The organism is Azorhizobium sp. AG788 (assembly GCF_943371865.1).
GTDB lineage: Bacteria > Pseudomonadota > Alphaproteobacteria > Rhizobiales > Xanthobacteraceae > Azorhizobium.
Map to the genome: position 1 here is coordinate 115344 of NZ_CALRWL010000002.1, position 223637 is coordinate 338980.

Genomic DNA, 223637 nt, shown 5'->3' on the forward strand with positions numbered 1-223637 from the left:
GATCCTGGACTATGTGTTCCGCGAGCTGGCGGTGTCCTATCTCGGCCGCAACGATCTCGGTCATGTGGACCTGTCCGAGACCGGCTTTGATGCGCTCGGCAAGGGCGTTGACGAGGGCAAGGCACCGTCCGCTGCCTCGCGGGTGGTGTCGAAGGGGCTGGTCCGCGGCAAGAACGTCAGCCTGATGATGCCGCAGGTCGTCACCGAGCCGCGCCCGGCCTCCGACAACGTGACCGTGCTGCGTGCCCGCACCGACGGCGCCACGGCCCTGAAGTCCGAGCCCGAAGTTCAGGCTGTGGAAGAGGTATCTGAGCTGGAAGCGGCGGTTGAGAGCCTGATGGAGAAGACACTCCCCTGGGGGCCGGCGGCGCGCACCCAGGATCGCCGCGCCGAAGCCCGCGCCAAAGGCTACGAAGGCGAGGCCTGCCCCGAGTGCATGAACTTCACCATGGTCCGCAACGGCACCTGCCTGAAGTGCGACACCTGCGGTGGAACGACGGGCTGCAGCTGAGGTATTTGCTCTCAGTGTCATGTCGTGCCACCCAAAGGTTGAGCATTTTGCGCTTTAGTTTGGCGCAATGGCAGCCAAAGGTTGGCTCGATGGTCAGAAGCTGAAGTGGCTCCGAGGTTGGACCAAGTTCGCACGACATACGCCTCAATGTGACTGGGAGAGTGCCGAAGCGGAGCCAGAAGGTTTGAACTAGCCCATCGATCAGCATGATCTCTAGTCGATGGGATGGAAACGGGCGGAGGCCGCGGCAGCGCAGCCGCTACAGATCCTCGATGGAATGAAATCTCTCCGGGCGGCTTTTCGGCTGCCCGGAAAATCTTAGAGGAACAAACCAAGTCCGCAGGTTTGAATTCGGACAAATCAGGCATGAGCGCCAAATCAGCGCGCCCTGTGCCTCTTAAGCGTACGGAGGTCTGCTGAATGAATATGATGCTTCAGCCCATCACGTCCGAAGCCGAAAGATATCTGAAGGCCCTCGCGGACACGCTGGCGCTTCCTCATGGACGCTACAGGCAGGCCAAGGAGCGGTACGAGTCACTGGGAGAATGGCTTCTCCGGACTGCATCGACCGTGCGCCAATACGATCCGCAGATTTACGTCCAAGGATCATTCCGGCTCGGTACCGCGATAAAGCCATGGGACGCGGCGGAACACTACGACGTCGATTCCGCCTGCGTGATGCGGAACCTGTCCAAGTCCAACCTGACGCAATTCGAGCTCAAGCGGATGCTCGGCGTGGAGATCGCGAGTTACGCCGAAGCTCATTCGATGGAGAACGGCGTCGACGAGGGAAATCGCTGCTGGATCCTCGAATATGCTGACGGTGCCCAATTCCACATGGACATCGTGCCGGCGGTGCCGAACGGCAACGAATACGAGCAGATGCTCAAGGGGCTGGGCATCGCAAATCCTTGGGCGAAGACCGCAATCGCCATCACCGACCGCCGACTGCCGACGTACTGGGTCCGCACGTTGGATTGGCCGCGGTCAAATCCTAAGGGCTACGCGGCGTGGTTCTATGATCGGGCGGAGCCCGTCGCGACGTGGATGGGCGACAGTCAGATGCGGATCAGGGGCGAGGTTGAGTCGATGCCCGCTGCGCAACCGAATAGGACACCGCTTCAGTCGGCGATCATGATCCTGAAGCGACATCGCGACCAGATGTTCGCGGATCATCGGGATATTCGCCCCATCTCCGTGATCATCACTACACTCGCCGCTCACGCCTACCAGGGTGAGCCAACCATCGGCGCAGCGCTGGTGTCGGTCCTGACCGGCATGCGGACGTACATTGGACATCGGAATGGAGAGTTCCGGATTCCGAACCCGGCCGAGCCGCTCGAGAACTTCGCCGAGAAGTGGAACCAGAAGCCAGAGTTGGAAAAGGCTTTCTCCTTATGGCTCGAGCAGGCGCGCGATGATTTCAGTCGCGCTGCGGGACTGTCACGGCGCCAGGACATCGCGGATGTCGTCGCCCCCCGTATCGGACGCTCGCTCGCTGATCGCGCTCGGGACATCTCCGGGGGTCTTCTGACCGAAGGGCTGGTCAGCAGTCCGGCCGTGGCGAGAACGGCTCCGGTTCGTCTCGAGGGTGGCGGGAGGAACGCCTGAGGTGTCGGCATGGCGCTCACCGCAACATGTGGAGGCCATCGCCGCGGTCGAGCGGTGGCTGAGCGAGCGTGTGCCCGGCTACGAGAGCCTGGACGTCTTCGAACTTGCTGCCGCGCGGCGTGGCGCGGTTAGAGGCTTTCGATGCGTCGCCCAGTTCGCCGACGAACCGCGACGTATCCATCTGTTATTCAGTGGTGCGTTTCCGTTCGAGCCGGCGTGGCTCGTTCTCGTCGATCGCCCGCCGTTCGGCACGTGGCCGCATGTTGAAACCGACGGCCGACTGTGTCTCGTCGATGAGCGAGCGACCTTCGACCCTGGCGATCCGGTGGGCGGCGTCGAGTATCTCTTTCAAGAAGCGTTTCAACTCGTCCGGCGATGCGTTGAGGGATCTTGTAAGCGTGAGCTCCAAGACGAGGTCCTCTCCTACTGGGACGGTATGGCCACCGGCATCGGTCGCCCCATCCTGAGCCTAGTCGATCCGAACAGTAGCGAATCTCGTGCCATCCGTGCCTGGTGGGGTGACTGCCTCCTCCTCGCCGACACGGAGGAGGCGGCGACGGCTTGGCTGAGGAACCGATATCCTGGCATCCGCAAGGGCGATCTCAAGACCACGCCCGCGGCATTGCTTTGGATCGGCGAGCCCATGGTCCCGGGCGAATTCCCTCGGACCGCACACGACGTTCTCGCCATGGCGGAGAAGGTCGATGCTACGGAGTTGCTCCACGCCGCCGCCGCGACGGATCCGCAGCGAGTTCCCGTGGTCCTCGGAATGACTACGGCACATGGGCCCGCCTTCGCTGGCGTGATCGTTGAGAGGCCTTCGGATGCACGAGGTCGCGCGATCATCAGACGAGGGTTCAGACCCGGACGGGTACCGGCAAATCTTGCCGGTTGCCGCTTCTTTGGTCCGGATACTGTTCGCAAGGTCACTGTCGATCGGGTCGACCCGGCCTGGGTTCACGGTCGTGAAGCTGATCCCCGCTTTGCAAAGCTGCGCTCATCGACGGTGGTCGTACTGGGCTGCGGATCCGTCGGCGCTCCCATCGCGGCGGCTCTCGCCAATGCCGGGGTCGGGAAACTCGTCTTGGTCGACGAGCAGCGGCTGAAGGCGGCAAACCTCGGGCGACATCCGCTGGGTGCCGGTAGCGTCGGTCTTCCCAAGGCGACCGAGCTCGCCGCCAGGATCACCAAAGACCTTCCTCACCTTCGGATCGAGGCGATCGTTGATACGGTCGAGCGTTTGCTCGATCAGCGTCCTCACATCCTGCTGGACGCCGACCTGATTGTCTCGGCACTTGGCGACTGGCCCGCCGAAGCGCTGCTGGATGCGTGGCACGACGCCAATGGACGCGCTGTCCCGATCGTTTACGGATGGACTGAACCCCATGCCTGCGCAGGGCATGCCGTCGGCATCGTCCAAAACGGCGCCCGTTTTCGAGCTGGTATCGACAATTACGGGCGCGCCAACTTGGAGCTGACAGGATGGCCGGGTGGTCCCACGGTTCGACGGGAACCAGCGTGCGGCGCCGTGTTCGAACCTTACGGCCCCGTGGAACTCGAAGCGATCATCAGCATGATCTCGGGCCTCGTTCTGGACTGTATCCTCGGCCAGGTCGGCACGTCGACGCATCGAATGTGGGCCGGACAGGAACGAATGCTCACGGCCGCCGGTGGCGTTTGGACAGATGCATGGAAAGTCATAGCGGGTTCGAACACTGGGTCAGTGGTGCACGAGCGTGGATGGGCTGAACCTGTGGGCCAACGGGCGATTGCCGCATGATCGGCTATGAAATCGGCATGTCCGGACAATCGCTGGTGATTTCCGGAGAGGTGCTGCACCACTTTTCCTCCTACCGACAGCTCAGATGGTGGCATCGCGAGGCCGGAGGTCAGCTCTTCGCTCGGTTCGAAGGCAATCAGGTGCTGGTGACCCACGCGACCGGGCCGCGACAGACCGACCGGCGAGCTCGGCGATTTTATCACCCAGATCGGATGGCTGAGCAGCGCGAAGTCGACGTCTTTCATCAGGCAGGTCACCATTTCATCGGAACATGGCACACCCATCCCGAGGATCGGCCGACGCCGTCGGCGATCGACATCGACTCCATTTCTGAAGCGTTCCGGCTGTCCAAACACGCCTTAAATGGCTTCGTATTGGCCATCGTCGGGCGCAGCCAGCTCCCAGCGGGACTCTATGTTGGCATCTCAGATGGCGCGGTGCTGCATCAACTCAAAAGCTTGGGGAGAAGCCCCTCACATCATTCAGCCCTCGTGGTTCTGTCGGAGGACCTAGTCTCATGAAAGATCGGCTAGGGCGCTTGTTTGACCGCTGGGTGGAATGGCGCTTCCGACTGCGATCCGTCGTGCTAGCGCTTATTTCATCGGGTGTCGGTCTACTGTTGGCAGCTCAAGCTGGCTTCGTCGCGAAATTGGTCACCGGGCCGAAGTTGGGCGGCTTCGAATTTTCGGTCGATACCGGATCTGGAACGCCTGCCTACGTGACCAACATAGCAACCACAGTCGGCGCAGCGTTGGTTGTCGTCGGGCTGGTTTCGCTAATCTGGCAAGGCTGCCAGGAACATAGCGCGGCTCAGAGAAAACGTGTTCTGATCATCGAAGCCCGCGGCCTTCGAAGCGGTCCCGGTCGACCCCTTCAAGAAGATGTTCCCAAGGCCGTTGTCGGACGACGCGAGCTTCGGGTTCTGGACTTTCGCCAGATGTACGAAGCCGACATCACCGATCCGGAACTCGGTCTTGACGAGGCGCACTCTCTGCCCGGCCAAATCCGGCAAGCTGCTTCAGGAACGGATCGAGCCGATTTCCAACTTATCTACGGGGGCGTCGCGCCGGTTCCCTACACCTTCCTCACAGGGGTGCTTGTCGATGATGAGAACGGCTTGACCGTTATGGATTGGGATCGGTCCGGGGAGCGCTGGAGGCTTCTGGACAACGCCGACGATGGCGAGAGATTTGTGATTTCCGGGACCGAGGAGCTGACCCATGCGGCTGAGGTCGTCATCGCGATCTCGGTCTCCTACCGTGTCCAGGCTGCCAACGTTCGCGCAGCATTTCCGGGACGCCCCGTCATCTGGCTGACGCTGGAAAACGGAAGTACATCCAGCCATTGGTCCGCCGAAAAGCAGGCCGCGTTGGCGAAGCAGTTTCTCGACGTTCTGGGATTACTGGAAGGCATGGGAGCACGCCGTATCAATGTTATCCTGGCCGCTCCCAACAGTCTGGTCTTTCGGTTTGGTAGGACCTACGACCGTAATCATCCGCCGTTGATCGTCTGGCAGTACGAGCGGGAGCAAGCAATTGCTTATCCGTGGGGAATTTTGATGCCGCCAGGCGGGCGTGGAAGGGCGTCTGTCGTACGCTCAGCCCTGATGCAGGCTGATTAACCACCGACTACGGCCAATCCGTGCCTTCTCATTCACGCAAGCCTTCCGATCTTCGCGCCCACCGGCAGCCATCGCTCAGGCTTGCGCCGGTTTTATTTTAGAGGCCACCATATGTGTTGAGGGGTGGAGGTGGGAATGGTGGTGCCGATTTGTTCATGGCAAAGCGCGGCCGAACAGCGTGGTAGATCCAGCGCAAGCGCGGAAATTGAAAAAGTAACGTACGCGTCTCCGCGTTCGTTGCTCACAAATGAGTTCATATCAATACTTAAGGGTGGTCCGGTGATTTCAGCGGATTTTTTGAAAGAGCCTCTCTCCGATGGTCTGGACAATTTCTTCTGCAGGGTGATTGGTGAGTACTGACATAAATTGAGGGTATAGATCGGATGTTATCTGGATTGTTCCCTTTGATTCATAAGAAATAATTTTATTATATACAAGATAGTCTTTGCTTAAATCTTCTATCATGGGGCTTGGGTCTCTTAGTGCTCCTAGTTTATGCGTGCTGGCGATCATGTCTCTGATGGTCGGGTCAATTAATGTCTGTCCAAGTTGCACCCACATGTGCCACTGTACTACCCCAGATAAGCTGGCGGGGAGCTGTTTTTCATAATTCAGTATGTGTAAGCATTGTTGACTGTTTATTTCGGGATCCCACACCATTTCGCCGGATGATTTAATATTTCCGACATGAAGCTCTGGTTCAGCGCCTACGATAGCCGCTTTTTCGATCTGCTTTTTGAGAGTAAGAAATAGAAGGGGAGAGAAGATGTAACACGCTCCAGCTAGATCTGGAACGTCATCGCGAATAGCGTTATATGTATGTAGTAAGTAGTGTCGAAGTGAAGCGGTTAACATTCGATAAATCCAAAATGCTGGTTCGCCACTCATAATGCCAAGTGATGGTCGCTTGTAGCTTGCGCATGGTGTCCGGCCTGCGGCGCGGAAGGCAGTAAGGAAGAGCAGGCCTGATTGCCGCCAACCCACCGCCATCTCTCGCTAAGTGCCATTATGTGCGGTCTCAGGATGCTCCGTCTGTCTGCTCAGGTGGGCAGTGCGTCACTGCGTAGGGAATGCGCGGGTGAATCCGTCGCGGAGCGATCTTAGGCCCAGTGGCGTGGCGAAAGCCCTCCACGCGGAGGGCATCGCCGAAGCTAGGCGGCAGCGCGACGGCCAGCAGAAGGCTCGCCAGCTCGTCCCTGTCGATCACCATGGTATGCGTCTCCGGGCCGTTGCCAGCGGCGCCCAGCTCCGTCAACAGCCCGAGTAGCCGCTCCCTCGGAGCGTCCAACGAGTGCGCGGCGACGCGAATGCGCCGAATGAGATCCTCGTCCATGGCGTTCGACGCCTCCGGCTGGTGGCGTACATCCTAGCCGATATCCAACAGGCTCGCGAGACAGCTTCGAAGTCGGCCATGGCTGCTACGTCACTTCCCCGGCCGCGAGAGCCTGTGGCTTGGCCTGAAGACGCGTTCCGGATAGGGCTCGATAGTGAAGCATGTTCACTGCGAGGGGCCAGGCTGTAGGTCGTCGACTTGTTCTGCGGAGCCGGCGGCATGGCCTTGGGGCTGTCTCGAGCGGGAATGAGGATTCGACTGTCGTACGACTTCGATGAGAAGGCTCTGGCCGTCCATCGAGTAAACGTCCCGTCACCATTTCGACTGCGTGCGATTGGGCTCCAGAGGCGCCGAGGTCCCCGCGAAGAAAACCTCGAGGACGTCCTGAAGCTCGCTCCGGACATCGCCGAGATCGCGCCAGACGTGGTCGTTGGCGGTCCGCCATGCCAGCCCTTCTCGCGGGCCGGGAAACGCCTTGGTGAAGTGGTCCCCGAAATCCGGACAGGGAGTTAAGCTTGGTTCGGCCTGACGGAAGGACGAGCCCGATGACCGGGAAGAGGAAGCGGTATTCAGCGGATTTCAAGGCAAAGGTGGCCCTGGAGGCGCTGCGCGGGGAGCAGACGGTGGCACAACTGGCTGCGAAGCACGGCGTGCACCAGACGATGATCAACACCTGGAAGAAGCAAGCCGTCGAAGGGATGGCTGCGGTGTTTCCCGGCAAGGCGGAAGCCGCCGATGCCGCCCGCGAGAGCGAGATCGACCAGCTCCACGCCAAGATCGGCCAACTGGTGGTGGAACGGGATTTTTGCGTCGGGCCTCTAGGCGTTGAGCGTTGGGCGGCGGCGCGAGATGATCGAGCCGGATCACCCTCGGTTACCGATCACGCGCCAGTGCGCCTTGGTCGGTATCAGCCGGTCGGCCTATTATGGGAGCCCGAGGGCCGAAGGCCCCGAGACGCTTACGGTCATGCGGGCGATCAATGGCCAGTTCCTCGAAACGCCATGGTACGGCTCGCGGCAGATGGTCCGCCATTTACGCCGGCAGGGGCACGAGGTGGGGCGTAAGCGCGTGCGACGCCTTATGGCTCGCATGGGTCTTGCCGCCATTTATCAGCGGCCGAAGACGACGGTGCGGCACCCGCAGCACCGCGTCTTCCCCTATCTCCTGCGCACGATGGCGATCGACAGGCCTGACCAGGTCTGGTGCGCGGACATCACCTACATCCCGATGCGACGCGGCTTCCTGTCCATCATGGACTGGTACAGCCGCCGGGTTCTCTCGTGGCGGCTGTCCAACACCATGGAGACAGACTTCTGCATCGAGGCGTTGGAGGAGGCCTTGTCCCAGTTCGGGCGACCCGGCATCTTCAACACCGACCAGGGCAGCCAGTTCACCAGCCCGCGCTTCACCGAGGTGTTGCTAGACGCTGGTGTGCGGGTCTCCATGGATGGCCGCGGCCGATGGATGGACAACGTATTTCATCGAGCGCCTCTGGCGCTCCCTGAAATACGAATGCATCTACCTCAACGCCTTCGAGACCGGGTCCGAGGCCCGGGCCGGGATTGGCCGGTGGATCACCTACTAGAACCGCACGAGGCCCCACTCGTCCTTCGGCGGCAGAACGCCGGAGGAGGTCTACACGGCCTGCGACGGCATCAACATGGCGGCGTAATGCACACCAGAACCAAGCTTAGCAAAGCCGCCAATCTGCCCGCGCAATGGGGACCACCTCAGTGGACGAAGGCTCCACCGCTTAGGCATTTTTGGCCGGATTTGGCCGGATTTGGCCGGATACTCGAGGTGAGACTGAAGTTTGAGTTCAGATAAACCCCAATAAATCAGCCCCTTACGCCGCGCGCGTACCGACGACCCTACGAGCGTCGATCAAAATTCATGGCCGGATCTGGCCGGATACTTCCCGGCGGGGCAATTGAGGTTTGGCAATGGGCATCGGGGAATAGGCTGATACAAGCCGACCGCTGGAGCTTCGTCGACGCGATTCGCGGCCAATGGGCGAGCGGGTTTATGATGCCGCCTCAGGTTGCCCCCTCTACCGTCGGCGCTTTTCGGCAGGCCAGCACTCCTGTATGATGGTCTCGATGGTGTTGCGAGGTCATACATGAGCACAATCGATGGGAAACTGACGCTTCGTCGTCGCGAGGAGATTGTGCGCGATGTCATTGCTGATGCTCGCATCGAAGGGATGGATCTGAGCGACACCGCCCGCAGTGTCCTGGACGATTGGGCCGCGGGAACGATTTCCACTGAGGAGCTTCGAGCTTGGAAGTTGGAACGAATCCGATTGGTTAAGGAAGCCAACGAGCAGAATGTTCGTCTACGTGCGTGACCCGTACGTAGACGAACACGGAGTTCTGAAGAACAAACTTGGCTTTACAACCCAAGAAGAATTGGCGCGAGAAGAAGCGGATTTGGCAGCCTTTGAACGTGCAGTTATAATCTCTGAGCCTCCGCGCTCAGTGTTTGATAGTAGATTGTTGGCGTATTTACATAAGAGACTGTTCGGTGACGTGTACACTTGGGCGGGGAAGTAGCGCCTATGGCGGAACTCTGGTTGACGGCCAAGCGTCAACCTGCTTACGTCTCGTCACGCTTCCCTTTGAACCGAGTTTCTGACGCCTTGCCGTTGGCTGCTGCCCAGTCTCCGATCTTGCGGAATAGGACCGCCAGGTAATCGGCGCTCTCCGGAAGATCATCAGCACCAAATGGTTCGTGTTGATCGCTGCTCAATAGCTCATTGAGCAATCCCTGGACGGTCTCCTCCAACGCGCCGCCATCTGCGATCCGCCTGTACGTGGCCAGTGGCTTGTCCTTTGACTCTTCGTCGCCCGAGAGGAGGCGCTCGAAGTCGGGGATGCTGATGCGATGTCGAACGGTCAGGTTCGCCGCTCGCGCTTTGACGATCGCATCTCGGATCTTCCCGTTCTCAGTCCACATGCCGTTCTTGTCGCCCTTCTTGTTGAACGGCGGATCACAGTCATGAATGACGCCGAAATCAATCTTGAAGTGCTCGAGAACCCTGATGATGGGCACGATAATCGCCTTGCCTCGGCATCGTATAATTGTCACTTGGTTGATAAGCTCGTGTCGCTTTTCAATGACAGCAGCCATGAACGCAGCATGCTCGGTGTCCCCCTCGACAATGATCGGGTAGGAGCCGAAGAATATTTCGGAGAAGCTGGGGTCAATATGTTGCAGTGCTTGCAGGCGCTGCTTTTCGTCGGATTCGAACTCGATATGGTCCGAGCGGTAGATGCGGGGTGCGATTGTCCCGGTTGCTGACTCGGTGCCGCGCTCCAGCCGAACAATCGTCGTATGATCCTCGAACGGATTGATGAAATAGGGGGAGTGAGTCGTCATCATGACCTGCCAATCCGGGCTCTCAGCCAGCTTATACAAGTGCCGCTGTGCGGCTCGGGCTGCCATCGGATGCAGGGCGTTCTCTGGTTCGTCTATGAGGAGAAGATAGCCCGGCAGCGCTGGGTCATCGGGGCTCTGCGGGATTGCGCTTCCAGCGTCATGCGCATCCAGTTTTGCCTGGAGCTCATCCAGCGCGCACTGAACCTCGGCGACTTGCGCTGCGGACACACCCTTTTTGCTTTTCTTTTTGTCCTCATCCTTATGTGCGGCAACTAGTGTCTTTCTGTATTCAGTCCGTATTTCCTTGTCACGGCTCAGCTCGTTGTGGACTTGCAGCATGGCCCAGAACAAGGCGCGTCTGGCACCGGTACCTTGCTGGCGAAGGCCGGTTTCTGTGGCTCCGTCCTTGACGCGGATGCTTGATCCATTTTTTACGAGATCCGACATTTTCGGAACGAGAGGAGTCGCGCCGATATTCAGCCGGACATCCATTTGAGGGAAGACACCCTTGAATCCTGTCGTGATCCGATCCGCAATCGTGTTGAAATGCTGCTCGTGAGCTATGCTCAACGTGTCGATATGCCCTGTGACACTGGCGATGGCTTTTGAGAGTGCAGATTCCGCATTCTGGCGCTCGATGTCGAGGTTGGTGATTAAAGGAGCTAGTGCAAGCGTTAGCAGCATCTCTTCGGTCTTCTCGGCATCGTCGAGAGAGCCAATGCGGAGGGGGCGTGGAAGCCTCGAACTGAAGACAGGGTCTGCGCCCCCTGCCTTACCATCTTGAGCCCAGTCGCCCTTGCCATTCTCTCCGCCAGAAGGATCCCACGTTGTGCGAACCTTTTGAAAATCAGGTGCCGCCCACTGCCACCGACTTCTCACAATCTTTAGATCGTCCCGTTGCTCTTTCCAGCGGTTGTCGACGTTTCCAATGCCGTCAGGGATGTGCACCTCAAGGAACACCTCAGACGGATCCTCTGGCGAGGCGTGTTGGCAGCGATCGAGTGACGGAACGAATGTCTCGGATCCTTTGGCAAGCTCGTAAGCTCTCAGGAGTGTGGACTTACCGCAGTTATTGCGGCCCACGATGCAGACCACATCATCGAGCGCGATATCTATGCTCTCGCTGCCGATACACCCGATATTGCGCACGGTCATTCGAACCAGCTTCGACCGATTTTCCTTGGTCATTCCTTATCCCTCCCAGAAGCCTATACCTTCTGGCGGGATGATCTCGTTAGTCAAGGATTGGGGGAGGCGCGTTCTGAAGGAACCCCGGCAAGCACATCGGCCACACGCTATGTGTCGTGCGCCGGTACGTGTCGCCTTCGACGAGCGCGAATCCTGTGTGCCCCTGGCTTCGAGATCGTATGAGCCCACGTAACGAGGCCTGATGTTGCCCCGGACGTTAGGATATCCGGCGTCGGAAAATTCCAGCGCTAAGGCTCATTCTGGTGGTTGTGCCGGAGAGCTATTTGAACCACCCCAGGGCGGTGTCGCGCCGACCTCACCCCAGAAAATCATGATTGCCCTGATATAGCGGTCGAGATCGGCGGTGTGGACTTGTAGGGCGCTTACCAAGCGGGCGTTCTTCGATAGGTCAACTCGCTGTTCGGGTGTCTCGTGCTCCCACAAGTTCGGGGCCCGCAAAAGCAGCCTATTGGCGGCGTGGCCGTCACCGTGCCGCAGGGCGCTGACCAGTTCCCACAACTCACGCAGGTCGTTCACGATGGGCAGCGCATCGACGTCAACGTGCTTAATCTCCCGAACAAGGATTAGGATCTGGTCGAACCGAGCGCTTTCGACCTCTGCCCGCCGGTCCAGAGCAGTGTGAGCTAGCCACAGGCGCAGATGACGTTCGAAGGCCGCGCCGATCGTCAACGCGAAGGCGCGCCGGGCTTCCTGACACAGCGCATTGTGGGTCTCGGCCTCCGCGAGGGCAAAGAACGCTTCCTCGTCAAGCTCGCCCGTGGGGCGTGCATGGTCAGAGGGCGCCAGTTCACGGAGAGCTGGCGCGATAACGCGCCTCACCAGCCGGTCCAGATCTGCCTGAGCAATCAGAGCAAGTCTGTCGGAATTGGGCGCAGGGCGCTCCCCCATGGGCCAATTAGTCTTGCGGTGGATTGGCGAAATAGCGTCCTAGTCCGCCCTTCTCGCCATTTGCATATGTGGCGAGCCAACTATCGTCGGTCTCGAGGAAGCCGCCCCAGCCCTGCTGCCGTAGGCGCTTTCGTTCTGCTTCGACGGCCCGGAACCGATAATGGTCGTAGACGTCGAGGACGTGGACTGAATAGCCCTCAGCCAAGCCGCGATCGCCGCTGATGATGACCATATTCTCGTCGTTGGAATAGGAGGCCTTGAAACCGAGATTGTGGCTGCCGAGCACGACGGTGCAGTTGGCAGACAACGGGTCGATGACCAGGATCTTGTCGTGGATGATCGCTCCGACGGCTTTGGCGCTCAGCTTCTCGGCCCCGAAATCCTTCAGCAGGCTGCGGTCGTCGATCCGCGAGGCGCGAATGATCTCGACATTGGCGTCCTTGAAGGTGTGGGGCGAGATGGCTGGGAGGTCATCTTTCAGATTGGCTCTGTCCTTTTTGTCCTTCGGAACGTAGTTGGGCATGGCGTTGGGGCTTGAGACCGCACCGGCGACGATCAATTTGCGGTCCTTCAGCCCAATGTCGATCGCCTCGCCGATGATGCAATCTTTTCCTTTCTGGCCCGGATAGAAGGCGAGGAAGAGAATGGCATGCTTGGCCATCCGCATGCGGCGGTAGACTTCGCTGAGGTCTGGCGGCCTCTCCTTGCCCTTACTGCGCTTAGCCATATTCGGCGAGAACCAGGCTGTCAGCGACGCGCCGCCTGAAAGCGGAACCGTCGCTGGGATTTTGTTTTCCCTACGTAAAGTGGGGCTCTGCTGGGCGTCCTTCATCGGTATGCCAAACGGAACGGGGACATCGAGGGCGTCTGCCTTCAGGCGCTTCCAATAGGCGAGGAATGCCTCGGCGGCGTCGTCATTCTCGATCAGCAGAGCGTTGTTGGTCTGGCCAGCTACACCGGTCGATGTCCAGTTTGTGCTGCCAGTGAAGACAGCGCGGGTCCCACCGTTGGGAGGCACATGAACCACGAATTTGTTGTGCCCGATATGGGTGGCATTGTTGAACATCCGATGCTGTAGATCGACTCCAGCGGCGACTAGTGCCTGGCGGGCCGAGGCGTTGCGTTTATCCCAGACGCCTTCGATTGCCGAGGTGTTGGCGAGGATGACGTGGATGCGGGCCGCGTTCTCGACGAGGAGTTCGAGGAGCTCCTCGTCTTCCAGCTCGTAGAGAGCGAGATAAAATTCGCCGGGTCGAGCGAACAGCTCGTGGAGCAATGGCAGGACGTCGCCAGCCAGGTACTTGCGGTGTGGATCGTTGGGATCGGAGAGCTTGTCGATAAGCTCGTCCGGCTTGAGGACGCCGTCCGCGAGCAGAACATTGCGCATCCATTGGGCGGCCAGGATGCCGTTGGTGAAGGTGCTGCGAAACGCTCCGCGTCGGCTCGTGATCGTGATGTCGTTAGTCCTGACGGCCTCGGTGAGATAGCCCAGCGGCCGGGGACGGCCCTCATAGGCGTCTACCTCGATCATCTTGATCTTGCCGTTGGCTAATTTGATGGGCTTCTTTTGACTGTCGAGCTCGGCAACCTTGACCCGCCTTGGTGTGGGATCGGGCGCGCGATCCAGGCCTGGCTTCCAATTGCCCAAGGCTCGGATCTCGTAGCGCACGCGAACCTCGTCGGGACGGCGGCTCGCTCCGTTGCGTTTCTTACGTAAGGTCAGGTCTCGCCATGAGAGCTTCTGCACCGGCCAGATACTAGTGTCCTCGGGGATCCAATGGGGGTTGCTCTGCCCTTTGAAGCCCACCCAGGTGGCGCATCGAACGCTCTCTTCGACCGTACCGTCTGCCTTGAGATAAATGCGTGTGACGTCGAAGCCCAAGCAGCCAGGGATAAGCTCGTCGACATCCCAAGCGATGAACGCGACCTCATTATTGGCGTACGCGCGCGCTGACACGATTTTTGCCATGGGCCCCTCGCTGTCGCTGCTATTCCTAGAAAAGCGCGAATAGTGGCCTTCAGCAACCATAGTTTGTTAAAGCGCGTGTGATGGTCCCGTGACGCTGTTGATTGAGGTCAAGATCGGGTCGGACATTTGCCCCATTTGGCTGCCGGGGATTCACCGCTCCCGGACATGGAGGCGTTCGATCAACCTCCCGAGGTTGTCGGAGGTGCCAACTCTCGAAGAAGTGCCGTCGTTATGCGCCATCCAAAGCGTCGCTAAACAACACTGGTCGCTAAACAACACCGGCAGATGCGGAGAAGCGTTCCCCGACACAGGCGGAGCAGAGCCACATTGCTGTCTATCCAAATTTGGACCATGTCTGGATCGGGATGCAGGAACGTCGTGATGCCAACCATTGAACCAGCAAGGTCCAGCTCCTCTGTGCCGCAGATCGGCGGCGACGAGATTTTCACTCCCGCCAGGCGCCGCCAGGTGAGCAGGCCTGGCCTGCGCACATTCGTTGCGCTGGCCAATCTCTGGGATCTCACCGAGGAGCAGCGCCTACGCATGCTCGGCAGTCCGTCGCGTTCGACCTATTACAATTGGGTCAAGGCGGTGCAGCAGCACCGGGAGATCACGCTCGATTTCGACATCCTGGTCCGCATCTCCGCAGTGCTCGACATATGGTCGGCCCTGCGCATCCTCCATGAGACAGAAGCGGAGGGCATTGCCTGGCTTCGCGGGCCCCATCGGGAATTGGTGTTCGGTGGCAGGGCTCCGCTGGAGGTGATGGCGAGCGGAACGCAGGACGCTCTCTTGACGACCCGCCGTTTCCTCGATGCGGCGCGTGGCGGCCTCTACATGGAGCCAAATCAGGTGGACGAGAACTTCGAACCCTATCGGGATGAGGACGTCGTCTGGTCGTGAGCGACAGGTTCGCCGAGGCGCCCGAGCCGTCCTACAGGATCATTCCGTCTCGCTTCCCTCCGATCTCGGTGTTCGACACCGTTGCGACGGCTGCCGATCTGGAAGCGGTGATGGATCTCGTAGGCTGGACAAGCGATCGTCTCGTCGCCGATCGGCTAGCTCGTCTGGATCGCGCCGAGTGGGTGTTCGGTCAACCCAACTCCAGCATTGTGATGGCAGCCTTCCTCCACGTCGCGCCAACGGGGATGAACCGTCCCGGGTTCACCGGAGGCTATTTGGTTTGAGTCACGCCGCCATTTTCTGCTCATCGAGCTGAGCGTAGTAGCATTCCTCCCCGGGCGGTTCACCCCCGGCCGCACTGAAACGTCCGACGCCGTTTCGGCGCAGGCTGTGTGGGCCTCACTTTCCCAGTAGAAAACGCCCATAGGTCATCACGAAGATGGCAAACGCTGCAACCCAGGCCGCGCCCGACAGATACATCAAGGGAATGGCCCAGGTGGTCGCGAACATCATGGCGAGGCGCAGCGCCACGGCCACTGAAATCAGCATGTAGCTGGCCAGCGTCGCGCGCGAGGCCTGCAAGGGGTGCCCGGTATGCCCCAGCGTGGCCCGCGTCATGATGGACAGCGTCATGGTGCCGATGGCCCCGATGGCCCAGACATGGATGCCAAAGGCCAGCGGAACACGTTCTGGTGTGAAGGCATGGGCTCCTGCCGCAAGAAAGCCCGCCGCACCGAACAGGAAGCCAACGTGGAGCACCAGGACAATCCCGCTCGATCCGGTGCGCCAGCCCTGCCACCGTGAGAGCCGCCAGAGGTTCGCGCCGCCGGCCAGCAGCAGCACCGTGCCGGTGGCGCGGGCATCGGGCTGGGCCACCCACAGCGCCAGCGCAGCACCCGACAGCGCCAGGACAATGCCATCGGCCGGGCCGAACGGCACCGGCCGCGCCGTCACGCCTTGCTTGACCAGCCAATTGTGCGTGAAACTCGGCACCACGCGCCCGCCCACCAGCAGGATCAGCGCGATCATCAGGGCCACGCCGGCGCGGGCGGAAACCGCCGCCGTCCCCTCCAGCGCCGCTTCCACATGGAACATGGCATTGGCGAGGCCCAGCAGCAGCACGAGGCTCGCCACCTTGAGATTGCGCCAGTTGCGCCCTGCCACCACCTCGCGCCCGATCACCAGCCCCAGGACCAGCAGAAAGCCGACATCGATGGCGAAGGCCGGGATCCACCCGATCAGCGCCGAGAGGAACACCGCCATGCGCCCGGCCAGCCACACCGCCGCCAGGGCGATCAGGGGACGGCCCGCCACCGGCAGGCGCCCGGTCCAGTTCGGGACCGCGGTGAGCAGGAAGCCGGCGACGACGGCGGCGCCGAAGCCGTAGACCATTTCATGGACGTGCCAATCCTGCGGCGAGAAGGCCGTGGGAATGGTGATCTCGCCAGTAAAGAATGGGGGCCAGATGGCGATGGCCGCCACCGCCCAGAGCCCACCGGCTAGGAAGAATGGTCGGAAGCCCCGGCTCCAGAGGGGCGTGCCCTCGTACGCCCGGTGCGCTTGCGCAGTTCTCTTCATGACCCCTCGCCCTTTCATGGCCAGAACAGTCCGTGCGCGCCCGCGACCGCGCCGAGCACCGTCAGTCCGGCTCCGGCCAGCAAAACCATGTGGATCAGGCTGATGTTCAGCAGGGAAGCCTGTGGCTGCGTCCACAGCCGACGCTCGACGATGCGATGAAACACGGGTTCCACCACGAACAGCATGAGCATGAAGAGGACCCACAGCCCGACCATGCTGCCCATCCACCAGAATGCTGGGTCGTGGAAGCGGCTCCAGAGGTCCATGCGGGTGACCATCCAGCCGCCCGTCATGCCGACCACCGGCACGGAAACCCGCACCTGAGCCGCGAAGCGCACTTGCACGAGTTTCAGCAGGGCCGCACCCTGAACCCCGCCCTGGGACCGGGCGAGCGGCAACAGCACAAGGGTGACGAAGGCGAGGCCGCCGATCCAGTGGATCACGGCGATCACGTGCAGGGCACGGGCAAAGGCGACATCATCCATCACGGCTCTCTCATCCCGGACGGAACGCCGCGACCACGGCGGGATGGGTCTCGATGCGGCCCGCGCCGATGAGATCAAGGGCATAGGGCACGGCAGGAAACACCGCGCTCAGGCAGGTGGCGATGGCGGCGGGCTTGCCCGGCAGGTTGATGATGAGCGTCATGCCCCGCACACCGGCGGTCTGGCGCGACAGGATGGCGGTAGGCACCACCTTCAGGCTCGCCAGGCGCATGACCTCGCCGAACCCCGGAAGCTCCTTCTCGAGTACCATCCGCATCGCCTCGGGCGTGAGGTCGCGCGGCGCGGGGCCGGTGCCGCCGGAGGTGAGGACGAGGTCGAGCCGATCCGTATCCGCCATATGCACCAGGGCCGCGCGCACGCTTTCGACCCCGTCGGGGATCACCCGGCGCACCGGGTCCCACGGCGAGGCGATAGCGTGGGCGAGCCATTCCTCCATGGCCGGCCCGGCGCGGTCGGCATAGTCGCCCCGGCTGGCCCGGTCGGAAATGGTGAGGATGCCGATGCGCACCATGGCTCAGCCTCCCAGCGCCGACATATGCCGCGCCGTTGCCGGTGCGCCATTGCGGGCGATTTCGAAATCGTGGCCGCGCGGCTTGCCCCGGATGCCGGCATCGATGGCGGCGTGGAGGGCATCGTCGCCTTCCGAGGCCCGCAGCGGCGCGCGCAGATCCACCTGCGCCTCCTGCCCCAGGCAGGTGTAGAGCACGCCCTTGGCGCTGACCCGCACCCGGTTGCAGGTCTCGCAGAAGCTATGGGTCAGCGGCGTGATGAAGCCGATGCGCCCCCCGGTCTCGCCCACCCGTGCATACCGCGCCGGCCCGCCGGTGCGCTCGGCGGTATCGGTCAAGGTCCAGCGTTGTTCGATGATGCGGCGCAGGTCGCTGAGCGGCAGATACTGTTCGGTCCGGTCCTCGCCCACATCTCCGAGCGGCATGGTCTCGATCAGGGTCAGGTCCATGCCGCGCCCGTGGGCAAAAGCGATGAGATCATGGATCTCGGCTTCCGTGCTGCCCTTCAGCGCCACGGCATTCAGCTTCACCTTGAGCCCGGCCGCCTGCGCCGCCAGCAGCCCCTCCATCACCACGCCCAGGGTGCCGCGGCGGGTGATGGCGCGGAAGCGGGCGGCATCCAGCGTATCCAGCGAGACGTTGATCCGGCGCACGCCGGCGCGGGCCAGCGCATCCGCATGGCGCGCCAGGAGGCTGGCGTTGGTGGTGAGCGTCAATTCCTTCAGCCGCCCGGTCGCCAGATGGCGGGAGAGGCTGGCGACCAGATCGAGCACGCCCTTGCGCACCAGCGGTTCGCCGCCGGTGAGGCGGATCTTCGAGACGCCCCGGGCGACGAAGGCGGAGGCGAGGCGATCCAGTTCCTCAAGGGTCAGCAATTCGTCGCGCGGCAGAAAAGTCATGTCTTCCGACATGCAATAGACGCACCGCAGGTCGCAGCGATCGGTGACCGAAAGTCGAAGATAGCTGATCCGTCGCCCGAAGGTGTCCATAAGGCCGCAGCGGGTCATGCGGTGCCCTCCGGCAAGGTGGCGGACAGGATGGCGCGGACGGCGGCGAGGCCGGGATCCTCGGCCCGGTTCATGATGCCGATGAGCTGAACGAACTGCTCATCGGTCGCCGCATCCAGGAAATGCCGCACCAATGCGGCCATCACCTCGCAGGGTGCGCGGCCATCGGCTTGGGAGGCTGCCGCGAGCCGGGCCGAGAGGTCCGGGCCATCAAGGGCGGAGAGAACGCGCGCCGAGACCGCAGGGTCGTCGAGCGCGGCGATGAGCACGCCGAGCATGGCATTCCCCTATTGCACGAGGGGCGTGTCGGCACCGCCGAGCACGATGCCCTTGATGTCGGCGCGGCCCACCAGCAGCGAAACGTACTGGGCATGGGCCGCATGGGTCACATGGTCTTCCAGATAGGCCGCGATCCGCTCCCGCACCGCCTCGAAGGGCAGTTGCCGCCCCGCGATGCACCGATGCATGCGAATGAGATGGACCCCGTAGCGGGTTTCCACCGGGCCGGACATCTCGCCGGCCGACAGAGCGGCGAGCGCCACCTGGAACTCCGGGGTGGTGTCGCCCGGACCGATCTGGCCGAGGCTCCCGCCCACCGCCGCCGACGGGCAATCGGAATGCGCCCGTGCCAGGGCGCCAAATCGCTCTGGCGCGGCGGCAAGATCGGCCGCCAGTAGCGCCGCCTTTTCCCGCGCGGCGGCAAAGGCCGCCGGATCGTCGCGGCGGGCGGCGCACAGGATGTGCTCCACCTCCCACAGCGCCGGCGAGACGAAGCGCCTAAGGTTCTGGCCATAGAAGCGCCGCAGCGCCGCCTCGTCGGCATCCGGCGTGCGCACTTCCTGCTCCAGCAGCGCGCGCATCAGCGCCTCTTCCTCGGTCTCGCGCCGGCCGGCGGTGTCCAGCTTCGGCTCGGCCTCGATCTCCAGCCGCCGGGCCTCCTGGAGCAGAAGCTCGCGGATGACGAGGGCGCGGGTGGCGGCGGTCCACCCCTCGGCCGGCGTGCGCGCCGGGGTGTTCTGCACTTCCGCAGCGATCGCCTTGCGGGAGACGGGCACGCCGTTGACGCTGACGGCGGGCATGGACACTGGCTCCCTGGATGGCGCCGTCGCCCGCTGCGCGGGGGCATGGGTGTGGGGATGTTCGTGCTCGGAGGCGGCGCGGTTGGCGCCGTGATCGACAATCAGCGTGACCATGGTGTTCACTCCCCCCGCTTGCCTGCCGGATGTATGGGTGCCGGGCGCGCCACCCATGTTGCCGCTGGATGATGCGCCGGCGTGCTCTGGCGTCCTCTCCACCCGGTGAAGCGCGTGCGCACCACCTGGTAGCCGGGACGGCCGAGATACCAGATCGGCGCGCTCCAGACGTGCACCAGCCGGGTGAAGGGGAAGACCAGGAAGATGGTCATCCCGAGCAGCAAGTGGGCCTTGAAGATGGGGTTCACGTCGGACACATAGGCCGCGGCCGACGGCTGCAATGTCAGGATGCCTTGAGCCCAGTTCATGAATTTCACCATCTCGTGGCCGTCCATGTGGCCCAGCGAGACGAAGATGGTGGAAAGCCCGAGGGTGAGCTGCGCCCAGAGGAGCAGAAGGATCGCGGTGTCTCCGAAGCTCGACGTCGCGCGGATGCGCGCGTCGAACAACCGGCGATGGGCGAGCAGGGCGATGCCGATAAAACAGGCGAGGCCAGCGAGGCCGCCCACGGTGATGGCCAGCCCCTGCTTGAAGGAATGGCTGACGCCCAGCATGTCGAACACCCAGATCGGCGTCAGCAGACCCACCGCGTGACCGGCAAAAATCAGCAGGATGCCCACGTGGAACAGGTTTGAGCCGAGACGCAATTGCTTGCGCCGCAGAAGCTGCGAAGAGCCGGTCTTCCAGGTGTACTGCTCGCGGTCGAAGCGGATCAGGCTGCCGAGCAGGAACACGGTAAGGCACAGGTACGGATACCAGCCGAAGAGTGCGGAATTGATGGCGGTGGACATGGTGCGTCTCCCTCAGGCGGTGACGGTGCGCGCGTCCCGCGCTCCGGCGCGGATCTGCGTGCGCAGGCGATCGACGGAGCAGCCGCCGAGGGATTCGCCGGGGCCGAACACCACGGCAGATTCCTCCCAGGCGGCATCAAGCGCGGCGAGATCGTCGGTCTCCGGCACGCAGGGGGCGGTGGGGTCCAGAACCATGGGCGCGGCTCCGGCTGCGGCACGGATGGCTGCAAACACCGCTGCATAGGGCGTTCCGCGCTTGGTGAGCAGTTCCTCAAGAGTGGCGAGGATGTGATCGGTATCCGCCAGCAGCCCGCGCGCCTCCGCGCGGGGCCGGGTGGCCACATACTCCAGGAACAATGGCAGGTAGTCGGGCAACTCGTTGGCCGCCAGCATCAGGCCACCGGCGTCATAGAGCCCGGCCAGGTCCACCATGGCCTGGCCCCGGTCCCGGCTCTCGCCATGCACGTGCTCGAACAAATGCAGCGACAATTTGCGCGTCCGGTCGAACAGATCCACGTAGCGCTCCTGCAACTCGTACAGGTCGAGCGTGCGCAGATCGTTCAGCAGCGGCGTCAGGGCCGCATGGTGTTGCGCATCGAGAAGGCCCTCGGCGGCGAGCGCCGCCTCGATCTCGCCGACGGCGTCCACCAGCGACGCACCGGGATAGACGAGCAGCGCCGACAGCGCCTTGAAGGTGATGGACTGAAGGGCAGCGGTCATCACACGATCTCCATCGGGTTCGTGGCCTTCTTCGCCTTGCCGGAGCCGAACAGGTTGAGTTCCGAGGTGCCGCCCGAGCAGCCATTGCCGAAGGAGAAGCCGCAGGAGCCACGCAGATCCTGGGCGTCTTCGCTCCATTCGCGATGGGCGGTGGGGATGACGAAGCGATCCTCGTAATTGGCGATCGCCATCACCTGGTACATCTCCTCGATGGCCGCGCCGGTGAGCCCGACCTCGGCGGCGATCCGCTCGTCGAGGCGGCCATCCACCGTCTTGGCCCGCATGTAGCCGCGCATGGCCAGCATGCGCTCCAGCGCCAGGGCCACCGGCTCCTCATCGCCGGCGGTGAGCAGATTAGCGAGATATTGCAGCGGGATGCGCAGGGAACGCACGTCCGGCATGTCGCCATTGACGCCCATCTTACCGGCGGCGGCCGCCGACTGGATCGGCGAGAGCGGCGGCACGTACCACACCATGGGCAAGGTGCGGTATTCGGGATGCAGCGGGAAGGCGATCTTCCACTCCATCGCCATCTTCCACACCGGCGAACGCTGGGCCGCGTCCAGCCAGGCCTCCGGCACACCGTCCGCCCGCGCCTGGGCGATCACCGCCGGGTCCTTGGGATCGAGGAACAGCTTGAGCTGCGCCTCGTAGAGATCCTTCTCGTCCGGCACGCTGGCGGCGGCTTCAATGCCGTCGGCATCATAAAGCACCACGCCCAGATAGCGGATGCGCCCCACGCAGGTCTCCGAGCACACAGTCGGCTGGCCCGCCTCGATGCGGGGATAGCAGAAGATGCACTTCTCGGATTTTCCCGAAGACCAGTTGTAATAGATCTTCTTGTAGGGACAGCCGGAGACGCACATGCGCCAGCCGCGGCACTTGTCCTGGTCGATCAGGACGATGCCGTCCTCCTCGCGCTTGTAGATGGCGCCGGAGGGGCACACCGCCGCGCAGGCCGGGTTCAGGCAGTGCTCGCACAGGCGCGGCAGGTACATCATGAAGGTGTTTTCGAACTGGCCGTAGATTTCCTTCTGGACCCCCTCGAAATTCACGTCCTTGGCGCGCTTCTCGAATTCGCCGCCAAGAATTTCCTCCCAGTTCGGCCCCCATTCGATCTTCTCCATGCGTTGCCCCGAAATGGCCGAACGGGGCCGTGCGGTGGGGAACGCCTTGGATTCCTTCGCGGTGTGCAAATGCTCATAGTCGAAGGTGAAAGGCTCATAATAATCGTCGATCTCCGGAAGATCGGGGTTGGCGAATATGTTGGCCAGAACGCGCCACTTCGCACCCATCTTGGGCTCGATGCGGCCGTTTTTCTTGCGCTGCCAGCCGCCGTTCCACTTCTTCTGGTTCTCCCACTCGCGGGGATAGCCGACGCCGGGCTTGGTCTCCACATTGTTGAACCAGGCGTATTCCACGCCTTCGCGGTTGGTCCAGACGTTCTTGCAGGTCACGGAGCAGGTATGGCAGCCGATGCATTTGTCGAGGTTCAGCACCATGGCGATCTGTGCGCGGATTTTCATTGTGCAGCCTCCATCGGCAGGTGGGTGGTCAGCGGGCCTTCGAGCCAGTCCACTTCGGCCATCTTGCGGACGACGATGAATTCATCGCGGTTGGCGCCCACGGTGCCGTAATAGTTGAAGCCATAGGCTTGCTGGGCGTAGCCGCCGATCATGTGGGTGGGCTTGAGCACCGTGCGCGTCACCGAATTATGGATGCCGCCACGGTTGCCGGTGAGCTCGGAGCCCGGCGTATTCACGATCTTTTCCTGGGCGTGATACATCATCATCATGCCCGCCTTGATGCGCTGGGACACCACCGCGCGGGCGGTCAGCGCCCCGTTGATGTTGAAGACCTCCACCCAGTCGTTGTCGACGATGCCTCCGGCCTTGGCGTCGGTTTCCGAAATCCACACCACCGGGCCGCCGCGATTGAGCGTCAGCATCAGCAGATTGTCGGAATAGGTGGAGTGGATGCCCCATTTCTGGTGCGGGGTCAGGAAATTGAGGACGATTTCCTTATTGCCGTTGGGCCGCAGATCCTTGACCCCGGCGATGGTCTTCAGATCCACCGGCGGCTTCCAGGTGACAAGGCCCTCGCCGAAGGCCCGCATCCACAGGTGGTCCTGATAAAGCTGCTGGCGCCCGGTGAGCGTGCGCCAGGGGATCAGTTCGTGGACATTGGTGTAGCCGGCATTGTAGCAGACCTTCTCGCTCTCGATCCCGGACCAGGTGGGCGAGGAGATGATCTTGCGCGGCTGGGCCTGAATGTCCCGGAAGCGGATCTTCTCGTCTTCCTTGGCCAGGGCCAGATGGGCGTGTTCGCGCCCCGTGGCCTTGGAGAGCGCCTCCCAGGCCTTCACCGCCACCTCGCCATTGGTTTCCGGCGCCAGCATCAGGATGACTTCGGCGGCGTCGATGTCGGTCTCGATCTTCGGCAGGCCGTGGGCGGCGCCTTCGCCGCGTACCCCGTTCAGGGCGCCGAGGGCCGCGACTTCATGCTCCGTATTCCAACTGATACCCTTGCCGCCGTTGCCGGACTTGGCCAACAGGGGACCCAGCGCGGTGAAGCGGGCATAGAGGTTGGGATAGTCGCGGGTGACGACGCTGATCGCCGGCATGGTCTTGCCGGGGATCGGCTCCACTTCACCGCGCACCCAGTCCTTCACGTCGATGGCCTGCGCCATCTCGCCCGGCGTGTCGTGCAGGATCGGGGTCAGGACCACGTCCTCTTCCACACCAAGGACTTCCTGCGACACCTGCGAGAACACCTTGGCCAGGCCCTTGTAGATGTCCCAGTCGCTGCGCGCCTCCCATGCCGGGTCCACCGCCGCCGAGAGCGGATGGATGAAGGGGTGCATGTCGGAGGTGTTGAGGTCGTTCTTCTCGTACCAGGTGGCGGTGGGCAGAACGATGTCGGAATAGACGCAGGTGGTGGACATGCGGAAATCCAGCGTCACCAGCAGGTCGAGCTTTCCCTGCGGCGCGGTCTCGTGCCACACCACCTCCTGGTTGCGGACAGCGCCCTCCGTGCCGAGATCCTTGCCCATGACACCATGGGTGGTGCCGAGCAGGTGCTTGAGGAAGTATTCGTGCCCCTTGCCTGAAGATCCCAAGAGATTGGAGCGCCACACGAACATGTTGCGCGGCCAGTTGGCCGGATCGTCCGGGTCATGGCAGGACAGCTCCAGCTCCCCCGACTTGAGGGCTTGGACAACATAGTCCTTCGGCTCCAGGCCGGCGGTCTTGGCCTTGGCCGCGATCTCCAGCGGGTTCTGCTTGAGCTGGGGGGCGGAGGGCAGCCAGCCCATGCGCTCGGCGCGCACATTATAGTCGATGAAGCTCTGGCCCCAGTTCCCGTCCGGGGCGGTGGGAGAGAGGATTTCCGCGGCGGTGAGCGTCTCGTAGCGCCACTGGTCGGTATGGGCATAGAAGAACGAGGTGGAATTCATGTGCCGCGGCGGCTTGTTCCAGTCCAGCGCAAAGGCCAGCGGCTGCCACCCGGTCTGCGGACGCAGCTTTTCCTGGCCCACATAATGGGACCATCCGCCGCCGGACTGGCCGATGGCGCCGCAGAACACCAGGAGATTGATGATCCCCCGATAGGCCATGTCCATATGGTACCAATGGTTGATACCGGCCCCGAGAATGACCATGGAGCGACCGTTGGTCTTCTCCGCATTGGTCGCGAACTCGCGGGCCACCGTGATGATGGCGTCCCGCTTCACGCCGGTGATGCGTTCCGCCCAGGCGGGGGTGAACGGCACGTCGTCGTCATAGCTGCGCGCCACATGATCGCCGCCGAAGCCGCGGTCGAGGCCGTAGTTCGCCATCATCAGGTCGAACACCGTGGCGACCGTGATAGTGGAGCCATCCGCCGCGGGAAGGGTGAGCACCGGCACGTTGCGGGTCAGGATCTCGCCATGCTGGGTGGCGACGAAATGCTCGGTGGCGCGGCCGCCGAAATAGGGGAAGTCCACCGCGGCGATGTCGGCGCCCGCATCGGCCAGGCTTAGCTTGAGGCGCGTGTCAGCGCCGCTGCCGTCCCTCTCTTCCAGGTTCCATTTCGCACTCTCATCCCAGCGAAAGCCAACCGAGCCATGCGGCGCGACCAGTCCACCGGAAATCTCGTCAATGGCCACGGTCTTCCAATCGGGATTCCTGTCCTCGCCGAGGGCGCCGTCGAGATCGGAGGCGCGCAGCATCCGCTCCGGCACCAGCCGGCCCTCCCGCGCCACCAGGCGCACCAGGATCGGCATGTCGGAATAGCGCCGGATATAGTCCTCGAAATAAGCCGCCTGCCGGTCGAGGTGATATTCCCGCAGGATCACATGGCCCATGGCCAGTGCCAAAGCGGCGTCGGTGCCCTGCTTGGGATTGAGCCAGATGTCGGCGAACTTGGTCGCCTCCGCATAGTCCGGGCTCACCACCGCGCTCTTGGTGCCCTTGTAGCGGACCTCGGTATAGAAATGCGCGTCGGGGGTGCGGGTCTGCGGGACGTTGGAGCCCCAGACGATGATGAAGCCGGCATTGTACCAGTCGGCGCTCTCGGGGACGTCGGTCTGCTCGCCCCAGGTCTGGGGCGAGGCGGGCGGCAGGTCGCAATACCAGTCGTAGAACGACATGCACACGCCGCCCAGCAGCGAGAGATAGCGCGAGCCCGCCGCATAGGAGACCATGGACATGGCCGGGATCGGCGAGAAGCCGACGACCCGGTCCGGCCCGTGGGTCTTCACCGTATAGGCATTGGCGGCGGCGATGATCTCGTTGACCTCGTCCCAGGTCGCCCGCACCAGGCCTCCGTGGCCGCGAATGGCGGTATAGGACTTGCGCTTGCCCGCATCCTCCACGATCGAGGCCCAGGCGGCCACCGGCGGCAAGGCGGCGCGGGCCTGCCGCCATAGCTTGAGCAGGCGGCCGCGCACCATGGGATATTTCACCCGCGCGCCGGAATAGAGATACCAGCTATAGGACGCCCCGCGCGCGCAGCCGCGCGGCTCGTGGTTCGGCAGGTCGGGCCGCGTGCGCGGATAGTCGGTCTGCTGGGTCTCCCAGGTGACGATGCCGCCCTTGACGTAGATCTTCCACGAGCACGAGCCGGTGCAGTTCACGCCATGGGTGGAGCGCACGATCTTGTCGTGCTGCCAGCGCTTGCGGTAGCCGTCCTCCCAGGCGCGGTCCTCGTTGGTGACGATGCCATGGCCGTCGGAGAAGGTATCGACGGTTTTCTTGAAGAAGCTCAGGCGGTCGAGGAAATGGGACATCAGTCTCGCCCTTATGAAAGGTGATTACTTGGCCGAAGCCGGAAGGAGGGACGCGGCGCGCTTGGCGCGCTCGACGTCGTGCAGGAGGGCGCCCTTGCGGGTGTAGACGGCCCAGGTCACGGCGAGGCAGATCACATAGAAGATGAGGAAGCCCCACAGTGCCGCCTCTGGCCCGCCGGTGAGTGCGATAGAGGTGCCGTAGCCCTTGGGGATGAAGAAGGCACCGAACGCCGCGATGGCGGAGGTGAAGCCGGTGATGGCGGCGGATTCCTTCTCCACCTGGCGGCGCCGGGTCTCGGCATCGGCGTCGGGCATCAGCCGGCCCATTTCCTTGCCCATGATGGCCGGGATCATCTGGAAGGTGGAGGCATTGCCGACGCCGGTGGCGAAGAACAGCAGCAGGAAGGAGGCGAAGAAGCCCCAGAAGGCGCCCGGCTGGTCCTTGATGCCGATGAACCACAGCACGCCGGACACGCCGATCATCATCAGCACGAACGCCCACAGCGTGACGCGGGCGCCGCCGTATTTGTCCGCCAACCAGCCGGTGCCCGAGCGCGAGAGCGCACCGACCAGGGGGCCGAGGAAGGCGAACTGAAGCGCGTTCACATCCGGGAATAGGGTCTTGGACAGCAGCGGGAAGCCCGCGGCGTAACCGATGAAGGAGCCGAAGGTGCCGGTGTAGAGCCAGCACATGATCCAATTGTGCTTGCGCCGAAAGATGATCGCCTGCTCAGCGAACGAGGCCTTCGCATCGGCGATATCGTTCATGCCGAACCACGACGCGAAGGCCGAAAGTACGATGAAGGGTACGAACACGAAGCCGGCATTCTGAAGCCACATGGGGGCGGGGCCCGTGGCCCCCTTCACCATGGCGGGATCGCCGCCGAGCCAGCCGAAGACGCCCATGGTGATGGCAAGTGGCACCACGAACTGGACCACGCTGACGCCGAGATTACCGAGGCCGGCATTCAGGGCCAGCGCATTGCCCTTCTCCGCCTTGGGGAAGAAGAAGGAGATGTTGGACATGGAGGAGGCAAAGTTGCCGCCGCCGAAGCCGCAGAGCAGCGCCAGGATCAGCAGCACCACATAAGGCGTTTCGGGATTTTGCACCGCATAGCCGATGCCGAGCGCGGGGATGAGCAGCGACCAGGTGGTCAGCGTCGTCCACAGGCGGCCGCCGAAGATCGGCACCATGAAGGAATAGAAGATCCGCAGCGTCGCGCCGGAGATGCCCGGCAGGGCTGCGAGCCAGAACAACTGGTCCGTGGTGAAGGTGAAGCCCACCAGCGGCAGCTTGGCCACCACCACCGACCACACCTGCCAGATGGCAAACGACAACAGCAGCGCGGGAATGGAGAGCCAGAGGTTGCGGCGGGCAATGGCCCGGCCGGTCTTGGCCCAAAATTCCGGGACTTCCGGACGCCAATCGGTGAGCACGCCGCCCTTCGTCCGGGCTTCGGGCGCGGGCACGGCCTCCGGCTCCGGCATGCCCTGCATTTCCGGCAATTGCGGCAACCGGGCCAGCATCTCACCGCCCGCCTCACGCTCCATCTGCCGGATCGCCACATGCATCCAGATGAGCGCACCCGCCACCAGGACGAACAGCGCCATGAAGCAACTGGTCCAAAGGCCGGTGAGATCAAGCAGGACGCCGAATAGGATCGGCAAAAGGAACCCGCCGAGGCCGCCGATCATGCCGACGAGGCCGCCGACCGAACCCACGTGCCCAGGATAATAGACCGGGATGTGCTTGTAGACCGCGGCCTTGCCTAGAGCCATGAAGAAGCCGAGCACGAACACCGTCACCGTGAAGGCAACCAGCCCCATCTCCAAGTGGAAGGCAATCGGGCCATGGACGCCGTGCACCACGTAATCCGTAGGCGGATAGGACAGGACGAAGGTTGCGGCAATGGCGACCAGGAAGGTCCAGTAGAGCACGCGCCGTGCCCCGTAGACGTCGGACAGATGGCCGCCATAGGCACGGAACAGGCTCGCCGGCACCGAGAAGAACGCTGCCATCATGCCCGCCGTCTTGATGTCGAGGCCGTACACATTGATCAGATATTGCGGCAACCATAGCGCCAGGGCGACGAAGGCGCCGAACACGAAGAAATAATAGATGGCGAAGCGCCAGACCTGGATGTTCTTCAGCGGCTCAAGCTCAAGCCAGGCGCTCTTGGGCACCACGCCGGAGCGGCGGCGCGCCACCAGAACCGGATCATCTTTGGTGGTGAACCAGAACACGAGCGCCATGAGCACCAGGCCGGCCGCCCACACCTGCGCCACCATTTGCCAGCCGAAGGCCACAAGCACGAAGGGCGCGAGAAACTTGGTGACTGCGGCCCCCACATTGCCGGCACCGAAGATGCCCAAAGCGGTGCCCTGCCGCTGCGGCGGATACCAGCGCGAGACATAGGCCACGCCCACGGCGAACGATCCGCCGGCGATGCCGACGCCGAGCGCGGCCACCAGCATCTGCGGATAGGTATGGGCATAGGACAGCAGAAAGGTTGCTGCTGCGGCGGCGAGCATGGTGGCGGTGAAGACCACGCGGCCGCCATACCTGTCGGTCCAGATGCCGAGCACCACGCGGATCAGCGAGCCGGTAAGGATCGGAGTGCCGACGAGGAGACCGAACTGGGTCTCGCTGAGGCCCAGTTCCTGTCGGATGCGGATTCCGATGATGGAGAAGATCGTCCAGACCGCGAAGCAAACGGTGAAGGCGAGCGTGCTCATGGCGAGCGACGTGCGCTGGTCTCCGCGATCAACCTCTTGGATGGGATTCATGATGGATCTCGACCGTTTGCTCTGGCGCATCTGTGTCGCGCCCAGGCCGCAAACTGCTGCAAGTTCGGTCCGTCAACTTTGATTTGAATCAGAATAAATAGATGAGGGACTCTAACCGCCCGAAACATTCTGGAAAATATAAGATATATGATAATATATAGGCTAATAAATGATGGAATTATATCTATTAATTGACATTTGTTAAGCGACCGCGTTCATGGAGGCCGTTATCATGACGGAGGCGTCCATGAGGATCGAGGATGCTGCTGCGATCCGCGAACTGCCGCTGTTCCGGAATGTCGAGCAGGGTGTCTTTGCCCGGCTCATAGATGCAGGATTTCTGCAACGCTTTCCGCCAGGCGTGGTGCTGATCCAGGAAAGCGATCGGGCAGATTTCCTGCATGTGGTCGTGGAAGGAACCGCGGAGTTGTTCGCGGGGACTGGGGGGCGGGAGACCACCATCGAACTGGTCCGCCCGGTGGGTCTTTTCATCCTCGCCGCTGTGCTGCGTGACCAGGTTTACCTTCAGTCGGCGCGGACCCTGGAGCGGTCCCTCATCCTCATGCTCCCGGCTGAAAGTGTGCGCGCCACTCTGGAGGCTGATCCCGCCTTCATGCGGGCAGTGGTCATGGAACTGGCCGGCGACTACCGGCGGACCATTCGAGATCTGAAGAACCTGAAACTTCGCAACGGAGCGGAGCGTCTTGCCAACTGGCTCATCCGCGCGGAGCTGGAACAGGGCGCCACCGGAGCCGTCGAAATTCCCGTCGAGAAGCGCACGCTTGCGGCCCGGCTCGGCATGACTCCCGAGAATCTGTCGCGCGCCTTTGCCACTCTCACGGAATACGGGGTTCGGACAAAGGGCGCGCGGGTCGAGTTCACGGACCGGCTGGCCCTCCTCGCCTATGCCAAGCCGGATCCCCTGGTGGACCTGCCGGATTGAACCCAGGCTCAATCATGAATATCAGCTATGCTCGGAGCCTATTAATCTGCCTTGAGTTGTGATTCACAGTCTCCATGGAGGAGGCTGGCAGGGGTGATTTGTTCCTGCTGAGCGAGCGTCTGATGGCTCGGATCTCGCCGTTTTTCCCGTTGGCCCACGGGGTGCCGCGAGTCGATGACCGCCGGGTGGTGAGCGGCATCGTCTATGTGATCCGCAACGGCCTGCAATGGAAGGATGCGCCGAAGGACTACGGCCCGCACAAGACGCTGTACAATCGCTTCATCCGCTGGAGCCGGCTCGGGGTCTTCGACCGTATCTTCGCCAACCTCGCGGGCGAAGGACCAAGACCGGAGCGCATCACGATCGATGCCGCCCACCTGAAGGCCCACCGCACGGCGGCAAGCCTGCTTACAAAGGGGATGTTCCCCGTCGTATCGGGCGCACCAAAGGCGGCTCGAACTCCAAGCTCCACACCGTCTGCGACGGCGAGGGCCGGCCGATCATCATGGTTCTGTCGGAGGGCCAGATGGGCGACCACAAGGGTGCCCGCCTCGTCCTCGATGCCTTGCCGCCGGCCCGAAGCCTGATCGCCGACCGTGGCTACGACAGTGCCTGGTTCAGGCCGGCTCCCAATTCACTCTACGACCTGGGGCGAAGCGTCCGGGGTGCGCGGGTGATGACCGAAGATGGGTCCGGCTACGCCGCCTCGCTGTTCCGCAAGGTGCCCCGGATGCTGGGCGTCCGGCACATCCGCACCCGGCCATACCAATGTCTTTCCGGGCCCGCGGGCAGAAGGTCCGTCTGAGGCCGGCGCCTGTAGGAGCCATTCGTGAAAAAGAGAAGGGCCGCCCTTTTGCACTCCCTACGGGAAGTGTGGCAGCCCATGACCTCCTCAATATGGACGAGATAATCAAAGACTTCAATTTGCTCGGGGACGCGAGTGCTCCATCGTCAATGCGCCACTCCCTCCAGGCGCTCGGTCGCCTCGACGCGCTTGCCTCACTGGCGGGCATGGCGGCCGATGACCTTGGCCCTATGTTTTCGCGCAAGGAAGCGCCGAAGCGAATTGCGAGGACTCGGCATCCGAGGGTTCCGAGTGGCAACAGGGACGATGCAAATCCGCGCAGCGAGGTCGATCCGACCGAAGCCGAGGATGATGAGAGGAGCAAGCGTAGAGGCGGCGCCTGCGACTGCCGTCAACCCCCGCGCATCCCTCACGCCGCGGCATCGGCTGGGGCTCAGGATGATCCGTCTGTCTGCTTGGGCGGGTAACGTTTCACTGCGTAGGGAATGCGCGGGTGAATCCGTCTGGGCGCGATCTTAGCCCCAACGGCTGGCAGAAAGCCCTCCGCTAGGAGGGCATCGCCGAAACTGGGACGTTGCGCGACGGCCAGGAGGAGTCCGGCGAGTTCTTCCCTGTCGATTACGATGGCATTCGGAATTTGCACTTCTGGAGCTTTGCCGGAGTCGGTCAACTCCGCGAGCAGGTCGAGTAGACGCCGTTCTGGAGCGTCCAACGAATGCGCGGCGACACGAATGCGTCGAATGAGATTCTCGTCCATCGCGACTAACCACTCCGGCTCATGACGCATCTTAGCCGATAACCGATCAGCTCGCGAGCGAACTCCAAGTTGGATTAGACCGAGGAGTAACGTCGTTAGATATCGAGAGTGATGGATGACAGCGCGATTGCAACGCATGGCAAGCAGTGACCGCTATCCGGCTGGCTGACGCCGGCCGGATAGCCAACCTCTCCAACGACGAGGCGGACAGTGCATGCTCCACACTGCCCAGTGCGACAACCACTCGCAGGGTTCAATCCATCCGCTTCCAATAGATCGAGCAGCGACCCGTTCTCAGGACGCCACTCGAGGGTCCGCTTGGAACCACTGAGCATCACGCGTTGCGGAAGCCGCCGTGAAGAGGGCCGCGCCGAGGGGCCGAACGCTTCCACGTGTAGGTGGTCCGCGGGAAATCCCGCTTGTTCAAGGCCTTCGCTGATCTGCGCAACCATCGCCGTCGGCCCACACAGATGGATATGCGAGCCGGCTGGCGACACAGAAAGCACATCCGACGATGAGATCCGTCCGGCCCTCCCGTTGAGACCGCCGCAGTTGGAAACCGCCTTCGATCCACTCTGAAATATCTGAAGCGTCAGGCTTGGCAGGTGCGCGGCAATCGAGCGGATCTCGCGGGCGAAGGCCAAATCGGTTGTTGACCTTACGCCATAGAGCAGGTGAACCGGAATGGTCTCTCTGGCCGCTTGCAACTCATGGAGCATCGCGATGAGAGGCGTCACTCCGATGCCGCCAGCGACAAGCACGATCGCGCCCGTGGGTGTGCTCGGGCGATGCAAGACGAACCCGCTCTTCGGCGCACGAACGTCGACCCTCACGGCTGGCAGGCCCTTGAGGCTATGCAGTGCCCTCGACATAAGGCCCGGCGCGCCCGACTGATCGCCGCCCAACTTCACTGAGATCCGATAGCCCTGTCCGTCGAACGGACCGGACAGGGAATAGCACCGAATGATCGCCGTGCCGTCGGGCCGCGGCAGGCGAAGAACGATATGCTGGCCGCCACGGAAAGCAGGCAACGCGATGCCGTCAACGGGGTGGAGGTGGAACGACAGAATACCCTCGGCCTCCATTTCTCCGGCGGAAATTTCAAACGGCCGCCAGCCGCTCCAGGCAAGCGGTTGCGGGGGCGTCAGCGATGCGATCTCGCACATGGACGAGCGCAGGCCGGTGGCCCCACTCACCGGATCGGCATCCCGGTCGGATATCAGGCGATTGTAATTGGCGCCCAGCGGGTCCAATGGGTCGAAGGCAGGCAGTTCGAGAGCGTCATTGGCTTGCCACCAGCCATATTGTGCAGAAACAACGCGCTGATGCAGGCTCGCATCCAGTTTTGCGCGCATGCGCGCCGAGCCATGAGCCGTCCGGATCTCAACCCAGTCATTTTCAGCGATCCCACGCTCAGCGGCGGCATCTGGATGCAGGCTCACCTCAGGATCGGGGAGGCGGCGTCGAAGCGAAGGGGCATGGCGATGCTGCCCATGGCAGTAGTGAGCGACTTTCGCCGAGGTGAGGATGAGCGGGAAGGGTTCGGACCCAATGCGATACGGCGAGAGCGCAGGTTCGATGAAGACCGGAAGGGGCGGTTCACCCGCGTCGAGCAGAATCTCCGAAAAGATCTCGATCAAACCGCTTGGGGTCTTAATCCCATCCTTCTTGTAGCGATCATACTTTGGCGATCCATTCAGCGTGATGCCAGCCGGTTGGTCTCGTAGCTGCTGCAAATCGAGGCCCAGGGGGGAGAGAATTTCGCTCAACCCTTTCTCGATGTCCCCGTCCCAGAACACGTGTCCAAGGCTGAGGCGTTTCGCCAGTTCGAAGACAACAAAGGCATCGGACCGCGACTCTCCCTCGCTCGGTATGACTGCCTGGCGGAGCTGGATGTGGTTGTGCGCCTTCTGGCTCCCCTCAAAGCCGACCCGCAGCGCTTCGCGCTCCCATGGGGTATTGATCGGCAATACGATGTCGGCGAATGCGGCCGTGGGGGTGAGCACGACATCCGCATGGAGATAAAAGTCCAGCTTCTGCAAGGCTGCGGCACCGCGCTGCGCATCGGCGTGATTGACGATGAAATTGCGGCCGAAGTTGACGAGGCCACGGATGGGATAAGGCGTTTCGTCGAGAATGCCGTCGTAAAGGGCGTCAGAGCCAATCCAGCCGCGTTTGGCCGGACCGACCGAAGATCGTGATAGCCCGATGCACTTGGCCCGCTGTTCCGCCGACAAGAGCTCCTGGCCCGAAACGTCTCGGCTTGCCGGTTTGGAGAACTCCACATTCCCACCTGGCGCATCGAAGCTGCCGGTCAGTGCCATGAGGATGGCGATGGCGCGGTCGGTCTGCGTGGCATTGGTATGCTGTCCAACGCCGGACCAGGCATAGTAGCAGACCGGCCCGGACTCGGAGATGAGCCTTGCGGTCTCTGTGACTTGCGCGCGCGGAACCCAGGCAATTCTTTCCACCCGTTCAGGGGGATATTCGTCGCAAAGCTGCCGATAAAGGGTGAGCACCGACCGGCAGTGGAGCGCCACGCCGCCAGCTCCCAAGACCTCCGCATCCGTATAGACCTCAGGACGGCATTCGGCGGTGAAAGCCCGGCTGCGGAGCGAATAGGCGATCAATTGGCCCGTCGACGCATCCCGGGCGATGAAATCGCCGTCGTCAGCTTCCTGCGGTCGGGCGGCGAGATCGCGCGCGCGCAAGAGACGTCCGGTATCGCTGCGTACGAGCATTGCCGCGTTGGTCCAATCCCGGACGAACGCCTGATCGTACCAGCCGTGTCGAAGCATTTCCCCGGCGATGCCGAGGGCGAGCGCCCCGTCCGCTCCGGGACGGACACGCAGCCACTGATCGGCGCGGCCGGCAAAGCCCGCGCGGCGCGGGTCGACGACGATGAGCCGCGCCCCTCGGCTCCTGGCCGCCGCCGTCGCGGTTGCGTGGTCCAGCCATGTCGCACTCGGATTATGCCCCCACAGCACGACGCATCCGGTGCGTTCGAAGTCCGGTGAGGCAATGGACCGGCCGAACGTGAATGCGTGCGCAAAATCCTTATGCCAGTTGCAGATTTCAGTGCCGTTGGCCACGTTCGGCGTCCCGAAGGCATTGGCCAGCCGCTCGATCCAGCGCAGATCATCCGCGATCGGCGTCCCGCTGGGTGTCGTCCAGCCGAAGGCGACCGCTTCTGCGCCGTCGCGCTCACGGATGCGCGCCATTTCGCGGGCGCTGTGCTCAAGAGCTTCGTCCCATCCGATCCGTTCCCAGCCCGGATCCCGATCTCCCCGTGGGCGCGTCCGTCGCATCGGATGGAGCAGGCGCTGCGTATTGTAAACCAGCTCGGGTGCGGCTCTGCCCTTCACGCATAAGGCCTGTCCCGTGGGATGGGAGGGGTCAGGCTCTTGGCCGATGAAGCGGCCGTCGCGCGTGACCATGATCGCGCCGCACCTGGACTTGCACAGCGCACAGAAGCCGGGGGTTCGGACCTCGGAGTTCGGCGGAAGCGCCGTTCGCAAACTGCCCATCTGTCATCCCCGGCCGTCCTCGCTGGACGGTGCAAAATCCTCCGGGCATCCTGCTCGCACAAGCAGAAGATTTCGGCCATCATGATGCCGAAACGGCATCATGATGGGGGAGCAATGTGACGGACAGACGCTATCGGATTCACGCGGCATCGCTCGTCTATTTTGATGCGGTTCGCCGGGCCGGGAGCATCCGTGAAGCGGCCCGGCGCCTGAATGTGGCTTCCTCTGCCCTCAACCGGCAGGTGCTTGCGTTGGAAGCCGAGCTGCAAACGCCATTGTTCAAGCGCTTACCTGGCGGTCTCAAGCTGACATCGGCCGGTGAGATCCTGGCGCATCACGTAACCGGCGTCCTGCGTGATGCCGAACGGCTCCAGTCCGAGCTTGATGCGCTCAAGGGCCTGGATGCCGGTCATGTGGAACTGGTGACCTTGGAGGGGCTTTGCCACCATATCGTGCCGAATGCGATCGCGGCCATGAGTGTGCGCCACCCGCGAGTCAGCATCGGGGTGAGTATTTTGGGGTCGGCGGAGATACCCCGCGCCATCGCGTCGGGAGATGCGGATCTTGGCATGGCATTCGAAGTGCCGACCCAGGCAGAGCTCTATCGGGTCCAGGCAGCATCGTTCCGTCTGGGGGCGGTGGTCCGGGCGGGCGCGCCATTGGCGGCCTCTCAACATATCACGCTGGCGGAGCTGCGAGACGAGACGCTCATTGTTCCCAAGGACAATTTCGCCAATCGGGTGCAGTTGAACCCCGCTTTGATGCACGCCGAGATGACCCGCGCGCGACGCTATGAGGCTGGGTCCATTGATCTGATGAAGCAACTGGTCCTGAGAGGACTTGGGGTCGCGCTAATGACGCGGGTCGGACTTGAGGCGGAGATCGCTTCCGGACAACTCGTTCACATCCCCCTCCGTCACGGCCGGGGCTATCTTCCGAGCGCACTGGGTCTATACGCCCGAAGCGGGACGGCGCTTTCGCTGGCGGCGGAGGTCTTTGCCCAGCATCTAGCGACTTCGATGCTGGAGGCAGCAACCGGCGACTAGGAGCATCCGATCGCCGGCTGCACTGAAACCATCGCGGACACTGGCAGAGCGCCAAGTGTCCGCGCTCATATCAGGCTTCAGCGGGAAGCCTCGGCGCCAGTTCTGCCGACCCAAGTTCGTTCAGAAATGCGATCCGCTCCGCCGCTCCCGCCGCCTCCAGCGTAACGGCCCGCTCCACGTAGGCGAGCAGGCGGTCATAGGCTTGGCTGGCAATGCCCGCAGGCAGTGGCTCCCCGTCATATGCATCCACAAACCGTTCGGCCAGATCGGCAAGGAGGCGCGCCATCGCCGCGCTCTCTTGGTCCCGCAGCCGAATGGTTTGTAGCCGTTTCTGGAATTCGAGATAGGTGTGGGCACCACCGTTCTGCTTTCGCATCCAACCCAAAAGATCATTCATGGAACGCACTGCTCCCTCATAGAACGGCCTGTCTGATTGCGGCCCGCATCACTGCAACACCCAGGGCGAAATCCTCGAGATCCATGGATTCGGATGGGTTGTGCGACCCGTGCCGGTTCCGCACGAAGACCATGGCACTGGGGATGCCAGCGTTGGCAAAGACCGCCGTGTCATGGCCGGCACCACTGGAGAGTTCCTCGTCAGCCAGCCCGAGCTCCCGGGCAGCGGATTTCAGGCGGTCGATCCAGCCGCGATCCAGCGCTGCACCGGCGGTGGCGCATCGGCTATCCAGCCGGAACGCAACGCCGCGCTCTTCGGCAACACCGTCACATTCCCGGCGGAACAGATCGTAGAAGGCCGCCAGGGTCTTGCCGTCATGGCTGCGGAAATCCAACGAAAACCGCACGAGGCCCGGGATGCGGGCAATGGCCTGCTCCTGCGCGTCGGTGCCGAAGATGCCCGACGTGACGACGAGGTCCTGGCCGTTGTCCAGAAATCTGCGCCAGTGCCGATCGAGCCGGCAGATCAGTTCGGCTGCGGCGAATAACGCATCGTGCCTGAGCCCGCGCGGCACCGCGCCAGAGTGCCCTGCCTGCCCCAGGCATTCGATGGTGCGGTGACGCACATTGCCACGAATGCCCTGCACGATTCCGATGGGTAAGTTGCGGGTTTCCAAGACCGGTCCTTGCTCAATGTGCAGCTCAAGCCACGCGGCGATGGACGTCAGGTCGAGGAGCGGCTTGCCGCGCATCACCCGGTCCACATCGACCCCCACATCGCGCATGCAGTCGCCGAGGGATCGGCCCGTGTCGCTCGCCGGCAGCGCAAGGTGTGCCGCCGGCAACTGTCCCAACAGGCTGCTCGATCCGATGTAGGATCTGCCGAAGCGGGCGCTCTCCTCGCCGCGCAAGCCGTACACCTTAATAGTCCTGCGCGGTCTGAACCCGTCCTCGCGAAAACGGGCCAGGATGGCGATGCCCGCGACAACGCCCGCGGCACCATCGAAATTGCCGCCCTGCGGGACGGAATCGAGGTGCGAGCCACAGGCAATGCAGGGAAGGTCGGGCTCGGTACCCTCCAGGCTGATGACGAGATTGCCGCCCGCATCACGCTCCGCCCGCAAGTCCATCTGGCTGGCATCGGTCGCAACGATGTTGAGTGCCTCGCTCTCGCGTTCGCTATAGGCAAGGCGTGTGATGCCGATGCCGTCCGTCGTTGCACGCCTAAGCGCGTCGAACAGCCGTCGGGCGATCTGAATGTCGCGACTGCGGTCCCGGGCGCAGGGGGCGTCCTCAAGGGCGAGGGTCATGATACGGGTTCCAGCCAGGCCACATCGGGCCCGTCGGTCTCCGCGGTGATCACGCCGCCGATGAGATCCGTGATCCGGGGAATGTCACGCCGCAAGCAGAAGGCTTCGAGGCCATCGATGATCGTTCGCATCACGGCAGGCTGGAGAAAGGTCGCCGTGCCGACCTGAACGGCGCTGGCGCCCGCCAGCATGTATTCTATGGCGTCCTCAGCAGTGGCGATGCCGCCGCAGGCGATCACGGGGATATCGACCACCTTGGCGCATTGGAACACCTGGCGCAGGACGATCGGCTTAATCGCAGGGCCCGAAAGACCGCCCATGATGTTGCCGAGACACGGCTTGAACGTCGTGATGTCGATGGCCATCGAGAGGAACGTATTGGCGACGACGACGGCGTCCGCACCCGCAGCCTCTGCCGCTCCCGCAACTTCGGCGACCGCGCCGGTATTCGGAGTCAGCTTGACCCAGAGGGGAAGATCCGTGGCAGACCGAAGAGCGCGGGTCACCCGTTCGGTGACGTCTGCGCTCATGGCAAAGGCCTTCCCGTCTTCCTCGATATTCGGGCACGAAATGTTGGCCTCGATCGCGGAGACACCCGCGATGGTCAGCGCCGCAGCAAGGTCGGCGAAGCCATCCACTGTCGGGGCGGAAATGCTGACCACTAGGGGCGTGTCAACGCCTCGGTAAAAGGGAAGCACGTGCTCTAGGAAGTGCGGAACTCCCTTGGAGGGGATGCCGATTGCATTGATCATGCCCTGAGGTCTTTCGACGACGCGGGGCAACGGATTGCCATGTCGGACCTCCCGCGTGAGCGTCTTGAGGACCACGGCGCCGAGACGACCGAAGTCCAGAACCTTGTCCAGACCCTCGGCGAATGTGCCGGAAGCCGGCATCACCGGATTGCGCAAGCGGAGGGGGCCGATCTCGACGGAGAGGTCGACCCCATGGCCGGAGACATCGCGTCTCATGGCAATGCCTCGCGGATGTCGAAGACGGGGCCATCCCAGCACACGCGTCGACTGACGATCTCGCCGTTGACGTTGAAGTCACGAACGCAGCAATAGCAAAGCCCGATGCCGCAAGCCATCTGCTGCTCGAGGGCGACCTGACCGGGAAGTTCGAACTCCAGCGCCAGCCTTTGAATTGCGCGCAGGAGCCGACCGGATCCGCAGGTGAACAGCGCATCGCAGCGCCCCTCCGCGATGATCCGGCGCAGGATGCGCTCGACGTTCGCCGGGCCCGATGTCTGCTCCGCGTCCGTGACGGTCACGACTTCAACGTTGCGGGAGACACGGGGATCGGGATGGATCAAGAGATCCGGGCGGCGTGCACTGACGATTGCGGTGACTTCGGTTCCGTTTGTCCGCGCCCATGTCATCAGCGGGGCGAGGGTCGCGAGCCCAGCCCCCCGACCCACGGTCACGATGTGTTTCCATTTCGGATCGAGGCTGAAACCGACGCCCAATGGTCCCATCAGATCCAGCCGGTCGCCGACCTGGAGGGTCGCCAGCCCACGGGTGCCGGCACCGGCCACCTTGTACAGGAACTCGATCGTGCCCTGGTTGGTGTCCGCTCCATAGAGGCTCATGGGGCGACGGAAGAATGGTTGCTCTCCTGGTGATTGTGGACACAGCAGTTGGAAGAACTGTCCCGGCTTTGCGGCACAGGCCAACGGGCAGCCAGCGACAACCATGTGACGGTACTCGCCATTGATGGCCACGTGCGTGATGATTTCTCCAAGCTCCGCAACCACCGACGGGCGCCACGCGGGTGGGAATTGATGGCCTTCCTCACCAGCAGGCCGACGGACGGGCAGGAGGGCGCCGCCCTGCGAAACGGGCATGATTGCTGTTGCGTTCATGCCAGTTCAGCTCCCTTGCGCTCAGGGATCAGCAGCCACATTGTTACGATGTCGAGAAGATACAGGATGGCGAGAAGCGCAATGGCGGTGTCGAAGCCCCACGCCATGGCAACGGCTCCCATGATGACGGGCCCAAAGCCGCCGATCGCCCGCCCAAGATTGAACAGGACGTTCTGGGCCGTAGCCCGCGCGACCGTGGGATAGAGTTCGCTGATGAGCGTGCCGTATCCGCCCAGCATGCCGTTGACAAAGAAGCCCATAATCGCGCCAGCGATCAATAGAAACATCGGATCCGTCAAGCGCGAGTAGACGACCACCATGATCGCTGCACCCAGCATCCATCCAAAGAATGCCGGTTTGCGGCCAGCGCGGTCGGCGACCTGACCAAATGCGTAAATCCCCAAGGCCATGCCCAGAATCGTCACGGCGGTCCAGGCCGCGGACTGGGTGAGGCTGAAGCCAAACCTGCTCGACAGGTAGTTGGGCAGCCAGATCATGACGCCGTAGTATCCGAAGTTCTGTACCGAGCACAGGATGATGATCCCGATGCTGCGGCGGGTCGCTTCAGGATCTGACGCCAGCAGCTTCAACGAAGTTCCCACCGAGCCGGCACTGGAGCTCTTCACGAAGATTTCCGGCTCATGGAGGCTGTGACGAATGAAATAGGCCGCGACGGCGGGGAATATGCCGACGGCGAACATGCCGCGCCAGCCGATCAGCGGGAGCAGCAGCGGGGTTAGCAGGGCGGCGGCAAGAACGCCGAGCTGCCAGCCAAGGCCAACATATGACGAAGCCCGTGCGCGCTTGGAGTTCGGCCAGGATTCCGCCACGAGCGCCATGCCGATTCCGAACTCGCCCCCGAGGCCGATGCCGGCGATCGTGCGATAGAAAAGCAGGTCCCAATAGCCTTGGGCAAGCGCGCAGAGCCCTGTGAAGACCGCGAACAGAACAATGGTCCAGGTCAGGACCCGGACGCGGCCGAGTCGATCGGAAAGCACTCCGAAGAACAGGCCGCCCACGACGGCCCCGACGAGCGTCGCCGTTACGAGGGACGCAGCTTCTGCTTGGGTCAAACCTAGATCTGCAGAGATGACGCGCAGCATGAAGCCGAGGATGAGCAGATCAAAACCATCCATCGCGTAGCCGAGCGTTGATCCTGCTAGAGCCTTCCATCCGGCTCTGTCGACGACGTCCCGCTCACGTGCTTGAGCAGATCGCCCTGGTTGTATCGATGTTTCAGAAACGTGTGCCATCCCGGAAGTCATCCTGAGCTACGGCTAAACCTTCAGGCACACGTTCCGTGCGCACGCCACCATCGGCATCGCTGCGGTTGCTGATGTGCCCCTCTGTGACGTCCCACTTCTAGGGCCCATGGACTGAGCTTGGGTTGGGATCGCTGCCGTGACATTCGGTGGAATGAGACGTTCTAACAAGCACAAGAATTCGGACGAGGTGATGCCAAAACGGCATCGCTGTCCTGATCGCGTGGGTTGAGGAAATCAACGCTTTGGCCGAGCCGATCGATGGCCTCCACAAGGCCGCCGTCATCCACAGATTGGGGTAAGGCGATCCCTCAAGGCTGTTCAGTTAGCGACGCTCACATGGGTCGACTGGTTCAGCCATTGCCGGCTGCTGGAGCCCATCGGCAACATTCCGTCCGCCGAAGCCGGGGAACGCTACTGCGATCTGCTCTGCGAGCACTGATGTGCTGCCCGCTTTTTACGCCAGTTTGATCTGGATTTTTCACTTATGATACCCGTTCCGGGGACGAGGAGAGTTCCGTAAAGGCGTCGAAGTTCACGGAAGCGCAGATCGCGCTCGCTCCTCATAAGCAATGTCGTAATTTGCGCCCGCGCGCTCTATATGCGCGAAGCCGGATTCGCCGAGGTGCATGCCCGCGATCAGCAGCCGGTCAGTGCTGACCACGTCGAGCAGCCTCGCCCGTGTCTCGGCGGCGAGATTGGAATCCTGATCGAACGCGATCGACACCTCCGGGCGTGGAATCTGGATTTGCGGGAAATGGACGATGTCTCCCCAGACCAGCAGGTTCTGACCGTCGGATTCGAGACGGTAGCCGGTGTGCCCATCGGTGTGTCCCGGAAGTGGCACTGCCGTAATGCCGGGGAGCACGTCGCCGGCCTCGAAGGTGCGCAGTCTCTCGCGATAGCCATCGAACGCCTGACGCGCCATGAGGAAATTGCCACGAGCGCGCTCGGGCGCGCGGTTCAGATTGCCGTCATCCCGCCAGAACGCGACTTCCCGACGATGGACGACGAGCTCGGCGTTCGGGAAGGCGGCCTCTCCTGAAGCGCTCACCAGTCCCCCGACATGATCGGGATGGGCATGGGTCAACAGGATCGCGTCGATCTCCGAGGGCCGGATGCCGAGCAGCCGTAGGTTGGTCCCCAGCCGGCCGCCCCATTGCTTGAACCCACCTGCGCCCGCGTCGATCAGAACCGCGCGACCGCTTCCCCGCACCAGGTAGCAGTTGATATGAATCGCCGTGTGATCCTCTACCCTCGCGTTCTCCTGCATCCGGCAGGCAACGACCGGGTCGATGTTCGATAGAAAGTCGAGGCTGGCGGTGAGATAGCCGTCACTGATCGCGGTGATGGTCAAGTCTCCAACATGCCGACTGGGAAAGCCAAGATCAGACATTAGTTTGCTCCAGGCGGCAGCTCAATTTCGCGCGTGAATGCTTGACGCAATATGGCCGAAGCAACGGATGCGCGCCGTGCGACCGATGTTGCGTTTCAGGACCTCGTCCAGCCCGTCCATAAATCGGTCCATGACCGCCGGGGTTCGAAAGGGCTCCAGGCGATATTGGATTTCCGCGAAGATCGGGTGCCCCAGCCCGTGCCGAACGGCGACGTAGATGACATGTACATTCGCCAATTTGGCCAGGAGAATGCCCGTGCAAAGTTCGGCGCATTGCGTCGAGAGATCGTCCAGCGCTCCATCCGACGGCATCTCGTCTGCCGGGATATAGATCGTGACATTGGGCATCGGGGCCTACCTTGCTTTGTCGAAGGCAGTGTCATGCGTCAATTGCTCAGTCATTGGCGCATAGAAATGGACAGCTTCCGGCGAAGACTTGAGGTCGGCCGTCCTGCCGCGCTCTACCTTGGCGAGCCAGCGGAATTCCGGGACCTTCTCCATGGCGACGGCTTGCATCGCGCGTGGGATGAGGCCCAGCCGGATCAGAGGTTCGGGACCATTTGCGCTCAACGCCAGATGTTCGCCCTCGCCGATGGACGGCGCGCGCTCGACGCCGTCATAGAGGTTTCGGTGCCAGTCGGTGATGTGCTGTTGCCAGCGCGCGAAATTGCCGCCGCCCTTCTGGCGGTATTCCTCGCCCATCAGGACGTCGAGGCCATCGATCGAGTGAAGCGCGAGATAGAAGGGGCAACCGCCGTGCAGAGCCCTGAAGCGTTGCGAGGTATGAAAGCCGCTCACCGAGATGAGCGCCGGCAGCTTTTCCAGGCTGTAAAAGTCATTCCACTCCGCTTCGCTGTCGGGGTCGGCGAAGCTGCATTCCACTGTGTAGATCATCGGATCTTTCTCTGCCGGGCGCGTGCAGCGCGCGGTTTCTCGCTCGTTGATGTTTCATCACGATAATCGCAGCGGCATGCGCTATATATCGACGTTGGCTCATCCTTCAGTGAGCGAAAGTCATGATGATGAGGCCGCGTTTCAATCGTTGCCTTGGAGACGCCGATGCGCCGCAAGATTCCCAGTCATTCCGCGCTGATGGCGTTTGAGGCGGCGGCCCGTCACGGCAGTTTTGCGCGTGCAGCGGACGAACTGGCTCTAACCGAAGGGGCAATCAGTCGTCAGATCGGCCGGCTAGAAGCTTTTCTCGGCGTCACGCTGTTCGAGCGGGTCGGCAATCGCGTGCGGCTTCGGCCGAACGGCGAGCGATATGCAGCGCAGGTGCGCGAAACACTCGACCGGTTGGAACGTGACAGCAACTATCTGATAGGCCAACCGGAGGACAGCGCGAGTCTCGACATCGCCATCCTGCCGACCTTTGCGACCCGCTGGCTCATCCCACGGCTGAAGCGGTTCCTGCAACGGCACCCCAACATCACCGTGCATCTCGCGGAACGGATGGAGCCGTTCGTTCTCACCGGCAGTGGCTTCGACGCCGCCATCCATTTCGAACACCCGGCCTGGACGGGAATGCGGACGCACCGTCTGCTGCACGAGGTGCTGGTTCCTGTCTGCGATCCCGGGCTGATCGCGGGGCGAGATCCGGCGACGGCCCTTGACGCGCTGCCGCGCCTCCACCGCCGTCAGAACCCGGAGGCTTGGCGGCTTTATGCCGCGGAGACGGGAATGACGCTGACCAACCCTGCGATTGGCGCGCGCTACGATCTCCACGCCATGCTGATCGAGGCCGCCCTCGCCGGGCTCGGGGTCGCGCTGGTACCGCGTCTCTATGTCGAGACGGAAATTGCTGACGGCCGGCTGGTCGCGCCCTGGCCGGAAGGAACGTCCATCTCCAAGACGTTCTGCTTCGTCATGCCGGAGGCGATCAGGTTGAGCGAGGGCCCGCTCCAGGCGTTTGCAGAGTGGCTTCTTGCGGAAGCTCGATCATCAAATACACGGGAATGAAGACCGTCGCGGCGACCGGAACCTTCGATCGCTGTCGCTCTGTTCGTACAGCGTGCGTGGTCTTGGCGCTCCCGTCAGCCACAAAGGGTCAGTGGGCGCCGAGGTCCAGCCCCATCTGCCAGAAATCCGCTTCCAGCCGCGCAGCCTGCCCGAACAAGGCGGACAGTTCGGCGAAGCGACGGTCGGTCATCGCCCGCGCGGCGAGGTCGTCCAGATGTCGGCGCGCCGTTGTCGCCACACTCTGGTAGCCCGCCCCGGCATATTCGCCGATCCACTCGCGATACGGATGGTCATCCAGCCCGTCGGCGCCACCGGGCGCCAGCGCGGGGCCGATCTCGGCATAGCCGATGACGCAGGGCGCCAGCGCCGTGTGCAGATCGAGCAGGTCGCCCGCCGCCCCGCAATCCAGCACGAAGCGCGTATAGGCCACGGTGGCCTGCTCCTCGCGCGCGGCATCGAGGTCGGCGCGCGACAGCCCCCAGCGGCTACACAGGCGCACGTGCAACTCGGTCTCTGCCAGAATCGCCGCCAGCCCCTCCTGCGCGATGCGAATGTCGGCGAGCGTGCGGCTCTTGTAGGCGGCGAGCGCATAGGCGCGGGCGAACTGGATCAGGAACAGATAATCCTGCACCAGATAGGCTCGAAACGCGGCCTCGGGCAGCGTGCCGGCGCCAAGCTGGCGTACGAAATCGTGGTCCACATAGCTCTGCCAGTCCGCCGATGCCGACGCTTTCAGGCGCGTGAAGATATCCATGCCGTTTCTCCCCGCCCGGTATCGGACACGCATTGTTTCCGCGCAAGCCCGCCGGGTAGGGCGGGGTCAAAGCTCATTCCCCGTGGCGCGGGAACCCTGCCTGAGCGCCGCGGGGGCCACGACAGGCGTCGACACCGACGCCGCGATGACGACCCACGGCAGAATGGCGACGCCCAGCGTGCCGAGCAGCAGCCCGCCGATTGCTCTGCCGCCGGCGATGGCTAAATTCCATACGGTGACGATCATCGCCTGAGCCACGTCCGCAGCCGGCACCATTCCGGAGAAACCGGATGACTGAACGGGTCCAGGCTGCTTGAGCTCTCATAGAAGGGAAAGCTGGGCATCCGTCTCGGTGTCGTCGGCTCGTGCATCGAGAGACGAAATCGTCACGCCGATCAGCCGGACGCCCTTCGCCGTCGGAAACAGTGGCGCGAGAAGTGCTTCAGCGATCCCCTGGAGCACCGCCAAGCTTGTGACCGTGGTGCCTCGCGTGCGGCTTCGCGTGATCTGGTGGAAGTCCGCGTACTTCACCTTGAGGGTCACGGTGCGCCCGACGAGGTCGCGCCTCGCAATGACGCCATACCTTGGCGGCCAGGGGCTCCAATTCATGGCGGGCGCTGTCGAGGTCGAAGATGTCAGCGGCAAAAGTATCTTCTGCACCAATGGATTTGCGCTCGCGGTGGGGTTCAACCGGCCGCTCGTCGATCCCGCGCGCGATCCGGTAGTACCAGCCACCCGACTTCCCGAAATGCTGTTGCAGGACGTCCAGCGACTTCGCCCGCAGGTCGGCACCGGTGGCGATCCCCAGCCGTTCCATCTTGCCCGCCGTCGCCGGTCCCACCCCATGGAATTTCTTGACCGACAGCGCCTCCACGAAGCCGGGACCCATACGTGGCGTGATGACCGCCTGACCGTTCGGCTTGTTGAGGTCGCTCGCCATCTTCGCCAGGAACTTGCAGTAGGAGATGCCGGCCGATGCGTTCAGCCCTGTGACCTCCTTGATCCTGGCCCGGATGACCTCTGCCACCGTGGTGGCGGCTGGTATGCCGTGGTTGTTTACCGTGACATCGAGATAGGCTTCATCGAGGGAGAGAGGCTCGATCAAGTCGGTGTGCTCGGCGAATATCTCCCGGATCTGGGCGGAGACCGCGCGATAGACCTCGAAGCGTGGTGGGACGAAAATCAGCTCCGGGCACTTCCGCTTGGCGGTGACGGACGGCATGGCGGAGTGCACGCCGAACACACGCGCCTCATAGCTGGCGGCGGCAACGACACCTCGCGCTGCCGAGCTTCCGACGGCGACAGGCTTCCCTCGGAGTTCCGGATTGTCGCGCTGTTCGACCGATGCATAGAACGCATCCATGTCCACGTGGATGATCTTGCGCTGGGGCCTCCCTGGTTCACGGTCTTCGGAGGGAGCCATCGTCCTTGACCGCGCAGTCCCTATTCGGGTGACGCCGGATCAGCGTCGCATTTGGATCAGCGATTCATTATCCGAAGGAGAACATATGGGCAACATTCTCATGGCGCGGGAGCGCCCGGTTGAGCGTAAAGAGGGGCGGGCGCTCATCGGAACGTAAGCCAGATCGGGGCAGGATCGCTGGCATGGGGGCCAGCCGCCCTGGCGGGTACGGCGGGGTCAAAGCTCATGCCCCGTGGCGCTGGTACCCTCGCCACCGCGGGCCAACAGGCCATACCCAAATGTCCGAGCGAACTCAGCGCTGGATAAAGGCTGGGGGCAAAGTCAGTGATTGTGACCACAAAAGACACGATTCTGATCACAGGGATGAAATTTATGTCCCACGATTTGCTGAGAGTGTGAAAAAGTTAATCAATTTGCCGATGGTTGGGTCTGCGGATTAGATCTGCAGGTGCTGCACCACACAGATCGGTTCTATGTCGATATTTTTCCCACCCGCCCATCAGCCCTTCGCGAACTATTTGGAGAGGGCTTCCCGGTTGGGTTGAGGGGTGCAATCTGCGCGTACGCAAGAGGAACGAGCCAGTGAAACCATCTCCGCTCGATATCCTGAAGGCGGGGCAGTGGGAGCAGGCGTTGTTCACGACCTACGCCCTAAGCCTCTCGTTCTTTGAAGGGGTGGTCCTCGACGCGCTCGTCCGAGGCGGGAACCGCGAGGCGTTGATCCTGGCCGACATTTCAGGCGTCCACTCCGCTCTTGGCGAGCGGGGAGCGCGGCTGGCGGGCCGCGACTACGAGGTCGAGCCGATCCATGTCTCCGGAGGATGCTTCCACCCCAAGGTGTCGATTCTGGCGAACGCCGATGACGTCCACGTCATCGTCGGATCGGGCAACCTGACGTTCGGGGGATGGGGCAATAACCTCGAGGTGTTCGAGCACCTCCATCCCAGCTTCGCGCCAGGAGCGATCGCCGACGTCGCGGACTTCCTAGAGCAAATCGCAACCACGCCTCGGCTGCGCCATGCGACCGGCGAACGCTGCGTAGCCCTGGCGGACGACTTGCGGCGCCGAATCCGGAACGTCGGAGGTGACGGGACGATCCGCGTGGTCCACAGTCTCGAGACATCCATCGTCGATCAAATCGAGGATCTCCTGTCCGACCTCGGACCGGTGGAGAAACTGGTCGTCGCATCGCCGTTTTGGGACTCGACGGGCGCCGGCATCGACCGACTCTGTCACCGTCTCGCGTTGGATGCCGTGCACGTCCATGCCCATCCGGCATCGATGGTGCGCAGCGCGCACGGCATCGACTGGCCATGGAGCGCCAAGACCAGGGTCGAACCCGTTTCGATCTGCCATCTCGCGGAGAACGGTGCCGACCGATCCCTCCATGCGAAGGCCTTCGAGTTCCACTGCGCTCGGGGACGCCTCGTCGTCTCCGGTAGCGCCAACGCAACACTCGCCGCGCTGGGGGCCGGACGAAACGTGGAGGCCTGCGTCGTCCGCATCCAACGAAACCGGAAGATGTTCTGGCTGCATGATCCAGCTTCCCTACCGGAATGCGCCGCCGACGCGATGGACGATGGGGAAGACGAGGAGGACATTGGCGTCCTGCGCGCGACGCTCGAGGGCGATCTACTTCGCGGCATGGTACTAACCGGTCTTCGACCCGGACCTGCAACGGCATCGCTCGTGTCATCCGAAGGCGTCGAGCGGATCGGCGACCTTGACGTATCCGCGGACGGAACGTTCGCGATCCGGGCCAAGGGGCTTGAGATCGACGCTTGGCAGGCTGGACGCGCGATCGTGCGCATCCAGACCCAGGAGGGTCGGCGGGCGGAAGGGTTCGTCAGTCTTGTGGCGGTCTCCGGCATGATCCGGCGGATCGGATTGAACCGCGCCGAGTTTGTCGGAAGCCCCAACTCCTGAGAGGATCGGGCCGGGAGGAGCAAGTCGACGAACACGTTCTCGCCCGAGGCGCGCCTGGGGGGGTGAGGATGGTGCTGGATCACGGCCGAGCATCCATCCCGCTGGGCCGCAAATATGTCGATCTCCAGCAAGGTGGCAGCATGGGGGAGATGCAGAACGAGTGGGTGAAAATGGCTGAGATCAATAGTGGCCCACGCCGAGTCTAACCACGCATGTGGTGACCGAGCCGAGACGGAGCTCAGAGCGGCATAATCCCGTCCACTTTTCCGGTGAAAAAATCAGTTGTGGGATGCATGGGTATGAAGGACGACCCGGACAACCGGCGGCGGGTCCGCTGCGGCTTCACGAGCCTTGACGGCTCCCATGCGAAAATGGAGTTTTAGCGCGACAATGCCCGGCTCATGCCGCCATCGGCAACTGACCACCAATCTCGCTCAAGAATACCTCCCGTCCACCGAGTAGTATCCCGCCTCGGACCTTCCAATTCCGGATGGCCCGAGGTCCGGGAGCAGGTCACGCCTTCGACCCGTTCGCGCCGTCGGTCATGCCATGCCACCGTGCAGTCTCACTTCGCCATCCCGTTCCGCTCTCATGCATTCGACCAGATCCCGGACGGATCACCGCACCAGAAGAGGGGTTGCGCCATGTGGAAGAATCCGGTCCGCGCCACGCCGTCCATCGTCCAGGTGGATTTCGGCGCCTATGGTCAGAATCTGCCGGGCGACGGCGAAATGTATTGCGGGCCGACATCCATCCTGATGGGTCTGTACTATCTCTCCGCCAACGGCTTCACCCAACTGGCGCCCGCCGTCTATGGCGGGCAGGAGGATGCAGCGGCAACCAGTCTGGAGCGTGTCGTCGCAGGTCTGATGGGATGCACGGCGACGGGCGGCACCTCGGGCGAGGGCCTGATGCAGGGCGTGGCCAGCTATCTGTCCGCGTGCGGCATCGCACCGGAGCAGTATCAGGTCAGCGACAGCGGCTCCCCCGATCTTGCCTTCGTCATGGAAATGATCGCACCCAATGTGTCCCAGGACCCGTCCGGTCCTATCGCGCTGACCTGCTTCTCGGTGGGCTGGTTCTGGCGGGATGACGTCACCAGCACGGACTTCTCCGGCGGCGGCGGGCATGTGCTCGCGCCACTCGTCTCAGAGTTGATCCTGCTGCCCCTGCCGCCCTTGCCTCCCGGCGTGCCCACTGAGATGCTGATCCTCAACAATGCCTATCCGGCCTCGTTCGAGGCGGTGCCGAATCTGCCGACAGAGAATCCCCAGATGGTGCAGATCGCGCCTGTGCCCAGCGGCTGGTCCTTGCCGGGCATGGATCTGCCCTCGCAAGATTACAGCCAGGTGCTGAGCGGAACCCAGGGGGGCGAGGATGTTGCCATCCTGTGGGGTGCCGCCGCTTGGACCATCGCCGCGACGGCACGGCCTGACAGTCCCGGCTACCAGCCGAGCCCCTGGGTCCTCACTGAGCAGGTGATGCTCAACACGAACGGAGGCAGCCTGACCGTGGTGGCTCCCCTGTGGGGCGGCGGCGGCGTCCACAAGGTGGGGGACGGGATTTTGCTGCTGACCGCCGCCAACGGGACCACGGGCCGCAACCTCGTGACCGGCGGCACGTTGGCGAGCAATCAGACCGAGGGCACGCCTTTCGGTTCGGGCACCATGGTCCTTGCTAATGGCGGCACGCTGCAACTGAGCGGCACCGGCACGCAATCGGTGACCATCGCGGGCGGCAACGGCGGTGCATCGAGCCTCTTCAGCCTCGGCGATGCCGGCGGAACCCTGGCGATTACCAGCACCGACGCCTTCACCGTCTGCCTCGGCGGCCACGAGGACGGCATCCATCCGAACCTCACGAGCATCCCAGGCGCAACCCTGATCCTCGCGCCCGGTGGCGGTATCTCTGCCCTGGGGGCGACCCAGCGCATCATCGTCAGCGGCAGCGCGGGCAACCTTCCGCCCGTGGCGGGCGGCATGGTGACGCCATGCATCATTGGCCTCGACAGCGATGGCCAGTCGGGCCGTTTCCTCACCTATGACGCTACGAATGGGTTCGTTCTGGCGGCGATGACGTCCTCGGCCGATGTCACCATCGACCAAGTCCCGAGCGACGCCATCTATCGCGTGGTGACGGAGCAGACGGTCGCGCCGGGGGCAACCGCACAGGCCGCCGCTCTGGAGGTGGACGGGGTGCACCTGTACGGCGGGTCGGGCACGCTTCTGGTGGGAGATCAGACGAGTGGGAGTGCCGCCGGCCTGATCCTGAACAACGTTCCCAACATCCTGGTCGGGAATCTTGGGTTCGGTGCCGCCACCGCCTTCCTTTATGCGGGCGGCGAGAGCAAGATTTCCGCAACTCTCACCGGCAGCGCCGGCCTCACCAGCTTCGGCCCCGGAACGCTCACCCTGTGGGCCGACAGCGCGCAGACCCTGTCTGGTCCCGTCACGGTCAACTCCGGCACGCTTATCGCCTCCGGCGCCACGCAGGCGGGCGCATCAGCCACCGGATCGGGCAACGTCACCATCAACAGCGGCGCGACGCTGGAAGTGAGTGGAGCCGTTGCCGGTGCGGTCACCGTCGCCGTTGGCGGCACGCTGCTCCTGAATGGCGGAAGTATTGCCGGGACAGTCACGCAGATCTCCGACGCGTCAACCTATCCGGGCGGGGTAATCCAAGGCGGAGGCACGATCGAGGGTTTCGCCACGCTGCATGGCGCCATCACCTCCGGCCCGGCCGCCGGTATCCTCATCTTCAAGGCGGGCATCGCCACATCGGCAAGCACCTGCTTCTGGTGGCGGTTGCAATCTCTGGTCGACAAAAGCACTGGCAATGCGGGGGTCGATTGGAACGCGATCGAGGTCTATGGCGGCGGCGCCTCCTTCGGCAAGCGCGGTGTCGGCGTGACCTATTATCTTGATTTCAGCGCCCTTGCCGGGGACCCGGATGCTGGCGATCCATTCTGGCAGAGCCCTCATGTCTGGCCGATCGTGCTGACCAACGTCGCCTGTTATGACAATTGGGGCAACTTCACCTATCAGTCCGGCACTTTCGACATGGACTTTGAGGACGACCAGTTCTGTCTGACCTGGACACCAGCCTCGTCTCGGCAGAGCCCGGCGCAGCAGCGACGGACTCGGGCGGCGGCCGCGAGAGCTAGATCCGAACAGCTTGGATCAGCCTGATGGGTGAAGCCGTCTCTCATCCGAGATGGGTATGACCAGATGCCTTCAGCTTCGCCGCCGCGACCGTCGCCACAACGGCTCGCTGGAGCGCGGCCGACGCAACGCCCCGCCGCCACGGATGGGCGGGGCATAACCCTCATGCATCAGGCATAGACCATCAGTTCGTGGTCGCGCCGACGGCATCCTTTACGCACTTGGTGGTGAAGCTCGTTTTGGCTGCACCTGCGAGCTTCTTATCGGTCGCCTGCGTTGCACACGCAGTTTGCGCATCTCGCTGGCATTTCCCAAGGAAGCTGGTCCTCGCGGCGCCTGCCAGGTGCTTGGCATCGGCGTTGGCAACGCAGCTATCCGCCATGGCAGGGGCGCTGATGGCGACCAGAATGGCGATTGTGAGAATGGCTCTCATATTCCCGTCTCCTCCATGTTTCTTGCGATATCGTCCACAGCTTGACGTGCATGACAAGCAGGTCTTCGCTTACATGGCATCCGGTGCGGTCTCGGAGGAGCACATGGACGATATCGCGCGGCTCGAGCGCCTTAGGGATGAACTCGGTCGTCTCAAAGGTGTTGCTCGCGAAGCAGGGCTTTCCACGCTCACCTACCTGCTGGACATGGCTTTCCTTGAGGCCAAGGCCGCTGTGGCTGCTCGGATCCCCACAGCGAAGAATGGCCCCTGCGCGCGAGTTCCTCCACCCGAGAGGTAGTTCAGGTCGCCCCACAAATGCATCATTGGCGCGGGGTACAGGGTTCTCTAACCCTCCGCATTGTAGGGTGTCAGGAAGGGGATGGGCGCGGCCAGCATCGCTTCCCGGGCGTCGGGGATGTCGTGCCCGCAGCTCGTAATATTGACGCCGGTTACATAATCGGCGGTAGCACGAATCTGCTGCCTTAAACGCTCGCCAAGGCCCAATGCGCTCCAATCGCCAGAACAGGCAAGGTGACCAGGCGGCGAAGGCTCTTCGCGCCGGCACACGCCCTGGCCGGTCAGCGCCGGACAGGGCATTTTACGTTGATGGTGGCGACGACAAAGGTGTGTTCGCCTGCAAGGCCCCAGCATGGCGGTTTGGAAGCCGTCATTGGTGAACTTACGTACCTAAGCCGCAGCCGGTGTTCAGACCCTTCTTTGACGCGCCGCAGCCTTTTTCACGGGTTCCGGTTCCGGCTGAGGCCTCCGACCGAGGCCGAGGTCTTTGGCAAGCTTGGAGCGCGCAGCAGCGTAGTTGGGCGCGACCATCGGATAATCATGGGGAAGCCCCCACTTGGCGCGATAAGCGTCGGGGGTCAGACCGTATGCCGATTGGATATGGCGTTTCAAGGATTTGAACTTCTTGCCGTCCTCCAAGCATATGATGAAATCGGGCGTGATGGATTTTTTCAGAGCAACTGCGGGCTTAAGAACTTCTTCGAACTCAATCTCTTCGCGGCTGATCCCATTCAATGCCGAATGGATATTCCGAATAAGTTCCGGCAAGTTGTGGATATCAACGGTGTTATTGCCGACGTATGCTGCAATGATATCCACCGTAAGATTCATTTGGGCTGTGCGCTTTAGGTCAGTCACGTTGAAAATTTCCCTCAAAATGATGATGTCGGATGGCTGGGTGCAGTCCAAACTCAAGATGTGCAGAAATTAATATAGCTTGGAAAGTTTTTTCTCAATGATCGTGCATGCAGCTCTGAATGCGACGGAACTTGCGCTCTCTCAATGGCCTTGGCCTATGGGAAGCTAGATTATGCAGCATTTATTCGGGGGCTTGGGACGTGTCGCGTAAGAACCCACTGCTGGGCGTTGTGGTCATCCTTGGTGTGATCGGGTTCATCGCATCGAAGTTGCCGGGTTCAAATACAGATGATGGACGACCGCCCGCCGCGGCGGTGGCACCAGCCGCAGTCGTCGTGACGCCTGGTGGGGTTCCAGTCCAACCTAAACCAGATCAGCGTCCGGTCGCGCTTCCACCGCCATCATCCGTACCTGCATCTCGCGAAGGGGTGAAGCTTGCGGTGAAGGGGACGGACGTCGCCTTCAGATCGGACCCATCCAAGAATGGGGCGATCCTTGATCGGCTGCCGCACAATCTCATTGTCGAGGAGGTAGACCGCCAGGACGGATGGGTGAAGGTTCGGCATCCTACGTCAGCAAGGACCGGTTGGGTTTTCGCGCGTTATCTCGGACCCCTCGATAAGAAGAATGAGGGGGTGGTTGAGACGGACAAAAAGGCGCCCCGACCTCAATTGGGACCTGTGTTGTCGCACGCCGCGATCGCGCGATTGCTCATACAGGAATCCCTCGCGAACTATCCGAGTAATTGCGCGTGCCCCTACAACACGGACCGCCGGGGACATAATTGTGGTCAGCGCAGCGCATACTCGCGCCCCGGCGGCTATGCCCCGCTGTGCTACCCGTCGGATATCACTTCGGAGATGATCGCGCAGTACAGGGAAAGCCACGCGGGTCGATAGCACCGCCTATCCTCCGAGTTCAGACATCAATCATCCACAGATAGATCGCCCTGGCTACGGCTTGCGTCTTGGTGCTGGCGTTTAGCTTGCGCAGGCACGCCCGGACATGGGTTTCCACCGTGTCTGCCGATATGCCAAGGATGTCGGCAGTGTCCTGGACCGTCTTCCCACGGGCCGCCCAGCTCAACACGTCGCGCTCGCGATCGGTGAGAGTCGGAGCCTGTCCGAGCTCATCCACGTCTCGAAATCGGGCTGCTGCGCCTTGGTTTGCCTCCGATAAGTCGACCACCCGCTGTGCCCAATAAAGCATGATGATGTGCAGCGTCGCGGCGTGTTGGCGACGTGAGAACAGGAACTTCGAGACCGGATCGGTCCAGAAGAAGGTGCAGGCGCTGGAGCAGGGGCGGCCGATCCTATCAACGTAATGGAAGGGGATCACGAGCCCTTCCCGATAGCCGTGGTCGCGGGCCGCTTCCATGGTTTTCAATGCGCCCGGACGCCGCTTGCCGAGGCGCTTGGGCAGCACCACCTCGCCCCAAGAAAATGGCGTGTTGGTCCGCCGCCAGACCGGAATGACGGGGTCGACAGACACGAAACCTTCGCGGCGATAATCCCGATCAAACCCATCCGAAATCGTATTTATCACCAGTGGCTTGCCGCTGCTGAGCTGGAGTCCGTCGACGAATGAAAATGAGTTGAATCCGTGATCTTCTGCAATCATTTGTAGAATTTTAGTCAAGTCTTCAACCGTTGCCGCGCCTTCGATCATCGAAATTGCCTGATCGATGTCCCAGCTCATGCTGATCGCCCAAACATCACGGTTTACCGTGATACCGGCCATTTGAATTAATCGCAATGCTTCGGTCGTGGCTTCGGGGGAAACCGCCCATGTCAGAAGATCAATTGCATGCTGTGTTCTTTCGAGCGGGGCAGCATGTGGATTTGGCCCAAGAATTATTCGCCTTCCGGAAAAAATTGTTCGTCGATGAGCTCGGCTGGGACTTGAAGGTCGAGGGCGACAGCGAGCGCGACCAATTCGATACGCCAGACGCCGTTCATTGCGCTCTATTGCGCGATAAGCAAGTGATCGGCTCCTTCCGGGCGGTGCGATGTGATCGCCCCTATTTGGCGTCGGCTGTGTTCCCTGACCTTGCCACCACCTGCGTCTATCCGCAGGCCTGGGACTGCTGGGAGATCAGCAGACTTGGGGTTCGTCGGCAGGACCGTCGGCTGGCCGGCTCACTCTATGCTGTCATGTTCGCATTCGGCTGGCGGCGTCAGGCGCGCGCCTTGGTAGCGCTGGCGGATCTCACCTACGAGCGGTTCCTCCACAGGATGGGCATCCGAACCCGCCGTTATGGGGCTCCGGCGGAGATCGGCGTGGACCGCCAGGGGCGCGTCATCCGTGCCGTCGCGGGCGAAATCCCTTTGATCGATCAATCCGCCGCGCTGACCGCGCACCTGCACGCGATGCTCGCAACCGTGGAGATTTCCGATGAAACATTGGTTTTCGGATCTCGTCGCATTTCAGCGTGATCCGCTGAACTTCTTCCTCGAGCGCGGATCCAACGCCACGGAGCCATTGGTCCCGCTCTCAATGGGACCGTATCCAGTCATGTTGGTCGCCGATCCCAACCTCATCAAGCCGATCATGAAGGCAGATGAGGCGGAGATCGATAAGGGACGGCTGATCTACAAGCTGCGGGAGATCATCGGCAGAAGCTCGATGACGCTCTCGGGCGAAAGCCATAAGGCACGCCGGGCCGCTCTCCATCAGCAATTGGCGCGGGGGCTCGCCACCAGCTACGTGCCGCAGATCTCGGCCCTGGTGCGTCAGCAGGCGGCCGCCCTGGCGCTGGAAGAGAAGTTCGATGCTCACCACGCAACGTCACGCCTGACCTTGCGGGTGATCTGCACCATTCTGTTCGGCCCGAATGTCCTGACGCGGGCTGACGAGAATATGTTGGTGGAGGCCATCCAACTCGTCGAGGATGACCTGGCTGCCGATATCTTCAAGGTACTACCGGATCTGCCGTGGGTCCGTCGCCGCAAGAAGGCACGGATGCAGCGCGGGCGCGATATGATGACCTTTGTCGTCAACCGCGCCCGTGCGAAGGCCAGTGATGCCAGCATCCTGCGGGCGCTCGAGGATTTGCGCCTGGCGCCGGACGAATTCGGTGACGAAGTCCTCCTGCTGCTGCTGGCGGGCCACCACACCACCGGCACCGCCGCCGCCTGGCTTCTGTATCATCTCGCGAGTGACCCGGTACTGGCCGCACGCTTGGCCGATGAGGCGGAGCGGGTGAGCGACGACGCGGGAGAGGTTATTCCGGGGCGGCTCGCTACAGCCCCGGTCAGCCTCGGCTTCGTGCGGGAGGTGCTCCGTCTCTATCCCTCGGCATGGTGGCTCTCACGGGAGGTTCAGCGGCCGCTGGAGCTTGCTGGACGAAAGCTGAAGCGCGGGACGTCCCTTCTGATCTCGCCCTGGCACCTGCATCGCGATCCGCGGTTCTGGGACGATCCGCTCGTCTTCAACATCGAACGCAAGTTCAGCGGGGCCGCATATCTGCCATTCGGGGCCGGGCCACGGGCCTGTGTTGGCATGGGCGTCGGAATGCTGGAGCTGCAATTGCTCGCACTCGACTTTGCGGCTGCGTACTCGCTGCTACCCTTACGGGTGCAGCCATCGGATCCGAAGCCATCGATCACTCTGCTTCCGCCCGACCTGCCGCTGCACATAAAGTCACGAGCAACTGGTCGTTCGATGTGGCCGGTGACCCATGGAGTGTGAGTTCCTGTGTGGGAGTGGGGAGAACGGGACGATGAAAACCTTGGGGTCAGGTACGGGGCGCGCGCCAGCCGAGAACGATGACGGAATGCGAAGTCAGCGGTTGCTGATTGACTATCTCGCCTATGCGGTGGGCGAGATTTACCTGTTGGACCAAACCGCCGGTTTGCTGGTGGAAAGTGCAATTCACCGCTTGAAGGGCATCAGAAGCGAAGGGGTCAAAGGGGCCGGTACCGGTATTCAGTAAGCGATGACGGGCGGCGACTATTGCTCGTGGCGGTGAACCAAGGACACGCCGCTAAATCTGGTGTCCACGAAAACCGCAGCGGACCACTCCGCCTAAATCACCATCAAGATAGTCGCGAACGGCCAACCGCGTATTCGAAACCTACGCCGACATCGTCGATGCCGCGTGCGGCGCCTAGCGTAAGCTCACCGGCAAGTCCAGCATCATCACCTCAATCGGCATGCGCGATTGGGCTTACGTCGGCCGAGCATTAGGCGTTCGCGGTCGTCAGGCATGACCAGTCGGTCGCCAGCGCCGCCAGCACCGAAGCATCCAGTTCCGAGGCCGGGTAGACCGATGTGTGGTCGGCCGTCCAATAGGCCACCACCTTGGATCGCCCGCTACTGAAGGCTGCCATGTTCCCGGCGCTCTGCCGCAAGCGACGCGCCGCAGCCTGCTCGCAGGCCGCCCACAGGTAGCCCACCCCTTCGGGCAAGGGAAGCCGGGCGAGGGCAGAATCGAAGCAGGAGGCACTCAGTCCGTTGCCTCTCCCGTGCACATAGGTGACGCTCAAACGCGGATGGGCAGGCAGCGCCTGCACGTGGGACGCCTCCGCGACCTCCACCACCACCCGACTGGCCACATGGGCCGGCGTCTGCTCTAGAAGGCGCGTCAGAGCCGGTACGCCGGTGGCGTCGGCGAGCAGCACCTGCCAGCGAAAGTCCTGGGGCGGCCGGTAAAGGCCACGGGGATTGTTGATCACGATCCTATCGCCCGGCTTCGCGGCTTGAGCCCAATTACTGGCAAGCCCACCCTCGTGCACGACAAAATCCACATCCATCTCGCCCGCTGCCTCGTCGAAGCGGCGAACGGTATAGGTGGCGTACCGCACCGCAGGTCCCGTCTCCGGTAACGTCCAGCGCCCCTCCTCATCAATCGATGGCAAGGCGCATTGGCCCGTCTCGGAATCAGGAAAAAAAAGGCGGATGTATTCGTCGCCGACCCCGGTCGAGCGAAAGGCGGAGAGCCCGGTGCCGGAGAACGTCAGGCGGACCATGCCGGGCGTCAGCAGCCGCCTCGCGATCACCGTCGCCTCATGAAACATCTGCCGCACCATGGATTCATCTAGGGAACAAGGGACCCGAGCCGCGCCATGTCCGATGATCGCCCACAGTCGGCAGCCATGTCTCATAATGACCGAGATGGAAATTGAAAATAATTTTCATTACTCTTAAATTGTTACACTTCTAAATTGTATATATTGATCGCGGAATGGCCCAATGTTAAAAAGAGCATGCGATGTTATAGCATCGCGCGGGGGATCCATTCTTCATGTCCGAGAGCTTGGACGCGGCTGCTAGCCTGCAGGAGTTCGAGCGGCTGTACAGTGCGGAGCAGCGCCGACTCCAACGTCTTGCCGCGCGCAAGGTCGGCCCAACGCACGCAGCGGATGTGGTGCAGGACGTTTTCATGGCCTTGTGGTCCCGGGCTCGCGGGGAGAGCCATTATTCTTCGGCTTACCTGTCCAGCGCGACCAAGTTCGCTGCCATCAGCCTCCACCGCTCAGAGCGGCGGCGCAGCCTCTTTCTGCAGAAAATCACAGAGGAACAGTATGCTGCGCCCACCGCCCCGCCGGACCAGGTAGTCGCGGCCCGGCAGGATCTCCGCCGGCTGATGGACGTCCTGACGGGTCTGCCCGCACGCACGCGGCAGGTCTTCCTGTTGAACCGCATGCACCATTGCACTTACGATGAAATCGCCGAAGCTCTCGGTGTTTCCTACAGCACGGTGGAGCGGGACATCGCGCGGACCATCATGGCCCTGAAAGCCGTCATCTGACGCGCGGACGTAACGGACCAAGTATGACCATCGGTACGCACAACATCCCGGAGGAACCGGAACTTCCGGACAGCCGGATAGAAAAGCAAGCGGTCGCTTGGTTTACCCGGATGAACGGGACGCCGTCTTCTGCCGACCGACAGGATTTCTCTGCCTGGCTTGCTGCCTCCCCGGCCCACGCGCGTGCATACGAGGACGTACGATCTTTCTGGGACACGATCGGCCCGCTCTCAGGCGCGCTCCCGGAGCAGGACACGCGATCACTCGCCCGGCCGCTGGCGTGCATCGACGTTATCCGGCGCAAGCGACGTCTGGGCAAGGCCGCCTCAAGCTTCGCACTCGGCCTTGCCGTGCTGCTGGTCGGCGGCTGGCTTTGGCTGGAGCGTCCGCATCTGCTGCAAGATCTCACTGCCGATTACGTATCCCCACGTGGACAGATGCGCAGCATCAGCCTCGCCGATGGCTCCACGGTCCTTCTCGACGCGGACAGCGCGATCGAAGTGAAGCTCACGACCCACTTGCGCCATGTGGACCTCCTTCGCGGTACCGCCTTCTTCACCGTGAAGCCGGAACAGGTGCCGTTCGTGGTGACTGCGCGCAATGGCGAGGCACGTGTGCTTGGAACCACGTTCGAAGTGGCCGTGCGCAACGGCGAGAGCGTCACGGTGACGCTCGACACTGGGAGCCTGAAGGTGAACCTTACCGACCGGCAGCAGGACGTCCTGCTTACGCCCGGCGACAGTGTGGAATACAGTCCCACGGGACTCGCCCCCCTTCGGCGGGTGGATGTGGAAGAGGCCACTTCCTGGCGCACGGGGCGTTATATTTTTACCAACGCCCGGCTGGCTGACGTGATGGAGCACATCGGCCGTTATCGGGATGGGCGCATCATGCTGCTGTCGTCCGCATTAGCCGACATGCGGGTCAGCGGAAACATCTCCCTGCGTGATACGGATGCCGCGCTGGGGGCCGTGCGTTCCACCGTCGGCTTCTCCATGCACACGCTCGGCAAGATGACCTTTATCGGCCCCTGAAATTTTTTTGCCTAAGAGTGAGGGTGCCGCCGCCCGGCAGGCGACTGGTTCAGTAAGAGCACGCGCCGCGACCTCGTTTGGAGCGCGCCTGCGGGTACCAGTCGCGAACAGGGATGGGTGGAATGACGGTCAACACCAGAGCCAGCAGGCATGCGCGGTTGCTGGCGAGCACTTTCCTCGCACTTGCAGCCGTGAGCATCGGTGCGTCACGCCCCGCGGCGGCCCAGCCCGCGATCCAGGGGGAGACACAGCCCTCCTACAGCTTCAACATCCCGTCGAAATCCATCCGCGCCGCCATGAACGACATTGTGCGTGTCACCGGCATCGACGTCGTGTTCGCCGAAACTCCCGCAGCCTCGCGCACCGGCAATGCGGTGCGCGGCTCTATGACCGTGCGCCAAGCCGTGGAAACCCTGCTGGCCGGCAGCAAGCTCGCCTACAGCTTCAGCAATGCAAACACCGTGCAGATCTACGACCCCTCCGCACCACGTTCAGGCACCGCAGCCGGCACGGAAGGCGCCATTTCCCTCGACACCATCGATGTGAACAGCACCGGCCTTGCCCCTGCTTATGCTGGCGGCATGATCGCGACGGGCGGCAGCCTGGGAGTGCTTGGCGAGCGTAGTGTCATGGACACGCCGTTCACGGTCACCAACTACACCTCCAAGCTCATTCAGGAACAGGGCGCGCAGTCCATCGCCGATGTGGTGCGCAACGATCCGGCCATCCGCAATTTGGACCCGACCAATGTAGGCAATGCCAACTATTTCCTCGTGCGCGGGGTCCAGGTCGGAAATGGCGCCGTCGCCTTCGGCGGACTGTTCGGGATCGCCCCCAACAACCAATCGACGCTCGCCGGCATCGAACGGGTGGAAATTCTGAAAGGCCCAGGCGCCTTCCTGAGCGGCCTGTCACCCAGCGGCGTCGGCGCAGTGATCAATCTGGTGCCCAAGCGCGCTGGTGACGAGCCGCTCACCAGCCTGACCACCACTTACATCAGCAACGCCCAGTTCGGCGGCCAGTTGGACGTCGGCCGGCGCTTCGGGGCAGAGAACGAGTTCGGCATCCGCGCCAACCTGCTGTTTCGCGACGGCGACACGCCGATAAGCCAGCAGTCGCAGGAACTGCTCAACGGCACCGTGGGCATGGACTATCGGGGCGAGAAGCTCCGCCTGTCGCTGGATTTCGGCCACCAGGCGATCGACACGAACCGGATGAACAATACGGTGACGCCCGCCGCCTGTGCGCTCGCCGTCTGTCCGCCTATTCCGAGCGCGCCTTCGCCAAGCCATGCGTGGGTGTCGCCCTGGAACTACAGCAACATAAACGACACCTACGGGATGGCGACGGCGGAATACGACTTCGCCCCGAACTGGACCGTCTATGCGAAGGCCGGCTTTGACACCACCCACTGGGACCAACTGGTGCAGGCGGGCACCAACCTCCAGGCCAACGGCAATTTCACCGCCACGACCTCCCGCTATCTCATCGATATCAATCGCCAATCGGGCGAGACCGGCGTTCGCGGCGAATTCGATACCGGCCCGGTGAACCACAAGGTGACGCTGGCCGCCAATACCTATGTCTTCGATCGCAGCCAGGCACCGCAGCCCACCGGCATCTTCGCGCTCCCGGTGACCCGGTCGAACATCTATACGCCCGCTTTCGTGGCCGAGCCGGTCGTCGGCCTGATGTATGCGGCGCCGCAGAGTTCGATCAGCTTCACGAGCTATGCGGCGTCCGACACTTTGTCGGTGCTGGACGAGCGCGTGCAACTGACCCTCGGCCTGCGCCAACAATACGTGCATGTGGTGAACTACAACATCAGCACCGGCGCTCTTTCCGGGCCGGTCAACGATAGCTCCGCGCTGACGCCCATGGTCGGCCTGGTGGTCAAGCCATGGGAGCATGTCTCGCTCTATGCAAGCTATATCGAGGGCCTGACGGCAGGCACCGTCGTGCCGACGACCTATGCCAATGGCGGCGAGGTGCTGCCGCCTTATGTCACCAAGCAGTATGAAGCCGGCGTGAAAGTGGATTGGGGCAAGCTGCTCACCACCGTCAGCCTGTTCCATACCAGCCAGCAGTCAGGCATCACCAACAGCGCCACCAATACCTTCACCGCGGACGGCGAGACGGTCTATCGGGGGGTGGAGTTCAATGTGGCGGGTGAGGTCCGCCCGGACCTGCGGGTGCTGGGCGGCTTCGTGCTGCTGGATGCGGAGAACACGCACACCAGCGGCGGCCTCTATGACGGTAAGGCACCCACGGGCACGCCGGACTATACGGCGAACATTGGCCTGGAATGGGACCCTTCCTTCGCCAGGAACCTCACCTTGTTCGCCCGTATGAACGCTACGGGTGCGGCCTGGGCGAATAATGTGAACAACCAAAAGGTGCCGGCCTGGACCACATTCGACTTTGGTGCCCGCTACGCCTTCGAACGGCAGAATGGCAAGCCCATCGTGGTGCAGGCCAATCTCACCAATGCCTTCAACAAGGGCTATTGGACGGCCTATCCCGGCTTTAACCTGCTCTATCCCAGCGAGGCGCGGACCCTTCAGATCTCCACCATCTTCCAGTTCTGAGGCCCATGCGGAAAGGCTCCTCACGGCGCGGCATGCTCTTGGGCCTCACAGCCCTGGGCCTTGCCGCGCGCGCATCTAGGCTCGTTGCCGCACCGTCCGCAACGCGGCGGGTCGAGACGCCGCTGGGACCGGTGGAGATACCGGCCGAGCCGCGCCGCGTGATCGCCGTCGACTCCCGCGTCTCGCTGGAATCGGCGCTCGCCCTCGACCTGCCGATCGTAGGCTACAGCCACAGCCGCGCCCGTCCGTGGATCCCAGTGCCCGCGGGGGTGCCTTTTCTTGCCGCACCGCCGGATCTGGAACAGATTCTTGCGCTGAAGCCCGACCTCATCTTGTGCCCGGATACGGCCCCCTATTCCGATTGGTGGCCGCTCGCCCGCCTGCCGCGCATTGCCCCCGTGTTGCCGAGCGACCACCGCCTCTCCTGGCAGGAGAACCTGTCCCAGCTTGGCGTCTGGCTTGCCCGTGAAGGACGCGCCGCACGCCGCATCGCGGGCCAAGCGGATCTAATCGCCGACATTCGCGCCCGGCATGCCGCTGTCATCGACAGGAGTGTCGTGGCGTCGCTCTATTTCGATCCCGTCAAGCGCCGCGCGCTCATCAGCACGGCCGGCACCGGCTATGGTCAGGTCATGCCCGCGCAGGTGCTGAGGGAATTAGGAGGGCATGGCATCAGCGCTGCGCATCTCGGCCCCTATGGCGAATTGGCGCTCGAAGCCTTTGGTGATGTGCTCGGGGCCGCCGATGCCATTCTGCTCTTCGACTTCGGCGACGGCTCGCCTCGGGTGTTGGCCCACGAAACTTTGTGGCAGCGCCTGCCGGCCGTGCGCGCAGGGCGCGTGCAGATCGTGGCCGACAATTGCACGTTCGGCTCCTGCTATACGGCCGGCTACCTCGCTGCCGCCTATGATGGCCTTTATGCGCGTGTCGGCGCATGAGCATGCGGCCCCGACCACAGCGCATTCATCGCCGGAGGCACAGCGCGCGGGCGCTTCTGCTGAGCCTGCTGTTGCTGCTCCTTGCCATACTCGCCGGGCTTTCGGCCGGAGCCAAGCCCCTCTCGCCCGCCAGCGTGCTGGACGCCCTGGCGGGCCGCGGGTCCGAGGAAGCCCGCATCATCGTCCGGGAATTGCGTCTGCCGCGGGCCTTGCTGGGGCTGCTGGTGGGCGCGGCACTTGGCCTGTCCGGGGCCATCATCCAATCCGCCACCCGCAATCCTTTGGGCGATCCGGGCCTCATGGGCGTCAATGCGGGCGCGAGCCTTGCCGTAGTCCTGGGCGCGGGCGTGTTCGGCATGACGGGTATCGGATCACTCATCTGGCTGGCCGCCCTGGGGGCGGGGCTGGCGGCGCTCGCCGTCTATTTCGTCGCCGGCATGGGCACGAAGGACGCAAGCCCGCTGCAACTCACCTTGGCAGGCGTCGCGGTGGGCGCCCTATGCTTCGGATTGGCGCAAGGCTTCGCCTTGTCCGATCCCGAGCGGTTCGACCTGGTGCGCAACTGGCGTGTGGGGGCCCTCTCGGGGGATGCGCGCGTCATTCTGCCCGCGGTGATCCCGGCCCTCGGCGCCGGACTGATCCTTGCGGCGTTCCTCGCGCCTCGGCTCAATTTGATGGCCCTAGGCGCCGATCGCGCCGCGTCTCTTGGCGTCTCCGTCGCCCGCACCCAAGGCCTCTGCCTGCTGACGGTGATCTTGCTGGCCGGCGGAGCGACAGCCGCCGCCGGCCCCATTGCCTTTGTGGGCCTCGCCGCCCCGCACATGGTTCGCCGTCTCCTGGGCGCGGATGAACGACAGATTCTGGCCAATGCGGCGCTCATCGGCGCTGCCCTGCTCATCGGTGCGGACGCGCTGGGCCGGAGCCTCGCCGCACCGGCGGAGGTGCCGGCGGGCGTCGTCACCGCACTCGTCGGCGCACCGATCCTCCTTGTACTCGCACGCCTGAAATGGGGACGGGTAACCGCATGAGCGAAGGGCGCCTCTGGCAGAGGAGCATCTCCTCTCGCCCAGCATTGCGACTAGGACGTCTCTCACTGCCGGTGCGGCCCCGGGGCGTTGCGTGTGGGATCGCCCTGGCCGTGGCCTGCCTTGTGCTCGCGCTGCTGGCGCTGTCTTTTGGCACCCTGCCGGTGTCTCCGGACGATGTGATGCGGGTTCTGCTCGGCCAAAGCGGAGCGGACCTTCATCTCGTCGTGGTGGAATGGAGGCTCCCGCGCATCACAGGCGGGCTTTTGGTGGGAACCGCCCTTGGCCTTGCAGGGGCACTGTTTCAGACGATCCTTCGCAATCCCCTCGGAAGTCCAGACATCATCGGCTTCGATGCAGGGGCATTCACCGGCGCCCTCCTGGCAATGCTCGGTAGCGGTGGCCCCGCAGTCATCGCCGCCTCTTCCTTCGCCGGCGGGCTTCTGGCGGGTGGGCTCGTCTATGGCTTTGCGGGCTCCAGCCATGCCTTTCCGGCCCGCCTCGTGCTGATCGGCATCGCGGTGGGGGCGCTGTTCACCGCCCTCAACGACTGGATCATCATGACCGTGCGGCTCGATGCCGCCGTGGCGGCAGCAAGCTGGAAACTCGGCTCCCTCGCCGGGATTGATTCCGGCCGTCTGACCATTGGCGCCATCATTCTCGCCGTCGCCGTTCCACTGGCGCTGGCCCACGGCCGAACGATCCGGGTTCTCGAACTGGGGCCGGATCGCGCACGCGCCTTGGGAGAACCCACCTCGGCCAGACAGCTTCAGCTTGCGGTACTCGGCCTTCTGCTCACTGCGACCGCGACTTTTCTCGCCGGACCCGTCGGCTTTGTCGCCCTCATCGCCCCTCAGGTGGCGCGAAGGATCTGCGGGGGACCCGGCCTGTCGCTGCCCGCTTCCGCGCTCACTGGCGCTGTCTTCCTCGTGGGCAGCGACCTCATTGCGCGAACCCTGTTCCTCCCTCGCGTTCTGCCGGTGGGCTCGGTCACGGCGGCGGTAGGCGGCCTCTATTTCGCAATGCTGCTGCGAGCCAGCCTGCGTGGGGAGACGACGCGCTGAGCCAGCCCGTCCCCATTCTTGAGGCCCGCGGCCTCCACGCCGGCCATAGCAGGCGACGCGTCCTGCGCGGCATCGACCTCGCGTTCCTGCCCGGCGGCTTCTACGCCATCATCGGGCCAAACGCCTGCGGCAAATCCACCTTGCTGCGCGCACTGGCTCGGCTACACCCCGCCACCGCAGGCACGGTTCTGCTGGATGGCACCGACATCTCCGCGATCCGCCCCCGCGACCTTGCGCGCCGGCTCGGCGTGCTGCCGCAGGTGTCGGAGGCGCCCGAAGGCATCACCGTGATGGAACTGGTGGCGCGCGGCCGCCATCCACACCAAAGCATGTTCCGCCAATGGTCGGCGGCGGACGAGGCTGCCGTTTGCTCCGCGATGGCAGAGGTCGGTGTCGCGGGGCTGGGGAACCGCCTGGTCAGTGAGCTTTCGGGTGGGCAGCGGCAGAAAGTGTGGATTGCAATGGCACTGGCGCAGGAGACTGACTTGCTGCTGCTGGACGAACCCACGACCTTTCTCGATCTCGCGCACCAGATCGAGGTTCTCGATCTTTGCCAATTTCTCAACAGCCAAGGGAAGACGCTCGTCGTGGTTCTGCATGACCTCAACCTGGCCTGCCGCTATGCCAGCCATCTGGTTGTGATGTCCGATGGTCTGATCTTCGCACAGGGCAAGCCGGCGGAGGTCATGAGCGAAGCGCTGGTGAAACAGGTGTTTGGACTGCCATCCTTGGTGATGCCGGATCCGCTGTATGGCACGCCGATGGTTCTGCCGAAATCCAGACTACATCGGCAACGTCCGGGCCAATGCTGCGATGAAGCGGGCACGCACGCCGTTCAGGAGCAAACAAACGGCGTCAGCCGTCAGTGAACCGCCCCAAATTTGTCGGAGGCCCAAACTACTGAGAGGGTCGGGCCGGGAGGAGTAAGTCGACGAACAAGTTTTCGCCCGAGGCACGCCAGCGGGGTGAGGAAGGTGCTGGATCACGGCCGATCACCCATTCCGCTGGGCCGCAAATATGTGGATCTCCGGCAAGGTCGGGAGCACGTGACGTTGCCCCTCTGCCCTAATCCAGCTTGAAATTCGTTACGGACCGACTTGAGGACCAGGACATGAACGGTCGTCAGCGGCCAAGCACCGGCGTGAGCCCGGGAGGTGCACTGATCATTGGGGAGCCGGTGCGCTCGCTGGGGCTGCCCACTTGCCGGTTTGCCATTTGGCATGTAGAGGCACCCCAGTCAATGAAGGCAAGTGCGCACCAGAATTGAGTAGTACTTTCCGTTATCCGTAAGAGTCTTGATGGAATGTGCCACTATTATTCCATTTTGCAAGGACGCGCGATTAATTGCCGCTCGCTCATCGTGCGCCATTACGGTGCTTCGCCATCAGCCGCCAGTAGTCTTCCGGCAGCACCGCAATGATGGGGCGACTGTGTTTTTCGACCGTCAGGGGTTCAGCCCGATCAGTAAGTGCCGCTATCGCTTGTGGCTACAATGGCCTTAAAAACAAGGCTCATGTCGGGCTATCAAACGCGTCCGACGATGGGGCACCGAGCGCTCCTTTCAGACCCCGCGCGGCGTAGCGCCTGATCCGTGGCTCGCGTCATCAGGGGGGCATTGGCTCCCGTCCCCTGGAGGGGCAAGGGTCAGGGCCACTCCGATGCTGGTGTCGGTTTCAATGAACTCAATACCAGCATTCCTCAGGGCCTCGACGATTGCGTGCCGTACACGCTCGCGGGGTGTCCTAGAGCCGTCCTCGAATGAGGAGAGCGTGTTTGCCGCGATCTGCGCGCGATCCGCAAGCGTGTGCTGATCCCAACCGAGCAGGGCGCGGGCCGCACGAATTTGGGGACCATTAACCATATTCAGAGCTCGAAGTTGCGAAAAATTCCCAAATGGATAGAAGGGATGCCGTGAAACGGGGAACAGACACGCATCAGCGGCGGTCCCCCTTCGTGAGGTGACGCGTCTGGAGCGCCGTGCGAGCGGTGCAATGGACCCGGTCCAACGTTTCCGACCTTTCCTTTAGATCCAAATCGCCCAAAGGCCGCACTTCGTGCGCGGCCTCCGATCTCGAATCGCGCTCGGAGTCCTTTCTCCGACGACGGCGGAGCCTTGCCATGATCTCAGCCATAGCAAACTCGTCCAGGATTCCTTTCAAAGCCACTCCTCGGCTCCCCAGCGATTGGCTGGCCGAGGCCCTCGATACGCATCTCGCCATCGCGCCGCGCGTCATCGACTTCCGGCCCGTTCCCAGCAGCAGGGAGAGACTCAAATCATGCATGGGGCCTCGAGGCTCGATCGTCCGATTGGCGAGGCTAGCCGATCGGATTCTCGTCGTCGTGGCAATCCCTGATGAGGCAGATACACCGCCGGGGTTTCGACGAGAGCTGGCCCGATATTGGGGGACGACTAATCTCCTGATCGTGCGCGAATCCTGGCTTCTGCGGGAGCCCCGGCTCGAAGTCATATCGGCGGTGGTCGCCTGCCTTGACCAGATCCCCTCCGTGACAGACTGGCTCCGGATCGAGCGTCACCTGTTGGAACTAGGTGGAAGCTCATGCCTTGAGGAGTGCGTCGCTCAGGTTCGCCAGCATGAGGATCCGGCTGGTGCGGTGCTGGCGCTCGTCGCGGCCGGGTGGCTGCGTATCGAAGTGTCTCGGCCGCTCTCCGGTTCCAGCGTCATCTCGCTGCCGGTTCGCCGTGATCGGGGCCGTTTGGTGGTGGGAGGCTGAGCTATGGCGATAGGCACATATGAAAAGGCAGTACGCACGCGAGCTGCCCGCGACGCCGAGAACTGGCGCCTGACGCAGTACGGAGAGCGGGATGGTTTCGGATACGAGTCAGTGCGCCCAAGGCCTCTTCCGTCACAACTGCTCTTCGGCCTGCTATTCGCTCGCATGCTGGACCGGCAGCCGGACGTCGCGCATGCCATCGGCACCGCTCCATCGTTGATCTCCGTGAGGGTACCCTGCGAACAGGCCGCTGAGGTGCTCCTCAAGGTGGCTCCTTACGTCGTGCAAGCTCGTTTTCCGCGCCGGGACAAGGAACGCCACCCGCCCGCGCCAGTGCGAAAGGCCTGCGGGCTGAAGGAGCATGACCAGGGTTACGGTGGAATGCGGAAGGACGAGGCGCGAGAGCGCCTGGCCAGTGGGGCTTCCGTGCTTTATTTCTGGCACGAGAATGCAGAAAATCTGCCGCCGGAATTCCTTGCTGTTCTGACCGACTCAATTGTCTTGTCCTCGATCGACCTGCCGACGCTCCGGTGGCTCGGGCGCATCGTCACCGGCGAACCCTGCCGCTTCCCTATTGGGCACCCGTATGAAGCATTGACCCCCAGCCAAGTCGATGTCGCGTTCGCTTACGGCCTGAGCGCCCACGAATGCCAACGGCGCGTCCAGGTGTTGACGCCCATCCCGAAGTCAGAGCCACCGAAATTGGTGGAGGCAAGGCCGACAACGCTTCGCGAGTTCCGCGCGTTCGGGCCCGCCACGGACTGGGGGATCCAACTCGCCGACGATCTCGCCGCCTACAAGGCCGGGGATCTGTCCTGGAACGAGGTCGATCGTGGAGTGCTTCTCCACGGTGCGCCGGGCGTCGGCAAGACGACCTTTGCGCGCACCTTGGCGGCGACTTGCGACGTTCCTCTCATCGCGACATCGGTCGCCGAGTGGTATTCGAAGGACCACCTTGGGGCGACCCTGAAGCGGATCCGCAGCATCTTCGCGGAAGCAGCCAAGATGGCTCCGTGCATCGTCTTCATCGACGAGATCGATGGGATCGGGGATCGCCAGAACATCGACGACCGGAATCGCGACTACTGGACTCAGATCATCAACTGCGCGCTCGAATGCTTGGATGGGACCGACCGCCGGGAGGGTGTCGTGGTCCTCGGGGCGTGCAACGATCCTGAACGGGTCGATGCCGCGCTCCGTCGGCCGGGGCGCCTCGACCGGTCAATCCGGATTCCCTTGCCGGATTCAGAAACGCTCGAGCTGATCTACAAGCACCACCTGGGTGGCGAACTCTCCGGTATCGATCTTGGTCCTCTCGCGGCGACCTCTGTCGGAAGGACTGGCGCCGAGGTGGAGCAGCTCGTGCGGCTGGCGAAGCGGGCGGCTCGGAAGGAAAAGCGCCCCCTAGCCCTTCATGACCTGGTCAGCGAGGTCAGGGGCCCGGCGCAGGACATGTCGCCCGCGACGTTGAGGCGGACAGTGGTGCACGAGGCCGGTCATGCGGTTGCGGCCATCGTCCTCAACATTGCATCGACCGTAACCGTCAGCATCGGAAACGGTCGCCTCGGAGCCACACGTTTCGAACGACCGGCCGACCATATCGACACCCGCGAAACGGCGCTGAACATCGTTCGTCAGTTATTGGCAGGGCGCGCGGCGGAAGAGGAGATCATCGGCGAAGTCAGTGCCGGTGCCGGCGGGGTGCCTGGATCCGACTTGGAACAGGCGACACGCATCGTCGCCGCCCTCGAGGGAGCCATGGGACTCGGTGAGCACTCATGGCTGACATATTGGTCTGACGGGAACGACACCCGTCGCCATTTATTTCAACCGCACATTGCCAAAGCGGTCGAGACGACGCTGACCCGCCTTTACGAAGAGATCCGGGAGCTTGTTGCCGCCCATAGGGAGAGCGTGCTCCGTGTGGCCGATGCACTGCAAACGCGCTTCCATCTGTCCCACGCCGACCTCATCGAACTCATAAGTGACGCAGCACGAAGCTGCGCCGCCTCCGATTCCGAAGCCGCGTGAGGAGGTGACAATGAAACTTTGGATTATGAGCGATCTTCACCTGGATGCGCATCCGTTCGATCTCCGCATTCCCTCGCCGACGCCCGACATGTTGGTGGTCGCCGGCGATGTTGCGACCCCGCTCTCCACCGGGATTCGATGGCTGCGGAAAAGCACGGATCTGCCAATCGTGATGGTCGCCGGAAACGCGGATTTCTACGGCACCCGGCTCGCCGACGAGAAGGCACTGGCCCGGCAGCTTGCGGCGGAGGCGGGGATCCACTTCCTGGAGGAAGATGGGACCATCGCCCAAGGAGTCCGCTTTCTCGGGGCCACACTCTGGACCGACTATACGCTGGATGGCGACTACTTGGGCTCCATGAAGGCAGCAACGGTAGGGATGACCGATCATCGCGAGATCGGGACCGGCTACGGAGCCTTTCGTCCGGAAGATGCAGCGTCAGCTCATCGTCGGGCGCGAGCCTGGCTCGATGGGATGCTCGCGCAGCCCTTCAACGGGCCGACTGTCGTCGTCACCCACCATGCGCCAACGCCGCGTTCCATCGGCTCGCGCTTTGCCGGAGATCCATTGAACCCTGCGTTCGCATCGGATCTCACCGATCTCATCATTCGGCACGCGCCTGACATTTGGGTGCATGGTCACGTTCACGAGGGGGGCGACTACCGCGTCGGCCTGACGCGCGTGGTCTGCAATCCGAAAGGATATGCATTTGAGCCGACGGGTTTCATGCCCGACTTCGTTGTCGATATCTGAGGACACTGCCAAGGTGAATGCGGTGCGGCTCAGAGTTTATTGCCGATCGCCGGACCCGATCTGTGTCGGACGTGAATGAGCATTCCCGCGAGTCACACCGTTAATCACTGGGGCTAGCGTGAATGAAAGAATCGCGTTACCTCAGTTCACATGGACGCAGAAAAACTCGAGCGCGCCGAACGCGATTTGCAGCAACAGGAGTTTGATCTCCTGAGTCGCCGAGAAGAGCTGCTGACAAAATTCGTCGAATTGGAACGCGATATACAAGAAATCGTTGACCGGTTGATCGACCTGAACGTAGAAGCAAAGTGGCTTGACGGCCGGAGATCTATGCTGGTGGAGTTAGCTGAACGTTCCCCCGTTGCCGAAGTTGCGCACGTGGCGATGCCTCGTGCGTGGTTGGGGGCGTTCTACTGCATAATTGAGAAATCAGAATCGTTTACATTAAACGATTTCGCTGATGGTGCTGCGGAGGCAGGCCTAAGGGTAGTGTTCGAGACTATTCGGAACAGGGCGAGCCAATTCAAGGCTTTAGGGTTAATTGAACGCCTTGCGCCGGGCATCTATCGAATGAGCGATGATCTGTGTGATCAGCTTGAGAGTTACGGCCGGAATCTCGCGCCCATGGTTAAGCAGCTCCGCGCGAAGACAAAGGCCAAAAAAGTTAGGCTGCCCCGATAAAATCCGGGCAGCCTAATATCGAGCCCTCACAAAAGGAGAGGCTTATGTAGCAGGGACGTCGCGCGGGTTCGTGTAGCACCCGACACGCGCGGCGTCCTGCTGCAAGTAGGCAGATGGCACTAGGCCATGTCAAGTGCCTCGGCGGAGCGGACCCTGCGCCTCCATTGTTTCGGTCCAGTCTCCGCGTCCAGCACCTCCCATCACTGCTTTGCTGAAGCCTGTTGTCACAGGCGAATCGCAAACGCAGTCTCGAATGTTGAGGTGCTAATATTTCGTGCGCGAGGTGCGAAATAAACTTGCGCCGCTGCTCCGTTGATCTCTTGTCGAAGCTCCTCTGATTCGGTATCGATTCGGTGCTACACGACGCGTCGGACTGATTTGCCCCTTGTGGTGTCCGAACCGTTCGGGAATTCCCTCTCCCTCCCCAACTACATTGGGTTTTCCGCCCGCTGCGCCCGGCCTAGTGCCGCGCGGCTGATAGGGCGGCTGTCTGAGGGACATTGCAGCATCTGGCGAACGCACTCATTGATCGATGAATGGGGCGAAATGCATCGCGTTAGTGAGTAATGACGCAGTAACGGCGCATTATTTGCCGACTAGCTTGTCGTTGCTCCGCCCTGAGTTGCGACAAGCGTGAATCCACATTCCCGAATCCGAAACTACCAAACGCGGCGCTTTCGCTGCGAACGAGGAGCCATGTGTCATGCCCGAGCAGGCAAACCAAAATCATGAGATTCGGTCTCCCGAGAGCAACAAAAAGCCCGGTCGGACGGCTCGCCATGAAGCAATCTGGCGAGAACCAACGCCTTCCGCGGCAACGCGTCGGCCTGCCCTCCGCAGCCGCAGTTCCGTGCGCGGGTATCTCGTGCATCCGCGGACGGGCCGCGAGATCGTCTACGAGAGCACGCTCGAGCGTGATCTCGCCTACATGTTCATTGCGGATCCCTCCGTCCGGAGCTTCCAGGAACAGCCTGCGCCGGTATTTTATATCGACGATGCAGGCGTGCGGCGCTCTCACACCTTCGACTTTCGCGTTGAATTGATCGACGACAGCCGCCACTCCGTGGCGGTCAAGCCGGCATCGCGGACCGAGCGCATTGAGCAGACGCTCAAATTTATTCGTGATCAGTCCCCGCAGTATGCTGATCGCATCGAGTTGCGCACCGGTGATCACATCACCCGGAAGCGGGCTCACGACGCAAAGCTCATCACCTGGGCGCTCCGGCAGCGGGATGATGACGAGGTCTCGGCGCTCTCAGGGCTCGTCGCCGACCTGCGGGGGGCTACCACCATCGCGACGCTCATCGCGAGCCGCCCGAACGAGCCAGCGGCTTTCATTGCTGTGCTCTGCCTGATCGCCGACGGAACGCTCCACCGCGCCGGCACCGATCGCCTGACTCGCAGCAGCCGCGTCGAGCGCGCTGCCCGTCGCTGATACCTCTGACCCGTTTCGAGCCATGAAGGAGAGGACCATGAACGACCAGCTTCCCGTACCCTCGTCCAGCGACGGTCAGCCCGCTCGCTTTCGCTTCGCGCCGAGTGATCTCCTGATCATCGAAGGTGTCGAATACACTCCGGTTTCGCAGGACGAGCATGGCCACGTGCTCGCCCGGCGCAATGACACCAAGTTCCTCGAGACGTTCACCCACGCCCATCTTGACGAGTATCTCAAGAATGGCTTGATCGAGCACCGTCCGCAGGAAATCAGTTACAACAAGGTTCGGCTGACCCTGAAGCAGGTCTGCCTCGATGTGGCGGATCTTCCGGAACGTGCCCGTCGCGAGCTCCTTAGTCGGAAGGCATGGTGCGACCTCTTTCTTGCCGAAGAAGGCAAGAAGGAAGTCTCTCGCTCCGACGCATCCATCCGCGCATTCGTGGCTCGCCATTTGGCGGGGACGATCGTCGAGCAGCGGGGCCGCGGTCGCCACGGCAGTGAAGACATCAAGATCGAGCATCCGCCGGCTCCGACGACGCTTCGCCGCTGGCTGAAGATCTATAAGATGTACGGTTTCCAGCCGATGTCTCTCTGCGACAACTACATGGCATCCGGCAACGATTGCTCTCGGTTTTCGGGTGAGCTCACGAAGCTCATGGACGAGCATACGAGGCTTTACCTTGACCGGAAGCAGCCCACGCTGAAGAGCGTCCGGGTGAAGCTGTACGACGCTATCCGGATGCGGAACATGCAGCTTGCCGCCGAGGGCAAGGCTACCCTGCCGATTCCGAGCAGGCGCGCGTTTGAAACGGTGGTGAAGAGGCTCGACCCCTTCCAGGTTTATGCCGCGCGAAACGGCGTCGAGGCGGCGATGAGGAAGTTCAGCATCGTCCGCAATGGCCTCGACGTCACCCGTCCGCTCGAGGTGGTCCAGGGCGATGGCAATACCATTCCGCTGTCGACCTTGATGTCGATGACGGAGATCTGGGAGCGCCTTTCGCCTGAAGCGAAGGCGGAAATCGAGCGCAGCCGGCTGAAGGCTTCCGTCGTTCTCGACGTCGCGACCCGGTGCGTACTCGGGCTCCTCCTGGTGAAGGATGTTTCCAGCGCGAGTTCGGTCGAGACGCTGCGCATGGCCGTCAGTGACAAGCGGGAAATGGCCCGCTCGCTGAATTGTCGGACGCCCTGGGATATGATGGGCACGTTCGAGACCATCATTACCGACAACGGCCCCGAGTACGCCAACGAATGGTTCCAGACGGCGGTGCTGGGGCTGCATGCCGAAGCTTCGTTCCCGCCGGCCGGTGTCCCGCAGATGCGCGGGCACATCGAACGCTTCTTCCGGACGATGCACACGGACCTGTTCGGCCGGTTCAGCGGCCGAACTTTCGAGAACGTCGTTCGGAAGGGCGACTATGACGCCGAGGGAAACGCGAGCCTGTTCATCGATGACCTTTGGCGGCTGATCGTTCGCTGGGTTGTAGACGTTTATCACAACACCTCGCATGCGGGCCTCGGTGGCGAGACGCCGCGGTCGGCCTGGCTGCGGCTCACCAAGCTCTATCCGCCGCAGTTGCCGCCCGATGTCGATCGTGCCCGTCATCTGTTCGGGCTCGATATCGACCGGCAGATCGGCAATCACGGTGTCCGTGTACTCGGCCTGAATTATCAGTCCGTCGAATTGCAGAAGCTGCGCCGGCTGAAGCGCAGTGGGAAGGTCCGTGTGCGGATCGATCGGGCCGACATCGGGCATATCTCGGTTGAGAAGGACGTTGGCGAGTGGCTGACGGTCGAATGCATCCAGCATGGCTTCGACGGCGTGTCCGCACACCAGTGGATGCTGGCAGCCGAGCGCGTGCGGCGTAGGAATGCCAACCTCGCGAAGGTGAGCGAGACCATCGTCTTCGAGACCCTTGCCGAGATCGAGGGCATCGCCCGTGCTGCGGAGGCTCGGGCTGGAATCGAATCCTCACTTCTCGATCACAAGGGCATCGAGGCGTTCGAACGTACTTTCACGAAGGCGTTCGACTTCGATCGGGGCGACGCCGAATTGCCCCTGTTCGACGATCTCCCCCTCGCAGCGGGCGAGGTCACGCCGAACGACGGATCGTCCCCCGAGCCGACTGAAACTGCCCCTTCCGTGACCGATGATCACGACGGTCGGCATGCTCGTGGCACCAGCTTCATGGAGGACTGAGCATGAACACGAATGACCAGCCCACCCCCGAACGCCGCGAGAGCTCCCTTGAGCGCATGCGGCGCTTGCAGACGACGCAGCGCGCCTCGGTCTCCGACCGCGTTGCAAAGCTTCACTCTGCCTACATCATCTCCGATCGAGACCGCGTCATCGGGGAGCGCATCGAGGAGATGATTGATCACTGCCTGCGCGTTCAGGACGCGCGGGAGAGCGGCAACCTCGTTGGCCGCCTCGCCGAGGCCCGGCCTCTGATGGTGCTGGGTGAATCCGGCTCGGGGAAGACGCGGAGTCTGACGCGGATTTTTCGGCGGCGGCAGGAGTTCGAAGGCTACGGGGACCGGAGCGTCGACTGCCCGCTGCTATCCGTCGACGTGCCGTCTCCGTGCACGATGCGGATGCTTGGGATGGCGACCTTGCAGGCCGCCGGCTATCCGGTCACCCGGGAGCTCCGGGAGGCGGAAGTCTGGCAGATCGTGCCGGCCGTGCTGAAGCAGCGTGGCGTCTACTTCCTGCACTTCGATGAGGTTGGGCACGTCTTGCAGTGCCATAACCCCATTGAGATTCAGAAGGTCCGCAACACCTTCAAGTCGCTCATGCAGAGCAAGGACTGGCCCGTTTGGCTGATCCTTTCCGGTACGCCCGACATCGCAGCCCTTACGCAGGATCCCGCGGATGAGCAGGTATGGCGGCGGGCGCTTCCGCTCTACATCGAGGATATCGACCTCAAGAAGGATGCCAAGCTCGTCCGGGATGCGATGCTTGGCCTCGGTCAGGATAAGGGCGAGCTCGACGTACCTCTGTTCTCCGACGACTCCCTCATCGCGCGGCTGATCCACGCGGCGATCAACCGGTTTGGTATCGTCATCGAGCTCATTCAGGACGCGGTGGAAAACGCACTGCACGGCGGAGCGAAGCGGCTCGAGGTCCGGCATTTCGCCGAAGCCTACAAGCGCCGGACGGGGTGCGATCCCGACAGCAACGTCTTCACGCAGGACATTTGGGAAAAGATCGACCCGCGTCTCGCACTTCGTCGGCGTGACGGGGAGCTCTATGCCCCGGTTGTCGACGAACCGGTCAAGAAGCGCAGGAGGCGCAAGTGATGAATCAGCTTCCCCCGTCCCTAACGACCGCCTTCATGCCCGGCGAGACGCCGGCGAGCTTCTGCTCGCGCGTCGCTGCTATCGTGGGGCGTTCTGCGCGCCGGTTCTGCCGTGACTTCGGCCTGGCCTTCATGGACATCGTCGACGGGCGGCCCGAAGCGCTCTCGGCTCTGGCAACTCTTACGCGGGCCAGCGAAGGTGCGCTCGTATCGAACGCGATCGTGCGGTACGAGGAGCGGCAGTTCACGTATCGCGGCCACCATCTCGTCCGCGATGCTATGAGCAGGGCGGCGCTCCGCGTCTGTCCTCATTGTCTTCGGAAGGACATCACCGAAGGCCGCGGTCCGGTCAATGCGCGGCCCTATGGCCGGGTGATCTGGCTGGTTGAATCCATCCGGACCTGCCCCGAGCACAATGTCGCCCTGTCGGTCATCAGCGAAGACGACCATCCGCAGCGCGTACACGACTTCTCGCTACTCGTGCAGCCCCATCTTGGGGCCATGGAGGTCATGGCCGAGAGCGCGGGTCACCGTACGCCTTCCAGCCTGGAGCGTTACCTGCTCCTCCGGCTGGAGGGCAACGCGGAGGCGTCTTGGCTCGACGAGCTGTCCTTCCACGCCGCGGCGAAGTCCAGCGAGGTGATTGGGGCCGTCATGGGGAGTGGCCCTGATTACCGAGACGAGGAGATGACCGATGCGCTCTGGCATCGTGCCGGCGGCGAAGGCTTCGACATCCTCTCGCGAGGAAAGGACGGCGTACGTGACCTGCTGACGGGATTGCAGGAGGCCTTCCCGGGCGAGCGTATTGGCCTTCGCTCGATGTATGGTCGTCTCGAGAGCTGGCTTGGCCATGACACCGACGACAGCGCCTACGATCCGCTGCGCCGGATGCTGGCGGAGGTCGCGGCAGAGACGATGCCACTGCCTGCCGGGCGGGGCGCTTTCGGGCATCAGGTCGAAGGGAGAAGGCTGCACTCGGTTCGCTCGGCGTCGAACGCCTTCGGAATCCATCGCAAGCGACTGCGGAAGCTGCTCCTGCGGGAGGGCCACATCTCCGAGGAAACGATGTCGCTCCCGGACGACCGCGTCCAGTTCCCGGCCGATGCTGCCTCGGAGTTTCTGGCGAAGGTGGGAAGGTCGATGTCGTTGAAGGAGGCACGTGATTATCTCGGACTACCGAGGCCCTTGGAACAGCACCTCCTGAAGGCCGGAATCCTTGCCCCGTTCATTGAGGGAGCGAAGGGCGACATCGATCATGCTTTCGATCCCAAGGATCTGGACGATCTGCTGGCGCGGCTGGTATGGGGCGCGCAACCGGCCGGTGCTGAGGACGGGAAGCTGGTCTCCGTCTCCAAGGCAGCGACGCGAGCATGCGTGTCCGGCGTCGATGTCGTGCGCCTGCTTCTGGATGGTCGGCTCGGAACGGTGCGGCTGGATCCCGGGGAGGGGGCCTTCGCTGGAATCAGGGTCGATCCGGATGAGATCACCAGGGCCATGAAGCCCGAGCGAGAAGGGCTCTCGCTGCGGCAGGTCGAGAAGAAGATGGAGGCCAGCACCGCTGTCGTGAAGGCGCTCGTCGACCTTTCGATCCTTCCGTCGAGGACAATCGTCAATCCGATCAGCCGTCAAACCCAGCGAGTCGTCGACGAGGCTGATCTGGAAGAGTTCCTCGGCCGGTACATCTCGGCCCGGAACCTCGCCCTTCAGCGGTCGATGTACATCGGGAGCGTGACGGCGGCCATGAGGAAGTTGGACATCGCTCCGGCCTTCCCGCCTGATGAGGTGAAGGCGACCTTCTTCGAGGTCACGCAGGTCCGAGACGTGATCTTCGATTAGCGACCTGTTCGTTGAAGTCCTGACTCCCTCGCCCTCGGCTCCGGCCGGGGGCTTTTTTGTGCCCTGAGCGATGTGAGCCATAGGTTGGCGCAGGTGAGCCAATCTGTGGGGGGCCTCGTGAGCCAATCTTTGGCTACCAATCGATGCCACCTGCGCCAAACCTCGAAAAATAAATACACAATATCAATTACTTAAAAAATTGGTGCGCCATCCTTTGGGTGCATCGACATGTCAATGTCCGCATAGGATATTGAAATTAGGTCTATAATTTGGGGTTTTACCCGCCGATAGTTTGGGGCGGGATAGGAAAACCAGCAGAAGCGGGCATCTACTGGATTGGCTCGCCCGACAAAAAGTAAGCCCGCTGCGATTCCCGCAGCGGGCTTTTTTCATTGCCGGCGAGCGCCGGTGAGAGGGGGTAGAGATGGCGAGGTGCTCCAACACAGCGGTGCGCGGAAGCTGCCGCCCGGAGGACCCGGGAGCATACCCCTTCAGTAGCTTACGGGCCGCTTCTGACCCGGTGCCGATGTTCCAGCGCCTTTTCCGCGAACGTCAGCTTCGCGGCCCATTTCATTCTATCCGGCACAGGTAATCCCGAACGTCGCCTTGAGGGCGATGTGGCCTTTCGGCGTGATCTCCAGCGCGCGGTTCGCCACCCGACGCCGCACCCAATTTTGTTCGAGAGCGTGCGTGCAAATCGCGGCCCCCAGAACGCCGGCAATATGTGGCCGCCGCTCGCTCCAATCCAGGCAGGGTCGGCAGAATGGTCGAGAGGAGGGTTTGCCGGCATCGGGCTTCAGGATGCCCATGTCGCGCATCCATGTGCGGCCCGTTTCGGTCAACAGGGCGCCGTCGCCGTCGATCTCTACAGCTCCGCGCGCTTGCAGAGCATCCGCAATGTCAACGCCGAGTTGCCCTGCAAGGTGATCGTAGCACGTCCTTGCGGCGCGCATTGCAGGATCCCGTGGACCTGTTCGGGCAAGTGGGCGCGCCTGAAGCCCCCCTGCGATCTGCATGATGCCTTCGATCATATGTGCAACAGCCGGGCTCGCTAGCCGGTGATACCGATGACGACCCTGCTTCTCGACCACGATCAGGCCAACGACGATCAACCGCGCCAGATGGCTGCTGGCGGTTTGCGGGGTGATCGCGGCGACTTTGGCGAGTTCGCTCGCCGTCAATGCGCGACCGTCCATCAGGGCCGTGAGCATGGCGGCCCGTGCGGGCTCGCCGACCGCCGCCGTGACTTCCGCCATTCCGTTCGCTGTCACTATCTGCCAGCCTTTCATTGATCTCCAGCATAGCGCCGCGCTGGTCGCATTGCTTCGGCCTCGGTCGAAGCATCGGCCGCGGATTTGTTGCGATCAACGGATCGCAACATCGGGATCATTCATGACACCATCATCATTCTTCACGCCGCGACCGTTCTTCGGCTGGCACGTGGTCTCGGCGACGTTCGTTCTCGCCGTCTTTGGCTGGGGCGTCGGCTTCTATGGTCCGCCCGTCTTTCTCTATGCGGTCGTTGCCCGCACAGGCTGGCCCGTGCCGATCGTATCGGCGGCTGTCACAACGCATTTCCTGGTCGGTGCCATCGTCGTCGCCAATTTGCCGAAACTTTATCGCTGGGTCGGCGTGGCGCAGGCGACCGTCATGGGTGCGCTGCTGCTGGCGCTCGGAACGCTCGGTTGGGCGTTGGCGCAGCAGCATTGGCAGCTTTTCCTTGCTGCCTTTGCGAGTGGTGCAGGTTGGGTTGCCATGGGAGCCGCAGCCGTGAACGCCCTGATCGCACCGTGGTTCACGCAAAGACGTCCAGCGGCATTGAGCATGGCCTATAACGGCGCCAGCCTTGGAGGCGTCATCTTCTCGCCCCTGTGGATCATGCTCATCGCGACCATCGGTTTTAAATTCGCAGCACTGTCGGTCGGCGGCGTGATGGTGCTGGTGGTCGTCATACTCTCAGTCTGGGTATTCTCGAAAACGCCCGAAGGTCTGAGACAGGTGGCCGATGGCGGGCTTGCGCCGCCGCTGACAGGACGAACCGCGCCGATTTTGCCTGCGCGGGGGTCGCTTTGGCGAGATCGCCAGTTCCTGACGCTTGCGGGGGGCATGATGCTCGGCCTCTTCGCGCAGATCGGCCTGTTGGCGCACCTGTTTTCGCTGCTGGTGCCGGTCTTGGGCGAGCGAATGACGGGCTTTGCCATGGGCGCGGCGACACTGGCAGCCATTGTGGGCCGGTCGGCGGTGGGCTGGCTGATGCCCCCATCCGCCGACTGGCGCATCGTCGCGTGCCTGAGTTATGGCGTGCAACTGCTCGGGTCGCTCCTGCTCGTCGTCGCGGCTGCCGCGGGTAGCAATATGTGCCTGATCCTGGGAGTTTCGCTGTTCGGACTGGGAATTGGCAATGCGACCTCTCTGCCACCGCTGATCGCCCAGAAGGAGTTCGCTCCACCGGATGCGGCACGGGTCGTTCCCCTGATCGTCGCCATTGGACAGGGCGGCTACGCCTTTGCGCCCGCCATTTTCGGCTTCCTCCGGTCAGACATTTTCCATGTGGGAATGAACGTTGGAGACCACGGCCTTGCAATCTTCGCGGCCGCAGCAGCGGTGCAGCTGGCAGCGATTGGCTGCTTCCTCGCCGGGCGTGGTGCGACAAGTGGATAGAGCTGTTTGCCTCGCTTGCGGCGCGGCGAACGTCTGGAATGTCCTGCTTAGCCGACGTGCTCGAAGGTCGTTCGTCATGGCAGCTTCTGACGCATACCTGCTCCTCGAGTGCCCTCTCAGCGACGTCCGCTTTGCGCCACCATTTCGGACCTTCAGGCTCTAATCAACGCTGCCCAAAAGCGGACAGATCTAACCACAAATATCACAACAACGCCCGAACGTAACTTACCCGGCGAATCGGCGTTCATCGGACACGCTCGAGATTTTCACTGAGACACTCCAAAGCACGGAGGAAGCTCGACCCGGCCGAAGATCTCCATTTGCCACCTAAACGCACAAAGCGGCAAGTTATTGCCGGGCGTGTCTGGCGCCGCGCAAACCCTATTCACTTTGCCTTAGCGCCGAGCTGGCTTTGTCAGCGACGGTCCGCGCGGCTTCGACGAACGCCTGCTTAACTTCTCTCGCACGCTAGGGCGCGGCCAGCCCAACTCAAACAGCATAATGGCAGCTGGAGAATTCTCACCGGCGGTGAGCTTAGTCAGATGATCTTGGCATTTACTGTCACCTTGGCACACACCACGCACGCAATATGCAAATTTTAAAGGAACATAGTCGAGCGGCTCTACAGCTTCCGCCAGGGCGATGAATGGTGAGTCTGCTGGGCTTGTATAGCCCTCATGCTCCCATACCCACACATCCAGCAGCAGAAGCCAAGCTGCGAAATCAAGATCCTCTTGGGTAGCAGATCTGACCAGAACGCGTTCTACGAGCTCATTCCAAGCAGATTCGTTAAAGTAATTTGATAACGCGGACGGCACATAATCCGACAAGGTGTATTTCAGGGCGAGCGCCCAATGAGATATTGAATGAAAATCAATATATGACGAAATATGCGGGATTATAAATTGATCATATACATTCGAATCCAATATCATACGCCAGAAACTAGAATCATCCGACCCCATTTTCTCAGCAAACGACCTACGTATCAACTCCAACTCGCGAGCATGGGCATCCTCGATAGATCTGCGAGGTTTGAATTCCAATAGAGACCCAAGCTTGGAATTTCGCCCGACCTGCTCCTCGAGAGACGCCCGCATGCGGTCATTCATAATCGGCCCATTGTTACGCCTTTTACCTGTCTGATCGAAAAGACCATTCATGAACGGGGATAGAACCGAATATAGCGATCTGGCTTTACTACGGCGAGAACGGTCGACAAAAGTGTTGCGCAGCGCTACCATCACCTGCGGCGGCAAGAAGGCTTTGGGAAGCGCAATAGCGATCAAATTAGCTAGATGGTCGGTATGTGGACCATAGCCAGAAGTCCCCAACATAATGAGTTCACGGGCAAGCAAGCGGCCAGGCACTCCGTCACTATCTAGCAATATCGAGATACCCAAGCCTGCCGCGGCGGCAACATTTCCTTCCGGGCTTTCAATAGCCCACACATCGTTGACCGCGGCCGCATCTTTCCAATTCGGGATCCGCCCCTGATCATCCTCATTCAGGATCAGTCGAGCGTAAGCCGTATAAACGTCTGCTTCGAGACTTCGATGAGATGCCAGAGCAAGCTTATCATACGCCAAGGGGGTAAGCCGTACAGCCAAGCGAGTGAGTGCGAGTGCCAGAATTTCCCGTGAAGCAAGGCACGGCAGCAGACTGCCAAATGCGCTATCCGCGACCGCCGCGTTATCGGTATGTTTGGCGATCCACGCCTTAAGGGCCTCCTGAACGGTGCGGAGATCATCGATCTCATCTGTGCGAACGAGGGCGCGAAGAGCATGTGTCACGATCGCATGCGCTTCCTCTTCGGCGGGTTCAATTCCGTCACGCAATAGCCCGATCAAAAGAAGAGAGCTGTCACGACGTTCTTGAAACGCCTCCGCATTGAGCATCTTTTCAACAAAAAACTTCTGCCCCATTGTCGACCTAAGGCTGGCAACCAGCAAGCGAACTACTTCCCGCCATCTTAGATTATTAAGATCTCCGCCAAGTTCTTCCCAAATTGATTGAGCGCCGCCTATTTCTCCGAAACTCGTCAGGTGAGTTGCGCATAAATACTCCTGAAACGTGAGGTGGATGAAGCTGTAGAGACCATCGCCCGCTTCAATTAGAAGCCCAGCGCCGCTTCGGATAAACTCGAGAAAAATTTCCGCCTGATCTTCCGGAGGCTCGCTACCAGGCTGCGACGATTCATTGTTTTCAATATAATTTGTCAAAAATTTTAACAACTCAGATCGAGGCGCTACAGCACGTCCTCGTTCTGAAATACTCCTTCGATGCATCCAGTATGCAATAGCCTCAACTCGCAGTCTATTCCGTCGCTCTATGCGCCCCTTGGCAAGCTCCTCATCTCTCTTCTTTGCTTTGTGCCATGTATTAAGTAGAGTTTCCGTGCACTTTTGATACAAAACTACTCTTTGATCTGGAAGAACAGCATCGATTCGGTGGACAAGAGAAACTATTGTTAGAAGAAGAGGATTTCTAGCCAAATCTCTTATAGATTCGTTATCTGGATTGCTTATTACACGAACTAGATCTGAAACGTTCTGATCTCTTTCATCGCCGCCATCGATACGAGCAGCATACCAGTCGGAAATAAATCGCTCAATTTCTGGTGTCTTAAGTTTTGCAATTCTGAAATGAGCATAAGATTCGTCGAATCTTACCTCTGCTTCGTAACCGAAAATCCGGGAGGTTACAATAACAGTATTTGACGGATAATTTTGATTGAACGACTCTATCCTTTTTCTAATGGTCGACTTGAACCCAGAACCAGGAAGTTCGTCAAGTCCGTCAAATAGCAAAATTGCCTTGCCGCTCTCAAGATAAAATTCAAGAAAGTCCTTATCAAAGGCGTCTATACTAAAGTCGGCCCTCGTCACTTCAACGATATAATCGAGGATAGACAAATTTGTCCTATCCTTAATCTCGTCAGCATAGCGGCGAAGGGTAATTACTAACGTCAATCTATCATCTGCAGCTGCTTTGCATCTCCGTTGCAGCGGCTCACTTATCCCAGCTAAGGCGAGGAAGGCCATTAGAGTGGATTTTCCCGAACCTGGGTCTCCAAGAATGACAGTACGCGCGCCGGGTGATGCGAAAAGGAGTGGGTTGACTCGCGGTGTATCCTCACTCTCGCTAGGCGCTCTCTCTTGAACAACTGAGAGTGGGATATAAATGTTCTCGAGAGGAATTCGCCTCGATGCCTCTTCTTTGTACACGGACATCCCGACGAACTCGATACGACCGAGCCTAGTTTTAAGAATTGAATCGTACTGAGATCTTATTTCTTGAATTGTCTTTCTTTTTGATGATCCGTGAATTACCAATGATGGATAATAATATAAGCAAAGATGGGGAGTTTGCAGAAATAGACTTTGTATTTTACTATGACCAAAATGTTCTATTTCAAAATGATTCTCATATTCACCGCGCAACGCTTCGAGCCACGCCACATCTCCGCGACCGTTTCTCCTAGCTGAATTTGTAAGATCGCCAGGAGTGACAATTACATATTTTTCTAGTGCGATATCTTTGGACCCCTTCGCCGTACGTTCTATTGAATTCTTTATTTCGCGGCGATGGTCGTCGGATAGCGGAGATCTGAAAAACTTATATTGGAATCCGATTGATTTTTTTCCCTGAGATGGCCTAGAAAAGCTGTCAAGCCCTTCATAGTCGCCTGACGCATCGTCAAAAAGATTGAACTCCCGACCATTTCGCTTCGCATCTTGAAATAGTAGCAGCCCCACAATCCTGGCAAACTCTTTCGCTCCCTCAGTGCCGGATGGAAGGATAGCGCTAAGCGGCGGAACTGCAGGAAGACGCCGTGCATTGGAGGGCATGTGTTGTGGGTCCATTACAAATGGTAGCAATAACCTGCCACGAAAAATCCGATCACCAAAATCGGCGAGTTTGTGGGAAACGTCAATTTCGATCTACAGCCGCCCCCCCGCTCGATCGATTTTCGCCACTAATTATGATTGAACGCCCGGCCATCGTTCGTCCGATGCCATTATGACCGCCTCCGATATTTAGGTCGTAGACCGTGCTGGGTCGCGTCTTCCGGCGCATCGTGCTGCGTGCCTATCACAAGCGCTGTGCATCAGCGGCTTGCAGCTCATCAATGGTGGCGTCCGGGCCAAGGTCGCACTGTGCACATTCAGCCCGCTCAGGCGAACGCCCGGGTTGGCGGGTATCGGCACTCGCGTAGCTGGCGGAACGTACGCTATAAACGTTCGGCGCTTGGTGGCAGCCGGTCTGACATCGGCCCCATACCGGGCGTTCAGGCATGCACTTGGGAGGGTTTGCCTTTGGCGCATTGCTCGAGGGTCCCTTGCGTTATTTCGATCGGATCAGTTGAGAGCGCACTCCGAATGCAGGTCCGCTCCGACCACGTGTTTTGCAATCGCCATCCGCCTTCGCCGCCACCTTCCACCTCTAAGCAAACTGTCAGAACTTGATCGAGATGCGTCCGTCGATGGCGTTGTCCTGAGAGGCCCCCGCGAGCTGGCCGGCATAGTGGAGGCCGACGGTGACGTTCGGCGTCGCCATGAAGTCGAAGCCGACGCCGACGAGCGCTGCGTTGCGGGCGATCGGCGTTCCGGTCTCCTGGAACGCCGATCCGCCCGCCTTGAACGAGAGGGTCGAGACCGGCGTCGTGTCGCCGAAGGCATATTGCCAGCCGAGGCTGGCAGACGCCGTCAGCGTTCCGCCATTGATGGCAAAGCCCTTGGCGGCGCGCAGGCCGAGCGTCGTGAACGTGTTGTCCTGGGTCGAGGAGCCGCTCTGGAGTGCCGCCGCGCCGCCGGTCTCGCTCATCGCATCGGTGTGGAGGCTGACATAGGCGACACTGGCGAACAGCTCGAGATCCGCATAGGGCGTCGCAATGCCGTAACCCGTCTCGGCGAAGACCTGCGTGGTGCCGGCGTCGTAGGACGACGAGAGGGCCTGCGAGAAGCCTTGGAAGGCGACCTGGCGGTTCACGGACAGGTCGTGCCACGTGTAGCTCGCGCCGAGGCGCAGGCCGAGCGCACCGAACTTGGCGCCGCCATAGAGCGCGACGTCGTAATTGTCGCTTTCGCCGGACGACGACAGCGACCCCGCCCTGAACTGCGACTGGGAATAGCCGGCGGCTAGGCCGATGCGGGCGTTGTCGCCGATCGGGTTGTCGAGACCGGCGACGAAGCCGCCGATCGAGCGGGAGACGTCGGCGACGCCGGCGCTGCCCTCACCGTTGCCCCAGCTGCCATAGGCCTGGGTCCAGACGGTCGGGAGAAGACCAGGCATGAGCGCAGCTGTCTTGGGGCCGGCGCCTGGCGCCGCCGCGGTAGCGAAGGCCTGACGCAGGCGGCCGGTGACGGCATCGCGAAGGTAGACGGATTGAGCCTGGAGCACCGTGTCGATGGACGGATAGATCCCGCCTGACAGAGCCGCGAAGGCCGCTGGCGCCGTCGAGGCGTTTAGCGAGACGACGGCGTTCACCAGCGGGCCGGTCGCCGGAATAGTGTCGAGGGCGGCGGCGACGGCCGCCTGATTGGCATTCTGTGCGACCGAGGCGAGTGGCACGCTGCTGCGGGTGCTGATGAGCGAGATGCCGTTGGGACCATAGACGAGCGCGGCGTCGAGGAAGGGATAGTTCGTGCCGAACGGATCGTTGATCGACGTGAACTGGCCGCTGACGCCGCCGCTCGCCGTCAGGATGCTGAAGGTGTTGAGGCCGACGACGACGCCGGACCCGACCGAGACTTGCACGGCGCCGCCGTTGATTGCGGCCGTACCGCTGGCCTGGATGAGATCGCTCGCCCCACCGGCATTGATCTGCACCGCATAGGCGGAGCCTGGCTGGAAGACGACGTTGCCGCCGACATGCAGCGTGCCGATCGAGTTGCCCGGAGCGACCACGCCGCCGTTCAGCATCACGAGGTCGCGGCCGATGGTGCCGTTGCCGGTGACGAGGCCGGAATTGAGAACGGACCCGCCGACCGTGCCGTTGTCGGCGAGCCAGCCCTGGTTAACGACCGAACCGCCGATCGAGCCGGTGTTCTGGATCGTGCCGCCATTGATCACACTGCCGGCGACCGAGCCGGTGAGGATCAGGGCGGCGCCGGATTGGACCGCCGTGCCGCCGGTGTAGGTGTTGGCGCCGCTCAGGGTCTCGGTGCCGCCGGAGATGATGAGGCCGCCGCCGGCACCACCCGCGTAGCCGCCGTCGGCGAGCACGCCCGAATAGGTGCCGGAGGCCGCCGTAAGCGTCAGGGTCTGGCCGCCGAGCGACACGAGGCCGCTGCCGGAGAGGGTCGTGATCGAAGCGCCGTTGGTCGTCAGGCCGGCCGTGCCGGGCACGATGCCGGTGCCGGAGATGTCGAACACGCCGTTGTTCACGACGCCGGCCGACTGGGCGACGCTGCCGGGCCCAACCAGACCGAGCCAACCGCCCTGATTGATGGTGGTCGTTCCGGTAAAGGTGTTCGCCGCGCTAAGCTTCGCCTGCCCGCCCTGCGTCACGACCACGCCGCCAGCGCCGGAGATCACGCCCGCCATGCCGAACTGGCCGGCGTTGCCCGTGCTCGCGCCGACGGTAAAGGGCGCGGCGCTCGTCGCCACGGCATCCTGGTCGGTCACGAAGAAGGAGGTGATGCCGGTCTGATTGTTCGCGAGATCGTACATCACCGCGTTCCCCATGAAGAACCCGATGCCGAGGATGGTTCGGACGCTGGTACTGTCGGTGGTATAATTGATGATATTCGGTCCGGAGGCTGCGCCGTTCACCGTTTGCAGGACGGCGCCGCTCTGCGGATTGCTGACCACCATCGACGATACGGCCGACAGAGCGGAGGCCGCAACCGACGGATTCACATATAGATTGTAGGTATTCGTTCCCGTATCGAGCAGCGTGGTCGCCGGATATTGATAGGATCCGGAATTATTCGATCCAACCACGTTGTAGTTGAACGTGATGGCGTAGAGCATGGCGCTGTTCGCCCTGGATGTCGGGAACGGCGCGCCGTTCGCGGACCATGCGAAGACCTGGTCGAACTGGGCCCGGATCGAAGGCGTGAGGTTGAGTATGACGTGGGGGTTGCAGGCGCTGCCCTCCGACAGGCAGTTGGCGGCGATGACATATCCGGAGGTCGTCGCCTGGCCCAGGATCCCGCCGAAGACGATGCCGCCATATTTATCCGTCGTGGCGTTGGCCGCGCCGAATGTCCCCGAGGTCCCGTAGGCATCGCCCTGCACTTGGGTCTGCGGCGTGTAAGTCGAACCGTTGTACGTCACCGGGTAGATGACGTCGCCCATGAGGAAGCCGGGGCTCGCCGCCGTGACGGTCGCGACCGCCGGTCCGGTCAGGGTCTTGTAGAAGGAGATCTCGGGAACCGCGATGGCCGTCTCTAAAAAGCCGTGGGAGGGACCCGAGTCGCCGTAGGTGAAATAGAATGGGGTGCCAACCACCGTCGTATAGCTTGTCGGCGCCGACCCGGAGGTGAAGTGAAAATCCGCGTTGAAGCCGGAAGACCCCGTATCGAAGAGATAAGTCTGCGGCAGGCCGCCGTTCACGCCGACATTGATGGTGAGCCGATAACTCGAATTGGTCGGGGCCGCCCCGTATGTGAGGGGAATATCGGTGGCGGAGGCCACGCCGGCCGACGCGAGGCCGCCGGCGGCCGACATCGGAATGAGGAGAAGCGCCAACCCGCGGCGTGACGGCCGCCGGCGCGAAGAAGAACGAGGCCTGCCCATGTCCGTCCCCTCATCGTCCCCAAAGTCCATATGACCGACTTTGATCATGCGGGCCCGCCCCGCGCAACGCCGAAGGCGGACTTAGCTACCGCCGAAAGGGCGCGGCTGCGGCCACCGCCCGTCCCGCCCTGCGGGAGGCTGCATGAAAGGCACGGCCGCCTGTCAACGCCCGATCGCACGGTAGATGTGAATAGGCCCCAGATTCCTGGACGTCCTCTTGCCTGAATTTTGAGGAAACGAAGCCCGGATGGGCAAAGCGATCGACGCCTATACCTACATTCGAGCCGCATATTTCGCCTGTCTGCGTCGATCATGCCAATAGCTGGGCGCCTTAGGAGTCGCGGCTTTCGGAAGCCGTGCGTGGTTTTGGAACAGCAGAGATGGGGGCGGCTTCAGAACGGCCAACCATCTGCACAGCCGCAGCCAAGATCAGCCAGTCCGCTCCCGGCCCCCTTCCTATTTCTCTATTGGCCATGGTGGCCAAAAGGAGAAATGACGTGGGTATCTCAAAGTACGACCCAGCCGCCAAATGTCGGCCAGCCTGGAATGCAGGCAAGCAGGTCGGCGCCAAACGAGCGCTCAAAGTGAAGCAAATCTGGTTGATCCGGTTTTTCCTCGATCGCGAAGAGCGGATGCGGGACCGGGCATTGTTCGACCTCGCGATCGACAGCAAGCTTCTCGGTTGCGACCTCGTCAAGATGAAAATCGGATCGCTTGTTTCCGGCTCGGCAATACGGGCCCGATCAATGGTGGTCCAGCAGAAGACCGGCCGGCCCGTCCAATTCGAGATCACCGCAGACACGAGGGCAAGCCTGCTCGCGTGGCTCGAACGCCGTGGTGGCAGTATCGACGACTACGCATTCCCGAGCCGGGTCAACCACGAAGGGCACCTCAGCACTCGACAGTACGCGCGGTTGGTCGATGAATGGGTTACGGCGATTGGACTGCGCCCCGAGGAATACGGAACGCATTCGCTCCGCCGTACCAAGGCCGCCCTGATCTACAAAGCTACCGGCAATCTCCGAGCTATTCAGATTTTGTTTGGACACACCAAAATCGAAAACACCGTTCGATACCTTGGTGTCGATATCGATGATGCGCTTACGCTTGCCGAGACAACGGAAATCTGACCCGCGCGGCCTCGCTAAACATGGCGAGGCCGCGTTCAGCAACGCGCCCCCATGTCGGCCGTAGAGACCGGAGTGGCGGCAGCCTGAAAGCAGACGTTGCCGTTTACCACTCTGGAAGTCATGGTGCGCCAGGAGCGGGCATGCACTCAAAGCCGGCAAACGGACATTCATGGACCGTCATTGAGATCATGTTTTGCAATCCATTCCCTTAACTCCTGCTACTTCCGCGGAGCGCTTTGTAATCTAGGGTAGCGCTTTGAAATGGTTGCGATAGAAGGTCTTCTTGGGGGGACTTTTCATCATGGCTAAGACGAAGCCAACGCTCGCCTTTCAAGACACTGCCACCTTCGACGCGAACCTCAGGGTCTTCGCAGCCCATCTCGACGCGCTCGACGCGGATCTGGCCTCGGCGGCGACGCCCTTGCTAGCTGGGCTGTCCGAGAACGCGATGAAGCGCGAGGATGTCCTAGACCTCCTCATGGACGCCCTGGTCGCGGCCGAGGCGAAGCTGGCGGAGTCTACGGCTCCGAATGCTCCGACGCCCGATGAGGTGGACGCCCCGCCAGCGACCGAAGACGATGCGGCTCCGTCGGCGCCAATCGTGGTCCCTGCGCAGACCGGCTGGTTCCTCGAACAGCTCGAAATCGAAGGATTTCGCGGCATCAACAACCAGGGCGCTCCCCTAATCCTGAAGTTCAAACCCGATGCGGTCAGCTCGATTTCCGCGCCCAATGGCGTTGGCAAGAGCTCGATCTTTGATGCGCTCACGTTCGCCCTGCGCAAATCGATCCCGAAGCTGGACAACCTAGCCGCCGCCGAAAAGGGGCGCGATTACTATCTCAACCGCTTCCACACCGGCGGCCTCGGCCGGATCGCCCTAACCGTCAAGCCGACCGACGGGTTGCCATCGACCACCGTTACCGTCACTCTGGACGCCACAGGTGCTCGAAACGTCAGCGCGAACAACGGGGCCGATGGCGAAGCCTTGCTGACGGCACTCCATCGCGAGTTCGTTCTGCTGGATGGAGCAACCTTCCAGCGCTTCATTGACGACACATCACTGTCGCGCGGCCGCAATTTCGCCGGGCTGCTCGGTCTTTCCCGGTACTCGGCGCTGCGCGGCGCGTTGGACACCTTGTGTAATACGCGGTCTTTCAACAATCACTTGGAGCGGTCAGCCGTACAGGCGCGGCGGGATGCAGCCGCCAAGGCGATCCGCGACCTAGGTCCGCGCATCGCTGCGGATTACGAAGCATTGATTAAGACTCCGCTGGAGCCTGCGGCCCCACAGACGGAAATCGAAGCAGCCTGTCACAGCGCGCTCCATAGCATTGCGGTCTTGGCGCCGCATTGCGAAGGAAAGGCCTTTGGCGAGGTCGATCTCGATGCCTGCATCCAAACGATCGTCTCTGAGGAAGGCGGCGAGAAAAAAGCCCGCCATGTTGCTCTTCTTCGCAAACTGTCGGAGCTCAAGGAGGCCGCGATCAAGGGGCCTTCGGACAAGGATGTCGAGGGCCTCGCCGAGATCGCGGCTCGCCGAGACGCCGCCTTGGCGCTGACCTCGGGTGATCTCCTCAACGAGCTCTACCGGGCGACCGAGAAGGTGCTGACCAGCGGCGCCTGGACTACGCCGGACATCTGCCCTGCCTGTGAACGAGCCGGTGACGGCGCGGTGCTTGACTTGGTCCAAGCCCGGATCGCCGAGTATGAGAAAGTGGACGGGGAAACACAGGCGGCCACGACTACCTGGACAGCGACCGGCTGGTCCGAACTTGGCCCATTATTCTCCGCCTATCTAGACGACCTCGCTGCCACCGAGAGCATGGCCCTTGGCGCTAAGGGCGCCAAGGGTGAGCTGTCGGCGACCGAAGTCGCGTCTTTGGTCGGTCATCGTCTAGCTCTCGCCACACGGCTAAGCACTCTGGTTAAAGACGCCCAGACTGAAGCAGACGAACTGGCCAAGGTCCTCCCGCCTTCGCTCGTCGCGGCTACCACCGCCGTTGAAACCGGACGGCGCTTGCAGACCGCCTGGCGGGATGCCGCACACCAGGAGACGCTCCGCGCCGCCGCCGTCGCACAGGAAGCGAGGATTGCCCGACTTAAGTCGTTCGTGGAAGGCGCCAACGACGCCTTTGCGGTGGCCGAGAGCGCCATGGCCACCGAACGGCTTGGAAAGGTCCTGCCGGTGTGCCGCGACCTATTCAAGGCGATCATGGGTCGTTCCGTCGTGCCCGCCCTGGCCAAACGCGCAGGAACGGAAGAGCTGGCAATCAGCCTTTCCACGTTCTGGTCCTTGCAGGATGTTTCGGCCCAGGCACTACTGTCGGAAAGCTTCAGGAACGGTTTCGCCGTCTCCGTCTATCTGGCGGCAGCCTCCCTCTACGGCGGCGCTCCCAAATTCATGATCCTCGACGATGTAACGTCCAGCCTTGACGCGGGCCATCAGCTCAATCTCATCGACGTCATTCGGCTTCAGTTCGCTCGTCCCAGGGTCGCCAATGGTCCCCAGATCATCCTTCTGAGCCACGACACGATGCTGGAGAAGCTGTTCAACGCGCATAACGGCAGTGCTGAATGGCAGCACCAGCGTCTCGAGGGCAATCCTCAGATGGCGGTGCTGCCTCAGGCGGGGGCCATTAACAAGGTCCGAGACGGCACCAACGACCTGCTTAACCAGGGGCGGGCGGCGGATGCGGCGCCTTTCATCCGGCAATATCTAGAATATCAACTGAGCAACATTATCACGCGATGCCGGATTTCGGTGCCGTTCGATGTCGCGTTCAACGACGACCAGAAGATGGTAGGACGGCTTCTAGGAGCCATTCAGGACGCCGTGAAACTCCACAACAAGGCAGGAGATCTCGTGCTCGACGCCGCACAACAGACGGCGCTCGAGCAGCGCGGAATGTCCATTTCGAGCAACTTCATTTCCCACTGGGCGACAGGAAGCACCAGCGCTTATTCGGCGGCTGCCCTCCAGACTGTGATGTCAGCAATCGATGCCCTCGAAGATAGTTTCATGCACCAACCGGATCCTACCAAACCGAAAGTCTTCTATCGATCGCTGTCGCAGAAATAGCCGCAGGATTCGGGCTACGTAGCCTGTAGCCGAAAACCAAGTCACCCCCCGATCGACCTAGATGTTAATGGAAGGCAAATGTGACTGAGAGCGGCGGTTCGGCCACACAGGCTGGTATATTCTACCAGAACACAATCGCCGCACTCGCGCTGGCCGATCTTCTTGATCTCGGCCAACTGAGCGCTCGCGAACGCCTCCTCGAAGTGCGCGTCGAAGCCACCGAGCATGTCGATGACATCGTGCTGCGCTTCGCCGATGGCCATCAGGACTTTCAGTCGGTCAAGCTCAGCTTGCGCCTCCGGAATGGCGCTTGGACCGCCCTGTGGCAGAGCCTCCATGCACAGCTACAGTCCGGCTTTGGGCCTGTCGACCAGCTGACCATCGTGGTTGCCGAGCGCAATGCCGCAAGTGATGCAGTAGCTCAGCTCTGCGAGCGCGCCGCAACGGCCGTCGATCATGCCGCATTCGTCGGCCGTCTGGCCGACGCGCAAAGTCGTGTATTGACCAGCATCGAGAAGATCACGGGTGGGGCGCAGCGGGCTTTCGAACTGCTGCGCCGAACGCGCTTGCTCCATCTCGCCGAGGACGCCATTGAGAGCGAGCTCGGGCGCCGACGTCTGACCGGCGCATCGCCTTTGCTCCCCTCGTTGCTGCCGATCCTGCGCGATATCGTTGGCGGCGCTGCGCGGCGGCGCGGCCTCTTCCGCCCCGCGTCGCTTCGTCGTCACCTGAAACTCGAACACAACCTGCTCCTCGGCGAGCCGCCCGAATGGGGCCTACCCGCCTTTCGGGAGGCCATCAAGCAGATGGCGCGGCTTACGATACCGGGAACCTCAGTTTCAGGTGCTGCCGAGGATATGTTTGTCTGGCCCCGCGCCCGGACCTTCGACACCTCAAAACGAACCGATTTCGAGAACGAGAATCTGGATCTGTCCGGAACCAGCGAAGAGGGCGGGATCGATCTTCGAACCTTCCCAACCGATCAGTTCGATCGTGTAGTCGTCGTAGCCGGCCCCGGCCATGGCAAGTCGGCACTTCTAACGGCGATTGCGGGTCGGCTTGCCGGCGGTCCGCTTGTGCCCATCGCCATCCCGCTGGCGTCGCTGGCAGCCGCCGATACCGGCGTCATCCAGTTCCTGCGCACCGCCATGAGCACTGAACTGGAAATCAGTGCCGACTGGGAGCGGCTGGCCGAACAGGGCCTGCTGGTCCTGCTCCTCGACGGTCTCGACGAAGTACCCGCAACGAGCCGACCACAGCTAATGCGGCGGATCACAAATTTCTCGGCGCGTTTTTCGCAATCGCCCTGGATTCTGACCGTTCGCGACGCCGCCGTGCTCGGTGGCCTGCCGCAATCGGCGATTGTCGAATTGCTTCCGCTCAGCGACGACGACATCGAGCGCTTCGCCGCGACGATGCGTGACCGGCTCGGCAGGTTGCAGCCCTGGGAGGTGGTACGCAGGCTGAAGCTCTACCCCGATCTCGATCGACTAGCACGCATTCCGCTTTTTCTGATGATGCTGCTCGTGACTGCGGACCTCAACGATCCCAGGCCGTTGACTCGCTCCGACCTGATCGAGAGCTATCTGGCGACCTTATTTTCGCCGGAGCGTTCAAAGGCGACCGGCGCGTCCGACGATCGCGGCGTTGTCCTTCGCGCGATCGCCGAGACTCTCGCGTTCGAGCGGCTCGAGAAGCAGGAGATCGGCGCGACCGAGCGCGAAGTACGCGCGGTCATCAACCGCTTGGTGTCAGACGTAGCCGAAGCAGACGCGCTATACGAGCGGCTGCGTACCAACGGTATTCTCCGCCCGCAAAGCGCCATTCGCCTGCAATTCCCTTATCCGATTGTGCAGGAATATCTGGCGGCACGGCATCTCATCGACAAATATCTCGACAGCCTCCACCAGCGGATCGAAGATGCCGTCCAGCGGCCCTGGGCGCAGGTTATCCAGTTCGCACTCGAACTTGCACCCGATGCCGGGCCGGTGATCGAAGCCATGCTTCTTCGTGAAGACGATGCCTTCGCCACCGGCCTGCGTCTCGTTGGCCGCTGCATCGCCAACGGCGCAATCGTAAGCGACACGCTCCGCTTCGACGTCGCCGAGCGTCTCGCCGAATTCTGGGTCCAAGCTCCATCTGACGCTCGCGAACGCGTGGGCAGAGTTCTTGCTGATGGATTCTGGCACGTCGCGTCACCGAAGTTGGAAGCAGCACTTCACCGACACCGGCTTCTCGATCAAGGTGCCGGCGATATCCTGAGCAAGCGTATTGATCGCAAACTGACGCTAAGCGTATTGCAGATGCTCATCGCGAACGCGAGCAAAAGCATGGGTATTCAGCACAGATTCAAATACGCATTGCGTGCATCTGGTGACGATGCACTTCAGTTAATTATCAATGCTATGAATCCTGTCACTGCGAATGCCGACGTCATCAGAGATATATCTGGACTATTATGGAATTTTGATACCGCCTCTATCTCGCCTGCGCTCGCGCTGAAAGTTGCCCGCGATGAGCGTTTGCCGTGGCAAGCGCGCTTTCGTGCTTATCTTCTGGCCGGTGCGCCGCTTGAGGACGCCGGCGTAGAACTAGCGATTAAGGGGCTTGAGCAGGCGGACTGGGACCGCAATTACGCGGCAGCCGATCTCATCGGCGTCCATGCCAACCCGCCGGCGTTTTTCGAATGGCTGCTTCGCTCGTCGACCATTCCACTCGACCGTCGGGTCGATCTTGCCGCCTGCATCGGGCGCCACATCGAAGATGACAGTGAGCGTAGAACGCTTGCTCGAACTTTAGTCAAGGATAGCTCAATCGACAATGAGGTTTGTATTGCGCTGCGGCTGATGGAAGCGCGGTACGGCGACGCCGAGCAGTTCCGCTCCTTGGTCGAGAGCATCCCGACATTGCCGGTGCGGCATGCCGCGACGACGATCGCGCTGTTCGGCCATCACCCCGACCGGGCCCTAGCTGAACATGCGGCGGCGCTGACGCGTGTGCGCGCCCAGAGCGCGGCCGATATCGTGTTGCTCGCAAACTCTGTGAGGACGGGGATGCGCAATGTGTTCGAAATGGACTGGGGCTTTGGTGGCGTCGTTCGGGCTGCGCCGCCGCACGCTGGCATCGCCCCGTGGATCGAATTACTCGAAGATTGGTCCGATCGGGTCGATCTCGCCGCTAAGGACAGAATGCGGGTCCGTACCGCTGCAGCCGGCCTTGGCTCCGAACCGATCGCCGCCGCGCTCGAACGCGACGTGCTGGCGATCGACGATTTTGACGCCGAAGTCTGGACGACGGATGACGAATATGGTCACGTGATCAGCAGTGCGCTTCACCAACTTGAGCGGCGGCTTCCCGCACTGCCCGACGAGTTGATCGAGCGCCTGCTCCGCTCGAAGCGCTACAACATAGCCATGTACGCCGTCCGGGTGCTTGGCGATAGAGGCGACGAATTAGCGCTCCGGCAGCTCATCAAACTGCATCGCCTCAAGCCCAAATGGAGCTTGGGCGATCAGGCCGCCAACAAGATCGAACAGCTGGGGGCCCGCCTCCAGATAGTCGTGCGCAAAGACGGACTGAGCTACCGAATCGGCTGAGATCTCTCGGGCGGTCAGCCGGATGGGCGACGCGCGAAGCACATGCGCGTCGCTATTGTTCGCGCCATTGGCTAGGCCTCATCGAGCACACCAACGCCCATTCATCCTTCCGACGTGCCTTGCTGCGGGTGCGGATATCGCCCGAAGAATTGTTCCGTTCCCCTACCTGGTTTCAGGTTCTTGCGGGCGTCCAGAGGACCATAGTTTTCGCGCAGGTGGAGCCGGTCGTGTATGCTCATTTCCTTATGCTGCAGATAGCTGAACGAATGTCCGCTTCCCACAGCCTACACACTGGAATCGGCCAGTCAGCTTGCTGCCCATTGTTAGCCGTTCGTGCCGACGAGGTGAAGCTTAGGAGCGGACCCTCCTAAGGCCGGCTCAGGGTCAGTTCCAGCGCCCAACATTCATCGGCGATATGTCCGCTTCTCCCTTGAAGTACTTAATAGCGGACAGTCTGCCACCGGCCCCGGAGCGGTCTGTCAGCAAAGCGCCCCCGAAGCTGACAACGGTTCCGCTACCGAAACCGGACATTCGAGCCCATCTTTGGTGATTTGGGTTGCGCCCTAGGGCTTAATCATACGCCCTAGGAAAGGGCAGTTCCACTTTGCCCACATTTTATTGAAACGCAGGCACCTCGGAGGTTGACAAGATTGCGATTAATCCGGTGACATCGCCGCTCAGGAACAGCCAGCTGCTGAAGAGCTGGTTAGTTATATTGGTGGCTATCGGCGCGGCAAGCGCCAGCCCGCTGCGGATCAGCATAGCCATGCCCCTCAAGCCACAGCTTTCGCCAACGACTTCCGAGCGCTTGCCTAACGACGCCCCGCACGCCTCCCCCTCTTACATCATCTCGTGGACAAGCATTCAGCTTCATCAATGCATCATCCCTGATTGTAGCGAATGGTGAAGCCTCGGCCGTGAGCCGCGTGCGACAGCTACCGATAGCGATCGAGGCCGGTGGCAAAACGTGGCCAACCGCGGTATATGCGTGCTGCCGCGCGGTGGCAAATATCCGGCGCGTTTCCGGCAATAACGTCTTGAAGTTGAAAATATTCTTGATGGAGCAGGGATGTTTGACATTGGCCCAAACGAGAAGGTGTTTCCTGTCGTCAAGATCAGTAAGGTCGTCGATGCCCTGAAGGACGAAGGCATTTCGCTGCAGGCGGCGCTGGCAGGAATCGGCATCTGCGAAGAAGATCTAATTTCTCCTTTGACTAAGATATCGGCCAGCCAGATCATCCTATCATACAAAAATGCGCTGAAGTGCAGCAAGAACACAAGCTTTGCCTTCGATGTGGGTTCGAAATTTCACGTTTCGACCTTCGGGATCTATGGCCTCGCGTTGCTCAGCGGCATCAGCTTTCGACAGACCGTCGCCTTCGCCGTCCAGTATCATCAGTTGACCGCGCCTTTGGTGGCGGTGGCGTTCGAGGAGCAGCCGCCAGCGGCTGCCTGGCTCATGACGGTATTTCCGTTCAAGCAGATCGACGCTGAGTTGAATGGGTTCATCATCGACCTCCAGATCGGCGCACATCTGTGCCTGCACCGCGACCTGATGGGTGCGGACTTTCATCCGACGCAGGTCCAGCTTGCGTCCCCAAGGCCACCCTGGGCCGCACGACACGCCGAAAAATTCGGGTGCGAGGTGCTGTACGAGCAGCCGCAGAACAAGCTGGTGTTCCCGGCCGACTGGCTCGACAAGCGGCCGTCGCTCGGTAATTCGGTCACCTACGCGCAGGTCACCGAAATCTGCGATCAATTGCTGACGGAGTTGAAGCAGAATACCGGCATCGCCGGCAGGGTGCGGCAAGCCCTGCTCGCCAACCTCGAATCCCCTCCTTCCTTCGATGCCCTGGCTGGCCAACTCGGCCTCAGCACGCGGACCCTGCGCCGACGGCTGCAGCAGGAGAACACCTCGTATCGTGAGCTTGTGGACGACCTGCGCGCGCAGATCGCTGTCAGATATCTGCGCGACACCCAACTGACCGTCGAAAATATTGCATTTCTGCTGGGCTTCAGTGACCCAGCTGCGTTCCGCTATGCGTTCAAGCGTTGGATGAAGACAACACCCAACGAGTTCAGAGGCTCAGTCCGGGCTTAATTCTGTGGCGTCACCGAAGCGTTTTCCATCCAGACACCTGCCCGAGGTTTGAGCATTTAAGGTCTTACGCCGGCGATCTATGCGTGGACGCCGTCGGGCGTTGGAAAGGCTTCCGGTGAGCGTGGCCATCGCGGACGCGATGCCGCGCTACAGTCATTTGGCCGCTTGTCACCCCTGTTTGGCCGACGCTCGCCTTATCCATTCACGCCATTTCGCCGACGTTGCCGCAGCCGGATGCCCGTGGCTGTGCCGCCGAGTCCACTTCCGGCTGCGCCGGGGGGGTCACAGTCGCCATGTGGTGGTGGAATGTTCGTCATATTGGCGGAGCCGCATTGGCCATGCTGGCGATGCGCGCAGTGGTGACGATTCAGGGGCCCTGGGTGGTCGGCGTTCTCACCAACGCCATGTGGGCCGGCAGTGAGGAGCCACGCGTCAACCAGCTGACCCTCCATCCTCTCGTCAACGACACCATGGCAGGCGGCTGGTTCTTCTCGTCGCGCCCGGTGATGAGCGCGGACGGGTCGTTACACGGCAGCGACCGCTGGACGATTCCGATCGGCGGCGGCATCGGCCGCGTCTTCAAATGCGGCGACCAACCGATCACCCCCCGCGGCCAGCTCTTCACCAACGTGGTGAGACGTGCCGGTGCAGCGAGCTGGATCCTCCAGATGCCGGTGCAACTGCGGTTCCCGACGACCTGCCCCTCTTCCACTGCCCCCTCATCTTAGACAGGACACCACCGTGGACACATTCGTGCATCCCGCGACGGCGCCTACCAAGGCCTTGGATATTGACGCGGCCTTTCGCGAATTCCTCGCCGGCATCGGGCTCACCCCGGACCAGACCGGCGGCACGATCAGCTTCGCGGGCGCCGACCCGATCTTTGACAGTCCGCATCGCATCGGAGCCTGCATGGCGATCCCGATGATGGGCGCGGCCGCCGGTGCCGCCGCGGTCTGGGCGATGCGGACCGGACGCGGGCAGGACCTGTCCATCGACCTGCGCAAGGCGATCCACGGCGTCAACCCGATGTACCGGTTCAAGCCGACAGTGAACGGCTATTCCTATCAAGTGCCCTACGCGGCCGGCAATCCGCTGGCCTTCGATCTGTATCTCACCAAGGACAGTCGGTGGGTGCTGCCCACGGGCGCCTATCCGCACATGACCAACGAGTGGCTGTCGCTGCTGCGCTGCTCACACGAGCGCGCCAGCGTCGCCAACGCGATCCTCAAATGGGACGCCCAGGATCTCGATGACGCGGCGGCCGAACGCAACATGATCTTCGCCATGTGCCGGTCCGAGGAGGAGTGGCGGCGGCATCCGCAGGGGGAACTGCTGGCCTCGAAGCCGCTGATCGAGATCGAGAAGATCGCCGACAGCGCGCCCGAGCCGTTCACTCTGGCCGCCCGCCCGCTGTCCGGGCTGCGGGTGTTGTCGGCCACGCATGTGATCGCCGGCAACGTAGTGTCGCGGACCCTGGCCGAACAGGGCGCCGATGTGTTGCAGATCGCTCGTCCGCAGGAATTCGAGCATGAGTTGCTGGCCATCGATCCTGTCGCCGGCCATCGCTCCGCCTGGCTTGATCTCAAATCGCCCGACGGCAACAAGCGCGGCCATGCGCTCGCGGCGGGAGCCGACGTGTTCGTCGACAGCTATCGCGGTCGGTGCCTGAGCAATCTGGGCTTCTCTCCGCAGGAACTGGCCGCGCGCCGTCCCGGCATCATCTACTGCTCGGTCCGCTGCTATGGCTATGACGGGCCGTGGGCCAATCGCGGCGGCTTCGACATGGAGGCGCTGTGCGTCAGCGGCTTCACGTTCCGAGAGGGAACGCCGGACCGCCCCCGGCTCCCGCCGACCATCGTGATGAATGATTACATTGCCGGCTACATGGGCGCTGCGGGCGTCACGGCGGCGCTGATCCGGCGCGCCCGCGAGGGCGGGTCCTATCACGTCAAGATCTGCCTCACCCGCAACGCCATGTGGTATCCGACCCTCGGCCTGCTCAGCCGCGACGCGCGCGCGGCGACCGGCCAGCAGAACCAGGTGCTGCCGCCCGACACGGTGACGGCCCCGACGCCCTACGGCGAACTGCATCGCCTGGCGCCGGCGGTGACGTTCTCCGAAACGCCCGGCTATTGGCCCGATCCGATCGTCGTGGTGCGCGGCTCGAGCAAGCCGGAATGGCGCTCGGAGGCGACGTGATGCGGCAATCCCGGCGCAGCGGGACCCGTGACCCGCACTTCCACCGGTCGCGCATGTCGCCTGGCGCAGCGCATCCCCTTTCGAACACGCGAGAAAAGCGGATCATGGCCTGCAAACTGCTTCGCTTTGCCTGCGTGGCGGCCGCCCTTGTGGCCGCCGATGCGGCGCGCGCCAATGAAGGTCTGGTTCAGCTCGGCAATGTCGGCGCCGAGCCCGCAACGACGCGCGATGCCCCACCGGTGGCAAAGCGCACAGCCGGCGGCAAGGCCAAACGCAAGATCGAAGCCGCCCCCACCGCGAGCGAGGCTGCGCCCGCCGCGCCATGGGGGCCGGTGCCGACCGACAAGATCTCGCTGGCCAATCTGGCGCCGGGCCTTCTCGTCTATTTCAACAACGGGCCGGTGTTCGGTCTGCCGGGCACGGTGACCGGCAATATCGGGCAGCGCACCCAGCTCCTCGGGGATTGGGGCGGCACCCGCACGGAACTCGCCCGACACGGCTTCTTCTTCGACCTCTATTCGACCAGCTACTATCAGAATGTCACCTCGGGCGGCCTCAAGACCGGCGGGGCCTTCGTGCAGAACACCCAGGTCTCGGTCAACATCGACACCGGCCGTGCCGGCTGGTGGTCCGGTGGCTTGATTCACGTCACGGCGCAGTCGCGCCTCGGCGACACACCGGCGTCGACCTTCACCGCCGGCACGGTCGTTCCGCAATACACCGGCCTCGTGCTGCCTGATCCGATGGAGTCCAACAGCTTCCTGCTCTCCGAGTATTTCCTGGTGCAGGCGCTCAGCAAGCAGGCCAGCGTCGTGTTGGGCAAGATCAGCGATGTCTTCATTCCGGACCAGACCGCGTTCGGCGACGCCTTCAAATATTATTTTGCCAATTTCAATTTGAACAAGAACCCCATCACCACGAATTTCTACAACCCGACCGCGCTCGGCGCGCTCGGAGTCTGGGCATTCAGCCCGAAATTCGTGATCGCCGGTGGCGTACTCGATCCCTATACGAAAGCGACAAGTTTCGCCGAACCCAACTACTTCGAAAAGGTCAACATCTATCTGACCGCGATCATGTCCTATGACATTGGCGGTCTGCCCGGCCAGTTCTCGCCCGCCTACAACTGGTCCAACAAGCCGAAGATCGACCTGGAGGCGCCGTTCGGCCGCCTGAGTTCGCCGGCCGCGGCGAAGCAGGCGATCGGCAGCCTGCTCGGCCTTGCCTCCTTCGAGGGACTGCCAGCCAATTTCAAGGACGACAGCTGGTTCGTGCTCGCCAATGCCTCGCAATATCTGTTCGTAAAGGACGATGCCGAGACGGTCGCCCGCAAATTGAAGACTGGAGAACCGATCCGCGGGATCGGGGCGTTTGGCCGGGTCGGCTATGCCCCCGAAGCAACGAACCCGATCACCCAGGATTTCAGCGTTGCGCTGTTCGCGTACGGTCTGCTCGATCAGCGCGAATATGACAGCTTCGGATTCGGCGTTTACTATAATGAGATCAGTGAAAAGTTGAAAAGTAGCATCGCGGCGATCTCACGGGGGCAAGCCGCCGCCCATGATGAGAGCGGCATGGAGGTGTTCTACAATTTTGCCATCACACCCGCCGTGCGTCTGATCCCGAGCTATCAGCATATCTGGCATCCGCTTGCGGCCGAAGTCGTCGAACGACAGGACAGTGCTGACATCTTTCAGCTCCGCCTCACGACTACATGGTGATCTTTAGAGCCGTTACGAGCGAGCATGGGTCCAGCGCTGCTCTCTGCCCGGTCCTCGCAATGCGGGGGGGCGCAGTTCGGGCCTTCCGCCTCGACTTTCATCGGCGACATGTCCGCTCTTCGTTCGAAGTCCGCAATAGCGGACAGTCCGCTCCCGGCCCCAAAGCGGCCGATCGTCGTCGTCGCCGCGACCTTCTGCTTCTCGCGCAGCAGAGACTAGGGTGACCAAGCTGCGTCTCGTGCAAATTGTCCCGGCGGACAGCCGAGCCGCTTGCGAAACGCCGTGCTGAAGGCACTGGCCGATTCATAGCCGATGTCAGCCGCGATCCGATCCAGTGTCTTAGCCCCGCGTGCCAGGGCCGTCTTGGCAATCGCCATGCGCCATCGCGCCAGGTACTCGATCGGCGCGCACCCCATCAGCGCGCTGAACCGTGCCGAAAAGCTGGAGCGGGACATCCCCGCGATACCGGCCAGACGCGTGACGGTCCAGTTCGCACGCACATCGCCATGCATGGCCTCGAGCGCACGTGCGATGGCAGGATCGCCCAAACCGCGGAGCAGGCCCTCGGACATGGCCGCCGCGCCGTTTTTGTGCCAGCGGAGCGTCTCGACCAGCAGGGCCTCCAGCAGCCGTTCGATGATCAAGTCCCGTCCCGGATAATCGGTGGCGCATTCTTCGGACAGAAGATCGATGAAGCGACCAAAGCGTGTCGCCCTGCCTTCGGACGCCGGGATGTGAATGAGATCCGGCAGCAGCTTGAGCAGCAGGGAGGCATTCACTCTGTCGAATGTGAAGCTGCCACCCAGCGCGGCGAAGTCGGCGTCACCCTCCTGCTCGCCGTGGCGGACAGCTTCATTCCTTGGTTCGACGGGCACGCAGGCGGCCCCGGGCTGGCTGCTCAGGGCAAACGCGGGCGTCGTGGGAAGGAGAATGAAGTCGCCTTTGGCAATCTGGATGGGCGTTTTGCCTTCAAAGGCCAGCCATGCCTCTCCCGCCAACACGAGGGTGAATCCCGGAGCATCATGGGCCTCGTACCGTACCCCCCATTGGCCGCGCCCGGAAATCGGCTTCGAGACGGCGGCCTTGGGTCGGAGCAGGCTGATGGTGTCACTCAAGGGATCCATTCTCGGACGATCCATAAGCATTTTTGGATCTTTAATTATGTATCGTCGCGTCGGTCTCGTCCATCTTCCTTTCATCGAATGTAAGGAGACAGACCGTGAGCAAGACGATCCTCATCACCGGCACCTCGTCGGGCTATGGCAAGGCGACGGCGGAGCACTTCCTGCGGAGTGGGTGGAATGTCATCGCGTCAATGCGGCGCCCGGAGCCGGATATTTTCGCGGCCCCGACCGAGCGCCTGCGTGTGATGCCGCTGGACGTCACCTGTGAGCAGAGCATCGCTGCCCTGATCGAGGCAGCTGGCCCGATCGACGTTCTGGTCAACAATGCGGGGGTTGGCGGTGTCGGCGCCTTTGAAGCGATGCCGATGTCACTCATTCGCCAACTCGTCGAGACGAATGCGATCGGTGTCATGGCGATGTGCCAGGCGATCATCCCGCAGATGCGGCAGCGCCGGTCAGGCATGATCGTCAACGTGACGTCGAGCGTGACGCTTGGCGAATTTCCCCTCGCTGCTGCCTATACGGCGTCCAAGCAGGCGGTCGAAGGCTTCAGCGCGTCTCTGGCGCATGAGCTTGACTATTTCGGCATTGGCGTGAAGCTCGTCGAGCCGGGCTATGCCCCGACAACGCGGTTTGGTGCGAACGCCATCATCCCGGTTCAGGACCTGCTGCCGGGCGAGTATGCCGCGTTCGCCCGGCCGATCCTCGCAACCTTCGCAACGCCGGCGCTGACGACGCGCGAAAGCGATGTCGCGGAGGCGATTTGGGCCGCCGTCCACGACAAGACGGGACAACTCAGATTCCCCGCAGGCGCGGATGCCATGGCGCTTGCCGAAACCCGCTGACAGATCGCTTCATGGATTTTGATGGGCGCTCTGGAAGAGCGTTCTAAAGCGATGGTGACAGAGTTTGATCTGCGGTGGCCGGAGCATGACCGCTCCTGGCGCCCTTCGTCGATAGATTGCCTACGCCGCCGCGTCCCAATCCGGCGCGAACGGCGGGCGCACGAAGCGCTGGTCCTTCGGGAGCGCGGCGATGGCGGCGCGGTCCTCGTCGTCGATGCGGACAGAGAGCGCATCGAGATTGGCCCTCTGGCTCTCGGGACGGGCGGCTTTGGGGATCACCGCGACGCCCGGCTGGTCCAGCAGCCAGGCGACGGCCATCTGCGCGGCGCTGCAGCCGTGCTTAGCGCCGAGCGCGGCCAGCGTCGGGTCGTGCGCTGCCCGCCCCTGCGCCAGTGGCGCATATGCGGTCAGGGGAATGCCCTTCTGCCGGAGGTAGGCCAGCATCGGCGCCTGCGACAGGAAGGGGTGATATTCCAGCTGCACGCTCGCGATCGGCGCGCGGATCTCTTCCAGGGCACGGTGAAGCATCGGCAGGTTGAAGTTGCACACGCCGATCGCCCGCGTCAGGCCACGCTCGCGCAGCGACATCAGCGCGTCCAGCGTCGCGGCCATGTCCATGTCCCGCGAGGGCCAGTGGATCATGTAGAGGTCCACATGATCGAGACCGAGCTTCCGCAGGCTGGCGTCGAAGGCGCGGTGGAGCGCATCCGGCGCAAGCTGGTCGTGCCAGACCTTTGTGGTGACGAACAGTTCGTCCCGGGCAAGGCCTGACGTCGCGATGGCGGCGCCGACGGCGACCTCGTTCTCATACATTGTCGCCGTATCGATGTGCCGGTAGCCGAGCGCGAGCGCGCTCTCGACGATGGGCTGGGCATCGGCGCCCGGCATGCGGAACGTGCCGAAGCCGAGACGTGGGATCGCGACGCCCTGAGTAGTGGTGGTTTCCATGGTCGTCTCCTTATCTGGCATGTGGAAGCGGCGGCTCATGCGGCAGCCTTGCCGCGACTGGCCTTCACCAGTTCGGCAATGACGCTCTCGATGGCGATGGCCCCCTTCCGCGCTGCACGGCCCTGATCGGCAAAGTCGATCCAGCCTTCGTTGAAGCCGTCGATCATGCGGATGCGCGGCTGCGGGTTGCGGGTGCCCTGCGCGCGGAAGATGCCCTCCCATGTCTCCCGCGGCACGATCTCAACCGACACCGGATGCCCCAGCGCGGCGGCAAAAGCGCGGGCAATGTCGTTCGGGGAGACGCGGGCGGGTCCCTCCAGTTCGACGATCCGCGTTCCGCTCCAGTCCTCGCGCAGCAGCGCGGCGGCGGTGTGACCGACATCCTGCGTCGCGATCATGGCGAAGGGCTTGTCGGCGGGCTGCAGGAAGCTGCGCAGCATGCCTTCATCGCGCGCGGCGGGAATGTCCCATTGCGCATTCTCCATGAACCAGCCGGGCCGCAGGAAGGTGACCGCAAGGCCAAGCGCGCCCAGCGCCTCCTCCATCAGTGTGCGCTGGGTCAGCAGGTTCTCATGGGGCGCGTCGGCGCCGATGGTCGACAGGCAGACGATCCTCGCCGGGCGAGCCTCGCTGAGCGCTTCCGTCACGGCGTCGATGACGTGGCGGGCTTCGGGAAACCCAGGCTCCGGGTCGAATTCCGACGGGGGCAGGATGAAGACACCATCGGCGTCCCTGAAGGCGGCGGCAAGGCTTGCCGCATCGTCCATGTCGGCGATGGCGATGTCGCAGCCTCTGGCGCGCCACTCGGTCACCTTGGCAGCGTCGCGCAGCACAGCCCGCACGGGCATTTTCTCAGCGAGCAGGCTGCGCGCCAGTGCGCCGCCGACCTTCCCGGTGATTCCGGTGATGGCATACATGGTGGTTCTCCTATGGGTGTGGGGGACGCGCGGCTCAGGCCAGCCCGGCATAGAGTTCGCGCTCGAACGCGCCGTAGAGCGCGACCGCACGCGGGGCGTGGAAGGGCAGGGCCGGCGTGAAGAGCGCGCCGGTGACGGGACGGATCGGGTCGAGCCTGAAAAAAAAGTCGGCGCCATTCCGCCAATGCGTTCCGTGATGGAGATGGTGTACGCCGCGCCAAGGCATGATTCACGCGCATTGGTGTCAGTGCTATAGTGATTCAAATTCACTGTTGGATCGAGGTGGAGTGCGTCGGCATGGTGTTCGACACGCGACTTTTGACCGGCGTGGGCGTCATGGCCGCCGTCACCGACGCGGGCAATTTTGCGCGTGCCGGCGAGATGCTCGGCCTCACGCCTTCGGGGGTGAGCCGGGCCGTCGCGCGGCTGGAGGTGCGGGTCGGGGTGCGATTGTTCGACCGCAATCCGCGCGAGGTCAGCCTGACCGAAGAGGGGCGGCGTTTCCATGCGCAGGTGATGCCGTTGCTCGCCGGCCTCGACGAGGCCGCGTCCGAGGCTGCCGGCGCGGCGGCGGCGGTACGCGGGCGGCTGCGCGTGTCGGTGGACCCGTGGTTTGCGCGAATGGTGCTTGCTCCAAAGTTGCAGCAGTTCCTGCAACGCCATCCGTTGCTGTCGGTGGATGTCTCCACCAGCAACTATCGCGAGGAGATGATGGCGGGCTTCGACGTGGCGGTGCGCTTCGGTCCGCCGGATGTGTCATCCCTCATCGGCCGAAAGCTGCTGGACACACGCGTTGTGACGGTAGCCGCACCCGCCTATCTGGAGCGGCACGGGGAACCACACTCGCCGCATGACCTTGTCCATCACGAGGCGCTGCTGTTCCGCAATCCGCAGACCGGCCTGCCGTTTCCCTGGGAGTTTCACCGCAACGGCGAGCTGGTCGAGGTCAAGGTCCCGAGCCGCCTTGTGCTGGACGATCCCTCGGTCGCAATCTCCGCCTGCGTGACTGGCCAGGGGATCTTCCAGAGCCTCGCCGTGGGTCTTGGGCCTCTTCTGTCAGGGGGCGACCTCGTCCAGGTCCTGCCGGAGTGGTCGGAGGAGCTTTATCCGCTCTACGCCTACCACCCCTCGCGTCACCTGCCGCCGGCAAAGGTTCGCGCCTTTCTGGACTTCGTGCGGGAGACCGCGCCGGACACAGGGGCCGCGTGAACCCAGAGGGAAGCGAATGTCAGGTTCCGGCACGCTTCGAATGTCTGAAGTTGGCGCAGAGGGGAGGTGATCGGTGGTGAAGGCGCCATATCGGTCAAGCGGCTCTCATCGTGTATTGCACCGCGGCAAACACCACACGGCCAGGCGGGCCAGCGTGTTCCCCTTAGACGTGGCGCCTTGAGAGTCCAAAAGCTGCGATTTCGGCGCCTTGAGGCTCCAATTCTCGAATTGCTACGGCTTCGATGTTAGGCGTTTCAAGGTGCATATTATGGCAACTACGGAATCTTGAAACGCCATGGCCGCCCGTAACCTCTTACTTGCCGCACCGCCTTATGAGGTCGAGCTAGCGCTCAAGACCCTTGGTGCGAATATCCGTACTGCGCGGCTGCGGCGCAATCTCTCGATTGCCCAGGTCGCGGCCAAGATCGGCGTCGAGCGCCATGTGATCGGCGATGCCGAACGCGGTAAGCCGTCCACGGGAATCGTGGTATATGCCGCGCTACTTTGGGCAATGGGGATGGCCGATCAACTGGGGCGTGTTGCTGATCCGCTCCGCGACGAGGAGGGCCTGACACTGGCGAAGGTGAAGGGCCGTGCCAAGGCTGGTGGCCGGAAGGTGCTCGACAATGATTTCTAGGTCGACAGGTGCTGATGAATGCTTTGTCTATGTCGCCCCGGGGTGAAACTGATGGGATCACCGTCCGGTGCGATGTCCGCGAGCGCGGAAAATTCTAGCTCCGGACGATCCGGTTTGCTGGGCTCACATCAGCTGCGACAGGCCATAAGTTACGCGCCGGATCCTGCCGCCCATCCGGCGGACAAGGGCAGATCCAACCACCAGAACGAACTCACCGTTGGATAAATCCTGGGGCAACTCAGTCCCTGGTTTTGGGTGTGGATCATGGCATCGGAGACCTGCGCCGGATGACCCCTTCCAGCTTTGTCGCCTGCGCGACGGTATTCGAGATCGTGCCGAACTTGCGAACGTTGGTGTGCAGCAGATCGAGGCGGTGATCGTCCTCGTCTGTGTCGACGATGATCTCATAGTCGATGGAGATCATCTTCGGCGGGCTGTCCTGCCGGACGCCGTGGAGTTTCACCTCGACGCCGAGAAAGTCGAACTTCAGCATCGGCGCCACCCGCTCGATCCCCTTGATCATGCAGGCGGCGACGGCGGCCAGCAGCAGTTCGGCCGGATTGAACGCATCCGGCCGCCCGGCGAGATCGGTATCGAGAATGATCTCCGCATCCTTGGTGGTCGCGACGGCGCCGTGTGCATCCATGCGCCGGGCCTCGACATCGTATGTGAGCATCACGCCGCTAGCCATTTGGCCACATCCGCGGACTTCGGCAGGCCGCCCGCATGGACAACCTTGCCGTCGATGACGATGCCGGGGGTAGACATAACCCCATAGCCGGCGATGGCGGCATAGTCGGTGACTTTCTCGACCTGAACCTTCAGGCCGAGCCGCGCCGCTTCCGCCTTGACCATGTCCTCAGTGGCCTGGCAGCGCTTGCAGCCCGGCCCAAGCACTTTGACGTCCTTCATGATCCAGGTCCTTGGGTTCAGGTGAATAGTGCGTTGAAGATGAAGCCGACCGCCAGGATTCCTGTGGCGACGACGCCGACGAAGACCATGATCAGCTTGAGGCTCAACACCTTCCGCAGAATGATCATCTCCGGCAGCGACAGGGCGATCACGCTCATCATGAAGGCGAGGACGGTGCCGAGGGCGGCCCCCTTGGCGAGAAGGGCCTCGACCACGGGGATGATGCCCGCCGCATTGGAATACATGGGAATGCCGATGATCACGGCCGCGGGCACCGACCACCACGCATCGCGTCCCATGATGGAGGCAAGGAGTTCCGCCGGCGCATAGCCATGGATGAGGGCGCCCATGGCGATGCCGGCGATGATCCAGATCCACACCTTGCCGACGATATCGCGCACCGCCTCCAGTCCCGCCTTGATGCGGTCGACCAGCGCCATGTCATCCACCGGCAGTTCAAGGGTTTCCGTCCGCACGTTGCGCACCCACTCTTCCAGCCAGCCTTCCAGGTGCAGACGCCCGATGGTCCAGCCGGCAATGATGGCGATGGCCAGTCCCAAGCCCAGATAGGTGAGCGCCACCTTCCAGCCGAGCAGGGCGAACAGCAGCCCCAGCGCCACCTCATTGACCATCGGCGCGGCGATCAGGAAGGAAAAGGTCACCCCAAGCGGTACGCCCGCCGAAACGAAGCCGACAAAAAGCGGCACCGCCGAACAGGAGCAGAATGGCGTCAGGACACCGAGGCCGGCGGCGGCGATATTGCCCAGACCCTCGCGCTTGCCGGCGAGCAGGGCACGGGTTCGCTCCGCCGAGAAGAAACTGCGCACGACACCCATGGCGAACACCACCAGCGTCAGCAGCATCAGCACTTTGGGCGTATCGTAGATGAAGAATTGCGCGGCCTCGGCCAGATGGCTTCCCGTAGCAATGGGAAGCCAGGACACCACCCATTCGGAAAAGGCGGCGAGTTGGCCGTAGACGGCGAACCAGAGCGCCACCGCAGCGACTGTCGAGATCCCCCATCGAAGCGGTGACGGCGTTTGCGGGTGCTTGTGATCGGCCAGTGATATTCCGTCCGTCATGCCGCTTTCCTGTTTGCCGAAGCGTTTACATTGTTCAGGACGGCGTCAATGACGGCCGCCATCTCTTTGGGAAGGTCGGGGTTACGCCGGTATCGCACCCATTGAGCGTCGCGACGATCAGTGACGATGCCTGCCTGCTTCAGCGCATTCATGTGGCGGGACATGCGCGACTGCGTGGACCCGAGCAGGCGCATCAGCTCGCAGACGCAGTGTTCTCGGCCATCCCACAGAATTTGAACTGCCGCCAACCGGGTGGGCTCGGCAAGGGCCGACAGGAAATGAACCATCGGGTGCATCATTGATCCATAACTCAATGCGCATATGCGTGAAGGCGCATTCAGACGGAGACGCTCTGCGAATTTGGCCGCGAGGGCGTTGCGATGGATCAAATGGAGGTCGAGATTATGCCCCCGTTGCAAATCGCAATGATCTCGCCCTGCCCAATGTCCGTCCAGGCTTCGGGCGTGAGTGGCACGCTGGCGACGAGGATGATGTCCTGGGCCGCTGCTTTGATCGATACACCCGCGGTTTGGAAGTCGGCTTCGCCCCCACGGCATCGCCGCTGAAGGAAGACCAGACCGGGCGGTTCGACCTTTCCCGGCTGAAGGTGCTTCCTGCGGTCCCCGTGGGCGAACAGTATGTCGCCACCCGAATACAGGAAGTTGGCCGGGCCGAGCCGCCGAAGCTCAGCCGCGAATGCCGAAATGGCGGGAAGTCGGAGCGCCAGCGGCGGAACGACGCCGGGTTGTCGCCAGACGTCTCGCAGCCGTTGGAGAAGCTCACAAAATGCGTGTTCGGAATCCGTTTCCCCGATCGGCGTGAACCCGTCTGGCCGGAGGGGAAGCCTTTCTCGTATTTCGGGCAACCAACCAGTATGGGCGAAGGTATGCATCCTCCCCGCCAGTTCGCGGGCGAAGGGCTGCGCGTTCCGATAGACGCGTTCACCCATCGTCGCCTTGCGGATATGCGACATGCCGATCGAGCTTCGGATGTCGTGCTGGGTGATGAACCGCAGCCAATCACTTTCGCCAACAGGTTCTGCGCCCTTGGTCAGGCGCACATCTCCGCCTTCGTAATATGCAACTCCCTATCCATCACGAATTGACGTAGGCGGTGCTACGCGCGTCTCTCGGCCATGCAGAACGCCGTCACCCGGCGCGAGGTGGAGGAAACCGAGATCGAGCTGAAGGGGCTTCAGACCCGCCGCGTCAATCTGGAGCGGGTGCAGCGCGAGCCCGAGGCGCTGCGCGCGCCCGTTTCCGACGTCATCGCCACCGCTGATGCGGTGGCCGGGCAGATGGCGGACGCGAACACGGTGGTGTTCCGCATCGTCGATCCCGACCGGCTGTGGGTGGAGGCTCTGAGCTTCTCGCCCGACACCGGGCGTGGAGGAGCCGAAGGCCGCCTTTCCGACGGCCGCGCGGTGCAGCCCGCGCAGATAACCGACACCCTGGAGCGCCTCTCCAACGGGCGTGTCGTGTCGAATCTCGTCGACGGCACGCGACGCTTTGAGCTGGTCATCCGAATGCCCGATGCCAAGCGCACCGCCGAGGGTCTCGCCGCTCTCCTGATCGAGACGCCCTCCGGCTGGGTGCCACTCTCCGATGTGGCGGAGGTGAAGGAGACGGACGGGCCGAACCAGATCCTGCGTGAGGGCGGCCGCCGCCGCATTGTCGTGCTCGCGAACACTTCAGGCGGGCGCGACATGGCGGCGATCGTCGCCGACATGCGTCAGGTCATTGCGGCGGCCGCCCTGCCACCGGGCGTCTCCATCAGCCTCGAAGGCACGTTCGCGGCGCAGGAGGACGCCATGCGCACCATTGGCGGGCTGTCGGCGGTGTCGCTTCTGCTGGTCTTCGCCATCCTCTACAGCCGATACCGTTCGGGGCTGTTCGCCTGCGTCATCATGGGCAGCGTGCCGCTGGCCCTCATCGGCGCGGTGGTGGCTCTTCGCCCCGCAGGATCAGGATCGTGCCCGCCCCGATGGCGGAGAGCTGGCTATCGGCAGCACCGCCCAGGTGGACTTTCTCCTCACCCCTGGCGCCCATTGGATGCATGCCCACATCTTGAGCGAGCAGCAATTGCTCGCCGCTCCCCTCGTCACTCGCGAGGCCGATGCGGGCGATGTTCAGGACGTGGTGATGATGCTGCACGATTTCTCCTTCCGTAGCCCCGAGGAGATCCTCGCCGGGCTTGGCGGCGCGAATGCACATGACGGCCATGGCAATGCGGGCGTGACCTCGCAAATGAAGGGCATGCCGGGAATGGCGATGCCGGGCATTGACCATTCGGGACATGGCATGGGCACAGTGGGTGCCATGGGCGGCGCCATGCAAGGTGCCGGCATGATGGTCCATGCCAATGATGTCGCCTACGATGCCTTCCTCGCCAATCGACGCACCCTCACAGATCCGGACGTGGTGCAGGTGGAGAAAGGCGGCCGGGTGCGGCTGCGTATCATCAACGGCGGCACGGCTACCGCCTCCTTCATCACCGTGCCGGGCCTGAAACCGCGGTGCATCGCCGTGGACGACACGCCCTGCGCGCCGTTGGAGGCGGACGCTTTCCCCCTGGCCCAGGGCCAGCGCATGGACCTCCTGGTGGATGTCCCCGGGAGAGGACGGTGCCTTTCCGGTTCTGGCGCAGGTGGAGGCCTCAACCCGGCGGACCGGCCTTGTGCTGGCGACCGCAGGACGTTCCATCGCCCGCCTCACCGAGGCGGCGGATCAGCCGCAGGGCTTCCTGGACCTCACCTTCGAGGGGCGACTTTCCGCGCGGCATCCGCTCGCCGTACGCACACCCGACAGGGCTTTTGCCATCGTGCTGGGCTAGGGGCAGGGCTGCCGATGGACCATCAATGGCCGCGTTCACGGAGAGGACGTGCCTTTCAGCGTGAAGCAGGGCGAGCGGGTGGAGAAGACCTTCATGAACCCCACCGGCATGAGCCACCCCATGCACCTTCACGGCCATCACTTCCAGGTGGTGGGCGTCGGCGGCCGCCGCGTCATCGGGGCATTGCGCGACACGGTGATGGTGCCGCCGCACATGCCTGTGACGATCGCATTCGATGCAGGTCCGAAGGGGGAGTGGTTCCTGCACTGCCATCACCTCTATCATATGGCGACTGGGATGATGGCGGTGGTGAAGGTGGTTTGATGTCGGTGGCAGTGACTGAAAGCCTTCGTCCTGGTTACACGCCAATCGAAGCAAGGCCGGCAGCCATCAGTTCGATCAGTGGTGTCTATCGTCGTCTTCTTCTTGGGACATTGGTTGTATGCGTTCGAGGCTTGCGGGATCGTACTTTGCCTTGAGGTGATCTCCGCCCGCCTTCGTCGCTTTCACCTTGTAACAGCCGTCGTCGGAGCGGATCGAGAGCACGGTCCAGCCTTCGGTTTCCAGCTTCTTCTGGAGGACTTGGCGTGGTTGCCAATCGGTCAGGGGGACATTGCAGACCTGATCCGCTGCCGCCGGCACGATGCCGAGGCAAGGGGAAAGGAACAGGATCGCCGCCACGCATTTGAATTTCACAATCCCTCTTCCTCTCCCGCTCAGGCAGTCCGCGAACCAACTCAAGCATGCCGAACTGACGCCCACCTGAACGTCGTCATCAATTATCGCCTCCATTCGTCGATCCGGCGCGCTAAATTCGCATGACACATTCCGAGGCGACATATGCGCATCCTGTTGGTTGAAGACGATCCGGTCCTTGGCATGGCCGTTCGGGATCAAATTGTCGCCGACGGGCATTCCGTCGACTGGGTGAAGCGACTCGACGAGGCCACGGAGGCGATGCGTGCCGCCGCCTTTGAACTCGTCCTGCTCGACTTGATGCTGCCGGATGGGCGCGGCCTCGACTTCCTGAAAGGGCAGCGAGCGACCGGCAATGCAACACCGGTGATCGTCCTTACGGCGCGAGATCAGATCACCGACCGCATTGCGGCTCTCGATACCGGGGCTGACGACTATCTGGTGAAACCCTTCGATCTCTTCGAACTCTCTGCCCGCATTCGCGCCGTGGGCCGGCGCTATTGCGGCAATCCCAATCCGCTCGTCGTCATCGGCGGGCTCGAGATTGATCTTGCCGCCCGCTCCGTTCGGCGCGGCGGCAAGATCGTCCCGCTGACCGCCCGTGAATGGTCTCTGTTCGAGGTTTTCGTACAGCGTCCCCATCAATTGATGTCGAAGCCGCAGCTTGAGGAGCGGCTCTATTCCTTTGATGCCGAGATCGAGAGCAATACCATTGAGGTCTATATCGCACGCCTGCGCAAGAAGCTGGGGGCGGATGTGTTCGAGACGGTGCGGGGTATGGGTTATCGTCTTGGTGCGCCAGGTGGCGGCCAGTGAGGAACTCTCGTCGATGGAGCCTGCGCCGGCGCCTCGCCTTGTGGCTGGCCGTCGGCGTCGCGGCCTTGTGGCTTGCCGCTGTCGCGGTGGCCGGGCTGGTGCTGCGCCACGCGATCGACGAACTGTTCGACAGTGCCCTGCAAGAGGTGGCGCAGCGCGTGCTGCCGCTCGCCTATGCCGAGCTGCTCTCGCGCGATGGGGGCGCAAGTACCACCCAGCACATGGCGCGGATCGGTCCCCACCGGGAATATATCACCTATGTGGTCCGCGATGCCGAGGGGCGTGAGCTGCTTCAGTCGAGTGATGCCGACCTGATGAAGATCCCACGCGGCCTCTCACCAGGCTTCCACACGACGGAGCGGTTGCGAACCTATACTGAGGCCGCCGTTCAGGGCACCGTGCTGGTGACTACGGCAGAGGAGCTCGCGCATCGTGGGGCGGCGCTCCGTCACGCTGTGGCGGCCCTGATCTGGCCGCTCGTTGCGCTGGTGCCGATCGCGCTCCTCGGGGTCTGGCTCTCGGTTCGGCTGTCGTTGAAGCCTGTGGTTGCCTTCCGCCGCGCGATCGAAGCGCGGGGGCGTGGCAATCTCGCGCCGGTTGCCGGGGAAGGGCTGCCGGACGAGATGGCGCCGGTCGCGGAGTCGGTCAACGCCTTGATCGAGCGATTGCGCGGAACACTCGAAGCCGAGCGCGGCTTCACCGCCAACAGCGCCCACGAATTGCGAACGCCGATTGCCGCGGCGCTGGCCCAGGCGCAGCGCCTCGTGGCCGAGCTACCGGAGGGCTCAGGCGTTGAGCGGGCTCGCTCCGTGGTGACCGCCTTGCGGCGTCTCGCGCGCCTCTCCGAAAAACTCCTCCAGCTCGCCAAGGCGGAAGGGGGAGGGCTTCTCGCGGAAACCCCAGCGCCGCTCGGTCCCGTGTTGCGACACGTGATCGGGGAGATCGAGCGGCAGTCCGATGGCGGCGACGCTCTCGTTGTCTTGATCCTACCGGATGGAGGCCCGCTCTCGGATCTCGACCCGGACGCCTTCGCGATCTTGGCGCGCAATCTGATCGAGAACGCGCTCAAGCACGGCACGCCTGATACCCCCGTCCGCGTATACCTTGGCGCGGACCGCTTCGAAGTCTCGAACCATGGCGCGGTCGTGCCGGCCGACTTGCTCCAGCGTCTGATCCGCCCGTTCGAGCGCGGTCCGACGCGGTCGGAGGGCTCCGGCCTTGGCCTTGCGATTGCGGCTGCCATTTGCCGTGGCGCCGGACTCTCGCTCCAGCTTGCGTCGCCAATCCCGGACGACATCGACGGCTTCCGTGCCACTGTACGTTTCACGGCGCCGCCACGAGCCTGACGGGAAGCTGAACGTAAATCCGCATCGGCTTCAGGTGGCCGTCAGGCGCGAACACGAGGATGCCCCGGTCAACACCAGCCGAGGGACATCCCATGAAGACGCGAACCCTGATCGGAGCAGGCCTCCTCCTCTCCACCGCAGGTATCGGCATTGCGCTGGCGGCGGCCGACTTCGACCTCTTGAACGGCCACCAACGGGACCGGCGCGACGGCATGGCGACCACCGATGCCCCGGGCAATTCGATCCGCATGGCCGAAGAGTCCCATGGCCGGGACCGGGGCGGCGAGCACCGCGGCCGCTCTCGCCATGACGATGACGATGAGGAAGACGACGATGACGGCGAGGGCGCTCGTCCCGGCCCAATCCCACAGAACGGCCCGTCTGATCCCAAGGCCTCGGTGCCCGACAACGGCCTGTTCAACGGCAAGACTCGTCCGAAGGTCGAGATTCAATGACGGACCGCCGTATCTGATCATCCCAAAATCAAGGAGCACCCGATGAAGTTCGTCCTGCCTGCCCTGGCCGCAACCGCTGCCTTTATCGCGCCGACATTTGCCGAGGCACGGCAAGTTACCTTCGAGACGGCACTCAAGACATACGGGGGCAATGGCGCTTATGTCGTCCTCTACGTTACAGACGCCGCCGGCAAGTATAAGGGCACGCTCTGGATGGCGGGCGGCATGGCGAAATACTATCGCCACCTGTCGGACTGGCAGCGCGCCTCCGGGGGGCGGCCGACCGAGATCGACGGCATCACCGGCGCCAGCATTGGTTCGGGCAAGACGTTGAAGATCAGCCTCGACATTGCTGATGCCATGATCAACGCGGGTTACCAGGTTCACGTCGACACTGCGGTCGAGGACGGCATGGACAATCCCTCGGAGGTGGTCGCTCCGCTCGACACCTCCGTCTCCGGCAAGGCGGCTCCCGGCAAAGGCTACGTCAAATCCTTCTCGGTCACCTTCTGACCCAATCGGAACGCCTCATCATGCTTCGCCGTCTTCATTCGCTGCCGGGCATCATGCTCGCGCTCGGCCTCGCTGTCGTCACCCTCACCGGGGCCATGCTCTCCGTGGAGCCGATGCTCGCCCGCCTCTCATCGCCGGAGATAGCGCTCGGCACCAGCGTCGCGACGCTTGCCGAGGCGGTCGCGGCCCGTCACCAGGGCATCGACACCATCCGCAAGCGCGCGGACGGATCGATCACCGTCGCCTTCAGCGACGGTGACGTGAATGGCGTTGAACGGATTGACCCGGCCAACGGGGCGGGGTTGGGGCCCTATCGGATTTCAGCAGCCTCCCGTTTCATGACCAACCTGCACCGTTCGTTCCTGGCGGGTGATGCGGGCCGTGCGGCCGCGGGCATCGGTGCGCTTGCCATGCTGGTGTTGACGGTATCGGGCATGATGATGCTTGCCCGTCGTATGGGAGGATGGCGAGCGCTGCTCCGTCCGATCCGCGGGACCTCCGCGCAGCGCTGGCATGGGGCGATCGGCCGTCTCGCTGCCGCCGGACTTGTGGTGTCGTCCCTGACCGGCATGTGGATGTCGGCAAGCACCTTCGGCTTCATCCCCGAGAGCGAGGTCGTGGCACCGGCGGTGGTGGCGAGCGGCGGGGCGCCCGCGCCCGTGGGGACTCTCGTGGCACTCAAGTCCGTCGATGTGGCGGATTTGCGTGAGCTGACCTTCCCGGCGCCCGGGGACCGCATGGATACGTACGGCCTGCGGACGTCGGCGGGAGAGGCCCGGATTGACATGGCGACGGGCACTCAGTTGGCCTTCACGCCGATCACGGCGCTCGACCGCCTTCAGGAGCTGATCCGCATGCTCCATACCGGCCGGGGCGCCTGGGTGCTCGGTCTGTGGCTCGGCCTCTCGTCCCTGGCCGTGCCGGTGCTCGGCGTGACCGGGATCGTGCTGTGGTGGCGCCGCCGCGCCGCGCGGCCGCGCATCGCCATGAATGCCTCCGCCCGCGCAGCCGACACCGTCATCCTTGTGGGCAGCGAGGGCAATTCGACCTGGGGCTTTGCCGCGACGCTGCATGCCGCTCTGACGGCAGCCGGCCACCGCGTTCACGCCGCTGCGATGAACGATCTTGCGCCGGTCCACGCGAGTGCTGAGCGTCTGCTGATCCTGACGGCGACCCATGGCGATGGCACCGCGCCGGTTTCGGCATCGAAGTTCCTCACGCGCCTGGCGACGATGAAAAGGCCGGTTCCGGTGGCGGTTCTTGGGTTTGGTGACCGGAACTTCCCGCAGTTTTGCCGCTTCGCCGAAATGGTTTCAGCGGCGCTCGAGGCGAAGGGCTGGCCAAGGCTCCTGCCGATGAAGCGGATCGATCGCCGCTCGGCGCAGGAATTCGCCCAATGGGGACAGGACCTCGGCGCCTTGCTCGGCCATGAATTGGTGCTCACGCATGTTGCCGAACGGCCGAAGACGGTGACGCTTGAACTCGCCGAGCGCGAGGATTACGGCATTGCGGTCGGCGCGCCGGTTGCGGTCTTGCGCTTCCGAGCACCCGGGACCGGCACCAAGCCGGGCCGCCTGCCGTCGTTTGAAGCGGGAGACCTCGTCGGAATCCTGCCGCCGGGCGATCCGATGCCCAGGTTCTATTCGCTGGCATCTTCGGTGTGCGACGGCGAGCTTGAGATCTGCGTGCGGCTGCGCGAGGGCGGCCTCTGTTCGACCTTCCTGCATGCTCTTGAGCCGGGCGACCAGATTAATGCATTCGTCCGAGAGAACCCGGCGTTCCGCCCGGCTGAAGGCAGGGAGCCGCTCATCCTCATCGGCGCGGGCGCCGGCATCGGCCCGCTCGCCGGCTTCGTGCGCGCCAACGACACCGGCCGTCCGGTCCATCTCTACTGGGGCGGCCGCAGCGCGGCTTCGGATTTCCTGTACGAGCATGAACTGGCCCAGCACCTCGCCGAACGGCGCCTGACCTCCCTGAACACCGCCTTTTCTCGCGGCCCGGAGGGCGGATCCTATGTCCAGGACCGCATCGCGGCGGACGCGCCCCGCTTGCGTGAACTGATCCGGCAGGGCGGGCAGATCCTGGTGTGCGGGGGCCGGGACATGGCGCAGGCCGTGACCCTCGCGCTCGACACGGTCGTTCGGCCGCTCGGCCTTGACCTTGCCACCCTCAAATCCGCAGGACGCTATGTCGAAGACGTCTACTGATCCCGCCCGTAGCTCGGTGGTGCTCCGCCGTCAGGCGTTGAGCGGCCCCGGCATGGGTTCACGATGGTCGGCGCTGTTCTACGCCGGCGGTAATGTGGACGAGGCGACACTGACCCGCCGCCTTCAGGGGGCTGTGGATCGCGTTGAGCAACAGATGTCCACCTGGCTGCCAGACTCGGATCTGGAGCGGCTCAACTCCGCTCCCGTGGGCGCCTGGGTGAAGGTCCCCCGAGACCTGACGCATGTGCTCGCCGCGGCCCTGGAGATTGGCCGCCTGTCGGCGGGGGCGTTCGATATCGGCGTGGGCGATCTGGTCAAGGCCTGGGGCTTCGGCGGCGGGTCGCGCGTGCCGGATGGCGAAGGCATCGCTGCGCTCGCCGGCCGCTCCTTGTTCGAACCGCCGAAGACGCTCCAGCTTGATCACACGGGCCAGCGTGCGCGCCGTCTGGCACCGCGGCGGCTTGATCTCTCCGGCATCGCCAAGGGCTACGGCGTCGACGAACTGGCGCGGGTGATGACTGAGGCTGGAATGTCCTCCTGGCTTGTGGGCATAGACGGCGAGATGCGGGCCGAGGGCATGAAGCCCGATGGCAGCCCGTGGACCGTTGCCCACGAAAAGCCCGTCCCGGGAGAGCGCGAGATCCTCGGAGTGCTGGAGTTGTCCGGCGCTGCTGTCGCTACCTCCGGCAGCTATCGCCATCGGATGGAGGTGGGGGGACGGATGCTCTCCCACACCATGGACCCGTTTCGGGGCGCGCCATTGGAGAGCGACCTCGCCGCCGTCACAGTGCTCGCTGAGACCTGTATGGCGGCGGATGCCTGGGCCACGGCTCTGCTGGTGCGTGGGGCGAAGGATGGTCCGGCACTCGCCCGCCGTCTCCGCCTCTCGGCATTGTTCGTGAGGACTGACGGGGAGGTGGAGGCAACTTGGCATTGACCGGCTCGCCGCTCTCCATGAACGGGCCGATTGGGCCACTTAGGTTCGAGCAGTCAGGTCGAGCGCTTTGAGGCCCCTCAATGCGCCAGGAGCCGAGTTCGGGTGTGATGTCGTGGGAGTCGCTCGGTGGTGGTCAATCGCGGCACGTCGCGGCGCGAAAGAAAAGCAAAGACATGCGACACATAAAACTGGCCCTGCTCGGCATCCTCGCCCTGATGTCCGCGCTTTGGATCGCGGCCGAGCCCGGTGCGGTCGAGGGGAGGAACGTCTTCGCGGTACGGGCGTCGGCCGTGCAATATAGCGGCGTCCTCGCCATGGCCGTTATGAGCGTGGCGATGATGCTGGCATTGCGTCCTCGCTGGCCCGAGCGTTGGATGGGCGGGCTCGATAAGATGTATCGCCTGCACAAATGGCTGGGCATCACCGCCCTCATCGTCTCGGTCGTACATTGGCTGTGGGCACAGGGGCCGAAGTGGGCGGTTGGTTGGGGGCTTCTGGAGCGCCCGGACCGCGGCGCTCGCCTGCCCATCGCGAACCCGGTTGAATCCTTCCTTTCAAGCCTGCGGGGCACCGCCGAAGGTATTGGCGAGTGGGCATTCTACGGCGCAGTTGCGCTGATCGCCCTGGCACTGATCCGCGCGTTTCCCTACCACTGGTTCTACAAGACCCATCGGTTGCTGGCGGTCGTATATCTGGTGCTGGTGTTCCACACGATGGTGCTTCTGAATTTCGCGGATTGGGTCACGCCGCTCGGCGCCATGGTGGCACTGCTGCTCGCTGGCGGTACCTTCGCTGCCGGGGTTGTGCTCCTGAGGCGGGTCGGCACCGCGCGGCAGGTAAATGGGCGCATTGTCGAGTTGAACTATTTTCCGGGCGTGAAGGCGCTCGAAACCACCATCGATATGCCTGCTCGCTGGCCGGGACATCGGGCTGGCCAGTTTGCCTTTGCCTTGTCCGATGCCTCGGAAGGTGCGCATGCCTACACCATTGCTTCGGGCTGGCATCCCGATCATCCACGGATCACCTTCGTGACCAAGGAACTGGGCGACCATACCCGCCGCCTCAGGGAGAGCCTCAAGGTGGGGCAGGAGATACGGGTCGAGGGACCCTATGGCTGTTTCACCTTCGACGACGACTGCCGCAACCAGATTTGGGTCGGCGGCGGCATCGGCATCACGCCGTTCATCGCGCGCATGAAACACATGGCTGTGCGCGGCCAGATGCCCGACTGGCCCGAAGGGCAAAGTGTCGACCTGTTCCACACCACCAGCGATGTGGACGAGGGGGCGCTCGCCAAGCTCGCGGAAGAAGCGAGGTTCGCCAACGTACGCCTGCACGTGCTGATCAGTGCACGCGACGGCCGGTTGACCGGCGCGCGCATCCGGGGCGCCGTGCCGAATTGGCGGGAGGCCAGCATATGGTTTTGCGGTCCCGCCGGCTTCGGGACGGCACTAAAGCGGGATTTCGCCGCCCTAGGCTTCCCTGTGGAGCTGAGGTTCCATCAGGAACTCTTCGATATGCGCTGAGAGCCCCGGCATTTGGGCCGGTCGACGGTTGGGCCAAGCCGGGATAGTGACGTGAGCCCCTGATCCTCCTCCAGATTTAGGTAGAGTCCGTCGATTATGGAGACGGACGATGCGACCATCACTATCCGGCGCGGCCCGCCGAGCGATATTCAAACTCGGGCGCGTGTTGAAACGCGTGTCTTAGGTCTGCGCCCTATTTTTAGAAGCGCCCGGTCTCCGCCCGGCCCCCGAACGGTTGTGACGCGCGCGTTTCATACTCGGCTAAGCAGCGTCGTATCCCCGCATTTTCTCCATCCGCGACAGCCACGCGCCCAGCGCTGGCAGAGGCGCGCCCAGGTCTTCGAGGCCCAGGGCCATCTCGATGGATTCCGGACGCACTGCGACCCGTCGCAGCATCTGGATGTTCCGAAGTGCGACAATGTCCGCTGCGGTGATGTCGTCACCCGCCAGATAAAGCGCGGTCGACAGCGCCTGCTCCATCCAGCCAAGCGCATCATGTACGCGAGCGGCAGACGCACGCATCGCTCCGGGATTGTCTTTCGCATAGGGGAAGACGCGGTGCTGCGGGTGCCGCTCCGTCGTCTTCGGCCGCTGATAAATGGCGACAAGGCCCATACAAGCCATAATGCGCCGCACGCGCGTGCGCCCCGCCTCCTGCCCCTGCCGGCGTAAATGGCGGACCATCTGCCGCGAGCCGTACCATGGCGTTTCGAGGAACTGGCCATCGATCGCCCGCATGACGGCGAGCGTCTCGGGGCTTTCGGCCCTCGGGCTCCCATAATAGGCCGACCGGCTGATACCGACCAAGGCGCACTGGCGCGTGATCGGTCACCGAGGGTGATCCGGCTCGATGATCTCGCGCCTCTGCCTCACGCTCAACGACCGGAGGCCCGACGCAAAAAATCCCGTTCCACCACCAGTTGGCCGATCTTGGCGTGGAGCTGGTCGATCTCGCTCTCGCGGGCGGCATCGGCGGCTTCCGCATTGCCGGAAAACACCGCAGCCATCCCTTCGATAGCCCTCTTCTTCCAGGTGTTGATCATCGTCTGGTGCACGCCGTGCTTCGCAGCCAGTTGTGCCACCGCCTGCTCCCCGCGCAGCGCCTCCAGGGCCACCTTCGCCTTGAAATCCGCTGAATACCGCTTCCTCCTCCCGGACATCGGGCTCGTCCTTCCGTAAGGCCGAACCAAGCTTAACTCCCTGTCCGGATTTCCGGGACCACTTCAATGATGCCGCAGGACGCGGTGGCGCGCCCGGCGCTATAGCATCCTGGACAATTCGGCGCTGATCTTTTGGGCCGTTTCACGCACCAGCCTTCCGCAGAGTTCGTGGCGCCGCTCGTCGTGCCGGTACACCGGCATACTGATGCTTACCGCCCCAATGGGCTCCCGAGAACGATTGAAGATCGGGCTGCCGATACAGCGGATGTCCGGCTCGTTTTCCTCGTCGTCGAACGCGAATCCCTGCTCGCGCGTCCGCTTCAATTCATCTAACAGCGCTGCGGGTGTCGTGAACGTCTTGGCGGTGTGGCGCCTCAGGTCAAGGCCCTTGAGAACGTCCAGGAGCCGTTGATCGGGCAGCCCGGACAGCCACGCCTTTCCTACGGACGTGGAGTGAAGTTCGACCTGGCCGCCAATACTGGTTTTCATCTGCACCCTGTTGGAGCCTACCAACTTGTCTATGTAGACCATCCGGTTGTTGCTCGGCACCGCAAGATGCACGGTCTCGTCCGTTGCGTCGCGAAGCGACACCAGAAAATCCCTTGCGATCGTCCGCAAGTCGGAGTCTTCCCAAGTCTTCGCGGCAAACTGGAGGAGACGTGGCCCCAGACGAAACGTTCCATTCTCTCCTGCCTGCGTGACGAGCCCCTCCGCGATGAGCGCCGAAACGAGGCGATAGATCGTACCCCGGGGAAACGGCGCGCGCTTTGTAAGCTGCGCGATGTTCAGCGTTCCGGGGGCCTCCGCAATGATTTGCAGCACCGCCATGAACTTCGAGAACGAGGCCGCTCCTTGCACGTGATTAGGCGCTCCAACATCGCCCTCGTCCTGCGGCTCACTCTTGGTCACGGGAATACCTCGCAAGCTTGACATCGGAACATGACGGCACTACAAAATTTGGGCAGATTGTCCACATTGTAGTCAACGCGCTTCGTCGGTTCTAGCCGCGTGATCGAGGAGGATCAACGGCAAACTCTCAAACTCTCAAACTCTCAAACTCTCAAACGCCGAATGTGAATGGATCGGGCCGTCCGCGCCTTCCGTAAGAGAAGGACGGTAGTTCATGCTTGGAGGAAGCAAATGTCCAAGAAAGGCTACTGGGTTGCAATGGTCGATATTGCAGACCATGAGGGATACAAAGAATACATTGCGTTGAACAAGGCGGCGTTCGACAAATACGGGGCGGCCTTTGTTGTTCGCGCCGGACAGAGCCAGGTTATGGAAGGCCCTGACGCGAACCGTCTGGCAGTAATCGAGTTCAAGGATTATGAGACCGCGCTCGCCTGCTACAACTCTCCCAAGTATCGGAAGGCTATCAAGGCCCGAGAGAAGCATGCCAAGGTGCATCTGGCCGTGGTGGAAGGTGTCTGACACCAGACGAATTGCCTGGGGCCTCCTGTCATGCCGGCTGGAGGAATAGTCGCGTTTATCTTGCGCGCAGTTCGACCGGATACGTTAAGTGGGCCTTACCCACCCAGCCTGCTGGAAGTGCTCGGCTCAAAATCTCCGTATCCTCGTTGGAGTGCGGCGAAAGTCGCATGCGCGCACAACCTGTGTGAGCGGCCATGTCTTCAGCGTTGCAATGGCTATTCAGAGCTTTTGACGTCTTCGTCGTCATCGGGATGGCTGTCATCAGCCTCCTAATTTTAACAAATGTCGTGCTGCGCTATGGCTTCAGCTCAGGCATTCCGTTTGCAGTTGAAGTGTCCCGTGTCGTCCTCGTCTGGGTCATCTTCATGGGATCCGTGGTGGCTCTGGCCAAGGGCGCGCATCTCGGCGTCGAGTCTCTGGTCGTCCGGTTGCCTCGAAGGGCACGTTTCCTCTGCTTTCTTGCTTCTTATGGCCTGATGCTGTGGTGCTGCTGGCTGCTGGGAGAAGGCTGTTGGTCGCTCACCCTCATCGAGTGGGGCAACGTTCAGGCGCTGTCGGGGATTCCTGTCGGCGCTATCTATGCCGCGGGGTTCGTCGCCGCGATCCTGATGGCCCTCGTTCTCCTTCTTGATCTGTGGCGCTCGCTGCGCGGCATCCTGCCCGCCCCCTGGTCGGGAGTGGAGCATGTTGAGCCGCTGCCAGTCGTGCTCCCCCTGCGCGCTTCGGAGGAAACACCGTGAGCGGCTTGGTATTTATCGTTTCCCTCCTCGGTGCGATGGGCATCGGGATTCCCATTGCCTTCGCCCTGATGCTGTCGGGCGTTGCGATGATGCTTCTGATGGGAAATCTGGATTCCACCATCTTGGCACAACGCTTGGTCAATGGCGCGGACAGCTATCCGCTGATGGCAATCCCCTTCTTTCTCATCGCGGGCGAGCTCATGAACGCCGGCGGCCTCTCCCGCCGCATCGTCAACGTGGCGTTGGCGCTCGTCGGTCACATCCGTGGCGGCCTCGGTTACGTGGTCATCGGCACGGGCCTGATACTTGCCAGCGTCTCCGGCTCCGCAATCGCGGATACGGCGACGCTCGCTGTCATGCTAGTCCCGTTGATGCGGGATGCCGGCTACCACATGGGGCGAGCCTCGGGCTTGATGGCCGCGACAGGCATTATCGCACCCATAATCCCGCCATCTGTCGGGTTCATCATTCTGGGCGTCACCGCAAACATTTCCATCGTCGGCCTGTTCTTCGCCGGAATCGTGCCAGGAGTGATGATGGGGCTGAGTCTCATGGTCGCCTGGTGGTTCCTCTCCAAAAAGGAGACGGCGACGGTTCGGCTCAAACTGCCGCGCAGGGATCTCCCGAAAACCGTTGTGACCGCCGGCTGGGCGTTGATGATGCCGGTGATCATCCTGGCGGGACTGCGGTTCGGCATCTTCACTCCAACCGAGGCCGGCGTTGTTGCCGCCGCCTATGCACTATTCGTGGGGCTGTTTGTCTATCGCGAGCTGACACCGCGGTTGCTCTATGACGCACTGCTCGCGGCCGGGCGCTTGACGGCGGTGATCATGCTGCTAGTCGCAGCCTCTACTATCTCCGGCTTCATGCTGACCATCTCCAATATGCCTGCCCAGCTCGTCAGTCTCCTCCAGCCATTCATCAACTCGCCGATCCTGCTGATGGGTATGATCGTCCTTGCGGTGTTCATCGTCGGCACGGCGCTCGATTTCGCACCCTCCATCACCATTCTCGTGCCCATCCTCATGCCGATCGTCAAAGCGGCCGGTATCGACCCGGTCTATTTTGGGGTCATCTTCATGATGGTCAACGCGGTCGGCCTGATCACACCTCCTGTCGGAACGGTCCTCAACACAGTGTGCGGAATCAGCGGAGTTTCGATGGAGGCGGCAACGAAGGGCGCCATGCCCTATCTTGTGGCGCAGATGCTTCTCATTGTGCTGCTGGTTCTGTTTCCGGCATTGGTGACCGTGCCCGCGAGCTGGCTTCGTTGAGGCTCGGACCATTGAGGAGTTCGGCTGGACATTGACGATGGCCTTCCGCCGTCCCGACGAGGACGGCGGTAGGGCCCTGACGCGGGAGTTGCGGGCGCTGGCACAACGCAAATCTGAATGCTCGCAGGTATTCGGGAAGTGGATTCCTGTCAAAGAGCGGTTCCGGCCGTGCACAGAACGGGCAGGGTGAGGTATACGAGACGCGACCCCATCTCAGTCGGAGAGCCGGGGCAGCCCCTTCCTCCTCTGTGAGATTTCCCGACCGCAGGGCGTCAGAGTCCCCCGGCGACCGTGATCAAGGTGCCTGTCATGAATCCGGAGCCGGGAGACGCGAGCATCAGGGCAGCGCGCGCGATATCCTCGGGCTCCGCGATGCGCCCCATGGGCGTTACCGCGGCAATCCTGGCCGGGCGCTCGGGATTTCCGCCTTGTGTGTGTATCCGCGTGTTGGTGGTCCCGACGCGGATGGCATTTACGCGGATGCCCTCCGGTGCCAGTTCCTTGCCCGCGCCGAAGGTAATGGATTCCACGGCCCCCTTGGTGGCGGCATAGTGGACATATTCGTTGGGGCTGCCGAGGAAGGCGGCCAGCGACGACATGTTCACGATCGTCCCGCCTTGGCCGCCCTTGCGGGTGGACATGCGTCTCGCAGCCTCCTGGATACAGTACATGACGCCGAAGACGTTTATCCTGAAGGCGGTCTCCAGCACCGCAGGCTGCAACTCCTCTATCCTGCCGGCTTTCCCAATGATCCCGGCATTGTTGACCAGGCAGGTCACTCTTCCAAGTTCATCGTCGCAGGCTCTGAACAGAGCCTGTATGTCCTCCCTCTTCCCCACGTCTCCCTGGACCGCGATGGCCCGTGCGCCCGCGGCCGAGCAAGCCTCGACGACCTCGGACGCTGCGGCGCTGTCCGAGAGATAGTTTATGCAAACATCATAGCCGTCAGCGGCGAACAGCCTGGCCGTTGCTGCACCGATGCCGTGGCTTGCGCCCGTCACGATCACGATCGGTCTCACGGAACTGCCTCCTCGGTCCTTCCCTGGGGTGTTCTCAGCTTAAAAAACGGCCTCGAGGATCGCGGCGTAGTCTTCCTTGGCCAAGGGACGTGGATTGGTCGGATGACTGTGGTCTGCAATGGCTCGCTCACACACCCAATCGATGACGTGGCGCGGCACCCCAAGTTCGGACAATTTCGGTGTGATGCTCAATCGACTGTTCAACTCGTCCAGTGCGTCTGCGAGGGTTGTTGCTTCAAGCCCTGCCAGGCTTTCGAGGTGGCGGACCTTCTCGGCAACTGCTTCGACTTCCACATTCCACCGAAGTACGGTCGGCATCAGGATGGCGTTGAGCGTTCCATGATGAAGCTTCGCCTCCTTGAGGCCGCCCAGGGCATGGCTCAGCGCATGGACCGCTCCGAGGCCCTTCTGGAATGTCATGCCGCCTTCCAGGGCGCCCATCATGAGTTCGGTCCGCGCCTCGGCATTCGCGCCATCGGTGTACGCAACAGGCAAGGCCTTCCAGATGCGCTTGAAGCCGTCCGTGGCGATCGCCTCGGCGGGCGGGTTGAAGCGGGGGGACAGGTACGTTTCGATACAGTGCGACAGTGCGTCGAGACCTGTCGAGGCCGTCAGACCCGGAGGAAGCCCCATTGTCAGGGCAGGGTCACAGACCGCTCTGCGCGGGATCAGGAACGGGCTGATGAAGCCGAGCTTTCGGCCGTCATTCAGCGTGATCAGCGCCGCGCGGCCAACTTCGGAGCCCGTGCCAGCCGTTGTCGGGATGGCCACGAGCGGCGCCACTGCGTTTGTTATGCGGGCTACGCCGCCTAGAATCGCCGCATAGCGCTCCAGTTCGCCATCGTGCGTGGCAAGCAGAGCCACGCCCTTGGCCAAGTCGATGGGAGATCCCCCGCCGATCGCCACGACGCCATCGCAGCCGCTGTGCCTGTACAGTTCGAGACCAGCAGCAACGGCGCTTTCCGTGGGGTTGGTGGGAACGTCCAGGAAGACCGGAGCCGAACTTAGAAACGCAAATCCCGGGCGGTCGAGCAGACCGGCAGCTTTGATGCCGTGATCGCTGATCACCAGAGGGCGGGACATGCCGAGTTCGCGCAGTGTTTCCGCCAGCGAATCGGAGGCACCCAGCCCGAAATTGATGTTTGTAAGATAGGTTATGGTATGCACGCTGCCGCTCTCCATTGATATTCCGCCCACCTGCATCGCTACAGCCATCGTGGCATACGGCATGTCATTGTTTAGCCGACGCATACAAACGTACGACTGTCAGCACTCTGCGCCCACAATGTGGGCATAATGTCCATATATAGGTGTATGCGGAAGTCTTGCCTTGTCAAGCACCGCCTCCGGCTTGCGGCGATACCGCGGCCGCTCAGCGCCTTGGTTTCAAAACAGAGGTTAGAGCATGGATCACCACGCCCTTCCTCAAAGACTGCGCCACAAACGGGAACGTCGTCTTGGCTTAAGCCAAGCAAATATTGGCTCCCACCCTCGCTTAGGGCGTCGTCGTCATGGACAACGTGCGGGCCGACAAAGGCTGCCGGCGGTCAAGCCGCGATGGAGGCGACGGGCGCGAGCTTGCCGCCGATCGCAGGTCTCAGAGAGCGGCGGTGAAGCGTTGACAATTGGTTTTTTGTCTGTCCATCATAGCTTGTTGGACATATTGCCCACATTATGGACGCGCGCCTCGATTGCAGGTTTGGGTCGCATCCGAGGGATACTTGGAGTGATCTCGTCGATGGCCCGGTCCCTCGTGGGCGGGCCCTGGGTCTTACCTACCTTTGCGGTGGAGGGAGGGCGTCGGCCAATTTGTTCTGGGGTTACACCCGTCGCAAATTCAGAAATTCGAGGATCACACTACCGTCGGTGCCATCTTCAACGTGGAGTTCGCTACAGGTAACGGACTCTTCGCTTCAGCGTAGAAGGCGCGATGCCTCTCCTTTTGGACAAAATGTCCATATCCTAATGTCAGCCCTGTTCCCCTGTTGACGACAGTTTCTGCACCCTTGGTTCTAATAAAAAAATCCAGTGGGAGGTTAAACTATGAAAATAAGACTTATAACTGCGGCAATTCTGGGAGTGTTTCTGGCCCCCGCTCTGGCCATGGCTCAGAATCCGCGCCTGGGATACGTGCCTGTAGACGATCATCCCGTTGGACAAGCTTCGCGGCATTTTGCGAAGCTGGTGGAAGAGAAGACCGGTGGCCGCATCAAGATCGAAACATTCGGCAACGGCCTGCTCGGAAGCGAGCCCGAGATGCAGGCGTCGGTTCAGGCCGGCTTCATCGACGTCATGGTTGGACCCACGCCGAACCTGGTCGGCGTAGTTCCGCAATTCATGATCTACGACCTTCCGTTCTTCTATAAGGATTTTGCCGCGGCAGATGCCGTCATGGACGGCGCGGTCGGCGAAAAGCTGTTTGCACAGCTGAAGGAAAAGACCGGCATCGTGGGGTTGGCTTGGTGGGACAACGGCTTCCGTCACTTGACCAACGCAAAACGTCCCGTCAACACGGTGCAGGATATGGCCGGGCTCAACGTCCGGGTGATACCGAACCCACTGTTCATCGCGACTTGGACGGCCCTGGGAACAAATCCGACGCCTCTTCCTTGGCCCGAACTTTACAGCGCGCTGGAAAATCGTGCTGTAGACGCTCAGGAGACGCCGTACGCTCTGATCTATACCGCAAGGTTCTATGAGGTGCAGAGCCATCTAGCCAAGACTGGCCATGTCTATACGCCGTTCGTTCTTCTTGCCAGTCGTAAGTGGTTTGGAAGTCTTTCGGAAAAGGACAAGGCTCTGGTCATGGAAGCGGCAAAGGAATCGGCAGCCTTCCAACGCGATCTGTCTCGCAAGGCGGCCGAGCAGTTGGAGGGGGAGCTCGAAGCGAAAGGCTTCAAGATTACCCGACCCACGCCTGAAGCTATCGCAACCATGACCGGACGCGTTGCGCCTGTGGTGAAAGAGTACAGCAAAAAAATCGGCGTCGATCTGGTCGAGGAGGCGCGCGCCGCCATGGCCGCGGGTGCCAAGCCGTAAGGGGCACGTCTATGGCGCCGGAGCCTAGTTCGCCTGCTCCGGCGCTCATTCGCAGAAGCATAGTCCGCCTGATTCAGTTTGAAGCCGCGTGCTGCGCGCGCGGTGCTACTGACCTTGGGCCAAGGCCGCGCTCTGCTCGTGATGACTCTCGAGCAGCACGGCCGACAATGCCAGAATTTTTGCTTGTGGTGCTTCCTTACGCCATACCAATCTTGTCTTCACACGCCCAAATTTCCCGCGCAGCTTGTGAACACAGAGGCGGTCGCGCTCGGTGTATGTGTCGAGCACGCTGTAAGGCACGAGCGCTACACCCATTCCGACGGCAACACAGCCGAGGATCAGGTGATACGAGCCGACTTCCACGACCCGCTCCGGGACGACGTGGCCGCGTGCAAACCAATCCTCTAGTCGTTTGCGGTGCGGGCATCCGGGGTGAAACGCGAGAATGGATTTCGAAGGAAGGTCCTTCGGTGACGTGATCGGACCGTGCTTGACTTCGGCGACGATCACGAGCTCTTCATCGTAGATCGCCATCGTCTCCAAGCGGCGGTCTGATACAGGGTCGGCAATCAACGCGGCATCAAGTTCGCAGTTGAGGACCTGATTGACCAAGTCTCGCGGATCTCCAGAATAAAGTTCCAGCGCCACGTCTGGATATCTCTCATGGAAGCGACCGAGAGGCCCAGGGAGACGGACCGCTGCCGTGCTTTCCATCGCACCAAGCCTCAAAACACCCATTGGTTGGTCCGTCTGAACCGCGCTTGCTGCCTCATTCGACAACGCCAGGATGCGGTCCGCATAGCCGACCAATATCTTTCCGGCCGGCGACAACTGCAGCCGTCTTCCCTCGCGCAAGAAGAGTTGGACGTTGAGCTTCTCCTCCAAGGCTTGAATGCGCGATGTGACGCTCGACTGTGCTCGGTGCAGAACCTCGGCCGCGCGAATAACCCCACCGGTGCGGACGACGGCCAGGAAAACGGTCAGGTCGGAAATCTCCACAGGCATATCTCCATTTCCGAATAGTTCGTTCTCGAAAATTCATTATCTGAGATATGTCGTGTTGTCTAAAGTCCCATTTCCACATGCAAGGGACTATTTATGAAAATCGGAGTTATCGGCATCGGCGTCATGGGAGAACCCATGGCCAAGAACCTGCATAAGGCAGGGCATAGCGTCACCGTCTACAACCGCACAGCCAGTCGCTGCGATGGTCTGCGCACTCTTGGGGTGGCCGTCGCTGAGACGGCCCGGCAGGTCATTGAGGCTTCGGAGGCCATCGTCGTCATGGTTCCAAGCCACATCGAGGTGGACGAGGCGCTGGAGCGGACTGCGGATGGCGCGATCGGCGCGCCCGTTAAGGGCAAGACCATCGTGCTGATGTCGACCATTGCCCCAGCCTGCTCGGCGGAACTGGGTGCCGTTTTGGCGGCGGCTGGCGCTCGCTATGTCGAAGCGCCCGTATCGGGCTCAAGGCAACCGGCCGAGGCTGGCCAGTTGCTGATTCTTGCGGCCTCAGCCGAACCTGGGCATATCGATGATGTGCAGCCTTTGTTCGATGCCGTGGGAAGAAAAACCGTGCGCTGCGGCCTCGTTCCCATGGCGATGCGAATGAAGCTTGCAAATCAACTGCTGCTGATCGCCTGCTTCGAGGCGATCACCGAGGCCACGCATTTCGCTGCGGGCATCGGACTGGACGTCGCCCTGTTCCTCGAGATGGCGCAAGCTGGGCCGCTCGCCAATGACGTGTTGCGCATGAAAGCGCCCAAGATGTTGGTCGACGATTTCGCGCAACAGGCGCCCATTCGCCATGTGTTCAAGGACATCGGCTTGGTTTGCGACGAGGCCGCTCAGCGTGGTCTCTGGGTGCCGGTGGCCGAAGTCAATCGGACACTGTTTTCCGAGGCGATGCAGTGCGGGCAGTCCCAGGACGATGCTGTTGGGATCGTCAAGATCCTGCGAAGGGGACGCTAGCCATGGCGGCTACCCCTCCGCAAACGATGGGCTCGGGTACCCGGCAGGATGCAGTCGTGGGTGTGCTGTGCGGCGTTGCAGTCGCATTGATCTGGTCAAGTTGGTCCGTGGCCACCCGTTTCGCGGTGACGACAAGCCTTGGTCCGCATGATGTGACGTTCCTGCGCTTTGGCGTATCATCCTTGCTTCTGTGGCCAGTCCTTGTGCGCAAGGGACTGGGGATCCAGCAGATTGGCATTGTGCGGTTGCTGGTGATGGTGTTGGGCGCTGGCGTGCCGTTCATGCTGCTGGGCTCCATCGGCATGCAGTTTACCCCGGCCTCCCATGTGGCCACGCTGATGATCGGGACAATGCCAATCTCGGTCGCCCTGTTGTCCGGACTTCTCTTCGGAGAAAGGTTCAGCCGACAACAGTTGGTTGGCATGGGGGCCGTCATCACCGGGGTGATCTGCATCGGCGGCTATGCGCTGATTGCGAATCGTGCTGCCGGTGAATGGCGGGGCGATTTGCTGTTCCTGCTCGCAGGCTTGTTCTTCGCGAGCTTCACTTTGGCGCAGCGGCGTTCGGGCGTCAGCCCATGGCATGCGACGGCGCTGGTCAATTGCTTGTCGGCTTTGCTGTTCGCCCCGATCTATCTTCTGTGGTTGAAGCCGAACATCTTTATGGCGCCGCCTGCTGCAGTGGCGTTCCAGGTCGTTGCACAAGGTCTCGCCGTAGCAATCCCGGGGATGTATTTTTATGCAGAGGCCGTGCGCCGTTTAGGTGCCCCGAGGGCTGCCATTTTCGGAGCCCTTGCACCCGCCCTTACCGTTCTGATCGGCATGATCATTCTCAAGGAAGTTCCCGCTTGGTCGACTATTGCTGGGATGGCGCTGGTCATGTGCGGTGTCGGACTCGTCGTCACGGGAGGGCATGCAAACCAAGTTAAGTGGAAAGGCCCCGGTCGAGCAGTCAACATTTGGCAAAAACCCTAAAGACCGCGACTATTGATGGGAGATCAGGAGGAAACAGCCCCCAAGTGGGTGCCGCAAAGGCGACAGCTGGACTGCGCACATAAGCGAGCTGCAATCCAACCCGCTCCTGCGAGCATTGGAAGCCGGCTGGACCACTCCCAAGGATCGGGCATACGTCGTGCCGATCCTTGCCTGGGTTCACTCGGTCATGATCGAAGGGCCGGTGCGGCAGGTGCTTCGCGACAAGGGCGAAAATTCCAAATCCTACGATGCGTCGATTTTAGGGGGCCGACCGGCGGAATGTCCGCATCCGGCGAGGGCCGCGGGATCGGGGATCGCGCCATTGTTGTTCACGCGAGCATTGGGGCGTGTGGAGCGGTCATCACAAAGCGTACCGTTGCATCTTGGCATAGAGGTTGCTGCGGGACAGTCCGAGGGCGCTGGCTGCGGCTTGCCTGCTCTGGCATTTGCTTAAGGCATCCGCGATCATGGAGCGCTCGAGGTCTGCGACTGCGGTAGCTAGGCTCGCAGGTACAGGGGAGGGAAGGGCCGTCGAGAGCGCGGTGTCGATGCCGAGGACCTCAGCGACATGGGGCACCTCGATGCGGTCACCATCCGTGCGGACATATATCTGCTCGATGACATTCGCCAGTTCGCGGACGTTTCCGGGCCAGGAGTAGGTCTCGAGAAGCTTGAGGGCATCGCAGGTGAATGGGCGCAGAGCCATGGCGAAGCTGAGCGCGGTACGTTCGCCGAACTTTATCGCCAGCAACTCGATATCCCCATGTCGCTCCCGCAGGGGCGGAAGGCGAATCGAGAGGACGTTCAGCCGGTAGTAAAGGTCCTGGCGAAACGTCCCGGCCTGCACCATCTCGGCCAGCGGACGACTGGTGGCGGCGATGACACGCACATCCACACGCGCAAGCTGGTTGGAGCCGACCGGCTCGACTTCTCCGTCCTGAAGGGTACGAAGGAGCTTCGCCTGGAGGGCAAGCTGCATATCGCCGATCTCGTCCAGGAACAGCGTGCCCTCATGGGCAATCTGGAACTTACCCGGGCGTGGCTGGCGGGCTGCCCCCGTGAAGGCGCCGGGGGCGACCCCAAAGAATTCGGCCTCCAGGAGGTTTTCCGGCACCGCCGCGACATTGATGGCGACGAAGGGCCTGTTCACCCGGCTCGATGCGGCGTGGATGGCGTGTGCAGCCATTTCCTTGCCCGTGCCGGTCTCGCCGAGCAGCAAGACCGGGGAGCGCACGCCCGCCGCTCGCCGCAGCATGCGTCCCAAGTCGCGCATGGCCCCGCTGGCGCCCAGGATCTGCTCGCTGGTGTAGCGATGGGAGCGCGTGGTGGAAAGCGCCTGCTCCATACGCGCTAGGCGGGACTGCAACTGCTGCAGGCGCTCGGCGATCGGGCGGAGCTGGGGGATGCTGTTCTTCAGCGCGAAGGCGAAGGCGCCGATGATCGTGCCGCTCTCGTCCCGAAGCGGAAGACGGGTGACCAGAAGGGATTTATCGCCATATTGGATGATGTCGAGCGGCTGGGGGTGGCCCGTCTCCACCACCTCCCGTAACCGGCTGTGCGGAATGACGCGCTCGATTTCCTGCCCGACGACGTCGCTGAGCTGAACACCGCCGAGAAGTGCCAACTGGCCCTCGCTGAACCAAACGACGCGCGAGCGATGATCGACGATGGTGGCCCCATCGATCATCTCTTCCACCATCTCGAGGAGAGACCTTGCCGCGGAAAGTCTGTCTCCAGAGGAACTCGGCATGATCGTCATCTGACCTGTGCATCCAGAAAACAGGACTGAGTGCCCACAAATAGGACATCCAGCGCTCCAACGAAAGTGTTGGAGCGCAAGTGATGCAGCCGACCTTGCTATGTTGCGGTCCCGGAAATAGGACGTTCGGCCGTGGCGGGCTTGGCACCTGCAGTCGGCAAGGTGTTGCAAACGCTGGAATTCGTGCGGGCGCAGGCGTTGGCACAAGGTTTGCTGATCTATTCCGCAACAGGCGTCCCGCCCAGACGCGCTCCCGTAGCGTGGCTGGATGAAGGAAATGCACCTGAAGACGGTTTGGGGTGGATATGCTGCCGACGAGGATCGCCGTTATCGGCGCCGGCCTGATGGGGCACGGCATTGCGCAGGCCTTTGTCGTCGCGGGCCACGCGGTCGCGATTTACGATCCTGACCCAGGGCGGCGTGAGGGCGCGCTCCCCCGGATCAAAGCCAATCTCCGGCTGGTTGGCGGGGAGGAGGCTGCTGCGGATCTCATCATGATCCACGCAGACCTTTCGACCGCCGTCGCGCAGGCGGACGTCGTCATTGAAGCCATTCCGGAGGACCTTGTTCTCAAGCAGCAGCTGTTTGCTGCGATCGAAGATGCGGCGCCCGCCAGGTCCCTGCTAGCCAGCAATACATCCGCCATCCCCATTACCCGTATCATGTCGGTGCTGCGTAACCGTCGTCGGGCGATGGGAACGCATTGGTGGAACCCGCCGCATCTGATCCCGCTGGTCGAGGTGATCCAGGCAGCCGATACGGGCGAAGGTGAAATTGCGGCGATGATGGAGCTGCTCTCCAGCATCGGGAAAACGCCGGTCCATGTGCGGAAGGATGTGCCCGGCTTCATCGGCAACCGTCTCCAGCATGCCATGTGGCGCGAGGCCATTGCCCTCGTCGATGCTGGCGTTTGCGACGCGGAGACGGTCGACACGGTGGTGAAGTCGAGCTTCGGGAGGCGGCTGGCGGTACTTGGTCCGCTGGAGAATGCCGATCTGGTCGGCACCGATCTCGCGCTTATGGTCCATCAGCACATCCTGCCCGACCTCGATCGCACGCCAGGCCCCCAGCCGTTCCTTCGGGAACTTGTCGCGTCGGGCTGTCTTGGCATGAAAAGCGGGCGGGGGTTCCGCGCCTGGACAGTCCAGACGGCGCAAGCGGTTCGCGACGACCTGGCGCGTCATCTCGCTCAATGGGACGCGAACACGCGGGTTCGGGCGGAAGACTGTGCCATCCGCGAACCTGCGCCGCCCCCCGCATGACCATTTGGAAGGGAGGACACATGCAGGTCCGCAACGCCATCGTCACAGGGTCCACGTCAGGAATCGGGCTTGCCATCGCTCACGCCCTCGCCGTCGACGGGTGCAACGTCATGCTCAACGGATTCGGCGACCCCGTCGAAATCGAGAAGACTCGGCAAGCGATCGCCGAGGCGACAGGGCGAACGGTGACCTATTTTTGCGCGGACATGGGCCGACCGGCCGAGGTACGTGCCCTGGTGGACGCGGCTAAGCACACGCTCGGTCCCATCGATATCCTCGTGAATAATGCAGGCGTGCAGCACGTCGCCCCGCTGGCCGATTTCCCGGACGAGAAGTGGGACCTGTTGCTTGCGGTCAATCTCTCGGCGGCGTTCCACGCCATCAAGGCTGTCATCCCTGCCATGAGCGAGCGGGGCTTCGGTCGCATCGTGAACATTGCCTCTGCGCTCGGGCTCGTCGGTGCGCCGCACAAGCCCGCCTACGTGGCCAGCAAGCACGGTCTCGTTGGTTTGACCAAGTCGGTTGCCCTTGAGGTGGCGCAAAGGGGCGTGACCTGCAACGTCGTGTGCCCCGGCATGGTCATGACGCCGATCATCGAGATGCAGGTTGCGGATCAGGCGCGCGTCACCGGGCTGTCGCCCGAGGACGTGGTCCAGGGCGTCTTCCTGGAGAACCAACCCATTCGCCGTCCCGTGAAGCCGGAGGAAATCGCGGCTGCCGTCGTGTTCCTTTGCTCGGACGCGGCAGCAGGTGTGACCGGTACGAGCCTCGCAGTGGACGGAGGCTATACCGCACGGTGAAGGGGGACGCAGAGCCCCCGATAGGCAAACGACAAAAACCAACACAGGGAGAAAACGCATGAAGGGCTTGGTTCTCGCGGTCGCGCTCGGCGCCGCCGTGGCTGGAGTGGCGGCGCCGGCACGCGCCCAAATGTCGGACGGCAAGATCAGGATCGGCGTCCTTTCGGACCTGACCGGTGTCTATTCTGATATCAATGGCGAGGGGTCGGCGACTGCGGCGCGCCTCGCGGCGGAGGAGTTCGGGAACGCCATCAATGGCGTTCCGGTCGAGATCGTCGTCGCCGATCATCAAAACAAGCCGGACTTGGCCGCTAGCATCGCGCGCAAATGGATCGACACCGACCAGATCGACGTGGTCGCCGATGTGCCGAACTCCGCTGCCGCGCTCGCGGTGCAAGGCATTACCCGGGAGCGGAAGCGCATCTTCCTGATGTCCGGTCCCGGCGCCGTCGATCTGACGGGCAAGGCATGCAGTCCCTATGGGTTCATGTGGACCTGGGATACCCACTCGGTGTCGGCGGGAACGGCTCGCGCCCTTGTCGCCAAAGGCGAAAAGACCTGGTTTTTCATCACCACCGACTACGCCTTCGGCCACTCGCTGGAGGAAGAGGCCAGCAAGACGGTGAAGGCGCTTGGCGGAACCGTGAAGGGCGGCGTCCGGGTTCCGCTGGCAACGTCGGACTTCTCCTCATTCTTGGTTCAGGCCCAGGCGTCAGGTGCCAAGGTGGTGGCCCTGGCGAACGCAGGCGGCGACACGATCAATTCCGTCAAGCAGGCAAACGAGTTCGGACTACCGCAGGGCGGGCAGACGCTTGCGGGCCTTCTATTGAACATCAACGACATTCACGCCCTTACGCTACCGATCGCTCACGGACTGATCATGTCCAATTCCTTCTACTGGGACATGAATGACGAGACGCGGGCTTGGTCGAAGCGGTTTGAGGCGAAGACAGGTCGCAAGCCGTCGATGAACCAGGCGGGCGTCTATTCCGCCGTCCGCCACTATCTCCAGGCTGTGAAGGATGCGGGAACGGATGATGCCGACAAGGTGGCGGAGAAGATGCGCGTCACACCTGTGAACGACATGATGATGAAGAATGCCAGTATCGGAAAGAATGGCCGGGTGTTCGGCGACATGTACCTGTTCGAGGTGAAAAAGCCGGCGGAGTCCAAGGGGGCATGGGACTATCTCACCCTCATCCAGACCATCCCCGGCAAGGAGGCCTATATCCCGGAAAGCGAGAGCGGCTGCCCGCTGGTGAAGTGAGGCTGGGCCAGGGAGCGACATCTGTTGCCGCTCCCTGGACACGCTCGGTGCACCCTTCCGTCGAGCATGCCGTCGCCGTCCTAGTGCGATCCGGCGCCATGGCACAACCTCGAGGGAGGATGCAGCTTCCGCGAACCACGCTGGTACGCGAGGTGGGCACCCACCTTCTCCATTCTGTCGGCAGGCTATTTTACGAAGCACGCCCGCCGGTCCGGCGGGGACGCCGGCGTTCCCTGGCACGAAGGTGCCGGTCGGGGGGCGCCCCGTCCCCCGCGCGGCGCCCCCCAATGCCCTGGCTTTTCCGTGATTTGGCGACGCGGGATGTGTGGTCGAGACGGGCTTGGCGGTGTCCGATCGCGGCGTCCTTAAGCCGCTTCCAGCCCCATCATCGCCCGGCGCAGATCCTCCGGATCGATAGCGCCGGACTGGCGGTCGATGGTGCGGATGATATGGCCGTGAGACAGCACATAGGCCCGTGCCGCCAGGTCCACCGCCTGGAAGAAGCTTTGTTCCGCCATAAGGATGGTCAGGTCGCCCTTGGCTTGCAGGTTGCGGACCGCCTCGAACACCTGCGCCACCACGATGGGGGCGAGCCCCACGGAGGGTTCATCGATCAGCACGATGCGCGGCGCCGTCATCAGCGCCCGGGCGATGGCAAGGAGTTGCTGCTGCCCGCCGCTCATGGTGGCGGCCCGCTGCGCCCGGCGCTCGCGCAGCAGCGGGAAGGTCTCGTAGCAGAAGGCGAGGTTGGTCTTCAGGTCCGCCTTGGCCCGCGCGCAACTGCCGGCGAGCACGAGATTCTCCTCCACCGTCAGATTGGGCACCAGCCGGCGGCCTTCCGGCACCAGCGCGATGCCTTCGTTGACCACCCGGTGGGGGGCCATGCGGGTGAGGTCGATGGTGCGGCCGTCCCACTCCAGCAGGATACGCCCGCGGGTGGGGGGGACGAAGCCGAGGATGGCGTTGAGCAACGTGCTCTTGCCATTGCCATTGGTGCCCAGCAGGGCGACGAACTCGCCTGCATTCAGCTCCAGCGAGACATCGTGCAGCACCGCGACCGCGCCATAGCCGGCGCTGAGGTTTTCAATGATGAGCCTGTTCACCGAAATAGACCTTCTGCACGAGCGGATCATTGGCGACGGCATCGGGCAAACCGTCAGCGATGAGCAGGCCGGTCTCCAGACAGATGATGCGATGGGAAAAGCGCATCACCGCATGCATGATGTGCTCAATCATGATGACCGCGACCCCGGCCTCGTTGAGCCGCTCGAGGATCACCAGCACATCGTCGATCTCGCGGTTGGAGAGGCCCGCCATCGCCTCGTCGGCGATCAGGACCTTGGGCCGGCCGGCGAGCGCACGGGCCAGTTCCAGCTTGCGCAATTCCAGTTGGGTGAGCCCGCCCGCCTCGTGCGCGGCGCGCCCGGCCAGGCCAACGGAGTCCAGCACCTCCATGGCGCGGACGTGCGGGTCCGCCACGTCGTGCAGATGGTCGAGGGGCACCAGCAGGTTTTCCAGCACGGTCATGCCGGTAAAGGGCTTGGGGATCTGGAACGAGCGGGCCAATCCCATGCGGGCGCGCAGATGCGGCGCCAGGCCGGTGACTTTGCGGCCCAGGAACCACACCTCGCCGGCGCTGGGGGTGAGCGTGCCGGTCAGGCAGTTGATCAGTGTGGTCTTGCCGGAGCCGTTGGGCCCGATGATGCCGAGCCGTTCGCCCGGTTGCAGTGCGACCGAGATGGGGCCAAGCGCCCTAAGCGCGCCGAAGGTCTTCTCGATCCCCTCGACCGCAAGGATGGGAGCGCTCATCGCCGGCCCTTTCGCAAAGTGTCGATCAGGCCGAGAATGCCGTCCGGCGCAGCAGCAACGAAGCCGATGAGCACCACGCCCACCAGCAGGATGTTGAGTTCCGAGGAGATGGTGATGGTGGCCGCCTGCTGCACCGAGCCCAGCAGCACTGCGCCGATGATCGGACCCGGCCAAGAGCGCTTGCCGCCGATCAGCGGCATAGCGATGGCATTGAGCGCAAGCGCCAGGCCGAACACCGTCTCCGGCTCGATGAAGGAGGCATAGAAGATCAGCGGCGCGCCGGTCATGGCCAGGATCGCCCCGGAAATGGCGCAGGCGGAGAGCTTGAGCTTGAACGTGGGTACACCGGCGCATTCCGCCGCTTCCTCCGAGGCCCGCAGCGCCCGGAAGCCGCGGCCCACCCAGGAGATTTCGATCCAGCGGGCGCAGGCCACGGCCAGCACGGCGATGCCCAGCATCACCAGGAACACGAACTGCACCTGCCCGCCGGTCCAGGCCGGCGGTTCCGGCGCCATCAGAGCCATGCCGCTGGCCCCGCCCAGATAATCGATGTTGAGCACCAAAGTGTGGGCCATCACCACCAAAGCGATGGTGCCGATGGCGAAATAGACCCCCTGCACCCGCAAGGTCATATAGCCCATCATCAGGCCCAGGCCTCCGCCCACAAGAGCGGCGGCGGGAAGGCACAGGAAGATGGAGGCATCGAACGCCTTGAGCAGGAAGGCGGCCGTATAGGCGCCCGCGCCATAGAAAGCGGTGGCCCCGAAATTGATGTAGCCCGCATAGCCGCCCAGCACGTTCCAGCCGGTGGCCAGCGCCACCGACTGGACGATCACGAAGGCGGCGAAGAACACATAGGGATTGGCCAGGGTCTGGGTCATCACCCCGCCCAGGGCCAGCACCGCCAGCGCGCCCAGCGTAAAGAGCAAGGTGCGGTTGCCCGGCAGGCGCGCGGGCGCCCGCGGACGGGGGGAGGCAGCGGTCATCACGGAAGCCTTCGCGGTCATCGACGGACTCCGAACAGGCCGGCGGGGCGCAGCGCCAAGGTGGCGAGCAGGATGGAGAAGGCGACGGCGGGCGCCCAGGACGGGCTCGCAAAGGCCGCCACCAGGGATTCCGAAACCCCGATGAGGATGCCGGCGGCGATGGTGCCCGGCAGCGAGCCCATGCCCGCCAGCACCACCACGGCGAAGGCGCGGCCGATCATCAGGCGGCCGCCGAACGGGTCCACCGGCCCGACGATGATGAGTGCCGCGCCCGCGATCACGGCGGTGGCGGCGGCGATGCCGAAGGCGTGGCGCTTGATCCAGCGCGGATCGATGCCGCTGACCGAGAGCGCCCGCTCATCATGGGCCACCGCCCGGATGGCGATGCCCGCATGGGTGAAATGCAGATAGACCCACAACAGGCCGATCATCACCGGCGCCAGCAATGCCGGGACCAGCAGGCGATAGGGCAGGGACAACAGGCCGATCACCAGGCTCTGGCCCACATAGGCCACGTTCACCGACTGCTGGTTGGTGCCGAACTTCATCAGCAGGGCGGTTTCCACCACCAGCGAGACGCCGAAGAACAAGGTCAGCGCATTCATGGTGTCGGCGGCGCCGCGCCGCTCGAACAGGCGGGCATAGAATTCATAGAAGGCCAGCCCCGCCACATAGAAGGGCACCAGGGCCACCACCGCCACCAGCAACGGATCGAAGCCATAGGAATTGCCCACCGCCACCACATAGGCCCCGGCCACCACAAACGCCGGATGGGCGATGTTGGGGATGTGCAACAGGCCGAATGTGACCGCCAGGCCCAGCGCCAGCGCGGCATAGATGCTGCCCAGCATCACGCCGGTGCCAATGGCGTTGACGAACTGGTCAAGAAACATGACGCAGACTCCGAGGCGGGGACGACGACCCGGCGGGCGCCGAGGCGCCCGCCGGTGAAAGGGCACGGCGGCCGGTCAAGCGCCGCGCGCCTTTTGGAACGGCTGCACCAGATCCCCCGACTTCAGCGCCGACGGAGCGAGGATCACCTGCCGGCCGGGCTGGCGGAACTGTTCGATGTCGTTGCCCTTGATGCCCTGGAACTGGGCCATCAGCACCCGCCGCTCGGTCCAGTCGCCCAACTCGTTGAAGGAGGCGGTGCCCATCAAAGACTTGACGGGGTTGGCGTGCATCCAGGTGGCCATGGCCGCGCTCTCGGTGGAGCCGGTGGCGGTGACCGCGGCGGCGATCATCTGCCCGGCCGTATAATAGAAGGGTGGGATGTAATAGCCGAGCGCATCCAGCTTCTCCGGCACGGCAATGGCGGTGTAGCGCTCCAGGAAGGAGGTCACCGGCGGGCTCACCATGGTGGGCTCGGGCACGAACAGGTTGAAATTGACAATTCCGTTCAGCGCGGGGCCGAGCGCCTGGAGGTTGGCGGCATATTGCGGGCCGACCATGGCGCCGCCGAACAGCTTCACGCTGTCGCCGATGCCCACTTCCGACAGACCGCGGATCAGCGCGCTGCTGTCCGGCGGATAGGAGCAGATGAACACCGCGTCCGGGGTCGTGCCGCGCAGATTGCGCAGGATGGCGGAGAAGTCTGACGTGTTGGGCGGATAGTTCTGCTCGAACACCACCTCCTGGCCCAGTTCCTTGGCCGCGATCTTGCCGCCGGCCGCAGACACCTTGGCGAACTCCACGTCGGCATTGAGGACGGCGATGCGGGTGGCGCCGATGGACTTGGCGATGTCGAAGAAGCCGCGCGCCCAGTTCACCTTGGCATCCGGCCCCCAGGGCGCGCTCTGGAAGAAGCGCTCACTCTTCACTCCGTCATTGCTGGCCAGGGTGAACATGCCCACCATGAAGCGGTTGCGCTGCTTGACGAACGGCATCACCGGCGCGGAGAGCACGGCGCCATAAGGCGAGAGCAGGATGTCCACCTTGTCGATGTCCACCAGCTTGGAATAGATGCTGGGGATCTGCGCCACCGTGCTCTGGTCGTCATAGGTGACCAGCTCCACCGGTCGGCCCAGCAGGCCGCCGGCGGCATTGACGTCGTCGCGCCAGATCTGCAGGCCGACGAGGCCGGCCTTGGTGGACGACAGTGGGCCGGTCATGGAAAAGCTGGCGCCGATGCGGATCGGCCGGGCCTGGGCGCGGCCCGTGGTCCAGATGGCGGGGGCCGCGACGGCCAGGCCAGTGGCGGCGGCAAGGGTTCCAAAACGCCTGCGGGAAATGGTCATGATGTCCTCCCCAATGAGTGTCTGCGAGGCGCTGTTGTCGCGCCATTGCCGCGGGGTGGCGTCGGTTCAGAGCGCCACCGTGGGATAGTCCTTGCCGTTCCAGTGCTGCAGCTTGGTGGCGAACTCGCGCTGGAATGCCAGCGGGCCACTGCGATGCATATACTCTTCGTCATACAGGGCAATGAAGATGGTCAGCGACAGGAAGAAATGCGCTCCCATCTCAAATAGCGCCACATAGTCGTGGGCGATCAGCGCTTCGCGCTCGGCGTCGGTGAGGCTGGTGACGGTGGTGCGCTCCACCTCGTTGAGGCGTGGGCCGATGGACTGTTCCCAGGTCGCCACAAACGTCCGGGGATCCTCTTTATAGCGCTGGAGATATTCCGGGTTTCCATCCACCGTATAGAGGAATTTGTTCACATAATACTTGCTCATGCGTGTCCTCCTTCCGGATACCAGGTCAGATAGGCCTCGCGAGTGTGGTAAAGATCGAGGCTGTCCACATAGGCGGCGGTCCCGCCGCCGGCGATGCCCATCATCAGGATCAGGTCCATGAAGCCGTGGGTGGCGTTGCCGGCTTTCGACATGCTCTCGTGGGTGACGTTCTCCAGGATCGCCTCGATATTGCCGGTGGAGAGCCATTCGATGGCCTGGCGGTCGAATTCCGGGTCCGGGCCATGCTCGCCGAACTGGCGCGGGCCGCCCAATTCCAGCGACAGATGGCCCGAGCCGACGGCGGCGATGCGCTGGTCGGAGGGATAGGCGTCGATCACCTCGCGGATGGCCCGGCCCAGGTCCCAGAACCGCTTGGGCGAGGGCAAGGGCGGCGCGAAGATGTTGGTATAGATCGGCACCACCGGCAGGTCCGCCTCGGGGCGGGTGGTGATGATCGGGCAGATGATCGAATGGTCAATCTTCAGCTCGTGGCTGAAGGAGAAGTCAAACCCACGATCCAGCAGCCCCTGGTGCATGAAGCGCGAGAGGTCTTCGTGGCCTTCCAGCACGTATTTCGGCAGGCCGAATTCGCGCTCCTCATTGTAGAAGGTGGCGTCATAACGCGGCGCCTTGCCAATGAGGAAGGTGGGATAATTGTCGAGGAAGAACTGGTGGAAATGATCGGCGCCGATCATCACCAGAATGTCCGGCTTGGCGCGGGTCAAGGTCTCGCGATAGGCGAGCACCTTGCGCTTCCATTCCGCCGCCTGGGGGATCTGCTCCGCCTCCGGCGCCGTGGTTGCCTTCAAATAGAAGGGATGATGCGTGGTGGCCAAAACGGCCGCCAGGGTTGCCATGGTCTCCTCCCCCAAATCGTGCAGTTTCTTGTTCGTCAGGCCGGCGTCTTCAGCGCCACGCGGGCATGCCGCTTGGGCCAATTGTGCCGGTCGCCCCCCAGGGCCCGGCGGATGTCGGCACCGTCCTCATCCACGGTCGGTGCGGCTTTCACAGCGTTGGCGCGCTGGTGGTCGAAGGTGAAGGCGGGGCGCACCGAGAAGGAGGCGCCCTCCGAGCGCTCGTTCACCGGCACGATCACCCCGAGATGGCCCACTTGCGGATCCTCAATCACATCGGGGATGGAGTTGATCGGCGCATAGGGCACGTCGAACGCTGCGAAGCGCTCTACCCACTCCGCGCGGTCACGCTGGGCAAAGACGGCGTTCAGTTCGTCCGACAGCTCCAGATAGTTATCGATGCGCTGGAGCCGCACGGCAAAGCGCGGATCGGCTGCCAGTTGGTGCGCCCCGGTGGCTTCCACCAACGCCTCCCAGAACTTGTCCAGCGAAGACAGATGGAAGGCGAACAGCTTGCCGTCCTTGCAGCGCACGATATAGGCCTGAGCCAGACGCGGCCGGTCCACGCCGCTGGGCTGCTCGCCGAGCGCGAAATAGCCCATGAAGGGCTCCACCGCGAAGTGCATCATGGCCTCCAGCATGGAGATTTCCACCAGCCGCCCCTTGCCGGTGCGCCCCCGCTCCACCAGCGCGCCGGCGATGCCCAGCGCCGCATAGATGCCGGTGATGGCATCTGCCAGGGCCGGGCCGATGAAGCGCGGCTGCTCCGGATCGATGGCGACGCCAAGGAAGCCGCTGACCGCCTGGGCCACGGAATCGTAGACCGGCCGCTTGGCATAAGGCCCGTCCGGGCCGAAGCCGCTGATGGAGCAATAGACCAGCTTGGGATTGATGGCGTGCAGCGTCTCCACGTCGGCGCCGATGCGGCCGGCGGCGCCCGGGCGGAAGTTCTGGATATAGACGTCCGCCTGGCGGATGAGGTCGTAGAAGACCTCCTTGTCCGCCTGGGCCTTCATATCCAGGCTGATGCTGCGCTTGTTGCGGTTATAGGCCTGAAAATGGGCACTGTAGAAGCCGGTCTTGAAGCTGCGGTAGGGATCGCCATTGCCGGCGCTTTCCACCTTGATCACATCGGCCCCGAGGTCGGCCAGCATCATGCCGGCGCAGGGGCCGGTGATGAAGGTGCCCTGTTCCACGATGCGCACGTCGTTGAGAACGCCGAACATTGCGAAAGTCCTCAGTTCTCGTTGGCGACGAAGCCCGTGGGGGCCGGACCGTCATAGGTGATGGCGGACGAGGCCGCGTGGGACATCAGGAAGCCGATGGGGTGCGCCTGTTCTTCCAACAGATGGCCGATGAGGCTGGCGGTGCGGGCTAGCAAGGGCACGCCGCGCAGGGCCAGCAGCGGATAGCCCGCATCCAGCAGGACGCAGGGAATGGCGCTGGAAATGTTCATCACAAGCGGCCGGTTGATGAGTTCCGGCAGCAGCCGCTCCACCGCCAGCGCCACCTCGCAATGGCGGCCATAAAGGCCGAGCGTGCGGGCGATCTGCAGGAGCCGCAAGGCGCGCGGGTCACCTTCCTTATGCAGCGGATGGCCGTAGCCGGGAATGGCCCGCTTGGCGGCGCGATAGTCACGCACGATCTTGGTAACGGCAGCATCCAGCGTTCCCCCGCTGGCGCCATGCTCGGCGATGATCTCCGCAAACAGGGCGCCGGCGGTGGCGGAAGCGCCGAGGATGACCGAGCCGCAACCCAGGAGGCCAGCCGCAACCGCGCCTTGTAGCGCTTCCGGGGCGGAGGCCAACGTCATGCGCGCGGTCTGGACGCTCGGCACCAAGCCGTGTTCGGCGATCGCCACCAAGGTCGCATCCAGCATCGCCCGCTGCGCCGTGGTGGGCAATGAGCCAGCAATCAGCAGCCAGGTGTGGTCAGTGAAGGAGATGTGGCCGATGAGATCGTTCACCAAATCGTGCCCGCGCACGATGATGGTCTCGGGATTTGATCCGCAGATGGCGGTGGTGGGTGCGGTATCGGCGCCGATTTTCAACGTCAGATCTCCCAAGGGGGCGCTGGCCGCAGTGCCAGGCGGGATAGATGGACGGCCAAGCATGAGCCGGGACCATGCGCGGGCGGACCGGGCACTGCGCCATACGGACCACCGCGGCGTGCGGGGAGGGGATGGGCTAGGCGCCCCGCGGGCGAACCGCGGGCGGCGACACCAGCCGGTGCGGGCACGGCGGAGGGGGCAACTCCATGGCGTTTCCTTCCATCGTCCCCATTCGGGGATCATATTTCGCTGAACGAATATTTATTCGTTAATAGCGTGCGGCGATACGCTGCGTCTGTCAAGGGATCAAGCTTGGGGCGTTATGGTGCAACGCAACGTATGCTCGCCTTGACATCAGCCCTTCGGATCAGTTTCATCGAAGTTCTTTTCGCTAGCCGAATGAAGTGTTGTGCGTGGCGACCGAACTGTCGCCGAGAGTGCGGAGCCCAGGCCATTCCCCGGATCACCGATATCGAGACAGACATTGCCGAAACGGCGGCCGCTCCCCGCGGAGCCGTGGAGTTCGTGGAGGCCCTTGCCCGTGGTCTCGCTGTGCTGGAGACCTTTGATGAGGCCCATCCTGAGCTGTCGCTCACCGATGTCGCCCGCCGCACCGGCATGAATCCGGCGACCGCGCGACGCAGCCTGCACACCTTGGCTGCGCTGGGCTACGTGCGCCAGGTCAACAAGCGCTATGTGCTGGCGGCGCGCGTGCTGGCGCTGGGGGCTTCCTATCTTCGCGCGGCCCATGTGGACGAGGCCTTGATGCCCGAGTTGCGCCGGCTCGTCGGGCAGTTCGGGGATGCGTCTTCGGTCAGCGTCCTGGAGGGCCCCAACATCCTCTATGTGGCTCATTGCTCCGAGCAGCGCGCCTCGCGTCCCTCCGCGGGCATCGGCGTCACCTATCCGGGCTATGCCACCTCCATGGGGCGGGTGTTGCTGTCCCGCATGCCGCCGGAGGCCATCGAGATGTATCTGTCGCAGCTTCGCCCGGCGAAGCTTACGGAGCACACCGAGACCGACATCGGCAAGCTCCGGCAGATCCTGGCGGAGGTGCGCCAGCAGGGCTATGCGCTGGTGGTGGATCAATTGGACTATGGGGTGACGTCGCTGGCGGTGCCCATCAAGGATCAGGCCGGCCGGGTGGTGGCGGCGATCAACAGCTCGGGCTATTCCGGCAAGCTGAACGCCGATCGCATGCTGGAAGAACGATTGGCGGAGCTGCAACTATCCGCGGCCCGCATCACGCACGTCTTCACCCGTTACCCAGCCCTGCTCCATTCCATCCGACCCACCGGCTAAAGGGAGCGGCGCGCGCCCGAGCGGTTTTCCACCGTGCCGACGGGACGTCCGGCATCCGGGCGGTGCCGCACATGCGTCAGCCGCATCGATGATGAGCCGGGGGGCGGCGTTTTACTGACCGATCATTCCCTGTCCTTGGACAAACCGTGTCCCTCGAATGCATGGGCGCGCGAGATCGAGACGGTCCACACGGCCACGGTCTCATCACCCCACGGGCACGGGAGCCGCGGCGTGCCAGATCTTGGAAGGAACCTGCCTCTGCGCCATTCGTTATCGATGGGCGGAATGGACAGGGTCAAATGCCGATCTCAGGAACGCTTATTCGCCGTGCGGCGCCGATCTCTGTGCTGCGGGTCTCAGATTGGCGGGCGGACGCCCCTGTCCGTGTGATCGTGGCAATTCCGGCATGCGATGAGGCCGAACGGATTGGAAACTGCCTGGATGCTCTCGCCAGCCAGGAGGAGTGGCCGGGGCATTTCCATCGCTCCCGCGACTTCGGGATTGTTCTTCTGGTCAACAACACGAGCGATCAAACTTTTGATATGGCGGTGGCCTTGTTGCGTGCCCGCAATCTGCCTTTCGTGTGCGCCGATGTTCGGTTGCCGGCGGAGCATGCGCACGCGGGGGCTGCGCGCGGTCTTGCCATGGATGCGGCAGCGGATTGGCTGGAGCGCGTGGGCAACGATACCGATGGCCTCATTCTCACCACTGATGCCGACAGCCGTGTCCCCGCGGACTGGGTGCGCAGGACTCTGGCGGGGCTTCCCGGCTCGATCGGCGCGGTCGCGGGCCGGGTGGATCTGGATCCGAGCGAGGAACATGAACTACCGTGCCGGCTCCGGCGCCGGCGGCGCGACGAGCGGGCGTATGAGGAGGTTCTCCTCGCACTATCGGCCGTTATCGATCCCCTTGCCCATGATCCCTGGCCCAATCACGGCACGGCGTCGGGCGCCAGCCTCGCGGTCACGCTTTCCGCCTATCGGGCCATCGGCGGGTCGCCGCATGTCCCCTGCGGCGAGGACCGCGCGCTGGTCGCGGCCCTCCGGTGGCTGGACATCCCCGTTCGGCACGATCCAGAGCTCGTCGTTTCCACCTCGGCGCGGTTGGCGGGCCGTGCGCGGGACGGTTTCGCCGACACCTTGCGGCAACGCGCGGACGTGTGGGAATCCCCGGGCGACGAGGCGCTGGAGGCGCTCCCCAACGCGCTGCGTCGCTACATGTGGCGCCGTCGTCTGCGCACGTGGCACCGCGTGGGGAACTTGGATGCGTCCCTCTGGGCGGCGGTATTCGGGCTGAATGTCCCGAGCGGTGAGCCGAAGAGCGGTCCCTTTGGCGCCTTCTGGCAGAAAATTGAAACGGCTAGTCCCTTCCTCGCCAGGGTGCCGCTGCAACGTGGTCTCCTCGCCGGCCATGCTGAGGCCGGGCGCCAACTCCTGCGGGACATGCGCCCCAGCCTATTTCAAGCTCAGGAATACGAGACGATAGGCGTCCGTCACCTCCTCGCGGAGGGTGTGGATTGAAGGCGCGATGGCTGAGATAAAACCATCGGTCGCGACATCGCCGCTGAGCGGATAGTCGGTTTCTCCCGTCCAGTGAACGAGGAGGATATGCGCGGCCGGCGCCGCGCTTCGGCGGACGCAAGCGGCAACTTCCTTGAGGTCGGCTGGCGAGAGATAATAGAGAACTTCAGAAAAGAGCAGCAGGTCGAAGACGCCGTCCGGCCAGTTCTGCGGCACCCGTCCTTGCTCGATCCGGACTTGGGGAAGGCCTTTGCAGCGGTTCCGCGCATGCACGAGCGGACGCTCGCTCGCATCCAACGCCAGCAGCGAAGAGCATCGCGGTGCCAATTGCTCGGTCAGAATGCCGATGGAGCAGCCGACCTCCACAGCGCACTGGTAGTGCCGACGGGGGAGGGCACGCAGCGTGTGACTGTATTTGGCCCGCTCATAGTCGCTGCGGCTGAAATTCCACGGATCATCGTCCCGTGCATACAGTTCGTCGAAATAGGCCGTCTCCAGTGACTTCGGCTTTCCCGTCATGGCTTCACTTTCAGGAAGATCTCGCTGGGGCCATCAAACCGCGCCAGATCCTGTGCCGTCAGTCGGAAACCGGTGGGATCATCGCCGATGAGCGAGGTGGTCTGGGAGCGGTGGGCCGCGATGGCGCGGCGTTTGGCGGGCAGGTATTCGCTGATCGCCAGCCGAAAGCCGCCGATCTCGCTTTCCGCAATGCACTCATGTGGCGGCCGGCTCAATCCCCAGATGGGATAGGCAAGCAGCTTACTACCGGGAAGGAGACGGTGTGCACGGCGGGCGAGTGCAAATGCGGCCTGATGATCGCAATGGGGATCGTGGGGCCAGGTCACCGCAATGGTTGCGGCGGGTCCAGCCGGCGCTGCGGCGACCATGGCGGCGACGGCCGCCTGCGCTTGGACGCCGTCGGATGGCACGCACCGATCGGGCAGGCGCAAGAACGTCACGTGGTCGGGCGCGAGGCCAAGTTCCGCGGTCGCTTCCAGGGTTTCGGCCTCCCGCAGCGCGCGGAGGCGATCGGGAGGATAGGCGACGGAGTTCGGATGCGATCCCGCGCCATCGCTGACGATCAGGACGGTGACCGGAACGCCGGCGGCACAGGCGGCGGCGATCATCCCGCCACAGCCGAGACTTTCATCGTCCGGGTGGGGCGCGATGACCAGGAGAGCCTGAATATCAAGATCGTCGAACCGCAGCAGCGGCAAGGCCTCCATCGCCTCCAGCGCTTCGGCAATGCACATGGTGGTGGGGGCGGGGATGATCACGGCCAAAAGTCCGCAAGCCGCCCATCCGATTGCAAGACCCAGTGCCCCGCCTCCGCCAGCGCACGGTCGGGCGCGGGCTGTCGAAGATAGGTCGCGAGATCTCGGCTGATGCGCTCGATGGGGTGAGAGCGTTGAAAACAGGGGAGGCCCACGGAGCGGTGGACGAGTTCCAGCACATCCAGTCCTGCCCGCTCAACCACACCGCGGGCGAGGTTCACATATGCAATGGTTCCCGCACCGTCTGCGACCTGTTCGGCCCTCTCCGAGGCATGGTCCACCCACAGCCTGGCGGTTTCAGCGGCCGCCGCGGCCTGTGCCATGCGGGCCACTTGGTGGGGGTCACTGTCACGGCCGACGCTGCGGAGATGACCGCGCGCCTCGTCCACAAGACGCTCGATCCCCCCCAACTGCACGGCCAGAAAGCGCCAGGCGCCGCCAGAGAAGTGCGGCTGGGCGTGATAATCCCCCGGTGCGCCGACGATGTCTTTCTCGGTGACGGCAAGTCCGGAGAAATCAAACGCGCCGCTGGCCGACGCGCGCATGCCGTGAGCCCGCCATGCTGTCATATCCGCGCGCTGATGCAGGTCGCGCGCCCCGAGGGGCGGCAGGATCATCAGCGGCGGTCCATCGGAGATGCGGGCAGTCACGAGGGGGCAGGCGACGAAACCGGCACCGGATGCGAACGTCTTTCCCCCCCTCAAGCGGAACCCTACGCTGTCCGGTTCGATGCGCAGAGGTGCATCGGTGCTTTCGGTGTTCCAGACGCCGTACAGTTTGCCCTCGCGCACGGACTCGGCCGCGCTGCCGATCTGCTCAGGCGTGCCGAACCGCTGGATTAGCGCAAGCGCATTCACATGGCCTTCATAGAGACGACCCAGCGGCAGGCTGGCCCAGCCGATCAAGCGGAGGGCCCGCGCCAGATGGCCCGCACCGACGCTGCTCAACCCAAAACCTTGACCTCCGAAGGACGGAGCGAGGGGAGCAAGAAGAGCACCCGAGGCGGCGAGAAGATCGATGTCCTCCCGTGGCGATGCCTCATCATGGTCGAGATCGGCCGCGTGTGCGGCGACCGTATCGAGAATAGCGCGCAGTCGACCGAAAAATGGCTCGGCCGACTGCGGCGCCTTTGAAGCGACAGGCCGGAATGGAATGGGATTCATCGTCATGTCTGCCGTTCGCTCACTGCCATGGAAACGCTCCCGGCTCTGCTCAGAGCTTGACGTTGCCTTCACGGGGCCAGAAGCGCAGCTTGCGGCAGCGTTCAATGAACTGAGCCGCCGATGCGGGTGCCTTGAGGGCAAACAGCCCGTCGTCGGCGTCAGGCGCCACGCCCGCCTTGGTGAGCAGAGCAACGGCGGCTGGGCTGAAGGCAATGAACTTGCAGTGGGCGAAGGCATCCGCCACGAAGTCTCGCGCGGCAGCTTCACCCGTCAGTTGCGCGGCTCCGTCTTCGGACAAGAGAAGAGCCACCGCGTCAAACAGCACGGAGGGGCCACCATCGACCATATGTGTCGCGGGCACCAAGGTCCCGTCAGCGGTCTTCACGCCCCCGACCTTGGGCGCAATCAGCGCCAGCGTCGCGCCTTCAGCGGCGATGGCTGCAGCCAGCGCCTTGAGGAGCTGGCCGTCGCAGCCGTCGGTCACAAGCACGCCGACCTTGCGCCCGGCGAAGCTGGCCGGGCCATTTTGAATGATGCTGAGGGCGGGCGACGCCGGCAGATCGTTCCGCGGCGTAACCGCTGCATCGGCAGGCTGGGGGAGGGTGTCCATCCCCAGCTTGTCTGCAACCGCGGCGCCAAGTCCCGCATCAATATTGAGCAGATGCGCAACCATCCGCTCGCGAATGACCGGGTGCTCGCACTTGCTCAGCTCGAAGGTCAGCGACATGATGATGTGCTGCTGTTCATTCGGCGCCTGGCTGATGAAGAACTGGCGTGCCTGGCTATAGTGGTCTGCGAAGCTTTCAGCGCGCAACCGGACCTTCGGCGCCGCAATGTCCTCGCGGAAGGAGCGGAAGCCGCGGGAGGGGTCTTCGCGCGGCCCCTCGCCCCAGGAGTTGGGCTGATAGTTCGCCCGTCCGACGGGGTTGCGCATGGCCATATGCCCATCCTGCTGAAAATGCGCGAACGGGCATTTCGGCGCATTGATCGGAATGTGCGTGAAGTTCGGGCTGCCGAGCCGCTTCAGCTGTGTATCAAGATAAGAGAAGTTGCGACCCTGAAGCAGAGGGTCGTTGGAGAAGTCGATGCCCGGCGGCACATTCTGAGTCATGAAAGCGACCTGCTCGGTCCCCGCGAAGAAATTGTCCGGCATCCGGTCCAGCACCAGCCGGCCCACTGGAATGGGCTTGAGGACTTCCTCGGGAATGAGCTTGGTGGGGTCGAGAACGTCGAAGTCGAAGCGATCAGCGAAGTCCTGATCGAACAATTGGACACACAATTCCCACTCCGGGAAATCGCCGGACTGAACCGCTTCCCAGAGGTCGCGGCGGTGGAAGTCCGGGTCGGCGCCGTTGATCTTCACCGCTTCGTTCCAGACCACCGACTGCAGGCCGAGCTTCGGCTTCCAGATGAATTTGACGAAGGTGGATTGATCCTGGGCGTTCAGGAAGCGAAAGGTGTGAACACCGAAGCCTTCCATGAAGCGGAAGGAGCGCGGGATGGCCCGGTCCGACATCACCCACATGATCATGTGCATGGATTCCGGGGTTAGCGAAATGAAATCCCAGAAATTGTCGTGCGCGGATTGCGCCTGGGGAAAGGCCCGGTCCGGCTCTGGCTTGACCGAATGGATGAGGTCCGGAAACTTGATCGCGTCCTGGATGAAGAACACCGGGATATTGTTGCCGACCAGATCCCAATTGCCTTCTTGGGTGTAGATCTTCACCGCGAAGCCGCGCACGTCGCGGGCAAGGTCGAACGATCCCTTCGACCCGGCGACGGTGCTGAAGCGCACAAATGCCGGTGTCCGTTCGCCAGCGCGCTGGAACAGGTCCGCTCGGGTGTATTTCGCCAGGGATTCGTACGTCTCAAAATAGCCGTGAGCGCCATAGCCGCGGGCATGAACCACCCGTTCGGGAATGCGCTCATGATCAAAGTGAAAGATCTTCTCCCGGAAATGGAAATCCTCAATCAGGGAGGGGCCGCGTGCGCCCGCTTTCAGGCTGTTCTGGTCGTCAGCAACCGGTCTGCCTTGAGCCGTCGTCAGCAGCGGCGTATCGCCAGTGGCGGTCTGGTGCAATTCGCCGCCCTCGCCGCGGATCAGGGCCTGGTCGTGAATGTGGGCCAGATTTGCATTACGAGCGGTCGTCTTTGAGGACTTCCTGGGCATTTGGTTGCTCCATGAGGGGCGCCGACAAGCATGGGCGAGGCTGCCTGATGCCGTACTCTGCGGGCATCCCTGCGCGGCCGGTTGTGAACCAGGGGGGCGGACGAGCGGGCGTGCCCGTTGCCCATCAGGCAACGGGACGAGGAAGGGCCGGGCCTGCCATTGGCAGGCCCGTCTCACTCAGAGCGCGCGATTGCTGGCGTCCGGGATATGCTGACGCGGCGGCGTCGGCGCGTCCACGTCGAATGCCGTCCAGCCTTCGCCCTCATAGGCGGCACGACGTTGCGAGACGTCGACCGACTTGTGTTGCTGCAGCAGCGCATTCAGGCGGGGGGCCTCCGTATCGTCCACGCGGGCGGTCACGAGTGTACCGCCGCGGCGGATGCTCTCCGCATAGACGTGGGCATCGTCCTCGGGCACGCCAGCACCGGTCAGCGCGCCGATAATTCCGCCGGTTGCGCCGCCGGCCACCGCGCCGGCAATCGCCCCGGCTGCGGTGGAGATCAACCAGCCCGCTGCCACCACGGGGCCAACGCCGGGAATGGCCATGATGCCCAAGCCGGCGAGAAGACCGCCCGCGCCGCCCAGGGTGGCGCCGATGCCGGCACCAATGCCCGCGTCCGCAGCCGCGTCATTCTTTTCCACCGCGCCATCGCGATGGGTTCCATCGGCATTGTTGGCGATGATGCTGATGTCGGAGTTCGACACGCCGTTGGCTTCCAGAGCGCTCACCGCCGAGGTCGCATCGGTGTATTGATCGAAAATCGCTGAAATGGTCTGAGTCATGGTCGGTCCTCCTGAGGTCGTTTACTTGCTGACGACATTGCCCTGAAAATCGAGCATGACGGTTTTGTTGATGCCGTCCTTGGCTGCGGTGCCCTGCCACACGCCATTGCCATCCTTCTTCAGCGCCGATACGGCGGTAAAGCCGGCCTTCTCGATGCGGTCCTTCGCCTGAGCTTCCGTGAAACTGTTGGCGCCCTGCACGGGGGCAGCCGCATTTGTTTCCTTGGACCCCACGGCCGGCGTCGTCGCCGTCTGAGCGACGGCGCCCATGGTCGTGACGGACAGAATAGCCGCCGAAATGATGACGTGTTTCATGTAAGTGCTCCCTGCGTGCGCCGCACAGAATTGCTGCACGTGCCGTTATCCCGTGGGTCCAGGCTATCTGCCGTCTCGGGCTGAGGTTGCGGACCCGCTCGCCACTCTCAGTGGCGTACAGACGAAACAACCGCCGCAGAGTTCAATCGTTCCTTCTGTCTGTTCGCGAATTGCAGCTAAGCTTATAAAAAGCAGGCTGGAATAAGTGCGATAAGTCAACCGGCTATCCGCTCGCGAACGGTGGCAATAGACGCCAGGACGTCGTCTGTTGCAGTCTGATGCACCATATGGCCGCAATTTGCGACACGGCGGAGCGTGCTGTGCTTGATCACCTCGTGCAGGCGATGGGACTGCGCATGAAAATCAACCAGACGATCGTCCGCGCCGGCGATAATCACCACCGGCACCGTAAGCTCGCCATAGCGCCGGTGAACGGCTGCGGCTGCGGGCACCATGAGCGTCGTCTCGACCGCGGCGGCGCGCAGCTGTGATGGGCGCAGGGCCATTTCCGTCGGAAACGCCTCGAACTTCTCTGGCACGCGCGCCGGACCGAATATCTTGCGCAACGACGCGCCCCAGATGAGCCGGCCGATGAGCGGCGACAGCGTCTGGCTGAGAAGATCGCCGACAATCGGCAAAGCGCCACCGATGGACATGAGTCCGTCAAGGCGGGCAGACGGGAAATAGTAGCCCGAGGCGAGGACCAGCCCCTTCACCAGCGTTGGGTGCCGCACGGCCATGGTTGCGGCGAGCAGCGCGCCCCAGGAGTGACCGACCAGGATCGCCTCGGTCACGCCCAGCCGCGCAAGGGCGTGGTGGATCAGATCGGCTTGGTGAGATGGGGTCCAAATGACGGACCTCGGCCGCCGGCTGTGACCAAAGCCCGGCCGGTCGAAGGCAATCACCCTGGCATCGCTGATGGCATCCAACAGGCCGCTTGCCTGGAAATCCTCCACCATTGCGCCGTTGCCGTGGAGAAAGACGATGGCGGGACCTGTGCCGTGATCGGTGTAGTGGAGTTTGACGCCATCGATGTCGATGAACTGCCCCGTCGGCGGATTGTCCTCTTCGGCACGTCGGGTCGACATGCGATTGAAGACGGCCATCGCGGCCAATGCGGTGACGGCGAAAACGCCAATTGAGATTGCGGTGCGGTGTCGGCTCACGGCAGCAGCTCCAGGCGCGGCCAGGTAGCAACAGGCTGCCTGGTGCGACGCGGACGACCAACGTGCGCTCGGTCACCTGGTTCCGTGGTGCGCCCACGCGCCCGAAGCCCTCGCGATGAGGGCTATTGTCCCCTCAGGCCGGTTCCACAGCCGTGCCGAAGCCAGGACGATCGTGCGATCTTCGACAAAGCGGTGGCCAAAAGGCGGCCGGTATTGATGAGGATTTGCCGTTCCGAACCCAGCTGTATGAGGGCGGTCCGCAGCGGCGGCCATGGGTTGAGGCACGGCTTTGATTTCGCGGTGAGCCGCGCGGAGCGGAGTCCCGTGGCGTGCAGGGCGGCCTTGGCCGCCCTGGCCTCCGGCCGCACGGAAGCGGCGCGGCGATGATCTGGCCCATGATGCCCGCCGGCACTATGTCCGAACCGGCATGGTTCTCGGTCCAAGTGGGAACGGCGGTGCGAGCGTCGGCCAGAAGCGACCGGTCGCCCAACAGCACCGTGCGGCCCCTCGGTCGATGCGATAACCGGAGGGGTGGTTCCGTCAGCAGGGCCGCATGCGTGTAGGCAATGCCTACGATGTCCGGGTTTTTCTCTCAGCGTAGCGCCGATCCCGCTCCGCCTTGCTCGCGGCCTGGTCTTCGATGACGCGCGCGATGCGTTGGCGATCCGCGGCGGCGCGCTCATCGGCCTCCCGTCGAGCTTCAGCCTCGATCTCCAGCGCTTGCTGCACGGCCTTGGCCTCAGCTGCGGCCTGCTCCTCAGCCTTGAGGCGGACGCGCTCTGCATTTCGTTCTTCGCGAGCAGACGCAATCGCCACCCGCTCTGCCAGCTTTGCGGCGAGTTCCGGCTCGGCTGTCGCTGAACGATAAGATTCGAGGCGGGACTTTTTCGTACTGGCCGAAGCTTTCAGACGATCGGCGAGGCCGACATTCCACGTTTTATTCAAATGGATAGAACCTAGCGCATTCATTTTTCCGGCACCTCACGTGAGGACCAGATTTGACCGAGACCGTCTAGCAAATTTCGAGGCTAGAGTCTCCATCAGAATTGTCGTGACAGAATCGCGGTGGCAAGGCTCCTGCTGGCGCGATGCCGAAGCGCCGGTCTGCGTGCCATCAGCCGGACGGTCCGGGTGCGCGAGCCGCAGGGGCGATCCCCTGGGCGCGCCGCACAAAAGAGTCTGCCATTGCGATCGACCCATTTCTGTGCCGAGATTGACGCCGGCAAAGCACGGTGTCTCGGATGAGACTGAATCCTATCAAGCACGCGGAACGGGTCACGGGGCGTAAGCAGTCGGCGCTTATTGATCTGTGGTCAACGGCCGGCTTTGCGGCGACCCTCAGCGATGTCACCGGGCCGCATATCTACAACTATGGTGAGCTACCCGTCGCCACGGTGGCGATCACGCTCTATGACGTGCGCCGCCATGTGCTCATCGAGAATGGGCGCGTGCGCCGCGACGGACGTGTCGCGGCCGGCCAGTTCCGTATCGGGCAACCGGGCAGGAGCGTGGTTGTCGACGCAGTGCCCGATGTCCACGCTGGAAAGCTCGTTCTGCTCTATCTGGATGATGTCCTGCTCCGGGAGGTCGGCGCCGCCCACGGCAGCGCCTCGCCCATCGTCTTGCGGGATACGGCCTGGGACGTGGAAGATCCGATGCTCTCACTTTGCGCCCAACGTCTCGTCGAGGCGAGCGCCTTGGTGGGGTCGGGCGATTCCCTGATGGCCGAGCAGTTCGCCTATACGCTGGCGCTGCATGTGGCTGATCGCTACGGCGCGCCGCAGGCGTTGCAGCCGATCCCGACGCTCGATCTTGGCAAATTCGCCTGGATCACGGACTTTGTGCGGAGCGATCCCGGTCGCGCAATCTCGCTCGCGGACATGGCGACGATTGCCGGCATGAGCCCATCCGCCTTTATCCGCAGTTTCAAGCGCGCGACCGGATTGACGCCCCATCGCTTCGTGATGGAGCAGCGGGTGCGGGTGGCGCAGGATCTCATCGCTGTTTCGGAGATGTCGATTGCCGAGATCGCGATCGAAGTGGGCTTCTCGTCGCAATCGCACATGGGAACCGCATTCCGCGCGATGACGGGAATGAGTCCATCTCAATACCGTCGCGTCAAACGCGGCCAAGGCTGATTTTCTGATAATGCCGTCGGTCGCGCGGCGGGGAACGACGTTTTTCTGGCAGACAGCAAACCTCCCGACACGCCACCTTCCTGCCCAAGCATGCGCCCGAACGAAGGCGCGGTAAGGGAGGCCAAGCATGTCGACGACGCCGACGATCGTACCGATCGAGAACACCAGCCTGACCGGCTTCTACAAAGACATGACCGTGCCGGAAAAACGGACCTTTTGGGCCTGCGCCACCGGCTGGGCGCTCGACGGCATGGACTTCATGATCTACCCGCTGGTGATCGGCACGATCATCAAGCTGTGGAATGTCGATGCCGGTACCGCGGGACTTGCCGGCACGGTGACCCTGCTCGCCTCGGCCGTGGGCGGCTGGGGCACCGGCTACATCGCCGATCGGATCGGGCGCGTCCGCACGCTGCAATTCACCATCCTCTGGTTCTCGTTCTTCTCGCTGCTGTGCGCCTTCGCGCAGGACTTCAATCAGCTGCTGATCTGCCGCGCATTGCTCGGGCTGGGCTTCGGCGGCGAATGGGCGGCAGGTGCCGTGCTCATGGGCGAGACCATCCGGGCGCAGTATCGCGGCCGCGCGGTCGGCTCCGTGCAGTCCGGCTGGGCGGTGGGCTGGGGCCTTGCGGTCCTGGCGCAGGCGGCGCTGTTCTCGCTGCTGCCGGCGGAGCAGGCGTGGCGCTGGATGTTCGCGATCGGAGCGCTGCCGGCGCTGCTGGTGCTCTATCTGCGCGCCTATGTGAAGGAGCCGGAAGTGGCGGCCCAATCCCGCGCCAAGGAGGCGGCCAAGGGCGGAAGCCCCTCCATTCTGGAAATTTTCCGTGGCCCGATCCTGAAGGTGACCGTGCTGGCCTCGCTGGTGTCCACGGGGTGCCAGGGCGGCTACTATGCCATCACCTTCTGGGTGCCGCGCTTCCTGACCACCGAGCGCAAGCTCTCCATCGTCGGCTCGACCGGCTATCTCGCCGCGCTCATCATCGGCTCGTTCATCGGCTATCTGGTGGGGGCCTGGTATGCGGACCGCTACGGTCGCCGGAGCCTGTTCCTGGTCTTCTCCCTCGGCGCCATCGTGGTCGTGGCGGCCTATACCCAGCTGCCGCTGTCGAATGAGGTCCTGTGGGTGCTGGGGTTCCCGCTGGGCTTCTTTGCCTCGGGCTATTTCTCCGGCATGGGCGCTTTCCTGACCGAGCTCTATCCAACGCGGCTGCGTGGGTCGGGGCAGGGCTTCTGCTACAATTTCGGCCGGGGCATCGGTGCGCTGTTTCCGTTCCTGGTCGGCTATCTCTCGCAAGCCACGACGCTCGCCGACGCCATCTGCATCTTTGCGGTGATCGCCTATGTGGTGTTCTTCGCCGCCGCCTACATGCTTCCAGAAACCCGTGGCAAGGTACTCTTCGCCGATGCGTGACACAGGTTCGTCCCCTCAGAGTGCCCCGGCGTGTCCGGGGCCGGATCCCCTGCCGCACGGGCCGACGCGCTATCGCGTGCCGCCGGGCGCCGTGGATACCCATGCGCATGTCATTGGGGCGCCCCCGGCCTATCCTTTCGTGGCCGGCCGCAGCTACACGCCGCCCGAGGCGAGCGCGCACAGCTATCTCGCCATGCTCGACGCGACCGGCATGGCTTATGGCGTGCTGGTCCAGGTCAGCGTGCATGGCACCGACAATCGCCTCTTGGTGGCGACGCTCGCCGCCAACCGGGAGCGCTTGCGCGGGATTGCGGTGATCCCGCTGGGTCTCCCCGATCGCGAACTGGCGGACCTGAAAGCCGCGGGCATTGTCGGGTTGCGCCTGAACATCCTTTATGGTGGCGGTATCGGGTTCGCGCAGCTCGATGCCTATGCCGCGCTCGCCCGGGAGATGGGCTGGCATCTGCAGTTTCTGGTGGATGCGCGGGATCTCACGCCACTCGCGCCGACGCTCGCCAAGCTTGAGGTGCCTTTCGTCGTCGATCACTGGGGGCATTTCCCGGTCTCGCGCGGTCTCGCCGACATGGGCTTTCAGACGCTGCTCGCGCTGGTGCGCGATGGCGGCTGGGTGAAGCTCTCGGGGGCCTTCCGCAATTCCGTCGATGGCCCGCCCTATGCCGATACGATTCCCTTTGCGCAGCGACTGCTGGAGGCGGCCCCCGATCGCTGCGTCTGGGGTTCCGACTGGCCGCATGTGGCGCATTGGAAACCGATGATGAACGTCGGGGACCTGCTGGATCTGCTGGCTGACTGGGTCCCCGACGCGGCTGCACGAGAGCGCGTCCTGGTGGACAATGCGCACCGGCTTTATGGCTTCCCGCCGATCTGAATGCGCCAAGGCTTGATGGCGCCATGGCGTCCCGTCCGCCCCTCCGGGCTGTAGGTTCTGCGTGATGACGGTATTTGGCCAGGGGCGGACGTGCATCAGGCGTCGCAGCGGTAGACAAAGCCGGCGTCAGGCCAAGCCACAGAGCAGATTGCGCCGTAGCAAGGTAGGGTAAAATCCACGTCCCTTCACTTGGGCATAATGCACAGATTATGCTGCAATGAATGAAGCTGAAGCCGGCCGCATCCGTGTTAAATCTGGGGGCAGGCGGCGCTGGCTCGGCCGGAGGGACGGATGGTTCTTGTAAAGACGACGACGTTGGCCGCCCGCGCCAAAACGCGAAAATCCCCCTCAGACGCACAGGCCGTGCCCGTATCCACCGTTGAGCCGACGCTGAAGCCCGCGCCGGTCAAGAGGGCCGCCGCCAAGCGGCCCCAGGGCTCGCGCCGCGACATTGCACGGGAACGTATCGCTGCGGCCGCCACGGAACTGGGGAGCGGCCTTAAGGCGGCATCGAGCGCCGTCGAGGAATTGCGGCGTGCACTGACGGAGATTGCCAGCGGCGCCGAAGAGGCGGCAGGGGCGGCCCACGAATCCCTGGCGGCCGTGATGGCGATGAGCGCCAATTTCGGTCAGGCGCGGGAACGCGCCGAGGGCGCGCGGCAGCGGGCGGAGATCCTGCAGAATCTGCTTGCCGCTACGGGAGCCTCCATAGAGGCCTCCGTGAAGGCGGTCGAGGTGAATGCCCGACGCCAGTTGGCCAGCGTCGGCCTGATCGAGATCCTCGAACGGCACGCCGCCAAGATCGGCGAGATCACCAAAAGCGTGGCCGACATTGCCGATCAGACCAGCCTCCTGGCGCTGAATGCCGCGATCGAGGCCGCGCGTGCGGGCGATGAGGGCCGAGGCTTCGCCGTCGTCGCCGATGAGGTCCGCGCCTTGGCCGAAGTGTCGGAAGCGCGGTCGATTGAGATCCGGGTCTTGGCCGAGCGCATCGGAACGTCCGTCCGCGGCATTGCCGATCAGCTCAGGGCAGCCGCAACGGCCGCCGAGGCCGAGGCGGCAGCTGGGGCCGAGATCAGTGAAAACCTGGCGGCGGTCCGTCGCGAGATGGCCGTTCTGGGGGAGGACAGCCAGGCCATCCTCATCTCCGCGGTGGAAGCGGCCGGGGCCGCAAACGAGATGCGGCGCGGTGCCGAGAGCGTGTCCAGTGCCGCCGAAGAGCAGGCGTCTGCCGCCGCGGAGGCGCAGCGCGCCGTGCAGGAGCAGAGCCAGTCCATTGAGCAAAGCCATGCGGCGGCGGAGTCCCTGGGACGTATCATCGACGCCTTGATCGGTGGACGGGGCGATGAGCATGCGGCCCATCAGACCGCAGCAGCGGCTGAGCAACTGTCGGCCACGGTGCAGGAGCTGTCCGGTGCGGCCGGCGAAATCCTGATCGCGATCGATCAGATCAGCCGCGGCGCCCAAATTCAGGCGGCTGCAACCCAGCAGGCCAGCACGGCCATGGAAGAGATCGAGAAGGCCGCGCGCAGTTCGAGCGCCCATGCGAAGGGCACCGCCAAGCGCGTGAGCACCATGCGCGCCTTGCTTGGTGCCAGCCACGCGGCGGTGAGTCGGCTGGTGAGCGGCGCGGCGCGATCCGTCGCGGAAAGCAGCGCCATTCTGCTCACGCTCGAAGACCTTGAGGCGCAGGCGCGGGCCATTGGCAAGTTTACGGACGGCCTCGGCCTCATGTCCGTGCAGATCACCATGCTGGGGACGAGCGGTGCGGTTGAAGCGGCACGGGCGGGCGAAGCGGGACGGGGCTTTTCGGTCGTATCGGCCGATATCCGCACGCTGGCACGCGACGCGTCGGGTAATGCAGACGCGGTGAAGGATCTGGTTGCCGACATTTCCACCCAGATCTCGAGAGTTCGTCGTGACCTGGACCAGATCGGCGCGCTTTCGGGCGCGGAGATGGAGAAGCGACGCGCGATCGAGGACCGCCTGACTGAAATCACCAGCGAAACCACGCGCCTACAAGTGAGCTCTGATGACATCGCGACGGGTGCAGATGCGGTCCTCTCCACCAGCATCGAGGTGATGTCGGGCATCCATCAAATTGCCGCGGCCGCAGAAGAAGCCAGCAATGCGGCCGCTCAGGCCGTCACGGCGGCTCGCCAGCAATCGCAGAGTGCCGAGGACCTCGCGGCGGCGATTGAAGAGATCGCGCTTCTCGCCGACGAACTCCAGCAGGGTTTGACCTGAGGTGATGTCCGCCGAGATCTCCCGCAGCCTGACGGTCCGCGCGGGTATCACCCGCGTTGCCGTGGCTGCCGAGGAGGTCGCCGAGGTCATCCGTATGCCCCGGATCACGCGCGTGCCCCATGCCCCGCCATGCCTGCTCGGCGTCGCTCATTCGCGGGGCATCGTCCTGCCGGTGATTTCGCTGGGCGCCTTGCTTGGCAATGCCCAAGGAGGGGATGCGACCCGCGTCGTGGTGTTGCGCCGCGCGCCGGCGATCGGACTGGCCGTCGATGCCGTCGAAACCCTCCAGCGCCTGTCCGCGCAACAGGGGCGGCCCGAGCGCGGTCGCCTGATGCTTGGCGAGGGGGACGACGCGCGCGCGTTCGATCTCGACGCGGCCCTGCGCGAACGGTTTTCCGACTATCGTCGGGCGCAGCGCAGCCATGACGGCGCGACGACCGGGCCGCCCGTAGCGGCGGCTCGTGAGACAAAGGCGTTCCTGGCCTTTTCGCTCGCGGACCAGGCCTACGCGCTGCCGCTGGACGGGATTGCAGAGGTGATGGACGCACCGTCTGCACTGCTGGCTCTGCCCCATACGGATGCGGTGCTGTCCGGCGTCCTCGACTGGCGCGGGCAATGTGTGCCGGCCGTATCGCTTCGCGCGCTGCTGGGGCTGCCGGAGCAGCCGCTTGCGCCGAGCGACCGAACCATCGTGGTGCGGATCGGGGCCCACCACGTGGCGCTGCTGGTGGATCACGTCAGCGCCATCCTGCGCGTTCCGGCCGAGGCGATCGGGCCGGCGCCCAGCATTTTCAACAGCGGGACCGGGGAAGCGCGGATTGACGCCCTGATCAGATTGCCGGACGGGCGGGGGCTGGTTTCCATTCTCACGCCGGAGCGCATCCTTGCGGACGCGCGCGTCGGTGCTCTCCTGGCCGCGCCCTCCCATCGAGCCGACCTGCCGATGGCCAGTCCCGCGCCCACCGCCGCCGCCCGCCAGCGGTTTCTGATGATGCGGCTCGGCGACGAGACCTACGGGATCCCGATCGCCTGTGTGGAGGAGGTGGTGCGCTTCCCTGATGCCCTGACGCGCCTTCCGCGAGCGCCCGACTATGTCCACGGTGTAATGAACCTTCGCGGCAAGGTTATTCCGGTCATCGACCAGCGCCGTCGCTTCGCGTTGGACGGGGACGAGGGCCAAGCGACGCGCCGCATCGTCATCGTCACGGTGTCCGAGGTGCGGGCCGGATTTGCCGTTGACGCGGTATCGTCCATCCTTGACGTGGCGGACGCGGATCTGATGCCGTCGCCGGAACTATCCGGCGCGGATGATCGTTTGTTTGATCGAGCCGTCCCGCCTGGAGGTGCTCACGAGGGGGACATCATTCTGATCATCGACCCGAAGGTGCTGCTCGCGCGCGCCGCGGCCGACATCGCGCACGACCTCGTGCCTGGGTCCGCCGCGCCGTGACCAAGCTGCTGGTTGTCGATGATTCCGCATTGATGCGCCGCGTCCTGGGGGAGATCTTCCGCGATGAGGACGGCTTCGAGGTGGCATTTGCGCGCGATGGTGTCGAGGCATTGGCTCAGCTCCACGCCTTTCAGCCCGATGTCATCACGTTAGACGTGCAGATGCCGCAGATGAATGGTCTGAGTTGCCTGGACCGGATCATGGTCGAGCGGCCGTGTCCCGTGGTGATGGTCTCCTCGCTCACGGGGGATGGCGCCGAAGCAACGCTGAGCGCGCTGGAACTCGGAGCCGTGGACTTCGTTCTGAAGCCGCCCGGCACGGTCTCGCTGGCCATAGATGATCTGTCGCGGGTGCTGATTGAAAAGGTCCGCGGCGCGGCGGCTTCACGTATGCCGAGTTCCCGTCGCTTGGCGGAACGGCTTCGTGCGCGCGCCGCGGCAAGGCCCGAACCCCGTTCCGCCCAAAAGCGTCGGGCGGACCGTGTGACCGACGCCCTGGAGGGCGTGGTGATCATCGGAACCTCCACCGGTGGGCCGCCCGCCCTGGACGCCGTCCTCTCCCAGCTCTCCGGCGACTTTCCCTGGCCCATCCTGGTGGCGCAGCACATGCCGGCGGCCTTCACCGCGTCGCTGGCCCGCCGGCTGGATGGGCTTTGTGCCCTGAGGGTGATGGAGGTCACGCGCCCGACCCCCCTTGCGGCGGGATGTGTCTACGTGGCGCGGGGGGATGCGGACATGATCGTCAGCATGCGCGGCACCGGCCCGGTGGCCATGCCGGTTCCGGCCAGCGACACCTACCGTTGGCATCCGAGCGTCGATCGTCTCGTCTCCAGTGCGGCCGCGATCTTTCCAGCGGCGCAACTGGTTGGGGTGCTGATGACGGGCATGGGCAACGACGGGGCACAGGCCATGGCGGCGTTGCGCGCTGGCGGCGGCCGGACGATCGCCGAGTCGGAAGACAGCGCGGTCGTCTGGGGCATGCCGGGGGAACTGGTGCGGGCAGGCGGTGCGGATGTGGTCGTGCCGCTGGAGATGATTGCGGGGCGACTTGTGGACATGGTCGCCGCCCGATGAAACGGCTGCCCGCACCGGCCCAGAAGGTTCTCAGCCGGGACGATCTGCAGCAGGTGTGCGACTTCCTCTATCAACAGACCGGCATGCTGTTCGGCGAATCCAAGCGCTATTACATTGAGCGGCGGGTGACAGACCGCGTTCTCACCACCGGTGCCGCCAGCTTTGCCGTCTATTTCGATCGGCTCCGCTCCAATCCGGCGGAGCGGGAGAAGCTGATCAACGCCTTTACCGTCAACGAGACCTATTTCTATCGCGAGGAACACCAGCTTGCGTGCCTGGGCCGCTCGCTTCTGCCCGACCTCATCACCTCCCGCCGTCCCGGCGACAAGATCAGGATATGGTCGGCGCCGTGCTCCACGGGCGAGGAGCCTTACTCCATTGCCATCTGGCTGCTAGAGAACTGGCGGCTGGTCGACGCCTACCACATCGAGATCGTCGGCTCGGACATCGATACCCAGGCACTGGAGGCGGCACGTCAGGGGCGGTATGGTGAGAGGGCCTTGTCGCGTCTGTCGCCCGATCTGCTTGAGGCCTATTTCGAGCCGGCGCAGTATCAATACTGGCAGATCCTCCATGACCTGAGGGAATCGGTGACATTCTCCCACGCCAACCTCATCGACCGAGCCAGCCTGGCACCGCAGGGAACGTTCGACGTCATCTTCTGCCGCAACGTACTGATCTATTTCGATGACGAGGCTCGGCTGCTGGCCGCCGACAATCTCTATGACCGGTTGAAGCCGGGCGGCTATCTGTGCCTCGGGCATTCCGAAGCCATGAGCCGGATCAGTGGACGTTTCACCACCCGACGCTTCGAGGACGCCATCGTCTATCAACGCCCCCGTGACATCCCATGACCGACGAATTGATGACGCAGTTCCTCATCGAGGCGCGCGAGGCGGTCGCGAGCGCGGAGCGCAATCTCGCGGTGCTGTTGCGCCGCCCGGACGATGTCCCGGCATTCGAGAGCTGCTTCCGGGCCGTTCACACGCTCAAGGGCTCCACCGGACTGTTCGATCTGGTGCCCATGGGGCTGATCCTGCACGGGGCGGAAGATTTGCTCACGAACCTGCGCACGGCGCGCACGGGTACGGCGGAAGACTTCGAGGCCATCATCGGTGTGATCGATCACGTCGATCGGTGGCTCGATGCCCTGGAGCGGACCGGCGTCCTGCCCCGCGACGCGGAGCGCATCGCCACCGCTGACAGCAGCCGGCTGAGGGAATTGGCCGGGGCGTCTTCCACCGCGGAAGGTGCGCGGAACGGGCCATCGATCCCGTTCCAGATCCCGCCGGCGTTCGCCGGGCACACCGGGCTGGCCATCCGGTACACGCCGCGCAGCGACTGCTATTTTTCCGGCGATGATCCGCTCGCCATCCTGTCGGCGGTGCCTGGGCTCGTAGATCTGAGGATTTCGCCGCGCGAACCGTGGGGTGCGCTGGCGGACTATGATCCCTATGCCTGCAATCTGGTGCTGGAGGCGGTCACGTCCGCCAGCCGCAGCGCCGTTGAGGCCGCGGTCCGATTTGTCGCGGACCAGGTCGAGATTGCTGAATTGGCCGGTGGCCCCGCTCCGGCGCAACCGGGGCCTGAAGGGGTCCGCCGGACCCTGCGTATCGACGCCGAACGCATTGATCGGCTGGCGGACATTGCCGACGATCTGGTGATCGCCAAGAATGGGTTTGCCGATCTGGCCAAGCTGGCAGGACGCAAAGGCGATGCCGAGGCACTGGTGCAAGCGCTGCGCGTGCGGCACGCCCAGCTTGAGCGTCTCGTCATCGACCTGCACGCGGCGGTTGGCCAGGTGCGACTTCTGCCGCTTGAGTCTTTGTTCAGCCGCTTTCCGCGCCTCGTCCGCGACATTGCACGGACACTGGGAAAGACGGTGGAACTGGAGATCGAGGGCGGGCAGATCGAGGTGGACAAGGCCGTGGTCGATGGGCTGTTCGATCCACTGCTTCACGTCCTGCGCAATGCGGTGGACCATGGCGTTGAGGACCTGTCCGCCCGTCGCCGGGCCGGCAAGCCGGATACGGCAGCCATCCGCCTGAGCGCGCGTACGCAGGCCGACCAGGTGGTGATCGAGGTGAGGGATGACGGGGCGGGCATCGATCCGGCACGCATCCGCGCCTTGGCGGTTGAGCGGTGCCTCATGAGCGGCGCGGCAGCCGATGCGCTGGATGACCGGGCGGCGATCGACCTCATCTTCATTCCCGGCTTCTCCTCCGCCGCCGAAGTCAGCGCCGTGTCCGGACGGGGCGTTGGCATGGACGTGGTCCGCGACGCGGCGCTCCGCCTCGGCGGAACGGTTGGCGTTGACAGCCAGAAGGGACAGGGCTCTACCGTCCGGTTTATTTTGCCGATAACGCGCGTTCTGACGCGGGTAATGATCGTCACCTGCGGCGGCGAGCGTTATGGTCTGGCGCTGGAGCACATTGTCGAGACGGTGCGGGTGGACGTCGAGCGGATCATTCCGATCCGGAGTGGCAGGGCATTCCGGCTCCGGGACGAGGTGATCCCGCTGGTCGCGCTTTCTGCCCTGGTCGGGGTCGGCGGTGCGCCGTCACGCGCCGTCGAGCGGGTCGTTGTGGTGCGCATGGGTGGAGAGCATGTCGGTCTCATCGTCGATGGGATCACCGACCATATGAACGCCGCGGTGCGCCCCATGAGCGGACTGCTTGCCGCCGCCCCCGGCATGCGCGGGACGGCCTTGCTTCCCGACGGTGCGGTGCTGATGATCCTCGACATGTCGGAGTTCATTCCGTGACGGTTTCAGAGGATGGCGCGGTCATTCGCCTTCAGGGGCAATGCCGGGTTGAGGATGCGGAAGTGGTGACGGCTCTGCTGCTCAACCGCAGCGAGCCGCTGGTGGACCTGTCCGGTTGCGAGAGCATGCATGCGGCGGTCTTTCAGGTGCTATTGGCGTTTCGACCGAGAATCGTGGGCAAGCCGGAGAACGCCTTCATTCGCGACAGGCTCCTGCCCGCTTTGGCGGGATAGGATCTGTCGGCCGGATTTGGACGACGGCATCAGTTGGCCCCAGGCGGGCCGGGAGAGAGGAAGTAATGGGAACCACAGTTCTCATCGTGGATGACAGCAAGCTGGCCAGGATCGTGCTGCGCAAGGCCATCACGGCCTTGCAGCCGGAGTGGGGGACGGTCGAGGCGAGCAATGCCGATGAGGCCGTCGCGGCCATGGACGCCCACACTGTGGACGTGGCCGTGATCGACTACAACATGCCGGGGCGCGACGGACTTGCGCTGGCGGAAGAACTGCGCCAGCGGTTCCCCGCCATGCCGATCGCCGTTGCGACCGCGAACATCCAGGACGAGATCATCGCCCGGGCGCGTGCCGCGAAAGCGACCTTCATTCCCAAGCCGGTGACCGAGGACGGCATGCGCGGCTTCCTGTCCGGCGCCGCGCTCCGCTTGAGATCGCCGGCCACATGAGCACCGCAGAGATGCTCGATGAACTGGAGCGTGATGCTCTGACCGAGTTGGTGAACATCGGGGTCAGCCGGGCCGCGGCCAATTTGCGCAAGATGGTCGGAGAGCAGGTCCTGCTCTCCGTGCCTGCGGTCGAGGTCATGGCCCGCGACGTGGCTGCGACCATGCTCGGGGAACGCGAGAGCGGCGAACTGGTGGCGGTGCGGCAGGACTTCGAAGGCGTGTTTTCCGGTCGGGCATTGCTGATCTTTCCGCAGTCCAACAGCATGGCCTTGGTCCATGCTGTGACGGGCGGCACGCTGTCTGCCGATGAAGCCGCAAAAATGGAGCACGAGGCGCTGGCCGAGACCGGCAATGTCGTCCTGAACAGTTGCCTGGCGACCATGGCCAACATGCTGAAGCGGCCCCTGACCATGTCGCTGCCGGAGGTCATGCGCGGTGATGGATCGCAGCTTCTCAGCGTCATGCCTGCGGAGAAGGACGGCGGCATTGTCCTGTTTCTGTATATCAACTTCGCCATCAACGATCATAATATTCGCGGCTACATTGCGATGCTGATGGATATTCCCTCGCTTCAGGCGCTTAAGGTCCTGATCGCGGATTTCATCGAGCGCGTGGTCGGAGGCGCGGGGTAAGCATGGGCAGCACAATGGCCAAGCCGAGCGGTGCATTCCGGCCATGACTGGCAGCACGCCGTCGCATCTCCATCCGGTCACGCCGAACCTCGCGGATGTCCGCGCGCTCGCCGGCCCGCTGTTTGATGCGTTGGCCACGTCGGGAACGGCGATCACCGTGACCAATCCGCGCCTCGACGACGATCCCATCATCTATGTGAATGCGGCGTTCGAGAGCCTGACCGGCTATGCCGCCAACGACGTCATCGGCAGGAACTGCCGCTTGCTCCAGGCGGCCGCGACCAGCCGGGATACCGTATCCAGGATTGCGGCGGCGTTGCGCGACACCGGCGTCATAACGCTCGATCTGCTCAACCAGCGGCGGGACGGGACACCGTTCTGGAACCGCCTGAGCATCACGACGATCCCCGATTCCTCGGGCGCCCCGGCCTATCGATTTGCGACCCAACTGGATGTCAGCGGCGAGTATGCCGACGCCACGCTTGCCGAACAGCTTGAGCTGAACAGGCTGAAGTTGGTCGAGGTGCGGGAGCGGCTTCGAATTGCCCAAGCGATCTCGGGCGCCGCCGGTGCTTGGGAATGGGACATCGAGGCCGACCGGCTCGTCGGCGACGTTCGCTTCGCCAGCCTTTACGGGCTGGACCCGGCTGCGGCCGCCAAGGGGCTGCCGACGGCCACGTTCTTTGCGCCGGTGCTGGACGAAGATCGCATGCGGCTGCGGATCGCGGTGGCGGGTGCGCTAAACGGAGCCGAGGTCTTCGCGCGGGAATATCGTGTGGTCGTGGACGGTGTCATTCACTGGGTTTCGGCGCGGGGACGCATCCAGTTCGACAGCGATGATCGACCGGTCCGCTTCTCCGGCGTCCTCGCGGACATCACCGACCAGAAACGGGTCGAGGAGCGGCTTCGGGTTGCCCAGACGGCGGGGGGCGTCGGCTCGTTCGAATACCTCAGCGGCTATGGAACGGCCGAGGTGTCCGAGCAGTTCTGCCGCCTTCTGGGGCTTCATCCTGCCAGCAGCCTTCCGGTGCGGACGATCAACGGCCTGGTGGATGCGAACGACCCGCCGCTCATCGAACTCCGGGAAGGCCATCATCCCATCGGGCCCTCTTTCCAGGAATTCCGCATCCGGCGCGCGGACACCCAAGAGGAACGCTGGCTCGCGTCGCGGGGTGAATATCGGCGCGGCGAGGCCGGCGGCATCCGCTTCACCGGTGTCGTGTACGATATCACCTCCATCAAGCGGTCCGAGGCGCAGTTGCGGCTTCTCGCCGATACCCTGGAGTTGCGCGTTGCCGAACGCACCGAAGAGCGCGATCGGGTCTGGAATCTGTCGCGAGACCTGTTGAACGTCATTGGACGCGATGGCGTGTTTCGCGCTGTGAACCCGGCGTGGCAGAGCCTGCTCGGCTACGAGGAGGGCGATTTGATCGGGCGGTCGGTGTTTGATCTGATCCATCCGGACGATCAGCAGGCCGCGCGGGAAAAGATGAGTGCGCTGGCGCAGGGCGAGGCCATTTCCGATTTCGACTGCCGCATGCGGGCAAGGGACGGCGCCTATCGCGGAATAAACTGGGCCGGCATGCCGGAGGGCGACACGATCTATGGCATTGGCCGTGATCTCACCCAGAGAAAAATTTTGGAAGAGCAGCTTCGCCAGAGCCAGAAGATGGAGGCCGTGGGCCAACTGACCGGCGGTTTGGCGCATGATTTCAACAATATGCTCACGGGCATCCTGGGGGCGATCGACATGGTCCGCCGGCGCATCGCCGATGGGCGCCTTGGCGAAGTCGATCTGTTTCTGGATGCCGCGATGCAGTCCGGGCAGCGTGCTGCCGCCTTGACCCATCGCCTGCTCGCATTTGCCCGGCGTCAGACCCTCGACAGCCGACCGCTGGATGTCCAGGCGCTCGCGACGTCGATGGCGGAGCTGTTGCGGCGGACACTCGGCGAGCAGGTGCGGCTTCACATCGACATGCCGGAGAACCTCTGGACCGCCCTTGCGGACGACAGCCAGCTCGAAAGCGCAATCCTCAACCTGGCCATCAATGCCCGGGATGCCATGCCTCACGGGGGAGATCTGCGGATCTCGAGCCGCAATGTTCGTCTGTCGGAGCGCGATCTGAAGGATAGCGCGTTTGCCCGCGCGGGGGATTATGTGGAGATCAGCGTCTCCGATACCGGCCTTGGGATCTCCTCGGATGTGCTGACACGGGTGTTCGATCCCTTCTTCACCACCAAGCCCCTTGGACAGGGCACCGGACTGGGCCTGTCCATGGTCTATGGGTTTGTCCAGCAGTCCCACGGCCACGTCAGCATCGAGAGCACCGAGGGACGTGGAACGACCATAAGGCTCTGCCTGCCGCGGTTCATCGGGAGTGTTCAAGAAGCCGTACCGCCGGTCACCGGCGCGGCCGTTTCGGGAAGCGGAGAGACGGTCCTCGTCATTGAGGACGATGTGGCGGTGCGTCTGCTCGTGATCCAGGTGCTGGACGAACTGGGCTACGCGGCGATCGAGACAGCCGACGGTCGCGAGGCGGTGCCCATCCTGGAATCCGGCAGGGACATCGACCTGATGATCAGTGACGTGGGACTTCCGGGCCTGAACGGGCGTCAGCTCGCGGAAATCGCCCGCAAGACCCGCCCCGCGCTGCCGATCCTTTTCATGACCGGTTACGCCATGGAAGCTCTGGATCAGAGCCGCTTTCTGGATCAAGGCATGGAGATGATCACCAAGCCATTCTCCATCGACGAGTTCGGCCGCCGGATCCGGGCGATCATGGGGCGGGGCGCCGGCTAGAGCATCTCCCCGTTCCTTCGAAAAGCTGAAATTCTCGATCTATCTGTTTTATCGCGTGTTCTTGACGCGAGCCGGGATCCGCTTCGCTCGAGAACGCTCCAGGCTGCGTGTGGGGGACGTGGCCTGCGGGTAAGCCTTCTGGCGATGGCGGACGCGCGGCTACGCTTCTTTGCGGATCGGAACGGGCGCGGGGGCTGGATGGGCATCCGCCACGGCGTGATCGGGCGCCAGAAGCCGCGCGGAGTTCATGAGAAATGCCAGTTCCGATCCCACATGGATGACCGCGGCCAGCAGCGGGTTGAGATAGCCAAAGGCGGCAAGTCCGATCCCCACGGCGTCCACCAGCAAGGTGCCGGAGAAGTTCTGCCAGATGATGGCGCGGGTCTTGCGCGCGATCCGCAGGGTTTCCACCAGCTTGAACAGATCATTGCCGATCAGCACGATATCGGCGCTCTCCTGGGCGATGTCGGTGCCTGAGCCCATGGCGATGCCCAGGTTGGCCGCGGTGAGCGCGGGGGCATCATTGACCCCGTCACCCACCATGGCGACGATGCGACCCTCGGCGACCAGCGCCCGGACGCGCGCCAGCTTGTCCTCCGGCAGCATGTCGGCGACCACGTCGCCAATGCCGAGGGTGCGGGCCACATGCCGGGCCACCGCCTGGGTATCGCCGGTGAGCAGCACCGTCCGCATTCCCATGGCGTGCAGCGCGGCCATGGCCGCACGTGCCTCCGGGCGCAACGGATCGGCGACAATGATCTGGCCCGCATAGCGTCCGTCCGCCGCCACCACGATGTCGGACCCCACATGATCCTCGGTTCGGGCCGGAGCGGTGATCCCGGCGTCGGACAACAGCTTGCGATTGCCCACCAGCACCGTCCGGCCTTCCACGGAGGCGGTGATGCCGCGGGCGACGGTGTAATGAAAGGCATCGGTCTCGGGCAGCACGAGCCCCCGTCGTTCGGCTTCCTCCACCACGGCCCGGCCGAGCGGGTGCTCCGAGCGCAGCTCCGCCGCAGCCGCCAGCCGCAGCACGTCCGCCGGCTCCACCCCGTCGGCGCATTCGAGCGCGGTGACCCGCGGTTCGCCCATGGTGAGGGTGCCGGTCTTGTCCAGGACCACGGTATCCACCCGGCCCAGGGTCTCCAGATGGATGCCACCCTTGATGATGGACCCCAGTTTCGCCGCCCGGCCGATGCCGCCAAGGATCGCCAGCGGCGTCCCGGCGGCGATGCCGCAGGCGCCGGCGACGATGATGACCGAGATGGTATCGCGGATGTTCTGGGTCAGCAGATAGGTGAGAACGGCCGCCCCGAAGGCCACATAGACCAGATATCCGGCCAGGCGATCCGCCAGTTTCTGCACCGGCGCCCGGGTCTGTTCGGCCGCCTCGACCGCATCAATGATGCGGCCATAGCTGGTATCGCGCCCCACCCGCTCAACGCGAATTTCCAGAACCCCCATCTGGTTGATGGAGCCGGCGAACACGGGGGCTCCCTCCGCCTTTTCCGCCGGCATGGATTCCCCGGTGATCCGTGACTGATCCACATAAGAGTGACCGCCGACCACCGCCCCATCCACGGGCACCTTCTCCCCAGGGCTCACCAGCACCAGATCGCCCGCCACCACCTGCTCCAGCGGCAATATGGCGATGTCTCCGTCGCGCCGCACGTGCGCGGTCTTGGGGACGAAATCCACCAGATCGCGGATGGCGCTGCGGCCGCGCGCGACGGTGAGATGCTCCAGTTCCTCCGCCACCAGAACGAACACGGTGACCACCAGGGCGGTAAAGATCTCAGCGATGGCGGCGGCGGCGAGGATCGCGATGGTCATGGACAGTTCCATGGTCATCCGGCGGGCCAGTAAATTCAGCGCCGCCTCGCGAAAAATCGGCCACGCGGCAAAAAGCAGAGCGAGAAGGCCGACGACGCTGACGGCGGCGACCGGCTCGTACACCTTGAACCAAACCAGTGCGGCGCCGATCACCGCGACCGCAATTCGCAACAGTGCCAAGTGTCCAAAGGGAGGCTGATCGTGGACGGAGTCGTGCGGTGCGGTCGGCGGCACGGTGGCCTCCAGTGCCTGTTGAAATCTGGCCGGTTCCAGTGCTCCGACCCTATTCCGATCCCGAGCGCCAGACCTTAGTTTAGATCAATTCCAGAAAATGATCTATCGGACGGACGGTTCAATGGCTGTCTCCTTTGCGCCCTCGATGCGCCAGGCTCCGCTCTGGGATGTCACGCGGGCGGGAGATGTCGCCTTGAGGCCTACGGCGAGAGGCCGGGGCGCGGACACCATCCGCCAGATGCGACACGGCAGGCTGACGTGTGCCGGCAACGCTGCCGCCGTTTGCCAAGCCGACTTGGCGCGCAAAATGCGTACGACGTCCGTGACCGCAGCCTTGGCGGATTTCCGACGTTGTCGCACAGCAGGAGCGTATCGTGCCCTCATTGCAAGAAGTCTGTACCGTTGTTGCATTGGCACCCACAAAGCCCACCGGACTGGCGGACCTGGGCGTGCCCTTGGTCGCGTCCAGCGTGGTCAAGAAGGGGCGCGCCCATGAATTCGCGCAGCTAACGGCAGATGGCACGATCGGCCGCCGCTTCCAGGATCTTCGGATCGTCGGGATCCATACACTGGAGGGCGGGGCGCCATCGGCGAAAGTGTTCGTGCAGTTCGAGGTGTTCGGCGACAATACCGCGGTGCTCGCCGACGGAAGCGGCTTCGGAGCGGTTCTCCATGCGGGAGGGCAGCAGTTGATGCGCCTGTCGTCGAGCAGCCTGTTCCTGCCCTATGCCAATTTCTGGTATCCGAACCGCTTCGTGTTCGACGTGCCGACGGCCGTTATCGATCAGGTGGATCGTCTCGATTTCATCGCGACCGCAGAAGACGTTCGCAGTCTTTAGAGCGGCGACCGATCGAGCACGGGGCTATCATTTGCTGACGGCAAGCTCGCAGACCCCGTGGCATGGAGGTTGCCTGTTCTCAATCGAAGGTGCGTTCGACGTCTCTGCGGGCGGGAGAGGGGCAGAAAAGGTGAACCGGGGCGCTAGACCATGTGTCCATGACGGCGTTGTGCCATGAGCCTCGACGTGGCGCGGCTCGGCAAGCTGCTGTCCCTCGCCGGCAGCGAGAATGAGGGCGAGGCGACCGCAGCCATCCGCAAGCTCAAGGCCGCGCTGTCGTCCGAAGGCCTGAGCTTTACCGATCTCGGCCAGAGGCTCATCGGCCAGGCGGGACAGCGCGCCGATGGGGGACAGCGTCCCCACGCTCCCGCGCCAGAACCCCATCGCTTTACCGACGCCGACGGTGTGGTGTGGCCCAGCCGGGAGGCTTACGAAAGGTACCAAGCGGCGGCGGCGACGCGCCGGGAAAGCGACTGGCGCCGGACCGAGGCGGAGCGGGCGGCGGTGATCGCCCGATACGGATCGCGCGAAGCTGCGTTGGATCGCAGCGCGCGCGAGCAGATCCTGCACGACGCGGTCGCGGACCTGTTGGTGCGCGCCGACCCGGACGTCGATCCGCCGGGGCGGTGGCATGCCAGCCTCGACGGCTGGGATCGCAGTCTGCTCCACCCGTCCGCCACGGTCTTGGCCCGGATCGAGCAGGCGTACCCGCTGCCACAGACGGTGCGCCTGGCGAAAGACGAGTTCGACTATTGGAAGCAACGCTCCAACGAGATCGAGATGCTCATGGGGCGCCCGGGGGATACGCAACTGGATCTGCCGGCGATTTGTCGCGCGCGGCGGGTTCAGGCGCTGTATGAGCGCGAACTTCCGATCCGCTCCATCGACGATCTCCACCTGCGCTTGCAGGTCTCGGTCAACCCCGAATGGGCCGACGAGACCGGCGAGGCGCTTCCGCTAATCCTTGAAGCCTTCGAGGCGCTGATTATCGCCCCCGCCACGGTCGCCGAGCCGCCGGGGACGTGACGGGGCCCCATGGGCGCGCGCCGCAGTCCATCGCACGGCAACACTTTGATGCGCGGCGCAAGCCGCCCGAACCCGGCAGGGGTCCATGACCTATCCAAACGTCAAACGCGTGTCGCACCGGATGCTCGGCCACATGCTGCGGATGACGTTGAGCGAGCAACTGGTGCTCGATCTGACGCTGGAGGAGGGCCGGACCTTGTCGCGCGCCTTCACCGCTGTCGCCCATGACTGGCGGCGGTCGGATCTGGTCTATCTGAGCCCGGTTGGAAGCGACGCGGATTTCACCGCCGCCGTGACGCAGGATGGTCTTGATGTGGCGACGCCGGCGGGCCGTCACCATCTGGATTGGAACGATGTGACCGAACTCGCCGAGCGCCTGGCGGTGGAGTAGGGGATCGGTCCGAGCCTGTGCGCGCGCGTCCGAGCCGGTGCGCATGTCCGAGCCCGAAGCCGCACGTCCTCATCCCGCCAGCGTGCCGTGCGTCGCCGCCGTGGCGGTCAGCAACTCGACCTTCTGCGTGATCGAGAGCCACGCGTCATAGGCCTCGATCTTTCCGCAGATGTCGAAGCTGTGGGCCATCTCCGCCGCGAAGGCCACGCCGTCGCCCCCATACTGCTCGGCAATGATCCAGGCCGTTTGCCACAAATCGATTTCTGTCGCCATGGCGGCTCTCTCTCGCTCGCGCGCCGGTGCGGCGCCGGCCGGTCCCCCGTGGTTACAAATCCAACACCAGCCTGTCGCCTTTGGCACGCGACACACACGCCAGGAAGAAGCCTTCGGCGCGCTGCTCGGTGGACAGCCGCTTGTCGCGGTGATCGACCTCGCCCTCCAGCACCTTGACCTTGCAGGTGCCGCACAGGCCCTGTTCGCAGGATGTGGGAACCTTGATGCCCTTCTCCTCCAGGAACCCCGCGACGGTCTTGTCTCCGGGGATCTTGAAGACCGTGCCGGTGCTGGCAATCTTCACCTCGAAGACCTTGTCGAGCAGGGGCGCGGCCTGCTTGGCGGTGAAACGTTCCACATGGATCCGCTCTTCGCTCCACCCCTTCTGGGTGGCGGTCTTGACGATCGGATCGAGCCACCAATCGGCGCCGCAGATGAAGAGGTGCGTGTCCTCGGGCTGTGCCGCGAGCACATCGGCCACATTGAGCAACTGGTTCTGCTCGCTGTCTTCCAGGTAATATCTGGTGTCCCCGGAGAACGCCGCCCCGTCGATGGCGCCGCGAAACGCGCCGGGGGACATCAGAGCAAACACATAGTGCAGTTCGAACGGAATGCTCTGCGCCTTCAAGTGATCGGCGATGCTCAGGATCGGCGTCACGCCGATGCCGCGCGCAAGCAGGATGGCCCGTCGGGTGTTGCGGGGAACGCGAAACCGGTTGCGGGGCAAGCTGACCTGGAGGGTGTCGCCCACCTTCACGACTTCATGCAGCGCCTTGGACCCGCCGCGACCATTGGGGTCCTTCCACACGCCGATCCGGTAGCGGCGGCGATCGGAAGGACTGTTGAACAGCGAATATTGGCGAACCATCCCAGAGGGGAGCGTCACATCCACATGCGAGCCGGGGGAAAAGGCGGGAAGGTCCACGCCGTCCGGGTCGACCAGTTCGAACGAGACCATGTTGTGGGCCTCCATGGCCTTGTCCGCCACGACAAGGGAGCGCAGGGCGTCGTCTGTCATGTCATCTCCTGTGTCGTGCACGCCTGTGGTCCGGCATGCGGTGCAAATTGGAGACCACGCATTCCGGCGCACGGCCCATGGTTTGCTTTGCCGTCCGTGCGTCGCATTCCTTGCCTGCCGGGCGGCCCGCTGTGGCAAGGTGCGATGCGACAGGGGACCCATCGCAAATCCCCAACTGAAGTTCCCCACATGAACGGATCAGGACGCAGTCATGCTGAGAGACGAGAGCATCCGCCGCGGCGACCGACGCAGCCCGCCACGCAATGTGTTCGGCGAGCCGCTGGAACTGTGCGCCACGCGACCGATGACCGGCTTCTATCGGGACGGATGCTGCAATACCGGCAGCGATGACGTGGGCAACCACACCGTCTGCATCGTGGCGACGGCGGAGTTCCTGGCGTTCTCGAAGGCGCGGGGCAACGATCTCTCCACGCCGTTGCCGAACTTCGGCTTTCCCGGCCTGCAGCCCGGCGACCGCTGGTGCCTGTGCGCGCCCCGTTGGCAGGAGGCGTTCGAGGCCGGCCAAGCGCCACGGGTGGTCCTGCGCGCCACGCACGAAGGCGCGTTGAGTTCCTGCTCGCTTGCGGATCTCAAACGCGCGGCGATCGATCTGGCGTGACCGGAGCCTCCAGCGCCGTCACAGCGAGGCGAAGGTCGGCGCGACACCCACGGTATCGATATAGACGATGCCGTCTTCGATCTTGACCGGATATTCCGACAGGGCCGGCGCATGCTCATGGGTCGGCGCGCCGGAATTCATGTCCCAGCTCCAGAAATGCAGGGGACAGGTGAGCACCGTCCCGTCGAATTCGGCTTCGGCGAGCGGCGTGTTGGCATGCGGGCACACGCCCTGAAACGCCTTGACCACGCCGTTCTCCGGCCATGCGAGCACGATGAGATGCGCATCGGCGATGACCAGCCGCATGCCGCCTTCGATGATCGTCTCTGCTTTGCAGACCCTGGTGAACATCGCATCATCCTCAAGAGGAGCCTCAGGCTGAAACGGGGGCCGGGTCGGCGCGGGCCGCATCGGCTCCCACCGGAAGCGCGAGACTGTCATCCTCGGCCATCAGCCGTGCGCGCCAGTGGTGTTGAAATGCGGTCCAGGAGTTCGGCTGCGGGAATGTCACATCCACGAACCATTCGACGGTGCGCACCTCGTCCGGCCATATGCGATCTTCGCCATGCCACACCATCGCCGGCCACCGTGCGTTGCGCTGCGCCGTCGCCGCGTCGGCGCGGAGCGAAGGCCGGCCCAAGGTCTCGCTCAGCCAGGCCATCACCTCCGGACGAAAGGTGTTGGCGAAGAACACACCGTGCCGGCCGAGACGCTGCGGGGTACGCAAGATGCGCTGCTCGATCCAGGCAAAGCTCGCTGGTGCCCTCCCGTTGCGAAATTCGCGCAAGGTCAGCAGCCGGAAGCCCTGCGCCAGCCAATGCGATCGCACCGCGCGGACGCAGCCGGGATCCGGCTGCGATGTTTCAGCCACGGCCAAGCCACCGATGTATCCCGCCTTTTGGCTGCCGTGCGATCGTGGCGAATCCGACATGAATAGGTCTTGAGTTCATCTCTGTTGGGATGTGGGTGGCAATATTGATGCCAGACGAGAGGTGGGGTCTGAGAGCGGCATTGCTGCCATCCCGGTCTGGCCGCTCAGAGTGCGACCGGCGCCGGCGGCTGTGACGGGGCTTGCCGCGCCACCTCACCCGCCATCGCTCCAGCCGTGGCAGCCTTGCCGGCGATGCACTAGATTGAAGCCAGACCGCCCAATCGGGGCAGGTCCATCCCATCGCCCCCTCGTCAATGGATAGAGGCATCTTTACCGACCCGATCGCCATGCCGCTGATCGGACTGTACGCTGGAACCCACACCCCATGTCTGTTGCCTTCACCCGCGAAAACGATCTGGAAGCCACCGCCGCCGATCTGCCGGACCGGCCGATCTCGCCCCATCCCAATCTGGTGACGGCCACAGGTCTGGCGGCGTTGGATGCGGCATTGGCGCAGGCGCGGGCCGCCTATGGCGCGGCCCAGACCGGCGATGTGCAGGCCGACCGCACCGCCATGGCGCGGGCCACGCGGGATCTGCGCTATTACAGCGCCCGTCGCGCCAATGCCCAATTGATCGAGAGCCCGCCCCATCCCGAGACGGTGCAGTTCGGTGCCGCGGTCACCCTGGATCGGGAGGATGGCCGCCGGCAGGTGTTTCGCATTGTCGGCGAGGATGAGGCCGACCCGGCCAAGGGGTCGGTGTCCTATGTCTCGCCGCTGGCCAGTGCGGTCATGGGCAAGGGGGTGGGTGATGTGGTGAGCGTAAACGGCCGTGAGGTGGAAGTGGTGGAGATCGCCTGAACGCGCCAGCCCCGCCGGGACGCGTCAGGGGGCGTCCGGCCCCAGGGCGAAGCGGATCGCGCGGTTGATGGCCACCGGCAGCACCGACATATGGGTTTCGCCCTCCAGCAATGCGAACTCCGCCTGCACGCCGGGCAGGGCGCCGAGGCGCGCCGCCAGGTCCCGGGCATTGTCCACCACCCGGTTCGCCGCATAGCGGGCGCGGCGCTCCACATGGTCCTCCAGCCGCAGGTGGAAGGGGGCGAGCGCCTGCTCATATTCCGCCGCCGCCAGGAACAGGCGGGCGGGCCGCGGCGCGGCTTCAAAGCGCGCGGCGCTCTTCAGCACCACCGCCTCCTCCCACCAGATGGCCGGGCTGATGGCGATCCAGCTGGCGAAGGCGTCCGGCCGGGTGAACAGCGCATGCAAGACGAACAGGCCGCCGAAGGAATGCCCGAAAATGGCCTGCCGCGTCGGGTCCACCGGCAGCCGGCTGGCGATTTCCGGCTTCAGTTCGTCGGTGATGAAGGCGAGGAACTGGTCGGCCCCGCCGGTCTTCACCTCCGGCCCGTCCGGGCTGTGCGGCGGGTAGGTGGCCCCGGGCGGCGGCCCCATGTCCCAGGAGCGGCGCACGCTGTCATAGGCGCCGTCGGTGGGATAGCCGATGGCGATCACCGCCGCATCGGCAATGCCGGTCCCGGTGGGATAGGCCGCCTGCACCCGCAGCGCGTCCGCCGCCGTGCCGATCACCGCATTGCCATCCAGCAGATAGAGCGTCGGCCAGCCGCCGGCCGGCGGCGCGCCGGGCGGGATACGCAGGAAGATGCGGTAGGGCGCACCGCCGGCGCGCGGGGCAAGCTCGAACTGCACGGTGTCGGGAATCGGGGCGGGTCGCGGGTTCAGGGGCATCATCATCGCTCACGTCATCTCTTGGCCAGAAGCCACATCAGCGCCGGGCCGCCGATCAGGGTTGCAATCAGCCCCGCCGGCATCTGCCAGGGAAAGGCGATCATCCGGCCAAGCCAGTCGGCGAGCAGCATGATGAAGGCGCCCACCAGCGCCGCGCCGGCCAGTTGCGGCACGGCGCGGTGCAGGCCCAGCCGGGTGGCCAGATGCGGCGCCATCAGTCCCACGAAGGTGAGCGGCCCCACCACCAGGGTGGCGGTCGCGGTCAGCCCGGCCGCCAGCCCCAGCAGGATCAGGCGCACCCGTCCCAGATTGAGCCCCAGCGCCTGTCCGGGGGCATCGCCCAGGGGCAGAAGGTCGAGCCATCGCGCGCACAGGGCGGTCAGGGCGATCAGCACCACGGCCGCGGCGGCGGACCAGAGGGCCTGGGGGGCGTCCACCTGATAGGTGGAGCCGGTCATCCAGTTGAGCAGCAGCAGGCCGCGCGGGTCGCCGCTGGCGGTCAGGGCGCCCACCAGCGCGTCGAACAGGGCGCCGAGCGCAATGCCCGCCAGCAGCACGCGCTCCGGCGTGAAGCCGGTGCGGCGACCCAGTAGCACGATGATGAACAGCACGCCGAATGCGCCGGCGCAGGCGGCGGCAAGCTGGATCTCGCGACCTGCCGCCGTCACCGTGAACAGCGCCACGATCAGCCCGAATGCGGCGCCGGCGCCCACGCCCAGCACTTCCGGGCTCGCCATGGGGTTGCGCAGGAGGCGCTGGAGAATGCCGCCGGCCAGGGCCAGCATGGCCCCGGCGCACAGGGCGGCCAGCGCCCGCGGTGCCCGCCATGGCAGCAGGCCGGGCAGGGCATCCAGACCCGCGAGGCTCCACCCGCCATCGGGCGCACGACCGAGGCAGAGCGACAGGGCCATGCCCAGGAGCAGCAGCCCACCGAGCGCCAGCAGCATCGGCACCGCGCGCTGGCGTCGCGTCGGGCCGGCGGCTTCCGTGCGGGGCGGAGCGGCGGCCGTCCGCAGGCGCGGCAGGAGCCAGAGCAGCAAGGGCGATCCGAACACGGCCGTGACCGCTCCGGTGGGCAGAATGCCGCCGGAGAGGCCGCCGGTGCGTTGCACCAGTTGGTCGGTCAGCCACAGCAGGCCGGCTCCCATGACCGGCGCCCAGATGAGCTGGTCGCGCAACCGTCGCGCGCCGGCCAGCCGCGCCAGGGCCGGAGCGATGAGGCCGATGAAGCCGATGACCCCGACGCCGCTCACCACCACGGCGGTGAGCGCGACCCCCAGCGACAGCGCCGCGAGGCGGGTGCCGTGCAGCGAGACGCCGAGGCTGTGGGCGCCGGCATCGTCCAGCGACAGCACGGTCAGCGGGCGGATCATCAGCGCCACCAGACCGGCGACGGCGGCACATTGGAGGCTGAGGGTGGCCACCGTCTCCCAGCCCTGCTGGCTGAGCGCGCCGCTGCCCCAGATGAACAGGCCGGTGAGATAATGCTCCTTGAACAGGATCAGGGCGGCGGAGACCGCCCCGCAATAGAGGCCGAGCACCAGCCCCGCCAGCACCACCGCCAGTGGCGACAGGCCCTTGCGCCACGATAGGGCGAACACCGCGCCGATGGCGAGCGCCCCGCCCCCGAGCGCGATCCATTCCCGACCGAAGACGAACAGGCCCGGCGCCCACAAGGTGGCGAGGGCCAGGGCCAGCTTGGCGCCGGCGGCGACCCCCAGCGTGGTGGGCGAGGCCAGGGGATTGCGCAGCACCTGCTGGAAGATGGTGCCGGCCAGGGCCAGCGCCGCGCCGCATAGAATGGCGGCGGCCATGCGTGGCAAGAGGCTGTAATGCACCAGGAGCTGGCGCCCGTCGCCCGTCTCCGGCGCCCATATGGCCGTGAGCCAGAGCGCGGGCGGCAGGGCCTGGGCCAGCGCCGCCATCGATAGCACGGCAGCGGGGATGGTGATCCCCGCAGCCAGCATCCAGGGCCGGGCGGGGCGGGGGGCGTGGCCGGCGAGGGCGAGGTCAGCCATTGGATCCGCCTTGTGGCGCCAGGGCGTCCGCCAGCAGCCGCGCGAAGCGCATGGCGGAGGCAGCGGCGCCGAACATGAGCACCGCCGGCAGGCCGTGAACCTGCGCGGATCTCACGAATGGCAGGTGGGTCCACAGCGGATTGCGCCCCAAGGCCTGCATGGCGCCCGCGGGCACCGGATCGAAGTAGACCAGGACCGCCCGCGGGTCGGGATCCAGCGCCTCGATGCCCAGGGTGGTGAAGCCCCAGAAATTGGTCCGGCCTTGATAGGCATTGCTGAGACCGACGCGGGCCAGCACGTCCTGGAACAGGCTTTGGGCGCCGTAGACGCGCACATGCCGGCTGTCCATAACACTCACCAGATAGAGCGGCCGGTCGCGCACGGCGGCAAGGCGCGTGCGGGCGGCGGCGAAGGTGGCGTCCATCTGCGCCAGGACGGCGGCCCCGGCGGCCGCCCGCCCGGTCAGGGTTGCGATCCGCTCCAGGGCGGCGGTGGCCAGCGCCAGCGGGCGCCCCTCCGGCACATAGAGCGGGAAGGTCAGCACGGGGGCGATCTGCTCCAGGCGGTGGCTGATACCGGCGAGATAGGGGGTGGAGAGGATCGCGTCCGGCTGCAGCTGCTGCAGCAGCTCCAGATTGGGTTCGCGGCTGCTGCCGAGATTGACCACGCCGGGCGGCAAGGGCGGCTCCACCACCCAGCGGTGCCAATCCTGCGCCCCCACCAGTGCGATGGGCGGGAGGCCGAGCAGGATCAGGGTTTCGGCCAAGCCATAGTCCAGCGCCGCCAGCCGCCGCAGGGGCGTGGGCAGAGAGGGCTCGCCCGCAACGGCGAACCCCGCCGGTGCGAACACCGGCGGGGTTGCGAGCGGAGCGGCCATGAGGCCGCCGAGCACTGTGCGCCGGCTGAACCGGGCGATCCGCCGCCTGTCAGGCATCGGACGCCAGCAAAGTGCCGACGGCCCGGTCGCGTGGCGCCCCGGTGCTGGCCCAGGTCACCACCGCCTCCGGCAGGTCGAGGTCGAAATGCGACCGCCCCAGCAAGGCGTTGACGATGACCGCGCTGCGCCAGGCCATGACGCTGAGCTGCGGTTCGGCGATGCCGTGGCTGTGCCGGCCGGCATTGAGCGCGAAGATGCGGTTTTGCCGCGGCCCGTCCCAGGTGAGGCTGAAGTCGGCCGCCAGTTGCAGATTGCCCTTGCGGTCGAAGGGGATGCGCTCCCGCAGCGGGCCGAGGAAATCGGGCACCTTGAAGGCATAGCCGGTGGCGAAGACCACCGCGTCCGCATGCAGGATCTCGATGCCGCCATCAAAGCTGTTGCGCATGATGAGGCGGTACTCGCCGTTCTGGCGGTCCATCTGGATGACCTCGCGGCCGGGCATCAGCGCCGGGTTGAGCGGGCCGCCGCCCAGATGGCGCAAGGCATACAGGCGCCGGTAGATGGCCTGGAGGGTCGAGGGGGAGGCGCCGTCGCTGGCCAGCTTCTGTCGCGCCAGGCTGGCGGCGCGGGTGTCCTCGCCCAGGCCGTGGAAGTCCATCACATAGCCGGGCGTGAACAGTTCGTTGGTGAAGGGGGTGGCATCCAGCGGCTCGAAGTTCGGCCGGCGGCTGATCCAGGACACCTCCTGCCGCGCCCCGTCCTGGTCGAGCAGGGCCAGGAAGACTTCCGCCCCGCTCTGCCCGCCGCCCACCACCGCCACGCGCCGGGCGGTGAGGGCCGGCAGGCGGGTCATGGTCTGGCTGGCATGGAAGCAGGTGTCGCCCAAGAGCGGGCTGGCCCAGGCGGGCACCTCCGGCGTCAGGCCGATCCCCAGCGAGATGTTGCGCGCGGTGACGTCGCCGTCATCGAGACGCAGCACGAACGCGCCGCGGGCGAAGTCCAGTTCGCGCACCGGCGCGTCGAAGCTGAGCGTATCCAGTGCGCCCGCCACCCAGGCGAGATAATTGGCGAATTCCTGCCGTGGCAGCGCGTCGAACTCGGCATTCATGAAGCTGTAGAAGCGCTTGTGCGCCACCAGATAGGCCAGGAACGACCAGGGGCTGGTCGGGTTGGTCGCGGTGACCAGATCCTTCAGGCACGAGGTCTGCAATTCCGCGCCGGGCAGCATCATGCCCGGATGCCAGGCGAAATTCGGTTGGCGGTCGAAGAAGCGAACCCGCGCATCGACCACGGAGTCGAGCTGCGCGGCAAGACTCAGGTTGAACGGGCCGATGCCGATCCCGGCAAGGTCGAGGATGTGATCGTTCATTGTGTCAGGGCTCCATCCGGTCAGTGCATGTGACGTGGCGGCAGCGGGTGCAGGGCGCCGTCGGCCCGGTGGGGGGAGTTCAGGGCGGTGCGGCTCACTCGGCCGCCCGGTCGAGATGACCGGCGGCCTCCTCCAGCCGGCGGGCGAACCGGGCATGGAAAGCGGGGGCGCCGATGATGTGCAGATGCGTGGTGCCCTCAATGATTTCCGCCGGCGCGGCGAGGCGGGAGAGCTGGCGCCAGTCGATGAGATTGAGGCCGCGGTTGAGGGAATCCGCCGCCGCCCAGGGCTGGATCGGGGCGTCGTAGGGCAGCATCTTGTGGCGTCGGAAGATCAGCGCATTGTCGATCAGCACCCAGAAGGTGTGCTCGCGGCTGCCGATGTCCGGGCCGTCCTCGGGCAAGGTCTCCGGGCTGTTGCCGACGAAGCGCAGGAACTGGTCGTAGGCCAGCGGGTCCATGGCCTCCAGCAGCTCCTGCCAGCGCGCCGCCATGGGCGTGCGGGCCGCCCAGGCCAGGATCTGGCGCTCCAGCGCGTCGCGCTCGCCGGGGGAAAAGCGCGGGCGCGCGCCGATGGCGAAATCGGTGTCCATGTCGCAGACATCGATCATGCCGATGAGCTTGAGATCAATGTCGCTGCCCAGCATGCGCGCGGCTTCATAGGCGAGCAGCCCGCCCCACGACCAGCCGAGGAAGACGCAAGGTCTGCCCTGGCTGTGGGTGCGCACCAGGTCGGCGTAGCGGGCGGTGATCTCGGTGACGGAGACCTCGCGCTTCTTGTCCTCGGCCAACGAGTAGCAGATGAAGCCGGTGGCCGGCTGGTCGGGGCCGAGATGGTCCACCAGCTTGACATATTCGCGGGTGCTCACCAGCAGGCCGGGGAAGCAATAGAGCATGGGTCGCGTGCCGGTGCTGCGCAGATGGATCATCTGCCCGCCGCCGGCTTGAACGCCGCGCTCGATGGCCGTGGCCAGGGCGCGGATGGTCTGGTGGTTGAACAGATCGGCAATCGCCACCACGGCGTCGGGCTTGGCCTGCTTGATGCGCCCGAGCACCCTGAGCGCGGCCATGGAATTGCCGCCCACCTCGAAGAAATTCTGCCGCACGCCCACGGCGGGGAGCCCGAGAACCTCGCGCCAGATGGCGCACAGCTCGGTCTCCAGCGGCGTCGATGGCGGCACGATGTCCAGCGGCGCCAGCGCCGGCGCGGGCAGGGCCGCCCGGTCGAGTTTGCTGTTGGCATTGAGCGGGAAGCGCTCCAGCACCACCACGGCGGAGGGCACCATGTGCTCGGGCAGCATGCGCGCCAGGGCGCGGCGCAATTCCGCCCCGTCGGTCCGTGTGCCGTCGGTCGTTGCGCCATCGCCGGCCGTGCCCCGGCCCGCCACCACATAGGCCACCAAAGCCGGCTGGCCGCTGTCGTGGCGCAGCAGCACGGCGCATTCGCTCACGCCCGGAAGAGTCCGCAGCGCCGCCTCGATCTCGCCGGGCTCGATGCGGAAGCCGCGCAGCTTGATCTGGTGGTCGACGCGGCCGACGAATTCCACCGCGCCATCCTCCCGCCAGCGGGCCAGGTCGCCGGAAGCGTAGAGCCGGCCACCGGCCGGGTCGAACGGGTCCGGCACGAACCGCTCGGCGGTGGCGGCGGGGCGGCCCACATAGCCGCGGGCCACCCCGTCACCGCCGACATACAGCTCGCCGGTGACGCCGATAGGAACCGGGTTCAGGTCGCGGTCGAGCACATAGATGCGCCGCCCGCCCACGCCCCGGCCGATGGGGGCATACAGGCCCTCGAACGAGGTGCCCGCCCGCACCTTCCAAACCATGGGGGTCATGATGGTCTCGGTGGGGCCATAGCCATTGATCAGCCACTCAGCCTTGAGGGCGCGGGAGAACAGGTCGAAGGTGGCCTGGGCCATGCCTTCGCCGCCGAAGGAATAGAGCCGCACCGGCGGGGCATCCCCGGTGGCGTCCGCCCATTCGGCCAGTTGCTGCACGTAGGTGGTGGGGAAGCTGGCATTGGTGACGCCGTGCCGTCGCATGGCGGCGAAGGTTTCCTCCGGCGTCCACAAAGGCTTGTCCGGCAGGACGATGCTGCCGCCGAGCATCAGCGGCACCATCCAGCGCTCGTGGCCGCCGTCGGAGGAAAACGGCAGGAACGGCAGTTCGCGGGCGGTGTCGTCCATGCCATAGACCCGCGCCGTGGCCTGGCAGTGGCGCGTCAGCGGCCCGTGCTCCACCGCCACGCCCTTGGGGGTGCCGGTGGAGCCGGAGGTGTAGATCACATAGGCCAGCTGCCGGTCGGCGATGGGCCGCGCCGGGTCGGTATCCGGCAGGCCGGAGAGATCCAGCTGGTCCAGCTCGATCACCCGCGTGCCGGCAGCGGGCTTGAGCTGTTCGCGCAGCGCGGCGGTGGTGAGCACGATCGCCACGCCGGCATCGGCCAGGATATGGTCGTTGCGGCGGGCGGGATGGTCCGGCTCCACCGGAATGAAGGCGGCGCCTGCCTTCAGCACCGCAAGGATCGCCCCGATGGCCTCCGGCGAGCGGCGCAGCGCCACGGCGACGCAGCGCTCCGGCCCCGCGCCGGCGGCGATGAGATGGTGCGCCAGACCATTGGCAAAGCGGTCCAGCTCGCGCCGCGTCCACACCCGCTCGCCATGGAAGATGGCGGGCGTGTCCGGCTGGGTGCGGGCATGGGCGGCGATCAGCGCATGGACCGGACGGGGATCGGCCGGGGTCGTATCCGCATAGGGCGCGGAGAGCGCGGCCAGTTCCGCGGGCGTCACCAGCGCAATGTCCCGCAGCAGCCGATCGGGGTTCGCCACCTCCATGGCGATGCGCCGGAAATGGCGCAGCGCCCGGGCGCACAGGCGGGCGTCCAGCAGGTCGGCGGCATAAGTGAAGGTGGCCTGCAGGGTGCCATCCGCAGCCTCCACGGTGGTGAGCACCAGATCGCCGTCGGGGCGCGCCTGCGGCCGGCGGTGGAAGACAAAGCGGACGCCTTGGGCCGTGGTCACGGCGGGCGGCGTGTCCTGGCGATGGACGTGAACACAGGGCAGGAAGCCGCTGCCGTTCTGCTCGTTATTCTCCCAGAATTCCTGCGCCAGGGTCTCGAACGGCACATGATGGGTGCGGGCCGCCTGGAGTGCGGCGGCGACCCGTGCCGCGGCGTCCCGGAACCGCAGGGCGGACTGGAGCGCCACCTTCACCGGCAGCACATCTTCCGTGCGGCCGACGATGCCGCCCGCCTCGCCGTCCGGATCCCGTGCCGCTCCCAGCTTCAGATGCTCGTGCCCGCCATAGCGCCCCAGCAGGATGGCAAAGGCGGTGAGCAGCACCAGCGACACCGGCTGGCCGCAGGCGGCGGCGCAGGCCCGCACCGCTGCGGCCTCGCCCGCATCGAAGCGCAGGGTGGTTTCCCCGCGGGCGCCGCCGGCCTGGGGATCACGGCGGAAGATCACCGGCAAGGTGGCATCCGCATGGGGTTCGGCCAGAACGGCGCGCCAATAGGTGAAGGCCTTCTCCGTGTCATCGGGCGGCGCCAGCCAGGGCAGGGCGTGGGATGGCGGGGCGGCGGGACTGCCGGCTTCCGCCGCGCCGTAGGCGGCCACCACATCATGGGCGAGGATGTGTAGTGATGATGCATCGCAGATGATGGGATGCACGCTGAGCCCCAAGCGCCACCTTTGGCCGCATCGGCTCAGCAGCGCCCGCACCGCAAGGTCGGTCTCCAGGTCGAACTGGGCATCGGCGGTCAGCAGGCGTTCGAATTCCGCATCCGCCTCCACCCGGTCGAGGTCCGACAGATCGACGCAGCCGAGTGGAATCCGGGCCGTGTCATCGAGGCTCTGCAGCACCCGCCCGCCGGCATATTGGCGCAAGCGCAGCCGCAGGGCGGGATGCCGCGCGGCGAGCCGGTCGAGCGCGGCGCGCAACGTCTCCATATTGAGCGGGCCGTCAATGGTGACATCGACGGTCGGCTGGCCGGCCACTGCGGCGTTGCCGATCTGCGCCAGTGCCCATATGCGCCGCTGGGCGGGGGTCAAGGGAAAGCCGGGGGCGGTCTCATCGGTCATAGGGGCCATGTCCATGTGCGTGCCGGTGTCCGACGCCATATCAGTGCGGGTCATGACGGGCCTCTTGCAGCGAGCGGGGCCGCTGATCGCGCCAGACCTGGCCGATATGGTCGAGGCAGGCGGTGCGATCGCCGCAGACGCCCGCAAGGGCCCAGCCCACGGGAAGGGTGCGGCCCTGCGGCCAGAGGGCGTGGCGCCCCTCCTGGTCGATCACCACCTCCATCTGCTCGCCGGCCAGCCGCTCGTCATCTTGTGAACCGCCGCTCTGCATCCTCGCCGCCTCCGCATGGGTCCTGCTCCTATGACGGCGGGCGGCGTGGGAAATTTAGGGGGGCGGTCGATTCATTTCGCAAAGACACGGGGGGCAGAGGGGTAAATCGGCGCCCGGCTCGTCCGTCATCTGAGGTGAGACCCCCGCGCATTTGCGGGGCGAATGGCCTCTTGCAGGAGCATCAGCGCACATGAGCCGGTCAGACCCTTCCCCGGAGCGCGGCATCGCGCAGCCCGCCTTCCTGTCGTTCCAGGCTGCGGGCCTGCCCCTGGCCACCCGTGTGGCGTCCGATGGGCTGGTCGTGAGCGCGGGCCAGACCGTCCTCGCCACCCTGGGGCTGACCCGTGACGGGCCGGCCGCGACCCTCACCTTGAATTTGTCGGGCGTCGAGGCGGCGGAAGATGTCATCGTGGCGGCCTGCGAGGCGCTGTTCGGCACCCATCCGGACCTGGCCTCTGCCGACCTTCGGCTGGAGGGCGCCGCCGGCTTGGCGGAGCGGTTGCTGGCCACCGGCATCGCCTTTGCGGACGAGAGCGGTTTGCGGGTGGCGCCGGACTTGATCTGGCAGCAGCCGCGGCCCTGGCTGGCGGGCGGCGGCGGGGCCTATCCGCAGCGCCTGATGCTGCGCGAGGGCGTCCGCCACCCGCTCCGGGCACCCATGCGCGAGGGCCTGCTCTATGCCCGCTTCATTCCCTGGCTCGGCCGCACGATCTCGTTCCACACCGCCGATCCGGATCTGCACCTGGAGCCGTTCCATCGCTGGATGAACGACCCACGGGTGGCGGACATCTGGGAGGAGACCGGGGACCGCGCCCAGCACCGCGCCTATCTGGAGGAGCGCCGCGCCGATCCCCACGCCGTGCCGGTGATCGGCTGCTTCGATGATGTCCCGTTCGGCTATTTCGAACTCTATTGGGCCAAGGAAAATCGGCTTGGGCCGCATTATGAGGCGCAGGACTATGACCGCGGCTGGCATGTGCTGGTGGGCGAGGATGCGTTCCGCGGCAAGGCGTGGCTGACCGCCTGGCTGCCGTCGCTGATGCATTTCATGTTCCTGGACGATCCGCGCACCCAGCGCATCGTCGGCGAGCCGAAGGCGACCCATACCCAGCAGATCCGCAATCTGGATCGCTCCGGCTTCGCCAAGGTGAAGCATGTGGATTTCGCCCACAAGCGGGCGCTGCTGGTGATGCTGCTGCGGGAGCGCTTCTTCGGCGATCGCCTGTGGCAGCCGGCGGCCGACAGCGTCGTGCCGGTCCGCCTCGTCCATGACGACACCCCGCATCTCCCCGAGGGACCCGCGCGCAGCAGCCTCGCCCAGATGGCTTCGGCGTGAGCGGCCGGTCCGTGGACGGGACGGCAGAGGTGGGTGAGGGATTTGCCGCGCCGCAGGATCTGGCCGATCCAAAGCTCAAGCGTCTCATCCTGCGGCTTGCCGTCCCCTCTATGGCGGGCCTGTGCATCACCGCCTTGCACCATGTGGCCAATGCCGGCTTTGTCGGCCTGCTGGGGCCGGAGGCCCTGGCGGCGGTGAGCGTGGCCATACCGGTGTTTGCGCTGGTGGCGGCGTTCGGCCATGGGCTCGGCGTCGGCACGGCGGCCACGGTGGGCCGGCTGCTGGGCGCGGGAGCGGCGGGGGACGCGGACCGCGCGGCCACCACCGCGCTCGGCCTGTCGGTGGGGCTCGGCCTGGTGGCCAGCGTCATCCTCCTGGTGTGGCAGGACCAGGTGCTGGCGCTGTTCGGGGCCACCATCGGCATGATGCCCCTGGCGCGGGACTATGTGGGCCTGCTGGCCTTCTCCTGCGTCCTGTTGCTGCTCCAGATCACCTGCGATTTCATCACCATCGCCGAAGGCAACAGCCGGTTCAGCATGTGGACGCTGCTGGGCGGGTTCTCGCTCAATATCGCCCTGGATCCGCTGCTGATCTTCAGCTTCGATCTGGGCATCAAGGGCGCCGCCTGGGCCACCATCGTGTCGCAACTGGCGGCTCTGGCCGCGTATGCGGCCTATTTCGGCTATCGCTGGGGCCGGGTGCGGGTGCGCCCATCGGTGCTGACTTTGGATTGGCGCATCTTGCGGCCCATGCTGGCGGTGGGCGGGCCGGTGACCTTGAGCAGCGGGCTCTCGGCCACCGCCTTCGCGCTGGTCTTCGGCACCGCCTCGGCGCACGGCGGCGATGCGGCGGTGGCCGGCATCGGCATCGCCTTGCGTCTGCTCACCCTGGGCATGCTGCCGGTGACCGGTTTCTGCCTGGGGGCGCAGGCGGTGCTGAGCTTTGCCTATGGCGCCGGCGACCTGAGGCGGGTGCGGGCGGCGACGCTGTTCATGCTGCGCGGGGCGCTCGGCTTCACCTTGGTCTATTCGCTGGCCATGGCGCTGTGCGCCGGGCCGGTGGTGGGGCTGTTCACCCAGGACAGCGCGACGGCGGGGATCGCGCGCGGCGCGCTGATCCTGTTCCACATCGGCTTTGCCGGTGCCGGGTTCCAATATGTGCTGCTGGTGCTGCTCCAGGCCATGGGCAAGGCCACCCTTGCTGGGGCCATCGGGCTGGCGCCGCAGGGCTATCTGCTCATTCCGCTGCTGCTGGTGCTGTCCCAGCGCTTCGGCCTCACCGGCGTGGCGATGGCTCCGGCCATCGCCATCGGCCTCACCGCCCTCTTGTCCGCCGTTGTGCTGGCGCGAGAACTGGCCGCGCTGAAGCGGCAGGGCCACGCCACGCCACCGTTTCCACCGCGCGCCGATCCGGCGGTCGCTGATGCAAGAGGTCCTGCATGAACAAGCCGTTCAATCCTGAGACGCAACCGGGGCTCGAACGCGAGATCCCGCCCGGCGAGGCCTCTTTCTATGGCGCGGCGGTGCCGCCGATCTTCCAGACCTCGCTGTTCACCTTCGAGACCTATGAGGACATGGCGGCGGTCTATGCCGGGCGCTCGCACCAGCTGATCTATTCCCGCGGCGACAACCCCACCGTGATGGCGTTCGAGCAGGCGGTGGCGGATCTGGAAGGCGCGCAGGCCGGGCGGGCCTTTTCCAGCGGCATGGGCGCCATCAGTGCCACGGTGCTGGCGCTGGTCTCCGCCGGGGACCGCATCGTCACTGTGCGCAACGTCTATAGCGATGCCTACCGCCTGTTCGAGCTGATGCTGTCCCGGTTCGGCGTTACCGTCGATTATGTGGACGGGACCGATGCGGCGGCGGTGGAGGCGGCCCTGCCGGGGGCCAAGCTGCTGTATCTGGAAAGTCCCACCTCGCTGCTGTTCGAACTCCAGGACCTGGTCAGCCTGGCCCGCGCCGCCCGCGCCCATGGGGTCATCACCGCCATCGACAATTCCTGGGCGACGCCGCTCTATCAAACCCCCATCGCCCACGGCATCGACCTGGTGATCCATGCGGCCTCCAAATATCTCGGCGGCCATAGCGACACGGTGGCCGGCGTGGTGGTGGGCTCAACGGAGCTGATCGGGCGCATCAATGCCCAGGCCTATGCCTATCTCGGCGCCAAGCTGTCGCCGTTCGAGGCCTGGCTGCTGCTGCGGGGCCTCAAGACCTTGCCGCTGCGCATGCCGCGCCATATGGCCAGCGGGCTGGCCGTCGCCGCGCGCCTGTCCGCCCATCCCGAGGTGGAGCGGGTGCTGCATCCCGCCTTCTCCACCCATCCCGGCAAGGCGACGCTGGCGGGCTATGGCGGACTGTTCTCGTTCGAGGTCACGGAGGCTATCGACGTGCCGGCGTTCGTGAATGCCTTGCGGCTCATCCGCATCGGCGTGAGCTGGGGCGGGCCGGAGAGCCTGGTGGTGCCGGCCCTGGCCCCGCTCCAACTGCAGAAGGCCAATTGCTTCACCCGCTTCGGCATCAGTCCCCGCCTCATCCGTCTCAATGTGGGCATCGAGGAGGTGGAGCTGATCTGGGCCGACATCGCCCAGGCGCTGGCGTGCGCCCGCCGCTGATCATCTGCCCATCAGGCGGCGCCTGAGACTTCCAGCATCTTGTTCCGCCGCGGCGCCACAGGCCGCGGCGGGGCGGCGATGGGGCGCGCCGGTGCGGCGACCGGGGGCACGATCCGCAGGCTGGCTCGTGGGCTCTCGCTCGCGGGGCGCGGCGGCGCGGCGAGGAGGGCGTCGAGTTGCGCCCGGCAATGGTCCTGGGCGCGGCGGATCATGAAATGCACCAGCGTCGGCGACACGCCGAGGGCGGCGGCGATGTCCTTTTGCGGCATGTCGTGCAGCCGGTTCAGCACGAAGGCGAGCCGGGTGCGGGCCGGCAGCGTGGCCAGGGCCCTGTGCACGCACTGCAGCGCCTGTCGGGCTTCCAGCGCCTGATGGGGATTGTCCAGCGGCGCGGCCAGGTCCTCGGCATTGAGCATGGGAGCGGCGTGGCGCTGTTCCAGTTCGCACCGGCGCAGGCGATCGATGGCCAGGTTCCGCACCATGCAGCAGGAGAAACGCAGGGGAGAGTCCAACTCCGGCGGCGCCATCTGGCAGGCCTTCAGCGCCGCATCCTGCACCACGTCCTCCGCCTGCTGGCGGCAGGACAGGATGCGGTTTGCCACCGACACCAGGGTGGCCCGATGGCAGATCATCGTGCGCAGCAGATCGTTCGCTGCCGCGCGTGCTCGCTTCGTCGACATCGCCATGCTCCGCAGTGATCGCGAGGAAGGGCCAGCCCGCGGCCCGGTGGCCGTCAGCCCCGCATGGGTCCCGCCTCGGCCGGGGCGCGCCGCGCCGTGGGTTCGGGGGAATGGGGGCGTGGGGCCAGAAGTGACAGGATGCGGGCCATCGCCATCTCCAGCGGACCGGCGCCGAACCGTGCGCTCCAGGTCGCCGCCAGCATGGCAAGGACCAGGAACAGCAGCACGGAGAAGGCGAACACCCATTGCAGGCTGACGTGTCCGTACAGCCCGGCGCCATAGCCGCAGAACAGCAGGCTGCCGACGAGGCCTTGCAGCATATAGAGGGACATGGACATGCGCCCGCTGGCGGCAAAGAAGTCGCGCAGGCCCGCCCAGCGGGGCCGGGAGAACAGGGCCATCAGGCCGACGAACAGCACGAAGCTGAGCAGCGGCGCGAACACCGGGCGCAACACCAGGGTGACGAGGAAGGCATTGCCGCCGGCCCAGTCCGAGGGCGCCAGGCAGAGCGCGCCATAGACGAGGTTGCCCGCCAGCGCCGGCCAGACCAGACCGCGCGCGATAGCCTCCAACGCGCCGTCGCCAGTAGCCAGGACCACGTCCTTGCGGCGGAAGGCGACGATGCCGAGGCAGAAGGCGCTTGCGGTCATGGGCCACAGCATCGGAATGCTCATCTGGGAGAAGGTGAACCAGTCCTGCATGCGCTGCTGCGCGATCGCCAGAACGCCGCCGTCACGGAACAAGGTGATGCGCGCCGCCTCGCTCAGGCCGGGCTCCGGGGTGGCCGTGGCCACATAGAGGCCGAACAATGCATGGTCGAGGATGGCGAGCGCCCACAACAGCCCCGCCACGGTCAACAGGGTGCGGGTGCTCCAGCGCAACGCCGGCAGCATGACCAGGCCGAGGATGGCATAGGGCAGCAGGATGTCGGCCTCGAACACGAAGATGGCGTTCAGCACCCCGAGCACGGCCAGGACCGCCATGCGCATCACGAACTTGCGCCGGCCCGCGCTGGCGATCTGGCCGGCGGCGCCCATGCCGAACAGAAAGGCGAAGATCAAGATGAACTTGTTCTCGAACAGGGCCTGGATCAGATAGGCGGACACGGTGCCCAGGTGCAGCGTATCCGCCTGCCGCCACCACCCCCCGGCAAAGCCGTAGGGCATGGCGAAGAACGGCAGATTGACCACCAATATGCCCATGAGCGCCAGACCGCGCAGGGCATCGATCCGGGCATCGCGTCGGCGCGCGCTGGGCGCCGACGCGGCAGAGATCCGCTGATCTTCACTCATGCCGCTTCCCCGTGGCTTGGTCTCACCAGCGATACTTGAGTGTTCCCAGGACCGTGCGTCCCTGGCCCAAATAGCAAAGTCCGGCATTGCAGACTTCCGGCATGACATCGGCGATATTGGTCGCGTTCACCGCCGCGCTGAGGCCGGCAAGTTTCGGGTTCATTTTGCCGAAGTCATAACGCAACGCCGCATCGACCATGGTGTAGGCGCTGTTGGTGATGGTGTTGGTGTTGTTGCCGTAGGTCTCGCCCGTATAGCGCACGCCGAGGCCGGCGCTGACGCCCTGGAAAGGACCGGGCTGCACGGTGTAGTTCAGCCACAGCGAGGCCATGTTGCTCGGCGTGACCGAGGGCACGCGACCGATCTCCGCCGCGGTGGCCGAGTTGATGATCTCGGCATCCGAATAAGTATAAGCGGCGATGGCTTCCAGCCCGTCCACCAGCCGGAAGCGGCCTTCCACTTCCACGCCCGTGGTCGAGATTTCGCCGATGGACTGATAGTAGGACAGGCCCGAAACCGCATTGTAGCCGGCGTATTTCGAGGCGTTGGTTTCGTCGAGCTTGTAGAGCGACACCGTCACCAGGATGCGATCTCCGGCCGGCTGATACTTGAGGCCGACTTCGATCTGCTTGCCCTCCGACGGCGGCAGGACGCTGCCGTTCTGGCTGAGATTGCTGGTGGGCAGGAAGGAGGTGGAATAGCTGACATAAGGCGCGAGCCCGTTGTCGAACAGATAGAGCAGGCCGGCGCTGTAGGTGAAGGCGTTGTCGTCGCGGTCGCCGGTGATGGTGTTGGTGATCGCGTTGGTCTGGGTGCGGCTGGTCCAATCCTGCCGGCCGCTCAACGACAGGCGCCAGTTGCCGATCTTCATCTGATCCTGGGCATAGAGGCCGAGCTGGTCGAACTCCGTGCCGATCCGGCTGGTCACGGCGGGCGTGGCCCCGTTGATCCCGTAATAGGGCGCCAGAATGTTCAGGGCATAGGCGGCGTTGGCGGCGCTGGTGCCGGTGCCGAGATTGTCGGTGAATGTGCCGTAGTCGAGGCCGAACAGCACGGTGTGCGCCACGCTGCCGGTGGCGAAATTGGCCTGGAGCTGGTTGTCCACCTGGAACGAGGACAGGCTCTCGTCAATGACCGCGGCGCCGCGGCGATAGATGGTGGAGCTGGAATTGGCAAAGCCGCCGCCGGTGGCGCTGCCGGTCAGATAGCGCCCGTCCACGTCGGCCGTGCCGTAGCGCAGGTTCTGGCGCACCTGCCACATCTCGTTGAACGTATGCTCAAATTTGTAGCCGATCTGGAACTGGGTCTGCTTCTGGTAGTCGTAGGTGGGGTCCGAGGCGCGCAGGGTGGTGACATGCCCGGCGCGATTGATCATCGCCACATTGGCGTCGGTCTCGTCCTTCTGGGCCAGGGCGATGAGCGTGAACGAGGTGTCCTCGTTGCGCCAGGTGAAGGACGGCGCCAGCATCAGGGCGTCGTCGGCGATGTTGTAATTGGTCTCGCCGGTCTTGCCGACGCCGACGATGCGGTAGAGGAAATTCTTGTTGGTATCGCCCGGGCCGCCGATGTCGAAATCGGCTTCCAAATGTCCGAAGGTGCCGACCTGACCGACAACTTCGCGGATCTGCATGCTCGTCGGCAGCTTGGAGATGCGGTCGATGATGCCGCCCGGCGTGCTCTGGCCGTAGAGCACCGCCGCCGGCCCCTTCACCACGTCGATGCGCTCAAGGCCATAGGGTTCGGTGGCGAAGGTGGTGTAGGCGCCGGCGAACTGGCGCAGGCCATCACGATAATCGCCCAGCGTGGTCTCGGCGAAGCCGCGGATATAGATCTGGTCGAAGCGCGGATCATAGCCGAACGCGCCGGTGGTAACGCCGGCGGTATATTGCACCGCCTGCGGCACGCTCTGCACCGCGCGGTCCTCCATCTCCTTTTGCGTCACCACGGAGATGGAGCGGGGCGTCTCGATCAGCGGCGTGCTGGTCTTGGTGCCGGCATCGCTGCGGGTGGCGATATAGCCGAAGGTGCCGTCGCCCTGGACATCGATGGGATCCAGCGCGATGGCGCCGTCGGAGGCGCCGCTGGCCACCGGGACGATATCGGTGGCCCGGCGGATGGCAACGGTGGTCGCGCCGGTGAAATTGGAAGTCAGGCCGGTGCCGGCCAGCAGCCGCGCCAGAGCCTGATCCGGCCCCAGGACGCCGCTGATGCCATTGGTGCGCAGGTTGCGCACCACCTCGCTGGAATAGAGCACCTTGAAGCCGGTGGCGTCCGCCCATTGGGTGAGCGCCGGCCCCAGGGGGCCGGCGGGGATCGCAAAGGCCACGCCAGCCCGATTGGCGGCAGCGGCCGGCCGAGCCGGCGCGGTCTGCGCGAAGGCGGGCGCGGGCAGGTGCAGGCATGCCACGGCGGTTGAAGCCAGGAGAAGCGCGTTGCGCCAGGATGTCACCCGGCCATGCCGTCCGGATGGCTGCTGCGACTGATGCCGTCCCCGGCGCTGCTGGCTCTTGTCCTTGCCCGACATCGTCACCTGGACGTTCCTCCCCGCTGTCACCAACCGGCGCTGTGTGCGCCACTCGATGGGGAAGACGACCGAAGGTGCGGATACGACAGCCGCGGCCGAAACACTGGAGGCGTTCTTATCTGCGCGGCTGGAACGGCTCCAGGGGGCGGGCCGGATCGCGCCGGATCACGGTCAGCAGCGGCAGCCGGTCCACCTTCACCGGCAGCGCCTCGGCCAGGGCATCCAGCAGCGCATCGGTATCGCCGGTCTCGAACATGCCGCTCACCGGCAGGTGCCGCAGCGCCGCATCGACGATGATGATCTTTCCGCTCCGATAGCGCTCCACTTCCGCCATCACCTGGTCGAGGGGGCGGCTATCAAGCAGCATCAGGCCCCGACGCCACGAGGTGCGGGTGCGCACGTCGGTCGGGTGCGGGGGGGCGAGGCCCGTTGCCGGGGCATAGCTGACCTCGTTGCCGGCCTGAACATCCACGCTGGCGCCGTCGGTTTCATTGGGATAGGCGACGCGCACGGTGTGCTCGGTCACCACCACCTTGACCCGGTTGTCCTCCTGGCCGACCGCGAAGGCGGTGCCGAGGGCGCGGGCGGTGCCGCCCGCGGCCTCCACCAGGAACGGCCGGGCGGGGTCCGGCGCCACGGTGACGAAGATCCGCCCGCCGAACAGGGTGAGGCGGCGTTGGCCGGCGGTGAAATGAATGTCGAGACTGGTGGCCGCGTCCAGCTCCAGCCGCGAGCCATCCGCCAGCGTCAGGGTGCGCCGCTCGCCCACCGCGGTCCGCTCATCGGGAAAGTATGAGGCCGGCGGTCCGAACAGGCCGGCGGCGAAGCCGCCCGTCGCCGCCACCAGCAGCAGCACCGAAAGCAGCTTCACCGCGGTCGCCTTGGCGCTGCGCTTGCGGCCGAGGGCCGAGCCGAGGCCGTGCCAGAGGTGCTCGGCGGTGTCGGCGGCCTGTCGGCGCGCCGCGCTTTCGGCCTTCCAGTCCTGGAACGCGGCCCAGTCCTGCTCCGTCTGCGCCCCGGAATGCAGATAGACCAGCCATTCCAGTGCCTCTTCCGTCAACGGATCAAGCGGCGCGTCGAGCCGGTCTGGTGCTTCGGGAGGAGATGGTCTGACGGTCATGGGTTCGTTGCGCTGATTCGTGCCCTCGCATGGAAAGACGACGGCCGGGCTCAGAACGATACCAAAAATCGCGCGCGGGCCGGGCCTGAGCTGAATAAATGTTCAGCCGTGCAGTTCGGCGAGGCTGTTCACGCAGCGGCGCAGCGCGGTGATGATGTATTTGGACACCATGCTGGGGGACACCTCCAGCCGCTGCGCGATCTGCGCGTGGGTGAGGCCCTCGATGCGGTTCAGCAACAGCGCGGCGCGGCATTTGGCGGGCAGGGCATCCAGGGTCCGCTTCACCTGGAGAAAGTCCTCGCGGGATTCCAGCAGGCGGTCGGCGGTGGGGGCGGGATCGACCAGATGCTCGGACATGTCCTCCAGATTTGCGTGGAAGCCACGGCGGCGATCGCGCCGCGCCACGTCGATCATCAGATTGCTGACGATCCGCAGCAGGAAGAAGCGCGAACTGGCCGAACTGGGCGCGTCCTGCTGATGGAAATCGGAGGCGATGTAGCGCACGAAGGCGTCCTGCACCACGTCCGCCGCCGCCTCGCGGTCTCCCAGCCTGCGGTAGGCGAAGCGATTCAGCTCCTGATAGTACAGGCGGAAAATGGCATCCAGATCGGATGCGGCCGCTGCCTGCTCGGAACCGATGCTTGTCATGCCGGCCTGCCGGTCTGCGACGAGCACACAGGCTCGTCAGGTGTGGTGCTGGCCTGGCAGCGGCCTCAGGCCATCGCGCCAAGGTCAACAATGTTGCATAACGCACCAAAAATTTACTTGCAAACGCAATGATTTATATTGGCTCCAAAGTATAGCGGCGAGGGTGGGCAAGTCATTGACATCGCCGCGCTCTTTCTCCGCGGGGCGCGGCGTGTTTCCGTGCGCGCGGGCGGGGCGTGCAAGCGGGGGCGAGCGCCGCAGGGGAAACGGCGCCGTCGCGGCTCAACGCACGAAGCTGATGGGCTGTCCGGTTTCGGGATGGGGCATCACCCCCATGGGGATGCCGTAGATGGCCTCCAGTTCCGGCGCCGTCATGATCACCTCGGGGGCGCCGCGGGCGATCAGGCGCCCGCCGTGCAGGGCGATGATCTCGTCGCAGAAGCGCGCCGCCATGTTGACGTCGTGCAGCACCACCACCACCCCGAGGCCCCGTTCGGCCGAGAGCCGCTGGACCAGGGACAGCACTTCCATCTGGTGCGCCACGTCGAGGGCGGAAATCGGCTCGTCCAGCAGCAGGCAGTCCGCATCCTGCGCCACCAGCATGGCCAGCCACACCCGCTGGCGCTCGCCGCCGGACAGGGTGTCGACGAGGCGGTCGGCGAACAGCTCCACATCGGTGAGGGCCATGGCCTCGGCCACCTTGTCGCGGTCCACCTGCCCGAAGCGGCCGAGGGCGCCGTGCCAGGGATAGCGGCCCAGCGCCACCAGTTCCTTGACCAGCATGCCGGCGGCCGGCGGCGTCTGCTGCGGCAGGTAGGCCACCTTGCGGGCGAAGGGCCGGTCGCCCCAATCCTTGAGCGCCTTGCCCTCGAAACGGATCTCGCCGGAGGTGGCCGGTTGCTGGCGCGACAGCAATTTGAGCAAGGTGGATTTGCCGGACCCATTATGTCCGATCAGCCCGACCACGCGCCGCGCGGGGAGATCAAGCGTGAGCGGCTCCAGCAGCACCCGCCCGGGAATGGCGAAGCTCACGGCGTCCAGCGCGAACATCGAGACCGCACCGGCGGCGTGCGGGGCGGGTGCGGCGCTGGTGCATTCGAGGGCAGCAAACATCAGGGGCTCCGAAATGTGCGTCGGGAGATCGGACCGCGTGCGGTCCTGCGGGAGAACCCACCGGATCGGACCGTCCGAGGCCGGGCGCTTGACGGACGTCTCCCTGCGCCTGACGGTCCGCGCGACCATATCCGCACCATGACGTCCTTGGCCATGGTGCCGGATGGCGGTTTTTCCCGACGGGCCGATCCTCCGACCATATGCCTCGATAGCGCAGGGCATGCCATGCGGTCAAAAGCCGATGCCATCGGGCATGGTTTGCTCTGTCCCGATGCGGCGGGTGGAAAGGGCGGGACCCTGATGGTCCGGGCGCTGGTCATCGCCAGTACTTCCCATGGGGTGGCGTGCGTGAGCCATTCGACGCCCTAATCTGGGCAGTTCCCGCCGCGACGGATGTTGCCAAGTCGCTCGCGATCCTGCGGAAAGCCCCCGCATCGATGTCAGGTTTACTTCATCAGATATGATTCAGGGTCGCGAAGTGGTCGGGTGTATAAATCATCCGTTCTAACGAGGGGACGCTATGCGATATTTTAAGTCGAAATAAAACATCTGAAACGCTTCCGTACAAAACAACATTATCGTGTAATATCTGCCGATCCCACGTGGGCCGTCCCATCGGTTTTTCTTCATAAAAATGCTCAATGATGTCGAAATGTTCCCAAATTGCCAATGCAAGCGCAACTGGGTCATGCCGCATGAAAAGCAAGCTGCATGTGTTGAACTCCATCAAGATTTTTGGCCGAAGCGCCGAGATGAGCGTTCGGCCTCCCGCAAGCACATACGGTTCCCACCCTTCCACGTCGATCTTCACCAAGCCTGGACGCGCGTACATGAATTGGTCCATGGACATTGCCGGCACTTCAACCTCGCCGGTCTCAGTCACAACGCTCCAGGGTCCATTGACATTGACTCGCACGGTTCCAGGTTTGTCGCTGACGGCTGCGTGAACGACTTCGACGTTGTTGAGCCCGTTAATCTGGATGTTTCGGCGCAGGCATTCGACGTTCTGCGGGACAGGTTCCACCGCAATGATGCGCAGGTCGGGGCGCTGAGCCGCGAGACTGCAGGAGAACATTCCGACATTTGCCCCGACGTCGAGGACGACAGATCCGCTGGGCAGATCCATGGCGGATGCGTACAAAGCGCTAATGTCAGAATTCCATTCCTTATACCACTCAAGGTAAATAGGAACCGTTCCGTGAATGTTGAGGTTGCGGCCAGCTGCAATGATGGTAGTTTGATAGCTCACGACACGCTCCAAATCCCAGATGTGTTTCGCCCTTATTTCAGCGCGTCGCGACCACGCTGGTGAGCAGCGGTTTCCGACCATAGTTGACACAGATCTTGCCACCTTATGCGTCCGGTGCCTCTGGGTGGCATTCCTGTACCTGGTCGCCGGGCTCCCCAAAAACCGGGAGAGGCATCCGGCCGAGCAATCGAAGTGGTACGCGGTCCCGCTCAATGCAGCGCAGGTCCATCTCGATGCACTTAAGACCTATGCAGATGATTTGTTCCGGAAAATCTGCATCACGGCCGCTCTGCGGATGGCACATTCTCGGCCCAACACGCGCCATCAGCGGTTAAAGCCGCTATGGCCGCTCGACCTTGTAGCCATCGGTCTGATGCGGACATTCCCGCACGAGCCTTCACGCGCTGGTCTGCTTGTCTATCGGCGGGCTACGCCTCGCCTCGAGATCGAGGTGCTCAAGATCCGCAGGACGCAGGTGCCCCGATCCAAGCAGAATGAGTGCAGGCAGATCTTGGAGGACCGGCTGAAACGCACCGACGTGGCGCCCCATCAGCGGTTCGTGACTATACAGCCTTCGCAGGCCGGTGCTTCTTCTCCCAGATCACCTGCCGGCGGCGAACGTGGTCCGCCTCTTGCGCAGGCGACAGGACCGCGCACCGAAGCTTCAGCCGGCAGGGCTGCGACCGTGGGGGCGCGGTGAGCATCAGCCTTCGACAGACCAAGTTCGCGCGCCCCGGCGCAAACCCCGCTCTCCGGGCGCCCACCTTGGGGTGTCGTTTCAGGCTGAGACGAACCCTCGGCCGGTGTCGGCTTGCCGTCGGTGAGCTCGATCCAGCGCGCATCCTGCTCATCCCGTTCCAACGCCGTCAGTTCGGCGCCGTGGTCAGCGAGCTGTTGGCATCCCGGCGTCGGCCGAAATTATCCGGTCCGGGGTTGAAGCCAAAGGTCCTCCAGGTAAGCGTTGGCGGCGTCCTTGGAACGAAACGGGCCTGCGTGGATCATCCGCTCGCTATCAACCAGATAAAATCCATATTTCGTGTACCCATCTGGCACGACCATATGTAAGTCATCGAGCAAGATCACCTCGAGATCCGCAGGCCGTGCCATCTACCTTCTCCAATCTCCGATCCAGGCCCTTATCGGGAGGAAATTACTCGCTGTCCCCCAATTGGGACTATGACTCTTGGGCTTGCCGCTCTTGTGCTGGGTGCGGGATGGCGCGCTAACTCTTCACAGCTCTCGCGCGGCGCGCCTTCTGCCTGGCAGCTTCCGCGCGATCCGCTTCCGCCTTCTCGCGCGCCTCGCGCAGGGCCTTCAGGCGGGCGATCTTCTCGTGCGCGGCATCGGCGGCCTGATCGACTGGAGAGGCCGCAGGCGCGGCGTGCTGGCCAGCGAAGGCCGCGTTGGCCCGGGCCTTGAGGTCGGCGGAACTGGTCACGGGGCGCTCCCTCGTCGTCACTGCTGGAGTTCAATCTGATTCCCGAACCGAGGGCGAGGTGCGCGCTCTACAGCCGCGACAGGAGTTCCGCTTTCTTCGCGCCAAACTCGTCGTCGGAGAGGATGCCCTTCTGGTGAAGGTCCGCAAGGCGCTCGATCCGCGAGAAAATCTCCTCGTCTGAACCGCCCGACCCCGCGCCGATGGGCGGGTTGGCGATTGGAGCGTTCTGCGACGGCGGCGGGGAAGGCGTCCATGCCGGCGCCGGCTCGACGTGAGGTGGCGCCTGGAACGAAGGCGTGTGATCCTGCCCGGGCATGCCGAGGGGCACCTGTGGCAAATCGGCGACCCGCACCACGCCATACTGGCTGGTGAAGGTGATCGACTGGTCGCCGCCCTGCTGCTGCGAGAATCCGCCGATCGCATGATCCCCGATATCATAGACCGCGATGTGGCCGTTTTGGTCGATGGCCAGACGGCGGGTGCTCGGGAACACGGCATAATGCAGGTTGTTCTGCGAGCCGGTGGAGGATGGCGCGCCCAGTTCCGCCGGCCAGCGGTTTGCGAACGCGCCGGGGACGAAGAAGCTGGAGCCGGTCGAGCCGCCCGATTGGCTCTGGCTTTGCGAGGACATCGGCGGCGGCAGGAACGGGGACGATTGCTGCAGGGCCGAAGACAGCTCATTGCACAGCGCGTCGACGCGATACTTCAACTGATTGTTGAACATATCGCCGATCATGATCATTCCGCCCTGGGACCATTGTCCCATGCCGCCGAATTCCCAGTGATTGAACTGCGCTTGCCGGCCTCCGCCGGCGGCCACCGAAATCAGCAGGGACGTCACGGCTTCGGTGCTGAAGCCGTGCCGGCTTGCGGCCGCTTCGACCATCCGTCGTCCATCGTCAGTCAGAGCTTGCATGGGAACCCGTACCTTCAAGCGATGTGGGACGCACCAGAGCTGTTTGATACCGCAAACTCCTCACCTTGGCATTCAGCACTTGGGCGATGGCCCTATGGGGCACTGCGCACACCCTGCCGCACACGGCCGCCGCCTGCCTTATGCAGAACGGCGCGCCGGCGTGGGAGGCGGCAGGGGGCCTCGGCATGTCGCCGGCACGGGTGGAGCGCACATTCTGAAAGCCGCTGCGGCCGGATCTAGGCCCGCGAAAAGAGGCTCAATCGGGGAGGAAACGGTGGAGATGCCCACCTGCCAAAATCGGAAACCGGCGGACATCTGGTGGGCCCGGAGGGACTCGAACCCCCAACCAGACCGTTATGAGCGGTCAGCTCTAACCATTGAGCTACAGGCCCCGCGCTGTACCTAGCAACGTTGGGGCCGGCGAACAACCACGCCTGTGGCGATCTCAGGCCGGCCGCGCCAAGCGCCCCATTGGCGCCGCCTTCCCGGCGTGATCTAGAGGCCGGGCGCCGTGCCGCGCCAGGGCGCGAATCTCCGCGGGCCCATGGGCGCGGCGGTGCGGGCAAGGTGAGGGTTGCGGCATGAGGTTTGCGAAAACGTGGAACGCGGCGCTGGGGGCAGCCGCCATGGCCGCCGTGGTGGGCGCGAGCCTGCCGGCCCAGGCCGAGGATGTGGCCCGCGCCACGCTGAGCGTGGTCGGTCAGGGCCGGGCGGCGGCGCGGCCGGATCTGGCGCTGGTCACCACCGGCGCGGTGTCCACCGGCAAGACGGCGGAAGAAGCGCTGGCGGCCAATTCCAAGGCGATGGAGCAGGTGATCGCCGCCATCAAGGAGGCGGGCATCGAGGCGAAGGACATCACCACCTCCGGCTTCTCCGTGCAGCCGCAATATTCCTACCCCGCCCAGGGCTCGCGCGAAGCGCCCAAGCTGGTCGGATATGAGGTGCGCAACGGCGTCACCGTGAAGGTGCGCGAACTGGTGGGCATCGGCCCGCTGCTGGACAAGGTGGTGCAGTCGGGCGCCAACCAGGCCAGCGGCCTGACCTTCCTCTCCGCCAATCCGGAGGCGCTGCAATCCCAGGCCCGGGTGGCGGCAGTGAAGGACGCCATGGCCCAGGCCGCGGTGGTGGCCGAGGCGTCCGGCGTGCGCCTGGTGCGCATCCGCCGCATCGAGCCGCGCGGCGAGGGGGGGATGCCGGTCTCGCCCATGCCCATGCTGATGAAGGCGGACGCCCGATCGGCCCCGCCGATCGAATCCGGCGAGACCGAGGCCCGTGCGCAGATGGCCATCGTCTATGAGATCGAGCCGCGCTGACACCGACCGCTGATACCGGCCAACGGACGCAGGCTGTCAGGCGACCGTCTGCGCACCGGCGGCGGGTGCGGTGCCCCATTGCACCGCGCCCGGCGGCACCAGGAGGGTGAGGGCGCCGGGCATGACCTCATAGCGCAGCGGCAGGGTTTCCCGGGTGATCTCGCCATCGGTGGCCACCCAGGCCCGGCGCCGCCGCGTGCCGTGAATGGTGACGGAGCGGGCCTGGAACGAGTGGATGCCGGGATTGTTGCGCCAGTTTTCCACCAGCAAATCGGCGCCGGCCTTGATCTTGGCGATGGCGCCGCGCTCTTCGGCCACATGGATCTCCAGCAGGCCGGTATCCAGCCGCGAGCGATGCCAGCCCGGGGCGTCGAACGGATTGCTGGTGACCAGGGCCGCATAGGCGTCGATCCGCTCCCGCCGGCCTTCGATCTCGATTTCCAGCGACAGGCGGCCGGAACGCATCACCGCCTTCCACAGCGCCAGGAACCAGCCGACGATGCGCCCGCTGTTGTGGCGCCCGGCCTCGCGGGCCATGGCCATCTGGGTGAAGAAGCCCACCCCGGATACCCCATGGAAGGCCCGGCCGTTCAGCGTTGTGACATCGATGCGCATGGGCTTGGCGGTGGCGAGCGCCGCCAGCGCGCCCTTGAGGTCGCGCGGCAGGCCGATGTCATAGGCCAGCAGGTTCATGGTGCCGAGCGGCAGGATGCCCAGCGCCACGTCGGTGCCGGCCAGCACCGAGGCGGCATAGCTCAGCGTTCCGTCGCCCGCACCTACCACCAGGGTGTCGAAGCCGTCGCGCTGCGCATGCTTGATGGCGTGGACCATCTTGCGGCCTTCGGCCAGCACCACCTCCACCTCCCGATCTGGGCCGGTGAGGATGTCGTCAATCTCGCGCGCGGTCTTGTCCGCACCGAGATCCAGCAAGGTGCCGGCCTTTGAGTTGAGTACAACGCGTGTCCGGCCCATGGTGATGCCTCCAGTCCGCGATAACATCCGGGAAGCGGATCGGGTTCCCGACACGCACGCCGCTTCATCCCCCAGCCAAACGGCGAAACTCGGGCACCGGGGGCGCGGGATGGAGGGGGCGCCTGCGGGGCCGAAGCAGCGTATTCTATCGCCAGTGGATAAGGAGCCTGAGACCATGACGATGCCGGAGACACGGGGCAAGCGCGACTCGATCTTGCGCCTGCGGGCGGGACTGCTGCTGCTGATCGCGCTGCTGCTGTTCTCGTTCAGCGGCGGGACGTTCGTGGCGCGGCAGTTCAATCTGAACCTGTGGTGGGCGCTCCTCATCGCGCTGGGCTTTGTGCTGCTGATCGGCTTCGGGGTGATGCAACTGACCAACAAGAGCTATCTGGCCATTGCGGTGGTGGTGACGGCGCTCACCGCCTATCTGGCCTATGATTTCCTGCATGATGCCATGCAATGGAGCAGCACGGTTTCGCTGGTGCTGGCGGCGATCCCGCTGGCGATCCTGGCTGCGGCCTTCTGGGATTTCCGCCGCCTCAAGGCCGAGCTGCGATTGTGGGCCGACCGGCGCTAGGCCGGAAAGCCGCAGGCGGGCGGGGAACGAAAGCTTTGCCATGGGGTTGTCGCGCGGTGCCTGTGACGGAGCCTCGCCATGTTGAAGTACGCGGTCATCTTCCTGATTCTCTCGCTGATTGCCGGCGCCATGGGCTTCATCACCGTGTCCCAGGTGGCGCGGAAGATCTCCCTGGTGCTGTTCGCCCTGTTCCTGGGGATGGCGCTGCTGGTGGCCGGGTTCGTCCTGCTGCTGGCCAAGGCCACCAGCGCCGGCACCTTGCCGGTGGCGCTCCCGCTCCTGGCGTGAAGACAGGCCCCTGCGACGCCTTCCCTGTTGAGCCGGACGCGCCGCCGCAATAGCCTTGCGCCAGGTGGCCGGTGCGGCTGCCTCAAGATCCAGAGGAGAAGACTATGCGTCGGCTCGTCCGTGCGGCCTTGTTCGGAGTGGCGGCTTTGGCCGCAACCCCGGCGCTGGCCCAGCAGAAGGTGGTGAATGTCTTCAACTGGTCGGATTATATCGACCAGAGCGTGCTGGAGGACTTCACCAAGGAGACCGGGATCAAGGTCCGCTACGACGTGTTCGACAGCAATGAGGTGCTGGAAACCAAGCTTCTGGCCGGCAAGACCGGCTATGACGTGGTGGTGCCGTCCGGCTCGTTCATGCAGCGGCAGATCAAGGCCGGCGTGTTCATCAAGCTGGACAAGTCGAAGATCCCGAACCTGCAATATGCGTGGCCGGAAATCACCAAGCGGCTGGCGGTCTATGACCCGGGCAATGAATATGCCGTCAACTATATGTGGGGCACCACCGGCATTGGCTACAATGTGGACATGGTGAAGCAGCGCCTCGGCGATGTGCCCATGAACACCTGGGACATCGTGTTCAAGCCGGAGAATCTCTCCAAGCTGAAGGATTGCGGCGTCTATATGCTGGATGGGCCGGAGGAGGTCATTCCCTCCGCCATGCGCTATCTCGGCCTCGATCCGGATTCCAAGAAGCCGGAGGATATCGCCAAGGCCGGCGAACTGCTGATGAAGATCCGTCCCTTCATCCGCAAGTTCGATTCGTCCGCTTATATCAACGCGCTGGCCGGCGGCGACATCTGCCTCGCGGTGGGCTGGTCCGGCGACGTGTTCCAGGCCAAGAAGCGCGCCGAGGAGGCGGCCGGAAAGACCAAGAAGAAGCCGGTGGTGTTGAACTATGTCATCCCCAAGGAAGGGGCGCTGATGTGGTTCGACAACTTCGCCATCCCCAAGGACGCGAAGAATATTCCGGAAGCGCTCGCCTTCATCGACTACATGATGCGCCCCGAAGTGGCGGCGAAGAATTCCGATGCCATCGCTTATGCCAACGGAAACCTCGCCTCGCAGAAGTTCATCAGCAAGGCGGTGCTGGACAATCCGGCCATCTATCCGACGCCGGAAGTGTTCGCGCAGCTGTTCACGGTGACCAACAATCCGCAGGACGTGCAGCGGGTCATCACCAAGACCTGGAACACGTTCAAGCGCGGCAAATAGGCCGTCGCGGCGTCGCCGCGATCCCAGGCCGAAATCCAGAGGCCCGCACGGCAGTCACCGTGCGGGCCTCGATCATTTCAGGGGGCATTGTTTCAACGGGCATTGTTTCAAGCGCCCGTGTTTCAGGGCGGGGGCACGATCCCGGGGCGTCGGCGTTGCGTCTGCGCGGGTCAGGCCACGCGCCCGCCCTTGAACGGCGCCATGCCCTCGCGGGCCAGTTCGTCGGCGCGCTCGTTCAGTTCGTTGCCCGCATGGCCCTTCACCCAGTGCCAGGCGATGTCGTGGGACTTGAGCGCCGCATCGAGCCGCTCCCACAGATCCTGGTTCTTCACCGGCTTCTTGTCCGCGGTCCGCCAGCCGTTGCGGCGCCAGCCGGCCATCCACTTCATCACGCCGTTGCGCAGATATTCGCTGTCCGTATGAAGATCGACCGCGCAGGGCTTCTTCAGCGCTTCCAGGGCGCTGATGGCCGCGGTCAGCTCCATGCGGTTGTTGGTGGTGAGGACTTCGCCGCCGGACAATTCCTTGCGATGGGCGCCCGAGATCAGGATGGCGCCCCAGCCGCCGGGCCCCGGATTGCCCGAACAGGCACCGTCGGTCCAGATTGCAATGCGGCCGCTCATGAATTCATCCCATAGTCGCGCGCGCTCGCCACCGCGCGGTGAAAGCGCAGCTTGCGCAGATATTCCAACGGATCCTTGGGGCGCACCAGGGCGCCTTCGGGCACGTTCAGCCAGTCCACCAGCCGGGTGAGCAGGAAGCGCAAAGCCGCGCCGCGGGCCAGGCAGGGGAGCGCTTCCACCTCGCCGGGGGTGAGCGGGCGCACCGCCTGATAGCCCTGCAACAAGGCGCGGCCCTTGGTGGCGTTGAACGCCCCATCGGCTTCGAAGCACCAGGCGTTGAGGCACACCGCCACGTCATAGGCGAGCAGATCGTTGCAGGCGAAATAGAAGTCGATGATGCCGGACAGACGGTCGTCGAGGAAGAACGCGTTGTCCGGGAACAGATCCGCGTGGATGACGCCGGCCGGCAGGCCGCGCGGCCAGGTGCGTTCCAACTGCGCCAGTTCGTCGGCGATGGTCAGCGCGAGGCCGGGATGCACCGTGTCCGCGCGCGCCGATGCCGCCTCGAACAGCGGCCGCCAGCCGGGCACGGAAAGCGCATTGGCGCGGGTGAGGGCGAAGCCGGCCCCGGCCAGATGCAGTTGGGCGAGGCCCCCGCCCAACTGGGCGCAGTGTTCGGCGGTGGGCCGGCGCACGGAGACGCCCGGCAGGAAGGTCACCATGGCACAGGGCCGGCCCGCCAGCGTGCCCAGCATGGCGCCGTCGCGGGTGGCCACCGGCTGCGGGCAGGAGATGCCGTGGGCGGCCAGATGCTGCATCAGGCCGATGAAGAACGGCAGGTCCGCCGGGTCCACGCGCTTTTCATAGAGCGTGAGGATGAAGGTGCCGCCGGTGGTCTGCACCAGGAAATTGGAGTTCTCGACCCCCTCAGCAATGCCGTGGAAGGAGACCAAGGTGCCGATATCGTAATGGGCCAGAAAGTCGGACAGGCCTGCGGCGGATACGTCCGTATAAACAGCCACGCTTTACTCCGCTGCGTCGTCGCGCAGGGCGCGGGGCAGGGGGAAGAAGACGTCTTCCTCCGCTGCGGTGACGGTTTCCACTTCGACGGCATAGCGCTCGGCGAAGGCATCGATGATTTCTTCCACCAGCACCTCGGGTGCCGAGGCGCCGGCGGTGATCCCCAGCGAGGTCAGCCCGGACAGGCGGGTCCAATCCAGATCGGCCGCGCGCTGCACCAGGATGGAAACGGCGCAGCCCTCGCGCTCGGCGGTCTCGCGCAGGCGCTGGGAATTGGAGGAATTGGGCGCGCCCACCACCACCATGGCCTGCACCTGCGGCGCCACGCGCTTCACCGCCTCCTGGCGATTGGTGGTGGCGTAGCAGATGTCTTCCTTGTGCGGGACGGCGATGGACGGGAAGCGCGTGCGCAGGATGGCGACGATCTCCGCCGTATCGTCCACGGACAGGGTGGTCTGGGTGACATAAGCGAGATTGTCGGGATCGGCGGGGACGAGGCTGCGCGCGTCCGCCGCGGTCTCCACCAGGGTGACGGCGCCATCGGGCAATTGGCCCATGGTCCCCACCACCTCGGGGTGGCGGGCATGGCCGATCAGCAGGATCTGGCGTCCCCGCTTGTGGTGGATCTGCGCCTCCCGATGCACCTTGGTCACCAGGGGGCAGGTGGCATCGATGGCGAACAGATTGCGGGCGGCAGCGGCTTCGGGAACGGATTTGGCCACCCCGTGGGCGGAGAAGATCACCGGCGCGTCGCCCGGCGGGACCTCGTGCAGTTCCTCGACGAAGACGGCGCCCTTCTTGCGCAGGCCGTCCACCACATATTTGTTATGGACGATCTCGTGCCGCACATAGACCGGCGCCCCGTGGATGGCGAGGGCCCGCTCCACCGCATCGATGGCCCGCACCACGCCGGCACAGAAGCCGCGGGGGGCGCAGAGCAGAATGCGAAGAGGGGGCTTGGACGCGTCCATGGTCGATCTGGGTTCCCGGTTCCCGGAGGTCTGCTGGGAAATGGGATCGCCGCGGCCCTCCTGTCAAGCGCCGGGCCGTCGGGCCGACATCTGGGGCGGTGGGGAACGCTAATCCTGGGTCGCCGCGAAGGCGCGCTCAGGTCCCGACCTGGGTCTCGTCGGTCAGGCCGGAGCCGAGGGCCAAGAACCGCGACGCGCTGAAACGCGGGGTGCCGTGGGTGAGGTGGACATCGGCGATGCGGCGCTCCTCGGGCACATGCTGGTGGCCGTTGCGGAGCCGGGTATTGGTGATCTTGCGCCGCACGATGCGAATCTCATTGACCGAGGCATGGGAGGCCAGGGTCTTGGCGCGGAACTTCTGGTATTCCATCTCGCTCATCACTTCGAGATTTCGGGCCACCGGGTCGATGATGATCCATGCGGTTCCGCGCTGAGCGGCGATCATGACGTCGCGGGCGCTTTCATTCATCCGGCTGAGATAGGCCTGGACCCGCGGCGCATCGAAGGTGCGGGCATTGTGGCGGGCGTCGAGATAATTGGAGAAGCCCTGGGCCAGGGACACGATCTGGCCGATCAGCAGGGAGGTGAACAGGATGTAGGGGGCAAAACCGCCCTCGAACTGCATCAGCCCGGCACCGAGGCCGGCGGTCACAACGGCGGCGCGGGGCGCCTCCGACCAGACGCCGTCGAGCAGATGAGCGCCGAGACCAAGTTCCTTGGCCCGCAGTTCATCCATGAGGTGGGCATGAGGCAGCAAGCGCATTCCCAGATCATCCCTCGATCAATCAAGCCCGCGCCGCATCGTGAAGAGCGGCATGCGCGGCTGCGTGGACGGTAAAACGCAAAACTTTACAATGCATGCCCAGGTCCGATCCCGGACGCCGACAGCGACCGTGGCGGGTATGACCGCCGACGACCGTAACGGCCTGCCGGCCGCTGTCATGCTTGGACTGCTGCGGAAACGCAGAACGCTGCAGACACAAGGTTCGGTCCCGGACCGGGAACGCTTTCCGCCAAAGCTCGGTCGCATCGGCGGCGATGCGGGCAAAGCCAGCACCTCCCGGACACGCTAAGCTGCGTCGCGGAAGCTGCCACCAGAAAGCTGCCGTTGCCAAAGCCGGCACCTTAGTCACACGTGGTTCTGTCAAAGGCCATCTAATTCACGCACGGGATGCGGATTCGCCGGACCGCCGTCGTCCACCTTCCCCTCGGTCGCCAGGCACTCCTTCAGCCGGGTAACCTAAAACATCCATTATGAACGCAAATGGCCTAAGTCACTGACATATGCAAGCGGTTCCATGGTGCGCGAGAGAATATCATTTCGCCATCCCCCAAATGGGGGCATGAACTGACACGCTGTACGCTCGCCTGAATTGCATAGCGTGCTAACAATACATCGAACTCAGTGCGCATATACCGCATTTGGGGTACGGTTTGGCCATTGTGCGGTTCGCCACAGTCTTGCGGCTGCGACTCGATGCCTGGACCAGAACGTGCCTGGCGCCGGTGCCACGTGCTCAAGAAAACGTCAGAATGACCGCTCGCAAGCACCATTCCCGGACATTTGCCCCGCATGGGCGCGCCGCTGGTCCATGGGCGTACGGGGCAGGGGGCAGGCAATTGCATCGCCGGCGCGAAAGGCCTATGTTGCTGTCATCCCGGACAATCGTGAGAGATCCGCGGCTCGCCTCCCGGAACGGGGGCGGACCAAAGCGGATCTGCATGCGTCCGTCGCCCCGCGTCCCAAGAGAAGCCAAGAGGCCGCCATGTCCAACCCTGCCCCGCTGATGCCCAAGGCGACCGCCGTGTGGCTGGTCGAGAACACGGCTCTGACCTTCGAGCAGATCGGCGATTTTTGTAAGCTTCATCCCCTGGAGGTGAAGGGCATCGCCGACGGTGAAGTCGCCCAGGGGATCAAGGGGCTCGACCCCATCTCCACCGGCCAGCTCACCCGTGAATCCATCGACATGGGCGAGAAGAACCCGAACTTCCACCTCAAGCTGCTCGAGTCGAAGGTACGCCTGCCCGAGCCCAAGCGTCGCAAGGGGCCGCGCTATACGCCCGTGTCGCGCCGGCACGATCGCCCCAATGCGATCCTGTGGCTGACCCGCAACCATCCCGAGCTCAAGGACGCCCAGATCATCCGCCTGGTGGGCACCACCAAGGCCACCATCCAGGCGATCAAGGAGCGGACCCACTGGAACTCGGCCTCGCTGGCGCCCATGGATCCGGTGACGCTGGGTCTGTGCAGCCAGATCGACCTGGACATGGAAGTGCAGCGCGCGGCCAAGGATCGGCCGGCCTCGGCCACCGCCGAGGAGCGCGGCGCCACCTTGCTGCCGGCGGACCTCACCACCCACCGGGACGAGCCGGCGCCCAGCGGCCGCAAGGAATCGCTCGATCTGGAGACCGTGTTCGCCAAACTCGGCGGCTCGCGCCGCGGCGAGGATGACGACGAGGATTGATGCCGTGCCCCGGGCGCTCCCGCGGGGGCGCCCGGGTCGGGACGGGGAACACCCCTTAAGACAATGGCGCCGCCCGTGGAGGGCGGCGCCATTGTCGTATGACGCGGTGTCTTATGTGGGGAATTGTGGGTCAGTGGGCCATCAACACCGGCACCGTCATGCTCTCGAGGATGTCGCGGGTGACCCCGCCGAGAACCATCTCGCGCAGGCGGGAATGGCCATAGCCGCCCATGACCACCAGGTCCGCGCCCTGATCGGAGACCTCGTTGAGGATCGCCGCGGACACGCTCTCGCCGGAGCCGAGCACCAGATGGCGCAGGTTCGCGGACAGGCCATGATGGCCCAGATGCCGCTCCAGGTCCGCCGCCGCCGGGGTGGTGTCGTCATCGTCATGCCGCCGAACCGAGAACACTTCCAAGTGCTTGGCATGGTGCAGCAGGGGGAAGCTCTCCGCCAAGGCGCGGGCGCTGGCGCGGCTGCCGTCCCAGGCCACCACCACCCGGTTCAGGGCGAAGGGGGGCTTCTGGACATAAGGCACCAGCAGGACCGCGCGCCCGGAATCCATCAGGGCCGCCTCGGCGATCACCTCTTCCGGCCCCGGCCGATCGGGATCGGGCTGGGCGACCACGGTCAGGTCGAACAGCCGCGAAAGTTCCGCAAAGCTCCGCGCCGCCTCACCCAGCGACGCGGAGAGGGTGCGCACGCTGCTCCCGACGCCGGCCTCGGTGGCGATGGCGGTGAATTTTGCCGCCGCCTTCTCGGCCGCGACCTCGTTGTCGCGAATCTGCTGGTCGATGAAGTCGGTGGGGAGGGCTCCCATGTAAAAGGGCGGCACGTCCAGCTCATAGGTCACCGCAAGGCCGGTGAGATGCGCCTTGAAGGCGCCGGCCAAGGCCGCGGCATAATGCGCGGCAGGATCGCGCTCCGCGCCCTGGGTGAGGTTAACCAGAATGTCCCGGATCATGGAGGGGTCTCTCTAAAGCCGCGTCGAAGCCACGACTTTACCCTAAACCGCGATCAGAACAGTTCCTTGACCCGCCGCAAACATCGGCTTTTCAAAAGGAAAACGCGGCCGCCCGGGGGGAAGGCGGCCGCGTCATATGGAACCCAGAGTTTGGGGGAGAACTGAAGGTCCCATGCATCTAACGCGATGCCCAAAATCAGGTTCCCTCGGAGATGAAAAATAATCCCCATGGCTCGCGCCCGGCCCCGAACACATTTACATCCTCCCATGGCGCCGTCGTTGGCGTCAGTGGTGGCGTGCGCATGACCCCCGATCTGAGTATCGTCGTTCCGGTCTTTAACGAGGCCAGCGGCCTGCCATTCTTCCATCAGCGCCTGTCGGCCTGCGCCCGGGCGGTCGCCGATGCGCGCGGCATGCGCATTGAGATCGTCTATGTGGACGACGGCAGCCGCGACGACACCGCCGCGATCGCGTCGGAGCTGCCCGCCCTGGGCCTCGACGTGCAGGTGGTGGCGCTCTCGCGCAATTTCGGCAAGGAATCGGCCCTTCTGGCCGGGCTCGACCACGCCCGTGGCGATGCGCTGCTGTTCATGGACGGCGATGGCCAGCACCCCCCGGAAATGATCGAGACCTTCGTGTCCTTGTGGAAGGACGAGGGCTTCGACGTGCCTTATGCCATCAAGGCCGACCGCTCCGACGAGCCGATGCCGCGCCGGATGTTCGTGAGGGTATTCTACCGCCTGCTCAATTTCGGCGCATCTTCCCGCATTCCCGAGGATGCGGCGGATTTCCGCCTGCTCTCGCCCCGCGCCACCGCGGCCCTGCGCCGTCTGCCGGAGCGCAATCGCTTCTTCAAGGGCCTGTCCAGCTGGATCGGCTTCCGCCAGAAGGCGGTTCCCTATCGCCCTGCCGCCCGCGAGCACGGCTCCAGCAGCTGGAGCTTCCTGCGCCTGCTGGGCTTGTCCATGGAGGCGCTGACCTCATTCTCGCCCGCCCCCTTGCGGCTCGCGGGCCTCGTGGGGGCGCTCCTGGCCGGGGCGGCGTTCCTGTATGGGTCGTGGATCGTGGTGGAGCGCCTGCTCTGGGGCATTCCCTTGCCCGGCTACCCGTCGGTGGTGGTGGGGCTCATGGTCATCGGCGGCGTGCAACTGCTGGTGATCGGCATCATGGGCGAGTACATCGCCCGCATCCTGTCTGAAATCAAAGCGCGTCCGGTCTATTTCGTCGCCGATCATGCGGTCCGCCATGCGGAACCCGCCGGCGAGCGTCCGGCCGCCGTGGACCTGCCCAAGGTTTTGCCGTGAAGCGTATTGTGATCTGTGCGGACGACTATGGGATCGCTCCCGGGGTCTCCGAGGCCATTCGCGCGTTGCTCTCGGAGCGGCGCATCAATGCCACGTCGGTCATGACGGTGTTGCCGGACCTCCTGGAGGAGGCCGACGCCCTGCTGCCCATGACCGGCGGACAGGCGTCGATCGGTCTGCACCTCACCCTGACCGGCAACTTCGAGCCCCTGACCCACGGCTTCCGCGGGGCGACCTTCCCCTCGCTGAGCAAGCTGATGGCGCTGGCGTTTGCCCGCCGGCTCGACCCGGTGAACGTCAAGGCCGAGGTGGAAACCCAGTTCATGGCCTTCGAGGAGGCGTTCGGCCGCGCCCCGGACCATGTGGACGGCCACCAGCATGTGCATCTGCTGCCCATCGTGCGCGAGGCCGTGCTGGATGTGACCCGCCGCCGGGCCCCCAATGCCTGGGTACGGGACTGCACGCCGGCGGCCGGTGCGCTCAAGGGGCTCGATCCCAAAGGCCGGTTCATCGGGGCTTTGGCGCGGGGGCTGGCGGAACAGGCGGCGGCTGCCGGCCTCGCCACCAACCGGGGCTTTGCCGGTGCCTACAACTTCAAGGTGGGGACCAATTACGGCCGCATCCTCACCCATTTCCTCGCCGCTTTGGGTGATGGCGGACTGGTCATGGTCCATCCGGGCCATGTGGATGATGCGCTGCGCGCCCGTGATCCCCTGACCGGACCGCGGGAAGCAGAATATGACGTACTGGCCGGTGCCGCCCTGCCGCAGATCCTGCTCAGCACCCACGCCCAGTTGCGCTGACAGATCCTGGAGCGGTCAGGGCGCCTTGGCGGGGGGCTTGGCATCGTCCGTTGCCGGACGATCCTCGGGCTTGGGGTCATAGGCGAACGACAAGGCGTGATAGAGCGGCTCCGGCGCCAGCAGGCGCGAGGTGCTGGCGCCCAGCAGTGCGGTGGCGAGCAGCGGCACCACCAGATGGACCTCGTTGGTCATCTCCATCACGATGATGAAGGCAGTCAGCGGCGCCTGCACCACGCCGGCGAAATAGCCGACCATGCCCAGCATCGCCAACGCCCGCACATCCACGTTCGGCAGGAAGTTCTGCAATGAGGCCCCGACGCTGGCACCCACGGACAGGGACGGCGAGAACAGTCCGCCCGGTATGCCGCTGGCGGATGAGATCAGGGTGGAGGCCAATTTGACCGGGGCATACCACCAGGGGGTTGTGATGCCCTGTTCCAACAGGTCCCGGGTCGGACCGTAGCCGGAGCCGCCCGCAAATCCATCGGTAAGCAGGGCCAGAAGCGCCACCGCGAGACCGCACAGGCCGCCGTAGAGCCAGGGCCGGCGCTTCAGCGGGCCGAAGATGCGCCCACGGGCTTTCGACATGGCCACCAGGCCACGGGAGAAGATCGCCCCGCCGATGCCGCCGGTGATGGCGCACACCACCACGGCGGTCCAGCCGATCGGCGGGAATTCCTCCGCCGGGATCGCGCCGAAGTAGGAATACTGACCGACCAGCATCAGGCTGACCAAGCCCGAGATCACCACCGCCGCGGAGATCAGGCCGGTGAGGCGCTTGTCATAGGACTTTGCCATTTCCTCGATGGCAAACATGACGCCGGCCAGCGGCGTGTTGAAGGCTCCGGCGATTCCTGCGGCGGCGCCCACCAGAATGAGCCCGTTGGCGCGCCCGATGCCCACCAGACCGGCCAGTGCCACCATGATGGCGCAGCCCAACTGCACGGTCGGCCCCTCGCGGCCGATGGAGGCGCCCACCGCCAAGCCGGCGATGGTCAGGCCGATCTTCCCGAGCGTCACCTTAGCGCTGAGAAGCCGGGCGCGGTGGGCGGGAATGCCGGAGCGGCGGGCGGCGATGGCCTGGGGAATGCCGCTACCCTGGGCGCCGTCAAAAAAGCGCACGGTGAGCCAGGCAAACAGGGCGAAGCCGCCGGGGGTCAGGATCAGCAGCGCATAGGGCGCCCGATGCATGATCGCCACATAGACGTCCTGCGCCCGATCCGCCACGGCGGCGAAGGCCACCGAGGCGACGCCGACCGCCACCGCCCCAAGTATGAATACCAGGCGGCGCTTCCAGAGGGTCTTGGAGGTCAAGGCGACGCGAATGCGCCGCAGGTCGCGATCAAACATCATGCGTCCTCGCCCTGCCGCCGCAACGGCATACCGTCGGAGAGCCGCGCACGGAGGTGCGAAGCCCCGTGAGCGGTTACAGGGCGGGAGTGGGGAGCGTCAATGCATCATGCGGGCTGCGGGGCAAAAGCCTGCCCGGAAACCAGCGGACGCGGCATGGTGTTCCCCGAAAGCACCAGGGCGCGGTCATGCAACGCCGTCAGGGTCGCCCGGTGGCCGATGGACAAGACCGTCGCCTCCGGCAGGCGGGTGTGCAACAAGCCATAGAGGGTGGCTTCCGACCCCTCGTCGAGAGCGGCCGTGGCTTCGTCCAACAGGAGCACGTCGGGCATCGCCAGCAACGCACGGGCGATGGAGAGGCGCTGCTGCTCGCCCAATGACAGCACATGCGGCCACAGCAAGGTCTCTTCCAGACGCGGAACCAAGGCGCCGAGGCCCACTAGTTCCAGTACGTTGCTCAATTGGGCGGTGCTGAAGGCTTCGGCCGGCAGCGGATAGGCCAAGGCAGCATTCAGCGGGCCCACCGGCACATACGGGCGCTGCGGCAGGATCATCAGCCGGGTGCCTTCGGGCAGGGCGATCTCGCCGCTCCCGAACGGCCAGATGCCGGCGATGGCACGGAACAGAGTGGTCTTGCCCGCGCCCGACGGACCGACCACCAGCACCCGTTCGCCTTTCTCCAGCGCCAGTGTGTCCACGCTGACGATGGAGAGGTCATTGGGCAGGCGCACGTCCATGCGGGCCAATTGCAGCGCCGGGCTGCCGGCGGGGGCGATGCTGTGCGGGAATGCCCGCGCGCCATCGTCCAGCTTGGCCGCGCCCATGGCGGCTTCGAAGCCGGTGAGGCGGTTCACCACCGAGGTCCATTCCGCGAGGGTGGAGTAGGAACTGATGAAGAAGGAGAAGGCGCCCTGCACCGAGCCGAAGGCCGAGCCGGTCTGCATCAGCACGCCCAATTGGATGGCGCCGGCGAAGTAGCCGGGTGAGACCACCACATAGGGGAAGATGCTGGAGATCTGATTGTAGCCCGCGGTGAACCAAGTCAGGCGCTTCTGCGCCTTCATCAGGCCGATATAGTTGCCCCAGATGCGGGAGAAACGGCCATCGAGCTTGCGGCCCTCGGCATCTTCGCCGGCCAGCATGGCGATCTGCTCGCTGTTTTCGCGCACCCGCACCAGATCGACGCGGAAGTCCGCTTCATAGCGCTGTTGGTCGAAGTTCAAGCGGACCAATGGCTTGCCGATGAGATGGGTGATGAGCGTGCCGATGGCGGCATAGATCAGCGCCGCCCAGAACAGATAGCCGGGGATGTGCAGATCCAGGCCGAACAAGGCGAAATCGATCTGCCCCGAAAGCCCCCACAAGATGACGCTGAAGGAAACCAGCGATACCAGGGTGCCGAGCAGGCCGACGCCGACGCCGATGGTCTGGCTGACAAACAGGTTCACATCCTGGGCGATGCGCTGGTCGGGGTTGTCCGCGGCATCGCCCGAGAGGCGCAGGCGATAATGGGTCTCGTCCGTGAGCCAATGCTCGAGATAGCGCCGGGTGAGCCACCGGCGCCAGCGGATCTCCAGCCACTGCTTGAGATAGACTTGATACACCGCGATGCAGATGGCCCCGGCGGCAATGGCGCAGAACACCAGCAATTGATATTTGAACGCGGCAAAATCCTTTTCCTGGATCGCGTCATAGAAGGCGGCGTTCCACTTGTTCAGCAGAACAGTGGCGTAGACCCACCCGAGTTCCAGGGCGATCACCGCCGCGAGCAGCCCGAGGGCGATCCAGCGCTCCTCGCTGCGGAAATAGGGCAGGGCCAGGCGGCGGATGTCGCTGAGAAGTGTGAAAAGGGCGCGCATCGGGGCTCGACGAGAAGAGGACAGCTGCCCAAGCTTAGGCGCTTTCCCCGTGGCGAGACCATGGCCGCAACATTACGTCTTCGAAAGATGAACAGCCAAAAGGTGGCCTTACGCAAGGTCGGGCATCGGGCCTCACAGGCCCTTTGCCATTTCCCGCAGCTTGAACTTCTGGATCTTGCCGGTGGAGGTCTTGGGAATCTCTTCGAACAGGATGGTACGCGGGCATTTGAAGGCGGCCAGATGCAACCGGCAGTGGGCCACCAGTTCCTCCATGGTGGCGCTGGCGCCGGCTCGGAGCTCCACAAACGCCACCGGGGTCTCGCCCCATTTGTCGTCGGGCCGCGCCACCACCGCCGCGGCGCTGATGGCTGGATGCTTGTAGAGGGCGTCTTCCACCTCGATGGAGGAGATGTTCTCGCCGCCGGAGATGATGATGTCCTTGGAACGGTCCTTCAGCTGCACATAGCCGTCCGGGTGCTTCACTCCGAGGTCGCCGGAGTGGAACCAGCCGCCGGCGAAGGCGGAATCGGTGGCGGTGGGGTTCTTCAGATAGCCCTTCATCACCACATTGCCGCGGAACATAACTTCGCCGATGGTCTCGCCATCAGCGGGCACCGGCACCATCGTGTCCGGGTCCATCACGTCCAGCGCTTCAAGGGCGCTGTAGCGCACGCCCTGGCGAGATTTCTTGGCGGCGCGCTCGGCGCTGGGCAGGGCGTCCCACTCGGTGTGCCAGTCATTCACCACGGCGGGGCCATAGACCTCGGTCAGCCCATAGACATGGACGACGTGGAAGCCGGCATCCTGCATCGCCTCCAGCACTGCGGCCGGAGGCGGCGCGGCCGCAGTGATGAAAGACACCGCGCTGGGCAGAGGGCGCTTGTCCTCGGCCGGGGCGTTCAGCAGCGTGGACATAACGATGGGCGCGCCGCACATGTGGGTCACGCCGTGGTCGGCGATGGCGTCGAAGATCGGCTTGGCACGCACCTGGCGCAGGCACACATGGGTGCCCGCCACCACCGACACCGACCAGGGGAAGCACCAGCCGTTGCAGTGGAACATGGGCAAGGTCCACAGATAGACCGGATGCGCGCCCAAATGGCAGGTGACCACATTGCCCACCGCCAGCAGATGCGCGCCGCGATGGTGATAGACCACCCCCTTGGGATCTCCCGTGGTGCCTGATGTGTAATTGAGCGCGATGGCGTTCCACTCGTCGGAGGGCATCGCCCAGGCATAGTCTGGATCGCCGGTCGCAAGGAAGGTTTCGTATTCCATCTCGCCGATGCGGGCGCCCGGTCCGGCATATTCCGGATCGTCATAGTCGATGACGATGGGCTTGCGGGTGGCGATGGCCAGCGCCGCCTTGATGACCGGGGAGAATTCCCGGTCCGTGATCAGCACCTTGGCCTCGCCATGGTCAATGGTGAAGGCGAGGATGGCGGCATCCAGCCGGGTATTGAAGGCATTCAGCACCGCACCGCACATGGGTACGCCGTAATGGGCCTCGATCATGGCGGGGGTGTTGGACAGCATGACCGCCACCGTGTCGCCGGCACCGATGCCACGCCGCTCCAGCGCCGACGCCAGCTGGCGGGCGCGGGCATAGATGTCGCGATAGGTGCGGCTGAGGGCGCCATGGATCACCGCAGGATGGTCCGGGAACACGCTCGCCGCCCGCTCCAGGAACCCCAGCGGGGTCAGCGGCTGGTGATTGGCCGGGTTGCGGTCGAGGTGACGGTCGAAAATGCGGTGGTCGCTGTCGCGGTCCATGGGTGGCGTTTCCCCAAGTCATGTCGGCTGGTGTCGGCCGGTTGTTCTGTTGCGCGCGACCGTAGCCGAGCGCCTTGCCCTTGCGCAATTGGCCATGGCCACGACCAAGGTCTTACGCAAAAGATCGGACTTGCCTTGCCCCATCGGCTGGGCGTCAATCGGCGCAACCAAAAGATGAAATCGTGCACCGGGAGGACGACGCCATGCTCGAGCAGAGCCAGAGCCGCTATGCGCAGACTTATGCGCGTTGGAAGAGCGATCCCAACGCCTTCTGGGGCGCCGCCGCCAAGGACATCGACTGGATCACAGCCCCGGCCAAGGTGTTCGATCCGGAGGTGGGCGTCTATGGCCGCTGGTTCGTCGATGGTGTCTGCAACACCTGTTACAACGCCGTCGATCGGCACGTGGCCGACGGCCGGGGCGCACAGGATGCGCTGATCTACGACAGCCCGGTCACCGGGTCCCGCCGCACCCTGACCTATTCCGAACTGCTGGCAGAGGTGCGTGTGCTGGGTGCCATCCTGCGCGACCTCGGGGTGGAGAAGGGCGACCGGGTGGTGCTCTACATGCCCATGGTGCCGGAGGCGGTCATCGCCATGCTGGCATGTGCGCGCATCGGCGCGGTGCATTCCGTAGTGTTCGGCGGCTTTGCCGCCAACGAACTGGCGGTGCGCATCGACGATGCCCAGCCCAAGGTTGTTCTGGCCGCTTCCTGCGGCATCGAGCCGAACCGGGTCGTGCCTTATAAGCCGCTGCTGGATCTCGCCATCGGCATGGCGCAGCACAAGCCTCAGGCCTGCCTCATCCTCCAGCGACCGGAGAAGCCGAGTACGTTGGTGGAAGGCCGGGACCATGATTGGGCCGAGCGCCGCGCCGCCGGCGCCG

Annotated in this window: 188 protein-coding genes, 1 tRNA gene and 10 pseudogenes (1 of these 199 only partly in view); 97 read left to right on the top strand and 102 right to left on the bottom strand. The window is 63.9% G+C overall.

The annotated features are described in order from the left end of the window. From AAG816_RS01925 to AAG816_RS01945, 5 genes are all read left to right on the top strand, one after another. Positions 1–511, top strand: partial view of a vitamin B12-dependent ribonucleotide reductase gene (locus tag AAG816_RS01925; RefSeq protein ID WP_341987656.1) — the final stretch only. Its footprint begins 3206 nt before the window's first position; only the last 511 of its 3717 coding nucleotides appear in the window; its start codon lies off the left edge, out of view; it ends in the stop codon at positions 509–511. Between the two features lie 420 nt (positions 512–931). Then, positions 932–2122: a nucleotidyltransferase gene (locus AAG816_RS01930; RefSeq protein WP_341987658.1), complete on the top strand. Its 1191-nt coding sequence runs from the start codon at positions 932–934 to the stop codon at positions 2120–2122. A 1-nt stretch (position 2123) separates the two neighbouring features. Beyond that, on the top strand, positions 2124–3902 hold the full coding sequence (locus AAG816_RS01935) for a ThiF family adenylyltransferase (RefSeq protein WP_341987660.1): 1779 nt from the start codon (positions 2124–2126) through the stop codon (positions 3900–3902). Continuing rightward, on the top strand, positions 3899–4423 hold the full coding sequence (locus AAG816_RS01940) for a Mov34/MPN/PAD-1 family protein (protein ID WP_341987662.1): 525 nt from the start codon (positions 3899–3901) through the stop codon (positions 4421–4423). The genes AAG816_RS01935 and AAG816_RS01940 overlap by 4 nt, the downstream gene beginning before the upstream one ends. Continuing rightward, entirely contained in the window at positions 4420–5523 is a 1104-nt protein-coding gene (locus AAG816_RS01945) for an SAVED domain-containing protein (protein ID WP_341987664.1), read from the top strand. The genes AAG816_RS01940 and AAG816_RS01945 overlap by 4 nt, the downstream gene beginning before the upstream one ends. 285 nt (positions 5524–5808) lie before the next feature. Here the strand turns inward: AAG816_RS01945 and AAG816_RS01950 are convergent, their stop codons facing one another. Both AAG816_RS01950 and AAG816_RS01955 read right to left on the bottom strand, forming a co-directional pair. After that, entirely contained in the window at positions 5809–6513 is a 705-nt protein-coding gene (locus tag AAG816_RS01950; RefSeq protein WP_341987666.1) for a hypothetical protein, read from the bottom strand. A 28-nt stretch (positions 6514–6541) separates the two neighbouring features. Beyond that, a complete protein-coding gene (locus AAG816_RS01955; RefSeq protein ID WP_341987669.1) occupies positions 6542–6856 on the bottom strand; it encodes a hypothetical protein in 315 nt (104 codons plus the stop codon). Between the two features lie 198 nt (positions 6857–7054). On the opposite strand from AAG816_RS01955, the gene AAG816_RS01960 reads away from it, so the two are divergent. The 3 genes and pseudogenes from AAG816_RS01960 to AAG816_RS01970 all read left to right on the top strand — a co-directional run bounded on the left by AAG816_RS01960 (position 7055) and on the right by AAG816_RS01970 (position 9203). Next, positions 7055–7369, top strand: coding sequence for a DNA cytosine methyltransferase (locus AAG816_RS01960; RefSeq protein ID WP_341987671.1), 315 nt, complete (start codon positions 7055–7057; stop codon positions 7367–7369). Positions 7370–7401: 32 nt separating this feature from the next. Continuing rightward, positions 7402–8438 (top strand): annotated as a pseudogene (locus AAG816_RS01965) (IS3 family transposase); the annotation flags it as partial. A 537-nt stretch (positions 8439–8975) separates the two neighbouring features. Beyond that, on the top strand, positions 8976–9203 hold the full coding sequence (locus AAG816_RS01970) for an antitoxin VbhA family protein (protein ID WP_341987673.1): 228 nt from the start codon (positions 8976–8978) through the stop codon (positions 9201–9203). A 248-nt stretch (positions 9204–9451) separates the two neighbouring features. On the opposite strand, the gene AAG816_RS01975 is transcribed toward AAG816_RS01970, so the two are convergent. The 3 genes from AAG816_RS01975 to AAG816_RS01985 form a co-directional block, all read right to left on the bottom strand. Then, positions 9452–11422: an AAA family ATPase gene (locus AAG816_RS01975; protein ID WP_341987674.1), complete on the bottom strand. Its 1971-nt coding sequence runs from the start codon at positions 11420–11422 to the stop codon at positions 9452–9454. Positions 11423–11677: 255 nt separating this feature from the next. Further along, a complete protein-coding gene (locus AAG816_RS01980) occupies positions 11678–12331 on the bottom strand; it encodes a hypothetical protein (RefSeq protein ID WP_341987676.1) in 654 nt (217 codons plus the stop codon). A 7-nt stretch (positions 12332–12338) separates the two neighbouring features. Beyond that, positions 12339–14300 carry a phospholipase D-like domain-containing protein gene (locus AAG816_RS01985; protein WP_341987678.1) on the bottom strand — a complete coding sequence of 654 codons (1962 nt, stop codon included), beginning with the start codon at positions 14298–14300 and terminating at the stop codon, positions 12339–12341. A 381-nt stretch (positions 14301–14681) separates the two neighbouring features. On the opposite strand from AAG816_RS01985, the gene AAG816_RS01990 reads away from it, so the two are divergent. After that, positions 14682–15203 (top strand): MbcA/ParS/Xre antitoxin family protein, encoded by a 522-nt coding sequence (locus AAG816_RS01990; RefSeq protein ID WP_341987680.1) that lies wholly within the window; start codon positions 14682–14684, stop codon positions 15201–15203. Continuing rightward, positions 15200–15451 (top strand): annotated as a pseudogene (locus AAG816_RS01995) (RES domain-containing protein); the annotation flags it as partial. The gene AAG816_RS01990 and the pseudogene AAG816_RS01995, both read left to right, overlap by 4 nt. A gap of 151 nt (positions 15452–15602) precedes the next feature. Here AAG816_RS01995 and AAG816_RS02000 read toward each other — a convergent pair. The 11 genes from AAG816_RS02000 to AAG816_RS02050 are packed head-to-tail and all read right to left on the bottom strand — an operon-like array spanning position 15603 to position 29560. Further along, positions 15603–16781 carry an NnrS family protein gene (locus AAG816_RS02000; RefSeq protein WP_341987682.1) on the bottom strand — a complete coding sequence of 393 codons (1179 nt, stop codon included), beginning with the start codon at positions 16779–16781 and terminating at the stop codon, positions 15603–15605. Positions 16782–16795: 14 nt separating this feature from the next. After that, the gene (locus AAG816_RS02005; RefSeq protein WP_341987684.1) at positions 16796–17266 is read right to left on the bottom strand and encodes a hypothetical protein; all 471 of its coding nucleotides are present in this window, start codon (positions 17264–17266) and stop codon (positions 16796–16798) included. Positions 17267–17276: 10 nt separating this feature from the next. After that, positions 17277–17795: a molybdopterin adenylyltransferase gene (gene mog / locus AAG816_RS02010; protein WP_341987962.1), complete on the bottom strand. Its 519-nt coding sequence runs from the start codon at positions 17793–17795 to the stop codon at positions 17277–17279. Between the two features lie 6 nt (positions 17796–17801). Further along, positions 17802–18803, bottom strand: a complete 1002-nt coding sequence (moaA, locus tag AAG816_RS02015; protein WP_341987686.1) for a GTP 3',8-cyclase MoaA — start codon at positions 18801–18803, stop codon at positions 17802–17804. Beyond that, on the bottom strand, positions 18800–19081 hold the full coding sequence (locus tag AAG816_RS02020) for a hypothetical protein (protein WP_341987688.1): 282 nt from the start codon (positions 19079–19081) through the stop codon (positions 18800–18802). The genes moaA and AAG816_RS02020 overlap by 4 nt, the downstream gene beginning before the upstream one ends. A 9-nt stretch (positions 19082–19090) precedes the next feature. Beyond that, positions 19091–19996 carry a peptidylprolyl isomerase gene (locus AAG816_RS02025; protein WP_341987690.1) on the bottom strand — a complete coding sequence of 302 codons (906 nt, stop codon included), beginning with the start codon at positions 19994–19996 and terminating at the stop codon, positions 19091–19093. Positions 19997–20001: 5 nt separating this feature from the next. Then, positions 20002–20787 carry a respiratory nitrate reductase subunit gamma gene (gene narI / locus AAG816_RS02030; RefSeq protein WP_341987692.1) on the bottom strand — a complete coding sequence of 262 codons (786 nt, stop codon included), beginning with the start codon at positions 20785–20787 and terminating at the stop codon, positions 20002–20004. A 12-nt stretch (positions 20788–20799) separates the two neighbouring features. Beyond that, the gene (gene narJ, locus AAG816_RS02035) at positions 20800–21507 is read right to left on the bottom strand and encodes a nitrate reductase molybdenum cofactor assembly chaperone (RefSeq protein ID WP_341987694.1); all 708 of its coding nucleotides are present in this window, start codon (positions 21505–21507) and stop codon (positions 20800–20802) included. Then, positions 21507–23033, bottom strand: a complete 1527-nt coding sequence (gene narH, locus AAG816_RS02040) for a nitrate reductase subunit beta (RefSeq protein ID WP_341987696.1) — start codon at positions 23031–23033, stop codon at positions 21507–21509. Before narH ends, narJ begins: the two co-directional genes overlap by 1 nt. Continuing rightward, on the bottom strand, positions 23030–26773 hold the full coding sequence (locus AAG816_RS02045; RefSeq protein WP_341987698.1) for a nitrate reductase subunit alpha: 3744 nt from the start codon (positions 26771–26773) through the stop codon (positions 23030–23032). The genes narH and AAG816_RS02045 overlap by 4 nt, the downstream gene beginning before the upstream one ends. Before the next feature lie 24 nt (positions 26774–26797). Next, positions 26798–29560: an MFS transporter gene (locus tag AAG816_RS02050; RefSeq protein WP_341987700.1), complete on the bottom strand. Its 2763-nt coding sequence runs from the start codon at positions 29558–29560 to the stop codon at positions 26798–26800. A gap of 247 nt (positions 29561–29807) precedes the next feature. On the opposite strand from AAG816_RS02050, the gene AAG816_RS02055 reads away from it, so the two are divergent. The 3 genes and pseudogenes from AAG816_RS02055 to AAG816_RS02065 form a co-directional block, all read left to right on the top strand. Then, a complete protein-coding gene (locus AAG816_RS02055; RefSeq protein WP_341987702.1) occupies positions 29808–30503 on the top strand; it encodes a cyclic nucleotide-binding domain-containing protein in 696 nt (231 codons plus the stop codon). A 74-nt stretch (positions 30504–30577) separates the two neighbouring features. Continuing rightward, a pseudogene (locus tag AAG816_RS02060) lies at positions 30578–31125 on the top strand (IS5 family transposase); the annotation flags it as partial. 24 nt (positions 31126–31149) lie between these two features. Further along, positions 31150–31269 (top strand): annotated as a pseudogene (locus tag AAG816_RS02065) (IS481 family transposase); the annotation flags it as partial. Between the two features lie 472 nt (positions 31270–31741). On the opposite strand, the gene AAG816_RS02070 reads toward AAG816_RS02065, so the two are convergent. Together AAG816_RS02070 and AAG816_RS02075 are read right to left on the bottom strand one after the other, a co-directional pair. Further along, on the bottom strand, positions 31742–32065 hold the full coding sequence (locus AAG816_RS02070; RefSeq protein ID WP_341987704.1) for a hypothetical protein: 324 nt from the start codon (positions 32063–32065) through the stop codon (positions 31742–31744). Between the two features lie 95 nt (positions 32066–32160). Next, positions 32161–35592 carry a molybdopterin-dependent oxidoreductase gene (locus AAG816_RS02075; protein ID WP_341987706.1) on the bottom strand — a complete coding sequence of 1144 codons (3432 nt, stop codon included), beginning with the start codon at positions 35590–35592 and terminating at the stop codon, positions 32161–32163. 116 nt (positions 35593–35708) lie between these two features. On the opposite strand from AAG816_RS02075, the gene AAG816_RS02080 reads away from it, so the two are divergent. Continuing rightward, positions 35709–36638 (top strand): LysR family transcriptional regulator, encoded by a 930-nt coding sequence (locus tag AAG816_RS02080; protein ID WP_341987708.1) that lies wholly within the window; start codon positions 35709–35711, stop codon positions 36636–36638. A gap of 70 nt (positions 36639–36708) precedes the next feature. Here the strand turns inward: AAG816_RS02080 and AAG816_RS02085 are convergent, their stop codons facing one another. The 5 genes from AAG816_RS02085 to AAG816_RS02105 are packed head-to-tail and all read right to left on the bottom strand — an operon-like array spanning position 36709 to position 41341. After that, positions 36709–37035 (bottom strand): hypothetical protein, encoded by a 327-nt coding sequence (locus AAG816_RS02085; RefSeq protein WP_341987710.1) that lies wholly within the window; start codon positions 37033–37035, stop codon positions 36709–36711. Between the two features lie 16 nt (positions 37036–37051). Continuing rightward, positions 37052–38344: a Zn-dependent hydrolase gene (locus tag AAG816_RS02090; RefSeq protein ID WP_341987712.1), complete on the bottom strand. Its 1293-nt coding sequence runs from the start codon at positions 38342–38344 to the stop codon at positions 37052–37054. Continuing rightward, complete coding sequence (locus tag AAG816_RS02095) at positions 38341–39312, bottom strand: dihydroorotate dehydrogenase (protein WP_341987714.1); 972 nt, start codon at positions 39310–39312, stop codon at positions 38341–38343. The genes AAG816_RS02090 and AAG816_RS02095 overlap by 4 nt, the downstream gene beginning before the upstream one ends. Next, complete coding sequence (locus tag AAG816_RS02100; protein WP_341987716.1) at positions 39309–40205, bottom strand: dihydroorotate dehydrogenase electron transfer subunit; 897 nt, start codon at positions 40203–40205, stop codon at positions 39309–39311. Before AAG816_RS02100 ends, AAG816_RS02095 begins: the two co-directional genes overlap by 4 nt. Beyond that, complete coding sequence (locus AAG816_RS02105; protein WP_341987718.1) at positions 40202–41341, bottom strand: MFS transporter; 1140 nt, start codon at positions 41339–41341, stop codon at positions 40202–40204. Before AAG816_RS02105 ends, AAG816_RS02100 begins: the two co-directional genes overlap by 4 nt. A gap of 365 nt (positions 41342–41706) precedes the next feature. Between AAG816_RS02105 and AAG816_RS02110 the strand changes: the two are divergent. Then, positions 41707–41909 (top strand): annotated as a pseudogene (locus tag AAG816_RS02110) (IS3 family transposase); the annotation flags it as partial. Positions 41910–42002: 93 nt separating this feature from the next. On the opposite strand, the gene AAG816_RS02115 reads toward AAG816_RS02110, so the two are convergent. Genes AAG816_RS02115 through AAG816_RS02125 form a run of 3 tightly spaced genes read right to left on the bottom strand, consistent with a single transcriptional unit; the run spans position 42003 to position 43757 of the window. Further along, positions 42003–42824, bottom strand: a complete 822-nt coding sequence (locus AAG816_RS02115) for an MBL fold metallo-hydrolase (protein WP_341987720.1) — start codon at positions 42822–42824, stop codon at positions 42003–42005. A gap of 60 nt (positions 42825–42884) precedes the next feature. Beyond that, positions 42885–43211 carry a hypothetical protein gene (locus AAG816_RS02120; RefSeq protein ID WP_341987722.1) on the bottom strand — a complete coding sequence of 109 codons (327 nt, stop codon included), beginning with the start codon at positions 43209–43211 and terminating at the stop codon, positions 42885–42887. A 6-nt stretch (positions 43212–43217) separates the two neighbouring features. Next, positions 43218–43757 carry a sugar ABC transporter gene (locus tag AAG816_RS02125; protein ID WP_341987723.1) on the bottom strand — a complete coding sequence of 180 codons (540 nt, stop codon included), beginning with the start codon at positions 43755–43757 and terminating at the stop codon, positions 43218–43220. Between the two features lie 165 nt (positions 43758–43922). Between AAG816_RS02125 and AAG816_RS02130 the strand changes: the two genes are divergently transcribed. Beyond that, a complete protein-coding gene (locus AAG816_RS02130; protein WP_341987725.1) occupies positions 43923–44822 on the top strand; it encodes a LysR substrate-binding domain-containing protein in 900 nt (299 codons plus the stop codon). An 88-nt stretch (positions 44823–44910) separates the two neighbouring features. On the opposite strand, the gene AAG816_RS02135 is transcribed toward AAG816_RS02130, so the two are convergent. From AAG816_RS02135 to dinB, 3 genes and pseudogenes are all read right to left on the bottom strand, one after another. Continuing rightward, entirely contained in the window at positions 44911–45576 is a 666-nt protein-coding gene (locus AAG816_RS02135; protein ID WP_341987727.1) for a TenA family protein, read from the bottom strand. A gap of 66 nt (positions 45577–45642) precedes the next feature. After that, positions 45643–45822 carry a hypothetical protein gene (locus AAG816_RS02140; RefSeq protein ID WP_341987729.1) on the bottom strand — a complete coding sequence of 60 codons (180 nt, stop codon included), beginning with the start codon at positions 45820–45822 and terminating at the stop codon, positions 45643–45645. Between the two features lie 75 nt (positions 45823–45897). After that, positions 45898–46999: pseudogene (gene dinB / locus AAG816_RS02145) on the bottom strand (DNA polymerase IV). Positions 47000–47581: 582 nt separating this feature from the next. Here dinB and AAG816_RS02150 point away from each other — a divergent pair. Together AAG816_RS02150 and AAG816_RS02155 are read left to right on the top strand one after the other, a co-directional pair. Beyond that, a complete protein-coding gene (locus tag AAG816_RS02150; protein ID WP_341987731.1) occupies positions 47582–48925 on the top strand; it encodes a hypothetical protein in 1344 nt (447 codons plus the stop codon). Positions 48926–49611: 686 nt separating this feature from the next. Continuing rightward, positions 49612–52113: a hypothetical protein gene (locus AAG816_RS02155; RefSeq protein ID WP_341987733.1), complete on the top strand. Its 2502-nt coding sequence runs from the start codon at positions 49612–49614 to the stop codon at positions 52111–52113. A gap of 157 nt (positions 52114–52270) precedes the next feature. On the opposite strand, the gene AAG816_RS02160 is transcribed toward AAG816_RS02155, so the two are convergent. The 3 genes from AAG816_RS02160 to AAG816_RS02170 form a co-directional block, all read right to left on the bottom strand. Continuing rightward, complete coding sequence (locus tag AAG816_RS02160) at positions 52271–52519, bottom strand: hypothetical protein (RefSeq protein ID WP_341987735.1); 249 nt, start codon at positions 52517–52519, stop codon at positions 52271–52273. Positions 52520–53224: 705 nt separating this feature from the next. Further along, positions 53225–53647, bottom strand: coding sequence for a MucR family transcriptional regulator (locus AAG816_RS02165; protein WP_341987964.1), 423 nt, complete (start codon positions 53645–53647; stop codon positions 53225–53227). A 945-nt stretch (positions 53648–54592) separates the two neighbouring features. Further along, positions 54593–55414, bottom strand: a complete 822-nt coding sequence (locus AAG816_RS02170; RefSeq protein ID WP_341987737.1) for a LuxR C-terminal-related transcriptional regulator — start codon at positions 55412–55414, stop codon at positions 54593–54595. Between the two features lie 47 nt (positions 55415–55461). On the opposite strand from AAG816_RS02170, the gene AAG816_RS02175 reads away from it, so the two are divergent. The 3 genes from AAG816_RS02175 to AAG816_RS02185 are packed head-to-tail and all read left to right on the top strand — an operon-like array spanning position 55462 to position 57608. Further along, positions 55462–56109 carry an acyl-homoserine-lactone synthase gene (locus AAG816_RS02175; protein ID WP_341987739.1) on the top strand — a complete coding sequence of 216 codons (648 nt, stop codon included), beginning with the start codon at positions 55462–55464 and terminating at the stop codon, positions 56107–56109. Beyond that, positions 56069–57364, top strand: a complete 1296-nt coding sequence (locus tag AAG816_RS02180; protein ID WP_341987741.1) for a cytochrome P450 — start codon at positions 56069–56071, stop codon at positions 57362–57364. The genes AAG816_RS02175 and AAG816_RS02180 overlap by 41 nt, the downstream gene beginning before the upstream one ends. 31 nt (positions 57365–57395) lie before the next feature. Further along, entirely contained in the window at positions 57396–57608 is a 213-nt protein-coding gene (locus AAG816_RS02185; protein ID WP_341987743.1) for a hypothetical protein, read from the top strand. A 250-nt stretch (positions 57609–57858) separates the two neighbouring features. Here AAG816_RS02185 and AAG816_RS02190 read toward each other — a convergent pair whose 3' ends face one another. After that, on the bottom strand, positions 57859–58704 hold the full coding sequence (locus AAG816_RS02190) for a siderophore-interacting protein (RefSeq protein ID WP_341987745.1): 846 nt from the start codon (positions 58702–58704) through the stop codon (positions 57859–57861). Between the two features lie 215 nt (positions 58705–58919). Between AAG816_RS02190 and AAG816_RS02195 the strand changes: the two genes are divergently transcribed. The 7 genes from AAG816_RS02195 (at position 58920) to AAG816_RS02225 (ending at position 66944) form a co-directional block, all read left to right on the top strand. Then, a complete protein-coding gene (locus tag AAG816_RS02195; protein WP_341987747.1) occupies positions 58920–59426 on the top strand; it encodes an RNA polymerase sigma factor in 507 nt (168 codons plus the stop codon). Between the two features lie 23 nt (positions 59427–59449). Next, on the top strand, positions 59450–60460 hold the full coding sequence (locus AAG816_RS02200; RefSeq protein WP_341987749.1) for a FecR family protein: 1011 nt from the start codon (positions 59450–59452) through the stop codon (positions 60458–60460). A 191-nt stretch (positions 60461–60651) separates the two neighbouring features. Then, complete coding sequence (locus AAG816_RS02205; RefSeq protein WP_341987750.1) at positions 60652–63048, top strand: TonB-dependent receptor; 2397 nt, start codon at positions 60652–60654, stop codon at positions 63046–63048. 32 nt (positions 63049–63080) lie between these two features. Next, entirely contained in the window at positions 63081–63986 is a 906-nt protein-coding gene (locus AAG816_RS02210; RefSeq protein ID WP_341987752.1) for an ABC transporter substrate-binding protein, read from the top strand. A gap of 71 nt (positions 63987–64057) precedes the next feature. After that, positions 64058–65014 carry an iron ABC transporter permease gene (locus AAG816_RS02215; RefSeq protein WP_341987754.1) on the top strand — a complete coding sequence of 319 codons (957 nt, stop codon included), beginning with the start codon at positions 64058–64060 and terminating at the stop codon, positions 65012–65014. A 122-nt stretch (positions 65015–65136) separates the two neighbouring features. Beyond that, a complete protein-coding gene (locus AAG816_RS02220; RefSeq protein ID WP_341987756.1) occupies positions 65137–66075 on the top strand; it encodes an iron chelate uptake ABC transporter family permease subunit in 939 nt (312 codons plus the stop codon). Positions 66076–66137: 62 nt separating this feature from the next. Continuing rightward, entirely contained in the window at positions 66138–66944 is an 807-nt protein-coding gene (locus tag AAG816_RS02225) for an ABC transporter ATP-binding protein (protein WP_341987967.1), read from the top strand. Between the two features lie 692 nt (positions 66945–67636). On the opposite strand, the gene AAG816_RS02230 is transcribed toward AAG816_RS02225, so the two are convergent. Next, a complete protein-coding gene (locus AAG816_RS02230; protein WP_341987758.1) occupies positions 67637–67936 on the bottom strand; it encodes a helix-turn-helix transcriptional regulator in 300 nt (99 codons plus the stop codon). 257 nt (positions 67937–68193) lie between these two features. Here AAG816_RS02230 and AAG816_RS02235 point away from each other — a divergent pair, with 257 nt between their 5' ends. The 8 genes from AAG816_RS02235 (at position 68194) to AAG816_RS02270 (ending at position 78841) form a co-directional block, all read left to right on the top strand. After that, positions 68194–68808, top strand: coding sequence for a hypothetical protein (locus AAG816_RS02235; RefSeq protein ID WP_341987760.1), 615 nt, complete (start codon positions 68194–68196; stop codon positions 68806–68808). Positions 68809–68811: 3 nt separating this feature from the next. Beyond that, positions 68812–70839, top strand: coding sequence for an AAA family ATPase (locus AAG816_RS02240; protein WP_341987762.1), 2028 nt, complete (start codon positions 68812–68814; stop codon positions 70837–70839). 10 nt (positions 70840–70849) lie between these two features. Continuing rightward, positions 70850–71593: a metallophosphoesterase gene (locus AAG816_RS02245; protein ID WP_341987765.1), complete on the top strand. Its 744-nt coding sequence runs from the start codon at positions 70850–70852 to the stop codon at positions 71591–71593. Positions 71594–71743: 150 nt separating this feature from the next. Next, complete coding sequence (locus AAG816_RS02250) at positions 71744–72274, top strand: hypothetical protein (RefSeq protein WP_341987767.1); 531 nt, start codon at positions 71744–71746, stop codon at positions 72272–72274. A 703-nt stretch (positions 72275–72977) separates the two neighbouring features. Continuing rightward, positions 72978–73709 carry a hypothetical protein gene (locus tag AAG816_RS02255; RefSeq protein WP_341987769.1) on the top strand — a complete coding sequence of 244 codons (732 nt, stop codon included), beginning with the start codon at positions 72978–72980 and terminating at the stop codon, positions 73707–73709. A 37-nt stretch (positions 73710–73746) separates the two neighbouring features. Continuing rightward, positions 73747–75906 (top strand): Mu transposase C-terminal domain-containing protein, encoded by a 2160-nt coding sequence (locus tag AAG816_RS02260; RefSeq protein ID WP_341987771.1) that lies wholly within the window; start codon positions 73747–73749, stop codon positions 75904–75906. A gap of 2 nt (positions 75907–75908) precedes the next feature. Continuing rightward, on the top strand, positions 75909–77006 hold the full coding sequence (locus AAG816_RS02265; protein WP_341987773.1) for a TniB family NTP-binding protein: 1098 nt from the start codon (positions 75909–75911) through the stop codon (positions 77004–77006). After that, positions 77006–78841, top strand: coding sequence for a TniQ family protein (locus tag AAG816_RS02270; RefSeq protein WP_341987775.1), 1836 nt, complete (start codon positions 77006–77008; stop codon positions 78839–78841). Before AAG816_RS02265 ends, AAG816_RS02270 begins: the two co-directional genes overlap by 1 nt. A 575-nt stretch (positions 78842–79416) precedes the next feature. Here AAG816_RS02270 and AAG816_RS02275 read toward each other — a convergent pair. Next, complete coding sequence (locus AAG816_RS02275; RefSeq protein ID WP_341987777.1) at positions 79417–80130, bottom strand: winged helix-turn-helix domain-containing protein; 714 nt, start codon at positions 80128–80130, stop codon at positions 79417–79419. Between the two features lie 103 nt (positions 80131–80233). Between AAG816_RS02275 and AAG816_RS02280 the strand changes: the two genes are divergently transcribed. Beyond that, complete coding sequence (locus AAG816_RS02280; protein ID WP_341987778.1) at positions 80234–81502, top strand: MFS transporter; 1269 nt, start codon at positions 80234–80236, stop codon at positions 81500–81502. A gap of 395 nt (positions 81503–81897) precedes the next feature. On the opposite strand, the gene AAG816_RS02285 is transcribed toward AAG816_RS02280, so the two are convergent. Together AAG816_RS02285 and AAG816_RS02290 are read right to left on the bottom strand one after the other, a co-directional pair. Then, complete coding sequence (locus tag AAG816_RS02285; RefSeq protein ID WP_341987779.1) at positions 81898–85353, bottom strand: NACHT domain-containing protein; 3456 nt, start codon at positions 85351–85353, stop codon at positions 81898–81900. Positions 85354–85960: 607 nt separating this feature from the next. Then, on the bottom strand, positions 85961–89296 hold the full coding sequence (locus tag AAG816_RS02290) for an autotransporter domain-containing protein (RefSeq protein ID WP_341987781.1): 3336 nt from the start codon (positions 89294–89296) through the stop codon (positions 85961–85963). 449 nt (positions 89297–89745) lie between these two features. On the opposite strand from AAG816_RS02290, the gene AAG816_RS02295 reads away from it, so the two are divergent. The 3 genes from AAG816_RS02295 (at position 89746) to AAG816_RS02305 (ending at position 97053) form a co-directional block, all read left to right on the top strand. Continuing rightward, positions 89746–90378, top strand: a complete 633-nt coding sequence (locus tag AAG816_RS02295) for a tyrosine-type recombinase/integrase (protein ID WP_341987783.1) — start codon at positions 89746–89748, stop codon at positions 90376–90378. A gap of 301 nt (positions 90379–90679) precedes the next feature. Then, positions 90680–93457, top strand: coding sequence for an AAA family ATPase (locus AAG816_RS02300; protein WP_341987784.1), 2778 nt, complete (start codon positions 90680–90682; stop codon positions 93455–93457). An 80-nt stretch (positions 93458–93537) separates the two neighbouring features. Next, on the top strand, positions 93538–97053 hold the full coding sequence (locus AAG816_RS02305; protein ID WP_341987785.1) for an NACHT domain-containing protein: 3516 nt from the start codon (positions 93538–93540) through the stop codon (positions 97051–97053). Positions 97054–97668: 615 nt separating this feature from the next. On the opposite strand, the gene AAG816_RS02310 is transcribed toward AAG816_RS02305, so the two are convergent. Beyond that, positions 97669–97821, bottom strand: coding sequence for a hypothetical protein (locus AAG816_RS02310; protein ID WP_341987786.1), 153 nt, complete (start codon positions 97819–97821; stop codon positions 97669–97671). Positions 97822–98122: 301 nt separating this feature from the next. Here AAG816_RS02310 and AAG816_RS02315 point away from each other — a divergent pair, with 301 nt between their 5' ends. From AAG816_RS02315 to AAG816_RS02330, 4 genes are all read left to right on the top strand, one after another. Further along, positions 98123–99154, top strand: a complete 1032-nt coding sequence (locus AAG816_RS02315; protein WP_341987787.1) for an AraC family transcriptional regulator — start codon at positions 98123–98125, stop codon at positions 99152–99154. 338 nt (positions 99155–99492) lie between these two features. Then, on the top strand, positions 99493–99882 hold the full coding sequence (locus tag AAG816_RS02320; RefSeq protein WP_341987788.1) for a hypothetical protein: 390 nt from the start codon (positions 99493–99495) through the stop codon (positions 99880–99882). A 13-nt stretch (positions 99883–99895) separates the two neighbouring features. Then, entirely contained in the window at positions 99896–101356 is a 1461-nt protein-coding gene (locus AAG816_RS02325; RefSeq protein WP_341987789.1) for a CoA transferase, read from the top strand. Beyond that, a complete protein-coding gene (locus AAG816_RS02330; protein ID WP_341987790.1) occupies positions 101335–103077 on the top strand; it encodes a carbohydrate porin in 1743 nt (580 codons plus the stop codon). The genes AAG816_RS02325 and AAG816_RS02330 overlap by 22 nt, the downstream gene beginning before the upstream one ends. A 215-nt stretch (positions 103078–103292) precedes the next feature. Here AAG816_RS02330 and AAG816_RS02335 read toward each other — a convergent pair whose 3' ends face one another. Continuing rightward, entirely contained in the window at positions 103293–104201 is a 909-nt protein-coding gene (locus tag AAG816_RS02335) for an AraC family transcriptional regulator (protein WP_341987792.1), read from the bottom strand. Positions 104202–104296: 95 nt separating this feature from the next. Here AAG816_RS02335 and AAG816_RS02340 point away from each other — a divergent pair, with 95 nt between their 5' ends. Beyond that, positions 104297–105046 (top strand): SDR family oxidoreductase, encoded by a 750-nt coding sequence (locus AAG816_RS02340; protein WP_341987794.1) that lies wholly within the window; start codon positions 104297–104299, stop codon positions 105044–105046. Positions 105047–105166: 120 nt separating this feature from the next. Here the strand turns inward: AAG816_RS02340 and AAG816_RS02345 are convergent, their stop codons facing one another. From AAG816_RS02345 to AAG816_RS02355, 3 genes are read right to left on the bottom strand one after another with little or no spacing between them, the layout of a single operon-like run. Next, positions 105167–105994 carry an aldo/keto reductase gene (locus AAG816_RS02345; RefSeq protein WP_341987795.1) on the bottom strand — a complete coding sequence of 276 codons (828 nt, stop codon included), beginning with the start codon at positions 105992–105994 and terminating at the stop codon, positions 105167–105169. A 35-nt stretch (positions 105995–106029) separates the two neighbouring features. Further along, a complete protein-coding gene (locus tag AAG816_RS02350) occupies positions 106030–106911 on the bottom strand; it encodes an NAD(P)H-binding protein (RefSeq protein ID WP_341987796.1) in 882 nt (293 codons plus the stop codon). Between the two features lie 34 nt (positions 106912–106945). After that, on the bottom strand, positions 106946–107137 hold the full coding sequence (locus AAG816_RS02355) for a hypothetical protein (protein ID WP_341987797.1): 192 nt from the start codon (positions 107135–107137) through the stop codon (positions 106946–106948). Positions 107138–107208: 71 nt separating this feature from the next. On the opposite strand from AAG816_RS02355, the gene AAG816_RS02360 reads away from it, so the two are divergent. Together AAG816_RS02360 and AAG816_RS02365 are read left to right on the top strand one after the other, a co-directional pair. After that, a complete protein-coding gene (locus tag AAG816_RS02360) occupies positions 107209–108120 on the top strand; it encodes a LysR family transcriptional regulator (protein WP_341987798.1) in 912 nt (303 codons plus the stop codon). 295 nt (positions 108121–108415) lie between these two features. Beyond that, on the top strand, positions 108416–108757 hold the full coding sequence (locus tag AAG816_RS02365) for a helix-turn-helix transcriptional regulator (RefSeq protein WP_341987800.1): 342 nt from the start codon (positions 108416–108418) through the stop codon (positions 108755–108757). 262 nt (positions 108758–109019) lie between these two features. Here AAG816_RS02365 and AAG816_RS02370 read toward each other — a convergent pair whose 3' ends face one another. The 5 genes and pseudogenes from AAG816_RS02370 to AAG816_RS02390 all read right to left on the bottom strand — a co-directional run. Further along, positions 109020–109433, bottom strand: coding sequence for an OsmC family protein (locus AAG816_RS02370; protein ID WP_341987972.1), 414 nt, complete (start codon positions 109431–109433; stop codon positions 109020–109022). Further along, positions 109433–109669: a thioredoxin family protein gene (locus AAG816_RS02375; RefSeq protein ID WP_341987801.1), complete on the bottom strand. Its 237-nt coding sequence runs from the start codon at positions 109667–109669 to the stop codon at positions 109433–109435. The genes AAG816_RS02370 and AAG816_RS02375 overlap by 1 nt, the downstream gene beginning before the upstream one ends. Before the next feature lie 17 nt (positions 109670–109686). Continuing rightward, positions 109687–110751, bottom strand: coding sequence for a permease (locus AAG816_RS02380; protein WP_341987802.1), 1065 nt, complete (start codon positions 110749–110751; stop codon positions 109687–109689). After that, positions 110748–111038: a metalloregulator ArsR/SmtB family transcription factor gene (locus tag AAG816_RS02385; RefSeq protein WP_341987804.1), complete on the bottom strand. Its 291-nt coding sequence runs from the start codon at positions 111036–111038 to the stop codon at positions 110748–110750. The genes AAG816_RS02380 and AAG816_RS02385 overlap by 4 nt, the downstream gene beginning before the upstream one ends. A 98-nt stretch (positions 111039–111136) precedes the next feature. Beyond that, a pseudogene (locus tag AAG816_RS02390) lies at positions 111137–111826 on the bottom strand (class II glutamine amidotransferase); the annotation flags it as partial. Positions 111827–111886: 60 nt separating this feature from the next. Between AAG816_RS02390 and AAG816_RS02395 the strand changes: the two are divergent. The 4 genes and pseudogenes from AAG816_RS02395 to AAG816_RS02410 form a co-directional block, all read left to right on the top strand. Next, a pseudogene (locus AAG816_RS02395) lies at positions 111887–112108 on the top strand (HlyD family secretion protein); the annotation flags it as partial. Between the two features lie 66 nt (positions 112109–112174). After that, positions 112175–112714: pseudogene (locus tag AAG816_RS02400) on the top strand (efflux RND transporter permease subunit); the annotation flags it as partial. 641 nt (positions 112715–113355) lie between these two features. Next, entirely contained in the window at positions 113356–113583 is a 228-nt protein-coding gene (locus tag AAG816_RS02405; RefSeq protein ID WP_341987805.1) for a hypothetical protein, read from the top strand. 21 nt (positions 113584–113604) lie between these two features. Continuing rightward, positions 113605–113907 (top strand): multicopper oxidase domain-containing protein, encoded by a 303-nt coding sequence (locus tag AAG816_RS02410; RefSeq protein ID WP_341987975.1) that lies wholly within the window; start codon positions 113605–113607, stop codon positions 113905–113907. Positions 113908–113982: 75 nt separating this feature from the next. Here AAG816_RS02410 and AAG816_RS02415 read toward each other — a convergent pair whose 3' ends face one another. Further along, a complete protein-coding gene (locus AAG816_RS02415; protein WP_341987806.1) occupies positions 113983–114279 on the bottom strand; it encodes a PepSY domain-containing protein in 297 nt (98 codons plus the stop codon). Positions 114280–114423: 144 nt separating this feature from the next. Here AAG816_RS02415 and AAG816_RS02420 point away from each other — a divergent pair, with 144 nt between their 5' ends. The 7 genes from AAG816_RS02420 to AAG816_RS02450 all read left to right on the top strand — a co-directional run bounded on the left by AAG816_RS02420 (position 114424) and on the right by AAG816_RS02450 (position 122079). Then, positions 114424–115095 carry a response regulator transcription factor gene (locus AAG816_RS02420; RefSeq protein ID WP_341987807.1) on the top strand — a complete coding sequence of 224 codons (672 nt, stop codon included), beginning with the start codon at positions 114424–114426 and terminating at the stop codon, positions 115093–115095. 38 nt (positions 115096–115133) lie between these two features. Further along, positions 115134–116441 carry a HAMP domain-containing sensor histidine kinase gene (locus AAG816_RS02425; protein WP_341987808.1) on the top strand — a complete coding sequence of 436 codons (1308 nt, stop codon included), beginning with the start codon at positions 115134–115136 and terminating at the stop codon, positions 116439–116441. Positions 116442–116533: 92 nt separating this feature from the next. Next, positions 116534–116896, top strand: a complete 363-nt coding sequence (locus tag AAG816_RS02430) for a hypothetical protein (RefSeq protein ID WP_341987810.1) — start codon at positions 116534–116536, stop codon at positions 116894–116896. Between the two features lie 42 nt (positions 116897–116938). Next, positions 116939–117409 carry a DUF2271 domain-containing protein gene (locus AAG816_RS02435; protein ID WP_341987811.1) on the top strand — a complete coding sequence of 157 codons (471 nt, stop codon included), beginning with the start codon at positions 116939–116941 and terminating at the stop codon, positions 117407–117409. Between the two features lie 20 nt (positions 117410–117429). Continuing rightward, positions 117430–119616, top strand: a complete 2187-nt coding sequence (locus tag AAG816_RS02440) for a PepSY domain-containing protein (protein ID WP_341987812.1) — start codon at positions 117430–117432, stop codon at positions 119614–119616. Beyond that, on the top strand, positions 119597–120553 hold the full coding sequence (locus tag AAG816_RS02445) for an FAD:protein FMN transferase (RefSeq protein ID WP_341987813.1): 957 nt from the start codon (positions 119597–119599) through the stop codon (positions 120551–120553). The genes AAG816_RS02440 and AAG816_RS02445 overlap by 20 nt, the downstream gene beginning before the upstream one ends. 173 nt (positions 120554–120726) lie before the next feature. Beyond that, on the top strand, positions 120727–122079 hold the full coding sequence (locus tag AAG816_RS02450) for a ferric reductase-like transmembrane domain-containing protein (RefSeq protein ID WP_341987978.1): 1353 nt from the start codon (positions 120727–120729) through the stop codon (positions 122077–122079). A 261-nt stretch (positions 122080–122340) separates the two neighbouring features. On the opposite strand, the gene AAG816_RS02455 is transcribed toward AAG816_RS02450, so the two are convergent. The 3 genes and pseudogenes from AAG816_RS02455 to AAG816_RS02465 form a co-directional block, all read right to left on the bottom strand. Beyond that, positions 122341–122601, bottom strand: a complete 261-nt coding sequence (locus AAG816_RS02455) for a glutathione S-transferase C-terminal domain-containing protein (protein WP_341987979.1) — start codon at positions 122599–122601, stop codon at positions 122341–122343. A 21-nt stretch (positions 122602–122622) separates the two neighbouring features. Next, positions 122623–123239: pseudogene (locus AAG816_RS02460) on the bottom strand (IS3 family transposase); the annotation flags it as partial. Positions 123240–123338: 99 nt separating this feature from the next. After that, entirely contained in the window at positions 123339–124148 is an 810-nt protein-coding gene (locus AAG816_RS02465) for an IclR family transcriptional regulator (RefSeq protein WP_341987815.1), read from the bottom strand. 231 nt (positions 124149–124379) lie between these two features. Here AAG816_RS02465 and AAG816_RS02470 point away from each other — a divergent pair, with 231 nt between their 5' ends. From AAG816_RS02470 to AAG816_RS02480, 3 genes are all read left to right on the top strand, one after another. After that, the gene (locus AAG816_RS02470; protein WP_341987817.1) at positions 124380–124670 is read left to right on the top strand and encodes a DUF1330 domain-containing protein; all 291 of its coding nucleotides are present in this window, start codon (positions 124380–124382) and stop codon (positions 124668–124670) included. A 194-nt stretch (positions 124671–124864) separates the two neighbouring features. Further along, positions 124865–125410 carry a TRAP transporter small permease gene (locus tag AAG816_RS02475; RefSeq protein ID WP_341987818.1) on the top strand — a complete coding sequence of 182 codons (546 nt, stop codon included), beginning with the start codon at positions 124865–124867 and terminating at the stop codon, positions 125408–125410. After that, positions 125407–126684, top strand: coding sequence for a TRAP transporter large permease subunit (locus tag AAG816_RS02480; protein WP_341987820.1), 1278 nt, complete (start codon positions 125407–125409; stop codon positions 126682–126684). The genes AAG816_RS02475 and AAG816_RS02480 overlap by 4 nt, the downstream gene beginning before the upstream one ends. A 272-nt stretch (positions 126685–126956) precedes the next feature. Here AAG816_RS02480 and AAG816_RS02485 read toward each other — a convergent pair whose 3' ends face one another. Both AAG816_RS02485 and AAG816_RS02490 read right to left on the bottom strand, forming a co-directional pair. Next, complete coding sequence (locus AAG816_RS02485) at positions 126957–127703, bottom strand: SDR family oxidoreductase (protein ID WP_341987822.1); 747 nt, start codon at positions 127701–127703, stop codon at positions 126957–126959. Between the two features lie 39 nt (positions 127704–127742). Continuing rightward, complete coding sequence (locus tag AAG816_RS02490) at positions 127743–128870, bottom strand: iron-containing alcohol dehydrogenase (RefSeq protein WP_341987980.1); 1128 nt, start codon at positions 128868–128870, stop codon at positions 127743–127745. An 876-nt stretch (positions 128871–129746) separates the two neighbouring features. Between AAG816_RS02490 and AAG816_RS02495 the strand changes: the two genes are divergently transcribed. Then, on the top strand, positions 129747–130742 hold the full coding sequence (locus tag AAG816_RS02495) for a TRAP transporter substrate-binding protein (protein ID WP_341987823.1): 996 nt from the start codon (positions 129747–129749) through the stop codon (positions 130740–130742). 105 nt (positions 130743–130847) lie between these two features. Here the strand turns inward: AAG816_RS02495 and AAG816_RS02500 are convergent, their stop codons facing one another. After that, positions 130848–131741: a LysR substrate-binding domain-containing protein gene (locus AAG816_RS02500; RefSeq protein ID WP_341987826.1), complete on the bottom strand. Its 894-nt coding sequence runs from the start codon at positions 131739–131741 to the stop codon at positions 130848–130850. Between the two features lie 99 nt (positions 131742–131840). Between AAG816_RS02500 and AAG816_RS02505 the strand changes: the two genes are divergently transcribed. Both AAG816_RS02505 and AAG816_RS02510 read left to right on the top strand, forming a co-directional pair. Beyond that, the gene (locus AAG816_RS02505; RefSeq protein WP_341987827.1) at positions 131841–132713 is read left to right on the top strand and encodes an NAD(P)-dependent oxidoreductase; all 873 of its coding nucleotides are present in this window, start codon (positions 131841–131843) and stop codon (positions 132711–132713) included. A gap of 56 nt (positions 132714–132769) precedes the next feature. Then, complete coding sequence (locus AAG816_RS02510; protein ID WP_341987828.1) at positions 132770–133687, top strand: DMT family transporter; 918 nt, start codon at positions 132770–132772, stop codon at positions 133685–133687. A gap of 361 nt (positions 133688–134048) precedes the next feature. Here the strand turns inward: AAG816_RS02510 and AAG816_RS02515 are convergent, their stop codons facing one another. Continuing rightward, on the bottom strand, positions 134049–135446 hold the full coding sequence (locus tag AAG816_RS02515) for a sigma 54-interacting transcriptional regulator (protein ID WP_341987830.1): 1398 nt from the start codon (positions 135444–135446) through the stop codon (positions 134049–134051). A gap of 305 nt (positions 135447–135751) precedes the next feature. Between AAG816_RS02515 and AAG816_RS02520 the strand changes: the two genes are divergently transcribed. From AAG816_RS02520 to AAG816_RS02530, 3 genes are read left to right on the top strand one after another with little or no spacing between them, the layout of a single operon-like run. Beyond that, on the top strand, positions 135752–136708 hold the full coding sequence (locus tag AAG816_RS02520) for a 3-hydroxyacyl-CoA dehydrogenase NAD-binding domain-containing protein (RefSeq protein WP_341987981.1): 957 nt from the start codon (positions 135752–135754) through the stop codon (positions 136706–136708). A gap of 20 nt (positions 136709–136728) precedes the next feature. Continuing rightward, positions 136729–137508, top strand: a complete 780-nt coding sequence (locus tag AAG816_RS02525) for a 3-hydroxybutyrate dehydrogenase (RefSeq protein ID WP_341987831.1) — start codon at positions 136729–136731, stop codon at positions 137506–137508. A gap of 58 nt (positions 137509–137566) precedes the next feature. Then, entirely contained in the window at positions 137567–138775 is a 1209-nt protein-coding gene (locus AAG816_RS02530; protein WP_341987833.1) for an ABC transporter substrate-binding protein, read from the top strand. A gap of 365 nt (positions 138776–139140) precedes the next feature. Here the strand turns inward: AAG816_RS02530 and AAG816_RS02535 are convergent, their stop codons facing one another. The 9 genes from AAG816_RS02535 to AAG816_RS02575 form a co-directional block, all read right to left on the bottom strand. Continuing rightward, positions 139141–139878, bottom strand: coding sequence for an ABC transporter ATP-binding protein (locus AAG816_RS02535; protein ID WP_341987835.1), 738 nt, complete (start codon positions 139876–139878; stop codon positions 139141–139143). Beyond that, positions 139859–140584, bottom strand: coding sequence for an ABC transporter ATP-binding protein (locus AAG816_RS02540; protein WP_341987837.1), 726 nt, complete (start codon positions 140582–140584; stop codon positions 139859–139861). Before AAG816_RS02540 ends, AAG816_RS02535 begins: the two co-directional genes overlap by 20 nt. Continuing rightward, positions 140581–141591, bottom strand: coding sequence for a branched-chain amino acid ABC transporter permease (locus AAG816_RS02545; RefSeq protein ID WP_341987840.1), 1011 nt, complete (start codon positions 141589–141591; stop codon positions 140581–140583). Before AAG816_RS02545 ends, AAG816_RS02540 begins: the two co-directional genes overlap by 4 nt. Beyond that, positions 141588–142463, bottom strand: a complete 876-nt coding sequence (locus AAG816_RS02550) for a branched-chain amino acid ABC transporter permease (RefSeq protein ID WP_341987842.1) — start codon at positions 142461–142463, stop codon at positions 141588–141590. Before AAG816_RS02550 ends, AAG816_RS02545 begins: the two co-directional genes overlap by 4 nt. 75 nt (positions 142464–142538) lie before the next feature. Further along, positions 142539–143807 (bottom strand): amino acid ABC transporter substrate-binding protein, encoded by a 1269-nt coding sequence (locus AAG816_RS02555; protein WP_341987844.1) that lies wholly within the window; start codon positions 143805–143807, stop codon positions 142539–142541. A 66-nt stretch (positions 143808–143873) separates the two neighbouring features. Further along, positions 143874–144239 carry a hypothetical protein gene (locus AAG816_RS02560; RefSeq protein WP_341987846.1) on the bottom strand — a complete coding sequence of 122 codons (366 nt, stop codon included), beginning with the start codon at positions 144237–144239 and terminating at the stop codon, positions 143874–143876. Continuing rightward, positions 144236–145096, bottom strand: a complete 861-nt coding sequence (locus AAG816_RS02565; RefSeq protein ID WP_341987848.1) for an extradiol ring-cleavage dioxygenase — start codon at positions 145094–145096, stop codon at positions 144236–144238. The genes AAG816_RS02560 and AAG816_RS02565 overlap by 4 nt, the downstream gene beginning before the upstream one ends. Positions 145097–145131: 35 nt before the next feature. Further along, positions 145132–146319: a CaiB/BaiF CoA-transferase family protein gene (locus AAG816_RS02570; protein WP_341987850.1), complete on the bottom strand. Its 1188-nt coding sequence runs from the start codon at positions 146317–146319 to the stop codon at positions 145132–145134. An 11-nt stretch (positions 146320–146330) separates the two neighbouring features. Beyond that, positions 146331–147143, bottom strand: a complete 813-nt coding sequence (locus AAG816_RS02575; protein ID WP_341987852.1) for a citryl-CoA lyase — start codon at positions 147141–147143, stop codon at positions 146331–146333. A 525-nt stretch (positions 147144–147668) separates the two neighbouring features. Between AAG816_RS02575 and AAG816_RS02580 the strand changes: the two genes are divergently transcribed. Further along, positions 147669–148445: an IclR family transcriptional regulator C-terminal domain-containing protein gene (locus tag AAG816_RS02580; RefSeq protein WP_341987854.1), complete on the top strand. Its 777-nt coding sequence runs from the start codon at positions 147669–147671 to the stop codon at positions 148443–148445. A 299-nt stretch (positions 148446–148744) separates the two neighbouring features. After that, entirely contained in the window at positions 148745–149965 is a 1221-nt protein-coding gene (locus AAG816_RS02585; protein ID WP_341987856.1) for a hypothetical protein, read from the top strand. Here AAG816_RS02585 and AAG816_RS02590 read toward each other — a convergent pair. The 8 genes from AAG816_RS02590 to AAG816_RS02625 form a co-directional block, all read right to left on the bottom strand. After that, positions 149900–150484, bottom strand: a complete 585-nt coding sequence (locus tag AAG816_RS02590) for an SAM-dependent methyltransferase (protein ID WP_341987860.1) — start codon at positions 150482–150484, stop codon at positions 149900–149902. The genes AAG816_RS02585 and AAG816_RS02590 overlap by 66 nt on opposite strands. Continuing rightward, positions 150481–151191 carry a PIG-L deacetylase family protein gene (locus AAG816_RS02595; RefSeq protein ID WP_341987861.1) on the bottom strand — a complete coding sequence of 237 codons (711 nt, stop codon included), beginning with the start codon at positions 151189–151191 and terminating at the stop codon, positions 150481–150483. Before AAG816_RS02595 ends, AAG816_RS02590 begins: the two co-directional genes overlap by 4 nt. A gap of 47 nt (positions 151192–151238) precedes the next feature. Next, a complete protein-coding gene (locus AAG816_RS02600; RefSeq protein WP_341987863.1) occupies positions 151239–152408 on the bottom strand; it encodes an acyl-CoA dehydrogenase family protein in 1170 nt (389 codons plus the stop codon). 43 nt (positions 152409–152451) lie between these two features. Then, the gene (locus AAG816_RS02605) at positions 152452–154572 is read right to left on the bottom strand and encodes a catalase (RefSeq protein WP_341987864.1); all 2121 of its coding nucleotides are present in this window, start codon (positions 154570–154572) and stop codon (positions 152452–152454) included. A gap of 177 nt (positions 154573–154749) precedes the next feature. Next, a complete protein-coding gene (locus AAG816_RS02610) occupies positions 154750–155355 on the bottom strand; it encodes a general stress protein (protein WP_341987865.1) in 606 nt (201 codons plus the stop codon). Positions 155356–155376: 21 nt separating this feature from the next. After that, positions 155377–155670 (bottom strand): PepSY domain-containing protein, encoded by a 294-nt coding sequence (locus AAG816_RS02615; RefSeq protein ID WP_341987866.1) that lies wholly within the window; start codon positions 155668–155670, stop codon positions 155377–155379. 215 nt (positions 155671–155885) lie between these two features. Then, positions 155886–156836 (bottom strand): alpha/beta hydrolase, encoded by a 951-nt coding sequence (locus AAG816_RS02620; protein ID WP_341987867.1) that lies wholly within the window; start codon positions 156834–156836, stop codon positions 155886–155888. 570 nt (positions 156837–157406) lie between these two features. Further along, positions 157407–157805, bottom strand: a complete 399-nt coding sequence (locus tag AAG816_RS02625; protein WP_341987869.1) for a DUF6481 family protein — start codon at positions 157803–157805, stop codon at positions 157407–157409. 272 nt (positions 157806–158077) lie between these two features. Between AAG816_RS02625 and AAG816_RS02630 the strand changes: the two genes are divergently transcribed. The 12 genes from AAG816_RS02630 (at position 158078) to AAG816_RS02685 (ending at position 172922) form a co-directional block, all read left to right on the top strand. Beyond that, positions 158078–158974 carry an AraC family transcriptional regulator gene (locus tag AAG816_RS02630; protein ID WP_341987871.1) on the top strand — a complete coding sequence of 299 codons (897 nt, stop codon included), beginning with the start codon at positions 158078–158080 and terminating at the stop codon, positions 158972–158974. A gap of 127 nt (positions 158975–159101) precedes the next feature. After that, on the top strand, positions 159102–160385 hold the full coding sequence (locus AAG816_RS02635; protein WP_341987873.1) for an MFS transporter: 1284 nt from the start codon (positions 159102–159104) through the stop codon (positions 160383–160385). Continuing rightward, complete coding sequence (locus tag AAG816_RS02640) at positions 160378–161274, top strand: amidohydrolase family protein (RefSeq protein WP_341987982.1); 897 nt, start codon at positions 160378–160380, stop codon at positions 161272–161274. The genes AAG816_RS02635 and AAG816_RS02640 overlap by 8 nt, the downstream gene beginning before the upstream one ends. A gap of 291 nt (positions 161275–161565) precedes the next feature. After that, on the top strand, positions 161566–163521 hold the full coding sequence (locus AAG816_RS02645; RefSeq protein WP_341987874.1) for a methyl-accepting chemotaxis protein: 1956 nt from the start codon (positions 161566–161568) through the stop codon (positions 163519–163521). Between the two features lie 4 nt (positions 163522–163525). Beyond that, a complete protein-coding gene (locus AAG816_RS02650; protein WP_341987876.1) occupies positions 163526–164971 on the top strand; it encodes a chemotaxis protein CheW in 1446 nt (481 codons plus the stop codon). Next, positions 164968–166044: a chemotaxis-specific protein-glutamate methyltransferase CheB gene (gene cheB, locus AAG816_RS02655; RefSeq protein ID WP_341987878.1), complete on the top strand. Its 1077-nt coding sequence runs from the start codon at positions 164968–164970 to the stop codon at positions 166042–166044. The genes AAG816_RS02650 and cheB overlap by 4 nt, the downstream gene beginning before the upstream one ends. Continuing rightward, positions 166041–166898, top strand: coding sequence for a protein-glutamate O-methyltransferase CheR (locus AAG816_RS02660; RefSeq protein ID WP_341987880.1), 858 nt, complete (start codon positions 166041–166043; stop codon positions 166896–166898). The genes cheB and AAG816_RS02660 overlap by 4 nt, the downstream gene beginning before the upstream one ends. An 11-nt stretch (positions 166899–166909) precedes the next feature. Next, entirely contained in the window at positions 166910–168808 is a 1899-nt protein-coding gene (locus tag AAG816_RS02665) for a chemotaxis protein CheA (protein ID WP_341987983.1), read from the top strand. After that, positions 168805–169041, top strand: a complete 237-nt coding sequence (locus AAG816_RS02670) for a hypothetical protein (protein WP_341987881.1) — start codon at positions 168805–168807, stop codon at positions 169039–169041. Before AAG816_RS02665 ends, AAG816_RS02670 begins: the two co-directional genes overlap by 4 nt. Positions 169042–169106: 65 nt before the next feature. Then, on the top strand, positions 169107–169490 hold the full coding sequence (locus AAG816_RS02675) for a response regulator (RefSeq protein WP_341987883.1): 384 nt from the start codon (positions 169107–169109) through the stop codon (positions 169488–169490). Further along, complete coding sequence (locus AAG816_RS02680) at positions 169487–170122, top strand: chemotaxis protein CheX (protein WP_341987885.1); 636 nt, start codon at positions 169487–169489, stop codon at positions 170120–170122. The genes AAG816_RS02675 and AAG816_RS02680 overlap by 4 nt, the downstream gene beginning before the upstream one ends. 43 nt (positions 170123–170165) lie before the next feature. Next, positions 170166–172922, top strand: coding sequence for a PAS domain S-box protein (locus AAG816_RS02685; RefSeq protein WP_341987887.1), 2757 nt, complete (start codon positions 170166–170168; stop codon positions 172920–172922). Between the two features lie 159 nt (positions 172923–173081). Here the strand turns inward: AAG816_RS02685 and AAG816_RS02690 are convergent, their stop codons facing one another. Continuing rightward, positions 173082–174926 (bottom strand): cation-translocating P-type ATPase, encoded by a 1845-nt coding sequence (locus AAG816_RS02690; protein WP_341987889.1) that lies wholly within the window; start codon positions 174924–174926, stop codon positions 173082–173084. 437 nt (positions 174927–175363) lie between these two features. On the opposite strand from AAG816_RS02690, the gene AAG816_RS02695 reads away from it, so the two are divergent. The 3 genes from AAG816_RS02695 (at position 175364) to AAG816_RS02705 (ending at position 177245) form a co-directional block, all read left to right on the top strand. Further along, positions 175364–175828, top strand: coding sequence for a hypothetical protein (locus AAG816_RS02695; protein WP_341987890.1), 465 nt, complete (start codon positions 175364–175366; stop codon positions 175826–175828). 174 nt (positions 175829–176002) lie between these two features. Continuing rightward, positions 176003–176854: a hypothetical protein gene (locus AAG816_RS02700; RefSeq protein WP_341987891.1), complete on the top strand. Its 852-nt coding sequence runs from the start codon at positions 176003–176005 to the stop codon at positions 176852–176854. A gap of 85 nt (positions 176855–176939) precedes the next feature. Further along, complete coding sequence (locus AAG816_RS02705) at positions 176940–177245, top strand: hypothetical protein (protein WP_341987892.1); 306 nt, start codon at positions 176940–176942, stop codon at positions 177243–177245. 69 nt (positions 177246–177314) lie between these two features. Here AAG816_RS02705 and AAG816_RS02710 read toward each other — a convergent pair whose 3' ends face one another. Both AAG816_RS02710 and AAG816_RS02715 read right to left on the bottom strand, forming a co-directional pair. Then, positions 177315–177518, bottom strand: coding sequence for a hypothetical protein (locus tag AAG816_RS02710; protein ID WP_341987893.1), 204 nt, complete (start codon positions 177516–177518; stop codon positions 177315–177317). A gap of 52 nt (positions 177519–177570) precedes the next feature. After that, positions 177571–178536 (bottom strand): PDR/VanB family oxidoreductase, encoded by a 966-nt coding sequence (locus AAG816_RS02715; RefSeq protein WP_341987894.1) that lies wholly within the window; start codon positions 178534–178536, stop codon positions 177571–177573. 211 nt (positions 178537–178747) lie between these two features. Here AAG816_RS02715 and AAG816_RS02720 point away from each other — a divergent pair, with 211 nt between their 5' ends. Next, the gene (locus AAG816_RS02720; protein ID WP_341987895.1) at positions 178748–179155 is read left to right on the top strand and encodes a DUF2237 domain-containing protein; all 408 of its coding nucleotides are present in this window, start codon (positions 178748–178750) and stop codon (positions 179153–179155) included. An 18-nt stretch (positions 179156–179173) separates the two neighbouring features. Here AAG816_RS02720 and AAG816_RS02725 read toward each other — a convergent pair whose 3' ends face one another. Both AAG816_RS02725 and AAG816_RS02730 read right to left on the bottom strand, forming a co-directional pair. Continuing rightward, positions 179174–179506, bottom strand: a complete 333-nt coding sequence (locus AAG816_RS02725) for a Rieske 2Fe-2S domain-containing protein (RefSeq protein WP_341987897.1) — start codon at positions 179504–179506, stop codon at positions 179174–179176. Positions 179507–179528: 22 nt separating this feature from the next. Continuing rightward, on the bottom strand, positions 179529–180026 hold the full coding sequence (locus AAG816_RS02730) for a hypothetical protein (protein WP_341987898.1): 498 nt from the start codon (positions 180024–180026) through the stop codon (positions 179529–179531). Positions 180027–180411: 385 nt separating this feature from the next. Here AAG816_RS02730 and greA point away from each other — a divergent pair, with 385 nt between their 5' ends. Next, positions 180412–180888: a transcription elongation factor GreA gene (gene greA, locus AAG816_RS02735; RefSeq protein ID WP_341987900.1), complete on the top strand. Its 477-nt coding sequence runs from the start codon at positions 180412–180414 to the stop codon at positions 180886–180888. Positions 180889–180912: 24 nt separating this feature from the next. On the opposite strand, the gene AAG816_RS02740 is transcribed toward greA, so the two are convergent. The 6 genes from AAG816_RS02740 to AAG816_RS02765 all read right to left on the bottom strand — a co-directional run bounded on the left by AAG816_RS02740 (position 180913) and on the right by AAG816_RS02765 (position 190389). Next, positions 180913–181782 (bottom strand): alpha/beta hydrolase-fold protein, encoded by an 870-nt coding sequence (locus AAG816_RS02740; protein WP_341987902.1) that lies wholly within the window; start codon positions 181780–181782, stop codon positions 180913–180915. An 8-nt stretch (positions 181783–181790) separates the two neighbouring features. Then, positions 181791–183794: a Fe(3+)-hydroxamate ABC transporter permease FhuB gene (fhuB, locus tag AAG816_RS02745; RefSeq protein ID WP_341987904.1), complete on the bottom strand. Its 2004-nt coding sequence runs from the start codon at positions 183792–183794 to the stop codon at positions 181791–181793. Continuing rightward, entirely contained in the window at positions 183787–184671 is an 885-nt protein-coding gene (locus AAG816_RS02750) for an ABC transporter substrate-binding protein (protein ID WP_341987906.1), read from the bottom strand. The genes fhuB and AAG816_RS02750 overlap by 8 nt, the downstream gene beginning before the upstream one ends. Positions 184672–184720: 49 nt before the next feature. Beyond that, complete coding sequence (locus AAG816_RS02755) at positions 184721–186040, bottom strand: SidA/IucD/PvdA family monooxygenase (protein ID WP_341987908.1); 1320 nt, start codon at positions 186038–186040, stop codon at positions 184721–184723. Positions 186041–186134: 94 nt separating this feature from the next. Then, positions 186135–190172 carry an amino acid adenylation domain-containing protein gene (locus AAG816_RS02760; protein WP_341987909.1) on the bottom strand — a complete coding sequence of 1346 codons (4038 nt, stop codon included), beginning with the start codon at positions 190170–190172 and terminating at the stop codon, positions 186135–186137. Continuing rightward, positions 190159–190389 carry an MbtH family NRPS accessory protein gene (locus tag AAG816_RS02765; RefSeq protein WP_341987911.1) on the bottom strand — a complete coding sequence of 77 codons (231 nt, stop codon included), beginning with the start codon at positions 190387–190389 and terminating at the stop codon, positions 190159–190161. Before AAG816_RS02765 ends, AAG816_RS02760 begins: the two co-directional genes overlap by 14 nt. 190 nt (positions 190390–190579) lie before the next feature. Between AAG816_RS02765 and AAG816_RS02770 the strand changes: the two genes are divergently transcribed. Genes AAG816_RS02770 through AAG816_RS02780 form a run of 3 tightly spaced genes read left to right on the top strand, consistent with a single transcriptional unit; the run spans position 190580 to position 194339 of the window. Next, the gene (locus AAG816_RS02770) at positions 190580–191725 is read left to right on the top strand and encodes a GNAT family N-acetyltransferase (RefSeq protein WP_341987912.1); all 1146 of its coding nucleotides are present in this window, start codon (positions 190580–190582) and stop codon (positions 191723–191725) included. Continuing rightward, entirely contained in the window at positions 191722–193167 is a 1446-nt protein-coding gene (locus AAG816_RS02775) for an MATE family efflux transporter (protein ID WP_341987914.1), read from the top strand. The genes AAG816_RS02770 and AAG816_RS02775 overlap by 4 nt, the downstream gene beginning before the upstream one ends. Next, the gene (locus tag AAG816_RS02780; RefSeq protein WP_341987916.1) at positions 193164–194339 is read left to right on the top strand and encodes a PLP-dependent transferase; all 1176 of its coding nucleotides are present in this window, start codon (positions 193164–193166) and stop codon (positions 194337–194339) included. The genes AAG816_RS02775 and AAG816_RS02780 overlap by 4 nt, the downstream gene beginning before the upstream one ends. Positions 194340–194350: 11 nt before the next feature. Here the strand turns inward: AAG816_RS02780 and AAG816_RS02785 are convergent, their stop codons facing one another. The 10 genes from AAG816_RS02785 to AAG816_RS02830 form a co-directional block, all read right to left on the bottom strand. Beyond that, on the bottom strand, positions 194351–195019 hold the full coding sequence (locus AAG816_RS02785) for a sigma-70 family RNA polymerase sigma factor (protein ID WP_341987918.1): 669 nt from the start codon (positions 195017–195019) through the stop codon (positions 194351–194353). A gap of 53 nt (positions 195020–195072) precedes the next feature. Then, entirely contained in the window at positions 195073–196311 is a 1239-nt protein-coding gene (locus tag AAG816_RS02790) for a DUF418 domain-containing protein (RefSeq protein ID WP_341987919.1), read from the bottom strand. Positions 196312–196333: 22 nt separating this feature from the next. Next, positions 196334–198835 (bottom strand): TonB-dependent siderophore receptor, encoded by a 2502-nt coding sequence (locus AAG816_RS02795; protein WP_341987984.1) that lies wholly within the window; start codon positions 198833–198835, stop codon positions 196334–196336. A gap of 115 nt (positions 198836–198950) precedes the next feature. Next, complete coding sequence (locus tag AAG816_RS02800) at positions 198951–199955, bottom strand: FecR domain-containing protein (protein ID WP_341987921.1); 1005 nt, start codon at positions 199953–199955, stop codon at positions 198951–198953. A 102-nt stretch (positions 199956–200057) separates the two neighbouring features. Further along, on the bottom strand, positions 200058–200603 hold the full coding sequence (locus AAG816_RS02805; RefSeq protein WP_341987922.1) for a sigma-70 family RNA polymerase sigma factor: 546 nt from the start codon (positions 200601–200603) through the stop codon (positions 200058–200060). Between the two features lie 282 nt (positions 200604–200885). After that, positions 200886–201653: an ATP-binding cassette domain-containing protein gene (locus AAG816_RS02810; protein WP_341987985.1), complete on the bottom strand. Its 768-nt coding sequence runs from the start codon at positions 201651–201653 to the stop codon at positions 200886–200888. Between the two features lie 517 nt (positions 201654–202170). After that, a complete protein-coding gene (locus AAG816_RS02815) occupies positions 202171–202965 on the bottom strand; it encodes an FkbM family methyltransferase (RefSeq protein WP_341987923.1) in 795 nt (264 codons plus the stop codon). Positions 202966–204187: 1222 nt separating this feature from the next. Next, positions 204188–204403, bottom strand: a complete 216-nt coding sequence (locus AAG816_RS02820) for a hypothetical protein (protein ID WP_341987924.1) — start codon at positions 204401–204403, stop codon at positions 204188–204190. A 67-nt stretch (positions 204404–204470) separates the two neighbouring features. Next, complete coding sequence (locus tag AAG816_RS02825; protein WP_341987925.1) at positions 204471–205289, bottom strand: SHOCT domain-containing protein; 819 nt, start codon at positions 205287–205289, stop codon at positions 204471–204473. 346 nt (positions 205290–205635) lie between these two features. Next, positions 205636–205711 (bottom strand) — tRNA-Ile (locus tag AAG816_RS02830). Between the two features lie 189 nt (positions 205712–205900). Between AAG816_RS02830 and AAG816_RS02835 the strand changes: the two genes are divergently transcribed. After that, a complete protein-coding gene (locus tag AAG816_RS02835; protein WP_341987926.1) occupies positions 205901–206632 on the top strand; it encodes an SIMPL domain-containing protein in 732 nt (243 codons plus the stop codon). A gap of 36 nt (positions 206633–206668) precedes the next feature. On the opposite strand, the gene AAG816_RS02840 is transcribed toward AAG816_RS02835, so the two are convergent. Continuing rightward, positions 206669–207604 (bottom strand): diacylglycerol kinase family protein, encoded by a 936-nt coding sequence (locus tag AAG816_RS02840; protein WP_341987928.1) that lies wholly within the window; start codon positions 207602–207604, stop codon positions 206669–206671. A 175-nt stretch (positions 207605–207779) separates the two neighbouring features. On the opposite strand from AAG816_RS02840, the gene AAG816_RS02845 reads away from it, so the two are divergent. The 3 genes from AAG816_RS02845 (at position 207780) to AAG816_RS02855 (ending at position 209680) form a co-directional block, all read left to right on the top strand. Then, positions 207780–208181, top strand: coding sequence for a hypothetical protein (locus AAG816_RS02845; RefSeq protein WP_341987929.1), 402 nt, complete (start codon positions 207780–207782; stop codon positions 208179–208181). Positions 208182–208259: 78 nt separating this feature from the next. Then, entirely contained in the window at positions 208260–208469 is a 210-nt protein-coding gene (locus AAG816_RS02850) for a DUF1328 family protein (protein ID WP_341987931.1), read from the top strand. Between the two features lie 104 nt (positions 208470–208573). Next, complete coding sequence (locus AAG816_RS02855; RefSeq protein ID WP_341987933.1) at positions 208574–209680, top strand: polyamine ABC transporter substrate-binding protein; 1107 nt, start codon at positions 208574–208576, stop codon at positions 209678–209680. Between the two features lie 170 nt (positions 209681–209850). Here the strand turns inward: AAG816_RS02855 and rnhA are convergent, their stop codons facing one another. The 4 genes from rnhA to AAG816_RS02875 form a co-directional block, all read right to left on the bottom strand. Next, entirely contained in the window at positions 209851–210303 is a 453-nt protein-coding gene (gene rnhA, locus AAG816_RS02860; RefSeq protein WP_341987936.1) for a ribonuclease HI, read from the bottom strand. Continuing rightward, positions 210300–211265, bottom strand: a complete 966-nt coding sequence (locus AAG816_RS02865; protein ID WP_341987938.1) for a homoserine kinase — start codon at positions 211263–211265, stop codon at positions 210300–210302. Before AAG816_RS02865 ends, rnhA begins: the two co-directional genes overlap by 4 nt. Before the next feature lie 3 nt (positions 211266–211268). Continuing rightward, positions 211269–212234 carry a 4-hydroxy-3-methylbut-2-enyl diphosphate reductase gene (ispH, locus tag AAG816_RS02870; protein ID WP_341987939.1) on the bottom strand — a complete coding sequence of 322 codons (966 nt, stop codon included), beginning with the start codon at positions 212232–212234 and terminating at the stop codon, positions 211269–211271. Positions 212235–212370: 136 nt separating this feature from the next. After that, on the bottom strand, positions 212371–212997 hold the full coding sequence (locus AAG816_RS02875) for a hypothetical protein (RefSeq protein WP_341987942.1): 627 nt from the start codon (positions 212995–212997) through the stop codon (positions 212371–212373). Positions 212998–214000: 1003 nt separating this feature from the next. Here AAG816_RS02875 and AAG816_RS02880 point away from each other — a divergent pair. Next, positions 214001–214699 carry a cell cycle transcriptional regulator TrcR gene (locus AAG816_RS02880; protein ID WP_341987944.1) on the top strand — a complete coding sequence of 233 codons (699 nt, stop codon included), beginning with the start codon at positions 214001–214003 and terminating at the stop codon, positions 214697–214699. Positions 214700–214829: 130 nt separating this feature from the next. Here the strand turns inward: AAG816_RS02880 and AAG816_RS02885 are convergent, their stop codons facing one another. Beyond that, on the bottom strand, positions 214830–215663 hold the full coding sequence (locus AAG816_RS02885) for a universal stress protein (RefSeq protein ID WP_341987946.1): 834 nt from the start codon (positions 215661–215663) through the stop codon (positions 214830–214832). 302 nt (positions 215664–215965) lie between these two features. Here AAG816_RS02885 and AAG816_RS02890 point away from each other — a divergent pair, with 302 nt between their 5' ends. Together AAG816_RS02890 and AAG816_RS02895 are read left to right on the top strand one after the other, a co-directional pair. Further along, positions 215966–216967, top strand: a complete 1002-nt coding sequence (locus tag AAG816_RS02890) for a glycosyltransferase family 2 protein (RefSeq protein ID WP_341987947.1) — start codon at positions 215966–215968, stop codon at positions 216965–216967. After that, the gene (locus AAG816_RS02895; RefSeq protein WP_341987948.1) at positions 216964–217770 is read left to right on the top strand and encodes a ChbG/HpnK family deacetylase; all 807 of its coding nucleotides are present in this window, start codon (positions 216964–216966) and stop codon (positions 217768–217770) included. The genes AAG816_RS02890 and AAG816_RS02895 overlap by 4 nt, the downstream gene beginning before the upstream one ends. Before the next feature lie 15 nt (positions 217771–217785). Here AAG816_RS02895 and AAG816_RS02900 read toward each other — a convergent pair whose 3' ends face one another. The 3 genes from AAG816_RS02900 to AAG816_RS02910 all read right to left on the bottom strand — a co-directional run bounded on the left by AAG816_RS02900 (position 217786) and on the right by AAG816_RS02910 (position 222752). Then, a complete protein-coding gene (locus AAG816_RS02900; RefSeq protein WP_341987949.1) occupies positions 217786–219123 on the bottom strand; it encodes a chloride channel protein in 1338 nt (445 codons plus the stop codon). 104 nt (positions 219124–219227) lie between these two features. Beyond that, positions 219228–220979 carry an ABC transporter ATP-binding protein/permease gene (locus AAG816_RS02905; RefSeq protein WP_341987951.1) on the bottom strand — a complete coding sequence of 584 codons (1752 nt, stop codon included), beginning with the start codon at positions 220977–220979 and terminating at the stop codon, positions 219228–219230. A gap of 132 nt (positions 220980–221111) precedes the next feature. Then, entirely contained in the window at positions 221112–222752 is a 1641-nt protein-coding gene (locus AAG816_RS02910; RefSeq protein ID WP_341987953.1) for an acyl-CoA synthetase, read from the bottom strand. Positions 222753–222955: 203 nt separating this feature from the next. Between AAG816_RS02910 and AAG816_RS02915 the strand changes: the two genes are divergently transcribed. Then, on the top strand, positions 222956–223637 hold a 682-nt coding region (locus tag AAG816_RS02915; protein ID WP_341987955.1), incomplete at its 3' end, for an AMP-binding protein.

Bases quoted from the DNA above. Each gene is read 5' to 3' on its own strand.
- AAG816_RS01930 (WP_341987658.1), top strand. From the start codon at position 932: ATGAATATGATGCTTCAGCCCATCACGTCCGAAGCCGAAAGATATCTG.
- AAG816_RS01940 (WP_341987662.1), top strand. From the start codon at position 3,899: ATGATCGGCTATGAAATCGGCATGTCCGGACAATCGCTGGTGATTTCC.
- AAG816_RS01945 (WP_341987664.1), top strand. From the start codon at position 4,420: ATGAAAGATCGGCTAGGGCGCTTGTTTGACCGCTGGGTGGAATGGCGC.
- AAG816_RS01950 (WP_341987666.1), bottom strand. From the start codon at position 6,513: ATGGCGGTGGGTTGGCGGCAATCAGGCCTGCTCTTCCTTACTGCCTTC.
- AAG816_RS01955 (WP_341987669.1), bottom strand. From the start codon at position 6,856: ATGGACGAGGATCTCATTCGGCGCATTCGCGTCGCCGCGCACTCGTTG.
- AAG816_RS01970 (WP_341987673.1), top strand. From the start codon at position 8,976: ATGAGCACAATCGATGGGAAACTGACGCTTCGTCGTCGCGAGGAGATT.
- AAG816_RS01975 (WP_341987674.1), bottom strand. From the start codon at position 11,422: ATGACCAAGGAAAATCGGTCGAAGCTGGTTCGAATGACCGTGCGCAAT.
- AAG816_RS01980 (WP_341987676.1), bottom strand. From the start codon at position 12,331: ATGGGGGAGCGCCCTGCGCCCAATTCCGACAGACTTGCTCTGATTGCT.
- AAG816_RS01985 (WP_341987678.1), bottom strand. From the start codon at position 14,300: ATGGCAAAAATCGTGTCAGCGCGCGCGTACGCCAATAATGAGGTCGCG.
- AAG816_RS01990 (WP_341987680.1), top strand. From the start codon at position 14,682: ATGCCAACCATTGAACCAGCAAGGTCCAGCTCCTCTGTGCCGCAGATC.
- AAG816_RS02000 (WP_341987682.1), bottom strand. From the start codon at position 16,781: ATGAAGAGAACTGCGCAAGCGCACCGGGCGTACGAGGGCACGCCCCTC.
- AAG816_RS02005 (WP_341987684.1), bottom strand. From the start codon at position 17,266: ATGGATGATGTCGCCTTTGCCCGTGCCCTGCACGTGATCGCCGTGATC.
- moaA (WP_341987686.1), bottom strand. From the start codon at position 18,803: ATGACCCGCTGCGGCCTTATGGACACCTTCGGGCGACGGATCAGCTAT.
- AAG816_RS02020 (WP_341987688.1), bottom strand. From the start codon at position 19,081: ATGCTCGGCGTGCTCATCGCCGCGCTCGACGACCCTGCGGTCTCGGCG.
- AAG816_RS02025 (WP_341987690.1), bottom strand. From the start codon at position 19,996: ATGGTCACGCTGATTGTCGATCACGGCGCCAACCGCGCCGCCTCCGAG.
- narI (WP_341987692.1), bottom strand. From the start codon at position 20,787: ATGTCCACCGCCATCAATTCCGCACTCTTCGGCTGGTATCCGTACCTG.
- narJ (WP_341987694.1), bottom strand. From the start codon at position 21,507: ATGACCGCTGCCCTTCAGTCCATCACCTTCAAGGCGCTGTCGGCGCTG.
- narH (WP_341987696.1), bottom strand. From the start codon at position 23,033: ATGAAAATCCGCGCACAGATCGCCATGGTGCTGAACCTCGACAAATGC.
- AAG816_RS02045 (WP_341987698.1), bottom strand. From the start codon at position 26,773: ATGTCCCATTTCCTCGACCGCCTGAGCTTCTTCAAGAAAACCGTCGAT.
- AAG816_RS02050 (WP_341987700.1), bottom strand. From the start codon at position 29,560: ATGAATCCCATCCAAGAGGTTGATCGCGGAGACCAGCGCACGTCGCTC.
- AAG816_RS02055 (WP_341987702.1), top strand. From the start codon at position 29,808: ATGAGGATCGAGGATGCTGCTGCGATCCGCGAACTGCCGCTGTTCCGG.
- AAG816_RS02070 (WP_341987704.1), bottom strand. From the start codon at position 32,065: ATGGACGAGAATCTCATTCGACGCATTCGTGTCGCCGCGCATTCGTTG.
- AAG816_RS02075 (WP_341987706.1), bottom strand. From the start codon at position 35,592: ATGGGCAGTTTGCGAACGGCGCTTCCGCCGAACTCCGAGGTCCGAACC.
- AAG816_RS02085 (WP_341987710.1), bottom strand. From the start codon at position 37,035: ATGAATGATCTTTTGGGTTGGATGCGAAAGCAGAACGGTGGTGCCCAC.
- AAG816_RS02090 (WP_341987712.1), bottom strand. From the start codon at position 38,344: ATGACCCTCGCCCTTGAGGACGCCCCCTGCGCCCGGGACCGCAGTCGC.
- AAG816_RS02095 (WP_341987714.1), bottom strand. From the start codon at position 39,312: ATGAGACGCGATGTCTCCGGCCATGGGGTCGACCTCTCCGTCGAGATC.
- AAG816_RS02100 (WP_341987716.1), bottom strand. From the start codon at position 40,205: ATGAACGCAACAGCAATCATGCCCGTTTCGCAGGGCGGCGCCCTCCTG.
- AAG816_RS02105 (WP_341987718.1), bottom strand. From the start codon at position 41,341: ATGGATGGTTTTGATCTGCTCATCCTCGGCTTCATGCTGCGCGTCATC.
- AAG816_RS02120 (WP_341987722.1), bottom strand. From the start codon at position 43,211: ATGCCCAATGTCACGATCTATATCCCGGCAGACGAGATGCCGTCGGAT.
- AAG816_RS02125 (WP_341987723.1), bottom strand. From the start codon at position 43,757: ATGATCTACACAGTGGAATGCAGCTTCGCCGACCCCGACAGCGAAGCG.
- AAG816_RS02130 (WP_341987725.1), top strand. From the start codon at position 43,923: ATGCGCCGCAAGATTCCCAGTCATTCCGCGCTGATGGCGTTTGAGGCG.
- AAG816_RS02135 (WP_341987727.1), bottom strand. From the start codon at position 45,576: ATGGATATCTTCACGCGCCTGAAAGCGTCGGCATCGGCGGACTGGCAG.
- AAG816_RS02140 (WP_341987729.1), bottom strand. From the start codon at position 45,822: ATGATCGTCACCGTATGGAATTTAGCCATCGCCGGCGGCAGAGCAATC.
- AAG816_RS02160 (WP_341987735.1), bottom strand. From the start codon at position 52,519: ATGAGAGCCATTCTCACAATCGCCATTCTGGTCGCCATCAGCGCCCCT.
- AAG816_RS02165 (WP_341987964.1), bottom strand. From the start codon at position 53,647: ATGAATCTTACGGTGGATATCATTGCAGCATACGTCGGCAATAACACC.
- AAG816_RS02170 (WP_341987737.1), bottom strand. From the start codon at position 55,414: ATGGCCGGTATCACGGTAAACCGTGATGTTTGGGCGATCAGCATGAGC.
- AAG816_RS02175 (WP_341987739.1), top strand. From the start codon at position 55,462: ATGTCAGAAGATCAATTGCATGCTGTGTTCTTTCGAGCGGGGCAGCAT.
- AAG816_RS02180 (WP_341987741.1), top strand. From the start codon at position 56,069: ATGAAACATTGGTTTTCGGATCTCGTCGCATTTCAGCGTGATCCGCTG.
- AAG816_RS02185 (WP_341987743.1), top strand. From the start codon at position 57,396: ATGAAAACCTTGGGGTCAGGTACGGGGCGCGCGCCAGCCGAGAACGAT.
- AAG816_RS02190 (WP_341987745.1), bottom strand. From the start codon at position 58,704: ATGGTGCGGCAGATGTTTCATGAGGCGACGGTGATCGCGAGGCGGCTG.
- AAG816_RS02195 (WP_341987747.1), top strand. From the start codon at position 58,920: ATGTCCGAGAGCTTGGACGCGGCTGCTAGCCTGCAGGAGTTCGAGCGG.
- AAG816_RS02200 (WP_341987749.1), top strand. From the start codon at position 59,450: ATGACCATCGGTACGCACAACATCCCGGAGGAACCGGAACTTCCGGAC.
- AAG816_RS02210 (WP_341987752.1), top strand. From the start codon at position 63,081: ATGCTCTTGGGCCTCACAGCCCTGGGCCTTGCCGCGCGCGCATCTAGG.
- AAG816_RS02230 (WP_341987758.1), bottom strand. From the start codon at position 67,936: ATGGTTAATGGTCCCCAAATTCGTGCGGCCCGCGCCCTGCTCGGTTGG.
- AAG816_RS02235 (WP_341987760.1), top strand. From the start codon at position 68,194: ATGATCTCAGCCATAGCAAACTCGTCCAGGATTCCTTTCAAAGCCACT.
- AAG816_RS02240 (WP_341987762.1), top strand. From the start codon at position 68,812: ATGGCGATAGGCACATATGAAAAGGCAGTACGCACGCGAGCTGCCCGC.
- AAG816_RS02245 (WP_341987765.1), top strand. From the start codon at position 70,850: ATGAAACTTTGGATTATGAGCGATCTTCACCTGGATGCGCATCCGTTC.
- AAG816_RS02250 (WP_341987767.1), top strand. From the start codon at position 71,744: ATGGACGCAGAAAAACTCGAGCGCGCCGAACGCGATTTGCAGCAACAG.
- AAG816_RS02255 (WP_341987769.1), top strand. From the start codon at position 72,978: ATGCCCGAGCAGGCAAACCAAAATCATGAGATTCGGTCTCCCGAGAGC.
- AAG816_RS02260 (WP_341987771.1), top strand. From the start codon at position 73,747: ATGAACGACCAGCTTCCCGTACCCTCGTCCAGCGACGGTCAGCCCGCT.
- AAG816_RS02265 (WP_341987773.1), top strand. From the start codon at position 75,909: ATGAACACGAATGACCAGCCCACCCCCGAACGCCGCGAGAGCTCCCTT.
- AAG816_RS02270 (WP_341987775.1), top strand. From the start codon at position 77,006: ATGAATCAGCTTCCCCCGTCCCTAACGACCGCCTTCATGCCCGGCGAG.
- AAG816_RS02275 (WP_341987777.1), bottom strand. From the start codon at position 80,130: ATGAAAGGCTGGCAGATAGTGACAGCGAACGGAATGGCGGAAGTCACG.
- AAG816_RS02280 (WP_341987778.1), top strand. From the start codon at position 80,234: ATGACACCATCATCATTCTTCACGCCGCGACCGTTCTTCGGCTGGCAC.
- AAG816_RS02285 (WP_341987779.1), bottom strand. From the start codon at position 85,353: ATGCCCTCCAATGCACGGCGTCTTCCTGCAGTTCCGCCGCTTAGCGCT.
- AAG816_RS02290 (WP_341987781.1), bottom strand. From the start codon at position 89,296: ATGATCAAAGTCGGTCATATGGACTTTGGGGACGATGAGGGGACGGAC.
- AAG816_RS02300 (WP_341987784.1), top strand. From the start codon at position 90,680: ATGGCTAAGACGAAGCCAACGCTCGCCTTTCAAGACACTGCCACCTTC.
- AAG816_RS02310 (WP_341987786.1), bottom strand. From the start codon at position 97,821: ATGGCTATGCTGATCCGCAGCGGGCTGGCGCTTGCCGCGCCGATAGCC.
- AAG816_RS02315 (WP_341987787.1), top strand. From the start codon at position 98,123: ATGTTTGACATTGGCCCAAACGAGAAGGTGTTTCCTGTCGTCAAGATC.
- AAG816_RS02320 (WP_341987788.1), top strand. From the start codon at position 99,493: ATGCTGGCGATGCGCGCAGTGGTGACGATTCAGGGGCCCTGGGTGGTC.
- AAG816_RS02330 (WP_341987790.1), top strand. From the start codon at position 101,335: ATGGCGCTCGGAGGCGACGTGATGCGGCAATCCCGGCGCAGCGGGACC.
- AAG816_RS02335 (WP_341987792.1), bottom strand. From the start codon at position 104,201: ATGGATCCCTTGAGTGACACCATCAGCCTGCTCCGACCCAAGGCCGCC.
- AAG816_RS02345 (WP_341987795.1), bottom strand. From the start codon at position 105,994: ATGGAAACCACCACTACTCAGGGCGTCGCGATCCCACGTCTCGGCTTC.
- AAG816_RS02350 (WP_341987796.1), bottom strand. From the start codon at position 106,911: ATGTATGCCATCACCGGAATCACCGGGAAGGTCGGCGGCGCACTGGCG.
- AAG816_RS02355 (WP_341987797.1), bottom strand. From the start codon at position 107,137: ATGCCTTGGCGCGGCGTACACCATCTCCATCACGGAACGCATTGGCGG.
- AAG816_RS02360 (WP_341987798.1), top strand. From the start codon at position 107,209: ATGGTGTTCGACACGCGACTTTTGACCGGCGTGGGCGTCATGGCCGCC.
- AAG816_RS02365 (WP_341987800.1), top strand. From the start codon at position 108,416: ATGGCCGCCCGTAACCTCTTACTTGCCGCACCGCCTTATGAGGTCGAG.
- AAG816_RS02370 (WP_341987972.1), bottom strand. From the start codon at position 109,433: ATGCTCACATACGATGTCGAGGCCCGGCGCATGGATGCACACGGCGCC.
- AAG816_RS02375 (WP_341987801.1), bottom strand. From the start codon at position 109,669: ATGAAGGACGTCAAAGTGCTTGGGCCGGGCTGCAAGCGCTGCCAGGCC.
- AAG816_RS02380 (WP_341987802.1), bottom strand. From the start codon at position 110,751: ATGACGGACGGAATATCACTGGCCGATCACAAGCACCCGCAAACGCCG.
- AAG816_RS02385 (WP_341987804.1), bottom strand. From the start codon at position 111,038: ATGGTTCATTTCCTGTCGGCCCTTGCCGAGCCCACCCGGTTGGCGGCA.
- AAG816_RS02405 (WP_341987805.1), top strand. From the start codon at position 113,356: ATGTCCCCGGGAGAGGACGGTGCCTTTCCGGTTCTGGCGCAGGTGGAG.
- AAG816_RS02420 (WP_341987807.1), top strand. From the start codon at position 114,424: ATGCGCATCCTGTTGGTTGAAGACGATCCGGTCCTTGGCATGGCCGTT.
- AAG816_RS02430 (WP_341987810.1), top strand. From the start codon at position 116,534: ATGAAGACGCGAACCCTGATCGGAGCAGGCCTCCTCCTCTCCACCGCA.
- AAG816_RS02435 (WP_341987811.1), top strand. From the start codon at position 116,939: ATGAAGTTCGTCCTGCCTGCCCTGGCCGCAACCGCTGCCTTTATCGCG.
- AAG816_RS02440 (WP_341987812.1), top strand. From the start codon at position 117,430: ATGCTTCGCCGTCTTCATTCGCTGCCGGGCATCATGCTCGCGCTCGGC.
- AAG816_RS02445 (WP_341987813.1), top strand. From the start codon at position 119,597: ATGTCGAAGACGTCTACTGATCCCGCCCGTAGCTCGGTGGTGCTCCGC.
- AAG816_RS02450 (WP_341987978.1), top strand. From the start codon at position 120,727: ATGCGACACATAAAACTGGCCCTGCTCGGCATCCTCGCCCTGATGTCC.
- AAG816_RS02455 (WP_341987979.1), bottom strand. From the start codon at position 122,601: ATGCGTGCGTCTGCCGCTCGCGTACATGATGCGCTTGGCTGGATGGAG.
- AAG816_RS02470 (WP_341987817.1), top strand. From the start codon at position 124,380: ATGTCCAAGAAAGGCTACTGGGTTGCAATGGTCGATATTGCAGACCAT.
- AAG816_RS02475 (WP_341987818.1), top strand. From the start codon at position 124,865: ATGTCTTCAGCGTTGCAATGGCTATTCAGAGCTTTTGACGTCTTCGTC.
- AAG816_RS02495 (WP_341987823.1), top strand. From the start codon at position 129,747: ATGAAAATAAGACTTATAACTGCGGCAATTCTGGGAGTGTTTCTGGCC.
- AAG816_RS02505 (WP_341987827.1), top strand. From the start codon at position 131,841: ATGAAAATCGGAGTTATCGGCATCGGCGTCATGGGAGAACCCATGGCC.
- AAG816_RS02515 (WP_341987830.1), bottom strand. From the start codon at position 135,446: ATGACGATCATGCCGAGTTCCTCTGGAGACAGACTTTCCGCGGCAAGG.
- AAG816_RS02520 (WP_341987981.1), top strand. From the start codon at position 135,752: ATGCTGCCGACGAGGATCGCCGTTATCGGCGCCGGCCTGATGGGGCAC.
- AAG816_RS02525 (WP_341987831.1), top strand. From the start codon at position 136,729: ATGCAGGTCCGCAACGCCATCGTCACAGGGTCCACGTCAGGAATCGGG.
- AAG816_RS02530 (WP_341987833.1), top strand. From the start codon at position 137,567: ATGAAGGGCTTGGTTCTCGCGGTCGCGCTCGGCGCCGCCGTGGCTGGA.
- AAG816_RS02540 (WP_341987837.1), bottom strand. From the start codon at position 140,584: ATGAGCGCTCCCATCCTTGCGGTCGAGGGGATCGAGAAGACCTTCGGC.
- AAG816_RS02545 (WP_341987840.1), bottom strand. From the start codon at position 141,591: ATGACCGCGAAGGCTTCCGTGATGACCGCTGCCTCCCCCCGTCCGCGG.
- AAG816_RS02550 (WP_341987842.1), bottom strand. From the start codon at position 142,463: ATGTTTCTTGACCAGTTCGTCAACGCCATTGGCACCGGCGTGATGCTG.
- AAG816_RS02555 (WP_341987844.1), bottom strand. From the start codon at position 143,807: ATGACCATTTCCCGCAGGCGTTTTGGAACCCTTGCCGCCGCCACTGGC.
- AAG816_RS02560 (WP_341987846.1), bottom strand. From the start codon at position 144,239: ATGAGCAAGTATTATGTGAACAAATTCCTCTATACGGTGGATGGAAAC.
- AAG816_RS02565 (WP_341987848.1), bottom strand. From the start codon at position 145,096: ATGGCAACCCTGGCGGCCGTTTTGGCCACCACGCATCATCCCTTCTAT.
- AAG816_RS02570 (WP_341987850.1), bottom strand. From the start codon at position 146,319: ATGTTCGGCGTTCTCAACGACGTGCGCATCGTGGAACAGGGCACCTTC.
- AAG816_RS02585 (WP_341987856.1), top strand. From the start codon at position 148,745: ATGCCGATCTCAGGAACGCTTATTCGCCGTGCGGCGCCGATCTCTGTG.
- AAG816_RS02590 (WP_341987860.1), bottom strand. From the start codon at position 150,484: ATGACGGGAAAGCCGAAGTCACTGGAGACGGCCTATTTCGACGAACTG.
- AAG816_RS02595 (WP_341987861.1), bottom strand. From the start codon at position 151,191: ATGGAGGCCTTGCCGCTGCTGCGGTTCGACGATCTTGATATTCAGGCT.
- AAG816_RS02600 (WP_341987863.1), bottom strand. From the start codon at position 152,408: ATGACGATGAATCCCATTCCATTCCGGCCTGTCGCTTCAAAGGCGCCG.
- AAG816_RS02605 (WP_341987864.1), bottom strand. From the start codon at position 154,572: ATGCCCAGGAAGTCCTCAAAGACGACCGCTCGTAATGCAAATCTGGCC.
- AAG816_RS02610 (WP_341987865.1), bottom strand. From the start codon at position 155,355: ATGACTCAGACCATTTCAGCGATTTTCGATCAATACACCGATGCGACC.
- AAG816_RS02615 (WP_341987866.1), bottom strand. From the start codon at position 155,670: ATGAAACACGTCATCATTTCGGCGGCTATTCTGTCCGTCACGACCATG.
- AAG816_RS02625 (WP_341987869.1), bottom strand. From the start codon at position 157,805: ATGAATGCGCTAGGTTCTATCCATTTGAATAAAACGTGGAATGTCGGC.
- AAG816_RS02630 (WP_341987871.1), top strand. From the start codon at position 158,078: ATGAGACTGAATCCTATCAAGCACGCGGAACGGGTCACGGGGCGTAAG.
- AAG816_RS02635 (WP_341987873.1), top strand. From the start codon at position 159,102: ATGTCGACGACGCCGACGATCGTACCGATCGAGAACACCAGCCTGACC.
- AAG816_RS02640 (WP_341987982.1), top strand. From the start codon at position 160,378: ATGCGTGACACAGGTTCGTCCCCTCAGAGTGCCCCGGCGTGTCCGGGG.
- AAG816_RS02645 (WP_341987874.1), top strand. From the start codon at position 161,566: ATGGTTCTTGTAAAGACGACGACGTTGGCCGCCCGCGCCAAAACGCGA.
- AAG816_RS02650 (WP_341987876.1), top strand. From the start codon at position 163,526: ATGTCCGCCGAGATCTCCCGCAGCCTGACGGTCCGCGCGGGTATCACC.
- AAG816_RS02660 (WP_341987880.1), top strand. From the start codon at position 166,041: ATGAAACGGCTGCCCGCACCGGCCCAGAAGGTTCTCAGCCGGGACGAT.
- AAG816_RS02665 (WP_341987983.1), top strand. From the start codon at position 166,910: ATGACGCAGTTCCTCATCGAGGCGCGCGAGGCGGTCGCGAGCGCGGAG.
- AAG816_RS02675 (WP_341987883.1), top strand. From the start codon at position 169,107: ATGGGAACCACAGTTCTCATCGTGGATGACAGCAAGCTGGCCAGGATC.
- AAG816_RS02680 (WP_341987885.1), top strand. From the start codon at position 169,487: ATGAGCACCGCAGAGATGCTCGATGAACTGGAGCGTGATGCTCTGACC.
- AAG816_RS02685 (WP_341987887.1), top strand. From the start codon at position 170,166: ATGACTGGCAGCACGCCGTCGCATCTCCATCCGGTCACGCCGAACCTC.
- AAG816_RS02700 (WP_341987891.1), top strand. From the start codon at position 176,003: ATGAGCCTCGACGTGGCGCGGCTCGGCAAGCTGCTGTCCCTCGCCGGC.
- AAG816_RS02705 (WP_341987892.1), top strand. From the start codon at position 176,940: ATGACCTATCCAAACGTCAAACGCGTGTCGCACCGGATGCTCGGCCAC.
- AAG816_RS02710 (WP_341987893.1), bottom strand. From the start codon at position 177,518: ATGGCGACAGAAATCGATTTGTGGCAAACGGCCTGGATCATTGCCGAG.
- AAG816_RS02715 (WP_341987894.1), bottom strand. From the start codon at position 178,536: ATGACAGACGACGCCCTGCGCTCCCTTGTCGTGGCGGACAAGGCCATG.
- AAG816_RS02720 (WP_341987895.1), top strand. From the start codon at position 178,748: ATGCTGAGAGACGAGAGCATCCGCCGCGGCGACCGACGCAGCCCGCCA.
- AAG816_RS02725 (WP_341987897.1), bottom strand. From the start codon at position 179,506: ATGTTCACCAGGGTCTGCAAAGCAGAGACGATCATCGAAGGCGGCATG.
- greA (WP_341987900.1), top strand. From the start codon at position 180,412: ATGTCTGTTGCCTTCACCCGCGAAAACGATCTGGAAGCCACCGCCGCC.
- AAG816_RS02740 (WP_341987902.1), bottom strand. From the start codon at position 181,782: ATGATGATGCCCCTGAACCCGCGACCCGCCCCGATTCCCGACACCGTG.
- fhuB (WP_341987904.1), bottom strand. From the start codon at position 183,794: ATGGCTGACCTCGCCCTCGCCGGCCACGCCCCCCGCCCCGCCCGGCCC.
- AAG816_RS02750 (WP_341987906.1), bottom strand. From the start codon at position 184,671: ATGGCCGCTCCGCTCGCAACCCCGCCGGTGTTCGCACCGGCGGGGTTC.
- AAG816_RS02755 (WP_341987908.1), bottom strand. From the start codon at position 186,040: ATGAACGATCACATCCTCGACCTTGCCGGGATCGGCATCGGCCCGTTC.
- AAG816_RS02760 (WP_341987909.1), bottom strand. From the start codon at position 190,172: ATGACCCGCACTGATATGGCGTCGGACACCGGCACGCACATGGACATG.
- AAG816_RS02765 (WP_341987911.1), bottom strand. From the start codon at position 190,389: ATGCAGAGCGGCGGTTCACAAGATGACGAGCGGCTGGCCGGCGAGCAG.
- AAG816_RS02770 (WP_341987912.1), top strand. From the start codon at position 190,580: ATGAGCCGGTCAGACCCTTCCCCGGAGCGCGGCATCGCGCAGCCCGCC.
- AAG816_RS02780 (WP_341987916.1), top strand. From the start codon at position 193,164: ATGAACAAGCCGTTCAATCCTGAGACGCAACCGGGGCTCGAACGCGAG.
- AAG816_RS02785 (WP_341987918.1), bottom strand. From the start codon at position 195,019: ATGTCGACGAAGCGAGCACGCGCGGCAGCGAACGATCTGCTGCGCACG.
- AAG816_RS02790 (WP_341987919.1), bottom strand. From the start codon at position 196,311: ATGAGTGAAGATCAGCGGATCTCTGCCGCGTCGGCGCCCAGCGCGCGC.
- AAG816_RS02795 (WP_341987984.1), bottom strand. From the start codon at position 198,835: ATGTCGGGCAAGGACAAGAGCCAGCAGCGCCGGGGACGGCATCAGTCG.
- AAG816_RS02800 (WP_341987921.1), bottom strand. From the start codon at position 199,955: ATGACCGTCAGACCATCTCCTCCCGAAGCACCAGACCGGCTCGACGCG.
- AAG816_RS02805 (WP_341987922.1), bottom strand. From the start codon at position 200,603: ATGACAAGCATCGGTTCCGAGCAGGCAGCGGCCGCATCCGATCTGGAT.
- AAG816_RS02810 (WP_341987985.1), bottom strand. From the start codon at position 201,653: ATGTTCGCGCTGGACGCCGTGAGCTTCGCCATTCCCGGGCGGGTGCTG.
- AAG816_RS02825 (WP_341987925.1), bottom strand. From the start codon at position 205,289: ATGGTCGAAGCGGCCGCAAGCCGGCACGGCTTCAGCACCGAAGCCGTG.
- AAG816_RS02835 (WP_341987926.1), top strand. From the start codon at position 205,901: ATGAGGTTTGCGAAAACGTGGAACGCGGCGCTGGGGGCAGCCGCCATG.
- AAG816_RS02840 (WP_341987928.1), bottom strand. From the start codon at position 207,604: ATGGGCCGGACACGCGTTGTACTCAACTCAAAGGCCGGCACCTTGCTG.
- AAG816_RS02845 (WP_341987929.1), top strand. From the start codon at position 207,780: ATGACGATGCCGGAGACACGGGGCAAGCGCGACTCGATCTTGCGCCTG.
- AAG816_RS02850 (WP_341987931.1), top strand. From the start codon at position 208,260: ATGTTGAAGTACGCGGTCATCTTCCTGATTCTCTCGCTGATTGCCGGC.
- AAG816_RS02855 (WP_341987933.1), top strand. From the start codon at position 208,574: ATGCGTCGGCTCGTCCGTGCGGCCTTGTTCGGAGTGGCGGCTTTGGCC.
- rnhA (WP_341987936.1), bottom strand. From the start codon at position 210,303: ATGAGCGGCCGCATTGCAATCTGGACCGACGGTGCCTGTTCGGGCAAT.
- ispH (WP_341987939.1), bottom strand. From the start codon at position 212,234: ATGGACGCGTCCAAGCCCCCTCTTCGCATTCTGCTCTGCGCCCCCCGC.
- AAG816_RS02875 (WP_341987942.1), bottom strand. From the start codon at position 212,997: ATGCGCTTGCTGCCTCATGCCCACCTCATGGATGAACTGCGGGCCAAG.
- AAG816_RS02880 (WP_341987944.1), top strand. From the start codon at position 214,001: ATGTCCAACCCTGCCCCGCTGATGCCCAAGGCGACCGCCGTGTGGCTG.
- AAG816_RS02885 (WP_341987946.1), bottom strand. From the start codon at position 215,663: ATGATCCGGGACATTCTGGTTAACCTCACCCAGGGCGCGGAGCGCGAT.
- AAG816_RS02890 (WP_341987947.1), top strand. From the start codon at position 215,966: ATGACCCCCGATCTGAGTATCGTCGTTCCGGTCTTTAACGAGGCCAGC.
- AAG816_RS02900 (WP_341987949.1), bottom strand. From the start codon at position 219,123: ATGATGTTTGATCGCGACCTGCGGCGCATTCGCGTCGCCTTGACCTCC.
- AAG816_RS02905 (WP_341987951.1), bottom strand. From the start codon at position 220,979: ATGCGCGCCCTTTTCACACTTCTCAGCGACATCCGCCGCCTGGCCCTG.
- AAG816_RS02910 (WP_341987953.1), bottom strand. From the start codon at position 222,752: ATGGACCGCGACAGCGACCACCGCATTTTCGACCGTCACCTCGACCGC.